Origin of the sequence: Cytobacillus kochii (genome assembly GCF_044790165.1) — a bacterium.
Classification (GTDB): domain Bacteria; phylum Bacillota; class Bacilli; order Bacillales; family Cytobacillaceae; genus Cytobacillus; species Cytobacillus kochii.
This window is the reverse complement of the sequence record NZ_CP085254.1, coordinates 2247925-2478610: the sequence shown is the minus strand read 5'-3', so window position 1 is coordinate 2478610 and position 230686 is coordinate 2247925. Positions and strand designations below refer to the sequence as shown.

The 230686-nt window shown below is 36.0% G+C and carries 217 protein-coding genes, 4 pseudogenes and 5 riboswitches (1 of these 226 cut by a window edge); of the genes and pseudogenes, 163 read left to right on the top strand and 58 right to left on the bottom strand.

Going from position 1 to position 230686, the window contains the following annotated elements; genetic code table 11:
• Positions 1 to 106: 106 nt before the first annotated feature.
• The gene (locus LG276_RS12805; RefSeq protein WP_224936612.1) at positions 107 to 649 is read right to left on the bottom strand and encodes a YhcN/YlaJ family sporulation lipoprotein; all 543 of its coding nucleotides are present in this window, start codon (positions 647 to 649) and stop codon (positions 107 to 109) included.
• A gap of 95 nt (positions 650 to 744) precedes the next feature.
• On the opposite strand from LG276_RS12805, the gene crcB reads away from it, so the two are divergent.
• From crcB to LG276_RS12790, 3 genes are all read left to right on the top strand, one after another.
• The gene (crcB, locus tag LG276_RS12800) at positions 745 to 1128 is read left to right on the top strand and encodes a fluoride efflux transporter CrcB (RefSeq protein ID WP_224936611.1); all 384 of its coding nucleotides are present in this window, start codon (positions 745 to 747) and stop codon (positions 1126 to 1128) included.
• Positions 1121 to 1471 (top strand): CrcB family protein, encoded by a 351-nt coding sequence (locus tag LG276_RS12795; RefSeq protein ID WP_224936610.1) that lies wholly within the window; start codon positions 1121 to 1123, stop codon positions 1469 to 1471. The genes crcB and LG276_RS12795 overlap by 8 nt, the downstream gene beginning before the upstream one ends.
• A 103-nt stretch (positions 1472 to 1574) precedes the next feature.
• The gene (locus LG276_RS12790) at positions 1575 to 2504 is read left to right on the top strand and encodes a lysylphosphatidylglycerol synthase domain-containing protein (protein ID WP_224936609.1); all 930 of its coding nucleotides are present in this window, start codon (positions 1575 to 1577) and stop codon (positions 2502 to 2504) included.
• 328 nt (positions 2505 to 2832) lie between these two features.
• Here the strand turns inward: LG276_RS12790 and LG276_RS12785 are convergent, their stop codons facing one another.
• The gene (locus LG276_RS12785; RefSeq protein WP_224936608.1) at positions 2833 to 3423 is read right to left on the bottom strand and encodes a biotin transporter BioY; all 591 of its coding nucleotides are present in this window, start codon (positions 3421 to 3423) and stop codon (positions 2833 to 2835) included.
• A 95-nt stretch (positions 3424 to 3518) separates the two neighbouring features.
• Positions 3519 to 3992 carry a DinB family protein gene (locus tag LG276_RS12780; RefSeq protein ID WP_251161692.1) on the bottom strand — a complete coding sequence of 158 codons (474 nt, stop codon included), beginning with the start codon at positions 3990 to 3992 and terminating at the stop codon, positions 3519 to 3521.
• A gap of 174 nt (positions 3993 to 4166) precedes the next feature.
• Between LG276_RS12780 and LG276_RS12775 the strand changes: the two genes are divergently transcribed.
• From LG276_RS12775 to nadE, 4 genes are read left to right on the top strand one after another with little or no spacing between them, the layout of a single operon-like run.
• Positions 4167 to 4922, top strand: a complete 756-nt coding sequence (locus LG276_RS12775) for an NUDIX hydrolase (protein WP_224936606.1) — start codon at positions 4167 to 4169, stop codon at positions 4920 to 4922.
• Between the two features lie 14 nt (positions 4923 to 4936).
• Complete coding sequence (locus tag LG276_RS12770; RefSeq protein WP_251161691.1) at positions 4937 to 5479, top strand: cysteine hydrolase family protein; 543 nt, start codon at positions 4937 to 4939, stop codon at positions 5477 to 5479.
• A gap of 22 nt (positions 5480 to 5501) precedes the next feature.
• On the top strand, positions 5502 to 6977 hold the full coding sequence (locus LG276_RS12765; RefSeq protein WP_224936604.1) for a nicotinate phosphoribosyltransferase: 1476 nt from the start codon (positions 5502 to 5504) through the stop codon (positions 6975 to 6977).
• Positions 6978 to 6994: 17 nt separating this feature from the next.
• Positions 6995 to 7816, top strand: a complete 822-nt coding sequence (gene nadE, locus LG276_RS12760) for an ammonia-dependent NAD(+) synthetase (RefSeq protein WP_224936603.1) — start codon at positions 6995 to 6997, stop codon at positions 7814 to 7816.
• 340 nt (positions 7817 to 8156) lie between these two features.
• Here nadE and LG276_RS12755 read toward each other — a convergent pair whose 3' ends face one another.
• Positions 8157 to 8756 (bottom strand): undecaprenyl-diphosphatase, encoded by a 600-nt coding sequence (locus LG276_RS12755; RefSeq protein WP_251161690.1) that lies wholly within the window; start codon positions 8754 to 8756, stop codon positions 8157 to 8159.
• Between the two features lie 418 nt (positions 8757 to 9174).
• Here LG276_RS12755 and LG276_RS12750 point away from each other — a divergent pair, with 418 nt between their 5' ends.
• Positions 9175 to 9687, top strand: coding sequence for a CAP domain-containing protein (locus tag LG276_RS12750; protein WP_251162013.1), 513 nt, complete (start codon positions 9175 to 9177; stop codon positions 9685 to 9687).
• Positions 9688 to 10175: 488 nt separating this feature from the next.
• Here the strand turns inward: LG276_RS12750 and LG276_RS12745 are convergent, their stop codons facing one another.
• Entirely contained in the window at positions 10176 to 10625 is a 450-nt protein-coding gene (locus LG276_RS12745) for a cupredoxin domain-containing protein (protein ID WP_251161689.1), read from the bottom strand.
• Positions 10626 to 10761: 136 nt separating this feature from the next.
• Here LG276_RS12745 and LG276_RS12740 point away from each other — a divergent pair, with 136 nt between their 5' ends.
• The 9 genes from LG276_RS12740 to LG276_RS12700 all read left to right on the top strand — a co-directional run bounded on the left by LG276_RS12740 (position 10762) and on the right by LG276_RS12700 (position 22425).
• Positions 10762 to 12216, top strand: coding sequence for a helix-turn-helix domain-containing protein (locus tag LG276_RS12740; RefSeq protein ID WP_251161688.1), 1455 nt, complete (start codon positions 10762 to 10764; stop codon positions 12214 to 12216).
• 30 nt (positions 12217 to 12246) lie between these two features.
• On the top strand, positions 12247 to 13200 hold the full coding sequence (locus LG276_RS12735; protein WP_251161687.1) for a phosphoglycerate dehydrogenase: 954 nt from the start codon (positions 12247 to 12249) through the stop codon (positions 13198 to 13200).
• 423 nt (positions 13201 to 13623) lie between these two features.
• A complete protein-coding gene (gene hutU, locus LG276_RS12730; protein WP_251161686.1) occupies positions 13624 to 15297 on the top strand; it encodes a urocanate hydratase in 1674 nt (557 codons plus the stop codon).
• Positions 15298 to 15319: 22 nt separating this feature from the next.
• A complete protein-coding gene (hutI, locus tag LG276_RS12725; RefSeq protein ID WP_404292124.1) occupies positions 15320 to 16618 on the top strand; it encodes an imidazolonepropionase in 1299 nt (432 codons plus the stop codon).
• Positions 16619 to 16694: 76 nt separating this feature from the next.
• Positions 16695 to 18026 (top strand): YjiH family protein, encoded by a 1332-nt coding sequence (locus LG276_RS12720; RefSeq protein ID WP_373370906.1) that lies wholly within the window; start codon positions 16695 to 16697, stop codon positions 18024 to 18026.
• A gap of 74 nt (positions 18027 to 18100) precedes the next feature.
• Positions 18101 to 19300, top strand: a complete 1200-nt coding sequence (locus tag LG276_RS12715) for a DHH family phosphoesterase (RefSeq protein ID WP_306469994.1) — start codon at positions 18101 to 18103, stop codon at positions 19298 to 19300.
• 151 nt (positions 19301 to 19451) lie between these two features.
• The gene (locus LG276_RS12710) at positions 19452 to 20396 is read left to right on the top strand and encodes a hypothetical protein (protein WP_251161684.1); all 945 of its coding nucleotides are present in this window, start codon (positions 19452 to 19454) and stop codon (positions 20394 to 20396) included.
• Between the two features lie 227 nt (positions 20397 to 20623).
• On the top strand, positions 20624 to 21811 hold the full coding sequence (locus LG276_RS12705; RefSeq protein WP_251161683.1) for a D-alanyl-D-alanine carboxypeptidase family protein: 1188 nt from the start codon (positions 20624 to 20626) through the stop codon (positions 21809 to 21811).
• Between the two features lie 143 nt (positions 21812 to 21954).
• Complete coding sequence (locus tag LG276_RS12700; RefSeq protein WP_251161682.1) at positions 21955 to 22425, top strand: DUF523 domain-containing protein; 471 nt, start codon at positions 21955 to 21957, stop codon at positions 22423 to 22425.
• A 129-nt stretch (positions 22426 to 22554) separates the two neighbouring features.
• Here LG276_RS12700 and LG276_RS12695 read toward each other — a convergent pair whose 3' ends face one another.
• On the bottom strand, positions 22555 to 24177 hold the full coding sequence (locus tag LG276_RS12695) for an ABC-F family ATP-binding cassette domain-containing protein (protein WP_251161681.1): 1623 nt from the start codon (positions 24175 to 24177) through the stop codon (positions 22555 to 22557).
• A 392-nt stretch (positions 24178 to 24569) separates the two neighbouring features.
• On the opposite strand from LG276_RS12695, the gene LG276_RS12690 reads away from it, so the two are divergent.
• From LG276_RS12690 to LG276_RS12660, 7 genes are all read left to right on the top strand, one after another.
• Positions 24570 to 24698, top strand: coding sequence for a hypothetical protein (locus tag LG276_RS12690; RefSeq protein WP_263624167.1), 129 nt, complete (start codon positions 24570 to 24572; stop codon positions 24696 to 24698).
• Between the two features lie 672 nt (positions 24699 to 25370).
• Complete coding sequence (locus LG276_RS12685) at positions 25371 to 26498, top strand: sensor histidine kinase (RefSeq protein WP_224936591.1); 1128 nt, start codon at positions 25371 to 25373, stop codon at positions 26496 to 26498.
• A gap of 11 nt (positions 26499 to 26509) precedes the next feature.
• Positions 26510 to 27142, top strand: coding sequence for a response regulator transcription factor (locus LG276_RS12680; protein ID WP_224936590.1), 633 nt, complete (start codon positions 26510 to 26512; stop codon positions 27140 to 27142).
• A gap of 205 nt (positions 27143 to 27347) precedes the next feature.
• A complete protein-coding gene (locus LG276_RS12675; protein ID WP_224936589.1) occupies positions 27348 to 28280 on the top strand; it encodes an ABC transporter ATP-binding protein in 933 nt (310 codons plus the stop codon).
• A 19-nt stretch (positions 28281 to 28299) separates the two neighbouring features.
• Entirely contained in the window at positions 28300 to 29562 is a 1263-nt protein-coding gene (locus LG276_RS12670) for an ABC transporter permease (RefSeq protein ID WP_251161680.1), read from the top strand.
• A complete protein-coding gene (locus LG276_RS12665; RefSeq protein ID WP_251161679.1) occupies positions 29562 to 30665 on the top strand; it encodes an ABC transporter permease in 1104 nt (367 codons plus the stop codon). The genes LG276_RS12670 and LG276_RS12665 overlap by 1 nt, the downstream gene beginning before the upstream one ends.
• A 745-nt stretch (positions 30666 to 31410) precedes the next feature.
• Positions 31411 to 32166, top strand: coding sequence for a MerR family transcriptional regulator (locus LG276_RS12660; protein WP_251161678.1), 756 nt, complete (start codon positions 31411 to 31413; stop codon positions 32164 to 32166).
• Between the two features lie 43 nt (positions 32167 to 32209).
• Here the strand turns inward: LG276_RS12660 and LG276_RS12655 are convergent, their stop codons facing one another.
• Positions 32210 to 33694 carry an aldehyde dehydrogenase family protein gene (locus LG276_RS12655; RefSeq protein WP_224936585.1) on the bottom strand — a complete coding sequence of 495 codons (1485 nt, stop codon included), beginning with the start codon at positions 33692 to 33694 and terminating at the stop codon, positions 32210 to 32212.
• Between the two features lie 553 nt (positions 33695 to 34247).
• Between LG276_RS12655 and LG276_RS12650 the strand changes: the two genes are divergently transcribed.
• Positions 34248 to 37499 carry a collagen-like protein gene (locus LG276_RS12650; RefSeq protein ID WP_251161677.1) on the top strand — a complete coding sequence of 1084 codons (3252 nt, stop codon included), beginning with the start codon at positions 34248 to 34250 and terminating at the stop codon, positions 37497 to 37499.
• 619 nt (positions 37500 to 38118) lie between these two features.
• A complete protein-coding gene (locus LG276_RS12645; protein WP_251161676.1) occupies positions 38119 to 38271 on the top strand; it encodes a hypothetical protein in 153 nt (50 codons plus the stop codon).
• A 29-nt stretch (positions 38272 to 38300) separates the two neighbouring features.
• Here the strand turns inward: LG276_RS12645 and LG276_RS12640 are convergent, their stop codons facing one another.
• Complete coding sequence (locus LG276_RS12640) at positions 38301 to 38447, bottom strand: hypothetical protein (protein ID WP_224936582.1); 147 nt, start codon at positions 38445 to 38447, stop codon at positions 38301 to 38303.
• Between the two features lie 120 nt (positions 38448 to 38567).
• Here LG276_RS12640 and LG276_RS12635 point away from each other — a divergent pair, with 120 nt between their 5' ends.
• Entirely contained in the window at positions 38568 to 38759 is a 192-nt protein-coding gene (locus LG276_RS12635; protein ID WP_224936581.1) for a cold-inducible protein YdjO-related protein, read from the top strand.
• 118 nt (positions 38760 to 38877) lie between these two features.
• Here LG276_RS12635 and yhfH read toward each other — a convergent pair whose 3' ends face one another.
• Positions 38878 to 39009, bottom strand: coding sequence for a protein YhfH (yhfH, locus tag LG276_RS12630; protein WP_224936580.1), 132 nt, complete (start codon positions 39007 to 39009; stop codon positions 38878 to 38880).
• 300 nt (positions 39010 to 39309) lie between these two features.
• Between yhfH and LG276_RS12625 the strand changes: the two genes are divergently transcribed.
• Positions 39310 to 40146, top strand: a complete 837-nt coding sequence (locus LG276_RS12625; protein WP_251161675.1) for a LysM peptidoglycan-binding and 3D domain-containing protein — start codon at positions 39310 to 39312, stop codon at positions 40144 to 40146.
• A 630-nt stretch (positions 40147 to 40776) separates the two neighbouring features.
• Here the strand turns inward: LG276_RS12625 and LG276_RS12620 are convergent.
• Complete coding sequence (locus LG276_RS12620) at positions 40777 to 41472, bottom strand: hypothetical protein (RefSeq protein WP_224936578.1); 696 nt, start codon at positions 41470 to 41472, stop codon at positions 40777 to 40779.
• Positions 41473 to 41838: 366 nt separating this feature from the next.
• Between LG276_RS12620 and LG276_RS12615 the strand changes: the two genes are divergently transcribed.
• The 7 genes from LG276_RS12615 (at position 41839) to LG276_RS12585 (ending at position 50169) form a co-directional block, all read left to right on the top strand.
• Positions 41839 to 42420, top strand: a complete 582-nt coding sequence (locus tag LG276_RS12615; protein WP_224936577.1) for a TerD family protein — start codon at positions 41839 to 41841, stop codon at positions 42418 to 42420.
• A 28-nt stretch (positions 42421 to 42448) separates the two neighbouring features.
• Complete coding sequence (locus LG276_RS12610; protein ID WP_251161674.1) at positions 42449 to 43027, top strand: TerD family protein; 579 nt, start codon at positions 42449 to 42451, stop codon at positions 43025 to 43027.
• Positions 43028 to 43505: 478 nt separating this feature from the next.
• Positions 43506 to 45743 (top strand): AAA domain-containing protein, encoded by a 2238-nt coding sequence (locus tag LG276_RS12605; RefSeq protein WP_251161673.1) that lies wholly within the window; start codon positions 43506 to 43508, stop codon positions 45741 to 45743.
• 106 nt (positions 45744 to 45849) lie between these two features.
• On the top strand, positions 45850 to 47925 hold the full coding sequence (locus LG276_RS12600) for a transglycosylase domain-containing protein (RefSeq protein ID WP_224936574.1): 2076 nt from the start codon (positions 45850 to 45852) through the stop codon (positions 47923 to 47925).
• A 470-nt stretch (positions 47926 to 48395) separates the two neighbouring features.
• The gene (locus LG276_RS12595) at positions 48396 to 48938 is read left to right on the top strand and encodes an HD domain-containing protein (protein ID WP_224936573.1); all 543 of its coding nucleotides are present in this window, start codon (positions 48396 to 48398) and stop codon (positions 48936 to 48938) included.
• Positions 48939 to 49278: 340 nt separating this feature from the next.
• Positions 49279 to 49713 carry a peptidylprolyl isomerase gene (locus tag LG276_RS12590; protein WP_224936572.1) on the top strand — a complete coding sequence of 145 codons (435 nt, stop codon included), beginning with the start codon at positions 49279 to 49281 and terminating at the stop codon, positions 49711 to 49713.
• A gap of 330 nt (positions 49714 to 50043) precedes the next feature.
• Positions 50044 to 50169, top strand: coding sequence for a hypothetical protein (locus LG276_RS12585; RefSeq protein ID WP_281202868.1), 126 nt, complete (start codon positions 50044 to 50046; stop codon positions 50167 to 50169).
• A 421-nt stretch (positions 50170 to 50590) separates the two neighbouring features.
• Here the strand turns inward: LG276_RS12585 and LG276_RS12580 are convergent, their stop codons facing one another.
• A complete protein-coding gene (locus LG276_RS12580; RefSeq protein ID WP_251161672.1) occupies positions 50591 to 50770 on the bottom strand; it encodes a DUF4083 family protein in 180 nt (59 codons plus the stop codon).
• 69 nt (positions 50771 to 50839) lie between these two features.
• Positions 50840 to 51868, bottom strand: coding sequence for a DctP family TRAP transporter solute-binding subunit (locus tag LG276_RS12575; protein ID WP_224936569.1), 1029 nt, complete (start codon positions 51866 to 51868; stop codon positions 50840 to 50842).
• A gap of 192 nt (positions 51869 to 52060) precedes the next feature.
• On the opposite strand from LG276_RS12575, the gene LG276_RS12570 reads away from it, so the two are divergent.
• From LG276_RS12570 to dacB, 14 genes are all read left to right on the top strand, one after another.
• Entirely contained in the window at positions 52061 to 52609 is a 549-nt protein-coding gene (locus tag LG276_RS12570; RefSeq protein WP_251161671.1) for a TRAP transporter small permease, read from the top strand.
• The gene (locus LG276_RS12565) at positions 52606 to 53874 is read left to right on the top strand and encodes a TRAP transporter large permease (protein WP_251161670.1); all 1269 of its coding nucleotides are present in this window, start codon (positions 52606 to 52608) and stop codon (positions 53872 to 53874) included. The genes LG276_RS12570 and LG276_RS12565 overlap by 4 nt, the downstream gene beginning before the upstream one ends.
• Positions 53875 to 54129: 255 nt before the next feature.
• Complete coding sequence (locus LG276_RS12560) at positions 54130 to 54900, top strand: DeoR/GlpR family DNA-binding transcription regulator (protein ID WP_251161669.1); 771 nt, start codon at positions 54130 to 54132, stop codon at positions 54898 to 54900.
• A gap of 64 nt (positions 54901 to 54964) precedes the next feature.
• Entirely contained in the window at positions 54965 to 55156 is a 192-nt protein-coding gene (locus LG276_RS12555) for a hypothetical protein (RefSeq protein ID WP_251161668.1), read from the top strand.
• Between the two features lie 61 nt (positions 55157 to 55217).
• The gene (locus LG276_RS12550) at positions 55218 to 55970 is read left to right on the top strand and encodes an ABC transporter ATP-binding protein (RefSeq protein WP_251161667.1); all 753 of its coding nucleotides are present in this window, start codon (positions 55218 to 55220) and stop codon (positions 55968 to 55970) included.
• Positions 55963 to 57585 (top strand): ABC transporter permease subunit, encoded by a 1623-nt coding sequence (locus LG276_RS12545; RefSeq protein ID WP_251161666.1) that lies wholly within the window; start codon positions 55963 to 55965, stop codon positions 57583 to 57585. The genes LG276_RS12550 and LG276_RS12545 overlap by 8 nt, the downstream gene beginning before the upstream one ends.
• A 16-nt stretch (positions 57586 to 57601) precedes the next feature.
• Positions 57602 to 58591 (top strand): extracellular solute-binding protein, encoded by a 990-nt coding sequence (locus LG276_RS12540; protein WP_251161665.1) that lies wholly within the window; start codon positions 57602 to 57604, stop codon positions 58589 to 58591.
• Positions 58592 to 58605: 14 nt separating this feature from the next.
• Positions 58606 to 59697: a 2-aminoethylphosphonate--pyruvate transaminase gene (phnW, locus tag LG276_RS12535; protein ID WP_251161664.1), complete on the top strand. Its 1092-nt coding sequence runs from the start codon at positions 58606 to 58608 to the stop codon at positions 59695 to 59697.
• Complete coding sequence (gene phnX / locus LG276_RS12530; RefSeq protein ID WP_251161663.1) at positions 59697 to 60515, top strand: phosphonoacetaldehyde hydrolase; 819 nt, start codon at positions 59697 to 59699, stop codon at positions 60513 to 60515. The genes phnW and phnX overlap by 1 nt, the downstream gene beginning before the upstream one ends.
• Positions 60505 to 61863: an aspartate aminotransferase family protein gene (locus LG276_RS12525; RefSeq protein WP_251161662.1), complete on the top strand. Its 1359-nt coding sequence runs from the start codon at positions 60505 to 60507 to the stop codon at positions 61861 to 61863. The genes phnX and LG276_RS12525 overlap by 11 nt, the downstream gene beginning before the upstream one ends.
• Positions 61864 to 62143: 280 nt before the next feature.
• Positions 62144 to 62650, top strand: a complete 507-nt coding sequence (gene mug, locus LG276_RS12520) for a G/U mismatch-specific DNA glycosylase (RefSeq protein ID WP_251161661.1) — start codon at positions 62144 to 62146, stop codon at positions 62648 to 62650.
• 161 nt (positions 62651 to 62811) lie between these two features.
• On the top strand, positions 62812 to 63774 hold the full coding sequence (locus tag LG276_RS12515) for a S8 family peptidase (RefSeq protein WP_404292112.1): 963 nt from the start codon (positions 62812 to 62814) through the stop codon (positions 63772 to 63774).
• A gap of 199 nt (positions 63775 to 63973) precedes the next feature.
• A complete protein-coding gene (locus LG276_RS12510; protein WP_251161660.1) occupies positions 63974 to 64285 on the top strand; it encodes an MGMT family protein in 312 nt (103 codons plus the stop codon).
• Positions 64286 to 64533: 248 nt separating this feature from the next.
• On the top strand, positions 64534 to 66018 hold the full coding sequence (dacB, locus tag LG276_RS12505; protein WP_251161659.1) for a D-alanyl-D-alanine carboxypeptidase/D-alanyl-D-alanine-endopeptidase: 1485 nt from the start codon (positions 64534 to 64536) through the stop codon (positions 66016 to 66018).
• 88 nt (positions 66019 to 66106) lie between these two features.
• Here the strand turns inward: dacB and LG276_RS12500 are convergent, their stop codons facing one another.
• Positions 66107 to 66640, bottom strand: a complete 534-nt coding sequence (locus LG276_RS12500) for a YceI family protein (protein ID WP_224936555.1) — start codon at positions 66638 to 66640, stop codon at positions 66107 to 66109.
• Between the two features lie 210 nt (positions 66641 to 66850).
• On the opposite strand from LG276_RS12500, the gene LG276_RS12495 reads away from it, so the two are divergent.
• The 3 genes from LG276_RS12495 (at position 66851) to LG276_RS12485 (ending at position 71362) form a co-directional block, all read left to right on the top strand.
• Complete coding sequence (locus LG276_RS12495; RefSeq protein WP_404292109.1) at positions 66851 to 69421, top strand: DEAD/DEAH box helicase; 2571 nt, start codon at positions 66851 to 66853, stop codon at positions 69419 to 69421.
• A gap of 14 nt (positions 69422 to 69435) precedes the next feature.
• Positions 69436 to 70446, top strand: coding sequence for an LLM class flavin-dependent oxidoreductase (locus LG276_RS12490; protein WP_251161657.1), 1011 nt, complete (start codon positions 69436 to 69438; stop codon positions 70444 to 70446).
• A gap of 460 nt (positions 70447 to 70906) precedes the next feature.
• Positions 70907 to 71362 (top strand): CoxG family protein, encoded by a 456-nt coding sequence (locus LG276_RS12485; RefSeq protein ID WP_224936552.1) that lies wholly within the window; start codon positions 70907 to 70909, stop codon positions 71360 to 71362.
• A 1-nt stretch (position 71363) separates the two neighbouring features.
• Here the strand turns inward: LG276_RS12485 and LG276_RS12480 are convergent, their stop codons facing one another.
• Positions 71364 to 71885 carry a ribonuclease H-like YkuK family protein gene (locus tag LG276_RS12480; RefSeq protein WP_373370905.1) on the bottom strand — a complete coding sequence of 174 codons (522 nt, stop codon included), beginning with the start codon at positions 71883 to 71885 and terminating at the stop codon, positions 71364 to 71366.
• A 256-nt stretch (positions 71886 to 72141) separates the two neighbouring features.
• Between LG276_RS12480 and LG276_RS12475 the strand changes: the two genes are divergently transcribed.
• From LG276_RS12475 to LG276_RS12445, 7 genes are all read left to right on the top strand, one after another.
• On the top strand, positions 72142 to 72750 hold the full coding sequence (locus LG276_RS12475; RefSeq protein WP_251166474.1) for a branched-chain amino acid aminotransferase: 609 nt from the start codon (positions 72142 to 72144) through the stop codon (positions 72748 to 72750).
• Positions 72751 to 72873: 123 nt separating this feature from the next.
• Positions 72874 to 73884, top strand: a complete 1011-nt coding sequence (locus LG276_RS12470; RefSeq protein WP_251161654.1) for a fatty acid desaturase — start codon at positions 72874 to 72876, stop codon at positions 73882 to 73884.
• 86 nt (positions 73885 to 73970) lie between these two features.
• Positions 73971 to 75107 (top strand): sensor histidine kinase, encoded by a 1137-nt coding sequence (locus LG276_RS12465; RefSeq protein WP_251161653.1) that lies wholly within the window; start codon positions 73971 to 73973, stop codon positions 75105 to 75107.
• A complete protein-coding gene (locus LG276_RS12460) occupies positions 75104 to 75703 on the top strand; it encodes a response regulator transcription factor (RefSeq protein ID WP_224936547.1) in 600 nt (199 codons plus the stop codon). The genes LG276_RS12465 and LG276_RS12460 overlap by 4 nt, the downstream gene beginning before the upstream one ends.
• Positions 75704 to 76120: 417 nt before the next feature.
• Positions 76121 to 77221 (top strand): branched-chain amino acid aminotransferase, encoded by a 1101-nt coding sequence (locus LG276_RS12455; protein WP_251161652.1) that lies wholly within the window; start codon positions 76121 to 76123, stop codon positions 77219 to 77221.
• Between the two features lie 280 nt (positions 77222 to 77501).
• On the top strand, positions 77502 to 78410 hold the full coding sequence (locus tag LG276_RS12450) for a nuclease-related domain-containing protein (RefSeq protein WP_251161651.1): 909 nt from the start codon (positions 77502 to 77504) through the stop codon (positions 78408 to 78410).
• 207 nt (positions 78411 to 78617) lie between these two features.
• The gene (locus LG276_RS12445; protein WP_404292105.1) at positions 78618 to 79565 is read left to right on the top strand and encodes a hypothetical protein; all 948 of its coding nucleotides are present in this window, start codon (positions 78618 to 78620) and stop codon (positions 79563 to 79565) included.
• Positions 79566 to 79703: 138 nt separating this feature from the next.
• Here LG276_RS12445 and LG276_RS12440 read toward each other — a convergent pair whose 3' ends face one another.
• On the bottom strand, positions 79704 to 80210 hold the full coding sequence (locus LG276_RS12440) for a shikimate kinase (RefSeq protein ID WP_224936544.1): 507 nt from the start codon (positions 80208 to 80210) through the stop codon (positions 79704 to 79706).
• Positions 80211 to 80335: 125 nt separating this feature from the next.
• A riboswitch (TPP riboswitch) is annotated at positions 80336 to 80443 on the top strand.
• Positions 80444 to 80485: 42 nt separating this feature from the next.
• A riboswitch (TPP riboswitch) is annotated at positions 80486 to 80578 on the top strand.
• 71 nt (positions 80579 to 80649) lie between these two features.
• Here LG276_RS12440 and thiW point away from each other — a divergent pair.
• The 5 genes from thiW (at position 80650) to LG276_RS12415 (ending at position 84135) form a co-directional block, all read left to right on the top strand.
• On the top strand, positions 80650 to 81171 hold the full coding sequence (thiW, locus tag LG276_RS12435) for an energy coupling factor transporter S component ThiW (protein ID WP_095373195.1): 522 nt from the start codon (positions 80650 to 80652) through the stop codon (positions 81169 to 81171).
• Positions 81140 to 81946, top strand: a complete 807-nt coding sequence (thiD, locus tag LG276_RS12430; RefSeq protein ID WP_251161649.1) for a bifunctional hydroxymethylpyrimidine kinase/phosphomethylpyrimidine kinase — start codon at positions 81140 to 81142, stop codon at positions 81944 to 81946. The genes thiW and thiD overlap by 32 nt, the downstream gene beginning before the upstream one ends.
• Positions 81946 to 82755 (top strand): hydroxyethylthiazole kinase, encoded by an 810-nt coding sequence (gene thiM / locus LG276_RS12425; protein WP_404292102.1) that lies wholly within the window; start codon positions 81946 to 81948, stop codon positions 82753 to 82755. Before thiD ends, thiM begins: the two co-directional genes overlap by 1 nt.
• Positions 82755 to 83363 carry a thiamine phosphate synthase gene (thiE, locus tag LG276_RS12420; RefSeq protein WP_251161647.1) on the top strand — a complete coding sequence of 203 codons (609 nt, stop codon included), beginning with the start codon at positions 82755 to 82757 and terminating at the stop codon, positions 83361 to 83363. The genes thiM and thiE overlap by 1 nt, the downstream gene beginning before the upstream one ends.
• A gap of 145 nt (positions 83364 to 83508) precedes the next feature.
• The gene (locus LG276_RS12415; RefSeq protein WP_095373199.1) at positions 83509 to 84135 is read left to right on the top strand and encodes an FMN-dependent NADH-azoreductase; all 627 of its coding nucleotides are present in this window, start codon (positions 83509 to 83511) and stop codon (positions 84133 to 84135) included.
• A 356-nt stretch (positions 84136 to 84491) separates the two neighbouring features.
• Here LG276_RS12415 and LG276_RS12410 read toward each other — a convergent pair whose 3' ends face one another.
• A complete protein-coding gene (locus tag LG276_RS12410) occupies positions 84492 to 85274 on the bottom strand; it encodes a hypothetical protein (RefSeq protein ID WP_251161646.1) in 783 nt (260 codons plus the stop codon).
• A 130-nt stretch (positions 85275 to 85404) separates the two neighbouring features.
• Between LG276_RS12410 and pepF the strand changes: the two genes are divergently transcribed.
• Together pepF and LG276_RS12400 are read left to right on the top strand one after the other, a co-directional pair.
• Positions 85405 to 87195 carry an oligoendopeptidase F gene (gene pepF / locus LG276_RS12405; RefSeq protein ID WP_251161645.1) on the top strand — a complete coding sequence of 597 codons (1791 nt, stop codon included), beginning with the start codon at positions 85405 to 85407 and terminating at the stop codon, positions 87193 to 87195.
• A gap of 61 nt (positions 87196 to 87256) precedes the next feature.
• Positions 87257 to 88372 carry an FAD-binding oxidoreductase gene (locus LG276_RS12400; RefSeq protein ID WP_224936537.1) on the top strand — a complete coding sequence of 372 codons (1116 nt, stop codon included), beginning with the start codon at positions 87257 to 87259 and terminating at the stop codon, positions 88370 to 88372.
• A gap of 55 nt (positions 88373 to 88427) precedes the next feature.
• Here the strand turns inward: LG276_RS12400 and LG276_RS12395 are convergent, their stop codons facing one another.
• The gene (locus LG276_RS12395) at positions 88428 to 89252 is read right to left on the bottom strand and encodes an aldo/keto reductase (protein ID WP_224936536.1); all 825 of its coding nucleotides are present in this window, start codon (positions 89250 to 89252) and stop codon (positions 88428 to 88430) included.
• 181 nt (positions 89253 to 89433) lie between these two features.
• On the opposite strand from LG276_RS12395, the gene LG276_RS12390 reads away from it, so the two are divergent.
• Together LG276_RS12390 and LG276_RS12385 are read left to right on the top strand one after the other, a co-directional pair.
• Positions 89434 to 90114, top strand: a complete 681-nt coding sequence (locus LG276_RS12390; protein ID WP_095373204.1) for an NAD-dependent epimerase/dehydratase family protein — start codon at positions 89434 to 89436, stop codon at positions 90112 to 90114.
• Between the two features lie 29 nt (positions 90115 to 90143).
• Positions 90144 to 90968 carry a 2OG-Fe(II) oxygenase gene (locus tag LG276_RS12385; RefSeq protein WP_224936651.1) on the top strand — a complete coding sequence of 275 codons (825 nt, stop codon included), beginning with the start codon at positions 90144 to 90146 and terminating at the stop codon, positions 90966 to 90968.
• A gap of 189 nt (positions 90969 to 91157) precedes the next feature.
• On the opposite strand, the gene LG276_RS12380 is transcribed toward LG276_RS12385, so the two are convergent.
• The 3 genes from LG276_RS12380 to LG276_RS12370 all read right to left on the bottom strand — a co-directional run bounded on the left by LG276_RS12380 (position 91158) and on the right by LG276_RS12370 (position 93345).
• Complete coding sequence (locus LG276_RS12380) at positions 91158 to 91559, bottom strand: VOC family protein (RefSeq protein WP_251161643.1); 402 nt, start codon at positions 91557 to 91559, stop codon at positions 91158 to 91160.
• Between the two features lie 546 nt (positions 91560 to 92105).
• Positions 92106 to 92288, bottom strand: a complete 183-nt coding sequence (locus tag LG276_RS12375; RefSeq protein ID WP_251161642.1) for an SE1832 family protein — start codon at positions 92286 to 92288, stop codon at positions 92106 to 92108.
• Positions 92289 to 92589: 301 nt separating this feature from the next.
• Positions 92590 to 93345 (bottom strand): TraR/DksA C4-type zinc finger protein, encoded by a 756-nt coding sequence (locus LG276_RS12370; RefSeq protein WP_251161641.1) that lies wholly within the window; start codon positions 93343 to 93345, stop codon positions 92590 to 92592.
• A gap of 284 nt (positions 93346 to 93629) precedes the next feature.
• Here LG276_RS12370 and LG276_RS12365 point away from each other — a divergent pair, with 284 nt between their 5' ends.
• Positions 93630 to 94403, top strand: a complete 774-nt coding sequence (locus LG276_RS12365; RefSeq protein ID WP_251161640.1) for an arylamine N-acetyltransferase — start codon at positions 93630 to 93632, stop codon at positions 94401 to 94403.
• A gap of 37 nt (positions 94404 to 94440) precedes the next feature.
• Here LG276_RS12365 and LG276_RS12360 read toward each other — a convergent pair whose 3' ends face one another.
• Positions 94441 to 94683 carry a DUF1450 domain-containing protein gene (locus LG276_RS12360; protein ID WP_095373211.1) on the bottom strand — a complete coding sequence of 81 codons (243 nt, stop codon included), beginning with the start codon at positions 94681 to 94683 and terminating at the stop codon, positions 94441 to 94443.
• Positions 94684 to 94812: 129 nt separating this feature from the next.
• Here LG276_RS12360 and murB point away from each other — a divergent pair, with 129 nt between their 5' ends.
• From murB to LG276_RS12330, 6 genes are all read left to right on the top strand, one after another.
• Complete coding sequence (gene murB / locus LG276_RS12355) at positions 94813 to 95745, top strand: UDP-N-acetylmuramate dehydrogenase (RefSeq protein ID WP_224936531.1); 933 nt, start codon at positions 94813 to 94815, stop codon at positions 95743 to 95745.
• Entirely contained in the window at positions 95738 to 96223 is a 486-nt protein-coding gene (locus tag LG276_RS12350; protein WP_224936530.1) for a flavin reductase family protein, read from the top strand. The genes murB and LG276_RS12350 overlap by 8 nt, the downstream gene beginning before the upstream one ends.
• 90 nt (positions 96224 to 96313) lie before the next feature.
• Positions 96314 to 97096 carry an ABC transporter ATP-binding protein gene (locus LG276_RS12345; protein WP_251161639.1) on the top strand — a complete coding sequence of 261 codons (783 nt, stop codon included), beginning with the start codon at positions 96314 to 96316 and terminating at the stop codon, positions 97094 to 97096.
• A gap of 423 nt (positions 97097 to 97519) precedes the next feature.
• Complete coding sequence (locus LG276_RS12340) at positions 97520 to 99262, top strand: ABC transporter ATP-binding protein (protein WP_251161638.1); 1743 nt, start codon at positions 97520 to 97522, stop codon at positions 99260 to 99262.
• Entirely contained in the window at positions 99259 to 100995 is a 1737-nt protein-coding gene (locus LG276_RS12335) for an ABC transporter ATP-binding protein (RefSeq protein ID WP_224936527.1), read from the top strand. Before LG276_RS12340 ends, LG276_RS12335 begins: the two co-directional genes overlap by 4 nt.
• A gap of 163 nt (positions 100996 to 101158) precedes the next feature.
• The gene (locus tag LG276_RS12330) at positions 101159 to 101590 is read left to right on the top strand and encodes a hypothetical protein (RefSeq protein ID WP_224936526.1); all 432 of its coding nucleotides are present in this window, start codon (positions 101159 to 101161) and stop codon (positions 101588 to 101590) included.
• A gap of 63 nt (positions 101591 to 101653) precedes the next feature.
• Here the strand turns inward: LG276_RS12330 and LG276_RS12325 are convergent, their stop codons facing one another.
• Positions 101654 to 102382 (bottom strand): 2-phosphosulfolactate phosphatase, encoded by a 729-nt coding sequence (locus LG276_RS12325; protein WP_281203055.1) that lies wholly within the window; start codon positions 102380 to 102382, stop codon positions 101654 to 101656.
• A gap of 714 nt (positions 102383 to 103096) precedes the next feature.
• Between LG276_RS12325 and LG276_RS12320 the strand changes: the two genes are divergently transcribed.
• The 7 genes from LG276_RS12320 to LG276_RS12290 all read left to right on the top strand — a co-directional run bounded on the left by LG276_RS12320 (position 103097) and on the right by LG276_RS12290 (position 109434).
• A complete protein-coding gene (locus tag LG276_RS12320) occupies positions 103097 to 103495 on the top strand; it encodes a sporulation protein (protein WP_224936523.1) in 399 nt (132 codons plus the stop codon).
• Positions 103496 to 103658: 163 nt separating this feature from the next.
• Complete coding sequence (rpmG, locus tag LG276_RS12315) at positions 103659 to 103808, top strand: 50S ribosomal protein L33 (RefSeq protein WP_224936522.1); 150 nt, start codon at positions 103659 to 103661, stop codon at positions 103806 to 103808.
• 32 nt (positions 103809 to 103840) lie between these two features.
• On the top strand, positions 103841 to 104110 hold the full coding sequence (gene rpsN / locus LG276_RS12310) for a 30S ribosomal protein S14 (protein WP_095373223.1): 270 nt from the start codon (positions 103841 to 103843) through the stop codon (positions 104108 to 104110).
• Positions 104111 to 104211: 101 nt separating this feature from the next.
• Entirely contained in the window at positions 104212 to 105405 is a 1194-nt protein-coding gene (locus LG276_RS12305) for a GTP-binding protein (RefSeq protein ID WP_224936521.1), read from the top strand.
• Positions 105406 to 105618: 213 nt separating this feature from the next.
• Positions 105619 to 106941, top strand: coding sequence for a hemolysin family protein (locus LG276_RS12300; protein WP_224936520.1), 1323 nt, complete (start codon positions 105619 to 105621; stop codon positions 106939 to 106941).
• Positions 106942 to 106943: 2 nt separating this feature from the next.
• On the top strand, positions 106944 to 107990 hold the full coding sequence (locus tag LG276_RS12295) for a hemolysin family protein (RefSeq protein ID WP_404292095.1): 1047 nt from the start codon (positions 106944 to 106946) through the stop codon (positions 107988 to 107990).
• 205 nt (positions 107991 to 108195) lie between these two features.
• Positions 108196 to 109434 (top strand): MFS transporter, encoded by a 1239-nt coding sequence (locus LG276_RS12290; protein ID WP_224936518.1) that lies wholly within the window; start codon positions 108196 to 108198, stop codon positions 109432 to 109434.
• On the opposite strand, the gene LG276_RS12285 is transcribed toward LG276_RS12290, so the two are convergent.
• The 3 genes from LG276_RS12285 to LG276_RS12275 all read right to left on the bottom strand — a co-directional run bounded on the left by LG276_RS12285 (position 109365) and on the right by LG276_RS12275 (position 111593).
• Positions 109365 to 110195: a helix-turn-helix transcriptional regulator gene (locus LG276_RS12285; protein WP_224936517.1), complete on the bottom strand. Its 831-nt coding sequence runs from the start codon at positions 110193 to 110195 to the stop codon at positions 109365 to 109367. The two genes, LG276_RS12290 and LG276_RS12285, sit on opposite strands and share 70 nt — an antisense overlap.
• 15 nt (positions 110196 to 110210) lie before the next feature.
• Positions 110211 to 111065 carry a DUF2268 domain-containing putative Zn-dependent protease gene (locus tag LG276_RS12280; protein WP_224936516.1) on the bottom strand — a complete coding sequence of 285 codons (855 nt, stop codon included), beginning with the start codon at positions 111063 to 111065 and terminating at the stop codon, positions 110211 to 110213.
• Between the two features lie 75 nt (positions 111066 to 111140).
• The gene (locus LG276_RS12275; RefSeq protein WP_095373688.1) at positions 111141 to 111593 is read right to left on the bottom strand and encodes a DinB family protein; all 453 of its coding nucleotides are present in this window, start codon (positions 111591 to 111593) and stop codon (positions 111141 to 111143) included.
• Positions 111594 to 112139: 546 nt separating this feature from the next.
• Here LG276_RS12275 and LG276_RS12270 point away from each other — a divergent pair.
• From LG276_RS12270 to LG276_RS12260, 3 genes and pseudogenes are all read left to right on the top strand, one after another.
• A pseudogene (locus tag LG276_RS12270) lies at positions 112140 to 112720 on the top strand (GNAT family N-acetyltransferase).
• Between the two features lie 447 nt (positions 112721 to 113167).
• Entirely contained in the window at positions 113168 to 113761 is a 594-nt protein-coding gene (locus tag LG276_RS12265) for a histidine phosphatase family protein (protein WP_224936515.1), read from the top strand.
• Complete coding sequence (locus LG276_RS12260; RefSeq protein ID WP_224936514.1) at positions 113745 to 114284, top strand: HAD-IIIA family hydrolase; 540 nt, start codon at positions 113745 to 113747, stop codon at positions 114282 to 114284. Before LG276_RS12265 ends, LG276_RS12260 begins: the two co-directional genes overlap by 17 nt.
• Before the next feature lie 266 nt (positions 114285 to 114550).
• Here the strand turns inward: LG276_RS12260 and LG276_RS12255 are convergent, their stop codons facing one another.
• The 4 genes from LG276_RS12255 to LG276_RS12240 all read right to left on the bottom strand — a co-directional run bounded on the left by LG276_RS12255 (position 114551) and on the right by LG276_RS12240 (position 118821).
• Positions 114551 to 115393: a metal ABC transporter permease gene (locus LG276_RS12255; protein ID WP_224936513.1), complete on the bottom strand. Its 843-nt coding sequence runs from the start codon at positions 115391 to 115393 to the stop codon at positions 114551 to 114553.
• Positions 115330 to 116046: a metal ABC transporter ATP-binding protein gene (locus tag LG276_RS12250; protein WP_224936512.1), complete on the bottom strand. Its 717-nt coding sequence runs from the start codon at positions 116044 to 116046 to the stop codon at positions 115330 to 115332. Before LG276_RS12250 ends, LG276_RS12255 begins: the two co-directional genes overlap by 64 nt.
• A 179-nt stretch (positions 116047 to 116225) precedes the next feature.
• Positions 116226 to 117764 carry a metal ABC transporter solute-binding protein, Zn/Mn family gene (locus LG276_RS12245; protein WP_224936511.1) on the bottom strand — a complete coding sequence of 513 codons (1539 nt, stop codon included), beginning with the start codon at positions 117762 to 117764 and terminating at the stop codon, positions 116226 to 116228.
• Positions 117765 to 117843: 79 nt separating this feature from the next.
• Entirely contained in the window at positions 117844 to 118821 is a 978-nt protein-coding gene (locus LG276_RS12240; RefSeq protein WP_224936510.1) for a metal-binding protein ZinT, read from the bottom strand.
• A gap of 425 nt (positions 118822 to 119246) precedes the next feature.
• On the opposite strand from LG276_RS12240, the gene LG276_RS12235 reads away from it, so the two are divergent.
• On the top strand, positions 119247 to 119999 hold the full coding sequence (locus LG276_RS12235) for a class I SAM-dependent methyltransferase (protein WP_224936509.1): 753 nt from the start codon (positions 119247 to 119249) through the stop codon (positions 119997 to 119999).
• 83 nt (positions 120000 to 120082) lie between these two features.
• On the opposite strand, the gene LG276_RS12230 is transcribed toward LG276_RS12235, so the two are convergent.
• Positions 120083 to 121036 carry a calcium/sodium antiporter gene (locus LG276_RS12230; protein WP_224936508.1) on the bottom strand — a complete coding sequence of 318 codons (954 nt, stop codon included), beginning with the start codon at positions 121034 to 121036 and terminating at the stop codon, positions 120083 to 120085.
• 254 nt (positions 121037 to 121290) lie between these two features.
• Here LG276_RS12230 and LG276_RS12225 point away from each other — a divergent pair, with 254 nt between their 5' ends.
• Positions 121291 to 121467: a hypothetical protein gene (locus LG276_RS12225; protein ID WP_224936507.1), complete on the top strand. Its 177-nt coding sequence runs from the start codon at positions 121291 to 121293 to the stop codon at positions 121465 to 121467.
• Positions 121468 to 121470: 3 nt separating this feature from the next.
• A complete protein-coding gene (locus tag LG276_RS12220) occupies positions 121471 to 121653 on the top strand; it encodes a hypothetical protein (protein ID WP_224936506.1) in 183 nt (60 codons plus the stop codon).
• A gap of 273 nt (positions 121654 to 121926) precedes the next feature.
• Here the strand turns inward: LG276_RS12220 and LG276_RS12215 are convergent, their stop codons facing one another.
• Together LG276_RS12215 and LG276_RS12210 are read right to left on the bottom strand one after the other, a co-directional pair.
• Entirely contained in the window at positions 121927 to 122688 is a 762-nt protein-coding gene (locus LG276_RS12215; protein ID WP_224936505.1) for a SurA N-terminal domain-containing protein, read from the bottom strand.
• Positions 122689 to 122952: 264 nt separating this feature from the next.
• Positions 122953 to 123132: a hypothetical protein gene (locus LG276_RS12210; RefSeq protein ID WP_224936504.1), complete on the bottom strand. Its 180-nt coding sequence runs from the start codon at positions 123130 to 123132 to the stop codon at positions 122953 to 122955.
• 341 nt (positions 123133 to 123473) lie between these two features.
• Between LG276_RS12210 and LG276_RS12205 the strand changes: the two genes are divergently transcribed.
• From LG276_RS12205 to LG276_RS12180, 6 genes are read left to right on the top strand one after another with little or no spacing between them, the layout of a single operon-like run.
• Positions 123474 to 124361, top strand: a complete 888-nt coding sequence (locus tag LG276_RS12205; RefSeq protein WP_224936503.1) for a hypothetical protein — start codon at positions 123474 to 123476, stop codon at positions 124359 to 124361.
• A 28-nt stretch (positions 124362 to 124389) separates the two neighbouring features.
• Complete coding sequence (locus LG276_RS12200; RefSeq protein WP_224936502.1) at positions 124390 to 125166, top strand: hypothetical protein; 777 nt, start codon at positions 124390 to 124392, stop codon at positions 125164 to 125166.
• A gap of 22 nt (positions 125167 to 125188) precedes the next feature.
• A complete protein-coding gene (locus tag LG276_RS12195) occupies positions 125189 to 125668 on the top strand; it encodes an NUDIX domain-containing protein (protein ID WP_224936501.1) in 480 nt (159 codons plus the stop codon).
• A 15-nt stretch (positions 125669 to 125683) separates the two neighbouring features.
• Positions 125684 to 126322, top strand: coding sequence for an NUDIX domain-containing protein (locus LG276_RS12190; protein WP_224936500.1), 639 nt, complete (start codon positions 125684 to 125686; stop codon positions 126320 to 126322).
• Positions 126322 to 126696 carry a VOC family protein gene (locus LG276_RS12185; RefSeq protein WP_224936499.1) on the top strand — a complete coding sequence of 125 codons (375 nt, stop codon included), beginning with the start codon at positions 126322 to 126324 and terminating at the stop codon, positions 126694 to 126696. The genes LG276_RS12190 and LG276_RS12185 overlap by 1 nt, the downstream gene beginning before the upstream one ends.
• 54 nt (positions 126697 to 126750) lie before the next feature.
• Positions 126751 to 127209 carry a DinB family protein gene (locus LG276_RS12180; RefSeq protein WP_224936498.1) on the top strand — a complete coding sequence of 153 codons (459 nt, stop codon included), beginning with the start codon at positions 126751 to 126753 and terminating at the stop codon, positions 127207 to 127209.
• A gap of 2440 nt (positions 127210 to 129649) precedes the next feature.
• Here LG276_RS12180 and LG276_RS12175 read toward each other — a convergent pair.
• A complete protein-coding gene (locus LG276_RS12175) occupies positions 129650 to 130105 on the bottom strand; it encodes a VOC family protein (protein ID WP_224936497.1) in 456 nt (151 codons plus the stop codon).
• 76 nt (positions 130106 to 130181) lie between these two features.
• On the opposite strand from LG276_RS12175, the gene LG276_RS12170 reads away from it, so the two are divergent.
• Positions 130182 to 131090, top strand: a complete 909-nt coding sequence (locus tag LG276_RS12170; protein ID WP_224936496.1) for a YafY family protein — start codon at positions 130182 to 130184, stop codon at positions 131088 to 131090.
• A gap of 244 nt (positions 131091 to 131334) precedes the next feature.
• On the opposite strand, the gene pdxT is transcribed toward LG276_RS12170, so the two are convergent.
• Both pdxT and pdxS read right to left on the bottom strand, forming a co-directional pair.
• Positions 131335 to 131928, bottom strand: coding sequence for a pyridoxal 5'-phosphate synthase glutaminase subunit PdxT (gene pdxT / locus LG276_RS12165; protein ID WP_224936495.1), 594 nt, complete (start codon positions 131926 to 131928; stop codon positions 131335 to 131337).
• Positions 131928 to 132815: a pyridoxal 5'-phosphate synthase lyase subunit PdxS gene (gene pdxS / locus LG276_RS12160; protein ID WP_224936494.1), complete on the bottom strand. Its 888-nt coding sequence runs from the start codon at positions 132813 to 132815 to the stop codon at positions 131928 to 131930. Before pdxS ends, pdxT begins: the two co-directional genes overlap by 1 nt.
• A 114-nt stretch (positions 132816 to 132929) precedes the next feature.
• Between pdxS and LG276_RS12155 the strand changes: the two genes are divergently transcribed.
• Positions 132930 to 134345 (top strand): PLP-dependent aminotransferase family protein, encoded by a 1416-nt coding sequence (locus tag LG276_RS12155; RefSeq protein WP_224936493.1) that lies wholly within the window; start codon positions 132930 to 132932, stop codon positions 134343 to 134345.
• 134 nt (positions 134346 to 134479) lie between these two features.
• Here LG276_RS12155 and LG276_RS12150 read toward each other — a convergent pair whose 3' ends face one another.
• The 5 genes from LG276_RS12150 to LG276_RS12130 form a co-directional block, all read right to left on the bottom strand.
• The gene (locus LG276_RS12150) at positions 134480 to 135265 is read right to left on the bottom strand and encodes an energy-coupling factor transporter transmembrane protein EcfT (protein WP_224936492.1); all 786 of its coding nucleotides are present in this window, start codon (positions 135263 to 135265) and stop codon (positions 134480 to 134482) included.
• Positions 135262 to 136827, bottom strand: coding sequence for an ABC transporter ATP-binding protein (locus tag LG276_RS12145; RefSeq protein WP_224936491.1), 1566 nt, complete (start codon positions 136825 to 136827; stop codon positions 135262 to 135264). Before LG276_RS12145 ends, LG276_RS12150 begins: the two co-directional genes overlap by 4 nt.
• A complete protein-coding gene (locus LG276_RS12140) occupies positions 136802 to 137413 on the bottom strand; it encodes an ECF transporter S component (RefSeq protein WP_224936490.1) in 612 nt (203 codons plus the stop codon). Before LG276_RS12140 ends, LG276_RS12145 begins: the two co-directional genes overlap by 26 nt.
• Entirely contained in the window at positions 137410 to 138018 is a 609-nt protein-coding gene (locus LG276_RS12135) for a Ykof family thiamine-binding protein (protein ID WP_224936489.1), read from the bottom strand. Before LG276_RS12135 ends, LG276_RS12140 begins: the two co-directional genes overlap by 4 nt.
• An 85-nt stretch (positions 138019 to 138103) precedes the next feature.
• A riboswitch (TPP riboswitch) is annotated at positions 138104 to 138207 on the bottom strand.
• Positions 138208 to 138413: 206 nt separating this feature from the next.
• Complete coding sequence (locus tag LG276_RS12130; RefSeq protein ID WP_095373690.1) at positions 138414 to 138983, bottom strand: TetR/AcrR family transcriptional regulator; 570 nt, start codon at positions 138981 to 138983, stop codon at positions 138414 to 138416.
• Positions 138984 to 139141: 158 nt separating this feature from the next.
• Here LG276_RS12130 and LG276_RS12125 point away from each other — a divergent pair, with 158 nt between their 5' ends.
• The 6 genes from LG276_RS12125 to LG276_RS12100 all read left to right on the top strand — a co-directional run bounded on the left by LG276_RS12125 (position 139142) and on the right by LG276_RS12100 (position 148794).
• Positions 139142 to 141208: an RND family transporter gene (locus LG276_RS12125; protein ID WP_224936488.1), complete on the top strand. Its 2067-nt coding sequence runs from the start codon at positions 139142 to 139144 to the stop codon at positions 141206 to 141208.
• Positions 141195 to 143006: a YhgE/Pip domain-containing protein gene (locus tag LG276_RS12120; RefSeq protein ID WP_224936487.1), complete on the top strand. Its 1812-nt coding sequence runs from the start codon at positions 141195 to 141197 to the stop codon at positions 143004 to 143006. Before LG276_RS12125 ends, LG276_RS12120 begins: the two co-directional genes overlap by 14 nt.
• A gap of 285 nt (positions 143007 to 143291) precedes the next feature.
• A riboswitch (cobalamin riboswitch) is annotated at positions 143292 to 143477 on the top strand.
• A 200-nt stretch (positions 143478 to 143677) separates the two neighbouring features.
• The gene (locus LG276_RS12115) at positions 143678 to 145345 is read left to right on the top strand and encodes an acyl-CoA dehydrogenase family protein (protein ID WP_224936486.1); all 1668 of its coding nucleotides are present in this window, start codon (positions 143678 to 143680) and stop codon (positions 145343 to 145345) included.
• Positions 145346 to 145359: 14 nt separating this feature from the next.
• Positions 145360 to 146271 (top strand): NAD(P)-dependent oxidoreductase, encoded by a 912-nt coding sequence (locus LG276_RS12110; protein ID WP_224936485.1) that lies wholly within the window; start codon positions 145360 to 145362, stop codon positions 146269 to 146271.
• Positions 146268 to 147725 carry a CoA-acylating methylmalonate-semialdehyde dehydrogenase gene (locus tag LG276_RS12105; RefSeq protein WP_224936484.1) on the top strand — a complete coding sequence of 486 codons (1458 nt, stop codon included), beginning with the start codon at positions 146268 to 146270 and terminating at the stop codon, positions 147723 to 147725. The genes LG276_RS12110 and LG276_RS12105 overlap by 4 nt, the downstream gene beginning before the upstream one ends.
• A gap of 22 nt (positions 147726 to 147747) precedes the next feature.
• Positions 147748 to 148794: an enoyl-CoA hydratase/isomerase family protein gene (locus LG276_RS12100; protein ID WP_224936483.1), complete on the top strand. Its 1047-nt coding sequence runs from the start codon at positions 147748 to 147750 to the stop codon at positions 148792 to 148794.
• Between the two features lie 376 nt (positions 148795 to 149170).
• Here the strand turns inward: LG276_RS12100 and LG276_RS12095 are convergent, their stop codons facing one another.
• The 3 genes from LG276_RS12095 to LG276_RS12085 are packed head-to-tail and all read right to left on the bottom strand — an operon-like array spanning position 149171 to position 150516.
• Positions 149171 to 150040, bottom strand: coding sequence for a PhzF family phenazine biosynthesis protein (locus tag LG276_RS12095; RefSeq protein WP_224936482.1), 870 nt, complete (start codon positions 150038 to 150040; stop codon positions 149171 to 149173).
• 30 nt (positions 150041 to 150070) lie between these two features.
• Entirely contained in the window at positions 150071 to 150289 is a 219-nt protein-coding gene (locus LG276_RS12090; RefSeq protein ID WP_251161636.1) for a hypothetical protein, read from the bottom strand.
• Positions 150290 to 150303: 14 nt separating this feature from the next.
• On the bottom strand, positions 150304 to 150516 hold the full coding sequence (locus LG276_RS12085) for a hypothetical protein (RefSeq protein WP_251161635.1): 213 nt from the start codon (positions 150514 to 150516) through the stop codon (positions 150304 to 150306).
• Between the two features lie 325 nt (positions 150517 to 150841).
• On the opposite strand from LG276_RS12085, the gene LG276_RS12080 reads away from it, so the two are divergent.
• From LG276_RS12080 to LG276_RS12060, 5 genes are all read left to right on the top strand, one after another.
• A complete protein-coding gene (locus LG276_RS12080; protein WP_224936481.1) occupies positions 150842 to 152293 on the top strand; it encodes a PLP-dependent aminotransferase family protein in 1452 nt (483 codons plus the stop codon).
• Between the two features lie 778 nt (positions 152294 to 153071).
• Positions 153072 to 153419 (top strand): DUF2294 domain-containing protein, encoded by a 348-nt coding sequence (locus LG276_RS12075; RefSeq protein WP_224936480.1) that lies wholly within the window; start codon positions 153072 to 153074, stop codon positions 153417 to 153419.
• A gap of 38 nt (positions 153420 to 153457) precedes the next feature.
• Positions 153458 to 153832, top strand: a complete 375-nt coding sequence (locus tag LG276_RS12070; RefSeq protein ID WP_224936479.1) for a hypothetical protein — start codon at positions 153458 to 153460, stop codon at positions 153830 to 153832.
• 139 nt (positions 153833 to 153971) lie between these two features.
• On the top strand, positions 153972 to 155096 hold the full coding sequence (locus LG276_RS12065) for an NADH:flavin oxidoreductase (RefSeq protein ID WP_224936478.1): 1125 nt from the start codon (positions 153972 to 153974) through the stop codon (positions 155094 to 155096).
• A 401-nt stretch (positions 155097 to 155497) separates the two neighbouring features.
• Positions 155498 to 156400 (top strand): sulfurtransferase, encoded by a 903-nt coding sequence (locus LG276_RS12060; protein WP_224936477.1) that lies wholly within the window; start codon positions 155498 to 155500, stop codon positions 156398 to 156400.
• 199 nt (positions 156401 to 156599) lie between these two features.
• Here the strand turns inward: LG276_RS12060 and LG276_RS12055 are convergent, their stop codons facing one another.
• A complete protein-coding gene (locus LG276_RS12055; protein WP_251161634.1) occupies positions 156600 to 157457 on the bottom strand; it encodes an alpha/beta fold hydrolase in 858 nt (285 codons plus the stop codon).
• Between the two features lie 508 nt (positions 157458 to 157965).
• The gene (locus tag LG276_RS12050) at positions 157966 to 158175 is read right to left on the bottom strand and encodes a hypothetical protein (RefSeq protein ID WP_251161633.1); all 210 of its coding nucleotides are present in this window, start codon (positions 158173 to 158175) and stop codon (positions 157966 to 157968) included.
• A 176-nt stretch (positions 158176 to 158351) separates the two neighbouring features.
• On the opposite strand from LG276_RS12050, the gene LG276_RS12045 reads away from it, so the two are divergent.
• The 16 genes and pseudogenes from LG276_RS12045 (at position 158352) to LG276_RS11970 (ending at position 170209) form a co-directional block, all read left to right on the top strand.
• On the top strand, positions 158352 to 158540 hold the full coding sequence (locus LG276_RS12045) for a hypothetical protein (RefSeq protein WP_251161632.1): 189 nt from the start codon (positions 158352 to 158354) through the stop codon (positions 158538 to 158540).
• Positions 158541 to 158919: 379 nt separating this feature from the next.
• Positions 158920 to 159384 carry a 2-dehydropantoate 2-reductase N-terminal domain-containing protein gene (locus tag LG276_RS12040; RefSeq protein WP_251161631.1) on the top strand — a complete coding sequence of 155 codons (465 nt, stop codon included), beginning with the start codon at positions 158920 to 158922 and terminating at the stop codon, positions 159382 to 159384.
• A gap of 103 nt (positions 159385 to 159487) precedes the next feature.
• Positions 159488 to 159886, top strand: a complete 399-nt coding sequence (locus LG276_RS12035) for an NAD(P)H-dependent glycerol-3-phosphate dehydrogenase (RefSeq protein ID WP_306469987.1) — start codon at positions 159488 to 159490, stop codon at positions 159884 to 159886.
• A gap of 160 nt (positions 159887 to 160046) precedes the next feature.
• Positions 160047 to 160753, top strand: a pseudogene (locus LG276_RS12030) (nucleotidyltransferase domain-containing protein).
• A 181-nt stretch (positions 160754 to 160934) separates the two neighbouring features.
• Positions 160935 to 161600: an HAD family hydrolase gene (locus LG276_RS12025; protein WP_251161630.1), complete on the top strand. Its 666-nt coding sequence runs from the start codon at positions 160935 to 160937 to the stop codon at positions 161598 to 161600.
• 147 nt (positions 161601 to 161747) lie between these two features.
• Complete coding sequence (locus tag LG276_RS12020; protein ID WP_251161629.1) at positions 161748 to 162554, top strand: protein phosphatase 2C domain-containing protein; 807 nt, start codon at positions 161748 to 161750, stop codon at positions 162552 to 162554.
• A gap of 150 nt (positions 162555 to 162704) precedes the next feature.
• Positions 162705 to 163100, top strand: coding sequence for an SRPBCC domain-containing protein (locus LG276_RS12015; RefSeq protein WP_251161628.1), 396 nt, complete (start codon positions 162705 to 162707; stop codon positions 163098 to 163100).
• A 197-nt stretch (positions 163101 to 163297) separates the two neighbouring features.
• Positions 163298 to 163665: pseudogene (locus tag LG276_RS12010) on the top strand (DUF4180 domain-containing protein).
• Positions 163666 to 164026: 361 nt separating this feature from the next.
• Positions 164027 to 164701 (top strand): FadR/GntR family transcriptional regulator, encoded by a 675-nt coding sequence (locus tag LG276_RS12005; protein WP_224936463.1) that lies wholly within the window; start codon positions 164027 to 164029, stop codon positions 164699 to 164701.
• Between the two features lie 134 nt (positions 164702 to 164835).
• Positions 164836 to 166509 carry a dihydroxy-acid dehydratase gene (gene ilvD, locus LG276_RS12000; protein WP_251161627.1) on the top strand — a complete coding sequence of 558 codons (1674 nt, stop codon included), beginning with the start codon at positions 164836 to 164838 and terminating at the stop codon, positions 166507 to 166509.
• Between the two features lie 602 nt (positions 166510 to 167111).
• Positions 167112 to 167267: a hypothetical protein gene (locus LG276_RS11995; protein ID WP_251161626.1), complete on the top strand. Its 156-nt coding sequence runs from the start codon at positions 167112 to 167114 to the stop codon at positions 167265 to 167267.
• 338 nt (positions 167268 to 167605) lie between these two features.
• Positions 167606 to 167731, top strand: a complete 126-nt coding sequence (locus LG276_RS11990; protein WP_281203241.1) for a hypothetical protein — start codon at positions 167606 to 167608, stop codon at positions 167729 to 167731.
• Between the two features lie 322 nt (positions 167732 to 168053).
• Positions 168054 to 168233 (top strand): DUF6440 family protein, encoded by a 180-nt coding sequence (locus tag LG276_RS11985; RefSeq protein WP_095373273.1) that lies wholly within the window; start codon positions 168054 to 168056, stop codon positions 168231 to 168233.
• Positions 168234 to 168452: 219 nt separating this feature from the next.
• The gene (locus LG276_RS11980; RefSeq protein WP_373370904.1) at positions 168453 to 168962 is read left to right on the top strand and encodes a GNAT family N-acetyltransferase; all 510 of its coding nucleotides are present in this window, start codon (positions 168453 to 168455) and stop codon (positions 168960 to 168962) included.
• A 214-nt stretch (positions 168963 to 169176) separates the two neighbouring features.
• On the top strand, positions 169177 to 169497 hold the full coding sequence (locus LG276_RS11975) for a PadR family transcriptional regulator (protein ID WP_251161624.1): 321 nt from the start codon (positions 169177 to 169179) through the stop codon (positions 169495 to 169497).
• Complete coding sequence (locus LG276_RS11970; RefSeq protein ID WP_251161623.1) at positions 169490 to 170209, top strand: DUF2812 domain-containing protein; 720 nt, start codon at positions 169490 to 169492, stop codon at positions 170207 to 170209. Before LG276_RS11975 ends, LG276_RS11970 begins: the two co-directional genes overlap by 8 nt.
• A gap of 96 nt (positions 170210 to 170305) precedes the next feature.
• Here LG276_RS11970 and LG276_RS11965 read toward each other — a convergent pair whose 3' ends face one another.
• Positions 170306 to 171490 (bottom strand): NupC/NupG family nucleoside CNT transporter, encoded by a 1185-nt coding sequence (locus LG276_RS11965; RefSeq protein WP_224936456.1) that lies wholly within the window; start codon positions 171488 to 171490, stop codon positions 170306 to 170308.
• A 239-nt stretch (positions 171491 to 171729) separates the two neighbouring features.
• Here LG276_RS11965 and LG276_RS11960 point away from each other — a divergent pair, with 239 nt between their 5' ends.
• Entirely contained in the window at positions 171730 to 173421 is a 1692-nt protein-coding gene (locus LG276_RS11960; protein ID WP_224936455.1) for a methyl-accepting chemotaxis protein, read from the top strand.
• Positions 173422 to 173564: 143 nt separating this feature from the next.
• Here LG276_RS11960 and LG276_RS11955 read toward each other — a convergent pair whose 3' ends face one another.
• The 4 genes from LG276_RS11955 to LG276_RS11940 form a co-directional block, all read right to left on the bottom strand.
• On the bottom strand, positions 173565 to 174665 hold the full coding sequence (locus tag LG276_RS11955; RefSeq protein ID WP_224936454.1) for a tyrosine-type recombinase/integrase: 1101 nt from the start codon (positions 174663 to 174665) through the stop codon (positions 173565 to 173567).
• A 655-nt stretch (positions 174666 to 175320) separates the two neighbouring features.
• Entirely contained in the window at positions 175321 to 175812 is a 492-nt protein-coding gene (locus tag LG276_RS11950) for a 3-isopropylmalate dehydratase small subunit (RefSeq protein WP_251161622.1), read from the bottom strand.
• Positions 175809 to 177053 carry a 3-isopropylmalate dehydratase large subunit gene (locus LG276_RS11945; protein WP_251161621.1) on the bottom strand — a complete coding sequence of 415 codons (1245 nt, stop codon included), beginning with the start codon at positions 177051 to 177053 and terminating at the stop codon, positions 175809 to 175811. The genes LG276_RS11950 and LG276_RS11945 overlap by 4 nt, the downstream gene beginning before the upstream one ends.
• A gap of 6 nt (positions 177054 to 177059) precedes the next feature.
• The gene (locus tag LG276_RS11940) at positions 177060 to 177821 is read right to left on the bottom strand and encodes an IclR family transcriptional regulator (protein ID WP_251161620.1); all 762 of its coding nucleotides are present in this window, start codon (positions 177819 to 177821) and stop codon (positions 177060 to 177062) included.
• A gap of 226 nt (positions 177822 to 178047) precedes the next feature.
• Between LG276_RS11940 and LG276_RS11935 the strand changes: the two genes are divergently transcribed.
• From LG276_RS11935 to LG276_RS11830, 22 genes are all read left to right on the top strand, one after another.
• Positions 178048 to 179370, top strand: a complete 1323-nt coding sequence (locus LG276_RS11935) for an MmgE/PrpD family protein (RefSeq protein ID WP_251161619.1) — start codon at positions 178048 to 178050, stop codon at positions 179368 to 179370.
• Between the two features lie 127 nt (positions 179371 to 179497).
• Positions 179498 to 180880: a flavocytochrome c gene (locus tag LG276_RS11930; RefSeq protein ID WP_251161618.1), complete on the top strand. Its 1383-nt coding sequence runs from the start codon at positions 179498 to 179500 to the stop codon at positions 180878 to 180880.
• Complete coding sequence (locus tag LG276_RS11925; RefSeq protein WP_251161617.1) at positions 180877 to 181587, top strand: isochorismatase family protein; 711 nt, start codon at positions 180877 to 180879, stop codon at positions 181585 to 181587. The genes LG276_RS11930 and LG276_RS11925 overlap by 4 nt, the downstream gene beginning before the upstream one ends.
• Complete coding sequence (locus LG276_RS11920; RefSeq protein WP_251161616.1) at positions 181577 to 182959, top strand: dihydroorotase family protein; 1383 nt, start codon at positions 181577 to 181579, stop codon at positions 182957 to 182959. The genes LG276_RS11925 and LG276_RS11920 overlap by 11 nt, the downstream gene beginning before the upstream one ends.
• A 21-nt stretch (positions 182960 to 182980) precedes the next feature.
• Positions 182981 to 184183, top strand: coding sequence for an ABC transporter substrate-binding protein (locus tag LG276_RS11915; RefSeq protein WP_251161615.1), 1203 nt, complete (start codon positions 182981 to 182983; stop codon positions 184181 to 184183).
• Between the two features lie 210 nt (positions 184184 to 184393).
• Entirely contained in the window at positions 184394 to 185263 is an 870-nt protein-coding gene (locus LG276_RS11910; protein ID WP_251161614.1) for a branched-chain amino acid ABC transporter permease, read from the top strand.
• Complete coding sequence (locus tag LG276_RS11905) at positions 185260 to 186273, top strand: branched-chain amino acid ABC transporter permease (RefSeq protein ID WP_191811576.1); 1014 nt, start codon at positions 185260 to 185262, stop codon at positions 186271 to 186273. Before LG276_RS11910 ends, LG276_RS11905 begins: the two co-directional genes overlap by 4 nt.
• A complete protein-coding gene (locus LG276_RS11900) occupies positions 186245 to 186973 on the top strand; it encodes an ABC transporter ATP-binding protein (protein ID WP_251161613.1) in 729 nt (242 codons plus the stop codon). Before LG276_RS11905 ends, LG276_RS11900 begins: the two co-directional genes overlap by 29 nt.
• Complete coding sequence (locus LG276_RS11895) at positions 186973 to 187683, top strand: ABC transporter ATP-binding protein (protein WP_225230481.1); 711 nt, start codon at positions 186973 to 186975, stop codon at positions 187681 to 187683. Before LG276_RS11900 ends, LG276_RS11895 begins: the two co-directional genes overlap by 1 nt.
• Before the next feature lie 46 nt (positions 187684 to 187729).
• Positions 187730 to 188467, top strand: coding sequence for an IclR family transcriptional regulator (locus LG276_RS11890; protein WP_251161612.1), 738 nt, complete (start codon positions 187730 to 187732; stop codon positions 188465 to 188467).
• Positions 188468 to 188487: 20 nt separating this feature from the next.
• Positions 188488 to 189816, top strand: coding sequence for an MmgE/PrpD family protein (locus LG276_RS11885; protein ID WP_251161611.1), 1329 nt, complete (start codon positions 188488 to 188490; stop codon positions 189814 to 189816).
• Positions 189817 to 189852: 36 nt separating this feature from the next.
• Entirely contained in the window at positions 189853 to 191064 is a 1212-nt protein-coding gene (locus LG276_RS11880; RefSeq protein ID WP_251161610.1) for a CaiB/BaiF CoA-transferase family protein, read from the top strand.
• A 12-nt stretch (positions 191065 to 191076) separates the two neighbouring features.
• Complete coding sequence (locus tag LG276_RS11875; RefSeq protein WP_251161609.1) at positions 191077 to 192015, top strand: hydroxymethylglutaryl-CoA lyase; 939 nt, start codon at positions 191077 to 191079, stop codon at positions 192013 to 192015.
• A gap of 438 nt (positions 192016 to 192453) precedes the next feature.
• Positions 192454 to 192558, top strand: a riboswitch (SAM riboswitch).
• A 164-nt stretch (positions 192559 to 192722) separates the two neighbouring features.
• Complete coding sequence (locus LG276_RS11870) at positions 192723 to 193442, top strand: phosphoadenylyl-sulfate reductase (RefSeq protein WP_251161608.1); 720 nt, start codon at positions 192723 to 192725, stop codon at positions 193440 to 193442.
• A gap of 15 nt (positions 193443 to 193457) precedes the next feature.
• On the top strand, positions 193458 to 194603 hold the full coding sequence (gene sat, locus LG276_RS11865; RefSeq protein WP_251161607.1) for a sulfate adenylyltransferase: 1146 nt from the start codon (positions 193458 to 193460) through the stop codon (positions 194601 to 194603).
• A gap of 14 nt (positions 194604 to 194617) precedes the next feature.
• A complete protein-coding gene (cysC, locus tag LG276_RS11860) occupies positions 194618 to 195223 on the top strand; it encodes an adenylyl-sulfate kinase (RefSeq protein WP_251161606.1) in 606 nt (201 codons plus the stop codon).
• Positions 195224 to 195226: 3 nt separating this feature from the next.
• Positions 195227 to 196858: a nitrite/sulfite reductase gene (locus LG276_RS11855; RefSeq protein WP_404294339.1), complete on the top strand. Its 1632-nt coding sequence runs from the start codon at positions 195227 to 195229 to the stop codon at positions 196856 to 196858.
• Complete coding sequence (locus LG276_RS11850) at positions 196842 to 197045, top strand: DUF3906 family protein (protein ID WP_095373296.1); 204 nt, start codon at positions 196842 to 196844, stop codon at positions 197043 to 197045. Before LG276_RS11855 ends, LG276_RS11850 begins: the two co-directional genes overlap by 17 nt.
• A gap of 13 nt (positions 197046 to 197058) precedes the next feature.
• Complete coding sequence (gene cobA, locus LG276_RS11845; protein ID WP_224936449.1) at positions 197059 to 197835, top strand: uroporphyrinogen-III C-methyltransferase; 777 nt, start codon at positions 197059 to 197061, stop codon at positions 197833 to 197835.
• Positions 197832 to 198590, top strand: coding sequence for a sirohydrochlorin chelatase (locus tag LG276_RS11840; protein ID WP_251161604.1), 759 nt, complete (start codon positions 197832 to 197834; stop codon positions 198588 to 198590). The genes cobA and LG276_RS11840 overlap by 4 nt, the downstream gene beginning before the upstream one ends.
• Complete coding sequence (locus LG276_RS11835) at positions 198566 to 199198, top strand: NAD(P)-dependent oxidoreductase (RefSeq protein ID WP_251161603.1); 633 nt, start codon at positions 198566 to 198568, stop codon at positions 199196 to 199198. The genes LG276_RS11840 and LG276_RS11835 overlap by 25 nt, the downstream gene beginning before the upstream one ends.
• A 44-nt stretch (positions 199199 to 199242) precedes the next feature.
• Positions 199243 to 200124, top strand: coding sequence for a sulfite exporter TauE/SafE family protein (locus LG276_RS11830; protein ID WP_224936446.1), 882 nt, complete (start codon positions 199243 to 199245; stop codon positions 200122 to 200124).
• Positions 200125 to 200167: 43 nt separating this feature from the next.
• On the opposite strand, the gene LG276_RS11825 is transcribed toward LG276_RS11830, so the two are convergent.
• Positions 200168 to 200455: a SoxR reducing system RseC family protein gene (locus tag LG276_RS11825; RefSeq protein ID WP_095373301.1), complete on the bottom strand. Its 288-nt coding sequence runs from the start codon at positions 200453 to 200455 to the stop codon at positions 200168 to 200170.
• A gap of 825 nt (positions 200456 to 201280) precedes the next feature.
• Positions 201281 to 202168, bottom strand: coding sequence for a LysR family transcriptional regulator (locus tag LG276_RS11820; protein ID WP_251161602.1), 888 nt, complete (start codon positions 202166 to 202168; stop codon positions 201281 to 201283).
• A 125-nt stretch (positions 202169 to 202293) separates the two neighbouring features.
• Between LG276_RS11820 and LG276_RS11815 the strand changes: the two genes are divergently transcribed.
• The gene (locus LG276_RS11815) at positions 202294 to 203337 is read left to right on the top strand and encodes an aspartate-semialdehyde dehydrogenase (protein WP_251161601.1); all 1044 of its coding nucleotides are present in this window, start codon (positions 202294 to 202296) and stop codon (positions 203335 to 203337) included.
• Between the two features lie 185 nt (positions 203338 to 203522).
• Here the strand turns inward: LG276_RS11815 and LG276_RS11810 are convergent, their stop codons facing one another.
• Positions 203523 to 204956 (bottom strand): PLP-dependent aminotransferase family protein, encoded by a 1434-nt coding sequence (locus LG276_RS11810; protein ID WP_224936442.1) that lies wholly within the window; start codon positions 204954 to 204956, stop codon positions 203523 to 203525.
• A gap of 160 nt (positions 204957 to 205116) precedes the next feature.
• Here LG276_RS11810 and LG276_RS11805 point away from each other — a divergent pair, with 160 nt between their 5' ends.
• From LG276_RS11805 to LG276_RS11795, 3 genes are all read left to right on the top strand, one after another.
• Positions 205117 to 206028, top strand: coding sequence for a DMT family transporter (locus tag LG276_RS11805; protein ID WP_224936441.1), 912 nt, complete (start codon positions 205117 to 205119; stop codon positions 206026 to 206028).
• A 357-nt stretch (positions 206029 to 206385) separates the two neighbouring features.
• Positions 206386 to 206544, top strand: coding sequence for a recombinase family protein (locus tag LG276_RS11800; RefSeq protein WP_224936440.1), 159 nt, complete (start codon positions 206386 to 206388; stop codon positions 206542 to 206544).
• Between the two features lie 583 nt (positions 206545 to 207127).
• The gene (locus tag LG276_RS11795; protein ID WP_224936439.1) at positions 207128 to 208465 is read left to right on the top strand and encodes a CoA-disulfide reductase; all 1338 of its coding nucleotides are present in this window, start codon (positions 207128 to 207130) and stop codon (positions 208463 to 208465) included.
• A gap of 47 nt (positions 208466 to 208512) precedes the next feature.
• On the opposite strand, the gene katG is transcribed toward LG276_RS11795, so the two are convergent.
• The gene (gene katG, locus LG276_RS11790) at positions 208513 to 210738 is read right to left on the bottom strand and encodes a catalase/peroxidase HPI (protein ID WP_224936438.1); all 2226 of its coding nucleotides are present in this window, start codon (positions 210736 to 210738) and stop codon (positions 208513 to 208515) included.
• A 424-nt stretch (positions 210739 to 211162) separates the two neighbouring features.
• Between katG and LG276_RS11785 the strand changes: the two genes are divergently transcribed.
• Together LG276_RS11785 and LG276_RS11780 are read left to right on the top strand one after the other, a co-directional pair.
• The gene (locus tag LG276_RS11785) at positions 211163 to 211768 is read left to right on the top strand and encodes a hypothetical protein (RefSeq protein WP_251161600.1); all 606 of its coding nucleotides are present in this window, start codon (positions 211163 to 211165) and stop codon (positions 211766 to 211768) included.
• A gap of 118 nt (positions 211769 to 211886) precedes the next feature.
• A complete protein-coding gene (locus tag LG276_RS11780; protein WP_251161599.1) occupies positions 211887 to 212411 on the top strand; it encodes a hypothetical protein in 525 nt (174 codons plus the stop codon).
• A gap of 54 nt (positions 212412 to 212465) precedes the next feature.
• Here LG276_RS11780 and LG276_RS11775 read toward each other — a convergent pair whose 3' ends face one another.
• A complete protein-coding gene (locus tag LG276_RS11775; RefSeq protein ID WP_251161598.1) occupies positions 212466 to 213206 on the bottom strand; it encodes a YqjF family protein in 741 nt (246 codons plus the stop codon).
• 261 nt (positions 213207 to 213467) lie between these two features.
• Between LG276_RS11775 and LG276_RS11770 the strand changes: the two genes are divergently transcribed.
• Both LG276_RS11770 and LG276_RS11765 read left to right on the top strand, forming a co-directional pair.
• The gene (locus LG276_RS11770; protein WP_224936435.1) at positions 213468 to 214880 is read left to right on the top strand and encodes an FMN-binding glutamate synthase family protein; all 1413 of its coding nucleotides are present in this window, start codon (positions 213468 to 213470) and stop codon (positions 214878 to 214880) included.
• A 520-nt stretch (positions 214881 to 215400) separates the two neighbouring features.
• Positions 215401 to 216486 carry a Ger(x)C family spore germination protein gene (locus tag LG276_RS11765; protein ID WP_224936434.1) on the top strand — a complete coding sequence of 362 codons (1086 nt, stop codon included), beginning with the start codon at positions 215401 to 215403 and terminating at the stop codon, positions 216484 to 216486.
• 61 nt (positions 216487 to 216547) lie between these two features.
• Here the strand turns inward: LG276_RS11765 and LG276_RS11760 are convergent, their stop codons facing one another.
• Both LG276_RS11760 and LG276_RS11755 read right to left on the bottom strand, forming a co-directional pair.
• Positions 216548 to 217636 carry a GerAB/ArcD/ProY family transporter gene (locus LG276_RS11760; RefSeq protein WP_251161597.1) on the bottom strand — a complete coding sequence of 363 codons (1089 nt, stop codon included), beginning with the start codon at positions 217634 to 217636 and terminating at the stop codon, positions 216548 to 216550.
• A 70-nt stretch (positions 217637 to 217706) separates the two neighbouring features.
• Positions 217707 to 219230, bottom strand: coding sequence for a spore germination protein (locus LG276_RS11755; RefSeq protein WP_263624163.1), 1524 nt, complete (start codon positions 219228 to 219230; stop codon positions 217707 to 217709).
• Between the two features lie 1315 nt (positions 219231 to 220545).
• Between LG276_RS11755 and LG276_RS11750 the strand changes: the two genes are divergently transcribed.
• Both LG276_RS11750 and LG276_RS11745 read left to right on the top strand, forming a co-directional pair.
• Positions 220546 to 220731 carry a glycosyltransferase gene (locus LG276_RS11750; protein WP_251161596.1) on the top strand — a complete coding sequence of 62 codons (186 nt, stop codon included), beginning with the start codon at positions 220546 to 220548 and terminating at the stop codon, positions 220729 to 220731.
• 232 nt (positions 220732 to 220963) lie between these two features.
• The gene (locus LG276_RS11745; RefSeq protein WP_251161595.1) at positions 220964 to 222526 is read left to right on the top strand and encodes an alkaline phosphatase family protein; all 1563 of its coding nucleotides are present in this window, start codon (positions 220964 to 220966) and stop codon (positions 222524 to 222526) included.
• Between the two features lie 443 nt (positions 222527 to 222969).
• Here LG276_RS11745 and LG276_RS11740 read toward each other — a convergent pair whose 3' ends face one another.
• Positions 222970 to 223284, bottom strand: coding sequence for a hypothetical protein (locus LG276_RS11740; RefSeq protein WP_373370903.1), 315 nt, complete (start codon positions 223282 to 223284; stop codon positions 222970 to 222972).
• Between the two features lie 32 nt (positions 223285 to 223316).
• Here LG276_RS11740 and LG276_RS11735 point away from each other — a divergent pair.
• From LG276_RS11735 to LG276_RS11705, 7 genes and pseudogenes are all read left to right on the top strand, one after another.
• Positions 223317 to 223661: pseudogene (locus tag LG276_RS11735) on the top strand (Tn3 family transposase); the annotation flags it as partial.
• Between the two features lie 301 nt (positions 223662 to 223962).
• Positions 223963 to 225672 carry a sigma-54 interaction domain-containing protein gene (locus LG276_RS11730; protein ID WP_404294330.1) on the top strand — a complete coding sequence of 570 codons (1710 nt, stop codon included), beginning with the start codon at positions 223963 to 223965 and terminating at the stop codon, positions 225670 to 225672.
• Between the two features lie 229 nt (positions 225673 to 225901).
• A complete protein-coding gene (locus tag LG276_RS11725; protein WP_404294327.1) occupies positions 225902 to 226816 on the top strand; it encodes a DUF917 domain-containing protein in 915 nt (304 codons plus the stop codon).
• A gap of 78 nt (positions 226817 to 226894) precedes the next feature.
• On the top strand, positions 226895 to 228448 hold the full coding sequence (locus tag LG276_RS11720; RefSeq protein WP_251161593.1) for a hydantoinase/oxoprolinase N-terminal domain-containing protein: 1554 nt from the start codon (positions 226895 to 226897) through the stop codon (positions 228446 to 228448).
• Positions 228449 to 228476: 28 nt separating this feature from the next.
• Positions 228477 to 229205, top strand: a complete 729-nt coding sequence (locus LG276_RS11715) for an aspartate/glutamate racemase family protein (RefSeq protein WP_095373692.1) — start codon at positions 228477 to 228479, stop codon at positions 229203 to 229205.
• Between the two features lie 16 nt (positions 229206 to 229221).
• Positions 229222 to 230532 (top strand): cytosine permease, encoded by a 1311-nt coding sequence (locus LG276_RS11710; RefSeq protein ID WP_224936427.1) that lies wholly within the window; start codon positions 229222 to 229224, stop codon positions 230530 to 230532.
• Between the two features lie 30 nt (positions 230533 to 230562).
• Positions 230563 to 230686, top strand: partial view of a DUF917 domain-containing protein gene (locus LG276_RS11705; protein WP_224936426.1) — the beginning only. It continues 971 nt past the right edge of the window; 124 of the gene's 1095 nt are visible here — the first part of the coding sequence; it begins with the start codon at positions 230563 to 230565; its stop codon lies off the right edge, out of view.

Genomic DNA, 230686 nt, shown 5'->3' with positions numbered 1-230686 from the left:
TTAACTTCTTTACTTTTATTTTTTATACAATAATCGCTTAGTCAAGTGAAGTCAGGATTAAATAGGACTGATAGGGATATTTCCCTACCAGACCACAGATTGACCATTATTCATGATTAGGAAACATTCGTTTCACTGTTTCACTAAATTCATCGAAGAAGCCTTCAATTGGTTTTCCATTGCGAACATCTTTTGCATATGTGTCCATACGGTTGTAGAAATCAGGGTTTACTGATACATAGACATCATCAATGTTCTGGTCAGATGATTTTACTTGATCAGCAATTTTCTTTTCTAGATCTTGTGTAAATTCATTACCATTTGCTAAGGTTGCTGCCACATAGGCATTGTCGTCAGTAAGTAAAACCCTTGCTCTTTTAACTTCGTCCATTTGTGTAATATTATCTGCTGTTTTATCGGCAAACCTCATTGAATGTTGTGTCCCATCATAATCGACATTACGAGTATGAATATTGTTGTCAATACTTGGTCTATCATTGTCACCATTTCTTTCATATCCAACTTTAGCGGGGTCATGCATATCTGGTGCTCTATAAGCAGTGTCGTTCGTATCTTGTCCATTATTCATGCCACAAGCTGTTAATAGTAGAGAACTTGAAAGAGCAACAGCAATGATTGTACCTTTCATCTTTTAACACCCTTTCTTTTTTTCTTACACTGTTAGCTTGGCTCATTTTATCGAGAGTATGCATAAACAATTTTTTTGGAGCAAGGAGGTCAAGGATGAAGTATCTATATATTGGAATTGGCGGGATGATAGGCGCAAGCATGCGGTTTGCTATCACAATTGTCATCGGACGGTTTTGGCAGAGTGCGTTTCCTTTAGATATTTTAATAATCAATGTGTTTGGTGCCTTTATTCTCGGTTATTTATCGTCCATCACATTGCCTATTGATCCTAATCTTAAACAAGCAATCACTGTAGGGGTAATTGGCTCATTTACCACATTATCGACTGTTAGTGCGGATACCGTTTTATTAGTTGAAAATGGATTTATCATTCAAGCTTTTATATATATCTTATTTAATATCGCACTAGGTTTAGTGATGGCCTATCTTGGTGTTGTTTATGGTAAACGTAAAGAGGTGAGGGGAACAAATGAGTGAAATACTTTATGTGATGATAGGTGGATTTTTTGGTGCAATAGCCCGTTTCTCCTTATCAACGTTGATCAATAGCAAAACCAACTCACTCTTTCCCTATGGAACGGTGATCGTTAATTTACTTGGTTGTTTCTTAATGGGTGTGGTTGTTCATTTTCTACATTGGGAAAATGTATCAGCTTTACTTGTAGTGGGTCTTTTGGGGGCGTTTACAACTTTTTCATCTGTTCAGTTGGAGATGGTGGAATTAATTGTGAAGAAACAAAAGATGGCATTTATATATTTTTTTGTCACTTATATAGGCGGTATAGCCCTTTTCATGTTAGGCTTAATAATGTTTCCATAAATCGGTTGTTCATTTATGGACAAGTATTGAATACATATTTAATAGGATCGAAACAAAAGGGGAATGAAAATGGTTGTAAAAGTAGTGAATAAGGTGAATCATCGTGTCAATTTTTTCTAATCAAAAATTAATTCAAGTAATAAAATATGTTATGCCATGTATTATTTTGCTCATTGTAATAATGGAAGCAAATAAATTCTTTAAAGATTTCAACTGGGCTTTACTTGAGCATTATTTGGATGAGCTTTCATTTTGGCGAATTTTTTTCATTATTATTCTAGGGTTAATTTGTTTGTCTCCAATGTTTTTTTATGATGTTATTTTAAATCGATTACTACAGGTCAAAATTCCGATGCAAAAACTGTTAGGGTATTCGTTATCTGCAAATGCTTACTCAAACTTAATTGGGTTTGGCGGAGTAGCCGGCGCAACATTAAGAACGGTTTATTACCGCCCCTACTTAGACAATAATATCCCATATATTAAGGTAATCGCTAAACTGTCATTATTTTATCTTTGTGGTTTATCCATCTTGTCTTGGATTGTGTTATTTAATGGATCTGAACTTTTCTCAGAATTGAGATTAGCTCATCTTGCTATTTGGATTGTGGCGCTTTATACCCCTCTACTGCTTTTTGTCTATTTTATTAAACGAAAACTGCAAAGTTTGCCTATCAAGAGGGAGTTTATAACGGAACTATTAATGATCTCTGTTTTTGAATGGATCTTTGTCGTTATTTGTATTTGGGGTATTTTAAATATAGTCGGTGTCAATTTTTCTTTATTTTCTGTTTTCCCAATTGTCATTGTAGCTGCTTGTGCTGGCATAATAAGTATGTTACCTGGGGGAATTGGTTCGTTTGATTTAGTTATTCTAATCGGTTTTGAATCTCACGGAATACCAGCAGAATTAACATTTATGGTATTAATGTTTTATCGCCTTAGCTATTACTTTATTCCTGCGGTAGTTGGTACACCGGTTGTTTTGACTACTCTATGTGGACATTTAAAAACAAAAAATTTTTTCAGCTAAGGAAGTAATAAAAAAAATCGACTATTTCAATTTAAACTGCATGCATACTGGTATGAGGGCAAATATAAGAAGTTGGCTAGACTAGAGATCAGAGGGCTTAAATCGGGCGGTCTTAATCAATCATATGGATAGATGTGATTATGGAGATAGAAAAATATCAAAGAGAAAGAAGTAAGCTTAGGAGTGTGAAATGGACGAAGACCAATTTCGGTACTCAAATCCAATGTATATATAATAGAAGGAATGTAAGAATATAATATTGAAAAGTGAAATGCGCACACCATTTAGATGTATGCGCATTCGTTCACTTTTAAAAAAGAATATATCATTAAGAGGCGCTTTTATCGACTGCCTTCGTTGATAATTGATTCGTAAAAAGTAATCGAGCACTAATGAGTCGTTTTCTAACTAGCAATCCAATCCATGCTGCCATCAACGCTTTAATAAAACCACCGATAATAAATGGAGCGAACCCTGACAGAAAGGCTGCGGTCCAACTTAAGTCAGCCATCCACTTTAACCACGCCGTTCCAATAATTAACGTAATAAACATACCTATAATATTTGCTGTAAGCGCATGTGCAAATGTGAATTTTGTTTTCTCAAGGTATTTAGCCATAATCCATACTACTGGTATATAGCTAATTAAATAGCCACCAGTCGGTCCGACAATAACTGAGAAACCTGCAGAAAACTCTGCAAAAACGGGCACGCCAGCACAACCTAGGGCTAAATATAAGAGGACGGAAAAAGTGCCATATTTCGATCCTAAAATGACGGCTGCTAATCCAATGGCTAATGTTTGTCCAGTAATTGGGACAAGTGGCAATGGGATAATTAATTGTGCCATAATCCCAATAATAGCTGCGAATAATGCTGTCGTAAGGAGCGACCTTAATCGTAATTGTTCTTTCGTCAAATCTTTCACCTCATTTATAATGTTAACCTTATGTATAATATAGTTTACATTATAATTTGGCGGGTTTTTTATGTCAACTATGTTTTGTTTGTGGTTTACTTATTTTTCGTGCTTTTATATATTCTTTTAATTGTTTCTAAATGCATCCCTTCATGAAAGGTAGAAAAAAGGATACATTCGCCAACCGTTTGAAAAGTAATCCCCATTTTATTGGTGAATGGAGTGGGCAATGTTTTAGTAAATTTGTTTTTGGCAACGGAAATGACTCTCTCCGTCTGTTCCTGTAATACATCTTTGATTTCTAAAATAGATGGCGGATTGCCTTGCCAAAGATGTGGTGCAGTACCTGCAGCAAAAAATGTTTCATACTCACTTCCAATCCCCATTCGCTCTCCTGTTAGTTCAAATACAAGTCTCTCCTGTATATAAGCGATATGACCGAAATTCCAGTGAATATTATTATTAAATCCTTTTGGTACAGTCGAAATGAATGCTGGATTTATTTTCTCAAGTGATTGGATTGTTAATAAACGTACTGTTTGTATGTGATTCGAGACATTTTCAATCATGTTTTCTTTCCTTTCAAAAAAAGTATTATTCCTCCTCTCATATATTCTTTAGGAAAAAAGAAAACTCCTGCATTCAAATGAATCATTAGAGTTGAAGTTTCTTTAAAGTAGGGTAAAATATAATTAACAATTATCAAGTTGTTAATTAATTCATGGTGGTGGGGCAATTACCTTATGACTAAAAAATATCGAACACCAGATGGCTATACAGCAGATATTGCTGTTTTTACCATCGTAACAGAAGAATCTAAACCATTTACTCCACCCGATATGAGCTTAAACCTTTTGTTAATTGAAAGAGCTAAGTGGAATGCAGAAGGGGAGTTAAATACAGAGGGAGGGAAATGGGCGCTGCCAGGTGGCTTTGTTGGCGTTCATGAAAATGCCTTACAAGCAGCTGTTAGGGAATTAAAAGAGGAAACTGGGATTGATTGTGTGCATATGAAGCATTTTGGTATATACGATGAACCCGGTCGAGATAATAGAGGGTGGATTATATCTAACGCACATTATGCAATTATCTCTGAGGATGACTTAAGGGAAATGAATGCAAACGATGACGCATCTGCAGTTAAATTAGTGAATATTCATGATGTCCTGCAATTAGAACTTGCATTTGATCACCGACAGATTATTTGTGATGCACTGAGCGTAATAAAAAAAGAGCTGTTACAAACAACAGCCGCAAAAAATTTATTACAAGATGAATTTACATATTCAGAATTACAAGCCGTATTATCAACAGTTACAAAAGATCCCGCTATACTAAATGAGCAAGCATTTGCTAGAAAAATTAAATCACTCCCTTTTATAGAAAAGGTTGAGGGTAAAACCACGCAAAGAACGTCAAAAAAAGCAACGCAATTATATAGGTTTAATGAAGTCGAAGTAGTGAAACCTATATATACAGGTCGATACCAAGAAAGATAACGGGGGAGATACTAGTGGCAAGGGCTTTGATTAATATCGATTATACCAATGATTTTGTTAACGGAGCATTACCTTGTGGAGAACCGGCAATTGCTATTGAAGATGAAATGGTAAGAATAACCGCTGATTTTATCAAAAATGGTGATTTAACGATCTTGGCTATCGATAGACATGAAGAAAATGATCATTTTCATCCTGAAACAAGGCTATACCCGCCTCATAATATAAACGGCACAGTGGGTAGAGAGCTATATGGTAATTTAAAACAAGTTTATGAGGAAAATAAGGGTTTAGAGCATGTAAAATGGTTAGATAAAACAAGGTACAGTGCGTTCTGCGGGACGAATTTAGAACTTTTATTAAGAGAACGAAACATTAACGAATTGCATTTAGTTGGCGTTTGTACAGATATATGTGTGTTACACACTGCTGTAGATGCCTATAACAAAGGGTTTTCAATGGTTGTCTATGAAAGAGCCACAGCAAGTTTTAACAAAATAGGTCATAAATGGGCACTCGAACATTTTAGTGGTTCTCTGAATGCAATAGTTAAATAACGAAAAAGGGGTATAAAATAGTATGAACAAGCCATATCCAGATGACAGCATGGCATTACACACAGACTTATATCAAATTAATATGGCACAAACCTATTGGCAAGATGGTATCCATGATAGAAAAGCGGTTTTTGATATTTATTTTAGGAAACTCCCTTTTGGGAATGGCTATGGCGTGTTCGCTGGTCTTGAGCGCATCATTGATTACCTGCAAGGGTTCGAATTTTCTAAGAGTGATATTGCCTATTTGCGAGATGAATTACACTATCCAGAAGCGTTTCTTGCTTATTTAGCGGATTTGCGTTTTACAGGTAATATTCGTTCAATGATTGAAGGAGAGCTGGTTTTTGCCAACGAACCAATTGTACGAATTGAAGCACCGCTTGCTCAAGCGCAATTAATAGAAACAGCATTATTAAATATCATCAACTTTCAAACATTAATTGCTACGAAAGCTGCACGGATTATGGAAGTGTTAGATGATGGTGTGGCAATGGAGTTCGGTTCCCGTAGAGCCCAAGAAATGGATGCCGGTGTTTGGGGAGCAAGAGCAGCTGTAATTGGCGGGTTTGGGGCTACGTCAAATACGCGTGCTGGTAAAATGTTTAATATCCCAGTAGCTGGGACACATGCTCACTCACTTGTACAAGCATATAAAAATGAATATATCGCTTTCCATAAATATGCACAAACACATAAAGATTGTACTTTCCTTGTTGATACATATGATACGCTTCGTTCTGGTGTACCAACGGCTATTAAGGTAGCAAAAGAGTTAGGAGATCGTATTAATTTTGTCGGTATTCGAATTGATAGTGGGGACTTAGCTTATTTATCTAAAGAAGCTAGAAAAATGTTAGATGAAGCTGGATTTACTCACACAAAAATTGTTGCTTCTAACGATTTAGATGAATATACAATTATGAATCTTAAAGCACAAGGTGCCAAAATTGATTCTTGGGGTATTGGGACAAAGTTGATTACAGGTTATGACCAACCTGCACTGGGTGCTGTGTATAAAATGGTATCTATAGAAAATGAAGCAGGGGAAATGGAAGATACAATTAAAATTAGTGGGAATCCAGAAAAAGTAACAACGCCAGGTTTGAAACGTGTTTATCGAATAATAAATAGGGAAAATCACAAATCAGAGGGTGATTATATCGCTCTTGAGAGTGAAAACCCTAAAGAAGAAGAACGTTTAAAAATGTTCCACCCTGTCCACACCTATATTAGTAAGTTTGTCACCAATTTCGAAGCGAAAGACTTACATCAGGACATTTTTACGGATGGACAATTAGTTTATGAAAAGCCTAGTCTTCAAGAGATACAAGGATACGTGAAAGAAAACCTATCTCTATTATGGCATGAGTATAGAAGGTCATTAAATCCGGAAGAATATCCTGTAGATTTAAGTCCAAATTGCTGGAATAACAAAATAGAACTGATTGATTCAATAAAGAAAAAAATTAAAGATAGCCTAAATGCTAAAGCTTGATGAAAGGATGAGTGATAATGTCCATACAAGATAAGATTCGCGCTGCTTTAAATGTCAAATCATTGATTGATCCAAAAGAAGAGATCATTGAACGAATCAATTTTTTAAAAAATTATGTCAAGCAGGCGCGTGCAAAAGGATTTGTATTGGGTATAAGTGGTGGTCAAGATTCTTCACTAGCCGGACGATTAGCACAGATAGCAGTAGAAGAATTACGGGCGGAAGGATATGAAGCCAAGTTCGTGGCGATTCGATTACCATACGGAGAACAGCATGATGAAGATGACGCACAAAAAGCATTGCAATTTATTCAACCGGATGAAACATATGTTTATAATGTGAAATCACCAGTCGATGAGATTCAAAAAGTATATAATGAAGTGGCCGATATTGCTGAGCTAAAAGATTTCCATAAAGGAAATGTGAAAGCAAGAACACGTATGATTGCGCAATATATTTTCGGTGGAGAAATGGGTCTTTTAGTAATTGGTACGGACCACGCTGCAGAAGCAGTTACAGGATTTTATACAAAGTACGGTGATGGAGGAGCAGACTTATTGCCACTAGCAGGATTATCTAAGCGACAAGGTAAAGCTCTATTAAAAGAACTAGGTGCAGAAGAGAGCATCTATATGAAGGTACCGACAGCAGATTTACTTGATCAAACACCAGGACAAGCTGATGAGACAGAACTAGGAATTACTTATGATGAGCTTGATGACTATTTAGAAGGAAAAGAAGTCAGTGCGGAAGCTGCCAAGAAAATTGAGCAAAGGTATATTATAACGGAACATAAAAGACAAATGCCAGCATCTATGCATGACGATTGGTGGAAATAATGTTGTAGGCAGACTGCTAGTTGGCAGTCTGTTTTTTTACAGGTAAGTATAATTAACCAACATGATTAGGGGGGTTAACCAATCTACTGAATTAAAAGCTAATAAACAACTAAATAAGTAGACAGTGTTAACATATCACGAAGATAAAACGAAGGTAAAAGTCGAGCCAAAACGGACTTCAAATAGAAAACCTGAATGAATACAGAGTACAAGTCGTTTTCACCGATTCATTGTGCATTTTCGCTAAATAATTGAGCAAATGCTACATAATCGCCCCTTATTTTTATTCATTAACAGAAAGGAAAAAAAAGAATGGATCTAAAAAAGATCCATCCCGCTTCTATCGATTTAAATGTCTACCTTTATTTTTTCTTGGCCATACTTTTTCTTCTATTTTTTCGTATACTTCTAAAAGTGTCGTGAACAATTGCATTCTACCTATAAGGTTATACATGATAATCGCACAAATGATGGCAATGAGTGCCCCTGTTATCACATCAAATGGATAATGAACACCAACCCATATTCGTGAAATCCCTACTAATACAGCAAGAATGGGCCACAATACATTTTTCTTATTAAATAACCAAAAGACGATACAAAATGAAAAGAATAATATCGTATGATCACTTGGAAAAGAATTATTTGCCGCTTTATCTATAAGCTGATTGACATTATCCAATTCAACAAAAGGTTGGTAGTTAAAGTGAAGTTTGCTAACAACGAACTTACCAATAATTTCAGCTAAAATAAATGTGAATCCTGCCGTCATCACCATATAACGATGTTTTGTTTTACGTGTAAACCAATACATCAAAGTAATGAAGGCTAATAATATCACGGTATATTCGGCAATAAAAACAATTATTGGGTTCAAATCTGGATATTCAAAGCCTAGGTCATTTATTCCTCTAAATAAACTAATATTGATTTCGTTCATCTCTCAATACCTTTCTATTCTATCAGTTTCTAATGTCATTACTCCATTATAATCATTTTTCCTATTGCTGTCATCTGATTCTATCAAGTAACTTACATTATCATAAGAATAGACGAGAACAAAGGCAAATTCCCTACACCATTGTTCAATAAAATTTTTAAGGGCGTAAAAAAGTAATTAATTTCAAATTTATAGGTAATGATTTTTCCAGCATTACCTTTCATATACTATCTAAGCTTCTTTTACCCAATGTAGGCAACAATTACCGCTATAATAGTTTAATAGGTTTTGGTTTAATATGAATATGAAAAAAACAACTAAATACTTATCCTTATTTTTGTTAACTGTTACTCTTGTCTTTGGAATAAAAAATATAGCAAGTGCTCAAACCGTACATACAGTGCAATCCGGAGATACAATGTGGAAAATAGCGGTGAAGTATCAAGTAGGGGTGCAGGAGATTATTCAAGCTAATAAACAAATTGGTAATCCTAACCTCATTTACCCTGGTCAAACAGTTCAAATTCCATCCACTGCTCAAGCGACATTATCAATGGAATCTCAAGTCGTTCAGCTTGTAAACGAAGAGCGCGCTAAAGTGGGCTTAAAACCATTAAAAGAAAATTGGGAGCTCGCGCGAGTGGCACGCTTTAAATCTCAAGACATGATCGATCATCGTTACTTTAGTCATCAATCTCCTACATATGGCACACCTTTTCAAATGATAAAAGATTTTGGTCTAACATACCATGCAGCAGGGGAAAACATTGCAGCTGGCCAAACAAGTGCACAAGCTGTTGTAACAGCATGGATGAATAGCGATGGACACCGTAAGAATATCTTATCGAGTCAGTTCACTGAGATTGGTGTTGGCTATGTTACAGGCGGTTCTTACGGTCACTATTGGACACAAATGTTTATTTCAAAATAATAATATAGAAGGGAATTCTACTGTCGTACAAGTTACGGCAGTTTTTTTATGAAGCCTATTGCGATTACCTAATTGTGTTTTTTTAGGCTATGTTTTAGCGCTCTTTAACGAGTCGTTTACAGTATTGAATTGATTATCGCATAAATTCTTGAAAAAAGAATACTGATAAATATAATAAAGGCTGTGTATCCCTTTTGTAGGCTTTATAGTCTCGCTGGAGACAGAAACCCAATCATAGATACGATCGCACCAAAAAGAAAAACCATATCTTTAGACACCTTTGTCCCTCCCGAAAATTTAATTATAAGAAAATAGAGTCGTTGTTTATCATTTTTTATTTTTCCAAACGATGTACTGTGGAATAAAATGGGGGGATGCCTAAAGGAGATTATAATAGAAACACGAACAAATCAAAAGTATGTTCAATTTGTTCGCGTCATTATTCAGTGGCTATTTTCTATATTCAACATTCTTAGAGACAACTATAATCATTGTACAACAATGTAAGCTATCATTTTTCCGTGATCTTCCTCTTGAGAATGGTTATGGCAGATGAGTTGATAGGTACCTTTTTCGTCAAATTGGAGAGGTACTTTAGTTTCTTCTCCTTTTTGAACCACGCCTTTAATATCAGTTCCCTCTACATAAAAGGAATGTTCCTTACCCATCACACCTAGTATGTTTAAATTAACCTTTTCTCCGACCTCTAAAAATACAGTTCCTGGATCCCAGCGATAGACTTCCATTTCTTCTCCATTTTCCATTGTTGTTTTATATTCTGTTGTTACCATTTCAATCTCTCTTGTTGTTTCTGTCGTATCCCCAAACACCGCTAAACTTCCATTTTTTGATATAAGCCATACCGAAGCAGATGCAATAAGGGCAATTAATAATAAAACAGTGATTATCGTTTGCTTTGTAATAATTAGAAACTTCATTCTATCTCTCCTCATTATTAGGTTGTACTTCATATGTATGCAGGTTGAACATCAGAACTTGTCTCATTTTTATCTTTTTTTTCAAAATTGTTTACTTTTGCATTTTAAGCTAACATAATAAAAAGGAGATGATGGAATGTATAAAATTTTGATTGCTGATCGAGATAACATCGATGCAGAGGGATTAAAATGGTTAATTAAAACCGTATATCCTACTTGGCAAATTGAAATAAGATCATCTACAAATGAAGTATTCACAACCATGGAAAAACAAAGTCCGGATCTCTTATTGTTGGAAATGGAAATGTTCGATTCAGTGGGATATAAGAAAATAAAACAGCTTGTGCCTATCTTAAACATAAAAATTTTAGCCATCACCATTGAAGCTACTTTTGATCAAGCAAAGAAAGCCATTGAAATAGGAGTGAGTGATTTATTAGTAAAACCTGTGTCTCCTGAGGATGTGCTTCGATCACTGCAGGTGCTTTATCGTATGCATAGCAAAAGCCTGAACCATGCGCAAATAGCAGAAGACAATACTGAAGAACGAACCTTACTGCAAAAAGATCAAGCTCATCATGTAAAGGTCATAGGAATGAGAACTATTCATCCAAATGGAATATTTAAGTTATATACATATGTAATGGGTCATTCATGGGCAAATGTCAAAAAAGTATTTCTTTTACCTGAGATGATTTTATGCCTTGTCGAGGAGAATGACCAAGATCTTTTAAGAAAATGCCATACCTTTATTCGTGGATGGGAAAAAGAATCAAATGAAGCGATTATTTTAGCCGAAGGAAATACAAATGATACAGGTTTACTGCAATCACAATACGGTAAGATTAAGCAACGAATGGAGCTTTCTTTTTACACTGGTCTAAATAAGCTTATTCCATGGTCAGCAAACGAATGGGTGAGTATTGACCCTTTTTTAACACCAAAAGAGCAGGAGTTTTGGATTGATTATTTACGGCGGGGGAATATAAAAGCAATCAAAACATGGCTGTATGAGCAATTTTTAAGTCTAACTTCGCCTTACCCTGATCCAGCTATTATTAGAATTAGGTTAACGAGTATTTTGGCACAAATTAGGAGATACATGATTTCAAGGCATTTAATTGATAAAGAAAAGGAAGAAAAATATCAAGCATTATTCCAAACGATTCTATACTCACCACTTATCTATCGAGTAATAGAAGAAATGATCAAGCTGATAGCTAGTTTAATAGATACAGACATGCAAATAGACTCGAAGTCCGAGAAGTTAGCCAAGCAAATATATCATTATCTAGAAGAACATTATCATGAGAAAGAGATAAGCTTAGATATGATTGCTGCCAAATTTAATCGTAATACAAGCTATATTAGCTCCTTATTAACGAAGTATTATAAGCAATCTTTTAGAGAAATCGTTACGATGCGTCGTATAAAAAAAGCCACCCAGCAATTGACGGAAACAAATCTTCCTATTAAAATAATTGCGAAAGAATGTGGTTATCGTAATCAACAATATTTTAATAAAGTCTTTAATCAAAACATGAAGTGCTCTCCAAGTACTTTTCGTGCAAACACCAGTCGTACGTACTAACAAAAATGAACATAAAGGTGAAGATGAAAAATGAAAGTTTTATATTTAATTAGAGATCCCTTTATCGAGGAATATCCGACAATCATAGAAGAAGCGAAGCAGTTAAATGCTGAAGTGAAGTTCGTTCATAGTGATAGTGGACTTACAAAATCACAATTATTAAAAGAAGTCGAAGAGGTTGATATCATCGTCGTTGCTATTGTGAAAATTGATCAAGAAGTCATTGACCATGCCCCCAATTTAAAGTACATTATTAAATTCGGAGCAGGGTACGATAACATCGATGTGAGCTATGCTGAGAAAAAAGGGATTGTTGTTACAAATGCACCGGGGGAAAATGCACATTCCGCAGCAGATCTTGGCTTTTCGTTATTATTGTCAATTTCAAGACAAATTGCGCAAAAAGATCAAGAGATGAAAACTGGTAAATGGCAGCTTTCTATGGGTAACGAAGTGTACGGGAAAAAGTTGGGCATTATTGGTTTCGGTGCAATCGGACAAGCAATTGCTAAAAGAGCAAGTGGTTTTGATATGTCAGTCATTGCTTTCGGCCATTACCGAAACGAGGAAAAAGCGAAAGAGCTGAACGTTACCTTTACTGAACTTGACGATTTACTATCAACTGCCGATTACATTATTCTCTCTACGTCGTTATCTGAGAAAAATCGCCATCTAATAAATGAAAAAACGTTAGCAAAAATGAAGCCGAGTGCGTTTCTTATTAATATCTCACGCGGCGGATTAGTCAATGAAGTGGACCTGCTTGCAGCATTAAAAAACCATGTGATTAAAGGTGCTGCATTAGATGTTTTTGAAAAAGAGCCTTCTATTACGGAGTTGTCAAAACAAGCAAATGTGATAGCAACTCCTCATATAGGTGGGGCTACTTTTGAAGCAGTCCAAAGAATTAACCAGCTGACGCTAAAAAATATACAGCGATTTATTAATGACGAACAGCTAGAACATCTCGTCTCGAAATCATAAACAAAAACTCAATCTGAACAATCATTCAATTTTTCCTTAAAACCTAGAATGATTGTTTGGATTTTTTTGTTTTGGCCGTTTATTCACTCCATGGAAAGTCTCATTATACATATTGTCGAGTCTGGCATGAAGAGAGCAGAATCAACTTTAATTAGGCAATTCTAACGTGAAAGAAAAGGAATGGGTTCAGACCTTGCAAGAATTATCTTGTTTATAAAGAGGAGAATAAAAATAGAGCAGTAGAATTTAAACGGTTTAGTTATATATTCTTTATATTTTTATATAAATCAAATAAATGAATAAATAACTATATAAATCAAAGTAACAAATCACAAAAAAATATAAATAATCCAATATTAATAGACCGTTTATTCTGAAAATTCTAAGTTAAAATAAACTTATGAATGAGTTGGAGGGATAATAATGGAAAAAGTGAAGAGAGAAATTATTAATTATACAGGTAGTGAACTTCATGCAAAAGGTTGGATTCAAGAGGCTGCTATTCGTATGTTAAGAAATAATTTAAATAAAGAAGTCGCAGAAAAGCCTGATGAATTAATTGTATATGGCGGGATTGGTAAAGCGGCAAGAAATTGGGAGAGCTACGATAGTTTGATGGAAACTCTTCACCAGCTTGAAAATGATGAAACCTTGCTTGTGCAATCAGGGAAACCTGTTGCGGTTTTTAAAACACATGAGGATGCACCCAAAGTATTAATTGCCAATTCTAACATTGTTCCTGCATGGGCCAATTGGGATCACTTTCATGAACTAGACAAAAAAGGTTTAATAATGTACGGCCAAATGACTGCAGGTAGTTGGATATATATTGGCAGCCAAGGAATTGTGCAAGGAACGTATGAAACATTTTCAGAATTGGCAAAGCAACATTTTAATGGTTCTTTAAAGCAAACGATTACACTTACATCGGGCCTTGGCGGTATGGGCGGGGCGCAGCCATTAGCAGTGACAATGGCTGGGGGTGTTTGTATTGCAATAGATAAAGATGAGACAAGAATAGACCGAAGATTAGAAACAAGATATTTGGATAAAAAAGTTTACGATATGAAAGAAGCGATTGTGCTTGCACAGGAAGCAAAAGCAGAGGGAAAGTCACTGTCAATTGGCTTGCTTGGAAATGCAGCTGAAATCCTCCCCAAAATGTTGGACGTCGGTTTCATTCCAGATATATTAACAGATCAAACATCCGCGCATGATCCGTTAAATGGCTATATTCCTCTTTCTTATTCAATGGAAGAAGCAGCGAAGTTAAGAATTGAAAATCCACAAGAGTATGTTCAACAAGCTAAGAAGTCAATTGCCATTCATGTGACTGCTATGCTTGAAATGCAGAATAAAGGTGCGATTACATTTGATTACGGTAACAATATTCGTCAAGTCGCGCATGATGATGGTGTGGAAAATGCTTTTGCCTTCCCAGGATTCGTACCTGCTTATATTCGTCCACAATTTTGTGAGGGGAAAGGCCCTTTTAGATGGGTAGCACTATCGGGAGATCCAGAGGATATTTATAAAACAGATGAAGTCATCTTAAGAGAGTTTGCAGATAATAAGCATTTATGTAACTGGATTAAAATGGCTAGAGAAAAAATTCAATTTCAAGGGTTACCTTCAAGAATATGTTGGTTAGGTTATGGTGAAAGAGCAAGGTTTGGCAAAATAATTAATGATATGGTTGCATCTGGTGAATTAAAAGCACCAATCGTAATTGGGCGAGATCATCTTGACTCAGGCTCTGTTGCCTCACCTAATAGGGAAACAGAGGCCATGAAGGACGGCAGTGATGCAGTAGCAGATTGGCCAATTTTAAATGCTTTAATTAATAGTGTTGGTGGTGCTAGTTGGGTGTCAGTACATCACGGCGGTGGAGTCGGCATGGGCTATTCCTTACACGCTGGCATGGTGATTGTTGCTGATGGAACGGAACAAGCGGAGAAGAGATTACAGCGAGTGCTTACAACAGATCCTGGTATGGGTGTAGTTCGGCATGCTGATGCTGGTTATGATCTGGCGAAACAAACCGCCATAGATAAAGGCATTCAAATACCAATGTTGAAGAGAAATACCGAAAAATAATCGATAGAGGAGAGGTAAGGTAATGAGCTCAACTTATTTGTTTATAAAGCATGCGAATGAACTACTTACATTAAAGGGTCATTCACAACAACCAGCAGTCAAAGCAGCGATGAATCAATTACACGTCATTAATGATGGTGCGATACTAATGAAAGATGAACTAATAGTCGCCATCGGTGAAACAGATGAATTGCTCAGCCAATTTCAGCAGGAGATAAATTTAGCAGAAATAATTGATGCGAGTGGTAAAGTGGTCATGCCTGGATTAGTGGACCCACATACACATTTAGTTTATGCAGGGAGCCGTGAAGAAGAGTTTAATATGAGGTTAAATGGTGCCACCTATATGGACATCATGAACAACGGAGGTGGCATTCATGCCACCACAACTAAAACGAGAGCAGCAACTATAGATGAATTAAAAGAGGAGAGTATAAAACGGTTAGATCGCTTTTTAATACACGGTGTAACAACGATTGAAGCAAAAAGTGGCTACGGCCTTGACTGGGAAACTGAATATAAGCAATTGTTTGTAGCTAAAGAACTCAATCACCTTCATGCAATCGATATTGTCAGCACCTTTATGGGCGCACATGCCATACCTGCTGAATACAAGGAGCGGCCAGATGTTTTTATTGATCTAATTATCGATGAGATGCTCCCTCTTGTGGTAGAGGAAGAGTTAGCTGTTTTTAACGATGTATTTTGTGAACGCGGAGTGTTTACTCCTGAGCAATCGAAGAGGTTATTGTTAGCGGGTAAAAATCTTGGATTAATACCAAAAATTCATGCAGATGAAATTGAACCGTATGGTGGAGCAGAATTAGCAGCAGCAGTAGGTGCCATATCAGCTGACCATTTATTGAAAGCATCAGATGAAGGGATTAAAAAAATGGCGGAAGCAGGTGTCATCGCTGTTCTTCTTCCTGGTACAGCCTTTTTCTTAATGGAAGCAGCAGCAAATGGTCGTAAAATGATTGATGAAGGAGTAGCAGTTGCCTTGTCTACAGATTGTAATCCTGGTTCCTCGCCAACAACTTCATTACCTTTTATGATGAATCTCGCTTGTATGCATATGGGCTTAACGCCTGCTGAAGCGATTTACGCGGCAACAATCAATGCTGCCCATGCAATTGGGAAGGGTCATGAGGTTGGCAGTCTGGAAGAAGGAAAAAAGGCAGATATTCTTATACTTGATGTACCTAATTATATGCAAACTCAATATTTATATGGAATGAACCATACGCATACGGTAATTAAAGCTGGAAGAATAGTCATTGACAATGGTGCCCTAGTAACAACTAAGCTAAAAAGTCACTAATAGTAAGGGAGAGATTGGTATGTGCCAGTCTCTTTTTATAAAATAACATTTAAAGGAAGATAGGGTGTGAGGAAATATGGAAACGGAACTGAGTAATCCAAAAACCAAATCTCAAATGAAAAACGCCAATAGTCATGTATGGAAGTTTTTCATTTACAGTATGATTGGTATATTTATGTTTTTTATTCCGATAACATTGAATGGGCAATCTTCCATCATGATCGATCATATTGTGAGTGGGTTGCGCCACCTTCTAGGTAATGTTGTTCCTTATTATTTGCTATTGATTATCCTGATAGGAGGCTTATATCCTTTTATAAAAGGTAATTGGAAAGAAACGATTGTGACAACAGTATTTTCCTTCTTAAAACTTTTGGGTGTAGTCATTGCTTTTATGGTTTATTTTAACTTGGGTCCCACATTCATATTTGATCCAAATATGGGTCCTTTTTTATTTAATAGTCTTGTTACGCCTGTCGGTTTATTAGTTCCTATTGGTTCGGTCTTCTTAGCTTTATTAGTAGGCTATGGTCTGCTTGAATTTATCGGAGTGATGATGAAACCAGTTATGAGACCGATTTTCCAAACACCTGGACGGTCTGCGATTGATGCAGTAGCCTCTTTTGTCGGTAGTTATTCTGTCGGTATTTTAATTACTAATCGTATTTTTAAAGAAGGTAAGTACTCAATGAAAGAAGCAGCAATTATAGTGACTGGGTTTTCCACTGTTTCTGTTACTTTTATGATTGTCGTGGCTAAAGCGTTAGACTTAATGTCTATATGGTCGGTTTATTTTTGGACTTCCTTCATAATTACATTTGCAGTAACAGCAATTACGGTAAGAATTTGGCCAATTAGAAACATGTCAAATGAGTATTATCAAGGTGTGAAGAGAGAGAAAGATGCATATGACAAACCTCTGCTAAAAACTGCGTGGAAAGAAGCAATGAAAGCTGCTGCTTCAGCACCATCAATAGTTGAAAATGTGAAACAAAATTTAAAAGATGGTGTATTAATGACGATGTCCATTCTGCCTTCAATTATGTCTATTGGGCTTATTGGCTTGGTATTAGTCGAATACACGCCAGTTTTTGATTGGCTTGCATATTTATTTTATCCATTTACAGCTATATTGGGATTACCAGAAGCAATGCTAACAGCAAAAGCGACATCGGTTGGGATTGTTGAAATGTTCTTACCTTCTATGGTAGTGACAGAAGCCGCTTTGATGACAAAATTTATTATTGGGGTTGTATCTGTTAGCGGGATTATTTTCTTTTCGGCTTTAGTTCCTTGCATTTTATCAACTGATATTCCTATTACCATAAGGCAAATGGTGATTATTTGGTTTGAACGAACAGTGCTTGCTCTTATTCTTGTCACACCAATTGCATACCTTCTGTTTTAATTTAATGCCCTGCGGTTTCATGCAGGGTTCTTTTCATATATAATAGTACTAACTCTTTTGGGAGAGCATACATATTGAAATATTCTAGAACAGCGGGTGAAGTAATGTATAAATTATATTCTCATAACGACTTAGATGGTGTTGGTTGTGGTATTATAATCAAGCTAGCATTAGGAGAAGAAGGGCAAGTTTATTATAATTCTGTCGGAGGCTTAGACTATAAAGTCGAGAAGTTTTTTTCTGAAAAGGACCATAAAGATACCAAGCTTTACTTAACAGACTTATCGATCAATGAGGATAATACGAAAAGGGTCGATGATTTTGTCAAACAGGGTGGTCAGGCACAACTAATTGATCATCATAAAACGGCCCTACACTTTAATGAATATGAATGGGCTACAGTAACAGTACAATATGATGATGGTAGACAAACTTGTGCTACATCATTATTATATGAGTATTTTGTTGAGCAAAAAAAACTATCTCCAAAAAGGTCTATTGAACAATTCATTGAATTGGTTCGACAATATGATACTTGGGAATGGGACGAAAATAATAATGTAAAAGCGAAGCAGTTGAATGATTTATTTTATATGTTTTCTATAGAAGAATTTGAAGAAATGATACTGCAAAGATTAAAAACCGCAGATGACTTTGAATTTGATGAGCTTGAAGCGAAATTATTATCAATGGAAGAAGCTAAAATTGAACGCTATATTAAGCGTAAAAAAAGAGAACTTATCCAAGCGTCGATTGATAAGCATATTGTTGGTGTTGTTCATGCGGAATCTTATCATTCCGAACTAGGCAATGAGCTGGGAAAAGAATACCCTCATTTAGATTATATTGCAATTCTTAATACGGGTGGTCGCAAAGTCAGCTTCAGAACGATTCACGATCACATTGATGTTTCGGCTGTTGCAGGCACGTACGGTGGGGGTGGTCATGCAAAAGCATCAGGCTGTACGATGAATGAAGAGGCGTTTAGAAAATTTGTTGTAGAATTATTCACAGAAGAATCATTAAAAATTGATGCACCTAAAAATAAATTCAACCAAAAAGAAAATAGTCATGGTACGATTTATGAAGGACGCTCTGGTGACATTTATCGTATCTACCAAAAACAAGAGCAGTGGAAAATAGAAAAGAATCATCAAGAAAATGCGACAGTATTTAAAGATTTCCAATCGGCAGTGAATGCAATTAAGATAGCTGATTTTGCTTGGTTAGCGAAAGATGATGTATACGATAATTATATGAAAAAGAATAAGTAAGTCATAACTCCTCGAAAGATAGCAACCCTTTCGAGGAGTTTTTTATAAATTTGGGGTAAATTATCGCTTTTGAATGCTTGGTTATCATCTTCCAAATTTATGGTGGGGTGCCAATATCTTGTGTATAATGAGCGAGAGGGGGGAAGAGAGAATGTTGTACTTATTTATCATTTTATTCATCATCATGATTCTCGTATTTGCCAAATTCTTAAAATCGACTGTAAAACCTTTAAAGGAATTGCCAATCCCGAATAATCTTGGTTTAGTTCGGCCGATAGCACAATCTTTAGTTCATCAAGTAGAGAATTCATTTACTGAAAGTGATAAAAGGCAGTTAAGAAATCGTGTGCTAAAAGAACATCCAAAATGGAAAGATCATGAATTTGACTGGCTTTTTTTGGAGTTGAAAAGGTATTTCTTCTTATGCAGCATGTTTAAAACAGTACCTATGTATAGTAGCAAAGTAGATACATTATGGCATGAAATGATTTTGTTTACACAAAAGTATGCTGATTTTTGCCAGCAATTATTTGGTCAATATTTACACCATACCCCTAACCTTGGTGGCAATCAATCTGCACATAACGAAAGGGCATTTTTTGACTTTTTGTATTTGAGTTATTTCCAACCATCTGAGAATAGTGTGAAAATATGGGGATCTTTTATGAGAAAACCTTTGCACCCGCAAATTATAGCTGATTTTACTGCTTTGAGTGAAAAAGAATTGTTAATGACTTATTTTCGGACTCATTCTAAATGGAAGGATATCCAATTGGAATTAATTCAATCAATAAAAGAAAATATTAAATTAGCAACTAATTTTCATGAAAATCAAGATAAGGGTTTAAAATCAAAATCAGTATTTTCCCACCAAGGTATTCTTTTTATTAGCATTTATTTTTCAATGTATGAATATGACAATTTTGAGGAAGCAGTAAGTAGTTATTTACCTGAAGAGCTAACAAAGAATAGCTTTACTTCTTCCTCATGCAGCGGTTTTGCCTGTGCTAGTAATGCATCGTCACCTTCCAATGATAGTTCTTGTTCTAGTGGTGATTCAGGTGCGAGTTGCGGTGGAGGCTGCGGCAGTAGTTAATATCATATAATTAGTAAATTAGGGCATCTAAATAAAGGATGCTCTTTTTTATGACCAAAAATTAGGCACGTACTAAGTTTAGTTTTTATCACCAGCATTCGTTAACTCATTACAAAATACGACAAAGTTCTTTCAATTATGTAACAATTTGTTATCATCTGTAATTACGTTAGATTTTTTTGGTACAATTCAATAGGGTAAAAAGCACTAGAAATGGAAGTGGATGAATGAAGAAAAAATGGATGATCATCTTCCTATTCCTCATGTTATTAGGTACACAAGCATATGCTAAGGATGATGAACCAGAAATTGTTAGTGAAACGGCAATCGTTATGGAAACAGAGACGGGCGCTATATTGTATGAAAAAAATGCAAACGCAAAAATGTATCCAGCAAGTTTAACTAAAATTGCAACCGCTATTTACGCAATTGAAAACGGAAACTTAAATGATGTGGTCACAATTTCTAAAGAAGCAGTAGATGTTGATGGGACAAAAGTATACTTAGAAGAGGGCGAGCAGGTAACTTTAAAAAAGCTCGTTCAAGGAATGCTCATTAACTCAGGTAATGATGCGGCAAAGGCAATTGCCATTCATTTGGAAGGTAATGAAGAGAATTTTTCGAAAAAATTGAATGCTTACATGCGAAATAAAATAAAAGTGACCGAGACTCATTTTACGAACCCCCACGGATTATTTTCCGAAAACCATTATACAACGGCAAAGGATATGGCAATCATCACAAATTATGCTATGAAAAACGAGACCTTCGCTGAAGTTTTCGGTACTGTAGAATTAAAATGGGATGGTGAATCTTGGGATACGACACTCATTAGCCATCATCAACTCCTAACTGGACAAAGACCGTACGAATGGATTACTGGTGGGAAGACTGGATTTGTCAGTGAATCTAAACAAACACTCGCATCTACTGCAGATAATGGGAAATTGGCATTAACAGCGATTGTTATGAAAGCAGATTTTAAACGTGATATTTATAAAGACACCAAAACCATCTTGGATTACAGTTTCTCTCATTATGAAAATAAAGAACTTGTCCCTGAACAAGAATATTTTGTTGGTGAAAAAGTGTTTCAACCGACAGAAAATAGCTACAAGGTATCTTTACCGATTGAAGGATTTACAGAACACTTAAATAAACAAGGTGTATTAGAAATCGTGGATAATAATGACAAAGTGATACAAGAAATAACTTTGGAAAGAGAGCAGCCTAAACAAGAGGTAGCGAACCATCATACGATGAATGATGCTAGTGATGATACTGAGAAGGAAAATCCGACTCTTATTATTTATATTGCTATAGGCTCGGTCGCCATCATTTTAATAGTGGTTTTCTTATTTATACGAAAAATGAGGAAACGTAACCGATATGATATCCATAATAGAAGATGGTAGGAAGGAAGCGCAGTAACTTTACTGTGCTTTTTTGCTTTATATAGATGTGAGTAAATGTGAGAATATAACTTTAAAAAGAAAGAATTATGTTACTATTGTCAATAGAAAAGATTGTTTGGGACTAACAAATGGCGGTGAAAAACATGATAGTAGTAAGTGCATGCTTGGCAGGAATGAATGTAAGATATAATGGATCTAATAGTTTAGACGAAAGAATCCAGAAACTTTTATTAGAGAATCAAGCGATGACTGTTTGTCCGGAATTACTCGGAGGTTTTACGACGCCAAGAGAGTCAGCTGAAATCGCGGGCGGAGATGGTGAAGATGTATTAGACGGAAAAGCAAAAGTTATCGAAAAGTCAGGTAAGGATGTTACAAAACAATATATCAACGGTGCATATGCTACATTAAAAAAAGCTCAAGAGTTGGGCGCAACTACAATTATCCTTAAGGAAAATAGTCCATCATGTGGTAGTTCAGTTATTTACAATGGAGAATTCAAAGGGGAACAAATAGTAGGTAATGGTGTCACAACAGCCTTATTAAGAAAAAATGGTTTTAAAGTCATTTCGGAAAATAACTTTAATGAATATTCAATACTTGAAATTAACTAAGGATATATTTATGTATTTTTACGTAGGTGTTTGTTATAGATACAACTTTGAGTGTCCTCAGGTATTCGCGACTTTACATATCCATTTAAAGAAGCTGGTAGCCGTATATGGCTACCAGCTTTCTTACTATTATGCCTGATACATTTTGGCGATTTGCTTTTGTAGCTCATCGTTTTCAAGGTATTCATCATAAGTTACTTGTTTGTCTACGATACCGTTTGGTGTGATTTCAATAATTCGGTTAGCAATCGTTTGGATAAATTGATGGTCATGTGATGCAAAAATCATCGAACCTTTAAAGGCAATTAAACCATTATTTAAAGCGGTAATGGATTCTAAGTCTAAATGGTTAGTAGGTTCGTCAAGTAAAAGTACGTTTGAACCACTTAGCATCATTTTTGATAGCATACAGCGAACTTTTTCTCCACCTGAAAGCACGCTTGCTTTCTTCAATACTTCTTCACCTGAGAAGAGCATACGACCTAAAAAGCCACGAAGGAAGCTTTCACTTTCATCTTCAGGAGAATATTGACGGAGCCATTCGACTAAATTCAGCTCACTATTTTCAAAGAAATTTGAGTTATCCTTTGGAAAGTATGCTTGAGAAGTTGTTACCCCCCATTTAAATGAACCTTCATCTGGATCCATTTCACCCATCAGAATTTTGAATAAAGTTGTTTTAGCAAGTTCATTTGTACCCACAAGGGCAATTTTATCGTCTTTATTCATAATTAAGCTTACATTATCGAGTACTTTCACACCGTCAATTGTTTTTGATAGTCCATCTACTCTTAATAGGTCGTTACCAATTTCACGATCAGGAGAAAACCCTACATACGGATAACGTCTTGAGGACGGTCTAATGTCATCTAAAGAAATTTTATCAAGTAATTTTTTTCTAGATGTTGCTTGTTTAGATTTTGACGCGTTTGCACTAAAGCGAGCAATAAAGTTTTGTAATTCCTTAATTTTTTCTTCTTTTTTCTTATTTGCATCTTGGGCCATTCTTTGTGCTAATTGACTAGACTCATACCAGAAGTCATAGTTACCGACATAAATTTGAATTTTACCGAAATCTAAGTCAGCAATATGAGTACAGACTTTATTTAGGAAATGACGATCATGAGATACAACGATGACTGTGTTTTCGAAGTTAATTAAAAACTCCTCTAGCCATGCAATTGCTTTAATATCCAAGTGGTTCGTCGGTTCATCTAGTAATAAAACATCAGGCTTTCCAAACAATGCTTGAGCAAGCAATACTTTTACTTTGTCTCCACCTGATAAATCAGCCATTTTCTTCATATGCAATTCTTCTGGAATGCCGAGACCTTTAAGTAAAATAGCCGCTTCGGATTCTGCTTCCCAACCATTTAACTCAGCAAACTCACCTTCTAATTCAGCAGCTCTCATACCATCTTCATCTGAGAAATCTGCTTTCATGTAAATAGCATCCTTCTCTTGCATCACTTCATATAGGCGTGCATGCCCCATAATAACCACTTTTAATACTTCATATTCTTCATATTCAAAATGGTCTTGTTTTAAGACGGCAAGCCGTTCTCCTGGTCCTAAGCTAACATTCCCGGACTGTGATTCAATTTCGCCAGATAAAATTTTTAAGAAGGTGGATTTTCCCGCACCGTTTGCGCCGATTAAACCATAGCAATTGCCAGGTGTAAACTTAATATTAACATCTTCGAATAATTTGCGATCGCCATAGCGGAGACCTACGTTTGTAACAGTTAGCATTAATTATATTCCTCCATGCATCATAATCGATAAAATTATAACATTAACTCAAGTCACAGTGTTAATCTAGATCATATTTATTTGAAAAAACATGAAAAAATAGAGGGAGTTTACCCCTTTAAAGCGAATATAAATATTTATGGTTTGAAATGAAATTGTTGAGGTTTTGTCATAATTCTAAAAGGGTAAGTAATGATAAAATAGACAATGCGAGGCGTTGGACAATACATACAAGCAAGTTTTCACTTTATCCAACAAAACCATGATCCTTTTTATACTTTTTTCACAAAAAAGTTATAAAAGAAGGAAAAAAATAAAGGATTGTTCATAGTTTTTTCATAATTATCCTTTAATATATAAAGTATAAAGGCAGGAAAAAAGGAGTTTTATAAATGGAGAAAACACAGATCGTAGATTTAGTGAACCGTTTAAAAAAAGCTGGTATTAAAGTGAGCCTTACAAAACCAAGATCATTATTAACCATTCAGCCATGTAAAGCAATGCCATCTGCTTCTAATTAAGGATAAGCAGGGCTACTACATATGATTAATCGATTTTAGAGGTGAGTGTATCACCTCTTTTTTTTGTTTAATGATATTTTTTTATGTATAGACCACATTGCGGACATTTTGTAAGGTAACTTTAGAGTTTAAATGGGAAAGTTACAATATTTTATTTATAGATAATTTAATCCTTTAATGTGAAGGGCATGTTAATAAGGCGCCTTATTATTCAAGTCAAGCGCCCGAATATTGAAACTAGTTGACTAAATGCTGTGCCACCAATCAGTTAAAGAAAATCAAATAAGACGAAGACTAAATGTGTAGTTACTTCATTATTTGTTCAAGTACTTGGACTTTGTACACTTTTGATGCAAAAAATTAACAATCCTTTCCCCTACCACCACATTACTTGAGTGGTTGTTCAACAGTCGTATATTACTCGAATCTATAGGTATAAAATATTCCACCTTATATGTCACGTAAAATACATTGGCGTTTCCAGTCAATTTATCACTCGCCGCTTGCTTAGTTGAGTTCAAAGACCCAAAAACCATATTTCTTCCTTAATTCCAATAACTGATCCTTTCGAGAAACAACGTTCTTCTTCTTTTAGATATATTACCTTAGATAATTGTTATCTAAAACCCTATTTGGTACGATATATTCATTGGAAGGAAAGGGACAATGTGTATGAACTTATACTGGATATGGTTGTTGTTTAATGCAGTTGCTTGGAGTTTTGCTATCCTAGGCTTTTCAGGTGATTTGTCAGAGATCACATGGCGGCTATTTGGTTTATCACTGTTTTTTATACTGTTTTTTTTCATGCCGCTTGTTAAGGAAAAGCCTGTCATTTCCACCGTTTTAATTGCTATTAATGCAGTGATTTCGGTCATTATATTATTCCCGCAACAAGGAGAACCATTTAATCTGTTTCTGCTGTTGATTTTATCCTTGTTAATTGGAGAAGCCTATTATCAGCTGTCAACTCGTCTTGCTAGTATTATTGCAATTGTTTCTACTATAGGAGTTATTTTTATCATATTAAATAAGGATCTGTCCGCAACTGAAATTAGTTTTATCTTGCTATATTTAGTTTTTCTCATTGCAGCGATCATTCTTTATAAACAAACAAAGAACGAGAAGGATGATTTTTTCCTTAGGTATGATGTGCTACTCAGTGAATATAGGAGTTTAAAAAGGCGTGTTGTCTCGGAGGAAGAATCAGCAAGGCAGGAGGAACGTACACTGATTGCACATGAAATTCATGATTCTGTAGGTCACAAACTTACTGCGCTTCTCATGCAAATGGAAGCATTCAGGTTAACGGCAGATGAAAAAGATCAGGAGCAGATCCAGTCTTTAAAGTCCCTAGCAAGTGAAAGTCTTGAAGAAACGCGAAATGCGGTGAAAGTGTTAAAGAGCAATGAAATTGGAGGACTTCAGGGCATTTTACGATTAATCCGTATGCTGGAAACGGAGAGTTTTATCCGTATTCAGTTTTCAGTCAAGCATGGGGCGTTTACCGTACCGCTTACAGGTGAACAGTCTTTTGTCATTTTTCGTTCTGTACAGGAAGCACTTACGAATATTATGAAACATAGTAATGCTAGAGAGGCTGAGATTTCGTTTGAAGCTCCAGGGGGCAGTGTTTTTCGTTTTGAAATTAGCAATCCGGTGATGAATAGTTATCGCTTTGAGGAAGGATTCGGATTAACCTCCATGCGAGAAAGGCTTGATAAAATCGGCGGTCAGTTAGAAGTACAGAAAACAGAAGAGCAATTTATCGTTAAGGGTTTTATAAAATTAGCAGACTAGGAGGGGTAATGTTGATACGGATTCTATTGGCTGAAGATCAGGTGATGGTGCGGCAAGGGCTAAAGATGATGATTGAAACAGATGAGGAAATGAAGGTTGTCGGAGAAGCAAGCAATGGTAAGGAAGCAATCGACCTTTGTGAAAAGCATGTATTTGACGTAGTTATTTTAGACATTCGCATGCCTGTTATGGACGGAATCGAAGCTGCTAAAATTATACAATCCCGTTGGAAACCATCAAAAATTTTAATGTTAACAACGTTTGATAATAACGAGTATGTGATGGAAGCATTAAAAATAGGCGTAAGCGGTTATCTATTAAAAAATGCAGATACCGATTCTCTCATTCGCTCTATCCGTAGTGCGCTAAAAGGTGGACTGAGTGTGGAAGATCAAGTTGCAGCCAAAGTGATGCCGCTTCTTCTCCATCGCCAGGAAGAAAAAAATCCAGATCCATCGTTGAATCCGCGTGAACGTGCACTATTAACTTGTATCGGTGAAGGGCTTAACAATCATGAAATTGCAGAGCGACTAGGTTTATCTGTCGGAACGGTGAAAAATAATACGAGTCAGATTTTACATAAATTAAATTTAAGAGACCGGACACAACTGGCTATTTACGCAATCCGCCATAATCTTGTCTGATTAACTGAAGAGAAGCAGCAAATAACTAGGCGAAAAATGAAAATGACTAAAGTCATGACCAATGATGATGAAAATGACTGAAGGCAGTGGTGACACTGTTTTTTTTTATGTATATTGACAATGTCAGGAGAGGATATAAGTATTAGAAAAACGAGCGTTACGTCAAGTTTTTCTGTGCTACCAACTTATACAGGGGTGTGTGGATATGATTGAAACGGTAAAATTAAGCAAAATATTTAAAGGAAAAAAAGCTGTGGATGAAATTGATCTTTATATAGATGAAGGAGAATCCATTGGTTTGCTTGGACCGAATGGAGCTGGCAAGTCTACAACGATTTCCATGATTTCTACTTTACTCAAGCCGACTTCCGGTGATGTGAAACTAAATGGCAAAAGTACCATTAAAAATCCGGGAGAAATCAGGAGAATCCTTGGTGTTGTTCCACAAGAGATCGCCTTATATGAAGAACTTACTGCTTATGAAAATCTAAAGTTCTTTGGTGAAATTTATCACGTCAAAAAGAATATCTTAGAGCAACGTACCCAGGAAGTTCTTGAGATGGTCGGATTGAAAAAACGTCAAAAAGAGCTGGTAAAAACATTCTCCGGCGGGATGAAAAGACGGGTTAATATTGCAGCTGCTTTGTTGCATCAACCAAAAGTTCTTATTCTAGATGAACCTACTGTAGGGATTGATCCACAATCAAGAAACCATATTCTTGAAACCGTGCGTAAACTAAATGAGGAATATGGAACGACAGTGCTTTATACGAGTCACTATATGGAAGAAGTCGAGCAATTATGCAAACGTGTCTACATTATGGATCATGGGAAAGTGGTGGCTGCAGGAAGTAAAGAAGAGTTATTAAGCATTTTGTCCAGTGAGGATATGATTCAAGTAACTTTGAGCGAGACGAGTGAGAGGGTAGTCGAGAAAGTGAAAGCTATTAACAACATACGTCGTGTTGATGTAACAGATAAAAGTTTACGGATTATCTCCAAAAAAGGAAGTAGTATCTTAAGTGATTTAGTACACGCGGTTGAAAGTGAAGCCATTCATTTAACGAATTTTCAAATGGAAAAGCCAAGTCTTGAGGATGTTTTCCTGCATATTACCGGTCGGACATTAAGAGATTAAGAGGAGGAAGGGGAGCCAAATGATTTCATTTTTAAAAAAAGATTTATTGGTTTTTTGGCGGGATCGTAAAGAAGTCTTGATTTCTATATTAGCGCCAATATTGATCTTGATTGTTCTGAATGTTGCCTTCTCCGGAATATCGATAGATGATACCGATGAATTGGATGTAAGGGCTGGTTTGGTTCTGGAAGATGATGAAGCTGCCGCATTTAAACAATTTGAAGAAACGTTACTGGAAATGAACTTGGCAGAAATGGAAATAAATGAAATGATGGACCAGGCTAAAACATTGTCACCAAGTGGGGTAATGGTATCGTTTTTTGAAGATCCTGAATTAAGTTCCTGGATTCATACCATAGAGATGAGTGAAGAGGAAGCGAAAAAACAGGTCGAAAACGGCGAATTAGAAGCCATTATTAAAATTCCAGCAGGATTTACGCATGATATGTTAAGTCAGGTAATGCTAGGGCAACCTGCAGATACAGCTATTCGTTTTCAAATAGCAGAGCATTCATTTGAAACGGATATCTTAGCTAGTGTAATCGATCATTATATCGAGACGCTCAATTTTCAATTGGCACTTGATGCGGTGACAGAAGATGAAGGAACAGAACTAGTATTACCGCAAGGAGGAAGAGACGTAATCAGCGAAAACATTGTTGAAATAGAACTTGCCCAATATTATACGATTGCGATGAGCTCACTCTTTGCGCTATTTATTGCTGCAACAGTTGCAGTAAAGACGGCAACGGAAAAAAGAGAACGTGTTTTCAATCGAATTTTATTAACGAACAGCAGTCCATTTTCGTATTTAATGGGAAAGGTAATTTCTACTTTCTTTCTGGCTTGGATTCAGTTAATGCTTGTGTTTATTGCAACTGATCTGATGTTGGGAATCTTCCCCGAGAAATTATCGGAATTTTGGCTAGGCATCATTGTTATTGTTACGTTTTTCTCATTAACTATTGCTGGGTTATCTGCGATTTTCACTTCGTTGACGTTAAGGATGAGTAATATAAATACAGCGAATGGACTGTTTACAATGGTCGTTATGGTGTTGGCTGCATTAGGCGGAAATTTTTTCTCGTTGGAACAATTCCCGAATTGGGTACAGGAATTGAGTCAATGGACACCGACTGGGGTAGCGATAGATTTATTTACGGAATTTCTGCAAAATGGAAATGCGATTTCTTTTGCCGTACCATTGGTGAAGCAATTTGGTTTTTTCTGTGGATTTTTTGCTCTCGGAATACTCCTGTTTCCTGAAAGGGGGAGGTCGTAATGTTTCCAGTGATGAAAGCACAATTCAAGAAGGACATAAGAAGTCCATGGTTAGTCATTCTATTGACCATAGGAAGCATACTTTTTACGTTTATTTTCACGGATTTGCATGAACAAACAGAAACAACCGTTCCGATTTTTAGCAGTGAGCCTAATAGTAGAGAAGTGGAAGAAAAATGGGAGCCTCTGTTGAATACAAATCAGGATTATGATTTTGTGATTACTGATGAATTAGAGGCGCAGACAGATGTGGAAGATGGAAAAAGTGATGCAGCGATTCGGCTATCAGAAAGTGATTATCAGATTATTGCAGCTTCCAATACTCAGGCGGTCCAATTAGTGGAAGACTATGTTCATTCTGTATTTACGAAAGAGGCGCAGCTCCAAGCCGCATCTGGAACAGGGAATGTTGACACCACACGAGAGAAAGTGAATGGTTATTTGGAAGAGGCTCCATTCCAAATGCAAACGGAATCCATTGAGGGTGGAGAAGTGCCTGAATATAATATGCAGCTCCAATTACTCTTTGGTTTCACCCTGTTTCTAGCCATGTTTACAATTGGATTTAAAGTGAATGCAGTAACTTCCGATAAAGTGAGTGGTGTATGGGATCGAATGATTCTCTCTCCTGTCAGCAAAACGGGGATGTATGCCGGCCATCTGTTTTACAGTTTTATGATTGGGTTTATGCAAATTGTAATTGTATTAGCGATTTTTAATTATGTGATGGACTATGATCTAGGACATAACTTTGGCATGATACTTACTGTCGCTGCTGTCTTTACACTCAGTATGGTGAGTTTAGCCATGTTATTTACAGGATTTATAAAAACACCGGAACAGTTTAATATGATTTTCCCGTCCGTTATGCCAATTGTGCCGGTCATCAGTGGTGTTTACATGCCACCTGGACTGATTAGTCATCCTGTCCTCTCGTTCGTTGCCGATTTATTTCCACTCGTTCATGCGATTGAAGCCCTAATGGATATAGCCATCTTTGATGCCGGATGGCTTGAGATTACAATGCCATTAGTTCTCATGTTATTAATTGGAGTGATTTGTATGGGCGTTGGCGTAAATTTGATCGAAAGAAGGACGAAATAACTGAAGAGGTTGGGACATAAGTATTCTAGCTAAGGATTGATCCGAGTGATTAGGCGTATTTATCATCTAATCATTCGGATTTTTTGTCAGAAAGGAGTGTCTATAGTGCAATGAAATGGACTTTTTTTACAAATGATGTTCATGTTCATAGGGCATCATTTGTTATTGTTCGTTTTAAGGTAGTTCATTTAGTTATAACCCAGCCCCTTTAGTTTATCTTCGGTTATTTTCAAGTTCTATATCTTCTTTTTTAAACAGAACATGGTGTAATGATACAATTGGGTTTTAAGCTAAGTAAATTAGGCTCATATTAAAGGATGATTGAACTACCAAAACGCGTCATGGAAGAAATTATACGCTAAATTAACAATACTTTTACTAAAAGACCGAACTGTTCATAAAACCAACTAGTTAGACTTTTGGGAGGGATATTACCTGACAGGCATCATCAATTCCTTTTCCCATAAAAAGATTTGAGTACATATAAAAGGATTCTTAAAAGCACTTACTTAAGATATTAAAGATTTATTGTGAATTTTTCTAGAGAACTTCCGCTAGTGGAGGAGGATGTTACTCGCCATTTGGGGTTGAACATCTGATGACTGTCGTTTAAAGGGTCAAAAAAGCATATAGAAACATTGTTGCTTTGTATCCTGCATTAAAAGTGGTATTGAAAAATTTTTTTCATTTACTCTTGACCTTTACGCAACGTAAACCTTTATTGTAGTGATTAGGAGGTGAATTGATGCTCTATTCAATTAAACAAATGGCAGAAATGTCAGGTGTAAGTACACGTACTCTAAGATATTATGATGAAATTCATTTACTTGAGCCTGCAACAGTCAATGAAGCGGGTTATCGCTACTATTCAACAAGAGAAGTCGATCGATTACAACAGATCTTATTTTATCGGGAATTAAACTTTAAATTGTCTGACATACAACAAATACTATCGTCTGAAAGTCAATCGATACAAAGTGTATTACATTCACATTATGAGGCGTTAATTGAAAAGAGGAATCATATAGACAGCCTCATTAGAGCAGTGGAACAGACGATTGCTTATCATAAAGGAGAGAAAGAAATGAGTAATGAAGAAAAATTTGCAGCATTCAAAAAGAAAAGATTAGAAGAAAACGAAAACAGTTTTGGAGAAGAGATTCGTCAAAAATATGGTGAAGAAACAGTGGATGAAGCAAATAAATCATGGCTGGGAATGTCTGAGGAAAAGTATAAAGAAATGCAAGAGGTAGAGGGGCAACTGATTGAAAGACTTAAACAATTCAATCAACAAAAAAATCAACAAAAAGAAGATGCGAAGCAAATCGTGATGTTACACAAAAAATGGTTACAATATACATGGTCAACTTATTCTTCTGAGGCACATAAAGGTTTAGCAGACATGTATATCGCTGATGAGAGATTTACACAGTATTACGATGAGAAAGCAGGTGTGGGGGCTGCTCAACTCTTAAGAGACAGTATTTTAGCATATGCGTAAAAAAAGAGTAGCCATTTTTTGGCTACTCTTTTTTTATTCTATATTATTTCATTGAAATCCAGACACTTTTCACTTCAGTATAATTATCAAGAGCATAGGATCCCATTTCACGACCGATACCAGACTGTTTATAGCCACCAAATGGTGAAGCTGCATCAAAAGCATTATAACAGTTAACCCAAACGGTACCTGCTCGAAGTTTATTTGCAATATAATGAGCATTTGCTACATCACGTGTCCATACTCCCGCAGCCAAACCATATTCTGAGCGATTAGCTCGATCAATAAGTTCATCCAAATCTTCATATGGCATTGCGGAAATAACTGGACCGAATATCTCTTCCTTAGCAATCGTCATGTCATCTTGCACATTAGCAAAGATTGTTGGTGAAACAAAATAGCCATCATCCTGTGGTTTCGTTCCTCCTACGACCAGTTCTGCACCTTCACTTACCCCTTTTTCAATATAACCAAGGACTCGTTTTTGTTGTTCAGTTGACACCAGTGGTCCAATTTCTGTGTCAGCATGTATACCTGCTCCTTGTTTGATATTTTTAGCATGGCTTGCCATATCAGCCACTACATTATCAAATTGTTTCTTCTGAATAAACACACGAGAACCGGCACAGCACACTTGACCTTGGTTAAACATGACACCATTTAGGGCCCCTGGAATCGCTTTTGAAAGGTCAGCATCAGGTAAGATAATATTAGGTGATTTACCGCCAAGCTCCAGCGTTACCCTTTTTAATGTTTTAGAAGCACTGGACATAATCGATTTACCGACTTCAGTAGAGCCAGTAAAAGCAATTTTGTCTACCAATGGATGATCCACTAATGGACTACCTGCCGTTTCACCAAATCCAGGAACAATATTAATGACACCTTTAGGGAATCCAGCTTCCTCGACTAGTTCTGCTAAATAGAGAGCAGATAGAGGAGTTTGCTCAGCTGGCTTTAATACAACCGTACAACCGCTAGCTAGTGCTGCACCGATTTTCCACATAGCCATTAACAATGGGAAGTTCCATGGGATGATTTGTCCTACTACTCCCACAGGTTCATGTCTTGTATAGTTAAAGAATGGACCGCTTACCGGTATCGTCTGTCCTACGATTTTTGTTGACCAGCCAGCATAATAACGCATATGCTCAACAGCTAGTGGGATATCTGCATTTGTTGTTTCTCTAATAGGTTTTCCGTTATCTAAGGTTTCTAATTGTGCTAATTCTTCACTATTCTCTTCCATTAAGTCGGCAAGTTTATAGAGAAGTCGACTGCGTTGTGCAGCAGAGATCTTTGACCATTTACCATTATCAAATGCCTCGCGAGCTGCTTTGACCGCTAAATCAATGTCTTCCTTGTCAGCTTCATATACATGGGCGAGTACTTCACCTGTCGCTGGGTTATAAGATTCGAATGTTTTACCTGATTTGCTTTCGACAAACTCCCCATTAATATACAGCTTTTTCTTCCCACTTAAAAATTTCTCCACCTTTTCTTTCACACTTACAGTTAACTGACTCATCGAATTCCTCCTTAAAAATAGTGTCTATGTACTCTCATGGCTGGAATTGTTAAGCATAGAAACCGTTTACATGAATATAGTACCATTTTTTAAAATTATAAATCAACTAAGAAGATTTATAATTTTCCGTCTATATTCGACATGGACATTTAATGAATATAAGAAAGAAGCTATTTATCGGACAGCACTAATGTAAAGGTTAAACATCGGAATTGATATCTATATGTATGCGCGGATTAACAGGTATTATATTCATCCTGGAGCCGTGTGAAAATACACTTGTATTCCAACAAGAAATGCCTTTTCAACATACTCATGAGTATATAGGAAAAGGTCTTATATTCTATTTTTAGATTTTATGTCGAATTTTTTTATTTATTACTTGTACTTTTTATTAAAATGCGACAAAATTTTATCATTTTATTTAATCTCAGTGTTTTCAAAGATCAATAAATGTGCCGTTCCACTTTTGTTCCAAATTTCATAAATTAATTAGAAAGTTAATTTAAATTAAATTCACTTGTATTCTCTATAAAAAGGAAGGTGACAACCTATGCCAGAATTCTTTGATGGAATAATATCTCAAAATGCTTCCTATGCCAATTCTATAAACATACCAACTTCGTCTGCTTACCAAATTTGGGGACAAGTTGGCCTTAATGTTAGTGAAGCTATCCCCACTTCAAACATTCGTGTTCAATTTGACGGTATTATTACTTTAAAATTAAGTCCAACAGCCAGTACTTATACAAATTTTGTAGAAATAAAAATTGTTCGAGGGACTAATCCTAATGCTAATACTATTTTTACAGGTATCAAGACTATTGTTCTTAATGGCTCCGAGGATGGTCCTCAAGAGTACGCATTTTCCGCTTCAGATTACAATGTCCCCAAAGGTTCTGGGTTTTTAATATATACTGCCTTTGTTCGTAATATTACTGGTGCAGTTGATTCAGATGTAACGCGTGTTGGCCCAGAGAGTTTTAATGCGACAGCTAGTGGAATTACAGGTTTGAGTGGAGTTACAGGAGCCACGGGGGCGACCGGAGTAACCGGTCCAACAGGAGCAACTGGAACGACTGGAATAACAGGGTTAACTGGAACAACAGGAATCACAGGAGCGACTGGAATAACTGGAGCAACCGGAGTCACAGGAGATACGGGAATAAGCGGAGCGACCGGAACGACCGGAGTAACCGGTCCAACAGGTGCAACTGGAACGACTGGAATAACAGGGTTAACTGGAACAACAGGAATCACAGGAGCGACTGGAGTAACGGGAGCCACCGGAATAACAGGAATAACTGGAGCAACCGGAGTAACAGGAGCAACAGGAATCACAGGAGATACGGGAACGACCGGAATTACAGGAGTCACAGGAGCCACGGGAACAACAGGAGTAACCGGGGTCACAGGAACAACAGGAGTAACCGGGGTCACAGGAATCGCAGGAGCCACAGGGTTAACCGGAGCGACAGGAGTCACAGGTAATACAGGTCCTTCAGGAATAACCGGAACAGCAGGAGTAACGGGAGCAACCGGAATCGCAGGATCGACCGGATTAACTGGAACAACGGGAGCAACAGGAACGGCTGGATTAACAGGAGCCACCGGAATCACAGGATCGACCGGATCAACAGGAACGACTGGATTGTCAGGAGTCACCGGAGCTACGGGAGCCACAGGCATCGCAGGAGCCACCGGAATAACAGGAGCCACAGGGACGACGGGAGTAACTGGTCCAACAGGAGCCACTGGTGTAACGGGAGCCACCGGAATAACAGGAATCACAGGTGTCACAGGAGCAACAGGAGCAACAGGAATAACAGGAGCAACAGGAATCACAGGATCAACAGGAATCACAGGATCAACAGGAATCACAGGATCAACAGGAATCACAGGATCAACAGGAATAACAGGAATAACAGGAATAACAGGAATAACAGGAGCAACCGGAATCACAGGATCGACCGGATCAACAGGAATCACAGGATCGACCGGAATAACAGGAATAACAGGAGCAACAGGAGTAACGGGAGCAACAGGAACGGCTGGATTAACAGGAGCCACCGGAATCACAGGATCGACCGGATCAACAGGTACCACAGGAGCAACCGGAGTAACCGGAATAACAGGAGCAACCGGAGTAACGGGAGCAACCGGAATCGCAGGATCGACCGGATCAACAGGAGTCACCGGAGTAACTGGTTCAACAGGATCGACCGGATCAACAGGTACCACAGGAGTAACCGGTCCAACAGGAGCCACTGGAGTAACGGGAGCAACAGGAATAACAGGAGCAACAGGGACGACGGGAGTAACCGGTCCAACAGGAGCCACTGGAGTAACGGGAGCCATCGGAATCACAGGAGTAACCGGAATCACAGGAGCAACAGGAACAACAGGAATCTCAGGAGCAACCGGTGTAACGGGAGCAACAGGAATAACAGGAGTAACAGGGACGACGGGAGTAACCGGTCCAACAGGAGCCACTGGAGTAACGGGAGCCATCGGAATCACAGGATCGACCGGAATCACAGGATCGACCGGAATCACAGGAGCCACCGGAATCACAGGATCGACCGGAATCACAGGAGCAACAGGAATAACAGGAGTAACAGGAATTACAGGAGCAACAGGAATAACAGGAGTAACAGGAATTACAGGAGCAACAGGAATCACAGGAGTAACCGGAATTACAGGAGCAACAGGAATAACAGGATCGACCGGAATAACAGGATCGACCGGAATCACAGGAGCAACAGGAATTACAGGAATAACAGGAGTAACAGGAGTAACAGGAGTAACAGGAGTAACAGGAGCAACTGGAGCAACAGGAGTAACCGGCGCTACGGGAGCAACAGGAATCACAGGAGCAACAGGGACGACGGGAGTAACCGGTCCAACAGGAGCCACTGGAGTAACGGGAGCCATCGGAATCACAGGATCGACCGGAATAACAGGATCGACCGGAATCACAGGAACAACAGGAATCACAGGAACAACAGGAATCACAGGAACAACAGGAATTACAGGAGCAACAGGAATTACAGGAGCAACAGGAATCACAGGAGTAACCGGAATCACAGGAGCCACAGGAGTAACAGGAGCAACCGGAGTAACAGGAGCAACAGGAATCACAGGAGCAACCGGAATCACAGGAGCAACCGGAATCACAGGAGCAACTGGAGTAACCGGCGCTACGGGAGTAACAGGAATCGCAGGAGCAACCGGAATCACAGGATCGACTGGAATCACAGGAGCCACAGGATCGACCGGAGTAACGGGAGCAACCGGAGTAACCGGTCCAACAGGAGCAAGTGGAACGACGGGAATAACCGGAGATACCGGAATCACAGGAGCCACAGGAATCACAGGAGCGACTGGAGTAACGGGAGCCACAGGAGCTGGATCTCAATTATTTTTTACACAAGTGGCTGGGCCAATTGCGCTAATAACTACTGGAACTGAAACGACAGTGGCTACATTAAATGTACCAACTACTGTTGCTCAAAACATTAAGATTGACTATGCGATATCAGTTGATGTAATTACAACTGCAAATGCTAATTTTACCTTCCAAATAAGGCTATATCTTAATGGGACTTTACTTGATACACGTTCCGCTCAAAGAAGTGTAAGTGCGTCAGGTACATCAAGATTTCCTGTTGCATCAACCAATGTAAATACTGCTACTACCACTGGAACTGCAACATATGATATTAGAATAGCTTATACAGTAGCAACAAATGTAACCTCTTCAAGTGCTTTAAATATCGACATTAACGCAATACGTTTTCCGTAACGAAAGTAAATCAATAAAAATAAAAGCTATCCTTCAAAAGAGTTTGTCAACATGGGAATTAAAGATAAATATTAAGATAGTAGTTGTTTGTTATATTGACGTTAGAACATCCTGAGAAGCAGCCTTAATGGCTGCTTTATTATTTTTAAATACTTCTGTTTTTAATTTTTTGAATGTTGTTATGCTACATTGTGAAATTTTCGCTACTTCAGGTTGGGAACCATTTACTTTCAACTTGCTAAAAAAGTATTCACTAAAGAATAACCTTCTATATTATATTTTTGGAATTTCCCTCCGAGTTTATCTCTTTATTTCTTCCATCCTTCAACCTACTTGTGTTCATGCTAATATTCATCAACCAGTCATATTCTGCAAAAGTGTATGGAAAATGAAATAGAAGTTTTTTGTCATGGGGTTATCTTTTTCTTTAGCTTAAAAGGTTCGCATATTAATCATGTGAACAGTTATTCTACTGCTAGTTAAATCGATGACCATTGATTCCAATTGTGAGGAATTCTCTCTATGCAATCATGTTGTCAATAGTACATAAATGCTTGAGAACTGTATGAAAAAGTGAAATTTGAACACAATAGTATTACATGAAGGGAGGATAACAGATTTGAAAGAGTATGAGGATATGCCTTTAAGTGAATCCAAAAATCTTTATGAGAATCTATCCTTGCTAAATGGTGATTTAGAAAATTCTGATGAAAATTGGGATGCTATTGAAGGTATTGACATCGCGATTCCAAGAAAAAAATCACAGAATTAAATTAAAGAAGCTGCTTACTGGCAGCTTCTTTAGTTACGCTCATTTTTTGAATTTAAATATTTTGCAGCTAATAATGCTTTTACTTCATTATAAGATAAACCAGACTGTTGATTTAGTCGTTTCACTTCATTAATATCAGTTCCTGCTACTGTAAATCGTTTTTCTTTTGATGACATGATGTTCACCTCTTTCTATAGTTTACGTTACTTACGAAAAAATACACAGAATTAAATTCATTAATCTAAGCTAAGTTGTCCATACTAATAGTAGAAGATAAAATTTAGAGGGGGATTACGATGTTTTTTAATAAAAAAGCACAAGATGAAAAACCTGAAGTAGTGATTTTAAGTACGGATGTATATGCTTGTCTAGATAATACATGTAATGGCTGGATGAGAAAAGATTTTGTATCTGTAGATTTGAAATGCCCTTTATGTGGTAGTGACACAACTTTAGAAGTAAGGGATCTCCCAGAAATCTTAATGTAACTTGTCGCCAGTTAAAGATAAAGCAATTAGCATAGTTCTTTGTGTTAATCGCTTTATTTTTAGCAAGATGGATACAAAAAACCGTGTAGTCTACATCGACTGCACGGTTTTTGTCGTTCTATTCACCTTTTTTTGAAAGACAACGATCACATTCCATTAAGTAGGATTCCGCTTGTTCTTCCATTATTTGACCGCATTCTGGGCATACCTTCTTAGGTAAAGTTTGAAAAAATTCTACTGGACTCATCATTTTTTTTCATCTCCTTTTATATAACAATTATTTTATTATTCCTTCTGTTATGATACAGTATACACAAATAAAATAAAAATGTGTACCTATTTTTTGAATTTTTTAATAAAAAGGAAGAAAAATTTTCATTTTAAGGAAGAAGAATTACTATTAATACATTTATTAAGCAACAACCCTCATTTTGTTAAACTTCTGTTATATAAGTCATTAGATTATTATTGTCCTGTTCTTTTCCTGTAACGAACTTTTGTTATGATTATCACCGTTAGCTAATACAAGCTATACAGGAGGTTATGCGAAATGAAAAAATCAGTATTATCATTTTTAGCTGTAGCAACTATTGCAGGAGGAGCTGCAGCAAGCGTGCAAGCCGAGGAAGTAACTGTCAAAAAAGGAGATACAATATGGAGCATCTCACAAAAATATAATACGACAGTTGAACAGGTTAAAGAGTGGAATAACTTATCTTCAAATACAATTTATATTGAAGATGTGTTAAACGTATATGAGGAAGAAAAATATAAAGTAAATAAAGGCGACACGCTTTGGGGCATTGCAAAAGAACTTGATGTGAAGGTTGATTCGTTAAAAAACTGGAACAATTTAAGTTCAGAAGTGATACACCCTGACCAAGAGCTTGTTGTATATCCCGGTGCACCGAGTAGTATCGTAAAAGAAAGCCCGGTACATACTCCGGTAGAAAATACCGAATCTACACCAACTAAAGAAGAAAAACCAGCGGTGAATGAAGAGACGAACAAAGAAAAGGCAAAAGAAGAACCTGCAGAGGCTGTAGATGCACCTAAGGAAGAGAAAAATACAAACAATACCCCTTCAGAAGAAGGAGCAAAAGAAATTACAATGGAAGCAACTGCATATACAGCATCTTGTGAGGGTTGTTCTGGTGTAACTGCAACTGGTATTAACTTAAAAGAGAATCCAGATGCGAAGGTCATTTCAGTTGATCCAAATGTTATTCCACTTGGCACAAAAGTATATGTAGAAGGTTATGGTGAAGCAATCGCAGGAGATACTGGCGGTGCAATTAAAGGAAATAAAATTGATATCTTTATTCCAAATAAAGAGGATGCCATTAATTATGGTAGACAAACAGTAAAAGTGACAATCTTAGATTAATTGTTAAATAGAAAATGGTTAAACTAGTATGATAGTTAGCTGACAAGTCCGAACACATTTCAAACCTATAAAGGTTTATGTGTTCGGATTTTTTTGCTCTATGGGTCTCTTAGACTGAAAGAAAGAGTTGTGAACTCTGCTATTTCGTATTCAAGGTTTCATTATAATTTTTTCTTTGCACGTGACACAACCCATTTTTACCCATCCATCTTGGGCAATATACTTATGCCTTGTTATTTTTGCTATGATTTTAGGAGTATATATCCTCTATTCACTACAATTCTATTACTTTAACTACCCCTAAAAATTTATTATAGACCCAGGTTCTGCTTATTGATCTTTGACATACCTGCCTTAAAGTCTGACATAAACAATATCGAGTTGAATGAACTTTTCATTATTAAAAGGGAAAATGAGAAAAAGAAAGGTGATGATTATTATAGCGATTTAACTTAACAGTGGAGATGAAAACAACATTCATCTCACTAGATTCGTTAATTAACTAAGAACACGAAGAGATCTATATCGTGAAATTTCTTGAAAATAAGGATGAGTGCAACGGGCAAATAAATGCGCGACCAGGCAATTAAAATAAACCAAAACCGCGCAAGAAAAAATATAAAACCGGTCTTATTTATTTTTGTTTTTCTCCTCATGATGAACAAAAAAACTTTTTACTGGAGAAATGAGTGACTTAAAGTTTTCTGTAAGGTAAGCTGTTCTTTCAAAAATAATCGATTTTAAATGATCGATTTGTCTTGATAATTTCTCATTAAGTGCATCTTGGGATTCGAGTTTTTCCATAACAGATTGATGATAGATATCTTGTGTTTCCATTTTGTCTTTAATAGCAGCTTGATCATCGGTAATGACTGTTAATTCCTCTAGGATTTTTTCAGTCGGCTTCTCAAGGTTATCTAATTTTCGTGAAAGTTCTAATATAGCTGTTTCCTGAATAGATGATTGTGCTAATAGAGTTTCATATGAAGACTGACTAGTTCTTAGTTGAATTAGTAATTCTTCGTTTTTATTTTCAATTTGTTGAAGATAACCATTCATTTCGAGTTGATTTTGCTCTTGAGCTTGGTAGGCTGATTGAAGTGCAGTCCAGTCCTCATTGTATTGCTGCATATTTTTTTCGTGGCGTATACTCTCATCTTTAGCATAGCTCATTAAATCTTCATACGTCTCCTCTAACTGATGTTGTAAATCGCGATGCTGTTTTGATACTTTATGATTAAGCTGTGATTGTTCTTCTAAAAGGTCAGATAGATAATTTTTTCTAAAAACATCTTGATTACTAGTGATTTTTTCTTTAAGAAACAATGATGGTGTTACTTGCTCTTGTTTAGACAGAATATAAACCTCCCTTCATATCTGTTTTTATAGCATATGAGTGTCGTTGTTAAACTGTGGCAATAATAGGCACTTACCTATTAAACGAAAAATTTTTGAAACTATTTATCAGGCGTTTACGTATGTACTATAGACAGGATGCAAAAGAAAATGAGAGTCAGAAATGAAAGAACTCCATTTTCCATAAGCATAAGAAACCATGCTAATTGAATAGTTTTTTTTCACTTGCTTTTTTAAGTAGAAAAGCGAGGGTATATCAGTTTACGTTTTTCTAATAAACGTTTAAACTAAATGTATACATATTTACAATTTTCAATGAAAAGGGAGAGATGAAAAGTGGCAATTTCATTATCAAAAGGACAAAAAATTGATTTAACCAAAACAAATCCAGGGCTATCTAAAGTCGTTATCGGTCTTGGTTGGGATACAAATAAGTATGATGGCGGCCAAGATTTTGACTTAGATACTAGTGTGTTTTTATTAGATGAATCTGGAAAATGTTCTTCGGATAAAGACTTTATTTTCTACAATCAATTAGAAGGTGGAAATGGGTCAGTTGTACATGCAGGGGATAATCGCACGGGTGTGGGTGATGGTGATGACGAAAGTGTAGAAGTTGACTTATCTAATGTACCTGCTACTATTGCAAAAATTTCGTTTGTAATTACGATTCATGATGCAGAGGGAAGAGGGCAAAATTTCGGACAAGTATCTAATTCTTATGTTCGTATCTTAAATGAAGAAAACAATGAAGAATTGATTCGTTATGATTTGGGAGAAGACTTCTCTATTGAAACAGCTGTAATTGTTGGGGAGTTATACCGTCATAATGGCGAATGGAAATTCTCTGCGATTGGTTCAGGCTATCAAGGTGGTTTGGCAAGAATTGCAACTGATTACGGCTTACAAGTAGGATAATCTTAACGCGATAAAAGGGGGAGTCTCTTTGGCTATTCAATTATCAAAAGGGCAAAGAATCGATTTAACGAAAACAAACCCGGGGTTAACGAGGGCAGTGATCGGTCTCGGTTGGGATACAAACAAGTATAATGGCGGGGAATCCTTTGACCTAGATGCTTCTGCATTTTTAGCAGATCATCAAAACCGTTGCCAGCAAGATCAAGATTTTATTTTCTACAATCAGTTGGAACATCCATCAGGTTCGGTCATTCATACAGGAGACAATCGTACTGGTGAAGGAGATGGGGATGATGAACAATTAATTGTCGAATTTTCAAAAATCCCTTCAACTGTTGATCGTATCGGAATTGCTGTTACCATTCATGATGCAGAGTTAAGAAAGCAAAATTTCGGACAAGTTTCCAATGCGTTTGTCCGTTTAGTAAATGAAGCAACAAATGAAGAACTTCTACGTTATGATTTAGGAGAAGATTTTTCCATTGAAACAGCTGTTGTTGTATGTGAGCTTTATCGCCACAATAACGAATGGAAATTCAATGCCATTGGTAGTGGCTTCTCAGGTGGACTAGCAGCATTATGTAAAAACTATGGCTTAGAAGTATAAGGAAGAGAGGCTCAATCATTTTTAAAAATGATTGAGCCTCTTTCATATATCTCTGGTTCATTCTTAATTGCAGAGAGTCATTCTTTACGACAAGGAAGTTCTAAAAGAAGTAACTAAATATGAAAAATCCTAATATTGAAAGCCGATTAGAAAAGTATACATGTATCAGTCTTATTTTAAAGGAAGATAGGTGAAATTAGTGGCTTTGAAGTATACAGAATACGGTGATAAGGGTGCTTCTTTAATTGTATTTTTACATGCCATGGATTTCCTATGGAAAAACCTGACTTATTTACTTATATCGTTGAAACGTGGTTACTAAAAGGTGATTTACCAAAGGGATGTAGCGAGATTAGATCATTTTGTACTGAGGATGGTGCTGAAGGCTAATTACCTTTTTTATTTCAAGCAGAGTCTACTTGTTTGTAAATATGGTATAGTAAATATTTATGAATGAAAACAAAGGAAGTATGAGCAAATGGTATCAACAAAAGTTTATATAAAAGAGTGGCAAAAAGCGATTGCAGCAGAAATCAGTCATTTAAAACAATATGGTAGTAAGAGTTTTCATATTTTTGCTGGAAGAAAATTAGATGCAAAAGAGGGCTATAGCTATTACTTTGAAGTCCATTTTCCTTTATCAATTCCAATTGGTTCAACCATTACCGTTCTTTGGGGAGAAAGAAGGTCAAAGGGCCGTATGGTATCTGTAGAAGGAAAAAATATTATTGTAACGATAGAAGATTATTTCGGTGAAGAGATTCATGAAGCCCATTTGCAGCATGACCCGTGGGAGTTATTAGATCAACTCTATCAGAGGCTAGCGGAAATAAAGGATCAAAAGAAAAAAAGAGTAAGAATAAAGCATCTAATGAATCCCTCAACTGAGGTAAAACATCCGCAAGATAAAATTAAATCATCATTACATGAGTTAGTCCTACGATCGAAGTATAATCCAATGACTTATATTTGGGGACCTCCTGGAACCGGTAAAACCTATACGTTAGCAAGAGTAGCTGCAAATCAATATTTAAAAAAGAAGCGGATATTAATTGTCGCACATAGTAATCAAGCAGTGGATGTACTTATGGCAGAAGTTTATCAGTTTCTTTTGAAAAAGGATAAATATAATCTTGGTGATCTATTAAGGTATGGCAGACAGTCAGATGAATTCATGAAGCAGTTTGCTTCAATTACAGCGACTGGCTTATTGAACATGAGCGATGGTGATTTAATAGAAGAGAAAAATCAATTAATGGAGGAAAGAGCAGGATTAAAATTAGATCTATCCTCTTCCTTTAGCCAACGTGATAGTAGGCAATTAGTTGAAATAGAAAAAAAGCTTCATACATTACAGGAAAAACTAAAGAAAAAAGAAAATACGCTAGTAAAGCAATCAAGAATCATTGGCACAACTTTGGCGAAAATGGCTACTGATACCCTAATCTATGAAGATGAATTCGACTATATCATTTTAGATGAAGCAAGTATGGCATATATCCCTCAAATTGCCCTGGCGACTTCTCTAGGAAAACGGACAATTATTTGTGGAGATTTTAAACAGCTACCGCCAATAGCTTCAGCAAAGCATCCTTTAGTAAAAAAATGGTTGCAAGAAGATATTTTCCATCATGCCGGTGTCGTAAGTCAAGAGAAGAAAGGGAAACTTCATCCGCAGTTGTTCTTATTAAATGAACAAAGAAGAATGCACCCAGATATATCGAAATTCACGAATGAATATATTTATCAATCCCTCGTTATCGATCATCCATCTGTCTATCAAACGAGAGAGAACATTGTAGAAAGTCATCCATTTCCTCAACGTGCTTCTATATTGTTAGATACATCAAGTACAGGTGCCTATTGCATAAAGGAAAAATCAACGCATTCACGCGTGAATCTCTGGCAATTATTGCTCTCTTTTCAACTCATTCATGAAGCTTATAAGGCGGGTAATCGCTCAATAGGCTATGTCACCCCTTATAGGGCACAAGCAATATTAATGACACAGTTCTTAGATGAAGTCTATGAGAAAGAGAAAATGGCTGCGCAAATTGTGTCAGCGACTGTCCATCGCTTTCAAGGGAGTGAGCAGGATATGATGATATTTGATACAGTCGATGGGGATCCGGAAACAAGACCAGGTATGTTATTAACCGGTCAAAATAGTGAACGATTATTGAATGTTGCTCTCACACGTACAAAAGGAAAGTTTATCCATATAGCAAATGGTACGTTTATAAGGCAGCATGTATCAAGTAAGAAAATATGGAAAAAATTATGGCAACATCAAACGAGCGAAGGACATGTGATTGGTCCCGCTGAAATAGGGCAATGGATGAATCATTCTCATCCGAAATTGTCTTGGCATTATGCTAAAAAGCGTGAACGCCTCCTATATGATCTACATCATGCTAAGAAGCAAGTAATCGTTGGATTGCCGAAAATATTTAGTGTTGGATCCCCTTATATAGAGGTATTTCAATCACTTATGAAAAGGAATTTACTTACGATTTGTAGTGAGTCTCATTTATCTGAGCTTCCTTCGGCTAATCAAATGAAAGGTCATCCGTGCTTTGCTTTTATTTTGATTGATGATGATATTTTATGGCTTGGAGCTCCTTTTGAAGCAATGACTAATCTATTACCCCCTTATGTCAGTGCGAGAATCATATCAAATACATTAGTCAACTGGGTTAAATCTAATGGTTGGTAGAAGAATAATATAAAAGTGAAACTTATTTTCATTTATTACGTTCTATTTAATAGAGGAGAGGAAATAAAAACTTTTCACTATTGCATTTATATGAAGGAGTAAAACAATGAAAGCTCAACTAAAAGCCAGATTAAAAACTTTATGGCAATGGATAAAGAAGTTTTGGAAAAAATATCATTTAACGCAAATCGGATTATTATTAGGATTGACTTTTATTTTACTTGCGATTCTATTTTTTGCTTTTCTTGCCGTAAATGCCAATGTTTCTACATTACAAGAAGGATTAAAGCAATCTACTATCATATATGATAAGGATGGGGATGAAGCGTCAAGCTTTGCCACAAATCGTAGCGAAGGAGTAACATTTGAAGATCTACCGGAACATTTACCAAATGCGGTTGTTGCCATAGAGGATGAACGCTTTTATCAACATAATGGCTTTGATTTAAAAGGAATGACAAGGGCGTTTGTAAGCAATCTATTTGCTGGTAGAATCACAGGTGGAGGTAGCACAGTCACACAGCAATTAGCTAAGAATGCACTACTAACATCCGAACAGACATACCGCCGAAAAATAGAAGAACTATTCCTTGCAGTTGAAATTGAAAAAGAATATGAAAAAGAAGATATACTGCAGATGTACTTAAATCAAGTTTACTTTGGTAGTGGTGCCTGGGGAATTGACAGTGCCGCCAACCAATATTTTAGTAAAAATGTTGGCGAGTTAACAATAAGTGAATCAGCCATGCTTGCAGGTTTATTGCAATCACCTTCTTATCTGGACCCTTATAAAAACTATGAAGGCGCAATGAAAAGAAGAAATATTGTATTAGCTAAAATGCAGGAACTGAACATGATTACTACTGCTGAGTACGAAAAAGCAGTTGCCGAAGAGATTGTCTTAAAAGAAGGGGAAAAAAATACATTCGAGAGACAATACCCTTACTATGTAGATGCGGTATTAGATGAAGCAATCAACCGTTATGGTTTAACTCAAGAGGAAATTTTTACAAGAGGATATAAAATATACACACAAATGGACCAAAACATCCAATCAAATTTAGAAGTGACTTATCATAATGACTCTCTATTCCCGAATGGTAATGGAAGTACTCTTGTTCAAAGTGGAGCTGTTCTACTCGATCCGCAAACTGGTGGCGTCCGTGCAGTGGTTGGTGGACGAGGCGAACATGTTTTTAGAGGATTTAACCGTGCCACACATATAAAGGCACAACCAGGGTCAACCTTAAAGCCACTTGCTGCCTACACCCCTGCGCTTGAAGAAGGTTATGAGCCAGATTCAATGTTACAAGATGAAAAAGTCACTTATGGGGACTACACACCAACAAATGTGAACGATCAATACCTTGGTGAAGTAGAAATGACAAAAGCTGTTGCTGAATCTATCAATGCACCCGCTGTCTGGTTACTAGATCAAATTGGATTAACAAAAGGGTTAGATTCCTTGCAGCGATTTGGCATTCCTTATGAAAAGGAAGATGAGTATTTAGGTATTGCTTTAGGTGGTATGCATAAAGGGATTTCTCCTTTAACACTAGCAGAAGCTTATTCTACTTTCCCAAATGAAGGGAAGCGGTATGATGCTCATTTTATTACGAAAATTGTTGGTCCAACAGGTAATGAGATTGTTGCCCATGATGATAAAGCTACAAAGGTCACATCAAAATCAGTCGCAAAAAAAATGGATACAATGCTTGAAGACGTCATTGAAAATGGAACCGGTGCAGGTGCCAAAATAGAAGGTGTGTCACTTGCTGGGAAAACAGGTTCGACTCAATTGCCATATGCTGATTTAAATGGAACAAAAGATCAATGGTTTGTTGGTTATACAGATGAAATCGTTGGCGCAGTGTGGTTGGGGTATGATAAAACGGACCGAGAACATTACTTATCAGGAAGCACCTCGACAAATGTTGTACCGATTTTTAAAGCGGTAATGGAAGGCGCTATTGAACCTAAAGAAGTGAACAACAGCACGGGCGAAACTTTTAACAAAGCAAAAGAGAAAATGGAAACAACCATTAAAGAACAATCTGACAAACTAGGGGAAAAACTAAAAGAAGAACTACCCGTTTGGAAAGAATTTATGAAAGAAAGCATTGAAGACGGAAAAGATTTCGCGAGATACTTGCGCGATAAATGGAATGAATATGTAAATTAAGAAGGAAGTAGCTGGGACATATGTATTCAAGCTAAGGATTGATCCGAGTGATTAGGAATATACACAACTAATCATTCGGTTTTTTTGTGTGTTTTTATCCTTATATAAAAAGAATAGTGCAATGGAACTGGCTTTTTTTTGCAACTGATTTTTATAGATCATCATTGGTAATTGTTCGTTTTTAAGGTTAGGTCATTTAGTTTTGTCTCAGTCTCTTTCTTACGATTAGTCAAGGATGTTTTATTTATGAGGTGGTAGAGACATTGCTCACAAACATTTTTGTTAGATAATCAAACAAAACACTAGCAATTTTAAGAGAAAATAAGTAAAATGTATAGTTAAAATATCAATTTCCACATAATATGCCCTAACACTTTCGACAATAATAATGTATATGATAACTTTATAAGCCAACGTTTGTTTAGAGGGGCATAAATATGGTAAAGGATAAAAAGAGGAGGTTATTTTTTATGAGAGATGTTACATTAACAAATATTTTTGATCATCATATTGCCAAAAAATATGTCACAAGATCAGGTCTTGCCCATGCTGTAGCGGTTGCTTATCACGCAGTGAAATTAGCAAAGATCGAAAATGTGGATGTCGACTTAGCTGCAAAAGCAGGGTTTTTACACGATATCGGTCATTACACTTGGTATAATCAAAATGGTAAATGGGACTATGAATTATATCGTAAAAACGATATTCATGCGATCAAAGGAGCGGAAAGAGCCCATAAATTACTGATTCGCTTAGGTGAAAATCCGATTAGAGCCAAACAAGTCTCACTTGCAATATTATTTCATACTGATTCTTTTTTACCAGGTGGAGAAGTGGATCGTACGGCCTTACAATCCATTGTTAAAAGAGCAGATGAAAAGGATGAAGAACCAGGGGGAGCCCATCATTATCGGACCATTACTGCTGACAGAGCAAGGCAAAGTCTACAAAAGTTAGACAGTATCATTGATCGTCATTTAACTCAACAACTTCAGCAAAGACAAGCTGAATAAATGGCACTTCATACAAACGAAGGGCTATTTATTTTGCTTAAAGTTGGAGGATTTTGTCACATGAATGACGAATATTATTAACATCTACATAAGGATGGTGATGATATGCAAAAACGGACGAAAAGACAAACTTTTAACACTGAAGAAATAAAATTCAACCTCACTACTTTTTTTCTCCATGTCTCATTTTATGCATCGATCATATTTCTTTTATTACTATTCTTAAGCTTATTTGGTACATAATAAATGCTTCATTTAAATTAATTAACCTTCAGATTTTATTCTTACATAAAAAAATGTTATGATAGAAAAGATTTTGAAATATAAAGGAGTGTTATACATGTCTGAAAAAGGATACATACAGCTACAAAATGGAGAAAAACTTGAATTTGAATTATACCCAAATGAAGCACCAGGTACAGTAGAAAACTTCAAAAAGTTGATTAACGAGGGCTTTTATAACGGGTTAACTTTCCACCGTGTGATTCCTGGATTCGTTTCTCAAGGTGGGTGCCCTTCAGGAACAGGTACAGGCGGCCCCGGTTATACAATTAAGTGTGAAACAGAAGGCAATCCTCACAAACACGAAGAAGGATCACTTTCTATGGCGCATGCTGGTAAAGACACTGGTGGAAGTCAGTTCTTCATCGTCCATGAACCTCAGCCGCATCTTAACGGTGTTCATACTGTGTTTGGTAAAGTAACTTCTGGTATGCCAGCTGTTAAAGCAATGAAAAATGGTGACGTAATGGAAAAGGTTGTAGTTGAAGACTAATTCCACTTTCATCAACTAGAGCAAGGTGGTTTGTTTTAGCTGAAATGTAACCCGGACATGAGTCCGGGTTTTTTGTCGTGTGTGATTCGTTCTATTCATATATGTGATTACGCCTGTGTTGTTAATAATCAAGAGTTTGTAGAAGGTTATTTACATACAATCAGAACGATATGAGTGAGATTACAGAATGTTGTGGATTGGTAAGGTTTTTGAGTTGAAGGAAATGGAATAATTGCTTCGCAAAGTGGCTTAGCAAGTCACTCAGGAGGAAAAATAGAAAAGAGCGCTTCGCAAAGTGGCTTAGCAAGTCATTCAGGAGGAAAAATAGAAATGAGCGCTTGGCAAAGTGGCTTAGCAAGTGACTCAGGAGGAAAAGAAGAAAAGAGCGCTTCGCAAAGTGGCTTAGCAAGTCACTCAGAAAGAATAGAAGAAATAAATGCTTCGCAAAATGGATAGCCAATCACTCACAAGGAAAAATCGAAAGGGTGCTTCGTAAAAGTATTTCACTTCCATCAAAAGGGAAACCGCTCATAAAGACTAGCAAAAGTCGTTTTTTCACAAACCCATTACGTATGAATAGCTAGAACAAAAATACATCACTCACTCATAATCTTTGCATAAAGAATAAGAAAACCCTCGTATTTTGACGTAAAAGTTATCTTCCAAAAAAAGAGACATAACCCTCAAATCATTACAATATTGGTTAAAAACATATAAACGTGGTGAAAATTGATAAAAATAGGGGTAGTAAAGGCGATGTGTGGGCATCTGCTAACCGATAATTGTCTATCGAAATTTTTGAGTGGCATTTAGAATCGTCCAAATCTACATTAAATGTGAGAAAGTAGAAAGGCGCTTTATATGAAAACGCCTTTAATTATTTACTATTTGTTTCTCTTTCCAATAATTCGATAATACGATCTAATTTTTGTTCTACATCAGGATTTGTTTTAACAACCCTCTTTTTTAACAAGCTTTTTACAGCGGTAGCAATTATTAATAAGACGGCTAAAAGGAAGAGGAACATAATAATTTGAAACACCATATCCCCAGTCATTTCTTATATCACCTCATTTGAGACGGTTTTACCTTAGTATACATGATATAGAAATATTAGGATGCCGTTTTACTGTTTTTCAGCATCCTCAATAATATCTTCGCCAATAATTTCCTTCCATTTATCATACACTGGCTGTAAATGCTCTTTAAAAGCTTCTATTTCTTCATCAGTCAGTTCATTTATTTCTATATCGCTCTCATTTTGTATTTTTACATAAGCTTCATCATTGAGCTTTTCAGCAGAATCTCTAGCAATCTCTGTACCTGCGTCGATCCCGGCTTGCACAATACGCTTGCTCTCATCATTTAATCCATCCCAAAAAGTTGTGTTTGTTAGTAATGCATAGTCAACACGGTTCATACCGATAATGGTTAAGTACTCTTGTACTTCAGCAAACTTTTTCGATTCGATGTTGCTATACGGGTTATCTTGACCATCGACCGTTCCTTGTTGCAAGGCAGTATATAGCTCTCCGAAAGGGATCGAACTTGAGCCGGCCCCTAATGATTTATATAGTTCTTCTAATAGTTGCCCTCCAGTTGTCCGCACTTTCAATCCAGCAAAATCACTTGGAGAGGATATAGTACGGTTATTATTTGTCACATGCTTGGCTCCGTTTGGCCACATGGTTAACCCTAATACTTTATCTTTCTGTAAACGCGCTAATACTTCTTTCCCCTTTGGACCATCCCAAAAATTTTCAGCAGCTTCATCATTTTCAAATAGAAAAGGCATACCTGGAATATTAAAACCGACTTCTGAACCAACTAATTTGGTCATTTCTGGCATGATGAATTGAACATTATTGGCAATTAAGTTTTGATATTCATCTTTATCACCGAACAAGGAGCTATTAGGAAAAATCTCAACTTGGATCTTCCCATTTGATTGTTCTTCAATCACTTCTTTCATTTTTAATGCCCCTTTATGCTTGGGGGTATTTTCTGCAACTACGTGGGATATCTTAATAGTCATTGCTTGAACGCCGTTTACTTGGGTAACATCTGCATGTGTAGGGTGACTTTGACAACCAGACAGAAGTGTTCCAACGATAATCAAAAGGCAAAGGACAAAAATCGATTTTACTCTTAACATGGAAAAACCCCCTTAGTTACAAAAGAAATCGCTTACAAAATAGTAGATTGGATACAATATCTAAAATTATAACAAAATAAATGAAAATTGTGAATAAATAAAAATAAATAAATATTCTGTTTATTATTCATTTGTTTTATAGTAAAGTATAAATATTGGATACAATCTACAAAAGGGGAGTTGATAATCGTCATGCTTAAGAAACTATCAAACTTAGAAGAGGGAATAGCTGGTTTGTTATTTATTGCTGGTGTGTTTGTAAGTCTGTATGGGGTATTTACACGGTATATCCTCAATATGCCGCAAGCTTGGGTGACAGAGATTTTTGAATTTTTGATTGTTTGGTCCATCTTTTTGGGTTTTGGTATCGCTTTAAAGGAAAATCGTCATATCAGTGTAGAAATCCTATTTGATCGTTTATCTTACAAAGCAAAAATGATTATTAACTGTATTAGCAATTGTATCGGTGCGGGTTTTGCCTTTTTTTTAATGTTTACAAGCATTAAATTGGTAACGCTTACAAGAGTGCAAGGTACTGAAACTGTTGATGTAGGTATTCCGATTTGGATTACCTTACTTGTATTACCTATCAGTATGGGGCTACTAGGGCTTTACTTCATTAGAAAAGCTTATATATCTGCTAAAGGAGATAAGAAAGAGTTAACAGGTGAAGTAGAAGAATTATATGAAGAAATTGAACAACAAAATAGAGAAAATCATAACAAGGGGGTTAGTTTATGAGTGCGATTATTGTCCTCTTTGTTGTATTTACGATTCTTTGTTTATTAAGAGTTCCAATCGCAGTCAGCCTTGGCCTGTCTAGCATCGTTGCTTTATTTATGGTAGATTTTACGCTTTATACGGTTGGTTTGAAGATGTTTAATGCTTTAAACTCAGCAACTTTAATGGCTATTCCCGGATTTGTTTTTGCAGGGGTGATTATGTCCAAAGGTGGCATATCCTTTCACTTAATTGAAGCACTAAAATCATGGGTCGGTCATTTTCGCGGTGGGTTAGCTGTTGTTACTATCCTTGCCTGCATGATTTTTGCTGCCATCTCAGGTTCAAGCCCGGCCACAGCTGCAGCAATTGGTGGGATTATGATTCCTGCGATGGTAAAGGCAGGTTACAGTAAAAGATATTCGATGGGTTTAGTGGCAGCTGCTGGTACGCTAGGTATATTAATCCCACCGTCCATTCCGTTAATTATTTATGCAACTGTTGCAGAAGCCTCAGTAGGTAAATTATTTGCTGCAGGAATAATCCCTGGTTTGCTACTAACAAGTTTACTTTTGTGTTCAGCCATATTTCATGCAAGGAGACATAATTATGGTAGATTAGAAAAAGTTCCCTTTCAATTAAGATGGAAGAAGACATATAAGGCAATCTGGGGCTTTTTACTACCCGTTTTTATTTTAGGTGGCATTTATAGTGGGGCTGTCACGCCAACTGAAGCGGCTTTTGTTTCTTGCTTATACGGTTTAATTGTGTCGATATTTATTTACAAAGAGATGACTTTTAATAAATTTCGAGAAGTATTAAAAGAGTCTATTAATATAACTGCGATGATTTTCTTAGTGATTGCTTCAGCCATGGTTTTTGGGATGTTCTTAACGACGGAACAAGTACCGCAGATTTTTGCTCAATGGATTGAAGCTAGTGCAGCCAATAAGTGGATATTTATAATTGGTGTCAATTTGATGTTTTTCTTATTGGGGATGTTTCTAGAGGCAACAGCGATTATTTTAATCACTTTGCCAATCTTACTACCTGTATTAGTATTGTTCGATATCAATATCATACATTTTGCCATTATTATGACGATTAATATGGAGTTAGCGATGATTACTCCTCCGGTAGGGCTAAATCTGTTCGTAGTTAGTGGAATTACAAAAGAAAAAATTGGTGAAGTGATTAGAGGTGTGGTTCCCTTTTATTTGCTTATGGTGGCTGCACTTATTCTTGTAATCATATTCCCTGAAATCTCTCTGTTGTTTGCAGAGTAAATCATTGAGTAATAGAGCCGTCCAAAGCAATGTCTTTGGCGGTCTTTTTGTGTTGTTATAAGCAAACTAATATAAGAAATATGTAAAAGCCTTTAAGCGGTTGTAAATGATATTTAAGGTTTTGTAAATGTTTGTGAGATTCTCTGACAGGATGATATACATGTGATATTCTTGCTTATATAATAAAAAACAACATAAAACAAAATAAAACAAAGTAAAACAACAAAAGAATTTTGATTAAGGGAGCAAACATGGATGTCTCTACTAGCCGAAGAAAGAAAGAAAAAGATTATGAGTTTAATCCAAGAGTTTGGGCAAGTGAAGGTTAATCAATTGGCGAAGGAATTTCATGTATCAACGGAAACCATTCGTAGATACTTAGAAGAATTATCAAATGAATATAAAATAAAAAAAGTTCATGGTGGCGCAGTCAAAGTTGAGCCTGTAAATAATGAATTGTCGATGTTTGAAAGAGAAATTCTTCATATCGAAGAAAAGAAATTGATTGGTAAGAAAGCAGCTACTCTTGTTGAAGATGGTGATGTACTTTTCATTGATGAAGGAAGTACAACGATGCAGATGGCTGATGGTTTATTAATGAAAGAAGGCATTACAGTGATAACGAATTCCTTTCCCATCGCGATTAAATTAATGGAAAGAGAGGAGTTAAGAAGTTTCACAGGTGAACTTATCTTCTTAGGTGGACATGTTCGTAATGACCACTTCCGCACAACCGGATCTCTGGCAGAAAAAATGGCAAAAGAATTTTATGTCGATAAAGCATTTATTGCCATCGACGGTGTGGCTAATCAAGCTGGATTTACAAGTTATGACTTAGATAAATGTCTTCTATCACAAGTTTTTATCTCGCAATCAAAAAAATCTTATGTTCTAAGTGATGATTCTAAGGTGGATAAGGTAGCCAATTATAAAATCGCATCATTAGAAGAAGTGAATTACTTTATTACGAATATCGACTATTCGCACACAGTTGCCCTTACTAAAGAACAATGGATACAGAGCTAAAAGGAGAGGGATGCACTTTAGTTAGCTGATTGCAGCCCTCCTTAGTTCAGAGGAGAATGGAACAATGAGCGCTCCGATGCCAGTTGCCGCACTGTTGTATCGGTTAGGATTTCTAGATGCTGATTTAATGAAAAAAATGGGCGTCAAAGTAAAGGGACTTACTTCAGCAGCGATAATATTTTTTGTAGGCGGTAAAGGGTCTATAACATGGTTAATTTTTTATTATTGTGACACTTTTTATCATTCGTCTTGGTAGCTTAAAGAGGAAAATGCTCAGTTTAAAATACTGAATTTTCTAACTATGGGAGGATTTAAATATGCTCAAACTTGAGAATGTATCTAAAAAATATCATAACAAATCAGTATTAGAAAATATTGATTTAGAAATACGACCAGGAGAAATCGTGTCACTTCTTGGTCAAAGTGGAAGTGGGAAAACAACGTTATTAAACATCATTTTAGGATTGACAAAAATGGATAGTGGTAAAATTTATTATGAGAATGAAGATTTAACGAATGTAAAGATGAAGGATAGGGGCTTTAACATTGTTTTTCAAGATTATGCATTATTTCCCCATCTAAACGCCTATGAAAATATTGTTTATGGCTTGAAGAATAAGAAATCTATGGACTCAAAGAATGAATTACACGAATATATTGATTTCCTTGAGCTCGGTCCACATTTGGACAAGAAAATCAGTCAACTATCTGGCGGGCAAAAACAAAGAGTCGCGCTTGCGAGAACGTTAGTGATGAAACCAAGAATTCTTCTATTAGATGAACCGTTAAGTGCATTAGATGGGGTGATAAAAGAGTCAATTAAAGAAAGAATCAAGTCGATTGCTAAGCAATTTCAATTGACAACCATTATTGTTACGCATGATCCGGAAGAGGCGTTAACTTTGTCAGATAAGATTTTAATTATTAATCAAGGTCATGTGTCACAATTCGGCACCCCACATGAAATCATTCATGAACCGAATAATGAATTTGTGAAAGATTTTATTCTTAAACAACTCCACATTAAAAGGCAAAATATTTTTCATTTGTTTGGTGAGCAATATGCCTAATATCAAGTTGGAAATGAAGGTCATCTATATGGCTATCATCCTACTATTCTCGGTATTTCTAGTCTTGCCAATGCTGGCATTGTTCTACCGCTCCTTCCAAACAACCAATGGCTTTGAATTAACTAATTATATAAATGTACTAGCGAATGGCGAATTACTAACAGCGTTCATGAACAGTATAAAAGTTTCAGGATTAACAGCTGTCATTTCAACTGTGTTAGCGTTTATGATTGCTTACGCATTACATTGTACGAATATTGAACATCGTTATAAAAGTATCATTAAAGTCGGGATACTTATTCCTATGTTATTACCTACGATTACATACGGTTTTGCAATTATGTATTCTTTTGGTAATCAAGGATTAATCACGCAGCTCATGGGAGAACCTTTATTTAATATCTATGGATTTAATGGCTTGTTGTTAGGTTATACAATTTACACTTTACCGGCAGCCTTTCTTATTATCAATAACTCATTTATGTATATAGATAAGAGATTCATGGTTGTTTCAAAGTTGATGTTAGACGGTACTTGGAGAAGTTTTTTTCATACGATCTTACGTCCATTAACTGGAGCCATAGGTGGAGCCTTTGTACTCTCATTTATTCTAAGTTTTACTGATTATGGGATACCAGCTTCGATTGGCGGAACCTACTCGGTTGTTTCTACTCAGCTTTATCAGGTTATGCTTGGTTCAATCCCGAATTTCAGCCATGGGGCAGTCATCGCTATATTAATGCTCCTACCAGCCTTATTCGGTGTTTTTTTACTGCAATATTTAGAACGATTCAATTTCCATTATGACAAATTCACTGAGATTGAAATGGTTGAAAATAAAGGAAGAGATATTAGTTTTGCGTTATTATCTTCCATTGTCATCATTGGTATGTTATCTGTCTTTCTGGTGATGTTCATTGCACCGTTTTTAACAAGTTTTCCCTACGATTCAACTTTTACATGGAATCATCTCATCAATGTATTTCAATCAAATGACCTCATTGGTGTTTATAAGAATTCTTTAATCGTTGCTCTTTTTACGACATTCTTTGGGATATTGATAGCCTACAGTTCAGCGATTATTAATGCGAGAACAAAGATAAAAGGAAAAGGCGCGTTTGATATTGTTTCAATGATTACAAATACCTTGCCTGGTATGGTACTTGGTCTATCGTATCTATTACTTTTTAATAATAGCAGTCTAAAAGGCACATTTATTATTATTATTGTATGCAATATTGTCCACTACTACACAACGCCTTACTTAATGGCGAAAAATTCTCTATCTAAGATGAACCCGACATGGGAGACAACGGGAGGATTACTGGGAGATAGTTGGTTTAAAACGATTTACAGAGTGATTCTGCCAAACTCTTGGGGCACAGTGATAGAAATGTTTAGTTATTATTTTATCAATGCGATGGTCACGATTAGCGGCATTATTTTTCTCGTATCTGCTCAAACATCGCTTGTTTCAAGTAAGATCAAAGAACTACAGCACTTCGCTAAATTTAATGACATTTTTGTACTATCTTTACTGATCTTCTTCACTAATCTCATTATCAAACTACTCTGTGATTATTTACAAAAAAGAAGATCATTAAAAAACATATAAAAGTGAGGGATGTAACATGAGAAAAAATAAAAAATGGTTCACACTCTTGTCAGTTGCTATCGTTATGATTCTAGCTGGATGTGGAGGGGAGGCAGCAAGTGGTGACAGTAATCAAGTCGTGATCTTATCAAATGGTGATGAAGAAGCAGTAAACGTGATGGAAGAAACATTAAACGATGCTGGCTTTGAAGGAGACTATTTAATTCAATCATTAGGAACATCAGAATTAGGAGGAAAATTATTAGCAGAAGGGAAAAGTATCGAAGCAGATATCGTCACAATGAGCTCTTACTTTTTAGAAAGTGCTGAAAAGCAACATGACATGTTTAAGGAATTAAGTTTTGATACAAGTAGTTTAGAAGAATATCCTGACTTTTATACTCCTTTATTAGCTAATACTGGTTCATTATTTTATAACACTTCTCTTTTAGAGCAAAAAGGGCTAGAAGTACCGACCTCAATAAAAGAGTTGGCAGAACCGCAATACGAAGGCTTAGTGTCAATCCCTAATATTATGGATTCTTCCACAGGATGGATGCTTATTCAGGCAATAATTAGTGAATATGGAGAAGAAACTGGTAAGAATGTAATGGCTGGTATTATAAAAAATGCAGGGCCCCATTTAGAAAGTTCAGGTTCTGGTTCTATTAAAAAGGTGCAAGCAGGGGAAGTGGCGGTTGGATTTGGTTTGCGTCATCAAGCGGTTGCTGCAAAAACGGAAGGCGCACCCATTGATTTTATCGATCCAACAGAAGGGAACTTCTCAACTACAGAATCGATTGCTGTCATTGATAAAGGTGAAGGGCAAAAAGAATTAGCGGAAGAAATGGCTGAAGTTCTGGTAAAAGAAGCGAGAGAAGGTTTAATCGACTATTATCCAGTTGCTTTATACGATGGCGAGACGGTTGCAGATGAAAATATTGCTAGCAATCAAAAAATATTCCCAGAACCAATGACAGTAGAGTTATTAGAGAAACATCAAGCATTCTTTAATTCAGCTAAATAAAGGAGAGTTTACGAATGAAACAATATAAATTATTAACACCAGGTCCATTAACAACGACAGAGACGGTTAAAAGAGAAATGTTGTTTGATCGTTGTACTTGGGATGATGATTATAAGCAAATTACGCAAAAAATTCGCACAGATTTATTAAAACTTGCTCATGCAGAAAATGATGACTATACCGTTGTCTTGATGCAAGGAAGCGGCACTTTTACAGTGGAATCAGTTATGACTTCTGCTTTTAGTAAAGAAGATAAAGCATTGATTATTACGAACGGTGCCTATGGTGAGAGGATTGTCAAAATCGCCAACTATATTGGTATCAAGCATACGCATTACGCTGTAGCCTATAATGAATATCCGAAAGAAGCAGAGATTAGAAATTTATTATCTTTAGATAACGAAATTACACATATCGTCATGGTCCATTGTGAAACAACGACAGGTATTCTTAATCCACTTGAGATGATCGCCAACGTTGCTAAAGAAACAAATAAAACATTAATTATTGATGCAATGTCAAGCTTTGGCGGAATGGAAATTGATATACCTGCACTTGGAATTGACTTCTTAATAAGCAGTGCGAACAAATGTATACAAGGAGTGCCAGGGTTTGGATTTGTGATTGCTAAAAGAGAGAAAATCACCTCTTGTAAAGGTAATGCACGAAGCCTTTCACTCGATTTATATGATCAATGGGTAGCGATGGACAAAGATGGTAAATGGCGCTATACTTCACCAACTCATGTCGTTGCTGCTTTCGGGAAGAGCTTGGATGAACTGGACACAGAAGGAGGGATTCCTGCTCGTGAACAACGATACCGAAATAATAATCAGTTATTAAGGAAGAGAATGAAAGCCATTGGATTTGATACATATATTAGTGAGGACAAACAATCACCAATTATTACTTCCTTTATTTATCCGAACGATCAATTTAGTTTTCAAGCTTTCTATGATTATATGAAAGAACATGGGTTTGTTATTTATCCAGGAAAACTAACTGATGAAGATACTTTTAGAATGGGCAATATTGGCGAAATTTACGAAGAAGATATTAACCGTTTATGCGATATTATCGAAAACTATTTGGGAGTGAAAGCATAATGAAAAAAATAGAAGCAGTGATATTTGATTGGGCGGGTACGACAGTAGATTTTGGTTGTTTTGCACCTGTAAATGTCTTTATTGATATTTTTAAAGATGCGGGTATTGAGGTAACGATGGCAGAGGCGAGAGAACCAATGGGCATGCTAAAGATCGATCATATTCGCGCCATGCTGTCAATGCCCCGGATTGCATGTCTTTGGGAAGAACAAAATGGCAAGCCATTCACTGAAACAGATGTAGAAAGGTTGTATAGCAAATTCGAACCGGCTTTATTGCAGTCATTAGCTCATTTTACTGATCCGATAGCTGGTGTGGTCGAAACGGTTAAAGAGCTAAGAGCATATGGTTTGAAAATAGGGTCAACGACAGGATATACGAGCACAATGATGGATATTGTTGTACCCTTAGCAAAGGAAAAAGGCTATACACCTGATTGTTACTTTACAGCTGATGATACCGATTCGTACGGTCGACCGTATCCGTTTATGATCTTTAAAAACTTGCAGGCATTAAAAGTATCAAGTGTCAAAAACGTCGTGAAGGTTGGAGACACGATTTCAGATATGAAAGAAGGTGCACAAGCCGGCGTATGGACGGTTGGGGTGATAGTTGGTAGTTCTGAAATGGGCTTATCAGCCAATGAGTTTAACAAATTATCTGAAGAGGAACAACGGAAAGAAATGGCACGAACAAAAGAAGCCTTTATAAGCGCAGGGGCTGATTTTACAATTGAGACAATGACAGAATTACCTTCACTGATAGAAACAATTAATCTTCAAGTATCCGGGAAGGAAAGGGAAGCGATTGAAAAATAAAGAAGCACTTCACCGTGAAGGAGACGTGAATAATAGCCCTTCACGGCTGAGATGGAATCATTCACTTGATCAGGTAAGTCGAGAAACACTTTGTCGCGACGAAGCGGTCTTTATAAGGCAATCGATGTCGACTCCTTGTCTACAAACCGTTGTTGACTCAGACGGTTGCTACTTAATCGATCGAGAGGGAAAACGTTATTTAGACTTCCATGGCAATAGCTTGCATCAAGTCGGCTATAAAAATCCGTACGTGATTGAAGCTATCACGAAACAAATGAGTACTTTGCCTTTTATTCCGCGGAGATTTACTGCTGACATTGCGATAGAGGCTGGAGAAAGGTTAATAGAGAAGACGATCTCAAAAGATTTCAAGGTATTATTCGTTCCCTCAGGCAGTGCAGCAGTAGGGCTTGCTATGAAAATTGCTAGAAAAGTGACTGGCAATCATAAAGTGATTTCCATGTGGGAGTCATTTCATGGGGCAGGCTTAGATGCAATCTCTGCGGGAGGAGAGTCTGTATTTAAAAACGGTATTGGTCCGATGTTGCCTGGGATGATTAAAGTAATGCCCTACCAGTCCTACCGGAATGTCTTTGGTGCAAGCTCACCAGAAGATATCGCTGAAAAGTCGTTAAATTATCTGGAGTATGTGATTATAAATGAAGGGAATATTAGTTGCATCTTACTAGAGCCAATTAGAGCAACAGACACGCATATTCCTCCACGATCTTATTTTAAAAGGTTAAGAAAAATATGTGACGAACATGGAATCCTACTCATTTTTGATGAGATTCCAACCGCCTTTTACCGAAGCGGTGAATGTTATGTGCATCAATTATATGATATCGAGCCAGATATCCTTGTATTGGGAAAAGGTTTAGGCGGAGGCATCGTGCCACAAGCTGCCGTTTTAGTGAAAAAAGTGCTTGATACGGCGGCAGATGTTTCACTCGGTCATTATACACATGAAAAGCCAGCAATAGGCAGTGCGGCTATCGTTGCCATGCTTAACTATATTGACGATTACAGGTTAAAAGAAAATAGTTTGAGCCAATCTCAATTCATGGCGGCTAAGTTAAAGAAGCTAGCGGAGGAGTATACTTGCATTGGGGATTTGCGAATCTGTGGATTGTTAATAACGATCGAGCTTGTTAAAAGCCGAGTCACAAAAGAAAAAGATGAGCAGTTGACCGAGTTTCTTCTCTACTATTGTTTACAACATGGACTATCGTTTAAAGTAGCAGCTGGCAATTGCATCACATGGCATCCACCCCTCATCATCAAAGAAAAAGAAGCAAGCTTAGCTATTGAGTTACTGGAGAATGGCTTGAGAGCATATCATGCATAAAAACCTCTCATTTTTAGAGAGGTTTTTTTGTCTTCTGCATGCATAGTGCAACATCATAAAAATTAGGAATCGTCTAAACAGCACTTAAAATGATGAAAATGATTGTCGGGATAATCACTGTCCATTTTTAAGATTGTGAACGTCTTTTTTTCTAGAACATTCATACAAGCAATTGATCATTTTTTCCTTCTACTATAAATAAATTGTAGATTGTATCAATGCAAAAATAATCATTTACATGCTATGGTTATTGTATGAAAAAATAAAGGAGTAAAGATAAATGAAACCGATAGATGATCATCTTAAAAAGGATTTAAAAGTCATATTTATTGGGTTTAACCCGAGCGTAAAGTCTGCAGAAACTGGATATCATTATGCCAATCGTCATAATCGGTTTTGGAAAATCCTCTATCAATCTGGACTGACTGAGCGGATTTACTTACCAGAAGAAAATCATCAATTACTTCAATTAGGATATGGTTTAACAAATATCGTCTCAAGACCAACTAAAGCGGCCGGCGATATTACGAAGGAAGAATATCAAGCAGGTAGATTAGAACTATTAGAAAAACTAGAAACATATCAACCTGAAGTGGCCTGTTATGTAGGGAAAGGTGTATATCAAGAATTTAGTAAGAAAAAGAAGGTATCTTGGGGGTTTCAGAGCGAATCGGTTGTACCTGGTGTAATTGATTTTGTTGCACCTTCGTCAAGCGGGCTTGTAAGAATGAAAATAGATGAAATTGTAGATATCTATAAACAATTGAGGGAAATGTTACGGAAGTAAAAAACAGGAAAAAAGACCGAGAGAAAAAAAGGTCTAATTTCTTTCAGAATATTTAATCTTTTGTTATAATAATGATACAACTTGTATCGCTTCAAAATTCTCTTGTCTATGCGTTGAAGGGACCAAATGGTTTTCACGATTATGTTAGGGAGGGATAAAGGATGAAGCAATTAGTTAGAGTAATGCCTTACACAGTCAATGATCAAGTGACAGATGTCAATGAAACACCGCAAGGAATACAATTGATTCAGGCACCTGAGATTTGGAAAGAGACGAAAGGAAAAGGCATGAAGGTGGCAATATTAGATACAGGTTGTGACATGGACCACCCCGATTTAAAAGCGAGAATTATAGGTGGTAGAAACTTTACAGACGATGATGGGAGTTCACCAGATATCTTAGATGACCATAATGGTCACGGCACACATGTTGCTGGTACAATTGCTGCTACTGCTAATGAATCAGGAGTAATTGGAGTAGCCCCGGAAGCAGATTTGTTAATTGTAAAAGTATTGAACAAAGATGGATCTGGTCAATATGATTGGATTATAAATGGAATATTGTATGCGGTTGAACAGAAAGTAGATATTATATCGATGTCACTAGGTGGCCCTGAAGATGTTCCAGAACTACATGAAGCGATACAAAAAGCCGTCGGAGAAAATATTCTTGTTGTTTGTGCAGCTGGGAATGAAGGTGACGGGGATGATAATACCGATGAGCTTGCTTATCCAGGTTCATATAATGAAGTCATTAGTGTTGGAGCCGTTAATTTAAACCGCGAATCATCTCCTTTCAGCAATTCTCATAGCGAAATTGATTTGGTCGCTCCTGGTGAAGAAATATTATCTACTTTTTTAAATGGTAAATATGCAAAACTAAGCGGTACATCAATGGCCGCACCACACGTCGCAGGGGCTTTGGCGTTAATAAAAGATTTATCTCAAGTTACATTTGAAAGAGATTTCTCAGAGCCTGAGTCATATGCGCAACTGATTAGAAGAACTGTTCCGCTGGGCTATTCGCCAAAATTAGAAGGTAACGGTCTCCTTTATTTAACTGTACCAGAACATTTAAACCGTGTATTAACAGAAGTAGTAAAAAATAGATTAGTAAGAAGTTAATATATTGATTGGATTAAAAACAAGAACAAATTCTGTTTCATTGAATTTGTTCTTGTTATTTTTTGTCTAATAAGTTTCTCTAGGCATGGTTTTTTTATTTTATTGATTACATGTATTTTATGATGAATGAATTGAGCCTATGTTATGATCCTTTAGTTTATTATACTAGTAACAAAACGAGCCGTTTGGAGGAAAGGATATGCAACCATTTACAGCAACAGTGATTAAAATAATTAAAGAAATCCCTAAAGGCAGGGTCATGAGCTACGGACAAATCGCAACATATGCTGGTAGCCCCCGTGGTGCAAGGCAAGTTGTTCGCATTCTCCATTCAATGAGTCATAAATATGGTTTGCCCTGGCATAGAGTGGTCAATAAAGTAGGTGAAATTAGACAAAATGATAGCCACCAAGCCGATATGCAAAAAGAGTTACTTGAACAAGAAGGTGTTTTCTTTATACAGGCTCATCAAGTGGATATGAGTCGCTCACAGTATGACCGCGCCAAGTGAAGCATTCACACACAGGCAAGGTTTGTTCTCTAACTTTCCTCTTTTTTTCCCCTAAGTATGCCTAGTTTTGCTGAAAGAAATGATTGACTAGTTATTGCTACCTATTTAGGACAGAAGGAAAAACACATCCATTCACTTACAGGAGAAAAATGAAGAAAAAGCGAAGTTCAATACATATAGATGTAGTTTTTTGTCAATCTATGTAGGAGAAATGTAGACAGGAAGAAAATAGGAGGGGATGAGGAAAAATGAAAAAAGCTTTAGTGAGTTTGTTGACGGTTGTACTATTATTTTCAATTGCCTATACACCGTTTCAATCAGCAGTGGAACCTAAAGTTTCGGCTAATGAAGAAGGAGATGAGTTAGTTCAGAAGCTTAATCAACTTATTAATAATGATCCACTGTTAGCGGGAGCTCTTGCTGGTGTAAGCGTGAGGAGCGCAGAAGAAGGGGAGATTGTTTATGAACATATAGCTGATACTAGATTACGACCAGCTTCTAATATGAAACTATTAACAGCAGCAGCAGCACTGTCAGTATTAGGTGAAGATTATCGTTTTAAAACAGAATTATTATCGAAGGGCCAGCAACGGGGCTCTGTCCACCATGGGGATATTTATTTAAAGGGGTATGGCGACCCTACTTTATTGAAAGAAGATTTTACTAACATGGCTAAAGCATTAAAAAAACAAGGTATTAAAATGATTAAGGGTCAACTTATTGCAGATGATAGTTGGTATGATGATGAACGTTTGTCAGAAGATATCATCTGGAAAGATGAGAGTTATTATTATGGTGCGCAAATATCAGCATTGACTGTAAGTCCGAATGAAGATTATGATGCTGGAAGTGTGATTGTCGAGGTAAAACCAGGTAAACAAGAGGGGAAAAAGCCAGAAATAACTCTGCAGCCGAACAATAAATATGTCAAAATCAACAATAACGCTAAAACCGTTGGTACATCAGATAAAAAAGAAATTGATATTGTAAGAGAACATGGTACAAATGAGATAACCATCACTGGGACGATTCCTATAGAAGCTACATCTAGTAGAGAGTGGATTGCCGTATGGGAGCCAACACAGTATGCTTTAGAGTTATTAAAGGATTCTTTAGCAGATGAAGGTATTAAAATACATGGTGGCGTTAGGGTAGGAGTCGCACCTAATCAAACAGAAGTGTTGTATGAACAACAATCCATGCCGATAAAGGAATTGCTCATTCCCTTTATGAAGTTAAGTAATAATACACATGCCGAAATCTTAATCAAAGAAATGGGAAAAGTGGTTAAAAATGAAGGCAGTTGGGATGCGGGATTAGAAGTTTTAACAGATGAATTGAAGGCTTGGGGAATCAATCAAGATACCATGCTTTTAAGAGACGGATCAGGCATCTCTCATGTCACTTTATTACCAGCTAACGAGCTTTCCAAACTCTTATACGAAGTACAGAAGGAATCTTGGTTTGATGTGTATTTTCATTCATTACCAGTAGCTGGTCATGCGGACAGAATGGTAGGGGGAACATTAAGAAATCGACTGAAAAACTCTCCAGCTGAGGGTCATGTTTATGCAAAAACAGGATCGATTTCAACTGTTAGCTCGCTTTCAGGCTATGTGGATAACAAGTCAGGAGAAAGATATGTATTTTCTATTATATTGAATAATATGGTAGATGGATCAAAAGGGAAAATCATTGAAGATAAAATTGCTACCATTTTAGCTGAACAATAAACTACGCTCTATCATTACAAAAACGCTTGGGTGCTGGACACCAAGCGTTTTGTAATCGTCTTTATTTTAAATAAGATTCGGATAAAAATTACTCACCCTTGCTAGCCTGAACATCTAAACTAATTTTGATTTTGTCTCCGACAAGAACGCCACCCGTTTCTAATGTAGAGTTCCATGTTAAGCCATAATCATTTCTGCTGATTGATCCAGTTACGTTAAATCCAGCTTTTGTATTTCCCCATGGATCAATTCCCGTTCCTTCAAATTCGACTGTAAGCGTTTCTTGTTTTGTTGTATCTTTAATCGTCAGATCGCCTGTCACGCTATATTCATCTTCCCCATTTTTCACAATATTCGTTGCTTTAAAATTAATTTTTGGATAGGTTTCAACATCGAAGAAATCTTGTGATTTTAAATGATTATCACGATCTTCGTTTTTGGTATCAATACTAGCTGAGTCGATTGTTAATGAAATATCCGCTGTTGTTAAATCTTTAGGATCAGCTTCAATAACAGCATCAAACGCTGTAAATGATCCCTTTACATTAGCAATCATCATATGTTTAACAGAAAAATCAACACTACTATGAGCTGGGTCTAACGTCCACTTTGTTTTAGCCATTTTATTTTCCTCCTATATATCTTTGATTAATAAATCTCAAATTAAAAATAATTGATTTCGAAATAATTATAATCTCGCCATCCGTGTTTGTCAATTTATTTTTAAATTTTCTAATTATTTTTTCGTAGAAGTGCGATATGTTATGGTAGTGAAGTGACAAGAGTTCGTATACAATAGGAATAATATGTATTTGTTAGAGGAGTTAAAGGAATGAAGCAATTAGAGGATATCCATCGTCAAGCGATTGAATATACAAAAATGAAAATTTATGAAGATATAGATTATTATTTAGGTGCAAATGAACAAATGTTAAGTTTTTCACAATATATAAAGGATCGAGCCCCGTTTTTAGCACAAGTTTGGCAAAATGTGTGGAGTAATAAAGCGACAAACAAACTCTCTCGTTTTCATAAGAAGGAATATTTAAAGAAAAAAAGCTATGTTATTGAAGATATGAATAAGAAAACGTTAAATCAAGCATTTAGGAAAGAAGTCATTGAGTTTCGTCCATTAAATGTAAATAGTTTGCTGCATTCGATTTTTGCAGATCAACCTGAAAAGTGGGCGAAGCGTTATGCTTATGCAAGAGAAAGATATCTTCAAGAAGAAAAAGAACGCCAGATCAAACAAGAAAGGTACGCCTATCAAGAATTTCTATGTGAAGAAGCAGAACAATGGTTGTCAAAAAACAGTGAAAATCTCTTTTTAACTTTAAGACATAAATTGGCTTTAAAGCTTAAAACGGATTTAGCAAATAGAGTGAAGTATCATGAGACGGAATCACGTTACTTAGAAGAGCCTTTAGTGGAAGTGGGGCCTTTTATCGTTGATGATTACCCCCGTGTAGAAGATTTCTTTGAGGAGTTTACAGGTAATCTCCACAAAGTAATGATAAAAAATAAATGGTATTTTGAGTATGAAACATACTATTTTGAATATGAACAAATGGTAGGAGAAACTTTACATACGCTTATACAACAAGCGCTTCTATTACAACTTGGTCAAGATAATATCGATAAGTATCAATCTTTGTTCCATCATAGTTTGACTGGAGAGAAGTGGTTGGATCTAATCGATTGGGAGGATTTAATTCCCAATGCACTAGGCCGAATCATGGAAGATTATGTGAACGATTTATTGACGATAGCAAATGAGGATTTTGATTTAGAAGAGCAGCGAAGCTTATATGAAATACAAGTGAAAGAAAGAAAAATGAAGCGCAAACAAGAAGAACGGGAACGGAGACAAAAAGAAGAACAACAACAAAGAATGTTGAATGATATTTTTGCCTCTGCTTATGAGAGCCGAAAGAATATTTATCAGAAATTTGTTCTTCATATTGGTGAAACAAATACAGGGAAAACGTTCCAAGCGCTAGAGAAAATGAAAGCAGCCCCATCCGGGTTATATTTAGCCCCATTACGTTTGTTGGCACTTGAAGTCTATGAAAAGCTAAACAATGAAGGAACACCTTGTTCTTTAAAAACTGGAGAAGAAGAACGAGAAACCTCAGGTGCGACACATTTAGCTTGTACGGTTGAAATGTTTTATGAGAAAGATGATTATGATGTCATTGTTATAGATGAATCACAAATGATTAGTGATAAGGACCGTGGCTATGCTTGGTTTAAGGCAATCACAAAGGCAAATGCGAGAGAAGTGCATATTATTGCGAGTAAAAATGCCGAAGCTATGCTGTTGCAATTAATTGGAGATAGCAATGTTGAAATACATAGATATAAACGAGAAGCCCCTTTGGAAGTAGACAGTGAAGAGTTCACTCTAAAAAACGTAAAAAAGGGTGACGCGCTGATTTGTTTCTCACGTAAAAGGGTACTCGAAACAGCGTCTATGTTACAAAGAAAAGGTCATCAAATGAGTATGATATATGGCAGTATGCCACCTGAAACGAGGAAGAAACAGGTTAATCGCTTTACAGCTGGTCAATCTGATGTCATTGTCTCAACAGACGCAATCGGAATGGGATTAAATTTACCGATACGAAGGATTGTTTTTTTGGAAACGGAGAAATTTGATGGTACGAAACGTCGCACACTGACTTCTCAAGAAGTGAAACAGATTGCTGGGAGAGCGGGGAGAAAAGGTATTTACCCTGTAGGTAGAGTGGCCTTTTTTGACCGGATTAAGTTAATGAGTAGTTTATTATCACAAGTAGATGCTCCGATTGAAAGTTTTGCTATTGCCCCTACTTCAGCCATTTTTGATCGCTTTCTTTCGTATTATCGTGATTTAGGGAAGTTTTTTGAACTCTGGGATTTATTTGAGAGTCCAAAGGGAACTAAGAAAGCAACATTAAGTGAAGAAAGGGAGCTTTATGAACTGGTTAGAGGGACAGAGATTGAGGCGAGAATGCCTTTAAAAGATTTGTACAGTTTCTTACATCTACCTTTTTCAAAAAAAGAAGCGGACTTGATTCGGCAATGGGAGCAGGCGATGTACAGTATCATTGATCATGAAGAGCTGCCTGAACCAAGGTTAAGAAACCGTAATCTTGAAGACCTTGAGTATTCATATAAAGCAATAGGTCTTCATTTACTATTTCTCTATAAATTAGGTCAACATACTGAAGCCATCTATTGGGAAAGAGTGAGGGACGATATATCTAATCATGTGTTTGAACGATTAGATGATGATATTGCAAATATGAAAAAAACATGTAAGCGTTGTGGAAAATCTTTAGCTTGGGATCATGCCTTTAACATTTGCGATGATTGCCATAAGAATCAACCGAGTAGAAGAAGACGTTACTATAAGAGGTAAACAGGAGGGATAATGTGAAGCTGAGTATTTTAGATCAATCACCAATTGCCAAAGGCAAGACGGCAAAAGAAGCACTTGAGGCCTCACTGCAGTTAGCAAAAACAGCGGATGAATTAGGCTATTACCGCTATTGGATTGCAGAGCATCATGACTTGCCTGGGCTCGCTAGTTCCTCTCCTGAAATTATGATGAGTTATATTGCATCACAAACGTCAACTATAAGGATTGGCTCGGGTGCATTGTTACTACCGAATTATAAACCTTTTAAAGTGGCAGAGAACTTTCATTTGTTAAGCACACTTTTTCCAGGACGTATAGACCTCGGCATAGGAAGAGCACCAGGTGCATCTGCTGAAGCAAGTATTGCACTAGCAGGGAATTATTTGCAAGCTGTCAAAGAGTGGCCACAGTCTATTGATACACTACTTGCTTTTTTAAATGACCATCATCCAGAAGACCATCTTTTTCGTAAAGTAAAGGCAAGTCCCATCCCACCAATAAAGCCTGAAGTGTGGATGTTAGGAACAAGCCATAAAAGTGCTAGTTTAGCAGCTGAAAAAGGGTTACATTACTGTTTTGGACAATTTATGAGTGAAGCTAATGGTAAAGAGGTGATTGATCTTTTTAAAGAGAAGCGCAAGAACGTACAACAAAATATGATGTTAACCGTCTCCGTTATTTGTGCTGAAACAGATGAAAAGGCTGAGGAAATAGCTACCTCAGTATTATTATGGCATCTCCAATCAGATGATGGAGAGAAGCAAGAAGTACCTTCAGTAGAGGAAGCAATTAAGCATTCCTATTTCATTGCAAAACAAGAAAAAGTAGCTAAGATGAAAGAAAGAATGATTATTGGTAATCCGGAAAAGGTCAAGAGAGACTTGTTAAGTCTTACAGACCAATACGGCATAGATGAAGTCATGATCGTGACAATAACACATGATTATGACGATCGTCTAAAGTCATATAAATTATTGGCTGATATGTTTAACAAACCAGTTTTTAGAGATATAAAGGGAATGTGAAGCAACCTACACAATGTGAATTAGTGGGTTGACCACCCCCAATCTAAAGCTAATCATCGCGCTACAGACGTCTGTAGTATAGCCATTAGACGATAGCCTAAATTATGACTGCGTTATGGCTCAAATAGACAAAGTAAATCGTAGTATGATCTTTTTTTAGAAATTGTATAAAGATTGCACGCTATTCTTTAAAGGTGAGAGATTTTAATATCGAAACTATCTACTTCGTCCATTGATTTTAATAGAATATAAGGTAGGAATGTATTCTCTTTTTTTCTGCCATTTAAAAGAGCGAACATGATGAGGTATATCGGTTTTATTAAACTGAAGCAATGTCAATTGTAAGCAAGCAGCTTTTACCTCTAGAGTTTCTAATTTGTTTTCGTTAGCATGTTTCCCTTACTGCTTGAATAGAAATAAGGCAGTAGCATCTAAGACGAGAATGAAGGAGAGAGGCATAATGGCAAGCTTTCATCATGAGAAAAAAGTAAATGTATCAATTGAACACCTATGGCAGTTTGTTAGTGATATGAACCATTGGGCACCACTTGTTCCTGGATATATAAGGCATGAAATATTAAATGAAAAAAGCTCCATCTGGGTGTTTAAAGTAGATGTCGGCTTAATGAAAAAGAAGATAGAGCTACAGGTTGATATCACTAGATGGCAGGCACCTAATAAAGTGACATTTAACTTAACAGGTATCAATGAGAAATTTAAGGGCAATGGTTTTTTCTCAAGTGTAAATTCTTCTAAAAAAGAAGTAGTGATGACGGGCTTTTTAGAGATTGTAGCTGAAGGAATGATGGCAAAAATGGCGAATGCTATTTTAGAAACCTCTCTTCCTGAAATTACAACCGAGTTAACGAATGCAGTCGCAGAGAAAGCAGAACAGCAGTATTCACTGCATCAGTAATTTATTTTGTGAATTTATTTGCATAACTAGAGGCGACATATGCCTCTGGTTTTATTTTGGCTTCCACACCAATGGATTCCATCCTTGCGACCATTTCAGCTACATATTCCTTCGTTTTATTACGAGAACCGGCACCAATATCTAAATGGCCTTCCATCGTAAAACTTGCACCTTGGTAAATAAATGGTAAGACGATATCAATCATCTTGTTTTTCTTCTCTTCATCAAATAATGCAACAATTTCTTCAGTTAAAGAAGTTTCAAAAGAAATTCGTTCATGTAGATGAAGCATCTTTCGTGGGACGGAACATTTTCTAATACAAGCCCACGCTCCTTTTCCTGCATTTTGAATCACTATACCAGTGATAAATAAAGTATGGGCAGGATGTACTTGAGAGTCTGTTCCAACAATCAGTTTATAATTTCCTCTCGGTTGGATGTACATGAAGTGAAGAATGCGCTCAAAGACATCTCCAAATGTTAAGTTTTTCTCTTTTAAATTTTGAAAAGGAAGTATTTGCAAAGTCATCACCACATTTTTAATTTATAGTTTATGCATTCACGAACTTTCATGAATCAATTGCAGCCTATTTTATACATATGAAAGAAGTAAAGATTTTAAGATAAATTTTATGATGCTAGGTTGCAACCTAAACTGATTGAAAGGATGAGATGGCGGTTATTGGAATCATTGATAGTGGATGTTCGTCAATATGTGATTTTCCATTGTTGAAAGCATGATAGAGAGTTGTGTAGAATGTAAAGGAGTAAAACTTGCAATGAAAGACAAAGAGGTGCGAATAATGTTTAAAGAACAGTTAGTTGAAAGAATTAGACAAGCAAAAGAAAATGGAGAATTATTATTTAATGAAGAATTAAACTACGCAAAAAAGCAGAAGTTAATAGATGAAAAAGAGGAAAACGTCCTCGACCCTAAAAAGCGCTTTTTTGATAGTTATATTGAAAGAGGCGATAAAGAAACAGAAAATTTCCTTGGGACAGAATTGGCCAGTGAATTTTTTGAGCAGCCGATCACTTATTTTAAGCAACATATCAATGAATTCGTCTATGTTGAATCCGTATGGTTCGATCAACTAAATGTTGAATCACTTTCTTTTGAAGTAGATGATTTATTCCGTACTTATGATTGCTTGATTGGTTTAAAACAGCCTAAGAAAAAGGAAAAAGAAATTAAAGCCTATTTTATGTCAATCTTCACAAGTGATGAAGCGCGACTCAGCCCCATGTTTAATCAAAAAGATGGCTTATGGGAAATTAACTTTACGTTAGATTATATTGAAGGATTTTCTGAAGATATGAAGATAGGCGAAGCTTTTTCACTTATTTATAAAGTTTTATTTGACCTTATAATTGAGCTTGAAGGCTGATATTAGTAGTTGGTCTTAATGGATACATGACATTTATCATGGTTGCGTGATGACACCTATGTCTTCACAGTATTTTCAGACGTCTTTATTATTAAATTATATTGAAGGAAAGGAACTTACAATATGACAAAAGAACGTTTGAAAACATTGAGAAAACAAATGCTGCCATTTGAAAAGGCGAATCGTAACAAAAGTATATATCAATTAATCAATACGCTGGTACCATTTTTTGGTTTATGGACACTTGCTTATTTTTCACTTTCCATTCATTATTTATTGACATTAGCTTTATCTGTTTTAGCGGCGGGCTTTTTAATACGTATATTTATCATCTTTCATGATTGCTGTCACAATTCATTCTTTAAAAGCCGCAAAGCGAATAAAATTGTGGGAACGATTGCTGGGATTATTACGATTTTTCCATATAGCGCTTGGGCACATGATCATTCCGTTCATCATGCAACAAGCAGTAACTTGGACAAGCGTGGGACAGGAGATATATGGTTATTGACTGTTAAAGAATATATGGATGCCTCTTTTTTAACGAAGGTTGGTTATCGACTTTACCGTAATCCAATCATTATGTTTGGATTAGGTCCGATTTACACATTTTTATTTAAAAATCGTTTTAATCGAAAGGGTGCTCGTTTACCAGAAAGATTAAATACGTATTTAACCAATGTAGGAATTGTTGCTTTATATGCTTTCATGTGTTATCTCATCGGCTGGGAAGCATTCCTACTTGTTCAAACCCCGATTTTCCTGATTTCTGGTGCAGCTGGTATTTGGTTATTCTATGTCCAGCATACATTTGAAGATTCTTATTTTGAGCCAGATAAAGAGTGGGAATATGTGAGTGCAGCAATTGAAGGCAGTTCATTTTACAAATTGCCAAAACCACTGCAATGGATGACAGGAAATATTGGTTACCATCATGTACACCATCTAGCTCCAAGAGTCCCAAATTACGAATTAGAGAAAGCACATACTAACAGTGAGCAATTACAAAATGTACCGACCATTTCACTAGCAACAAGCCTAGAATCTCTTCGCTTTAAGCTTTGGGATGAAGAGAAGAAAATATTTGTCGGCTACCGTGCAGTAAAACAATACCGAAAAGTACCGGTATCTTAATAATCTGCTATAATACTGTTAAGAAACTCCTTTGTATGAAAGAAACAAAGGAGTTTTCTATTTCTACATTGAAGCGGAGGTTTACAATGTCATATCCACTTTTATATAAATTGAAAAGCTCTGGGATGACACCATACATATGGATTATCCTGACGATTCTCCCATTTTATTTTATCTTTCAATCTTCAACGACTTGGGAGATTATTGTTGGTATTATATTAACGGTCGTCTTTTTTATCACTTTTCGTTTTGCCTTTATATCTAATAAATGGCCAGTTTATATCTGGTCTCTTTTATTGATTGCAGTTTCAATGACAATGTTAATTATTTATCAGTATGTGTATTTTGCTTTTTTTATCGCTTATTATAATGGATATATAAGAAATAGAGTGGCGTTTTTTATTGTTTATATCATTCACATTGTTTCAACGACTGTAGCCATTAATTATAATATTGTTGTTAAAAGTGACATGTTTTTAAGTCAAATTCCATTTGTGATTATTATTTTAGTGAGTATGATATTGTTGCCATTTAATATCTATAATAAAAGAAAACAAGAGAGGCTAGAGAAACAATTAGAATACGCGAACCAAAGAATTGCCGACCTTGTTAAACAAGAAGAGCGTCAAAGAATTGCGCGTGACTTACATGATACACTTGGACAAAAACTCTCACTAATAGGATTAAAGAGTGATCTGGCGAGAAAGTTAATTCAAAAAGACCCAGAACAAGCAAAAGTTGAATTAAAAGATGTCCAGCAAACAGCCCGTACAGCTTTGAATGAAGTACGGAAAATGGTATCACAAATGAGAGGAATACGATTGCAGGAAGAAGTCGTTCGTATTAAAGAAATATTACAAGCAGCGCAAATGGATATGGAAATCAATGAACCTTTAAAAGAAGCTTACACATCCATTTTTATAGAGAATATTATTAGTATGTGCTTAAAAGAAGCGGTTACAAATGTAGTCAAACATAGTCGAGCGACAAAATGTTCGGTAGTAATAGAAGAACGAAATAAAGAATTAGTCGTTACTGTAAAGGATAACGGAATAGGCATTACAAATAGTGAGAAAAAAAGCTATGGTAATGGGATTAATGGCATGAAAGAACGATTAGAATTTGTCAATGGTCATTTGGACATCAGTTGTGATGAGGGCACGACAATTTCAATTATTGTCCCACTTGTCGTTAAACAAGTTGAAGGAGGAGATTTGGCATGATTCGAATTGTCATTGCAGAAGACCAAAGGATGATGTTAGGCGCACTCGGTTCTTTACTGAACCTTGAGGACGATATGCAAGTCGTTGGTCAAGCCTCCAATGGAGAAGAGGCAGTTACATTAGTGAAGGAACAAAGTCCCGATATTTGTATTATGGACATTGAAATGCCTTTAAAAACAGGGTTAGAAGCAGCTGAAGCAATTAAAAACAGTGGCATAAAGGTCATTATTTTAACCACTTTTGCAAGATCTGGATATTTTCAACGAGCGATAAAAGCAGGGGTACGGGGCTATTTATTAAAGGATAGTCCGAGTGAAGAGTTAGCTGATTCGATTCGTAGTGTCATGGCAGGCAAAAGAATTTTTGCCCCGGAACTGATGGATGATGTCTATCGAGAAGAAAATCCCTTAACAGAACGTGAGAAAGCGGTACTTGAATTAATGGCAGAAGGAAAAAGCACTAAAGAAATTGCCTCCATATTAACGATTAAAGCTGGTACAGTTCGTAATTATATCTCAGCTATATTAGAGAAGTTAGAAGTAACCAACAGAATCGAAGCCATCACAGAATCAAAAAACAAAGGCTGGTTTCATTAATGAATACTCGTGACGAGCAGGTGGTCACGAGTATTTTTGTATTTCTTGACTAATTATCTAAAAAATCAAACCTTTTTCTGCATAATATTTCATGCAAATCATTTCAATAAAAAGCTAGTAAAATCCTGCGTTTATAGGGAGATTATAAATTTGTAAGAATAATAGAAAAGTTTCAGAAACTGTGTTGACAATACTAAAAATAGGGTTCATAATATTTTAAACAATCAATGTACTTTATTAAGGAAATGTTATATTGATTTTAAGTATTAAAGTAATAAATTCTTAATATCGTATAAATTGCGAAGTAGTAGTTTAATCATCAAAGTATTTCGTTTACAATGGTGCAATACCACATGAAAAAGAGTAAAGATGTTTAACAGCACTTTAAATTGATCTTAGACAGGGAGTAGAGTAGAAATGAATGATTATCAGTTTGAAATCCAAAGACGTGCAACCAAAAAAGAAAAACCGGCATTTGATCAGTTGATTTTCGGTAGGAATTTTACAGATCATATGTTTGTAATGGACTATCATGCAGACAAGGGGTGGCATGATGGACGTATTGTCCCTTATGAGCTATTACAAATTGACCCGTCTGCAATGGTATTTCATTATGGCCAAAGTGTTTTCGAAGGATTAAAGGCATATTTATCTGAAGATCAGGAAGTGCTCATGTTCAGACCATATAAAAATATGGAGAGACTGAACAAATCGAACAACAGACTCTGTATTCCGCCAATTGACGAAGAACTTGCTGTTCAAGCATTAAGACAATTAATTGCAGTTGATCGTGATTGGGTTCCAAATGTAGAAGGAACATCTCTATATATTCGTCCATTTATTATTTCTACAGAACCTTATTTAGGCGTTGCTCCATCACATCAATACAAATTTATTATTATCATGTCACCAGTCGGTGCCTATTATAAAGAAGGAATTAACCCAGTGAAAATTGCTGTCCAAAGCGAATATGTTCGTGCAGTCAAAGGTGGAACGGGTAATGCCAAAACAGGAGGAAACTATGCTGCTAGCCTAAAAGCTCAAGAAGTAGCAGAACAGGAAGGATATTCACAAGTACTTTGGTTAGATGGCAAGGAAAATAAATATGTGGAAGAAGTAGGAAGCATGAATATTTTCTTTAAAATTAACGGTGAAGTCGTTACACCTGAATTGAACGGAAGCATTTTAGAAGGCGTTACAAGAAACTCTGTTATTGAACTCATTAAAGACTGGGGTATTCCTTTATCTGAGCGTCGTATCTCAATCGATGAGATCTATGAAGCACAAAAAAATGGCACGCTAGAAGAAGCATTCGGAACGGGTACTGCAGCGGTCATTTCACCTGTCGGAGAACTATTCTGGAATAACGAAAAACTGACCATTGGTGGCGGACAAACAGGTGAAATTGCCGGCAAACTTTACGAAACGCTAACAGGAATCCAAAAAGGAAAAGTAGAAGATAAATTTGGTTGGATTGTGAAGGTAGACGAAGAAAAAGCTGTTACGACAGCAATTTAATAGAAGAAAAAGAACCACTTGCCATTGATGGTAAGTGGTTTTTTTAAAGGGTTAGGCTAGAAATGTGGGTAGCAGTAAAAGTGGACAAAAACTGAAAGAATAAAGACGAAGTGATGAACTTAGTGAGAAAATGGAATGACTGCATATATTAAAATCACAAAAGGGTTTTACACTTTTTAACAAGCAAATTTGTACTTTCTATTAGAGAAGTTATATATATTGGTATTTTTTTCATGTTAAAAATTCGTTATAATAGAGTAAAAAGAAAGGATGAAGGAATTTGCCAGACCTAAAACCACTCAAACCCTCTTATCAACTCCGATTATTACGCGTGCTCCATCTTAGATCAAAATTGTCCCCTGAGAATGAACAATATCTCAAAATGTTAGAAAAAGGATATGAAGGAGAAAGTAAATGGCGAGATGATTTGCAGCAACTTTCACCAAAATTCCCCATTCTTTATGATGTATTGCTAGAAATTAATCATACATCCTTCCAAATTGATGCACTCTGTTTAACTCCCCACAAACTCATTGCTTTCGAAGTGAAAAATTATAGTGGTGATTTTTTGGTTCAGGACACTAAATGGTATTCACCAACAAACAAGGAAATTAAAAATCCCCTTCTACAAATCCAAAGAAATGAAACCCTCCTACACCAATTCCTTACTAAGCACGAATTAAACATTGCATTTGATTATCTACTTGTTTTTGTTCATCCCGAGTTTATGTTATATGACCGTACAAAGAAACAAAATGTTATTCTTCCACCGCAAATTCCACGATTATTAAGAGAACTAAATCAAATAGACATTCAACACTCTCCATTTCATACAAAAATTGTTCACACTTTTTTGAGTCATCATAAAGAAGAAATGAATTATGCTAGAAAAATCGATTATTGTACGGAGGATTTGGTAAAAGGAGTGGTTTGTCGAGAGTGCAGTGGGCAGATGAGGCGAGCGAGTTTGCGCAAATTTCATTGCTCAAAATGTAGGAGGAACATTTCATCTTATGATGCATTAAGTGAAGCAATCAATGACTTTATTATTCTTTTTCCATCAGAAAAAGTAACAAAGACGGCGATTTATGATTGGTGTGGAGGAGCAATCAGTAGTTCCGCAATACAACGATTCTTACAAGAGAAATATACACTTAATGGTGGTGGAAATTATTTTTATTATCATTAATGGGTTTTAAAAAAGAAGAAATAGTTGAATTATTTAGTAATGAAGTGAAGTAACAGTACCGTATAGATTGATCGGTATTCTGATGGGTTCAATCTACTAGTAAGCAGTTATAAGTTGAAAAAAAAGACTTTGTGCACAAAATAAAAGAAAAAATCTAGATGACATCGCAAAAAGGGGATAGCAAGTCCCTCGGAAAGAAAGCCAGAGATGAGCGCCTCGCAAAAGGGGATAGCAAGTCACTCAGAAGGTAAACCAGAGATAAGCGCCCCGCAAAAGGGGATAGCAAGTCCCTCGGAAAGAAAGCCAGAGATGAGCGCCCCGCAAAAGGGGATAGCAAGTCCCTCAGAAGGAAAACCAGAGATAAGCGCCTCGCAAAAGGGTTTAGCAAGTCCCTCAGAAGGTAAATCAGAGATGAGCGTCTCGCAAAAGGGGATAGCAAGTCCCTCAGAAGGAAAATCAGAGATGAGCGCCTCGCAAAAGGGTTTAGCAAGTCCCTTAGAAGGAAAACCAGAGATGAGCGCCCCGCAAAAGGGATTAGCAAGTCCCTCAGAAAGGAAACCAGAGATGAGCGCCTCGCAAAAGGGTTTAATAAGTCACTCAGAAGGAAAACCAGAGCTGAGCGCCCCGCAAAAGGGTTTAGCAAGTCCCTCAGAAGGTAAACCAGAGGTGAGCGCCTCGCAAAAGGGTTTAGCAAGTCCCTCGGAAAGGAAACTAAAGATGAGCGCCCCGCAAAAGGGTTTAGCAAGTCCCTCAGAAGGAAAACCAGAGGTGAGCGCCCCGCAAAAGGGATTAGCAAGTCCCTCAGAAAGGAAACTAAAGATGAGCGCCCCGCAAAAGGGTTTAGCAAGTCCCTCAGAAGGAAAACCAGAGCTGAGCGCCCCGCAAAAGGGTTTAGCAAGTCCCTCAGAAGGAAAACCAGAGCTGAGCGCCCCGCAAAAGGGTTTAGCAAGTCCCTCAGAAAGGAAACAAAAGATGAGCGCTCCGCAAAAGGGGATAGCGAGTCCCTCAGAAAGAAAACCAGAGATGAGCGCCTCGCAAAAGGGTTTAGCAAGTCCCTCAGAAAGAAAACCAGAGATAAGCGCCCCGCAAAAGGGTTTAGTAAGTCCCTCGGAAAGAAAGCCAGAGGTGAGCGCCCCGCAAAAAGGAGTTATTTAGCAATTTATTATGAACCAAACACAAATGAAAGCCGAGCAAGGGAGTGCCCGGCTTTCATAAATTCGTTTAGGATAATGCGAAATACTTAGATAGTAGAAGAAACGTCCTAATGAACCATAACCATAATCATCACTAGCTTTATCTTATCCCACTAATAATCAATTCAGCAGCTTCTTCAGCTGTTTTCCCGTCAACATTGATTTTTAGATGATATGGTTGATAATGAGCTTGTCTTTCTTTGTATAGATGATACATTTCATCAGTAGAAAGACCATTTAATTTCGGTCTTGTATCTTTAATCAATGGGTATCGGTCAAGCCACTTTTCCCATGAGAGCTCGATAAGGACAACGGTACTGTTTTGTAAACATATTTCGCGGTTCTTACTGTTTAAAAAGGCACCGCCGCCTAATGAAAGAATCTGTTTTTCTTCGGCAGATAGTTGTTCAATCAACTCGCTTTCAGCTTTTCGAAAAACTTCTTCACCATGATCAAGGAAAATTTTTGAAGTTGACATCTTGAACTGTTGTTCAATGCGTTCATCCGTGTCGATTAAACCCCACTGTAATTTCTTAGCTAATTCCGTTCCTATGGATGTCTTTCCGACCCCCATAAACCCAATAAGTACAATACTCTTATCTTCCATAGACTGTCCTCCCGAATGTTATATAAATATCATATCATAACGTTTTATGTCGCAACATCGTTTCTATCCCATGTTTTTTATTTTCATTTCTATCATTTCATGTTATATTGACATCATATATTATAAGTTTTCACTGGGGGTGCCTTCACATAGAGGCTGAGATTGAATGCCGTTCAAAACCCTTTGAACCTGATCTGGTTTGTACCAGTGGAGGGAAGTGTGTCGATGTAGTCGTCCTCGCTTCCTTTTGGAAGTAGAGGATTTTTTTATATATGAATAAATGCTAGGGGTGCCAAATACTTGGCTGAGATGAACCCTTTGAACCTGATCTAGTTAATACTAGCGTAGGGAAGCGAGTGACGTCATACATATCATGATGACCAAAGCCGCTTATACAAACTAGCGGCTTTTTTATTTTTATCGAAAGGAGGAAAGGTCTATGAATAAAATCCAAAAAATGACGATGACGGCAACGATTGCAGCCATCACTACTGTGTCGAGTAGTCTCATTTTTATTCCGATTGGAATAGCGAAAATTTTTCCGATTCAGCACTTGGCGAATGTATTATCTGCTGTACTTCTTGGACCATGGTATGCCGTTAGTCAAGCGTTTCTTTCATCTACATTGAGAAATATGATGGGGACAGGAAGTGTTTTTGCCTACCCCGGGAGTATGATTGGCGCATTACTTGCAGGGTTCCTTTATCAAAAAACGAAAAAAATTGGCTTCTCAGCACTAGGTGAAGTCGTTGGAACGGGAATGATAGGGGCAGTAGCGACTTATCCGATTAGTACATTACTTTTAGGACAAGAAGCCACCCTTTTCGGATTTCTACCAGCATTTATGGTGAGCTCGTTTACTGGAGCAATTTTAGGATATGGTTTATTAAGAGTATTAATAAAGAATAAAGCTATTGGAGGTTACATCAATGAAAACAGCATTAACGATCGCAGGTTCTGATTCAGGAGGAGGAGCTGGGATTCAAGCAGATCTTAAAACTTTTTCCGCCAATGGTGTGTTCGGCATGTCCGTCATTACGGCGATTACCGCTCAAAATACAGTAGAGGTACGATCGGTACAGGATATTGAAATCAATATTATAAAAGACCAAATAGAAGCTGTGTTTGATGATATCCAGGTTGATGCTGTCAAAATCGGGATGTTGTCATCTAGTGAGACTGTAAAAATCGTCGCAGACCGTTTAAATCATTATAGTCCAAAAGTGATTGTGTTAGATCCTGTTATGGTTTCGAAAGGTGGACATCATCTTTTAAAGGAACAAGCTATTGAGGCATTAAAAGCGAAGATGTTACCACTTGCGACTGTAATTACGCCAAACATTCCTGAAGCTGAAGTACTTTCGGGTATGACGATTCGCACGGTTGAAGACATGGAGCAAGCTTGTAAAAAGTTATATGAATTAGGGCCAAAAGCCGTCTTATTAAAAGGTGGACATTTAGAAGGAGAACCGAATGACTTATTATGGGATGGTCAAAGTTTCAACTGGTTTAATGGTCGAAGAGTAGAGACAAAAAACACCCATGGTACAGGTTGCACTCTCTCATCTGCCATTGCTGCCGGGTTAGCAAAAGGGGAAGAACTTGTTGAGGCCATACAGTCTGCGAAGAATTATATTTCTATAGCGATTGAGCATAGTCTAGCACTCGGTCATGGGCATGGTCCGACAAATCATTTTTATGAGTTATACAACAAAGCAAAGGTGGAGGAAAGATAATGACGATTTCAAGTGAAGCAGTTGAGAGAATCTTTCAGCAGTTAAAAGAACATACCCCACTCATTCATCATTTAACAAATACAGTAACTATTAATGATTGTGCCAATGTGACCCTAGCAATGGGCGGTTCACCTGTTATGGCCACACAACTCTTAGAAGTAGAAGAAATGGCTATGATGGCAGATGGGCTCGTAATTAATTTTGGTACTATTAATGATGCAATGTTTGCGGCGATGATTAAAGCTGGACAAACTGCCAATCAAAAAGGAATTCCAGTAATATTTGATCCAGTGGGTGTTGGTGCAACCAATTATCGCACAAATAAGGCAAAGGAGTTAATTAGCACAATAAAAGTGTCCATTATTCGTGGCAATGCTTCTGAAATTTCAGCTCTTATTGGTAATAATACTAAAACGCGTGGTGTTGATGCAGGGGCAATTGAAATGGCACCTGAAGCACTTGCACAGGAGGCAGCCGAAGTTCTAAACTGTCTCATTGTTATTAGTGGGAAAGAAGACGTCATTACAGATGGTAGGCAATTCGTTGTGATTGATAATGGAGATTCCCTTTTGACGAAGGTAACTGGAACTGGCTGCATGACAGCTTCATTAGTAGCAACTGCTGCTGCTGTTTCAGAAAATTGGTTTGACGGGGCTGTTATTGGTATGGCTACTATGAGTCTAGCGGGGGAAATCGCAGCAAAGAGCTTACATGCCGGTGAAGGGTTAGGTTCATTTCGAGTGAAGCTAATGGATACGATTAGTACAATGAATGCAGCCACTTGGCTAGATGGAGTGAGGCAAAACTAATGGATTACCGTTTATATTTAGTCACAGATGATAAAATAGCAAACAATGAATTATATGATATTGTTCGAAGTGGTGTAAAAGGTGGTGTGACCATCGTTCAATTAAGAGAGAAGACAGCGGATGGTCAACTCTTTTATGAAAAGGCGAAAACATTACAATCTATATTAAAGCCATTGGATATTCCACTGATTATTAATGATAGAGTAGACATCGCTTTAGCGGTAGGTGCAGCAGGTGTGCATGTGGGACAAGATGATCTGCCATGTGCCGTCGTTAGAAAGATTGTTCCTGATGATATGGTAGTTGGTATCTCTGTATCTAATGTGGAAGAAGCGAAACTTGCTCAAGAACAAGGAGCAAATTATGTTGGAATAGGTTCGGTGTTTCCGACAGCTTCTAAATCTGATGCTGATTTATTAGCACCAGGTATGCTCGAGGAAATCATTGCAGCGATTGATATTCCTGCAGTCGCTATTGGTGGTATTCAACTAGAAAACATAAAAATGCTTAAAAATCGAGGGTTAGCAGGTGTTTCTGTTGTCTCAGCAATTAGTAAATCTAAAAATCCAGAAAAGTCAGCTCGAGATTTACTTCAGTTATTCCTTTAGACCTAAAATATATCATAAGTGTAGTTAAAGAGAACTTATTCCATTGACAAGATACTATTAATATACTAAAATTACTTTTGGTTCGAGATATTTCATTTTAGTGTATTTCGGATAAATTATTACGACATTCGGAGGTCTTCACATAATGGCAAAAGTTCTATTTGTAAACGCAAGTGATCGTCCAGTTGAAGCTGGAATTTCTGTAAAAATGTATCATGCATTTTTACAATCATATAAAGAATCAAATCCATCAGATGATATTACGGAATTGAATCTTTTTGAAGAAAACATGCCTTACTATGGTAATGATGCAATCAATGGTACTTTTAAAAAGAACCAAGGGTTGGAATTAACTGCTGCAGAAGAAAAGGGTGCGGCGTTAGTTGAGAAGTATTTAAATCAGTTCTTTGATGCTGATAAAATCGTTTTCGCATTCCCACTTTGGAATTCAACTGTACCAGCTCCATTGATCAGCTATGTTTCTTACTTAGCTCAAGCAGGTAAAATGTTTAAATATACTGCTGAAGGTCCAGTAGGATTTGCTGGCGACAAGAAAGTGATGCTTTTAAACGCTAGAGGTTCTGATTATTCACTAGAAGGTATGGCTGCTGGCGAAATGGCAGTTAACTTAGTAAAAACAATTATCAGCCTTTGGGGCATTACTTCTCCTTCAGAAGTTGTGATTGAAGGACATAACCAATACCCAGATCGTACACAAGATATTATTGAAGAAGGATTACAAAACGTAGCTAAAGCTGCTGCTCAATTCTAATTCGATACGAAAGCATCTCTATATTTTTGTAGAGGTGCTTTTTTTGTCTAAAGGAAGTTCTAAAAGTTGTATTGAGGAAGTCACGGTCGCTCATTCTTTGCGTAAACCTTGAATAAACTTGATTATTATCACAAAACTCGATGATGTGTAAAGAGGTTAGGATTCAAAACAGGAAGACATTTTAAACAAGCTAAATAGATAAAAACGTATTCGCAGTTAAATAGATATATTTTAACTACAAGCATGAATGATGGCTGAGGAACTATTTGTCGAATCAGTACCCATTTGTTACGAAAGATTACTTGCGTATCTTAAAGTAGAACAAAACAGAGTGAGGAATGGCCTCACTCTGTTTGTTATTGTTTTTCAATTTTTGAAGGATTGTTTATTTTATAAGGAACTGCTTCTTCTACTTTATGCTCTTCATCGACATCGTCTTGGGCTTTTGGTAATTTCTTTTTGACGATTTTGCCATTAAAGGAAAGTTTGTTTCCGATAGCTAATTCTTGTTTTTTTAATGTTTTAGAGTGACTGCACCAAGCTAGTCCAATAGGTAGAGGATCGTCTTGATGAATTACAACCTCATCGAGCACAATGACTTCATCATGGTCCTCAGTGAAATGATTATAGCTTAGCGCAAATTGCTTCACAATTGCTGAGAAAGCCACCTTATCTTCAGGAAGTTGGATTTTTTTAGCTGCTTCTTTTTTCTTTGTTTTTGTTTTTGTAGCTCTGGTTTTCGGCGGTGTTGGCGCTTGCTCTTTTGTTTTTTCGTCGGCCTGTTTTTCTTCTATTTGTGCGGTGTTCGGTTGTCCAGCAGCATCAAAAGCTTCTTTACCAAAGTTGCCCGCTTGCATTTCTTTTAAATAAGCGGGATGTATGCAACTTAGTTTTCCATCTTGGAACTTGATTACAATGGTGTAATGATCATCTTCTTCACCGTATACTTGATAGCCGACAATTTCTACTTTGCGTTGATGGGTTTTTTGTTTAAACCAAAACGCTTTCTTGGCAGGCAGCTTCCATTCTTTTAATTTAGTTTCGTATTCTTCTTCAGATTCAAACGGTTGAATCTCACCTTGAGGTGGGAGATAATTAGTTTGATTCGCATCCTCGATATGAGGTAATGTAATAGCCATGATTGGATCTCCTTTCCTTTTTCCATTATTAATTACTATAAAAAGGTTTAAGAATGGCGAAATAGAATATATTTAGTTAATATAACGCATATGAGCAAAAAAATGAACTATTTAAGGAGTGTTAAAAATTATGACGGCCTATTCTAGTCGAAAAGAGATTCCCGTAGAAGAAACTTGGAATGTCACTGATATTTATAGTGAGGAGTCTGAGTGGCAAAAGGATTATGATTCCATTCAGTCGTTAGCGCAGGAGTTAGCAGGGTTCGAGGGGGAAATAAGCGATGGGCAAAGTTTATTTCAATTTCTGAAGAAGCAGGAAGATTTATCTTATTTGTTTGGTAAAGTCTATGCTTATGCGATGTTACAATCAGATGTTGATACAAGGGATAGTCGTGCTCAAAGTTTATTAGATCAATCGAAACAACTAAGTGTAAAAGTGAGTAGTGCAACTTCTTTCTTTATGCCGTTTTTACTTAGCTTAGATGAAGCGACATTAAAAGCTTATATTAAAGAAGAAGAAGGGCTGCAATATTTTGAAGAAGACTTACTCGAATCGTTTCGTTATAAAGCGCATGTGCTCTCAACTGAGCAAGAAAGTTTATTATCACAACTCGGTGAATCGCTTTCTGCACCATCAAATACATATAATATGATTAATAATGCTGATATTGAGTTTGGACTCGTAACAAATGATAATGGTGAAAAAGTAGAACTTACACGAGGAATGTATGCGAAATTAATTGAAAGTGATGATCGAGAAAAGCGGAAAGAAGCGTATAAGGCGTATTATAAGCCTTATGTACAACTTAAAAATACAATCGGCTCGACTTTATCAGCAGCAATCAAGAATAATGTTACAACCACAAGAATAAGGCAGTATCCTTCTGCATTAGAAAAAGCATTATTTGGTGATAATGTTCCGAAAGAGGTTTACCATAATCTAATTCAGTCCACAAGAGACCATTTGCAAACGATGCACAAATATACAGCATTAAGAAAAGAGTTATTGCAGTTAGATGAATTAAGACAATATGATTTAAGTGCCCAGCTTGTGAAAGATGTCGATATGCAGATTCCATATGAAGAGGCATTTGCGACGATGTGTAAAGCGTTAGCGCCACTAGGGGAAGAGTATATTTCTACATTGCAATCGTTTAAAGAACATCGTTATATTGATGTAAGAGAAACGAAAGGAAAGCGCTCGGGTGCTTATAATATGGGCGTATATGGTGTACACCCTTATATTCTTTTAAATCATCGTGATGATCTTGATAGTATGTTTACACTTGCGCATGAATGTGGCCACGGTGTTCATAGTAAATGGAGTGCCCAGCATCAGCCGCAAATTACGGCAGGCTACAGTATTTTCGTCGCTGAAGTGGCATCAACTGTAAATGAGGTACTTTTAATAAAATATTTACTTGATCACGAAACCAATGAAGACGTCAAACGACATTTACTTAATCATTTTATTGATCAGTTTAAAGGCACTTTCTTTACACAAGTTATGTTCAGTGAATTCGAATGGAAAACGCATCAATTAGCAGAAGAAGGTAAAACGTTAAATACAGAAGTATTTAATGGCATTTATGAGCAGCTATTTAAAGATTATCATGGGGAAAGCCTTGTGTTAGATGAAGAGGTGAAATATGGTTGGTCAAGAATTCCGCATTTTTATCGACCATTTTACGTATATAAATATGCGACAGGTTATGCTTCAGCCATTCAATTAGCAACGAAGATTTATAATGGCGATGAGGAAACATTAAAGACTTATCTTGAATTCCTAAAAAGCGGAAGTTCAGAATTTCCATTAGACTTATTAAAAAATACAGGTGTGGATTTAACGACGTCAAAACCGATTGACGAAGCGTTACAAACGTTTGAAGAGCTTGTGGAAGAGTTCGCAAGTTTAAGCTAGAACGAAAAAAGACGGAAAGCATATTGCCTTTCGTCTTTTATCCATGATGGAGGAAAAAAATATGCAACAAATGATAGTGATTGGAGCAGGCATATTAGGTGCATCTACGGCTTACCATTTAGCGAAAGCTGGTTTTAAGGTGACAGTAATCGATCGGCAAGATGCAGGGCAAGCGACAGAAGCAGCTGCGGGTATCGTCTGCCCATGGTTGTCACAACGTCGAAACAAAGCGTGGTATCAGCTTGCTAAAGGGGGAGCGAAGTATTATCAACAATTAATTCCAGCACTTGAAGCGGAAACTGATCAAGACACCGGTTATAAAAAAGTAGGTGCGATTAGTTTACATCACGACGAAACAAAACTTGAAAAGATGATAGATAGGGCGATAAAAAGGCGAGAAGATGCACCAGAAATCGGTGAAATCAAAAATTATAATCAAGAAAAAACGAGAGACGCCTTTCCGCCACTGTCGCACGATTTTCAATCAGTATATGTGAGTGGAGCGGCTAGAGTAGATGGGCGTAAACTTAGGAAGGCGCTGCTAAAAGCCGCCGAACTATATGGCGCAGATATCATTCATGGTGAAGCTTTATTAGTAGGTGAAAATGGTCAACTAGAAGGGGTAAAGGTGAATGGAGAGCTATTACATGCAGATAAAATCATCGTAACCGCCGGCGTTTGGGCAAGGGAATTATTAGAGCCAATAGGGCTCAACTTTCAAGTTAGTGCTCAAAAAGCACAAATTGCCCATCTTCACGTACCTGATGCAGACACATCTGAATGGTCTGTGGTTCAGCCGCCAACAAATCATTATTTACTCTCTTTTGAAGATGGTAAAGTCGTTGTTGGTGCGACACATGAGGATGAACATCCGTTTAATACGAATGTGACAGCGGGGGGCGTGCTTGAAGTATTATCTAAAGCGTTGACTGTGGCCCCTGGTTTACAAGCAGCAACTCTTGTTGAGACAAAAGTGGGATTTAGACCGTTTACACCTGGTTTTTTACCCGTTATAGGTCAAGTTCCTGGGTACGAGAAACTATATGCTGCCAATGGTTTAGGAGCATCTGGATTAACATCTGGTCCGTATTTAGGTGCGCAATTAGCAAAGCTTGTAATTGGCGAGGAATTAGATATTGATATAGCCCTATATAATATTAATGACGCCTTTAGGTAATAAAAAAAGAGGGAGGTGCAAATATAAGAATATTATAGCACCAACCTCTTTAATATTAGCGAACATTCATATCCGATGGATCTGGGCCTTTTCTTTCATTGCGATTAAGTTTATTAATGGTTTCCATTTGTGCTTGCGAAAGCTCAAAATCAAAGACATCGAAGTTTTCTTTAATTCTAGAAGGAGTAACTGACTTAGGAATAACAATTGTATCGTTCTGCAAATGCCAACGCAGAACTACTTGGGCAGGTGTTTTTCCTACTGAGTTGGCTATTTCTTTAATTGAATCAAGTTGTAATACTTCCCCGCCTTGTTGTAAAGGGCTCCATGCCTCAACATAAATATCATGTTTGTTACAAAATTCCTTTAATTCGTTTTGTGATAAATAGGGGTGACATTCTACTTGATTTAAGACAGGTTTGACTGAACACTCATTTAATATACGTTCTAAATGTTCAATATGAAAATTGCAGACGCCGATCGCTTTTACACGACCATCTTTATATAATTTCTCTAGTGCTTTATATGTATCTACATAAGTATCGAATTGTGGTGTTGGCCAATGAACCAAGTACAAATCAACATAATCTAATCCTAACTTTTCTAGACTTTCGTCAAACGCTTTTAATGTCTGTTCATATCCTTGATCCGTATTCCAAACTTTTGTCGTAATGAATAGATCTTCTCTAGCAATACCAGCGTTTTTAATGGCTTTGCCGACACCTTCTTCATTTTGATAAATCATCGCTGTATCAATGGAACGATACCCAACTTCAATGGCTGTTTGCACAGCAGCGGTTGCTTCCTCATTTTGCACTTGCCAAACACCAAAGCCAAGTTGGGGCATTTCTACTCCATTGTTTAAAGTAATTGTATTCATGTAGTACCTCCTTTAATGTTATGGTCATATTATGGCATATGATGTAATTTTTGCAAAAAGAAAAGCTTCGTGACTAGAAAAAAACAATAAATGCACAATAATTCAAACTTTTTGTTTTTATCTGTACCCGTTTCCATGTATCATAGAATGAAAGGAAAAAATATAGAAGGATGGTTTAAAGATGGGAAAGACTGCGCTGATAGCAGGTGCAACAGGCCTAGTTGGGCAAGAATTATTAAAATTATTACTACAAGATTCGTATGAGAAAGTGATTGCTATTGTTAGAACACCGCTTCATATGAAACATGAAAAATTGATTGAATTAGTCATTGACTTTGATTATTTAGAAGAATATGCCGAACATTTTTGTGTTGATCACGTTTATTGCTGTTTAGGAACGACCATTAAAAAAGCAAAAACAAAAGAGAAAATGATTAAAGTAGATGTAGATTATCCTTATACGATGGCAAAGTTAGCGAAGAGTCATGAGGTTGAACATTTTGTCATTATAAGTTCTATCAACGCAAATGCCCGTTCTAAATTGTTCTATCCAAGGATTAAGGGCTTACTAGAAGATAAACTAAAAACATTGTCATTACCTGCGTTATCGATTGTAAGGCCTTCATTGTTAATGGGTGAACGATTAGAAAAGCGTAGAGGGGAACTGGCGGGTAAAAAGCTGTATCAACTTTTGTCGCCATTATTGAATGACGAGAAAAAAATGAAATATGCGATTGAAGCCAAGCATGTTGCTCAAGCAATGAAATGTATCACTGATATGGAGAAGCAAGGTGTTTGTATTTATTCTTCAGAGCAACTAATGAAGATTGTTCAGTCTCAACAAAACATATTGTCAAAATAGGGGAGGAGTTGACGTCTGTTTTGGAAAAAATGAAAACTATTTCAAATGAACTACAAGATTGGATTATTGATACATTAAAACAAGGAGTAAGTCCATTAGCTATTACGAATGGTCTGATTAAAAAAGGATTTGATGCTAGGTTTGCCTATGAGACAATGTTTGAAATTGCGTTTGCCAGTTCAGATATTAAAGGTGCCTCAACTTATCAATATGAACCTGTCTATTTAAATGAACAACCTCATACCATTGTGGTAGATAATCAAATGGTGTTTGTTCGCTCTAACTTTATAAAACCAACGATTATCCAACTAGACCATGTATTATCAGATGAGGAATGTGATTTTCTCATTGAACGGGCGAAAAGCCGCCTTCAGCCATCTAAAGTCATAGATGCGAATTCTGGAGCAGAAAAAGCCGCTGCTGGTAGAACGAGCAAAGGGATGTATTTTAAGCTTCAAGAAGATGATTTTATTGCTCGAATTGAAAAACGAATCAGTTTGCTGACCTCTTATCCAATTGAAAATGGGGAAGGTTTGCAAGTATTGCATTATGAAGTCGGTGATGAATATAAGTCTCACTTTGATTTTTTTCCGGAAAACCGTGTAGACAATCGTAAAGGCGGCCAAAGAATAGCGACGATGCTAATCTATTTGAATGATGTCGAATCAGGCGGTGAAACGATATTTCCAAAGATTAATGCTTCATTTACCCCTAAGAAAGGATCTGCTGTCTTTTTTCACTATAGTAATTCTCTAGGTGAAGTCGATCGCAAATCATTACATTCAAGTTTACCGGTACAAAGAGGGGAAAAGTGGGTGGCAACCAAATGGATTAGACAAAAAAGGATTGATTAAAAGCGTGGTGATGATATAAATGTGGGTGCTCTTTTTTATCATTGTTTTTTTATGTAGTATAGCTTTTTGGATTGATAGAAAAAGGAGGCATCATCCATATTTGCCTCCTACTAATGTAAATATGAGAGAAGATAAAAATGTGATGATGGGTGATAACAAGTATTTAAATGGTGGAGAATGACGATGAAACTATGTTGCGGGTGCAACAATTTCAACCTTCATCCGGTCTGGATCTTCAAAATAAACAGCATAATGCCCTGTACCACCAGCGAAGGGGTGCTTATCTTCATAGAGAATTGTAACATGATTTTCTCTTAATTTTTCTGTAATCACATCAACCTGCTCTCGTGACTGTGCATGAAAAGCTAAATGATTAAGGCCAACACGACAACGATGATAGGGAATGTCTAAATATTTCTCTTCTGCTTGTACAATGACTAAATAACTGTTCTCTATTTTCCAACTTTGTCCGTACTTCCATGTTTGAAAACGACTGTAACCCAGCTCTGTTAGTAATGCATCCCAAAAAGCTACACTACGTGAAAGTTCTGACACATACAATTCTATATGATGAATCATTCCTTTAGACATTGGTAATGCCTCCTTAGCTTGCCTCATTAATCACTTGATTCCACAGAGAATCTCTTCTTCACCACCTTTTTAGTTAACTTATACGGTATCAATAGCAACATCATCTTGTAGAAAAGTTACGGTGTTACTGCATAATAATCGATTAGACCGTTATGTATTTGAACTTCTTCTAATTGCGCGCTTTCTATATCCGTTATAAGGGGTAACTAAATTTAATGAGCAGGTCTCGATTAACACCCCTATTTTTTGTCTTTGTTAGAAATCCAATCGGAAGGGCAACAAGTGGTTTTTTTCTACTATCCTTTTACAACCACAAAGTTTCTCATTATAAGATTGCTGTCACAAGATATCAAATCAGCGTTCTGTTGACACTCTGTTAAATAGAATGTGAAGGCAAAAATATGAAAATAAAATTATTTTTTAGTGCAAGTCATGTGTTCATCAACTCAGGAAACATCCCCCCAAATAAATTGGGGGAAGCCTTCATTATCACTATATAGACCCGGCGGCAAATCAACAGGCCGTTTCACACCTGCAGTCAGCGTATTATTTCTCAAGCTCAGCTTTTAAATGATTAAGCCTTTGTAGTTCTTCTTCAATTTCTTTCATTCGTAATTCTTGTTTCTCAACTGAACGTCCAAATGACTCTAACTTTTCGATATCATCTTGTAAGCGCATATAGTCCATTTTTAACTCTGCTAATTGGTTTTCAATTTCCTTTAATGACATTTATTCTCCCCACCTATGTATATAATCCTTTTTAGTTTAACGTATATCTTCACTGGTTACTAGTATATGGAGACATAATGAAGACGCTTCTGCATATAGATGGAGTAAGGGAAACGTAAGTCTTTACTTCTTAGATAAACCGGAGGAATGAACTTCACCATTTATGGAGGAGGATGATTCCGATCGAAGCCGATGTCTTGATTCAATTACTCGTGTTAATTGTCATGATGATCGATCTCGCCAAAGAAGAGAAGTAAAGCAGTGAATAATAAAAAGCGAGACGCTATAGTCTCGCTTTTTATTATTGCTCATCTTCTTTGTTTTCTACATAAGGTTCTTCTTCATAAGCTTTTAAATCACCGAAAGTGGTCATAATGCCTTCTTCATCAAGTACTTCTTCATAAGCACGTAACTGTTTAGTGTCAAAAATTTGAATGTTTTTGCCATCGATATCCGTTCCCACACTATTCTCGAACTCTTCTGTATAGCCAACATTTTCACCGGAATTAAGATACATTTTTTCATAATCTGTTGGGGCATCGTATAAATCTGACGGTCCATCTGAATTCCCCCATTTTGCAACAGATTGCCAGCTATCTTCTTCATCAAAACCGTTATTATCATCATGTGGTACCTCGACATCGGCATTAATGACTTCTTCTTCTATTGGTCTGTACTCATTTAAGTTCTGCTGTTGACTATGTTCAATGCAAGTTGTTGCTGTTGGCAATGCCTCAAGTCGGCTTACGGGAATCTCTTTTTGACAAACTTGACACACTCCATAAGTTCCTTTTTCTATAGCAGTAAGAGCTGTGCGAATTTCATCAACTTCATCTCTATAATGATCGTCTATGGCTAGGTCCTTTTCTCTTTCGTATAATTCAGTCGCAGAATCAGCTGGATGATTATCGTAATTAGATAATTCGCCTGAAAAACCAACATTATTTTGTTCCTCATGGAGTCCGAAATGATGATTTTGCTCTATTTGTTGTTCATTTTCGTTTAAAGATTGTGTTAACAATTTTTTAAAATGATGTAGTTGTTCAGCAGATAACATAATGAAGTCCTCCTATCTTTGTTGCTTATATTGTCAGCGGTTTGTCTCTTTATTATGTAAGGTTTATTCAAAGTGATTTGTGTTTCATGTGTTTGGTTTTTTAAGGAATAAAATAGTAGGTAATCTGTGATAGGTGGGATGATTAATTTTTGCTTATTAAATACTCCTCAGTAATTGAAAGAATCAGAAAGATACCTTGTGCTCGCCAATTTTATGCAGATTCATTTATGAGATAGGCGAAGCGTGTTATAGTAGAGTGAAGTTATACCAAAGGATGATGAACAATGACAGACTTGACAATGAAGTTCAAAGAGAAAATTCATTTTCAAGAAAAGATTACATTTAATAATTTGGACGAAGTTCTAAGAAAAACAACAAATATCTTCCCGTTTGAAAACACGAGTATTATGGCGAGAAGCACAACACCTATTACAAAAGAATTAATTGAAGAAACTTGTTTAAACAATGGATTTGGTGGTGTTTGTTATCATTTGAACCCTTTGCTTTTTTATGTATTAAAAGATGAAGGATTAGATGTAAAATTAGTAAAAGGGAATGTCTATGATCACAGTAATCAAACATGGTCAAGTACTGGGGACACGCATGTATGTATCATTCTCACTAAAGAAAATAAACCTTTCTTAGTAGATACAGGTTTTGGCAATAATTTACCTTTAAAAGCTGTACCGTTAGACGGTGAAGAAGTCAAATCAGCGAACGGTTTTTTTAGAATCACATACAATAACGATGAATATATTTTAAATATGAAAAAAAACGGTGTACATGATTGGAAAACAGGGTATAAATTCTCTTTGGCAAACACTATACAATCAGAAGATGAATTAACGACCATACAAGACACCATTATTCATAGTGAATCCTCACCTTTTAATAAGGGTTATCTATTCACATCTATTAGAGAATATGAAACGGTTACGTTGACAGAAAATTCCTATACCCTAAATGTAGGGGGGAATATAACGAAAAGAAAAGTAACAACAGCTGAATTTTTACAATTAGCTAAAGATCTATTTGGGATTACAATAAAAAATAAATAAAAAACTGGAGCCTTTATTAGGCTCCAGTGCGAATGAATTATGCGAACAATGCCAGTTCCTCTTCTATTTTAATGCGTATATTTTCAATGCATTCCGGCAAGTCTTTTCCAAATATCCTTTGTCCGTTTACGAGCGCATATGGTCTCATTTTGCAAAGACCACATAAGTTTTGACAATCATAGCTCATAACAGCTACTTCGGGATATTTTTCTAATAGTGCTTGCAACGCTTCTTCTGACAAGAGGTTCATGTCGCAAATTTCTAGTAATATTAAACCCATGGTTATCACACTTTCTTTCGTCTCACAAAGTACTAGATAAATACATGATTTCATGTTATTTTATTTTTATACCTTTCAGTATAAAAATGCATTGACTTTTTGTAAAGCATAACAGATTGGAGTAAAAAAATGAACATCAAAGAAACATTACGTCAGCTATTAACGAATAGTGATATCTATCATCAAGAGCCGATGTCAAAACATACATATATACAGGTTGGTGGCGAGGCGGAAATTTTCGTGCAGCCAAGAAATACTGAAGACGCACAAAAGGTTGTAAAATTTGCCTTCGATAAAAAGATTCCTCTAACCTTACTTGGAAAAGGAGCAAATGTCATTATTAGTGATCATGGTTTACCTGGAATTGTGTTAAACCTGAATCATTTTAATGATATTGCTGTTAATGAAAAACAAATAACAGCAGGTAGTGGCGCTGAAATTATTCATGTTTCTCGTACTGCTTATGAACACGGACTAGATGGGTTAGCGTTCGCATGCGGGATCCCAGGAAGTGTAGGCGGTGCGGTATTTATGAATGCAGGGGCATACGGTGGTGAAATCTCGAATGTATTAACAAAGGTCATTGCTTTAAATACGGAAGGTGAGTTATTAACGCTAACACCAGAAGACTTTGATTTTGCTTACCGTACAAGTGCATTTGCTAAGAAAAAGCTAATTGTATTAGAAGCGACATTCACGCTACAAAAAGGAAATCAAGCAGACATAAAAGCAAAGATGGATGAATTTACCTTTGCGAGAGAATCGAAACAACCACTAGAGTATCCTTCTTGTGGTAGTGTCTTTAAACGACCTCCGGGATACTTCGCTGGGAAGTTGATTCAAGATAGTGGCTTACAGGGCTTAACGGTTGGGGGCGCGCAAGTATCGACGAAACATGCAGGTTTTATGGTGAATATGAATGAAGCGACTGCTAGTGATTATATTCAGCTCATTCATCTTGTACAAGAAAAGGTCTTTGCCAATTTTGGTGTGAAGCTAGAAAGAGAAGTACAAATTTTAGGGGATTATGAGGAGAATGAAAGGGGAAAGAATCATGAGTAAAACAGATTTATTTAAAGAAGTCATGGGTAATTACCCTACTGGTGTCACTGTTGTCACAATGATGGACGAAGAAGGCACCCCTATCGGTTTAACGGTGAATTCATTCGCTTCTGTTTCATTAGATCCAATGTTATTATTGTGGTCAATTGATAAAAGAGTATCTTCTTATGAGAAGTTCACGCAAACGAAAAAATTTGCTGTCCATGTATTAGCTCATGATCAAGCAGAAGTTTGTTCATTATTTGCTTCAAAAGGTCTTGATCGTTTTAAAAATACTGATTGGTCTGAATCAGCCAATGGATTGCCAATTATTGCTGATTGCGCTGGTGTATTTCAATGCGAGATGCATGACACAATTGAAGCTGGCGACCACAGTATTTTAGTGGGAAAAGTAATTGATATAGAAAGCAATAAAAAAGAACCGTTATTATATCATAAGCGTAAATTCGCAGGTATCCCTGACAGTTTTTATGAGTGAAATGAATAATTTACATAAACAGGACGGACAAAAGCCAAAAGCACCGTTCTGTTTTTTTATTATATAGTTTAGTTTTTAGGGAGGGTAAAGATGGATACAGTGCTTCAAATAGAAAATGTCTACTGGTCAAGAAATCAAGAGCTCATCCTAAAAAATATGAATTGGCAAGTAAATAATGGGGATCATTGGGCAGTGCTTGGTTTAAATGGTTCAGGAAAGACCACATTATTAAATATGATTATGGGCTATATTTGGCCAACTAGTGGACAAATATCAGTATTGGGTCATACATACGGAAAAGTAGACCTACAGCAAGTAAGGCAATCCATTGGATGGGTATCCTCTTCTTTTCAAGAGAAGATTCGTCCATACGAGCGAGTACAAGATATTATTGTAAGTGGGAAATACGCATCTATCGGACTTTATGACGAACCTTCAATGGATGACATTGAAGAAGCAAATGAATGGTTAGAGCAATTCCATTTAATCCAATTACAGAATGAAACTTATCAAACTTGCTCTCAAGGTGAGAAACAAAAAATATTAATCGCTCGTGCCCTAATGGCCCATCCAAAATTGCTCATTCTTGATGAACCAACAACGGGACTAGATTTTGTTTCTCGTGAACAGCTGCTGGATTCAATTGCTCGTATCTCAAAACAAAAAGAAGCACCGACCATTATTTTCGTTACCCATCATATTGAAGAAATCATTCCTATTTTCAATAAATCTCTATTAATCAAAGACGGTACGGTATTTAAAAGTGGAAATACATCTGAGTTACTTACGAGTGAAACATTAACTGATTTTTTTGGCATAACAGTTGAAGTAGACAGGCATTCAAAAAGAATGTCTTTGAAAAAAACATATTGACACAAATATGAAAATAGTGGTAATATTCAAAAGACGCTATTTACAAATGAGAGGAGGTAAGGACGATGAAAGCAAGAGTGAAGGCATTCATGAAAACAAATTCATATTCGTCCCTACCTTTTTTTCGATAATGCTTTATTCTTTTAATGAATGGAGGTATGGCAACACGTTCATACCTTAGAAGAGAAATGCGGCCTCTTTATGGGGACCGCATTTTCTTTTTTTGGAGAAGAAAATAGGGGAGATAAACAGAGACTTGCCATGTAAATTTCCGTGCCAGTCGAGTTTTTCTAATAGATAGTTGAATAAAGATAAGGGGATGTTAAAGATGAACAGAAAACAAAGAATATTACTATTAAAAAATCAGCGTATAGGTTGTGGGTAGAGGAATCAGACAGCAAGAGAGGAAAGGTTGTGTAATAAATGTTTGATGTGTTAAAGAAACTCGGTTGGTTTTTCAAAAAATACAAAAAGCAATACGGTATCGCCGTTCTATTATTGATGTTAGCTACTGTATTAGAAATTATTCCACCGTACTTAATTGGGGTCATTATTGATTACATTACAGAAGGTGAAATGACACGTGATTTACTTATTCAGTATGTAGCGGTCTTCTTAGGTATTATTATTTTTAGCTATATGTTAAATTTCTTTTGGCAATACGGTCTATTCGAAGGATCCGTCAACTTGCAACGATTAATGCGGCGGAAATTAATGAGCCAATTTCTGCGTATGACACCGACTTTTTATGAAAAAAATCGCACCGGAGATCTTATGGCCAGGGCGACCAATGATTTGAATGCCGTCTCGTTAACCGCAGGATTTGGGATTATGACGTTGATTGACTCTACTTTCTTTCTCGGTGGTATTATCTTAGCGATGGGCTTCATGATCTCGTGGGAACTTACTTTTTTCGCCATGTTACCTGTCCCAGTTATGGCTATATTAATTCAATATTATGGCAAACTTGTCCATGAAAGGTATATGAGAGCACAAGATGCTTTTGGTGAGATGAATGATAGTGTTTTAGAATCCGTCTCTGGTGTGAGAGTTATTCGCGCCTATGTGCAAGAGAAGGCAGATGAACAACGGTTTGCTGATATGAGTGAAGATGTTTTTGAGAAAAATATGCATACCGCCAAGATAAATGCTTTATTCAATCCAATCACAACAATTGGAACCGGTATTAGTTATATTGTCGCACTCGGTTATGGATCAGTGTTAGTGGCTAATGGAGACTTATCTGTTGGGCAACTAGTTACCTTTAATGTTTATTTAGGATTAGCGGTTTGGCCAATCTTTGCTATTGGTGAGTTAATCAATGTGATGCAACAAGGGAACGCTTCTTTAGACAGAGTGCAAGAGACATTAAATTATGAAGCGGATATCATGCCGCCAACAAAACCTTTAGCAGTCGATAAGCCCCATATTTTACAATTCCAAGAGTTAACCTTTCAATATCCTACGAGTAAAGTCGTTAACCTCTCAAATATTAATTTAAGCTTAAGAAGTGGTGAAACGTTAGGAATTGTGGGTAAAACAGGCGCAGGGAAAACGACCTTTATTCGCCAATTGTTGAGGGAGTATCCTTTAGGAGAAGGAGGAATATCTATTGATGATATCGACCTTTCCCAACAGACGAAAGAACAAGTATTAGATTGGATTGGCTATGTACCGCAAAGTCACGTGCTTTTTTCTCGAACAATTAAAGAAAATATATTATTCGGTAAAGAAGATGCCACAGACGAAGAAATAGAAAAAGCGATTGATTTGGCTGCTTTTACAAAAGATTTAGCGTATCTTCCGCTCGGGTTAAATACGCTAGTAGGTGAAAAAGGTGTTTCCTTATCAGGGGGACAAAAGCAGCGGGTATCGATTGCTCGCGCATTAATTAAAGATCCTGATATTTTAATATTAGATGATTCCTTATCTGCTGTAGATGCAAAAACAGAGTCTGCAATTATTAGCAATATTCAAAGCGAAAGAGCGGGAAAAACGACAATTATTACAACACATCGTTTATCAGGTATTCAACACGCAAATCAAATTATTGTTTTAGATAATGGTGTGATTACACAAGTAGGTACACATGATGATTTAATTAATGAAGACGGTTGGTATAAAGAACAGTATGTACGCCAACAGCTAGAGGGGGCAAATTCATGAGCACAGGCAAACAATTATTATCGTATGCGCTAAGGTTTAAAGGCACCATTTTACTCGGGTTGTTATTTCTATCCATTGCAGTGTTCACTGACCTAGCGGGCCCCTTTATTGCTAAACATATCATTGATAATCATATGACACTCGGCCAATTTGACTTTACACCAATTCTATACTTACTCATTCTATATTTCTCATTATCAATTTGTACGGCTATTTTCCGTTATTTTATGTATTTACAATTACAAAAGGGTTCAAATAGAATTATTCAAGCATTAAGAAAAGATGTATTCAAGCATATTCAAACATTACCAATTGGTTTCTTTGATCAATTACCATCTGGTAAAATTGTAGCAAGAGTGACAAATGATACAGAGGCAATTAGAAACTTATTTGTGCAAGTACTTTCGAGTTTTGCTACGAGTGCCATTTCTATAACTGGTGTCTATATTGCCTTATTCATTTTGAACTGGAAAATGGCTTTAATCGCACTCGTTATGATACCAATCGTTTATATTTGGATGATTCTATATAGAAAGTATGCTTCACAGTATAATGACGTGATCCGAACAAAAATTGCTGATATTAATGCAATGATCAATGAATCCATTCAAGGGATGACTATTATTCAAGCTTTCCGTCGAGAAAAACAAATGACGAAAGAGTTTGATGAAATGAATGAAGAACATTATCAATATGAGAGAAAGCTAATTATTCTTGATTCTGCGACTTCTCATAACCTTGTAAATACGTTAAGGCTACTGTTATTTACATGTTTTATCATTTATTTTGGGACACAATCATTTAGTGGTACACAAATAGTGACAGCTGGAACCCTATATGCGTTTGTTGACTATTTAACAAGACTTTTTAATCCGATTACAAATATTGTGAATCAATTTTCGCAAATGGAGCGTTCACTTGTAGCCGGGAATCGTGTATTTGAAGTTTTAGCATTAAAAGGTGAGAAGGTATCTAATGAAAAGATACCAAAATATAAAGGGCATGTGGTGTTTGATCAAGTATCCTTCGCATATAAAGAACCTGATTTTGTTTTAAAGGATATTTCATTCCAAGCCAAAAAGGGAGAAACGATTGCGCTCGTGGGTCATACAGGTTCAGGAAAAAGCTCGATTATGAACTTATTATTTCGCTTTTATGATCCAACAATCGGTAAAATTTATATTGATGGAGTTGATATTACGACGATACCACGACAAACGATTCGTGAACATATGGGGATAGTTTTACAAGACCCGTATCTTTTTACAGGGACTATTGCTTCGAATGTAAGTTTAAATCAACCTAATATTACAAGAGAAAGAGTGGAGCATGCGATTCAGTCAGTTGGTGCTGATCGAGTGCTATCACATTTAGAAAAAGGGATAGATGAACCGGTAATTGAAAAAGGAAGTACTTTGTCTTCCGGTCAAAGACAATTAATCTCGTTTGCACGGGCGCTCGCTTTCGATCCAGCGATCCTAATCCTCGATGAAGCAACATCAAATATAGATACAGAAACGGAAGAGATTATTCAAAACGCAATGAATGTTCTAAAACAAGGAAGAACCACTTTTATCATCGCTCATAGACTGTCTACAATTAAAAATGCTGACCGCATTTTGGTGCTTGATAAAGGTGAAATCAAAGAACAAGGCAGTCACGAAGAGCTCATTGCAGCAGGTGGCATATACGAACAAATGTACGAGATGCAAGCGAAATCTTTACAAGCATAAGAAGAAAAAACCAATCTGAGTATAAATCTTAGATTGGTTTTTTCATTTAACTAATAAATTAAACGAACTATGTTCCAAATATTCAATAGGAAAGAAAATAATAAATGCACAATTAAGAGTAAAAAAAATCTTGAGGGAAAAGTTAATAACAGAGGTGATTAAGATGAAAAAAATGTTGATCTTACTTTCTTTCGCACTATTATTATCATTTGTTTCAACAGCTTCTGCACAAGGACTTCCTCAAGTGGAATTGTTTGATGTGGAAGTCAACGACGTTGTAAAAAAACGGCCCCCTAATGAACAAATACAACAAGAAGCAACATCTATTCTTCAATCAATCAATGGGATATATGTGAAAATTAATCCTATGCCTAAAGACGGCTATATGGTTCGTATTCCGTTGGCACCCTCATTGACCGTAAAAAACAAATGGTTTAATGATTTTATCAACGAAATGGTATTAATTATTCCTGAAGAAGAAGAGCCTTATATTATGTTATTAGATGACGAAAATCATCCCCACTTCCTCATTGCCCAACGAGATTTCTACCAAATAGTGACACTTATAATTGGCGAATCAAACAGCTTAAGATGAAGATGACAAGATTAAAAGCTACCAAAGAAGAAGCAATTGTGAACATTATCGTGGATTGCTTCTTCATGTCGTTGTTGTATACTCAGAAAAATGTTGGTTTTTTAATATAGGAACGGTTTGATAAATATTTAAACGGCTACAATGCTTCACATCTTTTTCAAACCCTCTTTCTCTTAATTCTATTCCACTTGTACAATCCCATATTAATCTACTAAGTGTTGACTTTGAATGCTGAAAAGCGCCAATACACACTTGCACCTCAGCTGATTGCTTTCCTTCTATCCTAGAAAGGATGGCACCAGCCCCTAAGTAGTCTTCCATTGCAGGACGAAGGGAGTCTTCAAATTCTTTCACGCCATTCCATAATTCTCCACAAGGAACAACAGTAATATTAGCGTTTAATGAAGCGGATAATTGATTTGCAGCTGATGCCACTGCAGAAGCGTTTAATAAAGACCCAATGAATAAAGCTGGTATATGGGAGGCAATCCAAGTACAAAAGGCACCATTTAAAGAACTCAAAACATATTTTTGCCTATCATGTGAGTGATTAAATGTAACAGGTGATAAAGTGGGTGCACCTAATCTCGCTGCCTCAGCTCTCCCAAGAATATATTGCGCTCCCAATGATTGTGCGTATGCTTTGCCATTTAAATGAGGGGGATAGGGATATATGATTGCTCCGTAGTTTAAACCCGTTACAACTGTAGAAGAAAAACTGAGGACATCAACAATAATCACAATATCTCCTCGATTTGCTGCTTCTCTTGCACCACGTTTTCCCCATTCTATCTGACATTCAGGTAAGTATGAAATGATTATTCTCCTCTTTTCTAAAAGCCTTTATTTTGCTGCATTTGCGGTTAAATAGTTTAAGATAATATTTTTCATTGTTACTAGTTGATGATGCGCAGGTAATTCCGGTTCAATTATATTCGTTTTGCTTTGTACAGCAAGTTTAAGTGTTATATCAATACAGTTTAAGATAAGAAACAATTCCTGCTGCTTTGTTATTCCATGGTTCGGTGCTAAATCTCATGCATCTTTTAATGCAACTAAAATACTTACTATAGTTATTTTTGAACGATAAAAATGAATCCGTCATAATGTACCTACTGACGAATGTAAAAACACAGTAAATTTTATAAAAGCACACGTTTTTATCTTGTCAAAGGTAGATGCGCATTATATAATTTAAAGAACTATAACGTTGCACTTTATCTTTTGGTTAATTACCTGAAGAAATGTTAGACAATTGTAACGTTTCACTTTCAAAAAGGGAGTAATGGAATTGATTAATTGTTTAGTAAAATGCGTTACTGATTGAAAGCTTATAATTCTAAGGTGAAAAGAAGGATAAATAATTTTAAAAAATAATTATGTAAAAAAATAATTATGTAAAAAAATTCTTTACCATTATTTCTATCATATACTATTATAGGTTAGTACGATTACAAACAACAGTTATTAAACAATATATAAGAAGGTATAGGTGACATAGCTAGAATGCTTAAAAAATATGCTCTAAAAATGGGTATAGGAATGAAGAAAATTCATTTATCTACTAATGAAAAAGAATATAAAGAAGGCCATATTATTGAAGGTGGCATAAAATTTTTTGGTGGTCTCATCCCACAGAAGATTAGAAGATATGATATTGATCTGATTGCTTGCAACCAAGAAAATGATAAAGAAGAAATTGTGAGATCTCACTCTGTATTTTGTTCGATTCCTGTCCAACCGAATGAGCAGAAAGAAACAGTATTTACATTGGAAATTCCCTCAGCAAATGAGATGAATGCTAAAGATAATGATTATTATATTCAAGCGAACTTTATGCTCGATCATAAATTAGAGCAATCAGTAAGAGTTGCAGTGAAAATTAGCCCATTAGCAACTATGTAAATTAAATAATCAAAGGGTAGAGCGATCATACAATATGATGGCTCTTTTTTTATAAAGGAATAAAAAACACTTGCAAATCGTAATGATTACGTTTTATACTATGAGATGTAGTATCTGATTGTTTTTAGTTTTTATGAATAGGAAACGGGAAGGAGATAAAAAATTGAGAGTTAAAATCACACTAGCCTGCACAGAGACGGGTGATAGAAATTACATTACTTCAAAGAATAAAAGAAATCATCCAGAAAGAATTGAACTGATGAAATATTGTCCACGATTAAAGAGAAAAACTTTGCATAGGGAAACAAAGTAGAGAATGTAGAAATAGAAAAGGAATGGTGAAAGTTGGCTAAGAAATCTAAAATAGCAAAAGAAAAGAAACGGCAAGAATTAGTGAAAAAATATGCAGAAATTCGGAAAGAGCTGAAAGAAAAAGGTGACATTCAAGGTATTAGAAAACTACCGAGAGATTCGTCCCCGACAAGGTTAAAAAACAGATGCGAAATAACCGGAAGACCTAGAGGTTATCTTAGAAAATTTAAGATGTCTCGTATAGCTTTTCGCGAATATGCACATAAAGGTCAAATACCAGGCGTTAAAAAATCGAGTTGGTAATCCACTATCCTTATTAGATGGGAGTATATAAACGAAAGATAAGAAGAGTATTTTTTTAATTAATAAATCGTAATCATTTTGATTTATAGGAGTGTTTAACAATGAAAAAAATTCCAGTGACCGTTCTTAGTGGTTATCTAGGTTCTGGTAAGACAACATTATTAAATCATATATTAAATAATAGAAACGGTTTAAAAGTAGCAGTCATTGTAAATGACATGAGTGAAGTAAACATCGATAGTGAACTTGTTCGAAAACAAGGAAACTTTTCTCGAACAGAGGAAAAATTGGTGGAGATGTCAAATGGATGTATATGCTGCACTCTTCGAGAAGACTTACTTATAGAAGTTGAACGATTAGCTAAACAGGGTGAAATAGATTACATACTGATTGAATCTTCAGGTATTAGCGAACCTGTCCCTGTAGCACAAACCTTTTCTTATATCGATGAAGAAATGAATATAGATTTAACTCGGTTTTGTAAATTAGATACGATGGTAACGGTTGTTGATGCGAATAGATTTTGGCATGATTTTGAATCAGGAGACACATTATTAGAACGTAGGGAGGCAGTTGGGGAAGAAGATGATAGAAATATCGCTGATTTACTCATTGACCAGATTGAATTTTGCGATGTGCTTATATTAAATAAGTGTGATCTAGTAAATGATAAAGCCCTTGATAAATTAGAAAAAGTGATTAGAACACTGCAGCCACAAGCGAAGATTATTCGTACGGTAAATAGTGAAGTAAATCCGAAAGAAATTTTAAATACTGGGCTTTTCGATTTTGACGAAGCCAGTCAATCTGCAGGTTGGTTACAAGAGCTCTCGATCGGTCCTTCTGATCATACGCCTGAAACAGAAGAGTATGGCATTTCATCTTTTGTCTATTACCGAAAATACCCTTTCCATACTGAACGTTTTAATACTTGGTGTCAAAAAATGCCATCACAAATAGTTAGATCAAAAGGGATTGTTTGGTGCGCGAGCAGAAACAACTTAGCTATATTAATGTCACAAGCTGGTCCTTCTGTAATGATGCAGCCCATATCCTATTGGGTAGCATCACTACCAGAGAAGGAAAAAGATGAGACCTTAAAGGAAAACCCTAATTTGTTAGATGATTGGGATGTGGAATTTGGTGATCGTCATACTAAACTTGTGTTTATTGGAATGGATATTGATGTAGATTTAATAACAAAAGAATTAGATGACTGCTTGTTATCACCAAGTGAGTATGATGCCAAGTGGGATGAACTGCCAGATCCATTTAGCTGGACAATCAATAGTTAGATAAATCGGTCCAGTTATAAAACATGTTAATGTTGTCGAGGAAAGAAAAATTATTTTCTTTCCTCGTTTTTATTTTTAATAGGAGTTTTCATAGATACTGTTATGCATTTTAGCCTTTGGTATTAGAGGTTAACTAATCATTACAAATGCATGAGTACATGATATAAGAATGGACACATTAATAAAATACAATTTCAATACTGGTGGTGTCTTATGGATCTGATTACAATATTAAATTTACTACTACTGGCCTTCTTGATCTTTGCGACCGGTTTTTTTGTGGCAGCTGAATTTGCTGTTGTCAAACTAAGAATGTCACGGATTGATCAGCTTATTGATGAGGGGAATAAAAAAGCAATGACTGTCAAGAGGGTAGCAGATAACTTAGATTATAATTTATCAGCTTGCCAACTGGGGATTACCGTAACAGCTTTAGGACTTGGTTCCCTTGGTAAGCCAACCGTTGAGAAGATATTATATCCTGTTTTTGATTGGTTAAATCTTTCACAATCATTATCATCAGTTCTTTCATATGCCATTGCCTTTATTTTAGTAACAATTCTACATGTAGTTGTCGGTGAAATGGCACCTAAGACCTTAGCGATTCAATTTGCCGAAAAAATGAGCTTATTATTAGCGCCCCCTCTTTACTGGTTCGGAAAAATCATGTTTCCTTTCATTTGGTTACTCAATGGAACATCACGTGTGATATTACGTATGTTTGGCGTGCCGGCAAAAGCAAAAGAAGACTCATATACGGAAGAAGAATTGAAAATTGTCATGACCCAAAGTTATAAAGGCGGTGAAATCAACCAAACCGAACTCGAATATATGGAAAATATTTTCTCCTTTGATGAAAGGGTGGCCAAAGATATCATGGTTCCCAGAATTAATATGGCTGTGTTCGAGCAGAACATGACAAGGGAAGAAATTGCGCAAATGATGATTGAGCATAATTTTACAAGATATCCTGTGATAGAAGACACAAAGGATCAAGTGATCGGCATCGTTAATGTTAAAAAAATGTTGACCAAGATGGCAGGCAAAAGGGAATATCACTTGGCTGATTTTATTCAACCTATTCCGTTTATTTTAGAAACAACAAAAATATACGACGCATTCATCAAAATGCAAAAAATCGGTGTTCACATGGCGATAGTTGTGGATGAATACGGTGGTACCTCTGGTTTACTTACGATAGAAGATATTTTAGAAGAAATTGTTGGTGAAATTCGCGATGAATTTGACGAAGAGGAAGTCGAAGAAATTGAGTATCGTGCACCTAACAAATACTGTATCTCTGGACGCGTTTTATTGGCTGATTTAGAAGAAAAATTCGGGATGACATTCGCAAATAGTGATCAAATTGATACATTAGGCGGTTGGATTCATCAAAAATTAGCGGGCATGGCAAAAAAGGGAGATGTCGTGGAAGAAAACGGTCTCACTTGGACAGTAATGAAAGTAAAACAACTACAAATCCAAAGAGTACAATTAGAAGGACTTCATATTGGAGGTGAACCCAAAGGGGATTGAGAATGGACGGTATGATTATTTTAAATCTATTTCTTGTTGTTGTGTTTATTATTTTAACCGCGTTTTTTGTTGGTGCAGAGTTCGCTATTCTTAAGGTGCGAATGTCACGAATTGACCAACTGATTGAAGAAGGAAATAAAAAGGCTAAAATATCGAAAAAAGTGGTTGTGGGGCTCGATTATCATTTATCTGCATGCCAATTAGGAATTACTGTTACCGCCCTCGTACTCGGTGCATTGGGTGAGCCAACAGTAGAAAAAATTTTACATCCTGTTTTTGAACGATTCGAACTTTCTCAAGCAACAGCCACTTTATTGTCGTATATCATTGCTTTAGCGATTGTCACGTTTTTCCACGTTGTCTTTGGAGAATTAGCTCCAAAAACATTGGCGATCCAATATTCAGAGAAGATGACATTGTTACTTGCTCCACCATTATATTGGTTTGGGAAAATAACAAAACCGTTTATAAAATTCTTAAATGGAGCTTCGCAACGTCTTCTAAGATTGTTTGGTGTCGAACCGTCGAAACATGAAACAGCGCATACAGAAGAAGAAATAAAGTTGATTGCCACACAAAGCTTCGAAAGTGGTGAGATTAACCAAGCAGAACTTACTTATCTAGAAAATATTTTTAGTTTTGATGAACGAAAACTAAAAGATATCGTGATTCCTAAAGCAAGTATCATTACACTTGAAAAAAACATGAGCCTTGCCGTCTTATTAGATATTTTAGAAAAACACGCTTTTACTCGTTATCCTGTTAAAGACAAGATAGATGGAAGGATTGAAGGTTATATAAATGCAAAGGAATTATTAACGAAAAGTCTAGTGGATCAAGATGTATCTATCAGTGATCTTATTCATGAAATTCCAAACTTTCTAGAGACTTCTCCAATTAAGGAAGCTTTACTAACGATGCAAAAAACAAGAAAGCATATGGCACTTATTCATAATGAAGAAAATCAAGCTGTTGGTATTGTCACAATGGAGGATGTTCTAGAGGAAATTGTTGGTGAAATTGGTGAGGAAGGCTATAGCGTAACCTAACAAATATATGATTTACCTAATGCGTGAGAGTTTAAGACCAACCGTAGACCTTGTATGGTATCGTAATTAGGATTATCATCTTTTATATTTTTGATAAGAATGATACTAAACAATAGTAAGTGGTATGATCTTGTGCAAAATATATACAATATCATAGCGGAAAAATCCCTCGCTCAACTATAAGCTAGTAGGTGAGGTGAGCGAGATGTATCAATCAATTCTGCGAAACAACCGGGCATTCAGGTTTTATTTACTTAGTAAGAGTTTCACCAGTTTAGGTAACATGATGATAAATATGGCTTTTTTGTTTTTTGCTTTCTCATTAACGGGTTCATCTAGCTATGTAACTGCTATGGTGGCCGCTCAAGTGTTGCCATATTTGCTATTTGGATTAATAGGAGGCGTACTAGCGGATTGGATTCCTATTAAGAAATGGCTTATTCGGATGGAAATCATTAAAATACCGATAATCATGATAGTGGTTGTTTTATTTTATACTCAGCAATTACAATATTGGCAACTTATTTTTCTCTGTTTATCTATACATACAATAGGTTGCTTATATGATCCTGCGAGTAGAGCGTTATTGATGAAAGTGACGATTGAAGAAGAGAGAACAACGGCCAACAGTTTAGTTGACTCTATTACAAGAGGTGTTGTTATAGTAGGCCCAGTTGGAAACCTCATCATTTTAGCTACGATCGGTAAAATACATTTATTTACATTTTCGATAGTTAGCTATCTTGTTAGTGCAATATTCCTTTCATTTGTGAAGGTATACATTCATAGTGACATCAAAACGAATAAATTAAAAATTTACAGGTCCTTAAAGGAATTTTTTCACTGGTTAATACAGCACCATATTCTTAGGAATGTCATTTTCATCACTGTTGTGATTGTATTTTTCCATACTTGGGTCTGGCAAGTAGGATTATTTTTGTTAGTAGAACAAATGGTTACAAAGGGAGAAGAATGGTACAGTATTTTAACCAGTTGGTACGGCCTATTTGTCATTGTTGTTAATGTAATCATTCCTTTATTTATCAAAAGATTCACTATGATGCAATATGTAATTGGTTCATTTATATGGGGAGCTGGCATTAGTATCGTCGGTTTAGTTAATGGGCTCCCATCTTTGTTTATTGGTGTGTCCCTCGCAGCGATTGGTCTACCGATTTCAGGGTTAGCTAGAGTTTATTTGTTACAAAAACACCTACCAGATGAGATGTTAGGTCGAGGCTTTAGTTTTAGCGCATTTACTTTATATTGTGCGAATGCCTTTTCCTTATTATTATTTGGTTTATTCTCACATATTGTACCAGTAAGATTCCTCTTTGCAATATGTGGCCTTTTTATATGTCTCTTCACATTTTATTACTTCGTGAAGTTGTTTCGAAATGTTCGAGGTGAAATGCCATATACTCTTTTAAAAAGGCGATTATAGACAGCAATGGATGAAAAACCTGCGTTCAGAGCCGTATCGAGGATAGTCGTATCATTCTGTTTCAATGAAAACAAACTTCGTTGCAGACGATAGATTTGTAACCACGAATAGGGTGAAACACCGACGATTTCTTTAAAATAATGAGAGAAATGATAGATATCCCAATCAATAATTGCCGCCATGTCATTGAGTGACCATGGTGATTGATAGGCTTCTCTTAATGAGGAAGTGACTTTGTAAATAGCAGGTGCTACGGTTTGAAAATGTTCAGTTGGTAGCTGATGGTTATTCGTATGTATCGTGTGTTTTAAAAGAAGAATCGCTAACTGGGTATAGCTGTTCTCAAGGAATAACTGAAACATCGGCTGTTGATGATCTTCTTCTAGTGTCATCATTTCAATGACCAGTTCAATCCATTTCGTAATCATTGGATTGAGCTGAATGACCGCAGCAAATGCAATATCAGCAGGTTGATTACCAAAAGATTCATTGACATCTTTTAAAAAAGAAGGATTGATTTCAATGAGAAATTTTTGCTTTTCAACAAATAATTGCTGATGAGGTGTAAATGGATCAACCATAATAAATTGATTAACCTTTAGTTTTTCCACTCTTTGTGATAGATCGTAATGAATGGGTCCGTTTAGAGCATATATCAATTTATACGAAGCATCTGAGCGTAATAGGCTTTCTTGTTGAAAGGTGTTTTTATAGAGAAACAGTCCCTTTTTTGAAGGAATTAATACATTTCCATGTTGCATAAGAGCTCTCCTATCTTAATCATAGTTTTCCTCATGATTACCTTCTTTGAAAATAGTGGCAGCGTCTTGTTTTGTCCATTCCGGAATACTCATTTTCGGATTTTTCTCAATATAATTTTTCACCATTCGGTAGCCTTCAGAATAGCCATACAATGGTGGCAGTGGATCAAATCCGCCATAAAGAATCTCATTAGAGTGCTCGAGTGTTCCTTTTTCGAAATGAGGTGAAGCATAATCCCATGCCTCTTGGTCATAAATCTCATTTGTATTGATCATTTGTTGATTAGGGTAAATGATCTCTTGAAACATCACTGCCTTTCCTTCAAAAACCATATTATCTAGGACAGTCCATTTCTCAGATGACTCTCTATATGCAGCTTGCCAGGCACTATGATGATATTCATGAGCGAGTGTAACCTTAAAACGATCGATGGAAAGGTACTCGTCAAACAAAATGAGAATCTTATCTGATCCTACTGCCATTCCAAAACCAGGGTAGGAAACAGGAAGTAAGCAGACATTGATTTCCTTTTCTATCGGTAAGGCAGCAGCAGAAAGCTCTAATGCTTCGGATAAGCTATCTTTTACTTCCTGACTATTCATCCGTTCGATGACTCTTTGTAGTTTGTCGAAATTCTTCGGGTTATGTGACAATACATCTTCAGCGATATGAAGAAATTCGCCGTCAAGAAAGCATTCATTATAAATAGGATCAATGACCGCTTCTTTATAATCTGCGAATATAGCATCTTCTTCATCATGATCTTTTATGTACCTTTCCATTAAATGTTGGATTTCTACAATATTAAATGATTGTCCGTTTTCAGTTTGGAAAGACCAGTTCGTTTCTAATTTTTCATTCCTACTCATTTCAGAACACCCGCATAATAAAAACAACACTGTTAAGCTAAGACAAAAATAAGTAAAACGCATAGATACCTCCGATTAAAATTTCCGCCCAATGTAGCTAGCAGAGACAGGGTGTAAATTCAATTCTCTCGCCCATATAGACAACTGGCCGATATGATGAATTTCATGGGCAATTATATGATGAAGAATCGCAGTCACATTTTGGTGACTAGAGTCCCAAGGAATAAATACTTGTTTATCTATAGGTACATCATGAGGAAAGGTAGCGCTTATTTCAGTTCTTAGTTGATTTGATAGATATTGAATACGATCAAGTGTCTGATAGTCACTATAATCAAATAGTACATCTTCTTTTCCATTGATACACCGTAGCCAGCTATACTCCACATCAATGATATGGAAGAAGGTATAAAGAATACTCCTGACACCACCGACCCTCTCCTTTAATAGTTCATCAGGAGGGATGTCTTTCAACAGTGTCAACCATTCATCTCTCACTTGCCAATTGTATTGAAAGAACTGGAACAAAATCATTTCACCCCTCTTACAAAATTACATTTTTTCCAAAATATGATACTATTAATTATAGCAAAAAAAGTAAAAGGAAGTTGAACAATTGCAAAAAAATAGGAAATACAGAAAATAAAATAGGCTACAATTTACCAGATAATCACCTGTATCAAATTTCCACCTGTTTTTTATTGCAATCGAAATGTAAGGTAAAGCATGGAGAAAAAGGGCGTGCTCTTTTTATTTTCAAATGGATAACTGAAATTTCGAGAGAAAGACATTCATGCCAAGCAATTTCAAAATAATAGTAATCACTATTTCGTTTTACAAAAAAGGCATTGTTTCTCGCCAATCTTGTTCTATAGAATGGGATGTGAGGCCGTTTAGCAAAGTGTGTTGGTTCTATATCCATAGAAACTGGACTTCTCGTTTGTTTATTTAATGCCTTTTATCTTTAATCATAAAGACTTTCATATTGAAAGGAGTGATTGCCATGTTCACAATGAATCTAACAATAATTGCATGTAGGTGTTTAGGGGATTCTTTTACTTAAGGAGAGAGTAAATGGAAATAAGAGCTTATAGACCAGAGGATGAAATAGGTTGGGTGAGATGTAGAGTACTTGCCTTTTTGGATTCAGCTTATTATGACAATGTTTTAACTGCAAAAGAGCATTACGAAAATCAAGCGATTGAACTTATAGCTATCACGGACCAAACAGTTGTCGGTTTGATCGATGTAGAATATGAAAATGAAGAAAGAAGTATTTGTTTCCAGGGGAGTGGACTCGGTGGCATGATATGGCATATCGCTGTCCATCCAGATTACCGAAGACAAGGGATTGCGCGCGCATTACTGACAGAAGCTGAGCGAATAGCTCGTAAAAAAACATCTATCGGTTAGAAGCGTGGACGAGAGACGATAATGGAGTCAACAGTTGGTACCAGCAAAACGGATTTACTAGTGATTACTCCTATCTTCATCTTTATATCAATGAAGAAGAGGGTAGTGATGTCATTTTTAGCAAAGATAAAAATATCCTACCAACGACAACCTTCGCGCATTATGTCGGTGATAACAAAGAAGAAGTGAAGTCACAGTATAAGCGAGCATATGAATGTTTTTGTTATGAGAAGTTTCTGTAAAACCGAATCTAATATAAGTATGATAAAGATTAAATAAAAAAAGAAAAGGCATGTTGGATGTTTCACACCATGCCTTTCGCAAATTTATAGTTCCCCATTTTTAACCTTCTCAATAACTGTAAATAAAGAAGTATAGATTTCTCGTACTTCATTTTTTTGGTCCTTATTATCCTCAATTGGATAAGTAAAATAGCAAACAGAGTTAATCGCACTTACTTATGAGTAGTTGCTTCTATATGGTGGGAGATTAATTGGAGTCTTTTCCCAAGGTAAAGATTAAACATGAGGGTAGAGCAGAATAAAGAATGTCATTGTGCTCGATTCTTAGCGTAAAAAGAAAAGTGGAGATTGTATAAAGAATTTTATATATTTGGATTTACGTTAACTATAAGACTCGAAATTATCGGAATTTTTTCGAGTCTTATAGAGAATGATAGGGGGAAATCTATGGTAACGACAATATATATGGTTAGACATGCAGAATCACCGTTTATATTTGGTGAGGAGAAAACGAGAGGTTTATCGCCAAGGGGAAGAGAAGCAGCAATTAAGGTCACTGAGGTTTTAAAGGATAAAAAGATTGATAGAGTCATCTCTAGTCCATATACACGCGCAATCGAGACTGTTCGAGAGGTTGCAGAAAATAGGCAACTACAAATCAAAACATATGAAAATCTAAGAGAAAGACCAATTAAGGGGCTCGATTACCATGCAGAAGAAAAGGAATTATTATCCGCCATTGAGCAGTCATTTAAAGACGAAAATTACTGTTTAGTTGGAGGAGAATCCACAGGTGCCGCGCAAGAACGTTCTATTCCAGTTATAAAAGAGATTTTGAACAATTATAAGGGAGAATCTATTGTTATTGGAACACATGGAAATATCATGACGATTATAATGAGTTACTTTCAAAAACAGTTTGATTTTCAATTTTTTCAACAAACAACAAAACCTGATATTTATGAGATGGTTTTTGCTGAAGAAAAATTGTTAACGGTTAATCGCCTATGGGGGAACGGTCATCATGAAGAAAAACAATAAAATACAAGCCGTTTTCTTAGATAGAGATGGCACAATTGGTGGCGATGACACCATCCATTTTCCTGGGGAATTTAGACTCTTCCCCGGAGTAAAAGAAAATATAAGCAAGTTACAGGAAAAGGGAATAAAGGTTTTTGCTTTCACGAACCAACCTGGAATTGCGAAAGGATTAACGACAAAAACGGCATTTATTCACGAATTACTTTCTTTCGGATTCGATCAAGTGTATATTTGCCCTCATGCCCCTGAAGCGGAATGTAAATGTCGCAAACCAAATACTGAAATGCTCCAGCAAGCAGCAGAAGATTATAAGCTTTCCCTAGCTCGAACCGTCGTAATTGGCGACCGCTGGAGTGATATGGTTGCCGCTTCAAAAGTAGGGGCAATGAAAATCTTAGTCAAAACTGGGGCAGGAAAGCAAACATTAAAAGAGCACCAGGAGAGACTCAAAGACATTGAGTTGGATAAGGTGGTTGAAGGGATAGAAGAGGCCATGAACGTTATTCATAGAGAGTATACATAAATGTTCGATATGTACGGAACGCTATTTCAAACAGATAAGATATTATGATACTTGAAAAATATTTTATATGAATGTGAAACTTATTTAGATGTAAAGGGAAATAGAACAAGATTTAAGTGGAGAGTTAAAAAACTACTTAACCTCTGAATTTAAATACGCTAAATAAAAGTATCTATAAGATAAATTAAGGGTGGAAATAGTATCCCCACCCTAACAAGACATAGAACCAGAACCTTATGAAGTTTGATTTAATGATGTTGTACCATTTACTGCTGTTCTTTCAAAGTAATTTTTTCCTTTTGGTTTTGTTTCATCACTTTTTTTACTATGATTGCTATCACAAATAGGGCCAATAAGATTAAAGTGATAGTGGCACCCGGAGGCGTACCATACTCATAAGATGTAAATAAACCACTTAACATACCAGTCAACGCAATAGGTATCCCTAATAGAATTGTGCTTGCGAAGCTACGGCTCAATCGCATAGAAATGGCTGCAGGAAGAATTAAAATGGCGGATACGAGCAGGGAGCCAACTATAGGCATAATAATAGCAATCGTAACTCCGGTTAATACATTAAAGGCAATCGACATCGTTTTGATTGGTAATCCAGCAGTAAACGCTGTTTCTTCATCAAATATTAAAACGTACATCGCCTTACGGAAAATGATATACAGTATGACGATGATTCCCGCTAAGAGGTAGAGCATCCATACTTGTTGTGTGCTAATTGTTACGATAGAACCGAATAAAAACTGATTGATATTAAGTGTCGTTCCACCTTGGTTCAAACTCATTAAAATCAATGCTAAGGCCATCCCGCCAGACATTAAAATAGCAATTGAAACTTCTGAATAGGTGCGATATAACATACGTAAGTATTCCAGTAAGATCGCAATGATCACCACCATGATAATGTTCGTCCAAGTCGGATTGATACTAACTAATAATCCAAGTGCTACACCAGCTAAAGAAACATGAGCTAGAGTATCTGCCATCAGAGACTGTCTCCGTAGTATGAGAAACAAGCCTAGCATAGGGGCAATTAAAGAGATGAGAATCGAGGCTTGGAAAGCTCTCTGCATGAATTCATAGAGAAACATCTCCAAGGCAATTCCTCCTTTCGAACAAGTTCAATATGTTTATTACAATAATTTCGTAATTCGTCGTGGTCGTGCGACACCATCAGAATTGCTTTTTCGTGTATTTCACTTTGATGTCGCAATAATTGGTAGAATTCCTCCCTTGATTTTTTATCCATTCCCGTAGTAGGTTCATCTAGAACAAATAAGTCCGGATCTGTAGCAAATACACGTGCGATCGATATTCGTTGTTTTTGGCCTCCTGATAATTCACCAATTTTTTTATGACGCATTTCCCATAATCCTACAGATTCAAGGGATCGTTTCACTTGATCTTTATCCGCTTCAGTCAACTTTTTAAACCACTTGCCCCTTTGATAGAGTCCTGATTGAACTAATTCTAAGACTGTACTAGGAAAACCAATATTAAATGAAGATACTTGTTGGGGAACATATCCAACCACTAACTTCTCACCATATCGATTAGTAGGAGACTGCGTAACTTCCCCCATAGTAGGCTTAAGCAATCCTAAGATATTACGTAACAAAGTTGTTTTTGCGGCGCCATTTTCACCGGTTAACATGACAAAATCACCCGGGTTTAGCTCAAATGAAATATTTGTTAAGACGGGTTCTTTTTCGTAGTGGAAAGAGAGATCAGCTACTTTTATATAGAACACTTTTTCATCTACCTTTCTTCATTTTCCAAAAATAAGGTGGAAGGATTGCAGGATCGTCTATCTGATTCTTTATCTAATAGATAGAAGTTAAATTAACCAGATGGGCTAACTAGAATGATGCAAATCCAAACCTTTGGTTAGTTAGCCTTTTTTTAAATAACCGCCTTCACCAATTGATCCTAATGTACACTAAGTTGCAATGCTTTAAGGTTATGACGCATAGCTTCAATATAACCTAAGTTATTTTCTAATAATTCATCAGAAAGTACCTCTAAATCATACAATACAGCTGTGTCTGTTCCTGTCTCTGATGCAACGGTTTGAGCAATGGAGGAGCTCGCTCCTTGTTGATAATAAATCACAGGTACGTTATTCTCTTCGACTAAATGACCGATTTCAGCAATACGTGAAGGACTGGGCTCAACTTCTGTAGATAATCCCCCAATCGCAACTTGTTCTAGGTTGTAACGTTTCGCCAGATGGCCAAATGCCTGGTGTTGCACGACAAAAACACGATTTTTCGCATCTTTTAAAGTAGTTTGATATTCCTCATCTAGATCCTTAAGTTCATTCATAAAGGATTCAGCATTCTTCTCATATATTTCTTCTCCACCCGGATCTGCCTCAATTAAGGCATCACGAATCGCTTTGATTTGATTTTGTGCTAAAACTGGATCAAGCCATATGTGAGGATCTTGATCTTCATGATCATCAATTAACACAGATACAGGGTTAGATTCTGCCTGAATATGATGTTTATCATCATAAAGAACAGCCTTCAATTCGAAGCTTTTTCCTGTTGTTTTGTATTCAAAATGATCGGTTACTTGTTTTGGTACTGCTTTCCATTCTTGGTTAGCATCTTCTCTCATCATCCAATGCCAATGATTATAATTGAATGAATCATTCGGCTCAGCTTCTAGTGTAACAACATCACCTGTATGATAATGATCTGCTAACCCTTTAATGTTTATTTCCGCTTCCTTCTTGAAATGGTTATGTTCAGCGTGTTCAGTGTCTACCTGGTTATCATGGTTGTCAATATTAATTTCTACTGGCTCTGATTCTGCATATTTATTATGATTATCATCATAAATAACAGCACGAATGTTTAAACTTTTATCTGGAGCAACCATTGTCAACGTATCAGTACTTTGCTCAGAAATAGCTTCCCATTCTTCACTCTCATCTAACTGCTGATACCAATGCCAGTGATCATAATTGGCATTTCCTGTTAATTCAGCTGAAAGTTGAATATCATCACCCGTATGGTAATGATCTGCTACCCCATTGATCTTCACTTGTTCTGTTCCAGTTGAGTCGTGTTCATCATGCACATTTTCATGTTTTGCTTCATCGAGACCGTCTGCAGCACGTGCTATAACGAGATTGTTGTTCTCTACCGTATTAAGTAGGCTCTTTACCCAATACTCCATTTCTTCACTACTGTAGACAAACACATCTGCTTGACTGACAGCTGCTACATCTTGGGCACTAGGCTCATAGTGATGGGTATCTTGACCTTCTGAAACCATAAGTTGAACATTTGCTCGATCACCAGCTACTTGTTTGGTGAATTCATACATCGGTAAGAAGGAAGCGACAACAGTTATTTCAGATTCATTCTTATTTCCAGCTACTTTTGAATTTTGAGACTGACAGCCAAAAAGAAATGCTATCACGGTAAAACATATGAATATAGTTTGGTATTTTTTCATTTTATCTATGAATCTCCTTGTTAGAATGTGTTGCAAAAGTAGAGAGAAGAGAGGACCAATCCATCTCTTCTCCAAAATATTAATGTGCTAATTGATCGCGCACAATATCATCGCCATCTAAGTTAGATGGATAATAAGTCGGCCAGTGAGTAACTTCGTCTAATAATTTCTCGCGATCATCTCCCCAATAAAGATGAAAATGACTAGATACTTGAGGTGATATAATATGATCACTAAATTGAATGTATTGAGGCATCTCTTTAGATTCTTCTGCGAGTTTATAGATAAAACGAACACCACGATTTCCTTTTTCATAAGTCAGAATTTCATAGCCATCATATTCGTAGTCTCCAGAAAACTCTTCTCCGTCCTTGTAAAACGTTACATTACCATTATCAATAACAATACGTTCGACGTCTGTTACATAACCTTCTGTATAATAGTCTTTGTATTCTTCCGCAGTCATGTCACCTTCTTCAGCTTTATGTGCAAAGACTTTATCTAAATCACCATTTAAAAGGTAAGGGTAGACAGACTGCCAATCGCCTTCCCAGTCTGTTAATTCACGATCTGCTACTTGATCATCGTCAAAATACCCTTGATAAATCTGTTTGCTTTCTTCATCATGCCCATGATGATCATCAATAACAATCGTTACTGGTTCTGATTCAGCAAATACCTCATGATTATCGTTGTAAAGAGCTGCTTTAATTTCTAAACCATCGACGCTTGCTTCGCCTGAGAAGGTGTCACCTTCTTGACCAGATGCAACCTCCCATTCTGATTGACCACTTTCTCTTGTATACCAATGCCAGTGATCATAATCAGCCTCTTCACTTAATACAGCAGCCAACTCAATGGTATCCCCAGTGTGATAATGATCACCTAAGCCATCGATTGCAATAGTTGCTGATTCTACTGAAGTTGTATTATCATTTGTAGATTTCCCTTCTTCTGATGAAGTACTGTTAGTAGTTGCTGTTTCTTCTGAATTTTGACAAGCTACTAATGCTAAACTTAAAGCCACTACACTTAAATATAAGTACGGTTTTTTCAAAATAAACACCCTTTCGCGTTAATTTAATCGTAACGATTACGTTTTAAAGAATATACTTTTAGAAGGTTGATCAATATGTATAGAGTATGATTTCTTCAGGGCAGATCTTTGTTAGTTAATCGTAACGATTACGTTTTAAAGAGTATAATGTTTTTTTAGTTTTGTCAATATGAATCTTTTATTTTTAATAAATAACTAATTAATAGCTAAATGGCTGAAAAGAGGGGAATATAGCTTATTTTATTAGTCATATTAATAAAATCCGCTGCAACTAATATATTTAAAATTATAAAAGTATCACAAACAGGAGTGCTTAACGGTACTGTATTATGACACAAAATTGAAGTATGATCACCCTAGTTTTTTCTCAAAAAGGAGGACATCATCACCCAAGAGAAGAATATATGTTCTTAAGAGGTGAGAGTATGAATAATGTAACGTTAATACAAAACAAAAAAAGTTGGGATAAAGCCGCAGAGCGTTTTTTTGCTAGAAACCCGCTACCTGAATATGGTCCGTTCGCACCTACTGAAGATGATTTTCAGTTATTCGGTGAGGTGAAAGGAAAGAGGATATTGGAATTAGGATGTGGGAGTGGTCATTCAATCAAATATTTAGATGGAAAATCTCCTAGTGAGTTATGGGGGCTTGATTTATCTCATGTGCAAATTCAAACAGCTAAGCACTTATTAGCAGAAAGTAATACATCGATTCAATTATTTGAGTCTCCAATGGAAGAGAATCCTGGTATTCCAAGTGCGTATTTTGATATTGTCTTTTCAATATACGCGATCGGATGGTCGACGAATTTAAGCAAGACATTGGCCAATGTCTTTCAATATTTAAATGATGGTGGTTTATTTATCTTTAGTTGGGAGCACCCACTATATAATAGAATGAGCCGCCAAAATGGACAACTCGTTATGACTAAAAGCTATCATGAGGAAGGTGCTTATAATCATCATGCATGGCAGGAACCAGCAACAATGCAACAATATAAATTAAGTACATATATCAATTTACTTACTGCTTCTGGCTTTCATATTGAGCAAATGATCGAAGAGGTCTGTTTAACAGAAGAAGATAAAGATAGACATAGTAATGGCTGGTATTCACCTGATAAAGCCAGTCTATTACCGACTAGCTTTATTATCAAATGTCGTAAGCCAAACATATAGGGCAAACAAACAAAAAAAAGACTTTCAAACTAGAAATGGAAGTCTTTTTTTATCATGCACATTCAATTATTTTATAGCATTTTTTAATTACGAATAATAATATAAACCAAATAAATAATGTATGCGACAGCGAGAATGAACCCTTCTCTTTTGCCGATTTTAAAACTGGTCCGCGAGAATATAAATAGAACAATCGTTAGGATTATCATAAGAATGACATCAATAAAGACTTTATCATTTACGGCTAATGGTGAGATGGTTGCCGAGGCACCAAGTACAAATAAAATATTAAAAATATTACTACCTACAATATTACCCAAAGCGATTTCGCTCTCTTTTTTTAACGCTGCAGTAATTGAAGTTACTAGTTCTGGTAGAGAGGTACCTATTGCAACAATTGTTAACCCTACTAATGTTTCACTCATACCGAGGGAGTATGCAATTTCTGTCCCGTTGTTAACGACCAAATTCCCACCAAAAATAATGGCCGCTAGACCTATAATCGAAATGAATATATTTTTCCCCCACGTAATGTCTTTAGGAGTAGATATATTTTCTTTATTTTGCCGACTTTTAAGGCCAATTTCAATGACATAGTACATAAATATAGATAAAAATAATAAAAAGACAAGCCCATCACTACGAGTAAGTAAATTACTGTCAAAACCCTGCAATGCTATATCACTCATAAGAATGAGCAAAGTAACACTTGCAAGTAATGTGAAAGGGATTTCTTTTTTTATGGTTTCACTTTGTACTTTCAATGGATATAAAAAGGCTGTAACCCCTACCACAAGTGTGATGTTAAAGATATTGCTTCCCAGCACATTCCCTAGTGAAACATCTGCACTTCCTTCTAGTGCCGCAATAATACTGACAGTAGCCTCAGGTGAACTTGTACCAAATGCCACAATCGTTAACCCAATTAAGATGGGCGGGACTCTTAACAACCTAGCAATATTGGAAGAACCGTCAACAAAAAGATCAGCCCCTTTAATCAATAATGCGAATCCAACAAGTAATAAAATATAAGTCATCATAAGTACTCCTTCATTTTCTTTTATGTATAGTTTTATTCATTATTCTTATCTCTTCACTCCTATTCATACCCTCTTTCGGAGTGGATTAAAATATAGCTTTGATTTATTAATAAAAAAAATATCCAATTATGCTCGTATAAATTTGTATAATATCTTTAAAAACATTATCGTAAATGATAGAAATGAGTTTTCCTTATTAAACTTTTAAATACTTCCTTAACAACTCCTTATTAAAATTGCATAAGTGAGGTGTGCTTAAATTTGTTGCATTGCTTCTTGAAACAAACGAGAACAATGGTTATCCCATTTCAAGTAATCACTATCCTGTGCTTTACATGCATGATGGTCAAAATCTTTTACGTGATCAAGATGCAATTGGTGGTGACTCTTTGTCATTGGAAAAAGGGTTAGATTACCATAATGCTTAACTAATGATAGTGGGTATTGATAGTATACCGGTGCAAAGAACAGAAGGTTATTGCCCTTGGCAGGCAGGTTTATATAGTGAAAAATTTCATGTTGATAAGCATTTTCGTGTGAATGAACAAAAGTACATTGAGTTTATTACGAAAGAACTGAAGCCTTATAGGGTAGCAATTGCTATCCAATTATAAAAGCAAACAAAGTTATTAATTGTAGAAGGAGGAAAAAACATCATTATGTTCACTTTAAAACCCGAGCGCCAAGAGTCCTATGCAATTATTTTCTTAACCAAGAAGAATGGGGAAAATATTACTCGATAGAATAATCCAATAGGCACCCAAGTTAAGGTCATTCCTACTGGTACCACTGGGAAATTTGTTTATTTTGATAGGTTGAGGTCTTTATAAAGACTACAAGAACCATCAAAAACCCCCACCCAAATGAAGTTTGGATGGGGGGGTTTATTAAATCTTAATATCAACTTTCCCTTTTTCTTTCAAGTCATCAACATGTTGAGCAAGTACTTCTTGTTGTTTTTGCTGTTGGATAGATGCTTTAATTTGTTCTTTTACATCTTCAAGTTTTGGCACTTCTTGATCGGCACCTTCACTTTGTGTTTTTACTTCTTCATACGCTTTTTTGATTTCATCTTCTGATACTTCGCCAGTAGGTACTTCTTTTTCAACGTATTGGTTGAATTGAATGCTATCAGCGATTTGTGCTTTTAATTCTTTTTCATCTAATTTAGATTGCTCTAGAGCAGCTGCAAAGGCTTTTTCATCTTCAAACTGACCTTTTGTCTGCTCAAATTGTTCATTGATATCTTCTTCAGAAGCTTTAATCCCTTTTTTATCTGCTTCTTGAAGGATAAGTGCTTGTCCAACAAGGCTATCAATTACTTGAGTCTTCATTTGTTCAGATGTTTCTTTAGTAGTTGGGTCTTGACCCATTTGTTGCATTTGCCCTTGTAGTGTAGTAAGTGTCAAATTATAATCAACACCTAAGATTTTTTCATCATTCACTACAGCAACAGTTGAATCATCCTCAACCATTTGTTCGTCTAATTTCTTCTGCATTTCTTCTTGTTTTTTCTTATCTTCAGCAGATAATTCAGTGTTTTGCCCTTCGTCCTTCTTCTCAGCATCTTTTGCTTCTTCGTCTCCTCCACAAGCGGCTAAGAAAAGCACCATCAAACTTGTCATTAATAAAACTGTCCATTTCTTCATAATCAATCTCCTTCCTGCAAGCAGAATGATTTTTTGATTAAAATCATCTAGTGCGCATTATATAGTATGTTTGGGCAAAAAGAAACCAATTGACCCTCCAATTATGAGATGTAATCAAATTGAAAAATCAATAAAAATTTTAACTATTTACATATGATACCAGCAAAACAAGAGATTAGCCATTCTTTTCATATTAAAGAGGAAAAAATGCCTGTTCTTTTATTACAAAAGTAACAAAAATTATAAGAATTTTCAGAGGGAATATCACATACTTAAACCTAGATAAGATATGATAGAAAGTAGAAGGATAGAGGATATGCAAATTGCTTTCTTTGCGCGACTTGCACCTTTCAACCAACCCCATCTTTTTCTATCCCTATCAAAGTAAAAATAATCAACAGCAATAATTAATAAGAGAAAAGTAATCATACCTAACAAATTCATTGAAAATTGACCTCCTAAGTTAGAATGTATTCTTCTATAATTATATGGAAGGTTTCTACTATCTATGAAGCTTAAGCAAAAGAATGAGTGATAAGGCGCAAAATGATATCGAATATTAGTGGTGCTTTCATTATTCACGATATATTGCTGACGCGTTTAGTGAATATAATGATTCTTCATCTAGTTCCTTAGATGAAACAATGGCAGAAGGAAAAGAGGCAATAGAAAACGGTGAACAAAGTTTAAACAGCTCTCATCAAGATATGCCAGTAGCCGTGGTCAGTTTTCTAATCTTGACTAACGAGCTCTATTCAAGACGCTATGATTAAGGAGGAGACAGGATGAATAAAAAAACGAAGATTTGGATGCAGCGTAATGCTCGACCACTTGAATTGGCACGATGGGAATACCTATTTGATGGAGGGTCACGAGAAAGGGTCATTCAGTATTTAGCGTCCTACCAAAACGAAGATGGAGGTTTCGGTAATGGATTGGAACCCGATTTCTGGCTGCCAGATTCTTCGGCTATTGCTACATGGTCAGCGTGCCAACAATTAATAGAAGTGAATGCGACTAAGGATGAAAAGATAGTAAGGAATCTCGTCAACTATTTATTACTTTCTTATAATAGAGAAGCGGAACTTTGGCTCACAGTAACACCAGAACATAACCTTTATCCCCATGCCCCTCATTGGCACTATACAAAAGATGTTCAATCTACGTGGATGTATAATCCATCAGTTGAATTAGCTGCCTATTTGATACATTGGTCGAACGAGGAGAGTGAAGCAAATAAGTTGGGATGGCAAGTAATTGAAAAAGCCTTCACCTATCTGCAGCAAGCGGAAGACATGGGATTTCATGAGATTAATAATTATCAGAAGGCAGCTAACTTATTACAGGACAAAATGGGTGATTCCAAAAAAGTGCTTGCTAAAATCCATCAACTAGCAGAGCGAGCGATGAACAAATTACCAGATACATGGGGGAAAAGTTATGGCGCACTACCACTAGATTTAATTCATAATCAAGAGGAACTTCTATATCATCAATATCGCAATCTTGTAGAAGAAAATATTGTTTACTTACATAAAACAATTACAACGGAGGGGGTATGGAACCCTTCTTGGGATTGGGGAGACGATCAGTTGAATTTTGCTGTAGCTAAACAACAATGGATAGGCATTATTGCCATTAATAATCAGCAGAAATTACAGATCTTTCAATAAAATCTTTTGCTTCATAGGAGTTGTTCATATGAACACGGATAAAAACCAATCCATTCTATCATATATAATGAATCTATTAACTACACTCACTTGCATACTTATTCTACTAAATGTTTTCCTTCTAAGTAGTGTTGGTTTTGATTTATATGCATGGAAGCAGTCATATCAGTCATGGGTTTATCTTTACTGCATCATTTATGCTCTACTTGCTGCTGTGGTCATTGACGGGTTTTCGATTAAATTATCTTTATCCATATCAGCTCAGGCCATAATTTATACAGTCGCTGGCTTTATAGCTTTCTTTCCTCTTACGGGAATCAGCTTTTTTACCTTTTTTGCAGGTATATTCGCTGCATTTATAGCTGTTATCTTTTTCTTTTGCTATAAAATCGTGAAACACTATCATAAAAAGCTATGGGGAATTGTTCTACTTCTTCCCATGTTAGTTGTATTATCCAACATAGACTATACAGAGAAGAAAGACTGGCATGATCAAAGGTCAGAAAACTCATTTTCTGCTCAATTTACTCATTTTAATGGTATCCAACCTATTCCTATTTCACTTGCCCGTGGTGAGATAGTCTACATAACCATTCAATTTTTACCTGAAAATGAGGGTGGCTATGGTTATTATATTTTAGACGAAAAAAATCAAGATGTGTCTTATCAGATGATAGAGGCAATCGATCAAGACGTGAACAATTTTCGAATCTATTTTACAGCAGATACAACAGGTGAATATCGTGTTTTCGTAACCGGTTCAGATTTAAAAGGGAGAATAAAAGTCAATTGGGAAGTGAAGTGATTACTGAGTGAGGTTAAGGCAAATGGCCGTTGCGTTTTTAACCAATCGATATGGTGAAGTTTTACTATTACAAAAACCTTCCACGCACGCATTTCTTCCAGGGAAACTCGTTCCAATCGGTGGTCATATGGAGCCAGATGAGCTAAATGACCCAGAACGAGCGATTATAAGAGAAGTGCAGGAAGAGACTGGACTTATTTTAGAAAAACTACAGTTAAGGTATATTGTCCATAGATTAAAAGCAGATGAAAATGAGATAAGGGTTCAATATGTCTTCTTTGCAAGCTTAAAGGAGAATGGACCAATTATTTCTGGTGAGGAGGGAGAATTGTGCTGGATCAGGATGAAAAATTTGGAAAAGGAAAACGTTTCTGAAACGTCGAGGGCCATTGCCAGTCATTATAATGAACACCTGGAAAATGAATTAATCTATACCGGCACAATGAAATCAGACAACGGCAAACCCACTATTACTTGGAGTGTACTAGAAGATTGGTTGTAGGAAAGGACGGCATACATGACTAAAGAATTCTTGAAAATCTTTGATGAACAATATAACGAAATTGGTATAGCAACAAGAGACGACGCGCACGACAATGGCTATTGGCATGAAGTCTTTCATTGTTGGCTACTAAGTCAGGAAGGAGAAACAGACTACCTCATTTTACAGATCAGAAGTGCGCAAAAGAAAGATTATCCTAATTTGCTAGATATTACTGCTGCAGGGCATTTATTAGCGGATGAAACCATTGAAGATGGAGTTAGGGAAGTAGAGGAAGAGCTAGGCATCAATGTCTCTATAAAACAACTTTCCTCAATTGGTATGCTTCGCTATGCCATAGAAACCGAAAAGATGAAAGATAGAGAGCATGCACATGTTTTTTTATATCGTGGATTATTCAACTGGGATCAATTTTCTCTTCAAGAAGAAGAAGTAGCCGGCTTGGTTAAAGTGAAATGGACTGATTTTTGCCGATTATGGGTGGGGGAACAAGATACGATTCCTATTATAGACCGATCTATCTTAGATCCTAGGCAAAGTGATGAGCTGAACACTAATATCACTCAAGCACACTTTGTTCCGCATCCGCCTTCGTTTTATCAAGATGTCATAAGACTGATTCAACCATTGCTAGTAAATAAAGGAGGTAGTTGATGGCTTTCAAAATTGAATTATTTGTAATAGACATGCACCAGTCGATTCATTTTTATCAAGAAATATTAGGATGTAGCCTTATGAAACAAGGGGAGAATAGTGCCTTGTTTAAGAATGAGGATACTTTTCTCTTACTCACAGGAGAATCCATTCTAGACGGGGACCATTACTTCAGAAAAAGGAATTTAGCAAATAAGGGAGTGGGCGTTGAGTTGATTCTAAGTGTGGATGACGTCAATGATCATTACGAGCAAATCACAAAAGTCGCACCAAAAGTCATAGAATCTCCTATTAAACACCAAAGTTGGGGGGCAACTGATTTTAGAGTCATTGACCCAGATGGATATTATATACGGGTAACTTCAAAAGGATAGACCTCCAGTACAGTTGAATATTTGTCTTATAAAAATTTTAGGGGGAAGAGAAATATGCAAAAGGTAGTTGAGGGGATCAATCATTGGATAAAAACATTGCCAGATGAGTACAATTCTATGTCAGAATTAGAAATTTCTAATCGACCATTACCAAATAAATGGTCTAAAAAAGAAATTTTAGGACATTTATGTGACTCTGCGATAAATAATATTGAAAGGTTTATAAAAATTCAGTATGAAGAACAAATGTATGTTATTCAATCATATAATCAAGATCATTGGGTAAAGGTTCAGAATTATCAAGATAGACCGCTGGGTGAAATAGTAAACCTTTTTCAGACATTAAATAAGCAAATTCTCACTATTGTTAAAAATGTTCCTAGCGAAAGCCTATCTAAACTTTGTGACATAGGCAATAATCAACATAAGACACTCGAGTGGCTTATTCAAGATTATCTTTCGCATATGGAACACCATATTCGCAATCAAATTTTAATTAAAAATAACAATTGATAAATTTAGTTCTTATTAGAGAATAAGGCGCTTTTTCGGAGGAAGGAGTGTGCTCTTTTTACATCTATGTATTTATAACAAAAACCAGCTAATGTACTGTCTAGGGATTAGCTGGTTTTTGCTACTAATTGAAATAATGATTTCAGAGACTTTTAATAGGTAGTCGCTAACCCATATCAAGTTCAAAAGTTCCGTATGTATTTTTTTATGGTTATTCCTTTATGAATGGATCTCATTTCTATATGATATTCGTATAGAAAATTCAAAAGCAACGAGTTCTTTCATTTAATAGGCACCTTCATTATTTTATTTTCTGCTTATATTTTATGATTGGATAATAGATTAGACGGTATCTCATTTTCGAACATCGGTATTGTATTTTGTATAATTATCTTCACTATTATCATTTTATTGATTCAAAAAATTATTGATTCAAAAAAGGGGAAAGCGTTAGAAGAAGAAGATAAAAGAGAAGTAAAGCGAACAGAACAGCAACTCTAAAGCAAAAAACTATCTTAGTACATGCTCTTTTTTTATATGAGCTTAAAAAATCCATTTAATTACAATAATATAACTTAGATAATTCAGAAGTACGCTTAAATGAATTGAATCAAGAAGCTGAACAAGGAATTATAACTATTTTATCGGATAAACAATAATTCAAAATGTAGAAGTACAAGGAGTAACAAAAACTGTTAAACACTGGTGGGGGATATACACGATATTTAAATAATAGGGATACTGTAAATGCAATAGATCAATTAAGGGAGTTTGATAAAGATGTAAAATCTAGTTCAACTATTTTGAGAATCTTAAAAATACCTGTACTTGATTTTGTTGCAAGTGTAGTAAGTAACTACGGAAAATTGGTGGCAAGTAGACTTGAAAAGAATAATAAAGGAAACGGTACCATCCTGAGCATAACCTGGGCAATGGTGTTTAATGTGAAAGCTCAATAAAATTGATTAAGTTTCTACTTTTTTTTGTTATTTTTCAAAAAATCCCTTATTGATAAAAGACCATCCAATATTGTTGCTACGACTTCTAAAATCCAAATCATATGATTTTTTCTCCTCTAGTAATCTTAATTGGATGGTTACTTTTTATAATAAACTCGTATTAATCCAATTAGAGTGGAATAAAATGAATAAAATTATTATTCTATAGGAGGAACTATTTTTGGATTCTACATTTAAACAAAGTCGTTTACCCATGATATTAGGAGTAACGTCTATATTATTACCATATATCGGGATTATAGTTGGAGTATTCGGGATTTTGACTTCTTCAAAGGTAATGAAAGACAGGGAATACATTGAAGAAACTAAATGGGCATCAAGGGGTAGAATCCTTAGTATAATTGGAGGTTGCATTCAAATTATCCTTATTATTTTATTATGTTTATCGATTATATTTTATTACATTTTACATAGCATCTGATTCTAATAAAACAAGAGTATTTCTTGACAAATAAATATACAGCACCTATACAATCTAGTAGACATAACGTCACAATATTGGCAGTTACAAAAACCAGAACCCATGTGGAATCTGGCTTTTTCTTTGCACTTTTGTTGGCCTAGTATATTATACATATTAAGAAACAGTGAAAAAGCACGATTCGTTCTTTTTAAACAACGAATGAAAACATAAATAAAACCTTGGTCAACCTCCCCCATTTACTGCCTTTTTTCTTAAAAAAAAGCCACCTTAAGGTGGTTAATCAACTAACAGTCGTTTGGGGTGATTTTCACTAAATACAAATGAAAAACTTCTATTAATTGCCAAGCCCCCATTTGTTTATCATTATTATTCAATCTTTTCTCTTTTTGTCTTCTTTCCAACCTATCCAAATAGCTACGGCTAAAGCAAATGCTACTCCAATATAAGCCATTCAGTACCCCTCCTTTTTGGAAACCGCCCTGATTGTTTACTCATTTTCCGCAAAGCCATTGAGAAATCTACGTTTTAACAGTAACAAGCCTTTTATAATTATTACGAAACAATTGTAGGAAAGGTTTCATTAAAGGGAAAAACTACCTTAAAGTGGCGGTCATTCCGCTTCTTTTTTGGTCAATTTCATTCAGCTTTTCCTCCCCAAATCTCTTTTACTAAAAGTTTGGCCATCAATGAATCTGTTTAAACATACTCTTCTCTATCTCTATAAGACACTATGACACTGTCTTAAAGCAAACTAACGAAATGAGGGGATTGTTTTGATTAAAGAAGAGGAGAAAAAGAAAAATATTTATCGGAATTTTTTAAAAGAGATTACCAATTTTCTTTTATATCAATATTTCTTATTAAATATCTAATCATAGAAATAAAACAAGCCCCGAAATTTCCAAATAATATAGGAAATCTCAGAGGCTAGTTTGTCTATTCTGTTTAGTCTGGGTGTTACGCCAAAAAGGTTGGAGAAATCCCCAATAATAGAAGATTAATCTACATAACCATCTATAAATTTACTTGCCTCACTATTAAACTTCCACATTACCCCAAATCTATCGACTAACATTCCAAAACTTGCTGACCATGGCGTAGAAGAAATCGGCATAATCACAGTACCACCTTCTGAAAGGCTTTCGAAATATTGTTCATTTATTTCGGGATCAGCGTCAATAATACTAATTAAGAGGGTATTACCATTTGTGATATCACCTGTGACAGATTGCATAAAAGGCGGAACATCAGAGATCATTAAAATATTCTCCGAAAACTCCATACGAGATTCCATAATCATATTTTGTTCTTTTTTTGTTAATGGGGCATTGGGATTTTGACCGAAGTCGCCAAATTTTACTATTTTTTTGCTAGTTGCTGATAATGCCTTTGCATAAAAGGCCAATGCTTCTTCTGCTTTTCCATCAAATTGTAGATAATTTATTGCTTTCATATTTTATTCCTCCTTTTCATATTTGAAGTATAATAGTACATAAGCGACATATGTATGTCGTATATCGGAGGAGAATATGAAGAAAATTGAGCGACTTATCTCGATAGTAATGATTTTGTTACAAAAGGAAGTTGTATCGGCTTCAGAATTTAGTCAGCTTTTTCATGTGACGAGAAGAACGATTCAACGTGATATGGAAACATTAAGTTATGCAAAAATCCCTATTTATGCGAAATATGGTGTTGAAGGGGGATATGCGCTAATGGAAGAGTATAAATTTGATAAACGTTTACTAAATCACAAGGATATAGAAAATATACTTATAGCTTTAGCAGGCTTTGAGGGACTGATTACAAATCAAGAAATTCAAACGACTATTCAAAAAATTAGAGGAATGACCAGCACAGATATTTCTCCAAATCTTAATCTATCTTTCTATGATTGGGTTGGGAGAAGGCAATCTAAAGCAGATATTTTATTTATTGAGCAAGCAATTAATAATAATCGGTTATTAAAGTTTGAGTATGTTGACCAAATAGGAAACATAACTTATAGGGTGGTAGAACCTTATAGACTACATTTAAGTGAAATGCATTGGTATCTTTTTGGCTATAACTTAGAACGGAAAGACTATCGAACATTTAAGTTGACGAGGATATTAAACATCCAAAAAGGCGGTTATTTTGATGCAAGAATTAATCAGGAATACAAACATGAAAGACAACACAATAAAGAAAAAACAATGGTTAATGTACATCTATCAATAGATGTTGCTGTAAGGGATCAATTTATCGATAGATATGGGAAAGATGCCGTTAAGAAAGAAGCTGGAACAAGTTACGTTGCAACAATTGAATTGCCTGAGAATCAATATGCTTATCAATTTTTGGCCGGATTTGGTAATAAAGTTAAGATTTTAAAACCAAAAGCATTTATTGTGAAATATGTAAAGTTTTTGGAGGGGGCAGTGAAACTTTATAAATAAAATGGTTACTGCTGTTCTTCTAAACAGCTAAACGGACTCGAAGAAGGAGCGTATTTTTACCGAAGTAAGCAAGTGTGTTTCGTCATCTTGCCATATATAACTTCTCGCGATAAGAAATAGATTTGCAGGTTAGGAAAAGGAGAGTAAATAAATACATAGAGAACCCGGAAAAATTCCTATTAGGAAACAGCTCTTTTCCGGGCATTTCTTTTTAACTTATCTGTAGCAAGGCTCTTTTTGTGATTTAATGAATGGTAGACATTTGATGTGCCTGTTTTACCATCTTGATAAATAATTTCATCCAACGATTTTCCTCTGTTAATTCAGGGTGGAAGGAGGTAACAAGTAGATGACCTTGTTTGGCAGCTACAATTTGGTTATCATATGTAGCTAACACTTCCACATGCTCTGTTACTTCTGTAATAATTGGGGCTCTAATAAATACTGCTGGAACATTGCCTGTGAATCCCTTTACTTGTAACATTGTTTCAAAACTATCCTTTTGTCGACCGAAGGCATTTCGCTTTACACTTATATCCATTAACCGTAAATGCGCTTCACTACCATCAACTAACTCATTAGCTAGTAATACTAAACCCGCACAAGTACCAAAAATCGGTTTCTTTTCTGCTGAAAACTGTTGAATTGGTGCTTTGAATTCATAATAATCAATTAGTTTTCTTATTGCCGTACTTTCTCCACCAGGAATAATTAAAGCATCAAGTGACGGTAGTTCACTTGCTTTTTTTACGGCTACAGCGACTTGCCCGGCTGACTCGATTTGTTTTATGTGCTCAGAAACGGCTCCTTGCAAGGCGAGTACGCCAATTTTTAACATTACCAACCACGCTCCTGCATTCTTTCTTCTAAGGATAATTTAGAAATATCTAATCCTTTCATTGCAGCACCGAGTTCTTGCGAAAGCTTTCCGATTAAATCGTAGTCCTTATAGTGCGTTGTTGCTTGCACAATGCTATGAGCAAACTTTTCTGGATTTTCAGATTTGAAAATACCCGAACCTACAAAGACACCATCAGAACCAAGTTCCATCATGAGAGCAGCGTCTGCTGGCGTGGCAATCCCACCTGCAGCAAAGTTTACTATTGGTAATTTACCACTTTTCTTAATTTCACGAAGGATTTCATATGGTGCACCTAAGAGTTTAGCTTCTGTCATGAGTTCATCATCATTCATCAAAGTGATTTTCCGAATTTGTGCTTGAACTTTTCTCATATGCCTTACTGCTTCAACAATATTACCTGTACCCGGTTCACCTTTCGTTCTTAACATGGATGCACCTTCACCAATTCTTCTTGCTGCTTCACCTAAATCACGACATCCACACACAAATGGAACCGTAAACTCACTTTTTAAAATATGGTACTCTTCATCCGCAGGGGTTAATACTTCACTCTCATCTATGTAATCAACACCCATTGCTTCTAACACTCGTGCTTCAACAATATGTCCAATTCTAGCCTTGGCCATGACAGGAATAGACACTGCCTGCATCACTTCTTCAACAATTCTTGGATCCGCCATGCGAGCGACTCCTCCAGCTGCACGAATATCTGAAGGCACGCGCTCTAATGCCATAACAGCAACTGCGCCTGCTGCTTCAGCGACCTTTGCTTGCTCAGCATTGACGACATCCATAATGACACCGCCTTTTTGCATTTGTGCCATCCCGCGTTTTACTGTTTCTGTACCTACTAATTGACTCATTTTCATTCCTCCATTGCATTTTTCAGATTTGTTTATTAGTATAAAAAGGAACTGATATGATTGTAAGTATCAGTTTTTGATAATTTTATAGTATCAGTTAGAGGGGGCAGTTAGATGGATTACTTAGCTTGTGAGTTGTTAAGAGACAGTGATGTGCCTTTATATGAGCAATTATATGACTATATTAAGGGCGAAATAACAGTGGGAAGATTACGAGAAGGAGATAAGCTTCCATCTAAACGAAAATTAGCCACCTTGTTAAAAATAAGTCAAAATACCATTCAAACAGCGTATGAACAGCTTGAAGCGGAAGGTTATATTGAAGTACAAGCGCGCAGAGGCTACTTTATATTACCATTAACAGACTTAGAATATATCGAAAGTAAAATGAAGAATGAAAGTTCAACAGTGGGTGTTTATCCTAAGGAACAAACAGCCATTTATGATTTTCACCCGAGCCAAATTGATACAGTTCACTTTCCATTTGATAAATGGCGAAAGTATGTGAAACAACATATTGAACCTGTTCATCAGTCCTCATTACTGCTTGGTGAAAACCAAGGGGAACTTGATTTAAGGAAAGAAATTGCGCAGTACTTATATCATTCCCGTGGTGTAACTTGCAAGCCAGAACAAATAGTAATTGGCGCAGGTGTAGAAGTTCTTTTACAACAGCTGATTTTTCTGTTTGATAAAAATACGGTCTATGGGGTGGAAGACCCAGGCTACCATTTAATGATGAAGATACTACATAATTACGGATATGAAGTGTATCCACTGTTAGTGGATAGACAAGGAGTCGACATCCACGCCATAAAAAAATCGCCTATAGATATCCTGTATACGACGCCTTCACACCATTTCCCTTATGGAACCGTTTTACCGATTCAACGAAGACAACAATTGTTGAATTGGGCAGCAGAGAAGAATGATCGCTACATTATTGAAGATGATTATGACAGCGAGTTTCGCTATAACGGAAAAACGATACCGTCTCTGCAAAGTATGGACAGAGGGGAAAAGGTTATTTATTTAGGCTCTTTTTCTAAATCTTTTATTCCATCATTGCGCATTAGTTATATGGTTTTGCCGAAACCCCTTGTTAAATCTTATAAAGAAAAATTATCTTTTTATCATTGCACGGTTTCGAGAATAGACCAAAATGCCTTAAGTGGATTTATGAAAGACGGAGAGTTTGAAAAGCATTTAAACCGGATGAAAAAAGTTTATAGAAGAAAGGTAGAAATAGTTCTAAACGTACTCAAGTCCTTTCCGCAATTAGAAGTTATGGGAGAAAGCTCTGGATTACATGTCGTATTGATTGTCAAGAACGGAATGAATGAAAGCGAACTCGTAGCACGCGCAAAAAGAGAGCGCTTGAAAATTTATCCATTATCTAATTACTCCATAATTAGAAGAGAGGATAAAGAACCGCAAATCATATTAGGCTTTGCAGGTATTCGTGAAGAACAATTGGAACACAGCTTGAAGGCATTGTTCAAAGCATGGGGAATGGATGATATTGATTAGATATATCTTGCTTGACTTAAGAAGAAATAATTACAAACAAGTACAATAAGTTAATCAACAACGAACAAATTCTTAATCATATAACTGAACTTGTTCGTTGTTAATATTACTTAGAAAGATTGAAGGAAGTAAAGTTAGGGCATTATCCGATGGCCAAATATGTTAAGGGTGCCCAATCGATAAGAGACGTAATAGGCGATTATTAAAATGATAAGCATGATGATAATAAATAGGTAATCAGTGGCCTTGATTTTCATTACAGTATAATAGGTTCGATCTTTTGACCCTGTAAAACCTTTTGATTCCATTGCAATTGCGACTCTTTCAGCCTTCCGAATGGCACCAGCTAATAGGGGAATAAAATATTGTCTCATATGTTCCACGCGATTTCTCCATCCTTTCGCACGACCAAGGCCCCGAATACGATGAGCTTTCTTTAACAAGTCTAATTCGTGTTTGAAGGTTGGAACAAAGCGATACCCAGCCAAAATACCATAAGTTAACTTAGGTGAAAGGCGAACTTGCTGCATTAAACTTAACATAAATTTTGTGGGATCAGTTGTAAAAGCAAAGAGTAAAGATAACCCTATAAAACACAATGACCTTAGTGCTAAACTCATACTAACTATAATGCTACCCATCCTGATATCAAAAGAAAAGAACGAAAAAACAATAGGACCAGTTGCGTACTTATCATCCGTATATAGCATTGTCATCCAAGCTAATCCGAGCGCAAAAAAGGACATAGGTATAAAGTAAAACAACCATTTCTTTATGTTCAGTTTACTGAAGAAAAAGGTAAGTATCAGGATATAAATAAACATAATCGCTGGTGTAATAATATCAAAGGAAAAGCTCAACAGAATGGCAGGTAAGATAACCGTAATAGCTTTCATGGTTGGATTTAATGAGTGTATCATATTGTCATCTCTTCATTGATCAACCGTAAGCGGTAAGGTATCCTTAATCTGGCTTTTTCTAGAAGCTCAGTTTTTCGCCAAAGTGCTTTAGGTGTACCATCATAAACGATCTTTCCTTGTTGCATAACCAAGACATTATTACAGTATGAATCAACTAAATCCATGTCATGTGTAACGAAAACGATGGTTACCCCTTTATCATTTAGGTGCGTGACTATACGCATAAATTGAGAGGTCGTATAGGCATCTTGTCCAAATGTTGGTTCATCGAATAGAAGTAAATCAGGTTTGGAATGTAACATCGTTGCTACACTCAGCTTTCTTTTTTGGCCACCACTTAATGAAAATGGGTTTTTCCACTTATCAGATAAGAGATCAAAGTCGGTTAATAAATGATGAGCCATTCTTTCTGTTTCTACTCTAGAATAGCCACGTAGCTTGATACCAAAACACACTTCATCGTATACAGTTTGGTTAATAAATTGATGCTCAGGATTTTGAAATACATAGCCCATATTCTTATACAATTCGTTTTCATGCCAATTACTTAATGGAGTGTTTAAAAAATCGATCGAGCCTGAGACGGGCTTAATTAATTTGGCTATTAACTGTAATAACGTAGATTTACCAGCACCATTTTCGCCAACTATTGCGCAAAAGTCCCCTTTTTTGATTGAAAAGGAAAGCTCATTTAGGATTTGCTTATTTTTATAGTTAAATTGTATATCTTTAAGATTAACGATTACTTCTGTACTTTCTTTCTCACTTGATGGTCGAATAGGCATTTTTCTATTTTCATACCTTTTAGGTACTCTTATACGATTCTTCGTCAACTTATGTAAATGATTTTGAAAACCTTCCTTCGGCGTACTATCTAAAAGTAATTCTCCTTTGTTATTAAGCGCAACCAACCGATGAGCGTATGGTTCCCAGTCATCGATTTCGTGTTCAATTACAAGCAAACCAAATCTTTGTTGTTTTTGAATCTTAATAATTGTCTCGATAAACTCGAGGCTAGATATCGGATCTAAATTTGCTGTAGGTTCATCTAAAATTAAATATTGAGGGTCCATTAAAAGGATAGAAGCTAGCGCAACCTTTTGTTTTTGTCCTCCTGAAAGATGGTGAATGTTATGTTTCATATATTGTGATAATCCTACAATATCTAGCACATGTTCTATTCTTTGTTTCATTTGGCATCTGGGAATAGACAAGTTTTCTAACACAAATGCTAATTCATCTTCTACACGAACCATGCAAAACTGACTTTCTGGATCTTGAAAGACAATGCCTATTTCTTGGTTTATTACTCCTTTAGGGTAGGAGGAGATATTTCTCCCTTTATATAAAAGGTCCCCTGAAGTAAAACCATCAATCGCCTCAGGATATAGACCATTTAAACATAGTGTAAGTGTACTTTTGCCAGAACCACTTGCTCCAAGTAATAAAGTCACTTCCTCTGCATATAACTTACAGCTTACATTATTTACAGAAGGTTCATCGTGTTTATCAAAGGAAAATGAGAAAGAGTCTAGTTCAAAAATTGGTTGATGATTTTTCATGCCTTGCTATTACCTCCTTCCCAATCGGGTACCCATTTAACACACCAGTTTTCGCTAGTTGATCCGCTAACATTTTTCCTAAATAACCAGCAATGATGGCTCCACTTAAGAGACGTATAACAAACATTGTCATAATAAGCCAGGATTCATAGGCATGAAAACCTGATACAAAGAAATGGTAAGGAAAACTAATAAATGCTGCGCTAACACCTGAGAAAACGAGAATTCGAGGTTGGTAATTTTTCCATTTTGTCAGTGCAAAAGCGATTTCCGCCCCTAACCCTTGCACCATCCCTGAAAGAATTAAAGTGGGTCCAGATGTTGAGCCGACAAGTACTTCGGTAATAGCAGCAATGGTTTCTGCTGTAAAAGCAACGCCTGGCTTTCTGATAATGTAAGCAGCTATTATTGATACAATAAACCATATGCCATAAATCAATTCATAACCAATGGGTCCAAATCCAAACGGGGTAAGGATGGCAACAAGAACTTTACCGACCCCAAAAAAACCTAAATAAATAAAGCCAAATACTACACCCAGGACTGACATGAGAACAATATCTTTTAGACGCCATGATTTTATCATGAGACTTTCACTTCTTTAGCTTTTCCAGTAGGGCTGTTAGCTGATAATGTGAATGTCATTGTCACATGAGATACATCTTGCTTGGTCTGATCGAAAACGTTCTGTAACAAGTTAAAAATATCATTCACCTTGCCATCAAGCCTTGTGGCATAATGGCTATGGCTTACGTTTACTTCAGTCTCCTTGGACCAATCAATTTGCTCATAAATTTTTTCCATATAATCTTCCCTCCCTAAGGGATAGAGGGCAAATTTACAACCTGCAAGCTGGTCTATTTCTTTTGTATCATCCTTGTTCAAGGCAATGTCAGTTTCGTCCATGTATACATCTGCTGCTGAATCTCCTGGACAACCAATCGAAAAGGTACCACTCATAGCGATGTGTTCTCCCGTTTTAGCTGCGTGTAAAAAGATTGCCCTCACTACATCAAAAACATGAATTTGCTTACCACGGATACAAGTAGATACATCATCAGTTTCAGCCCACACCTTTGACATGTTCACTTCTTTAAGGGCAAATAAGATGATGTCCACATACCTCTCACTCATTGCAGAAAGCGTAAACTGACAACCCACGATACTACTTGTTCCACATAATTGATTCATATAAAAATCTCCTTTTAACATTTTTTGAACAAAAAAACTGCACCCCGATGGAATGCAGTTTGGTTATGCAGAAAAAAAGAGAATACACTGACCAACTGCACTTCCCCACGCTAGTATTATCTAGATCGGGTTATAAGGGTCAGGCACTTGCCTTCTCAGCCATTAAATATAGCTCCCCTAGCGCATTCGATATATTTATTTGTTCGTCTATCCTATCATAAGCAAAAAATCATTATCTGTAAACCAATACTTGTCAATTGATAATGTAGTAGCGATAAATACAATATATTAATTGATACGTAAAATGATGCAAATGAGTAGGGAAGACAACTTAAATTCCAATACAGTAGAGATGAATAAAATATTGATGTGAAGAATGTTGATATATTCGCATCCTATTTAGAATGAAGAATAACCCGATTACTTATTTCAGTAATAATGGTTGTCATTTCTTCCGGAGATTCTTTCATCCCGTTCATTAACCATTTTTCAATTACATAAATACATCCACTAATTACAAAGTAAATCATATATTTTGATTTATCTAGATTTATGACCTGCTGTTCTTCCTTTAAACTATTAATAATGATTGATTGTGCAGTATCAATTACTCTCGTTTGAAAAGCTTTGTTACCATGGTCACTAAATAAAACAAGAAAATCAGCACTACGTTTATAAACATAATCTAATAAATACTTTGTCATTGCAAAAGTTTCATTTGTCTCATTATGGTTGTACTGTTTTAAAGTGACTTGTAATTCTAACAAAATCTCATCTTCAATATGCTGGAGTAAATCAAATTGATCACGATAATGACTATAAAAAGTAGAACGATTGATATCTGCTTTTTGACATAATTCTTTAATGGTAATGGAGGAGATTACTTTTTCTCTTAATAATTCCATTAAACTTTCCTTTAACACCATACGAGTATATTGTTTCCGACGATCCAATTTTTTGTTCATCATACAAACCCTCACTTTTTTAAAGAAATCCAACAAAGTACGCTTAAATGTTGGATGTTAAACATTTTTTACACAACTGTTTGTTGTTTATCTAACACAGTGGTATGTATAATGTTACTGTAAAAGAATTTCAACATCAAGAAGTGGGGAAACCAATAATGATTGAGTTTATTATTCGTTATAAAAAATCTGTAACAATCATTTTCTTTTTGTTATCAGTGCTTTCTGCTATTGGCTTTCTGTTTGTGAATGTTAATTATAATATGAAAGATTATATCCCAGCAGAAGCTGAATCTACCGTTGCTTTAGAAGTGATGGAAGAGGAATTTACTAGTGGTATTCCAAATACAAGCGTAATGGTTGAGAATGTTACAATCCAAGAAGCGCTCGTTATCAAAGAGAAATTAAATAAGGTTCAAGGTGTAACTGATGTGATGTGGTTAGATGATGCGATGGACATAAGAACACCAATAGAAACCGGAGACCAAGGCACAATAGAAAATTACTACAAAAATAATCACGCTCTTTATTCTGTCACCATTGAGAGTGGCAAAGAGGTCGAAGCAACAGAAGATATATATCAAATAATTGGTGAGAAGGGATCACTTATTGGCGAAGCTGCAAATACAGCTACGCAGCAGAAAATGACAGGGCAAGAAACGTTACTCGCTGCAGGGATACTTATTCCCATTATTATCATTATACTAGTTCTCTCGACAAACTCTTGGGTTGAACCGCTCTTTTTCTTAACGGCTATCGGTGTATCGGTAATTATTAATTTAGGGAGTAATGTTTTTATAGGAGAAGTGTCCTTTGTGACACAATCAGTCGCACCAATTTTGCAGTTAGCTGTTTCCTTGGATTACGCTATCTTTTTATTACATAGTTTTCAAGATTATCGTAAACAAGGGCATGAGCCAAATGAAGCTATGAAACTAGCTATGAAAGAATCGTTTAGTGTCATTGCCTCGAGCGCATCTACAACTCTATTTGGATTTATTGCATTATTGTTTATGGATTTTGAGATTGGATCAGACCTAGGTTTAAACCTTGTTAAAGGAATAATTTTAAGTTTTATAAGTGTGATGGTATTCCTTCCAGCACTTACATTATTATTCCATCATTGGATTGAAAAAACACAGCACAAATCATTAATACCAAATTTTAAAGGTATTGGAAAAAAAACATTAAAGTTAAGGTTTCCGGTCTTGATTTTCGTCTTACTTCTCGTTATACCAAGCTTTTTAGCACAAAAAGAAACCTCATTTACTTATGGAATGGGGGATCAACCTGACAGTACTAGGTTAGGGCAAGACATCCAAAAAGTAGAAGAAATATTTGGCGAATCAACCGCTGTAGTATTATTGGTACCTAATAATGAAATAGGTAAAGAAAAAGAAATGATTGCATCTATTGAAGAGGTTGACCATGTCTCAAATGTAATTGGCTACACGAATATGGTTGGTTCGACTATTCCGCAAGAATATTTAGAGGAGGAAGCAAAGGAACAATTCTTATCCAATAATTACAGTCGAATCATCATTAATACTGATGCAGGAACAGAAGGAGATATTCCTTTTCAATTAGTAGAAGAGATAAGGGAAATAGGTACTAAGTATTTTGGTAATCAAGCGTTAACTTTAGGCGAAAGTGTTGCACTTTATGATATGAAATCAACGGTTACAGAAGATAATTCTTTAGTAAATACTTTAACCGTTATCGCGGTTGGATTCGTGTTACTTGTCACATTCAAATCATTATCATTACCGATTATCTTATTATTAACAATACAATCTTCTGTTTGGATTAATCTCGCCATACCCTATTTTACCGATACGTCATTAGTATTTATTGGTTATCTCATCGTTAGCACTGTACAGCTTGCAGCAACGGTCGATTATGCCATTTTATTAACAGAGACTTATAAGCATAAGCGTGGAAAACTTTCTCCAAAACAAGCGATGAGAAAAACAATTGATGAGAAATTATTTTCCATTATCGTGTCTGCCTCCATTTTATCTAGTGTCGGATTTATATTATGGCTAACTTCTTCAAATCCAATCGTCGGTTCTATTGGATTATTATTAGGTAGAGGAGCATTGCTCGCGTTTTTACTCGTTATCCTTTTTCTACCTGCATTATTATTACTATGTGATAAATTGATTCAAAAAACATCTCTACAAATGGACTTTAGTAACAAGGAGGAAAAACATGAAGATCATTAAATGGATGCTTATCACTGCTTCCCTATTTTTCTTTCCTGTGATGAATATACATGCTGAATCACAAACAGTTAAAGGCGGAATGAGTAAAGGGAAAGTAGCAAACAAAAATGAAGTGATTTATGCTAACTTGCTAGCAGACGGTAACCTAACCGAATTATATGTTGTCAATTCGTTTGAACTGATAGAACCTGGTGTGATAGAAGATTTTGGGAATTACCAAAAGGTTAAAAATCTAACTGACACATCAAAAATTAGCAAAGAAAATGATCAGATCACATTACAAGCAAAAGAAGAAAATTACTATTATCAAGGAAACTTACCAAATAACTTTGAGTTACCTTGGCGTTTTACAATTAATTATTACCTTAATAATAAAAAGGTTGAACCAGAAAATTTAGCTGGTAAATCGGGCGATATAAAAATGGAAATTGCTGTAGAAGCGAATGAAGGTAAGCGTTCTTCATTCTCTGAAAATTATATGCTGCAAATTAGCGTACCGCTGAACACTGAAAAATTCAAGGAGATAAAAGCCGAGAATGCCACTGTTGCACAATCCGGCAAAGATAAGCAGCTCACTTTTACCGTTATGCCGGAGCAGGAAGAAGTATTTACGATTGAGGCAGAAACAAATCATTTTGAAACAGAAGGTGTGCAAATATCTGCTTTACCTGCTTCACTTGCCATTGATAGCCCAGATACTGAAGAATTGACGAGTGAGTTTCACTCATTAACTGAGGCAATTGGTGACCTTCATCATGGTGTCGGAGACTTAGCAATAGGAATGAATGAACTATCATCAGGCTTACGGTCTTTAGAGGGTGGGTCTGCACAATATAAAAAAGGACTAAATGAATTAAGTCAGTCTGGTAACCAATTAACAGAAGGATCAGCACAAATAAATAATACTTTATCTTTGATTAAAGATGAGATGAAACAAGCCAGTGGCGTAAGTGGTATTGGGGAACTCGAGAATGTAACAATCGATCTGCCTGAGGTAGCGGATAATCTAGAACAAGCAGCAAATGATGTAGACCAAGTAGTTGTTAATTATAATGAGGTAAAAACACAAATCAATCGTGCTCTGGAGCAGATACCAGATAACCAAATTTCAGATAAAGAGATAAATAAATTATATGAAAGTAATGCGGATAAAGAGGTAATTGATCAATTGGTAGAAACCTATAGAGGGACAAAAGCTGCTCAAGAAGTTCTACTACTAGCCAAAGATAACCTTACAGACATGGTTGAACCGCTATCAACCTTTAGTCAATCAATGAGAGAAGCAGCAGGTAACCTTCGTGCAATATCATCTAATATAGACGAATCTATTCTTCAAATTGACATTGATGAAGGGTTAAAACAATTGACATCTGGTGTTGAAGAAATGGTATCTAACTATAATCAATTCCACCAAGGGTTACTTGCTTATACAGGCGGTGTTTCTGAATTAAGTACATCATATAGTGACATCCATGAAGGAATTAGCGGTTCTCTATCTGGAGCTGAGCAACTAACCAAAGGAGCTGGCTCGCTTCATAATGGAACTGGACAATTACATGATGCAACTAAAGACATTCCTGATGAGGTGACAAAAGAAGTGGATGAAATGATATCGCAATATGATAAATCTGATTATGAGCCAATTTCTTTTGTATCAGATAAAAATAATGAAAAGTTGGAACTAGTCCAATTTGTCATCCAAACAGATAAGATTAAAATAAAAGATAACAAAGAAGATGTAAAAGAAACAAAAGATAAAGTAGGATTCTTCGAGAAACTTCTTAACTTATTTAAGTAAACTTGAAAAACACGCCACTGCAATCTAGGAGGCGTGTTTCTCTTTTTGGTGGTAAATTTATATAAACCTTTCATGTTACATCAAACGATCGGTCAAAATGAAGAATTAGGCTTTCTTCTACTCGGGTTGTAGGAGTGGATTTAATCAATGACTCTAGCTTATATTGTGGTTGGAAGAAAAATGATAAAGAGCCTAACTTTTTCATCATTTTAAGCTGAGAATACATATTCTAAAAAATAAATTGTAAATTTTCCGAAAAATTGATATATTGTTAGTGTGAAAACTAAATAAGCTAAATAAACAGGTGCTTGTTCATCAAGCTTAAAAGGGAAACCGGTTAGACTCCGGTGCTGTCCCGCAACTGTATTTGCGAGCGGATTGTACATAACCACTTATTCATTATTGAATAGGGAAGGAACAAATCCGCCACGACCATAAGCCAGGAGACCTGCCTGTTTTAGCCAACATCATTACCTACGCGGATAGGGGGTGTTAAGTGCGGATAGAAGAACATGTATATTACTCAACACATGTTTATTTGTTTGTCCACTCGTTACTTAACAACTTCTTTTAACAGGAGTTGTTTTTTGTTTGAAGGTGGTTTGCTTCTTGCTACTGATTTGAGCAAGCGCTCAATCAAAGGAGATAGAAAGATGTAAAGGGAGTGCACGATGGCGAAGCTAAAAAAAACACTAGAAGAAAAGGGAGATATTTTTTCTCCTGAAGATTTTCTTGAAGAGGAACAACTCATTGCACAAACGGCAGAATTATTTATTAAGAATGAAGTGTTGCCCCAAATAGATTCATTAGAAAAAAAGAACTATGAAGTGGCTAAGAATCTGTTTCAAAAATCAGGGGAACTAGGTCTACTAGCTATTGATGTACCTGAGGATTATGGCGGGTTTGCACTTGGTAAAAAATTATCCGGGCTTATAGCTGAAAAGATAGGATACGGTGGGGCTTTTAGTGTTTCGTATAATATTCATGTAGGTGTTGGCACATTACCGTATGTTTATTTTGGTTCAGAAGCACAAAAACAAAAGTATTTACCACAACTCATCTCCGGGGATTGGATTGGTGCTTATGCCTTAACGGAAGCAGGAGCTGGATCGGACGCACTTTCACCGAAAACAAGAGCTATTTACAACAGCAAGAGTGATAGTTGGATAATAATTGGGGAAAAACAATGGATTACCAATGCTCACATAGCAAATGTGTTTGTTGTGTTTTGCCAAACAAATGACGGGATGACTGCTTTTATTGTTGAAAGAGACATAGCAGGCGTATCTATTGGTGCAGAAGAAGAAAAGATGGGTATTCATGGATCATCAACAGCTACTCTTATATTGGAAGATGTCGTTGTGCCATCCGCTAATATACTAGGAGAAAAAGGAAAAGGTCATCAAGTTGCCATGAATATATTAAATCTTGCTAGATTGAAGCTAGCTTTCTCGAATATTGGCACAGCTAAACAAGCCTTCAACTTTTCTCTTAGCTATGCGAAAGAGAGACAACAATTTGATAGAGCGCTGGTTGAATTTACGTTGATACAAGAAAAATTAGCTGAAATGGTGACATCTATTTATGCAAGTGAAAGTGCCGCTTATCGCACAGCAGATATGATTGATCAAGCTCCAACAGATGAAGGAATCACCTCTTTAAAAGCATTCGCAATGGAATGTGCCATAAACAAAGTACGATGCTCTGAAATGCTTGGGCATGTAACAGATGAGGCCGTTCAAATTCACGGTGGATACGGTTATATGAGAGATTACGATGTTGAGCGACTATATAGGGATGCTCGAATCAGTCGTATCTTTGAAGGAACAAACGAAATCAATCGCTTAACCATAGCAAAAAACTTACTTCACAAACACTCATCTAAAGATATCACAATCAATACCCCTACACCATTACACCAAGATAGAAACAGCCAATTTATTGAGTTAGGAAAAGAACTGTTATCGCTGTCTTTGGAAGCGGTTTCAAATGCAAAAATTGATATAAATAGGGAACAGCAGTATGCACGTCTTTTAGCTAATATCATCACAGAACTATACACAATGGAATCGACTTATATGCGGACATCAAAACTGCAACATCGAAAACAAAATCAAAAGTGGAAAGATTTAGCGACTGATATTATATGCGAACAATGCTTTCAATATTTGAAACAACAAACGATTAGCCTGATTTCAGCAGCGATACTTGATGAAAAAGAACGATTCGTTGCATTCGCAAACATTGAAAATTACCAAATCCCACTCTACAGCAATCTGTTATTGAAAAAAAGGCAATTAGCACAAATACTTATTGATCAACCAAAATTACTGAAATGAAGGGAGCTTAAATGATGGGTGAGAAAATCGGTTTTATTGGATTAGGGAATATGGGTTTACCGATGGCGCAAAGCTTATTATCAGAAGGCAATGAAGTGTACGGCGTCGACCTCAACAAAGATGCTGAAGCGGCATTGCTAAGGTCGGGAGGTGTGATTGGATTATCTATCAATAATATCATAAAGCAAGTAAATTTTATTTTCACAAGCTTACCTTCAATGAAAGCGGTGGAAGAAATCTATTTAGGTGAGGAAGGATTGATTACAAAAGGACGTGAAGGCATTGTCCTGATTGATACAAGTACGGTTGCTCCTAGCTTGAATCAAAAATTAGCAGAAGAAGCAAAAAAGAAGAGCATTCATTTTCTTGCTGCTCCTGTCAGTGGGGGTGTAATCGGTGCTGAAAATCGTACTTTAACCATTATGGTCGGTGGTCCTAAACAAGCTTTCGAGCAATCCCAACCATTGTTAAATATTCTTGGAGAGAATATTTTTCATGTGAATGAACGAATTGAAAGCGGAACTGCAGTCAAATTAATCAATAACTTACTTATCGGTTTTTATACTGCTGGTGTAAGCGAAGCCTTAAATCTGGCAGAAAAAAGCAACATTAATTTAGCACAATTATTTGAGATGTTGAATGTGAGCTACGGCCAAAGTCGGATATATGAAAGAAACTATAAAAGTTTTATCGCGAACGAAGATTATCGTCCCGGTTTTACCTTGCAGCTATTAAATAAAGATCTTGGTTTCGCGCTTGATTTAGCCAAGGAACACGAATTGCAATTGCCAGTTAGTGAATTACTATTAAATATATACAAAAATGCTGAAAACGAGGGTTATGGTAGCCAAGATATGGCTGTTCTTTATGAAAAAGTGAAAAATGATCAAACAAAAAATGCGAAAGAAACGGGGATGAAGGAATGATTAAAACAGAAATTCCAACAATGAAAAACCATATTAATGGTGAATGGGTTGATTCAAGCAGTAAGGAAGTGGAAGCCGTACCGAACCCGGCGAATGGGACAATTATTGCTTACGTCCCCCTTTCTGGTAAAGAAGATGTTGATTTAGCTGTCAAAGCTGCTGCTGCGGTCTATCCTAAGTGGGCTGAAGTACCCGTCCCAAATAGAGCGCGTCTGCTTTACCAATATCTTCATTTGTTAAAAGAGGAAAAAGAAAACCTCGCTCAAATTATTACAGAGGAAAATGGAAAAACATTAAAGGATGCGCGTGGTGAGGTACAAAGAGGAATTGAAGTCGTTGAACTCGCAACCTCCACTCCTAATTTAATGATGGGAGATGCACTTCCTAGTATTGCCGAAGGGATAGATGGCTCAATTTGGCGCTATCCGCTTGGTGTTGTTGCTGGGATTTCCCCTTTTAACTTTCCAATGATGGTTCCTTTATGGATGTTTCCTCTGGCAATCGCCTGTGGGAATACATTTATACTGAAAGCTTCTGAAAGAACGCCGATCTTGGCTGGTAGACTCGTAGAGTTATTCTATGAGGCAGGTTTTCCTAAAGGGGTACTAAACCTTGTACATGGAGGAAAAGACGTGGTTAATCGCTTATTAGATCATCCAGAAATTCGTGCAATTTCATTTGTTGGGTCAGAGCCGGTCGCCAAACATGTTTATCAAACTGGCACCGCTCACGGAAAGAGAGTACAAGCATTAGCTGGTGCGAAAAATCACGCAGTTGTATCATCTAGTTGTCATCTAGAAAAAACGGTTCAAGGTGTTATTGGCGCAGCGTTTGGAAGTAGTGGGGAACGATGTATGGCTTGTTCTGTGGTAGCCGTTGTAGAAGATATAGCAGATGACTTTATGAACCTACTTGTAGCAGAAACGAAAAAACTTACTGTCGGGGATGGTCGGTTTGAAGAGCATTTTGTTGGACCACTCATTCGTGACACTCATAAATCCCGTGTGTTACAATATATCGCCTCAGGGGTATCAGAGGGAGCCAATTTAATCGTAGATGGTAGGGATACAGAGACGACAGAAGATGGTTATTATGTAGGTGCAACAATATTTGACAATGTAACATCCGATATGAAAATTTGGCAAGATGAGATTTTTGCACCGGTCTTAAGTGTCGTTAGAGTAAAAACATTTGAAGATGGTATCGCCTTAACGAACCAATCAAAATTTGCCAACGGAGCTGTTATTTATACATCTAGTGGTAAAGAAGCACAAATTTTCAGGGAGAAGATTGATGCAGGTATGATTGGTGTAAATGTGAATGTACCTGCTCCTATGGCGTTTTTCTCTTTTGCTGGTAACAAATCATCATTTTATGGAGATTTAGGAACTAACGGAAAAGATGGTGTTCAATTTTATACAAGAAAGAAAGTCGTAACTGAACGTTGGTTTTAAAAAAAATGGAAGGAGAGATTGTATGACAGATGAAGTACTCTTCACAGTAAATGATAAAGGGTTAGGTGTGATTACACTCAACCGTCCGAAAGCGCTAAACTCACTTTCTTTAGCAATGGTTCAACCACTTAAAGAAAAGTTACTGCGATGGAAAAACAATAATCACATACAGATAATTCTGATCAAAGGAGCAGGAGAAAAAGGCTTGTGTGCAGGTGGAGATATAAAAGCTTTATACGATGCCCGCTTGAATGAAAAAAATAAAAGTCTGGCAATGCAATTTTTTAAAGAGGAGTATGAATTAGATCAATTAATTTATGACTATCCAAAGCCCATTATTGCTTATCTTGATGGTATTGTAATGGGCGGGGGAGTTGGACTGACTTATGGGGCAAACTATCGTATCGTAACTGAACGGACGAAGTGGGCCATGCCTGAAATGAATATTGGCTTCTTCCCTGATGTCGGTGCAGCCTATTTCCTTAACAAAGCTCCAGGCTATATTGGCCGTTATTTAGCGTTGACGGCAGAGACGATACATGCATCTGATGTTCTCTACATAGGAGGAGCTGATTATTTCATCAAGAGTGAACAATTTAACTCCCTCTTAGAAAATCTAGAGAATATGAATTGGTTAGATGTAAATCTCGATTATAACTTGAATGATTTACTCAACCAGTACGCCAACGACGAAAGCGGAGAAAGTAAGTTATCACAATTACAAGAAGAAATTGATTTGCACTTTTCTTTTCAAACATTAGAAGAGATTCTACACTCTCTTCGTGAACATCCTAGTGATTTCGCTACAACGACAAGTGATATCTTATTATCTAAATCACCTTCATCACTTAAAGTCACACTTAAGCAACTGATTGACGGTGAAGAACAATCTCTCACAACTTGCTTAGAAACAGACTTCATACTTGCTAGAAATTTTTTAAGCCATAGTGACTTCTATGAAGGTGTACGGTCTGTGGTCATTGACAAAGACCGCAATCCCCAATATGACTTTGCACAATTATCCGATTTTACATCTCAACATGTTGAGGGATTCTTTCAAAAAAAGTAAGCTAACTCTAACGAAAGAAAAACAATTACAATTATAAAAAGTATATTTCATTGAATTAAAAAACCTTGCATGACGTTCGTAGCGATAAGCTCCGCGAAAGCAAGGTTTTTTCGAGTAGTTTTTTATTTTCTTCTGAAACCACGTTGTTATTGTCTATTTCTCATCAGAACCATGCCATATCAAAAAAAGCAAACATAGGATAAGCACTGTAATCGACAGGTCCATTGATATTACCATCTAAGCCCTCATTCATCACAATAACGCTCTAATAACCGACAATTAAAGAATATTTAATAAAGAAAAACAGCCATACTAGATGTAACACAACACCTAATCCGGCTGTCTTAATATTTCTTTGATTTAAAATTTACATTCATTATATTTCAACCTCTGTTTCAGAGAAATTCAACGCTTTCCCGCCCACCTTGACCTCAATAATTTCTTTCCCTTGAGTGGTTAACTCAATAACTATTTCAGAAGGTTTTTTCATAGAGTAACCTTGCTCAACAGACAGATTAATCTCTTTTTCAGAGTTGATTTTACCATATTTATATAAATAACATGAAAGGGCACCATTGGATGTACCAGTTGCAGATTCTTCTGGAATTCCATATAGAGGTGCCAAATTTCTACAGTGAGCATTTGAATCCTTAAGTGATTCAAGGGTGAAGATATGATATCCAATGGTATTATATTTACTGCTGATCTCAGATACTTTTTCAAAATTTGGCTTTATAGAATTTAATATATCTAAGTTTCTAATCGGTACAAGTATATCCCTAAGACCAGTAGATACAATTTGCACTGGTAGATCCCCTAACATTTCATCTATAGTAATATTTAAGGAATCTGCAATTTCCTCCTTGTCTATTATTTCATAATAGCTTGGTGCATTTTGATCCATCATTATGGATAAGTCTTCCATTACTTCTACATTTAAAACTCCAGATTTTGTTTCTTGAGAATATTTCCCTGGTTTAATATAGCCTTGGTTGCAAAGTGTATAGAACGTTGCTATTGTTGCATGGCCACAAAAGTCAACCTCTTCATTAGGTGTGAAAAATCTAACCTTGAAGTCAGCAAGGTCTGACTTCATGACAAAAGCAGTCTCACTAAAGCCGATGATACCTGCTATTTTTTTCATGTCCTCTTCTGATAGATAATCAGCGCTAAGTACCACCCCGGCAGGGTTCCCTCCCTCAATGGATTTTGCAAATGAATTTAATGTATAAACTTTTATCTTCATAATATGATCCCTCCAAATTAGATATTGATTTTATATTTGTACGATTGTCCCGACATTCATTTCTTCTGCTTTTGATACAATATATTTTGAAACTGCAAGATCCTGCAATGCTATGCCAGTACTATCAAAAATCGTCATTTCTACATCACTTGTACGTCCTTTCGCATTTCCAAGTAAGAATGGTCCAATTTCAGTCAAACTGTTTTTGCCTAATATATCAGCCCTTATAGCACTTTTTGTTTCTCCCACTGTCGATACGTGTTTTATATCATCTTCGTATACAGAAACAACCTCAAAATCTTTTCATCCACTTCCTGTTTTCCAGTCATGTCTGCCCCCACACAGCTGATATGTTTGCCTGGCTTAATCCAATCCTTAAAAATCAATGGTTTTCGCGAAGGCGTAATCGTAATTACTGCATCGGTTACTTCCAAAGCTTTCATTGGATTTCTTACAGCTACAAACTGAACTGACACAATTCTTTGTTTCCAGCTCTTATTATAATTATCGTTGATATCATTTATGATTTTACCGAGTTCCGTTTTTATTGAAGACTGGTATATTAATGCATTTTCATATTTTACAGGGTTATATATATACCTTGTTAATTGTCTGAACTTGAGATAGAGTGGCGGCTATTTAAAAAAAACGCCTGAACTCCTGTGCCTATTACCATTAGGGTTTTTGAAAAGATTTAATGTAATTGTATTTGAATAACAACAAAAAGTCTCCAACCATTCTTGGTTGTTAATTAACCAACCAAATGATATGGTGAAAATACTATGTTTTTGGAGGGAATTTATGTTTGATATCAACTGGAAACCTGATAGAAACAATCCATATCGATTGGATATACAGATTGTTAATTTCATAAAAGATAAAATAGTAACTGGAGAATGGCCAGTTGGTTTCAAATTGCCAAGTCAGCGGATGCTTTCTGAAATTTTCTGTGTAAACAGAAGTACCGTAGTATCTGCCCTTGAAGAGCTGGCAGCTGAAGGCCTTATTAGCGGTAATGCTGGTGGAGGTACAAAAGTAATAAACAATACATGGACATTAATGTCCATTAATCATTCACATAATTGGCATCCCTATATATCTTCGGGATTACATCAAACAAATCAAAATATAATGCAGCAGATCAATCAAGCTGAATTCCAACCTGGTATCATCCGAATGGGATCCTGTGAACCTTCCCCTGAATTAATACCTAACAAAATGATTCAGGGCGTACTAAAAAAACTGTCACAGTCTATGACATCGCTGGGTTATGAAGAACCGAACGGGAATATCAATCTAAGAAGAGAGGTAAGCACGTACCTTAAAACAATAGGAATAGAAGCTGATCCATCCTCAATCTTGATTACCTCTGGTGTTTTGCAGGCACTTCAGCTTATTTGCCTTGGCCTTTTGCACACAAACTCAGTAGTCTATGTTGAAAAGCCATCCTACCTTTACTCTCTTAGAACCTTTCAATCGTTCGGAATGCAACTTTCGGGAATCAAGCAGGATGGAGAAGGTATAGAAATAAAAGAATTGGTTGATCGACATAGGCGGAGAAAAGGAGAAATTCTTTTTACAATACCTACTTTTCAAAATCCTACCGGTAGTGTCATGTCACTTGAAAGAAGAAAAACGCTTGTTGAAGCGTGTGATAGGGACCGTTTGCCTATTATAGAGGATGATGTATATAGGGAGATTTGGTTTGATGAAAAACCTCCACAGCCAATCAAGGCATTTGATAACAACGGACTTGTTTTATATATTGGTGGATTATCGAAGAATTTAAGTCCTGGTCTCAGGATTGGTTGGATTGTTGGATCAGAAAAAGTCATTAAAAGATTGGCAGATATAAAAATGCAAACTGATTATGGAACCAGCTCACTCTCCCAAAATGTAACCACAGAACTATTTTCTAGTGGCCTTTATTATCAGCATAACGATATTATGCGGAAAAATGTTAAGATTCGAAGAGATGTTGCTCTTGAAGCATTAAAGAAATACTTTACTAGCATCGGTACATGGAATATCCCTAGAGGCGGATATTTCATCTGGCTTAAGTTAAATAAAGGTATATCCATGTACCAGCTTTTTACAAAAGCCTTGCGTCGGAAAATACTTGTTCACCCTGGAGATTTGTATGAGTATCACTCTGATCAATATTTGAGAATTTCTTATTCTTATGCATCCTTAGATGAAATTGACTATGGAATTAAAACTCTTTCAGAATTGGTAGCAGAACAAATTCTTTAAGTTCATATCGGGGTAGTCTCAAAAGTGCGGATTTACAACTTTAATCTGCTTATCACTCTAAATTTAAAGATTTAAAAACGTTCATACCTTTGAGACGAGTCATTTGAGACGCTTGAAATCCCTCTTTTATGTAAAAATAACTGAGTCTCAATAGGATTACACTAATGGGATTGTGAAAAAAATGTACTTAAATTAACAGGGCAAGGTAGTTGAATAAATGTTCAATAATTAGTATGAAATCCCTACTTCAATACAGGAAGGAAGGGATTTTTTGTTGAATAGATATAATAGAATATTTTAGATAAGAAAATAGGCGAGGTTAATATATCGATAATGATAATTAAAAAAGAATTTAAAATTGCTGGATTAAAAGGAGATGGGGAGTTTGATTACTTTAGTAATGTAGTACCTTTGCTTGCAAAGCAACTATAAGATTATTACGATATCGAATAGAAGAGAAAGCAATTTTTTTCTATAATATTGATATTTTTCGAGAAAGAAATTATACTTATATAAGTAATATATGGCTAATAGGTAAAGATATTGCCTATTACTATATAATAATAGGTGAATGGTGAGATGGATAACGAGTAGCGTCTGCTGCTTTGCTATTAGCCCGCCATAAAATAGTTTGCGTAAACAAACTATTTTATGGCGGGCTTATTGTATGCATAAAGGAATAGGTTTATCTAATGATCACATGGAGGACCATAAGATTACATTTGCGCTATACACTTACCTGGAAAAACTGTGACTTTATTATTGGAGGACGCTTTTAATGAATATCGAACATCAATTCAATATGATTATAAGAGAAATTCGAAAAAAACATGTAGGCAATGGGCCAAGAGAAATGACTACAAAATTTACAGGCTGTTGGGCGATTACGGAAATGAAAGGGAACTTAACAAATGTCGAGAAGTTCATGATTGAATCAACGAAAGGCTACCAAGTAGTCCATGAAGCTCGAACAACCCTTATCAAACAATTATATAGCGATAAAGAAAAGGTTGAAAAACTTGAAGGACTCGTTGGTGCTCAATTAATCAATATTTTTACTGATATTGATTTAGAAAAAGATATTGCGATGACGATTTATGTTTTTGATAAACCTTTGCAAGTATAACTCTCAACTCGTTAAGATGATTAAAATTGGAAAAATAGGTGATTAAAATCGATATAAAAGAAATGTTAAATCAAGTTCCTGTTGTGAATGAAGAAGAAGGACGGTTATTATTAACTAACTTAAATACGCAAATGATTAAACTATTTCAGGAAAAGGAAATCGCAATCTATTATTCACTATTAGAGGATGTTTTGAAGATTGCAAAACATTTAAATTTAGATACGGTAATTAAATATTTCGGAATCACCCCCGTGGTGAAGGCAAATGAAAGCATGCAGTTCCAAGAGATCTTTCGTTGTCTTCACACAAAGGAAAGGAATAATAATTGGTTCTTGGATTTCTTTTCTTTATATTTAGGTGTTTCTGTCATTTATGGCTTTAAACCTGAAGAAATTAAAAGAGCTGATTCCTAATAAAGAGAAAACATTTCAATCCCTTTTGTTGAAATGTTTTTTTATGCAGTGATAAACGAATAAAATATTCTGTTAATTGAAAGCATTTTACTTGTATTTGTTAGCATTCTTTGTAAAATGAAAGCAAGGAGTGATAAAGATGGTAGAAAAAATTGCAGGGCATAGTTTATTGGAAAAGGTGTCATTTGGAAATGGGCAATTAAAAAGCAGGGTAGTAATGGCACCAATGACAAGAGGATTCTCACCAAATGGTGTACCAGATGAAAAGGTAGCACAATATTATCGCAGGAGAGCAGAAAATGGTGTAGGCCTTATTATTACTGAAGGCACAGCGATTGATCATCCATCAGCAGTTGCTGGTGAAACAATTCCCCTTTTTTATGGCGAGGATGCACTAAAAGGTTGGGCAAATGTAGTAGCTCAAGTACATGAAGCCGGCGGGAAGATTATTCCACAATTATGGCATGTTGGTGCAGCAAGAAAAGCCGGGAGTCTACCTAACATCGATTCACCGCCTGTCAGTCCTTCAGGAATCACGTTAAAAGGAAAGAAAATTGATCAAATCAAGGTACTTACAGAAGAAGATATACATGACCTAGTTGATGCGTATGCAAAGGCTGCTAAATCTGCCAAAGAGATTGGATTTGATGGCATCGAATTACACGGAGCTCACGGTTATCTAATTGATCAATTTTTCTGGGAACTGACTAATAAACGGACAGATCAGTATGGTGGAGACCTACAGGAACGCTCTACATTTGCAGCAGAGGTCGTTAAGGCATGCAGACAAAGTGTTGGTCCCGATTTTCCAATTGTTTTCCGCTATTCTCAATGGAAGGGTACAGATTACAAAGCCAAGTTAGCGAATAATAGTAAGGAACTTGCGACCATATTATTACCTTTAGTTGAAGCGGGTGTAGATATTTTTCATTGTTCAACAAGACGCATATGGGAACCAGAATTTGTAGATGAACACCCTACATATAACTTAGCTGCGTGGACAAAGAAAATCACACAAAAACCAACAATTGCAGTTGGATCCATTGGCATTAATCGCGCATATTTAAGTAGTGAAGATAATGCACAAATCACCATTGAAAAAAATCTTAAAATTGTCGATGAAAAAATGAATGCTGGTGAATATGATTACGTGGCAATCGGTCGTGCCCTACTTGCAGATCCAGAATGGGTAACTAAGTTAAAAGATGGGGCACTTGATCAGGTGAAAATTTATACAAAAGAAGCAGAAGGCACCCTCTATTAATAGGAAATTATTTTAAAAACCGATTAAAATAAGAATCGGTTTTTTTCCCGTTGTTTCTTTCCTCCATAAAGGAGGGCCTTATGTAGCAAGATTGAGTTGTAATGTAGAGACGAATCGAAAAGATATTTTCTTATAATTATTGGTATGAATGTCGAATGTCTTTACTTAATTTCATTCTCTCTATTCAATGAACAGGTTTAGGGAGAGTGTTTTTTTTGCTCGAAAGCTTTCATAAAATAATGATTATGATTAAGCTTTTATCAATGTTTCTAACCTTTATAAATAGGGAATATGAAAATATAATGGTTTGTTTCATAAAAATGAACATTGCAAACCTAATTCCTTGTATACAGATGGGTATAATGTTATATTAATCAAAAATCGAAAGAGGAGAGAAGAGTATGACCAAAACGATTCCACCAATTGTTTCAACCCAATGGTTAGAGGAACATTTAAATGATGAAAATATCCGCATACTAGACGCGACGACTTTCTTAAAGTTACCAGATGGTGATGGACTTTACTCTGTAACGAACGGACGAGACGCATATAAAGAAGAGCATATTCCGGGTGCTGTGCATGCGGACGTAGTAAACGAATTAGCAAACCCAGATGATCCAAAAGCATTTACATTGCCATCTCGAGAAAGGTTCGTAGAAGGGATTGAAAAATTGGGTGTCGGTGATGGTACGCATGTGATTATTTATGACAAAATCGCTGAAGTCGGCTCCCCGAATGCCGCATCTGATTGGGCATCACGTGTTTGGTGGCAACTTCGCTTCGAAGGATTTGATAATGTCTCAATCTTAAACGGCGGGTTTAGAAAATGGAAAGAAGAAGGTAGAGAAATTAAGTCTGGGATTGAATATTATCCAAAAGCAACCTTTAATGGTAGAAGAAGACGGGAATTATTAGCTACAAAAGAAGATGTCAAAAAAGCGATAGATGATCCAAACATGATTATTATGAATTGTTTATCACCAGATGTCTTTAGTGGTAAGAAAAACACTTACGGTCGTCCCGGTCATATTCCTAATAGTAAAAATGTCTTCTTTGCCGACTTATCAGATGATGAATCACTTCTCATTAAAGATGAAGAAAATTTACGTGAAATTTTTGAGCCGACCGGTGTATTTGATCAATCTAAAAAAGTCATCACATATTGTGGCGGTGGGATTGCTGCTACATGGAATGCTTTCATTCTATATACACTAGGCCGTAAAGATGTCGCTGTATACGATGGTTCCATGACAGAATGGGTGCAAGACGAAAACGCGCCACTAGTAACAACCAATAATGAATAAATTCTTTCCACGAATGTTCTCGCATTTGTTGATTTAAATTAAAATTTATAGGTTGTAAAAAAGTTCGATAATTTATAAAAAAGATTGATAACTTATAATAAAGTTTGATCAAAAGTCCTGTATTGATGCAGGACTTTTTGTTCAGCAATCGGGCCAGATTGTAGAGCAACATCTATAAAAATAAAATTGGATATATATGTTATATTTCAAGGAATCTTAGGTTGATGACAGTGGGCCTGAGCCTGCTTGCGGTAGGACAGTTACGATATTCAAATAGTAGTAGGTGGCTGATTGTGATATCATCGCCTGTAAAATTTATGAATATCGACTTATTTGCAGCTTTAGTAGGAATCCGATGGTTTACCTTTTCAATAAACTTTAATTCATTCAATGGTAATTTCTCATGCAATTGTTTGGCATAACGATGAAATGGTTTATCCTTCTCACCATAGACTAGCATAATTGGATGATCAATATTACCTAGTTGATCCGTACAATTATAGTGCAGACTATATCGGAAATACTGTTCTATATTTCTGGCGTCTCCTTTTCGTGCTTCCGTAAACAACTTTTTAAACAGCTTTTGTGTATTTGAATTGGTCTTTGACATAGACCATGCCAGTAAAGAGATAGCATCAACCTTCGCAAGTTTTATTCCTAAAGAAATTTTTTGCCTTAAATACATATCGTTTACATCAGAATATCCGCCAATTACTATCCCTCCTAATGCGTGCTCGGGAGAAGTCCGCAAAAATTCCAATACGATAGAGCCTCCAGTAGAATATCCACAGATGAATGCTTTTTCAACTTCAAGGTGATCCAACAGACGTTTGATATCTTCAACAATTAGTGTAAAGGTTATTGGTTTGTTTGAATACTGACTCTTTCCGTGACCTCTAATATCAAAAGTAATTACTTGAAAATGGGAGGATAATTCTTCTACTTGGTACTCGAAATTAGTGGAAGTGAGTACAGGAGGATGAATAAAAACAAGAGGAATTCCCTCTCCTTTAACCGAATAATACAGACTAATCCCGTCCACATTGAGAGTTGACATCTGTTTAAACACCTCATTTTATCTATAATTGTTTTTGATCCAACTATATAGGCTATACATTAAAAAAGGTTACTTTTTTTATGAGACCCAATTTTATTAAGAGTATTTTTTATATTGTTCTATTGTCAGATTTCAAATATACAAAGGAGCTCTAAATTTTGCACTAAAAATTAGTCCTAGACACCCGTTGTTTGGGAATATTGAGACCTTAAGAATTGTGCCAGTATCACTACTTAAGTTTCCTTGCCCCATACTCATTTGTCCTTCAACAAATGGCGCATATCCAGAACAAGGATAGCTTGAAAAAAACGATACTTATTGGGAATTGTTCAACCATACACATTTGAATAACCTGTTCGGGGAATTTTAACTGATGACCTCTTAAACATCTATAAAGATTTATTGTTATTGAGGATATACCTAAAAGTCATGCTTCGAACTTAATTGATTATTACTAAAAATATGAAAGCTTTGCCAATATTTATTTGGGCAAAGCTTTCTCATATCATTATTGGTCTTTTTGTTCTTCTTGCATTTCATTTTCTTCACCATTTTCATTTCCGTTTCCATTTTCACCTGGAACCGCATCATCGTTCTCTTCTGAAGGTTCTTCTGTTGGATCTGGTTCTTGTTCAACTTGTTGGGTTCCGCATCCAAACAGTAAGCCAAGTGAAAGAAAAGCAGAAAGAGAACCAAGGGCGATCTTTTTTAGATTCATAAAGTTTCTCCTTTTTTTATTGAATAATAATTATACTGTTTGTAAAGTATTGCTTTATTATTCATCTACTAAATAAAGTATAAATGGAAATAATAACTTGATATGTTTTTAATTATTTTTAGCCAAACTAATATCGTTCTAAATATTGAACAAATCAATTAATAAAGGTGATATGAATGAAGACAAACATGAATAATATCTTACCTGTTATCGCTTCAGTTGGTGTTGGTATTGCTGCTTATCAAATGATGAGTGGTAATGGCGGAAAAATGAAAAACATGGTGCCCCTGGCTTCAAATATGATGGGAATGGGAACCGGAATGCAGGAACAGGATCAACAACAGCAAGGTAATCAAAACTCCTAAGGTGTTACTCAATTAGTCCCTTTTCGTGTCTAAGACGAATAGGGTCTAATTCCTGATATGATGTAATAATTAACACAAATTTATTTATTTAAATAATACTTCTAATAAATAAAAGACAAGAAAAAAATGTTTGTTCAGCAATCGGCGCTATCATGGAGAAAGGATCAGCGCTTATTTCCGTTTTAGGGCCAGATTCTGGAATAACGCTTTGTGAAAAAGATGAAATTTTTAAATAATTGGTATTAAGTTAAAAGGCAGGATTGCTGAATAAGGCAGGAAGGATATTTTGTTGCTCGTACCGAATTTATCCTGATGCCAGTAAATCCAATTTTTAATGGGAAACAAAGCAATGAAAATGAATTCAGAAAAGGTGAGATTTATGAATATTTCAGTTCTAGGATGTGGGCGTTGGGGCACATTTATAGCCTGGTATGTTAATAAGGTTGGGCATAATGTAACGTTATGGGGAAGAGAACACTCAAGGAATTACATTCGACTTAAGGAAACTAGAAAGAATGATTATCTTTCGTTACCAGAGGATATAGAACTTAGTAATTCATTATATAGAGCAGTTTCATCTGCTGAGTTTATTATCATTTCTATTAGTGCACAAGAATTACGTTCATTTGCACGTCAATTAAGCTCATTAAATGAAATACAAGGGAAAACCTTCATACTATGTATGAAGGGATTAGAAGCTACTAGTGGAAAAAGGCTTTCACAAGTATTTGGTGAAGCCGTTGGGAAAAATATCGATGTAGCAGTTTGGGTAGGACCAGGACATGTACAAGATTTTGTTAATAATATCCCAAATTGCATGGTTATAGGATCAGAAAAATATTGAAACCACAAAGAAAATTGTTCAGGAACTCAACAGTGATTTAATTAGGTTTTACTATGGACAAGATCTTATTGGAAATGAAATAGGAGCAGCTACAAAAAATGTTATGGGTATAGCTGCAGGAATGTTAGATGGACTAAATTATAGCAGTTTAAAAGGTTCACTTATGGCAAGAGGTACAAGGGAACTATCTCGCCTATTAAGAGCGATGGGAGGAAATGACCTAACAATATATGGATTAAGTCATTTAGGTGATTATGAGGCAACATTGTTCTCAATGTATAGTCATAACAGAAAATTTGGTCAAGCACTTGTCCAAGGTGAAAGGTTTGAAAAATTAGCAGAAGGTGTTTCAACTGTAAGGGCATTGAGAGAATTATCCAAGCAATTTGACGTTGAACTTCCAATTACTAACGCTTTATATGAGATTTTATTCGAGAATAAAAATGCAAAAGATACATTAGAAGATCTATTTTTAAGACCTGTAACATTTGAATTCCAATGAGAAATTGATTTTTTAAGGTGAATACTTCTTCAACATACGAGGGCTTTTCTTTAGCATCTGTGGATCTCCACATACCTTACATGACGATATTCAGCAATCGGGCGCGTTTCTTCAATAAGAAAAAACGCCTTTCGTTGCTACAACTGGATCAAACCTTTTCATTCACTTCACCTCTAACAATCTTATTGATAAGCACTTTTCAAATTGCCAAGGGCTTTAATAGCAGGAAGTGTAGTTAGGGGAGAGGCAACAGAAACTTCTGATCTTGATATTGTCATTTTTGATAAAAGACTTACTTCATCATATAGAGAGTCTATGTTTGACTTTGGATGGGCAATAGAGGTTTTTGCCCATAATTTTACTTCATACAAATACTTTATCGAAATGGACTGCAAAGCTTCAAAGCCTTCTATGCCAAGAATGATTTCTGAAGGGATTATTTTAAGAGATGAAGGAATCTTAGAATCTATAAAAAAAGAAGCGAAAGATATATTAGAGAAGGGACCTGAAATATGGTCTGAAGAAATTGTTAGTACAAAGCGATACTTTATAACTGATGCACTTGATGATTTTTTAGGAAGTAATAACCGAGCTGAAGAAATATTTATAACTAACACATTAGCTGATCTTGTTCACGAATTTGTATTAAGAACTAATCGTTAGTGGGTTGGCTCTTCGAACTGGATTATTCGTGCTTTGAATCAACATGATGAGAAATTTACCGAAGAGTTCGTAGAAGCCTTTAATGTTTTTTATAAAACAGGTGAGAAAAATAAGGTTGTTCAATTAGTAGATAAGGTTTTGGATCCGTACGGTGGGCGTTTATTTGAAGGATTTCCTCTAGGAGAAGAAAAAGATAATCCATAAAACCTAATTAAGCAATCGGGAGCAATTCTGCAGCAAGAATTAGGCTCCTTCTTTATGTTAAGGGCCATTTAATGGAGCAAGAATTATCGAGTAAACGGGACAGTTTGATAATAAATTTAAATAATTCTGAGTTTTTTATGGTAAAATGAGGAAGGTAATTGATACAGAAAGGAAGCTTTATATGAACAAATATAAGATAATTTTATTTGATTTAGATGGAACACTTTCAGACCCAAAAACAGGTATAACTAAATCTGTTCAATATGCGTTAAAGAAAATGGACATTGATGAACCTAATATCGATAAACTTGAATGTTTTATCGGTCCACCACTTCAAGTATCATTTGCTGAATATTACGACTTTGATGAAGGGAGTACACAAAAGGCAATTCATTTTTACAGGGAAAGGTTCAAGGATAAGGGTATGTTTGAGAATGACCTATATTCGGAAATTCCTTTTCTACTAAAATCATTAAAAGAACAACAATATATTTTAGTTGTTGCAACTTCAAAGCCTACTGTATTTTCTGAACAAATACTAAAGTATTTTAACATTGACCATTATTTTGATCTTGTTGTTGGAAGTAATCTAGACGGAACACGAACATCAAAAACTGAAATTATTCAATACATACTTGATAAGTACAATGAGCATAGGTTAGATGATTTTATTATGATTGGTGACAGAAAACACGATATGATTGGTGCAAATAATATTGGTATTGACTCTATCGGAGTAACTTATGGATATGGTTCATTTAAAGAATTAAGTGATACTAACCCTACACATATTGTTAATTGTGTTGACGAGATAACAGATATTTTAATAGCAAGTAAAGTTGGATAAATAACGAAATTATATTTCCGAAATAAGGAATTGGCAGCTATTCAGCATGAAAAGGGTGCTTTTCTTAGGTTATAAATCTTATAAATCGTTTTATTTCTTTTGTATACTAAAAAATAGTTGACCAATATGAATACAAGGTGATTAATCATGAGTGATTATCAATGGGTAGGAAGCCAAAAACATTATGTAGATGAAGTTCACACTGAATTGTTGAACAACGATATTGTAATAGGTCATTTTGGTGGTAACTCTTCAACTGGGCAATTTAAGAATGAAGATGGATGTTTAATTTGGGTTAATCAAGAAGAAGATTGGGAGTTTGTTATTATTCTTGATGCTCATAATACAGCACAAAGTGCAGAATTAGTCCTTAAAACCTTTGAAAAAGAAAGAGACTCAGTGCAACAAATCTTAAAAATGCAGACAGTAGAAGCTTTCGACACCATATCCACCTTCATTCTAAATATTTTTAAGGGTCAAAGCTTTCGAGAAGCTAATCAAAATGTCCAAGGAGAAACTGCTTGCCTATTTGTTGTTAGGAAAGGAAAATTTCTTTGGTGGCTGTCGATAGGAGATTGCATTCTTTATTTGTTTCATCCTGAACTTAAAGCACTAGGAGAATTTCAACAGAATCATAGAAGTTTTTATGAGTGGGTAGGTCAAAAGAATACTTTTAATTTAGCTGTACCTTGTTACAGTTCTGGAAGGAAAGAATTACGGAAAGGAGAAAATCATATTTTCTTAACAACCGATGGACTTATTGAGTGCCCAAATACTAATTTTGACAACCCAATTGAAATATTTAATACCTTCGAAGGGATATCCAATCAATATGGTGTTAAAAGATTATTAGAAGAGATTAAGGAAAATAATGTACGTGATAGTACAACAATAATTTCATGGAAAGTAACTATCAACAATTCAGCTACTTTACCTAGTGATATTCCGCAATAGGGCGCTTTTCAAGAACAAGGAAAGCTCTCTTTTTGTAGTAAATGATTTGAGTTAGTTTGTATATTTTGAAATAATTGGTATTAAGCAATAGGACATTACTTTTGTATAAGGCTTAAAATAATTAATTCAAATTAAGGGAGGGTAAGAATTATGGGTAATGAAGAAGATAAGAGTTCTGTTTGGATTGTTAGCAAGAAAGAGAAAGTTTGGAACGCAATAATAAATGAAGATAAACTTTCACAGTGGTATGCACCTGGTTCACCTTGGGTAATTCCTAGTCTGAATGTTGGTGAGAAAATTACTTTTACGTTAATACCTAGTGTACATAATAACATTACAGAGAAACTTCCAATGACCTTAACAATTGAGAATGTTGTTACCTATCAGGAATTTGCCTTTCGTTTAGATTCACAACAAATTCTAATATCAATTACATTAAAAGATGAATCAAATGGAACAAGAGTAACAATGAATTCGGAAGGTTTTGCTGCCTCTTTAGAAAATTTGAAAGCCTTAGTAGAAGGAAATAAAATACGTAATATTTAAAAAAGGTTATTCAATTATAGGGCGCATTTCCGGAATAAGGATCTGCGCCTATTCTGCATGAAAAGGGCCAGATTATTGAGCAACGCAGTTGTGGTATTCAAGATAAATGGTGTTTAGAGTTAAAACAAGTTAAGGCTACTGAAGCAGGCTTTTTTATGAAGATAATTATATAATTGTATTTGAATGGAGGATTAAAGATGAAAATAAAAAAGGCAGAAGCTAACGGACATATCATAGCAATAGTTGATGCAGATTCAATTTTACTAAAAGATGAACAAAGTGCATTGGATCTTATTATGACGATTAGCAGTGAAACAGGCAGTAATCGAATTACACTAAACAAGGAAGCAATATCAGAAGATTTTTTCAAGCTTAGTACAAGACTTGCAGGGGGAATCCTTCAAAAGTTCATTAACTCAACATTAAGTTTGCTATTTTAGGGGATTTTTCGTCATATACTAGTAAACCACTGAAAGATTTCATTTATGAGTGTAATAAAGGAAACAGTATATTTTTTGTTTCATCAGAACAAGAAGCGATTGATAAATTGTCTAATGCAATATAAACATTAGAAGAAAAAGTTTCAAAAAAGGAAAATGCGGTTTTTGCACGTTTTTTCTAATTGAGCTAACTCATCTGTTCCATTATAGGGCGCGATTGTTGAGCAACAAAGGTAGAAAATAATCAAACTTTTTTTATAAAAATCGTCTTCGTAAAATGTTTAAAGAGCCTGTTTTTATCAAACTTTTTTTCAAAACAGGCTCTTTTATATTTGGGAAATTAACATAATAAGACGTGCATTTGATCAAACTTTTATATAACCCAACAGCATTCATGGTTTTTCATTTCGCAAAAAATAAGCATTTACATAAATGATCGTTTACACTATATTCTATATTAATACTAAATAAGGTGTGGACAAATATATGACTCAAAAAAGATTATCCGATTCCATCGCTGATGACATTATCTCTATGATTGTCATTGAGAAACGTTTTCAACCTGGAGATAAGCTACCTAACGAAAATGTATTATCGGAAGAATTGAATATTAGTCGAACTACTTTAAGAGAAGCGATTAGAATCCTTGTTACAAATGGCATTGTCGAAATCAAAAGAGGTAGAGGGACTTTTATAAAAGAAGCTTTGGATATTGACCATATGCAACATTTCGGATTGCTTACAGATGCAAAAATTAATGCGAAAGATTTGTATGAAATGCGCTTAATATTTGAACCAGAAGCTGCATACTATGCGACCATTCGTGCAAGTGACCAAGAAATGAAAAGAATTATCGATTATGGATTACAAATTGAAGAGAAGATTAAAAAGAAGCAAGATCGAACGGCTGAAGAGCAGAAATTTCATCAATCAATTGTTAAAGCGACCCATAATGAATTTATGGAAAAGCTCATGCCTGTCATTTATCAAGCCATCGATAAAGGTGTGATTTTATCAGTCGAAAAAGAAGTTGCAATTAAAGATACATTGAATGATCATCAAATGATTATGGATTTTATGAAGAATCGTAACCCTGAGGGAGCAAGAAGTGCGATGAAAATTCATATATTACATGCAATGAGTGAATTAGGAATTGAATAAAAAAGCAAAAAAGAGCATCTTTTTATAAAAGATGCTCTTTTTTGTCTAACAACGTTATTGACAGCAGACAACATACGTTTTACAATACATTATACAAATAATCAAAATAATGAAAATTGAAGGTGTGGTTGTAAATGAGAAGAAGCGATACGATTAAACTTGGAGTAGATAGAGCTCCTCACCGTAGTCTTTTATATGCGACAGGAAAAGTAAAAGCAAAAGATTTAGAGAAACCATTTATTGGTGTATGTAATTCATATATTGATATTATTCCTGGACATGTTCATTTACGAGAATTTGCAGATGTGGTTAAAGAAGCAATCATTGAAGCAGGTGGCATTCCCTTTGAATTTAATACAATCGGTGTTGATGATGGAATAGCCATGGGGCATATTGGTATGCGTTATTCCTTACCTAGCAGAGAGCTAATTGCTGATAGTGCGGAAACCGTTATTAATGCCCACTGGTTTGATGGCGTCTTTTATATTCCAAACTGTGACAAGATCACTCCTGGTATGTTAATGGCAGCCGCGCGTACAAATGTCCCTTCCGTCTTTGTTTCAGGTGGGCCGATGGAAGCAGGAACGAGTGCAAGCGGAAAACAACTTTCATTAACATCTGTTTTCGAAGGAGTAGGGGCTTTTAAGTCAGGAAAAATGACAGAAGAAGAGTTCAATGATATTGAAAATAATGCGTGTCCAACATGTGGGTCTTGTTCAGGGATGTTTACAGCTAATTCAATGAACTGCTTAATGGAAATGCTAGGTGTCGCTCTTCCCGGTAACGGATCGATTGTCGCAACAAGTGCGAAACGAAAAGAGTTAATCTATGAAGCTGCTAAACATTTAGTTCGCATGATTGAAGAAGATGTGAAACCACGTGACATCATTACGAAAGAAGCCATTGATGATGCCTTTGCTTTAGATATGGCGATGGGTGGTTCGACTAATACAGTGCTTCACACTTTGGCAATCGCAAATGAAGCTGGTATTGATTATAATCTTGAAGATATTAATAAAATCGCTACCCGTGTTCCATATTTAGCAAAAATTATGCCAGCGTCAGATTATTCAATGGATGATATTAATAAAGCTGGGGGCATTAGTGCAATCATTAATGAATTAACGAAAATTCCAAATGCCATTCATCCAGAGAGAATAACGATTACAGGTAAAACAATGGGTGAGTTGGTAAGTGGACATGACATTACTAATGAACAGGTTATACGTCCTAAAGATAATCCCTATAGCCCAGTTGGTGGCCTTTCCATCTTATATGGAAATATCGCCCCTGAAGGTGCTGTCATCAAAGTCGGCGCAGTGGACCCAACGATTCAAGAGTTCGAAGGAGAAGCAATTGTTTTTGAGTCACAAGAAGAAGCACAACAAGCAATCGATAATGGAGCTGTAAGAGAAGGTCATGTTGTTGTCATCAGGTATGAGGGACCTAAAGGTGGTCCAGGAATGCCGGAAATGCTAGCACCAACTTCAGCCATTATGGGTCGAGGATTAGGTAGTTCAGTTGCTTTGCTAACAGACGGTCGTTTTTCCGGAGCATCACGCGGAATTTCCATTGGTCATATTTCTCCAGAAGCCGCTGAGCATGGTCCAATCGCACTTATTGAAAATGGAGATATCATTGTAATCGACTTACCTAACAGAACGATGAACGTAAAATTATCTGATGAAGAATTAGCTAACCGAAAAAAATCATTACAACCATTTGAACCAAAGATTAAAAATGGCTGGTTAGGAAGGTACTCCAAACTGGTAACAAATGCATCAAAAGGTGGCGTAATGAGCATTTAATTATAGTAAAGTAAAGAAACTTCATTTTAGGTAATGAGGTTTCTTACTTATTATTTTCAAGACTATTACTATAATTGATTTAGTAATGGACGAACAATGTAATTGGCGAGCCCAACATTTTAAAAATATTAAAAGCATAGGTTATAAAAAATGATACAACTTTCTCACATCTCTGAGATTGGAGATGAGACGTTGCAAAGTTATTTTTAATTGTTACGAAACAGTCGATAAGCCCTCCTTATTAACAAAATAGAACTAAGCATTACACGTAGCTTTTTAAAAATTACTTAACATGTTTATTCCGGGCTTATTTTCGTGTTCTTTGTAGGTAATATACGTTTTTTCTATACTTAAATAAATTTCCCCTTACTTTTCCAGATGTTTACTCATTTCTTCTTATTGAAAATTCAAAAACCTTAAGTTTGCCTAAAAAATCTCATCAGTACCCTCAAACTTGAGGGAATATGTTTGCCCGTTGTCTAAATATATATAACAATAAGTTTTAATTGAAATCATTTGATTGAACTGTATCTATAAAAGACAATATAAAGTTTTTTAAAGTCTGTTCTAAAAAGGTCGAACTCTTATATTAAGGAGGTATTATGGAAAAAGAGTATCTTGGTAAATGTAGTAGTTGTGGTGAGGGGATTTATTGTCATGGTGGATTTTTAGGTGGTGTTCTTGAAGATGATGGTAAAATGATTTGTTTTTCTTGCTTTGAGGAAGAAAACACTGGCTATCATTCAAAAAAACAATAGACCAATAATAAAATTCGATAACACGCTAGAAGTTATTTCATTTAAGCTAGAAAATAGGAACAAGATTTGAAAACGAAAGACCGACCGATCTCTACACCAATTAGATACTATTGAATAAAAGAACAAAGCCGATTCCTAAAAGCCACAAAGGAAGTCTACTGTTTTCATTCAGCTAGGAAGCGAACTTTAACAATTGATGACTATATATCATTATACATATGGAATTACTTGCCCCGTGATTTGATAAGAGGAGGTCTTGGGAGTGACTGGACTCTTTTTTTGAATAGAATTTTCTCGAAAGGTCCACAATACTCCTTAATAGAAGGGAGTGAAGCAGTTTGACGAAAGTACCTAATAACGGCAGTAAGAACCAAAGCTCACCGCAAGGAACTCAAAGCGCAATAAGTGGTGATAATAGTAAGGGGAATAAACGAAATAAAGATCAAAAAAGAAAACCAGAATAGGATCATTTTTGGCTTGTTAGCTTTCGAAGTTAACAAGCTTTTTTTTTTAGGTAATTTCTAGTTTCACTCAATACAGACGTTGATTGGTCTTTAACTGAATAGAATAACAATAATTTAGACTGCTATATCACTTTAAAGGAGTAACTCATTATTATTCAGAATTATTTATAAAAATTTTTGATTTAATCTCTAAAGTAAAAATGCTTTGAAATGTGCATTGTTCAGTAGGTGGTTTTATGGTAAAAATAAGTTAATGAAACTTATTTAGAGCTACATTACCTCAGAGGAACTTCATTAAAAAAGATGTAGGGAGCGTTGAGTGATGGATAATAAACGTTTTGAAACAATTTATTCTCAAGGGAAAATAGAAAATTTTAAGATTATTCGGGATAATGAAACCGGAGTGATGTATATGTTCCATTATGCAGGTCCGGTCAGTGGATTAACTGTTATGGTTGATCCAGATGGTAAACCTTTGATAGATAAGGACTTTAAGAAATAGTGTGTAATTTATTAACTGAAAATTCCGTCCTATTAAGTGGGTATGTGTACAAATAAACATGTGAATAAATAACCGGAATTTCAGTTGTTTCTCTTTGGAACAGTTAAGATACGATTATTTTTCCAAGGGGAGACTTTTCTTATTCGGTAGGTTGGTGGTTCAAACATATCTGCTTTTATGCGTGCGAGAGGTCACTCTATATCTTGAACAGGAGAGTTCATGTTGAAGGAAAATGATTTATATATAAGAAAAATGTCTAAAAATGACTATCTGTATATGAGGAAATGGTTAAGTACGAAAGAAGTATTGACATTCTACGGAGATGTTAATGAACCTTTTTCTCTAGAAATGGTGAAAAAGAAATACGGTCCTCGTATAGACGGCGAAATTAATGTCCCACCATTTATCGTAGAACTCAAAGATCAACCGATTGGATTTATGCAGTATTATCAGGTAGATAATGAATATTTTGGATTTGGGGACAATGAACTGATCTATGGAATCGATCAGTTCATCGGTGAACCAATGCTTTTCGGAAAAGGTATTGGAACAAGAATGGTGAAACTATTTGTTAAATACATTGCGCAAAGAACAGAAGCAAAGATGGTTATTTTAGATACTGCGACAAACAATCATCGTGCTATTGCTTGTTATGAAAAAGTTGGGTTTACGAAAGTGAGGAAAATGAATAAGGATAGTAATTGGTTGATGGTATATTCTTTGAAGTAGTGTGCAATGTATGGGTAAAAGAAATTAAAATTGCAAAGATATGTTCGTTGTTAATATTGACTAGAAAGCTTCTTTATGTTAAAGGAAGCTTTTTTTTTATAAAAAGTTATATCATTTTATGATATAACTATAGACACTTATATCATAAAATGATATATTATGAATATATCCATTTGTGATATATCAAAAAAGAATACATTAAGGATGATGTAAATTGAAATCAGAAGGGCAGATAACCGATTCTATGTTTTATATTATGACGGCACTAACCCGTCCAAGGCATGGATATGCAATTATGTCTTTGATCGAAGAGACTACACAGGGGAGAATAGCCATTGGACCAGCCTCGATGTATACGATTATAAAGAAGCTCTTAAAACAAGGATGGATTTATTTGCAGGACGGTTCGGATTCAAGAAGAAAAGTATATGAATTGACTAATCAAGGTAAAGTGGTATTAAAAGATGAAATGAATGTGAGAAAGCTAATGGTTCAATTAGCTGAAGAAGGATTGGGAGGAATGGACAATGAGTAAAACAAAGTATATGATGTCTGGTGGATTAGCATTTGCAGAAAGTAAAGATATGGAGAAATTGAGGCAGCAGTCTCTTAAAGGGTGGCATGTTAAAAAGCTAAGTTTCATGGGATATACATTGGTGAAAGGTGAGAAAAAAGAGTATGTATACAGCATTGATTACCGTACAGTAGAAGAAAATGAGGAAGAGGAATACTTAAGCTATTTTGAAGACGCAGGTTGGAACCACGTTTACTCAGAAGCAGGTATTCATTTATTTCGCGCCGATCCTGGTACTGAACCAATTTATTCAGATAAGGAAACACTTGCCCAAAAACATGAAGAATCTTTAAGTAACACGGCAAGGTGGGGAATAGGAGCATTAGTGTTGTTTGCAGTAAGTTCTTGGACGGGTACAATATTTACAACTGGAATGAAAGCAAATATACTCACAGTTGTATCAATAATATTAACGATCATAGCAGTACCAGCTGTTTGGACAGCAATGAAAATTCAATCAAATAAATGGAAAGTACAAGGGAAACAAAGAAGTGTATTTTTCATAAATACAATAATCCTATTATTTTTAGCTGCATTGACAATTTTTCTGTTATATGGAAGTGGCCCAAATGATGCAATTAAAACGCTCGCTTATATGCTTATAGGTGCTTTTGCACTACCTATACTCATCTGGTCCATTTTATCTTTTTATCATAAGCACTTAGGGCGGTAATCTTACATTTAATCAAAGTAAGTATAGGTTCAGTCGAACAAACTCATGATTTTAACACGAAAAAAAGGCATATATCGCTATGCCTTTTTTTCGTGTTTAACTAAATAAACCGACCATAATGGATGTTAAGGTAGATGCCATGGTTGCTGCTAATAGAATCTTCAAACCAAATTTAGCAACGACTGCCGCTTTTTCACCATTAATAGCTTGAATCGAACCACTAATAATACCAATTGAACTAAAGTTAGCGAAAGAAATCAAGAATGTTGAAATAATCGCAACTGTTTTCTCTGAAAGCTCTCCAATAAGTGGCTGGAATTGTAACATTGCAACAAATTCGTTTGTAGCAAGTTTTGTTCCCATAATGGATCCTGCTGTAATAATTTCATTTGATGGTATACCCATCAACCAGGCAATAGGAGCAAATATATAACCTAGTATTGTTGTTAGATCCATACCAAATATTCCATCAAACATGGCATTAAGTAAAGCCATTAACGCAATATAGGCAACAAGCATAGCTGCAACGATTAAAGCTACTTTACCGCCATCAAGTGCACCGTTAGAAATCGCTTCGAATAATGATTTTGACCCCGTTACGTCTTTTACATCAATTTCTTCTTTTTCGTTGTTTTTGATCGGAGCTATCATTGTCGCGATAATCAAGCCTGAAAGCGAATTCAAAATCATCGCTATTAATACATACTGAGGAGGAACCATTGTCATGTAAGAGCCCATAATACTAGCTGATACACTCCCCATTGCTGATGTACTAATAATAAATAGTTTGTTATCACTCATTTTTGCCAAATGTGATTTAATCGCCAACAATGCTTCACTTTGGCCAAAGAAAATGGAGTTAATACTATTGAATGTAACTACTGTTGATAAACCGGTAATTTTTGCTAAAAACCCACCAATGTACTTTATAGCTAGAGGTAAAACTCTAATATAAGTAAGAATGGATAATAATGCTGAAGTAAAAATAATGAGCATAAGTACATTCATAAAGAAGACTGTTTGTCCTTCTTGCACCAAGCCACCTAATACAAAATCAATACCTTCATAACCAAAATTTAAAACAGTTGTAACGCCATTAGAAATCCATTCAACTAACTTTAAACCAATGGTTGTTTGGAACATGAATAAAGTAATGATAATCTGTAAGACAACCATAATAGCAATCGCTTTATAGTTGATATTTTTTTTATCATTGGAAATAAGGTATGCTAAGCCGAGAACGAGAAAAAAACCTAAAATTCCTATTAAAATATTTACCATGATGTCTCCCCTTAAAAAATTTTCTCCAATAGTATTGATAATAAGGTAGTATGACATCTGATGTCAAATGAATATTAAAAAATGACAGAAATTGCATTATTCAATGTATTAAGAATGAGTGCACAACTTTTCATTCTCACTACTTTAGTAATGGGTATAAAGAATTAAAACAATTATAACTCATTATTTACATTCTCTTTATATTTCACCCTCATAATAAGAACAAGGGGGAGAGATATATGGAAAATGTTTTAGACGCCATCAAAGGGATTGTTGGAAAACTTTCTTTACAAGCAAGACTCTTGATTATTGTTATTACTATTCTGCTTTTTTCAGCAACGGTAGTGACAATGATTTCTATTAGTAAATCAAAAGAAACTATTATTGGCTTTATGGAACAAAGACTTGATAAGGAAACAAGTTATATTTATGAAATTGCCCAAAATTTATTACTCATATACATAGATGACGAGAATGAGTACACAACAAAACTGAATCAAGTGATCAGAAGACAAGAATCACAATTAGCCCAAGATGGATTCAGTGCATATTTCTTTTTGATTAATCAAAACGGAGCAGACCCTTTTTCTGTCAGTGAAAATCGACCAATTAACTTTCCTGATAACGTTGTTGAAACTATTACTCAACAACAAAATGGAATCATTGAGCGTGACATGAATGGGGAAACCTACACGATAGCATTTCGTAACATTCAAGAATTAAAGGGAATCTACACTATTGCTATACCTCAATCACAGTATCTACAAACATTAACAGAAATGAGCCAGTTTATTGGTGTAACAGTCCTTTTATGTTTGTTAGTAACTGGAGTGATTGTCATTCTTTTAGTAAGAAATTTGACCAACCCTATTTCAAAGTTAACAATAATGATGAGACAGGCTAGTAAAGGACAATTAATAAATGATATAAAAATGGAAAGTACAACACCTGAAATTGTCTCACTTATTAATAGTTATCAAACAATGATTGCTCATATGAGGAAGTTATTAACAAATATAATGGATGCTACAGACAATTTATCCCAATCAGGCAATAGTCTTGATCATATTTCTCATAAAGTAAAATTAGAAAATGAAGAATTATTAGTCGGTATTCAAGTGGTAAAACAGGGAGCAGAGCAAACTGCCATTAGTTCTGAAGAGAGTATTAAGAAGTTTCAATCTATGAAAGAAAAAACCAATAAATTATTTGATAGTATGGATAGTATGATGAAAAAAGCATATACAATGGAAGGTACAGCGGTAGATGGTGAAGAGAGTATAAGTAAAGTCATCGCCACATTTGAATCTTTTTCAACTTCATTTTCAAAAATGACTCACACTGTTGCCCAAATGAATAACTATTTTTCTTCTATTGAAAAGGTGACCTCAGTTATACAAGATATTTCAACTCAAACAAAGCTGCTAGCTTTAAATGCTTCCATAGAAGCAGCGCGGGCAGGGGAATCAGGGCGCGGTTTTGCGGTAGTGGCAACTGAAGTCGGTGCTTTGGCAGAAAAATCAGCACAAGCTGTTGAATTAGTCAAAGAAAATATTATTTCAATGAAAGACATCTCATCTAGAACACTCTTTGAATCTGAAGAAACAAATAACCATTTTTTACAATATAAAGAGATCATGAATAAGAATCGAACAGCATTCGATTTGTTAATGAAAGAAGTCCTTTCTGTTTGTAACATTATAGATGAATCAAAACGACAATTGGTTGGTTTACAGACTATTCTACCGCAAATGGAGGACAAAACAGAATACGCTTTAGCGATTTCGCAAGAGACTTTAGCAAAATCAGAGCAAATGGTGATGGATTCAAACCATTTAATGAAGGAAGTGGCACAAAGTCACGAAGAGGGTTTAAAGATTAGCTTACTTGCACGAAAATTAAAGGAATTAAATAAAGAGTATCAAATTTAAGTTTAGCCCAAATTTTTAAAAATAGACCATTGTCCTTGTCCACATTCCCTGCTTGTACATATAGTATAGTAATCCTTCTGAAAAACTGATTCACCTCAAACGGAGAAAAAGACAGCTCGCCCAGGCTGTCTTTTTCATTTGTATTATTGGAAAATATTTACTTTTTCAAGATGTTTGTATGCTTCCTCTTGATTAATTCGTTCTAAATAAACATTGGTCGTAGATATATCTGCGTGTCCTGCCCAATCTTTTACAACTGCTAATGGTACATCATTTTCTAACAACATCGTGACAAAAGTATGGCGGAACCAATGGGGAGAAATATCAGTTTGTTTTCCGGCCATCCGCACCGCTTCTTTCACAATTTTATAAAGTGCAGGATAAGTGAGTCTTTTCTGCTTTCCAGTTAAATCCCGTTTATTATACATAGAAAAAAAGAGAGGAGAGTTGTCTCCGCTTGAAAAACTTGTTGAAGCACCTATTGTTTCGCGATATTGCAACAGCACCTTTTTTGTTTCCTCACGAATAGGAATAGAACGGAATTTATTTCCCTTTCCAATCACATCTGCATATAAGGCACCACGACGATTTAAACGGAAACTACCCCAATTCAAACTGATAAGCTCACTCGCCCTTAATCCAGTTGTATACAATAAGTAACCGATTAACAAATTGCGTTGCTTTAATCCTTCACGATTTGTCTCCGCCTTCACGACTTTTGGGAAACAGGAAATAAGTTGTTCGGCGTCAAAAGCAGTCAGTTCTCTCATACCAACACCTGCAGATGTTTGATCACTAAAATGACCTTTTTTACTTGATGGTTTAGATACCCATGTTGAAAGATGCGCTTTATAAAATTGCGTTTCATAACCGAAGTCTAAGATTCTACGAAAAAATTCTAATTTTCTTATCGCTGACTTGGCTGCATAAGCCTCATTAATGTAACGATTATAAGCTTTCACTTCCGGGAAACCAATTTCCTTGAATGAAAGTTGATGTGTATTCATATAAGTAAGTAAGGTTTTCGCATCACTGCGATAAGCCTTCAGGGTATGAGGAGAAAATGTTTTATTGGTTGTAAAAATCTTTACAACGAAGAACATTTCCAAAAATTCTTGATCACTGGCTTTTTCCAAAATGAGATTGCGATGTTCATCAAGAAGATGACTCGAATGTAACTTAGTTTGTAAAGCTTGTAAGTATTGACTATCAGTCATTTTATGTAAAGGTATCATATCATTCATAGAAGAGAACTCCTTATTATTAACCATAATTTTATTATGTATAGTAAAGATAATGCGTAATTATCTTTACTTATATATTATCATAGAAATCTATGAAAATAAAATAATATTTTTCCAGTAATTAGGATGCTTGAGAATCGCCCTCAGACGAAATTATCTTTTTTTTAATAGGTATTTACTCATTCGTTTCTTATAAAATATATCTTGGTATAAAGGGATATTATTCAGATAAATGAAGGAATTAGATGTCAAAAATATTATTAGTAAAAATAATAAAATATTATAATTAATGAGATTTAGCAAAAAACAACTAGGGAGGGATGAATCAAAAAGAAGTGGCAATGTGATAGGTGCTAGGTATGGAAACGGAAGGCGTCGATTTTGCTTCTCAAAGGAGAGTTTTTTGTTCATTAATTGTACATATGTAAGCCAGGAAATAGTTGGCTATTTTCCCTAAGTTCAGTTTTAACATGTATTTTGATTATAAAAAAAACAATGTTTTGCAAAAATGCCCTACGATTCGAGCAAGTGTACCACTGGAAATCAAGAATCCCAGTGGTAAATGCAAGCTGCCTTATAGGCGAACAGAAGAAGGCATGATATATCGATGTCTTTCGTCTCTTTAATAATTGTCATAAAAAGCGCCAAAATGGGATCAAGAATAAGTTTTATGTTCCTTCAAATAAGGAACTAAACCACCTTCATTTAGTATCTTTACCATTACCTCAGGGATTTGTGTCCCCTCATATACTTCATTTTTTGATAAGTTTGTCACTTTTCCATTCTTTAAATCTACTTCTACTTCATCATTCATATTGATAGAGTGATCCTTCACTTCAATAACAGGCAAGCCAATGTTGATTGCGTTGCGGAAGAAAATGCGCGCAAAGGATTGCGCAACAACGGCAGAGATCCCTGCTTTTTTTAACGCAAGAGGGGCCTGTTCTCTTGATGAGCCACAGCCGAAGTTGCTTCCTCCCACGATGATGTCCCCTTGTTTTACTCTTGTGCGAAACTCAGGATCTAAATCTTCAAGGACATGATCGGCTAAGTCTTGTAGATTTAGTGTTTTAGTGTATTTTCCGGGTATAATCCGGTCAGTATCGATATTATCTCCATATACATGCGTTTGACCTTTAATAATCATGAAAATGCCTCCTTTAGTGTTGTAGGGTCAGTGATTTTTCCATTCAAGGCGGAGGCTGCAACAGTTGCTGGAGATGCTAAGTATACATTGGAGTGACGATTTCCCATTCTTCCTTGGAAGTTACGATTTGTCGCCGAAATAACGTTTTCTCCGTTCCCTGGTACCCCTTGGTGCGTCCCAACACATGGCCCGCAGCCTGAAGATATGAAGGAAGCACCTGCTGCAGTTAAGATCTCAACAGTCCCATCCTTTAGTGCATCTAGTAATACCTTTTGTGATGCGGGAGCAATGATTAGACGAACATCTGGATGAATTCGCCTCCCTTTTAAAATCTCTGCTGCCGCATGTAAATCTTGCAATCTGCCATTTGTGCAACTTCCGATAAAAGCCATTTGGATAGGTGTGTTAATAGCTTCAGCAATATCTCTTACATTGTCTGGAGAATGAGGGATGGCAATTTCAGGATTAATTTGGCTGACATTAAATAAAAACTCTTTTTCATACGCTGCATCTTCATCACCATATATATGATCAAAATCGTATGGAAGCTCCAATCCTGTAGTATCAACAAAACAAGCTTTAGCTCCCATTTCAATGGCCATATTGGAAAGAGTCATCCGGTCATCAAGTGAAAGTAATTCGACTGCAGGGCCTGTGAATTCGATTGCTTTATAGGTTGCACCTTCAATTCCTAGCTGACCGACGATGTATAAAATTAAGTCTTTAGCAGACACACCTCGTTGCAGCTTTCCATTCAAAGTGATTTTGAATGAAGCAGGTACTTTTAGCCAAGTTTGCCCTGTCAACATGACTCCTGCCAAATCGGTTGAACCTACACCTGTAGCAAAGGCACCCAATGCACCATAGGTACAAGTATGGGAGTCCGCTCCTAAAAACAATTGACCTGGCTTCACATGATGATTTTCTACCATCAGCTGATGGCATATGCCTTCACCGATATCGTAAAGCTTTATATTCTGAGCTTTCGCAAATTCTCTCATGAATGTATGAAGATTAGCGATTTTTTCGTTAGGCGCTGGTGCAGCATGGTCAATTATAAGGAAAACCTTTTTTGCATCCCATACCTTCCATCCACCCATATCCTGAAAGGCCTTAATTGTAAGAGGTGCAGTGGTGTCGGTAGCCATCACACCATCGACATTGACAATTGCAATTTCATTTTGCTTAACTTGTTTATTTGCATGTGTTGATACAATTTTTTCAATAATGGTTTGTCCCATAATGAATCATCCTCCTAATTTTTGATAACCCATCATAGCTGATAATTTTTCTGCTGACTGTATGGCTGCTTTTATAAATAACTGTTTATTATTATCTAGCCTTGCTGATAGCCCTGAGATAGAGAGTCCGCCAATTAGCTGCTGCTGGCTATTTAAAATGGGGGTGGAAATCGCAAATGCTCCGATAATTCGTTCATGCATGCTGAAGGCAAATCCCTGCTCCTGGAACAGTAAGAGGTCTTTTTTTAATTCTGCTGTTTCATTCTTCGTCAATCCGGATCCTTCAATAACTTCTTCAATTAGTTCGTCTTTAGAAAAGGCAAGCAGCAGTTTACCTGAAGCCCCTTTATAAAGAGGGTAAGGAATGCCTAAGTTGATAAACTGTCGAATATCTTCCTTTCCCTCTAATTTCTCAATACATATTCTCGAAGATCCTTGTATGATATTCAAACTTATTGTTTCTTTCGTAATCTCATTAAGCTCATTCATGATAGGCAGGGCCATTTTTCTTAAATCTAGATTTTCAGTAACAATCTGGGCGAAATGTATAAAAGGTAGACCAAGCCGGTAAGTATTCATAGCTTCATTTTTATTAATCAGTTCTTTTTTCATCATAGAAGAGAGTAATCGAAAGACCGTTGTCCGATTTAACCCTGTTCGTTTGACGATATCATTGAGTGATAGCTCCGGTGTTCGTGTTGTGAAGCAATATAATAGTTCAATCGCTCTTTCAACAGATTGAACCGTTTCAGTTTCATTTGTTTTCAAATTTTAATCCCCTTATTACATATTATGAACAACATGTTCACGATACGAACATACAAACATCGTAAGGGAAGTATTAGGAGAAGTCAATATAATTATCAGATTTATTTAAATTTAAAATTAATTCAAAACTTTTTGATGAAATTCATTGACTTAAAAATTTAAATAATGATAGAATTTATAAAAAATAGAACACGTTTCATAATATGGAACAACAGAAGGTGGCTGAATGGAATATCAACAAGTATTAAGTGAGTACGCAACCAATTTTCAACTTCATGATGCATCAGAAGAAGTAAAACGGAGAGCGAAATTAATCATTCTTGATTCAATAACTGCCATGATCCATGGAAATCAGTCTTTACATATGCTCAAGCTGCAAGAGGATATCAGTCAGAATGAAGCCAATAAAGGCTACGCAACTATTGTAGGCAGACAACCTTCTATTAGCCCTCAGATGGCAGCCTTTATTAATGGGATTGCAATGGTGAGTGAGGAGATGGATGAAGGTAATCCGATTGCAAAAGGTCATCCAAGTTGTCACTTCTTTCCTTCTTTATTGGCCTATGCTGAAACGAGTCACTGCAATGGAAGAAGTTTTTTAGAAAGCTTTATACTCGGCTATGAGATTGCAGCTAGAGCAGGGGCAGCTATTACCTTACGAGACGACATACATCCTCATGGAAATTGGGGGGTAATTGGGGCTATATTTGCTTTAGGTAAACTGAAAAACTATCATGCAAGTGATTACGAGCGAGGATTTTATTTAAGTAGCTCATTGCCTAATGTATCTTTATGGCAGCCGGTGTTAGAAGGTCATCGGTTAAGGGATGTATACGTCGGTTTGAACAATATGCATTCATTTTTAATCGGCCATCTTATTACAGCTGGTTTTTCGAGCAGTCCTAACGCTATGAAGCAAATTTATGGTGATGGAATATTAGGAAAGCGTTTTCAAAGCGAAAAATTAATAGAAAATCTTGGCGTTGAATACTACTTGCTGAAAACGTATTTCAAATTTTATGACTTTTGTCGTTTCTGCCATTCTCCTATGGATGGAGTAAATAAACTATTAAAAATGGAAACAATCCTCCCTAAAGATGTGGAGAGAGTAGATATCTTTACCTATTCAATGGCAGCTAGGCTGAATAATCAAAATGTGAAAAATCCATATGCAGGCAAATTTTCTATACCTTATGCTGTGGCAAGCTTATTTTATCCAAAGGGAAGTCAGAACGAAGAGAGGCTCAATTTTACCAAGAAAGTATTTGTTCATGAGGATGTTAATATGACACAATTGCTTCCTGACCAACGCGATTCACGTGTTGTAATTAAAATGGTAAATCAGCAGCAATTTACGATGACTGTTAGTGGAGCTAGCGGAGATGCTCATGAGGTAGGAATTGAAGAAAAAGTAATAGAAAAAAGCGAAAGAACTTTAGCAAAGGTGCTTAGCTGTCAGCGTGCGAAGGATCTTATAGAAAAAATTCTTTCTTTAGAAGAATTGGAAGATATCTCAACAATCACAGAATTGATGCGACCAGCTCATTAATTATTGAAAAATAAAAAATATTGTAAATAAATATGACATCTTAGTTGTCAATTTATTTTATAGTGTTACCATGATAATTAAATGAAACAAGTTTCACAATATGGAACAAATTGGAGGATTCAACATTATGTGGGATGCTGAGTTAGATGTAGTTGTAGCAGGTGCTGGTGGTTGCGGCTTGGTGGCTGCATTAGCAGCAGCTGAAAAAGGCTTAGAGGTAGGAGTTTTTGAAAAAACAGATTTTGTTTTGGGCAATACAGCTGCCAGTGCCGGAATGATTCCTGCAGCGAATACAAGATTTCAGAAAGAGGAAGGAATTTTTGAGACAGCAGAAGAGATGACAGAGGATATCTTAAGGAAAAATCATAATGAAAGTGACTATGATTTAACCTTAGCTTTATGTAAAGAATCGGGCCCATTAATTGAGTGGATGGCAGATACGCTGCAAATTCAGCTTTCACTAGTAAAAGAGTTTAAATATCCTGGTCAAAGGAATTTTCGAATGCATGCACCACCCTCGAGATCAGGATTAGAACTAATAAAAAAGCTTAAACAAGCTGTTGCAAAGCGGGACAACATTTACTTACTATTAAAATCAGAGGTAAATGAATTAATAACAAATGAGAACAAAGAAGTCATTGGAATAGAAGTAAAAACAGATGATGGTATTCAGCGAATTAAAGCAAATAAAGTCATACTAGCAACAAATGGCTTTGGGGCAAATAAAGAAATGGTAAGTAAATATATTCCTGAAATAGCAGATGCGCTCTATTTTGGTTATGAAGCAAATACAGGTGATGCAATTAGAATGGGCGAGAAAGTGGAGGCATCATTTGCCTCCTTAACAAGTTATCAAGGGCACTCTGCTGTCGCAAAATCACAAGGTATTTTAGTAACATGGGGAACGGTTATGATGGGTGGATTTATGGTCAATCAAAATGGCGAGCGATTTGGCGATGAATCTCATGGATACTCAGAATTCGCTGTTCAAGTATTAAATCAGCCAGGCCAATGCGGATATATTATTTTCGATCAGCATATATTCGATCAATTGATTAGTATTGAAGATTTTAGCCAGCTTGTTGGGATGAAAGCTTTTAAAACAAGTGATTCGATTGATAAGTTAGCGAAGTTGTTAGATTTGCCTGCGGAAAATCTACAAAAAACTTTCGAATCAGTTGTTGTAGCTGTTGATGAAGGCATAGATGCATATGGAAGAGCAGAATGGCCAAAGAAGCTTATCCCACCTTATTATGCGATCAAGGTATCGCCTGCTCTTTTCCATACACAAGGTGGTTTGCAAATAAATTCCAATGCACAGGTGATAAATAAGAATGGTAAATCTATTAAGAATTTATATGCAGGCGGAGGGGCAGCGGTTGGAATTTCAGGTAACCATTCTTATGGTTATATGTCAGGAAACGGCCTCTTAGCTGCATTAGGTTATGGAAAAATTGCCGGAGACCATGCGGCACTATCAATTTTAAATGAAGGGATAGAAATATTATGACTAGACCATGGGAAGATATGTTGACTGAGGTAGATAGAATGGTAATTCAAAAAGGAGGATATGGAAAAAAGAGAGGATTAGGGAAAAAGCCTGCTCTTGTTATTATAGATATTCAACATAACTATGTAGGAGCAAACCTCCCGATAGCAGATCAGCTTGAAACATGGCCAAGTGGGGGAGGTGCAAAGGCATGGGAAGCAATTGAGAAAATAAAAAAAATGAAAAAGCTGTCAGATCAATTAAATATACCAACAATCTATACAAGGAATGTGCAGAAGAAAACCATCAATTTTGATTCATTTGCGGTTAAAGCTGAACGAGATAATTCTAAGTACATTGACGGAAGACCTGAGGCGCAAATTGTTTCTGAACTTGAGCCAGAAAGCAAGGATCTTGTTGTTGATAAAAGCTATGCAAGTGCCTTTTTTGGAACGCCACTTATTAGTTATCTAGTAAAAATGGGCGTCGATACATTGATTATTGTAGGTGGTTCGACGAGTGGATGTGTCCGTGCAACAGCCGTAGATGCAGTCACGCATAATTTCAATGTAGCTGTTGTGGAGGACTGTGTTTATGATCGGATCGAACTGTCTCATAAAGCCGGTCTACTTGATCTATGGATGAAATATTGCGACGTATCACCGTCAGAAGAAATTTACGATTATCTAAAACAATTTCAAGAAGGAGGAGTTAAAGTTGAAGGTTAATCAACTGATTAAAAATGGGTTAGTCGTCTTCCCTAAAGAAGGAGTTAAGGCGGTTGATATCGGTGTCATTAATGGTAAAATTGCTGGTATTTATAATGAGAACTCGGAGATAGAAGCTGATGAAGTAATTGATGCAAACCGTTTACATGTGTTCCCTGGAGTGATCGATGCCCACCAGCATCTAGGAATCTATAATTCAATTGAAAAAGATTTTCTTGATACGAAACAGCATGCCGTTGGAGGTATTACAACGATTGTCAATTATGATCGGCAACCAGTTAGCTATTTGGATTTTTTTCCTAAAGTACAAGATATCGGTGAAAAACATAGTTATATTGACTTTACATATAGCTTAGGTATTTTGACAGAACAGCATATTGATGAGCTTGAAGAGACGGTTAAACGTTTCGGGCTGACATCATTTAAGTTTTTTAGGAATTATGAACGACAATTAAATGATAAATTCAAAATATCCAATGGCATTAACTTATCTTCCTATGATTTAATGCGTCTTCTGGAGAAATTTAAGTCTATCTCTCCTAAACTGCTATTAGCGATTCATTGCGAGAATATGGATATTAATCGCAGTTTGATTAAGAAGTATAAAGAAGAAGGTGCTGAAGAAGGATTAAAAACATGGTCTCTTACAAGCCCTGGTTTTGCGGAAGCAGAATCATTACTAAGCACATTGTATATAAATTCGATTGTTGGTGGAAATGTTTTTATTGTGCATTTGACGTCAGGGGCTAGTATCGATGTGCTTGAAAAGATGCCATGGCTACTTGAGAAAGGGGTAAAGGTAGAAACTTGTCCCCATTATTTGAACTTAACAGAAGAATCTTCAACTGGATTGAAAGCAAAAGTAGGTCCACCTATTCATGGTCAATACGATTCAGATCGTTTATGGGAGGGGATTAAGGAAGGCATTGTGAATGCAATTGGAACAGACCATGTGCCTGGATCACTTGCAACCAAATTTTCTAAAGGAAATGGAGTATTTGAAGCAGAGTACGGATTCCCAAGTGCTGGTGCACTATTGCCAATGATGATTACTGAAGGTCATATGAAAAGGGGAATTCCGCTTGAAAGAATTGCTGATATCACTTCCTATCAAGTAGCTGAATCGTTTAATTTGGAAAATAAGGGACGTATTGAAATAGGAGCAGATGCTGATTTCGCCATTGTGGATTTAGCTAATGCCAAAACAATTTCGCCAGAAGTACTTCATTCGAATTCAGATTATTCTATATTTGATGGATTTGAGACCGTAGGATGGCCAGTGTATACCATCAGTAGGGGAGAAGTAATCGTAAACAATGGAATACCAACAAAGGAAAGTGGTAGAGGTAAATTTGTTAGAAGGTCCATTTAATGATAAAAGTGGGGGATGGAATTGAAAAAAATCGTTTTTCTTATGCTGGCGACGCTGTTCATATTGACAGGTTGTACTGGAGAAGCACAATCAGGCGATGAGAATATTGTGAAAATCGGCGCACTTCATCCATTAAGCGGTGCATTGGCTAATGAAGGTCAGGAAATGCGTGATGCAGCAAGACTTGCAGTTGAAGAAATTAATGAAGCAGGCGGAATCGAGTCTTTAGGCGGTGCAAAGGTCGAATTAATAGAAGCTGATCATGAAGGTGCACCAGAAAAAGGGATGTCTGAAATTCAAAGGTTAGATCGTGAAAAAGTAGTTGGTGTTATTGGTGCTTATTCAAGTGGTGTTACATTACCAGCAACCCAAGAAGCTGAAAGAGCAGGGATCCCATTCGTTGTCGATATTGCTACAGTCGAAGAAGTTACAAAGAGAGGCTTTAAATACACCTTCAGAGTTCAGCCACCAGCATCGACTATGGCAGCGAACTTTTTAGACTATTTTAATGTGCTTAATGAAATGAGTGATTCCCCTTTAGAGACAGTTGTTCTTGTTCATGAGGACTCAGTGTTTGGGACAAGTATTGCTAGTTTGATAGAGAAAGGGGCAGCAGATCACGGAATTGAAGTGCTGGATAACATCCCTCACGCTGCAACAACAGCAGATTTATCATCGACAATCAATAAAATTAATCGGCTCAAGCCTGACGCAGTGATTGCAACAACCTATTTGCGTGATGGCACGCTACTGGTAAATGGATTAAATCAATCTAACTTTCAGCCTAAAGCAATAATCGGTGTTGCTAATGGAGCATTTAGCAATACGTCATTTATTAATGATGAAACAGAAATCAATCAATATATTATGGATGTCAACTATTCTATCAATCCTCAAAGTAACCTGGCAATTGAAGTTTCGAAAAGATATGAAGACCAATTTAATAAACATATGGGGCCGAATGCAGCTTATTCTTATACTGCCACGAAAGTCCTAATTGATGCAGTAGAGAGAGCTGGTTCAACCGATCGGGCCAAAATTCAGAAGGCTTTATCCGAAACAAATGTAACAGAGCATATCCTTCCCCAGGATTCAATTATTTTTGATGAAAGTGGACAAAATGCAAATGCCCAGGCTGTTTTAAATCAAATTATCAACGGTGAAACTAAAGTTATTTACCCTGATGAATACAAGAATGCCGACGCTGTATTACCAACAAAGTAATAAAAAGAGGGAACGAAGAGAGGGTACTATGTATAGACAATGTTAACATTTGAGGCCTTCAGTTGTGTTTGTAGCCGCTTGTAAGCTCACCTCATTTGGAAGCGTGCGTCATACATAGGAAAACTCCACCCCAACTTTCAAAATTAGAATGATTGAGGGAACGAAATGGGTTCTCGTTTATAAAAAACACTAGGTATAGGAGGGAAGTTGATGCTCACTTTGATATTACAGTCCTTGGTGGACGGTATTTTAATGGGAGGTATTTATGGACTGGTAGCTATAGGCCTCACCTTAATCTTTGGGGTAATGAAAATTATTAATTTTGCTCAAGGGGCATTATTAATGTTAGGTATGTATATTTCATACTGGTCGTTTAGCCTTCTTGGGCTTAATCCATACTTATCGATACCATTAAGCGCCATTTCCTTATTTTTCATTGGTGCGATCATTCAGAAGACAATCTTATCTAAAATGTTAAATGCGCCAGAGCATAATCAATTGCTTGTAACACTTGGAATTATGCTTGTTATTGAAAACCTTGCGTTAATATTATGGAGTCCTGATTTTCGCAGCGTAAAATTAGAAGGTTTTATTCAAACGTTTAATATAGGTGAAGTAGGAGTAAATGTCCCGAAATTAATTGCTTTTATTGCAGCGATTGTATTATCAATAGGCCTGTTTTTATTTCTTAAAAAAACGATGCTTGGGAAGGCGATACGCGCAACTTCAATCAATCGCAACGGCGCAATGCTATCAGGAATCAACACGAAACGCATAAACTATATTGCCTTTGGATTAGGCGCTTCTCTTGCAGCAATCGCTGGTTCGCTCATTACGCCATTTTTCTATACTTCGCCGACAGTAGGTGCCACTTTTATATTAAAGGGATTTGTTGTGGTAGTTCTTGGCGGATTGGGCAACTTTATTGGTGCAATAATAGGTGGGCTCATTATTGGCATTTCTGAAGCGTTAGGAGGAGCTTTTTTACCTGGTAGTTTAAAAGAACTCATGACCTATATTATTTTTGTCATTGTCCTAATGGCAAAACCTAATGGTTTATTTGGGGGGAAAGCACGATGAGAAAATTTCCTATTCTAATCAGCTTAGCATTACTTATCTTTACGTTCTTTCCTCTTATTGTCAAAGACCAGTACTACATGCACATTGCCATTCTCATTTTATATTATGCATTGGTGAGCCAAGCATGGAATATATTGAGCGGTTACTCAGGCCAGTTTTCATTTGGGCATGCAGCTTTTTTTGGAACAGGTGCTTATACATCAAGTATATTATTCACGAAGCTTGGTGTATCGCCTTGGATTGGACTTTTTGCAGGGGCCCTAATCGCAGCCTTAATTGGTCTATTCATTGGATATCTGTCGTTCAGATTCAAATTGAGAGGTGTGTTCTTTTCGCTTGGAACACTTGCATTTGCGGAAATTCTGCGAATCATCATTCAGAATTTTGACATTTTCAATAAAACACTTGGTGTACTTATTCCATATAAACCAGATCCCCTTATGTTTCAATTTAGCTCGCGTACCACTTATTATTACATCATTCTATTATTTGCGTTCGCAGTCACTGTTTTAGTTTATTATATTAGTCGTTCTAAGTTGGGCTATAACTTGGTCGCCATCCGCGAAAATGAAGATGCTGCCCAATCACTAGGTGTAAATACGTATAAAAATAAAATGATTGCTATTGCAATCAGTGCAAGCTTAACAGCAATAGGGGGGACATTTTATGCACAATATATGCTTTTTATTGAACCTGCGACGACTTTTTCTAATGATGTATCGATTAATATTTTGTTACCGGCTATCATTGGCGGGGCAGGAACGGTTTTAGGTCCGATTGTAGGTTCACTCATTATTATTCCAATTGGGGAGCTTACAACCACTTTATTCGGAAACTTTGTCGGAGCGAATTTAATGGCTTACGGGGTCATTTTAATTCTTGTCATGCTGTACTTGCCTGAAGGAATTGTTGGGTGGTTCCAAAATAAATTTGGGAAGGAAAAAAATGCAAAGAAAAAGAAAGATAACAGCATAAATGGGGGTGAAGACGTTGGAACTTTTAAAAATTGAAGGATTGACAAAACGCTTTGCTGGCCTAGTAGCAGTAAACAATGTCAACTTAACGCTCAATAAAGGAGAAATTGTTGGGCTAGTTGGTCCGAATGGAGCAGGAAAGACAACTTTATTCCATTCTGTATGTGGATTTCACACACCGGAGGAAGGATCTGTTAAGTATAATGGTAAAGAGATAATTGGAAATAAACCAGAGCATATATGTAAAGAAGGGATTGCGAGAACATTTCAGATTGTGCAGCCTTTTGGCAATCTGACAGTGTTAGAAAATGTCATTGTTGGCGCATTTAATCGAGAAAAAAGTTATAAAGAAGCAGAAAGATTGGCTTTGGAAAACCTAGATTTAATTGGTATTTCATCTCTTGCCTATTCCAGAATGAAAGACCTAACCTTTCCAAATCAAAAGAAAGTAGAAGTAGCCAGAGCTCTTGCTACAAGCCCTGAAGTTCTTTTTTTAGATGAAGTAATGTCAGGGCTTAATCCATCTGAGGTGAATGAATTCATTGAGCTTATTAAGAATATTAGAGACAGCGGAATTTCCATCTTCTTCATTGAACATCTTATGTCTGCGGTGATGGCACTATCTGATCGCCTAGCTGTTATGCATCTGGGAGAAAAAATAGCTGATGGAGACCCGCAGGAAGTAATGAAAATTCCAACTGTAGTAGAGGCGTATTTAGGAGAGGAAGTATCATGATGTTAAGAGTATCGAACCTGGATGCAGGTTATGGAAATTTACAGGTGTTAAGAAATATCACTTTTGAAGTGAACTCCGGTGAATTAGTCAGTATACTAGGAACGAACGGTGCAGGGAAAACTACTTTGTTGAGGACCTTATCTGGATTAATTTCTACTACCAATGGACAAATAGAGTTCAATGGAAAGCATATACAAAAAATGCAACCAGAGAATATTGTCAAGGAAGGATTAATACAGGTGCCAGAAGGCAGAATGTTATTTACTGAAATGACAATACGTGAAAACTTAGAGTTAGGTGCTTATTCTTCAGCGGCACGTAAAAATATGAAGAAAAATATCGAGTACTGCTTTAAGCTATTTCCGATTTTAAAGGAAAGGGAAAACCAGATGGCAGGAAGCTTCAGTGGAGGCCAGCAACAAATGCTTGCAATAGGTAGAGCACTGATGGCTCAACCTAAGATTCTATTATTAGATGAGCCTTCTACAGGGTTATCGCCTTTATTAACAAAACAAGTATTTGACATTATTAAGGAGATTAAGCAACAGGGTGTCACTGTCCTATTAGTTGAACAGAATGCACATCAAGCATTATCCATGTCTGATAGGGGATATGTGATTGAAAATGGAGAGATAGTGATGTCAGGTACAGCAGAATCTTTGCTGCAGGATAATAAACTTAGAGAATCTTATTTAGGTCTAGCCAATTAAGACCCTTGCACCGAATAGTTTTTTGATAGACTGGAGAGTTCACAAAATGAAAATAATTGAAAAAATGGCTAAAATACTATCTTTGTACTCTATGAATAGAACAAGCTTATCTATTAGTGAGGTACAAGAGGAATTGGGATACCCTAAAAGCACCGTCTTTCGTATCCTCAACGCACTAGAAGAATTTGATTATATTGAAAGGAACAAAGATACGCATAGATACTCTTTAGGTGTTAATTTTTTTAGGCTGGGTAGCATTGTTCAAAGCCAATTGGATTTTAGGCATGTCGCCATACCGATAATGAAAAAAATGGTAGAAGAAACGAGCGAAACAGTGGAACTTAATATTAAGGACGACCTTAATCGAGTATGCGTAGAAAAGGTTGATAGTCCTCAGGATGTCCGAAACTTTGTAAGAATTGGAGAACGAAAGCCACTTCATTTAGGTGCTTCAGGAAAGGTATTGATTGCATTCGAGAAGGAAACCGACAGAGAAAAAACACTCGATAATCTAGCTATGCAAAACAGTCATATCCCTATTCAAGCATTACGAGAAGAACTCAATCAAATCAACCAACGTGGTTTCTGTGTTACGAAAGGTGAAAGGGTTCCTGGGAGCTTTGCTATTGCTGCACCTATATTTGATCAAAACAAAGAGATGATCGCAAGCTTAACGATTGCAGGTCCTATCCAGAGACTTACGCCAGAACATGAGGAGGAATTAATTGCAAAAATAAATGAGGGAGCTAGACAAATCAGCAATAGCCTAGGCTATTTTGAATAAGAGAAGGAGGAGAAGGCCGATTGATCAAGAAAGCTTCAGCAATATATGATGCAGTTTGGTCAGACTTTAATGAAGAAACAATTGATACAGCTAAATGGATCTTGCTAGATACATTAGGAGCTTTGATTGCTGGCATGCAGCAACAAGATACGCTCGAATTAGCTAAGCAATTTTCTGGAACGGGTAGCTATCAGCTGCTTGGTACTACCCTCCATGCAGATAAGTATAGTACTGGACTTGTACATGGTACGGCATGTGTGGCTACAGAGATGGATGAAGGAAACCAATATAGTAAAGGCCACCCTGCGGCCCATGTGATTCCTGTTATTCTCACGATGCTGCAAAGAAGTAAAAATGTTTCTGGACAAGAACTGATTAGTATAATTATTAAAGGCTATGAATACTGCTCAAGATTTGGTAGAGCGACTACTCTATCACCAGAAGCACATGCTCATGGAACATGGGGAGTAATGGGGGCTGCAGCAACTGCGCTCATGATTGATGGAGCAGATAAAGCAACATTTCAAGAAGGTGTGAACCTAAGCGCTAGCTTCTCATTGCCAACCTTATGGACATCGGCATTAGAAGGTAAATTAATTAGAAATATTTACGCTGGCCATGCGATTGAAATGGGAATGAAAAGTGTGATATTTGCCCGTACCAATCATTTGGCGCCGAAAAATAATGTTTCAACTGTGTTTTCCACTATTCTCGGCAGTGGATTTAATTGGATTGATTTAGAGAGAGGTAAGAATGCGCCCTGGGATATTGAACTCAATTATTTTAAACCCTATGCTTTTTGTCGTTATGTACATTCTCCTATTGATGCCGTTAAGTCTATTTTTGACAAACAGCAACTTGGTCCAGATCAGATAGAAAGAATAAACGTATATACCTATGCAAGAGCATCCTCTTTATCACATCAGGATTATGAAAATATACTGTCATCAAAGTTTAGCATTCCTTTTGCTATTGCTGTACAGCTCTATCATCAGAAAGCAAATCAATCTGTTTTCATAGAACAGCTGCACAAGGATAAAGAGATAAAAGAGTTCGCTAAAAAGGTGTTTGTTCAATATTCTGATGAGCTCGAAAAGGATTATCCTCTTCAAATGCCCGCTCGAGTGGAAATTATAGATTCATATGGAAATATATATAGCGAACGTGTAGACATTGCAAAGGGCGGGCCGGGTAAGAAACTATCTGAAAGCGAATTAATAGAAAAATTTAAGACCTTGACATCTACCGTCTACAGCAGCAATCAACAGGATAAAATAATTGATTTTATTACCCATTTAGAAACGGAAACGAATATTGAGAAAATATTTGTTTTATTGGAGTTGAACTAAAAGTATATTTTTTAGACAGAAGAGAGGTTAAAAGTAATGGAAAATAAACAGAAATATGGCCCTCTAACTGGTAAGAGAGTGCTAGATTTGTCTACAATGATTGCGGCACCTTTTGGCGCTACATTACTAGGGGATTTTGGAGCTGAGGTTATTAAAGTAGAGATTCCCGGTAAAGGGGATACATTAAGAGGCATGGGTCCTTTTCGTGAGGATGAACCATTAAGGTGGCCAGCTTTAGCAAGAAATAAAAAATCACTTACTTTAGATTTGCATAAAGAAGAAGGGAAAGAAATTTTAAGAAAGCTTGTTAGAGTGTCAGATGTAGTAATAGAAAATTTCAGACCAGGAACGTTGGAAAAATGGGGGGTTGGATACGAAGATTTAAAGAAAGAGAATCCGAACTTAATCATGACAAGGGTTACAGGGTATGGTCAGACAGGTCCCAATGCCAGTAAAGCAGGATTTGGTACGCCAGCGACTGCTTATAGCGGATTTACTTATTTACATGGATACACGGATCGACCTCCTATCAGTCCGTCTTTTTCATTAACAGATTATGTGACGGGAATTTACGTTGCTTTTGCAACGGTTACAGGCCTATATCATCGTGATACAGCAGAACAAGGGGAAGGACAATATATTGATATCGGATTATATGAATCTATGTTTAGAATGATGGAATTTCTTATTGCGGAATATGATCAAAAGCAAATCGTGAAAGAGCGTACGCCAGGTTTGAGCGGACACTCCAGTCCGGCAGGAACATTTCAAACAAAAGATGGTCACTGGATGTCTCTTGTCACTAGCTCTGATCGTACATTTGAACGTTTAGCAGCTGCAATGGGCAGGGAAGATATGCTTGAAGATGAGCGATATCATAATAATGCCGCCCGCCTTAGCCGATTTGAGGAAACAAACGGTATTGTTGCCGATTGGGTGAAACAATTTAATAGAGAAGAATTGCAGAATCTGCTAGATGATTATGGGGTCCCAATTAGTCCAATATATAGTATTAAAGATATATTCGAGGACACTCACTATAAAGAACGACAAAATATCATAGAGGTCGACCACCCTCGTCTAGGAAAAATAAAAATGCCTGGTATCATCCCTAAATTCTCTGAGACACCTGGGGCTGTTCGTAATGTAGGTCCAGAATTGGGAGAGAACAATGAGGAAATCCTTTCTGGCATTCTTAATTATAATGATGAAGAAATTGAGATCCTAAGAGAAAATAACGTAATCTAAGGAGGGAAAAACATGAATTTGAAAGAAGAGGTCATTATTTCTGAAGTTTGCCCCCGTGATGGCTTTCAAAGTCTGGCAGAAATCATTCCTACAGAAGAAAAGGTCGAATGGATTAATTCAATGATTAACTGCGGTTTCAAGCAAATTGAGGTCACATCTTTTGTTCACCCAAAAGCGATTCCTCAGCTGTCGGACGCTGCTGAAGTACTGCAAAAAATTAAGCGCAAGCAAGGGGTAAAACTACGTGCGCTTGTCCCGAATTTACAAGGATTAGAAAGAGCGATTGAAGCAGAAGTAGATAAAGTAAAACTAATGCTTTCAGCAACAGATTCCCACAGTATCAGTAACGCTAATAGCAAAACGTTCGATGCAATGAAAGGTTTTGAACCGCTAGTAAAACGCGCAGCAGAAGCTTCTATGGGTGTATCAGGCAGCATTTCTGTCATATTTGGATGTCCTTACGAAGGAGATGTACCTTTGGTGAGAATTGAAGAGATTTGCAAAAGATATATAGATATGGGAATATATCAGTTATCGTTAGCTGATACAACAGGGATGGCAAATCCAGTAAAAGTTAAGCGCATTATTGGTCATCTCACTAATAAATTCCCAGAATTATCCTTCTCCTTACATTTGCATAATACGAGAGGGATGGCTTTTGCCAATGCCGTAGCAGGCTATGAAATGGGTGTTCGGGATTTTGATAGCTCGATTGCTGGACTAGGTGGCTGCCCTTATGCACCAAACGCCACTGGAAATATCTCCTCTGAAGACCTTATTCATGGTTTTGAAGAGATGGGTATTTCAACGGGTGTAGATTTGGATAAAGTCATTAAGCTAGGAAAAAAATTAGAAATTAAATATACTGAATATTCGGATAGTTTTATTTTGAAGGCTGGTAAATGTTCTGACTTACATCTGGCTCCAAAAACACAAGAAAAGTTGGGATAAAGCTTTTATTCTTATTAATCCTACTTTAAGAGAATGAAGGTAGGTTGAAAGTTTACTTTTAGCTAAGTGAGAAGTATTATGTATTTAATATTTCTAGGGCAGCTTGTGGAGGAAATCTTTTAGTTGTAAATGCAGTATATAATTCTCCTAATATGATTGTTTTTCGATTTAGTATCAAAGAACAATTGAGACCATCAAAATAGAAGCTCGTACCATCTTTTTTACTATATGTTAACTAATCTTTAGGCAGTTACACCCTTTATAAAACGTTATTTCTTTTATGAGGATATTTGGGACACGCTCTCAGAAAAAATAAACTTTTTCTCAACTTTATGTATATTCATCAGTTTCAGTTAAATAATTCTGATAAATCATAAAAATTAGATTTTTGTCTTGACTTTTATTGATAGTATGTTAGGATTTATCTTATCCAATATTTTCTTATCCAGAGAGGTGGAGGGACTGGCCCGATGAAACCCGGCAACCTGCTTAGTGCAAGGTGCTAATTCCAGCAAAATGTTGATTCATTTTGAAAGATAAGGTGTCAAAATTTTTCCATCCTACACCTTTTCTTTTTGAAAAGGTGTTTTTTATTTAAGAAGGTGATGAATAAAAAAATAATAAGATTCGCTGATTAGACAACTAAAGGCGGACATTTCCTTTTACGGAGGAAATGCCGTCTTTTTTTATTGGAAAAGGGGGATTAAATGAATCAACCGCTCTCTTATAAAAACTGGAAAGACATTTCTGCTACCTTCGCTATTGATCAATCAACGAAAGGAGCCAAACAGGTTCTAGAGTGGGCTTATGGCACATATGACGAAGAGGAAATTGTGTACGCTTCTAGTTTCGGTGCTGAAGCTATTGTTCTAATTGACCTCATCGCACAAATAAAAAGTGATGCCAGAATTGTTTTTCTTGATACCGATTTACACTTTCCTGAAACATACCAAGTAATCGAGGAAATAAAATCACGTTTTCCTACGCTTCAAATTGAGATGAAAAAACCTAAGCTTACATTGGATGAACAAGCCACACAATATGGGTCAGCATTATGGAAAAGCGACCCGAATCAATGTTGCCAATTACGTAAAGTGTTGCCTTTACAAGAAGCAATGCAAGAAAAAAAAGCTTGGATATCTGGACTTAGGCGCGAGCAATCACCTGAAAGAAAACAGACGAATTTCTTAAATCGTGATGAGAAATTCACTAATATCAAAATTTGCCCACTTATTCATTGGCGTATAGATGATGTGTGGGATTATATCAAAGAAAAGCAGTTGCCTTATAACAGCTTACATGATGCAACTTATCCGAGCATTGGTTGTTTTCCCTGTACACAACCAGCTAGTGGCGGTGATGATTCCCGTGCTGGCCGCTGGCAAGGCTTAACGAAAACAGAATGCGGCTTGCATACTAATTCATAAAAAAGGAGTAAACAGATGAGCATACCTAGCCCACATGGAGGAACATTAATTCAAAGATTTGAGCCAGAATTTGATATTTCTAAAGTGTCAAAGTCGATAGAGATTGACAAAGTTGCACTAAGTGATTTAGAGCTAATAGCCGTTGGATTATTTAGTCCATTAATAGGCTTTCTAGGAAAAGAAGATTATGAATCTGTCGTTCATGAAATGAGATTAAGCGATGGGACAATATGGTCCATCCCCATCACATTACCTGTTGATGTTACGATTGCTGCCCAACTTCAAAAAGGGGAGCAATACCGTTTGGTTTTAGAAAATACTACCTATGGTGTAATTACTGTTTCTGAGTGGTTCGAACCTGATTTAGAAACAGAAGCACAATCGGTCTATCGTACAAAAGATAAAGCCCATCCAGGGGTCAAACGACTTTTTGAAAGAGGCAATATTTATGTAGCTGGAGAAATCATCCTCATTAGAAAAACGGAAAAGAAAGAATTTGCAGATGTCTGGTTAGAGCCAAAAGATACAAGAGCTTTGTTTGCAGAAAAGGGGTGGGAAACAATTGTTGGTTTCCAAACGCGTAATCCGATTCACCGAGCGCATGAGTATATTCAAAAAGCTGCGCTTGAGACGGTCGATGGCTTATTTGTAAATCCATTAGTAGGTGAAACAAAAGCAGATGATATCCCAGCTGATATCCGTTTAGAAAGTTATCGCATCTTACTAAAAGAATATTTTCCTCGCGAACGTGTCCATTTGGGTGTTTACCCGGCAGCGATGAGATACGCAGGCCCTAGAGAAGCAGTGTTTCACGCCATAGCCAGAAAAAATTTCGGCTGTACACATTTTATCGTCGGCAGAGATCATGCCGGTGTTGGGAATTATTACGGTACATACGATGCCCAATATATTTTCCAACAATTTACTAAAGAAGAACTTGGAATTACCCCATTATTTTTTGAACATAGCTTTTACTGCCACCGCTGTGAAGGGATGGTTTCAAATAAAACATGTCCACATGAACAAGAAGATCGAGTGATATTATCTGGCACAAAAGTACGAGAACTATTAAGCAAGGGTGAACAGCCACCTTCCACATTCAGCCGTAAAGAAGTGATTGATGTATTGATTAATGGCTTAAAGAGTGATGCAAGCGTCTAGAAAGGATGATTTATATGGGGAGCCGTAATCTTACTTGGCACGATACGCTCATTTCCAAAGAGGAACGTCGCTTAAAGCAGCAACATGGTAGTTGTACATTATGGTTTACTGGGTTATCTGGTTCTGGAAAATCAACTTTGGCAAATGCTTTATCAGCCAAATTGTTTGAAGAAGGTATGAAGGAATATGTCCTTGATGGTGATAACGTCAGACATGGTCTAAATGCAGACTTAGGCTTTACTGAAAAAGACCGGACAGAAAATATCCGCCGTATTGGGGAAGTAGCTAAACTGTTTGTTGATAGTGGAACAATTGTTGTTACGGCATTCATCTCACCATTCGCAGCTGACCGTGATTGTGTGCGTGAGCAGTTTGCCTCCAATGAATTTTTTGAAATATTTATTGACTGCCCGTTGGCAGAATGTGAGAAAAGAGACCCGAAGAAATTATACGAGAAAGCGCGTAGAGGTGAAATAAAAAACTTCACCGGAATCGATTCACCTTATGAACCTCCTAAACATCCGGATTTAACTATTAGGTCCGACCGGTTATCAGTAGAGGAAGCAATAACGGAAATACTAACGTTTTTGCAACAACAACAAATCATTAAGGAGTTGTAGACAATGGCTTATACAAAGCATTGGTCAAATAATGAAAAACTAAACAAAACCGAATTAGCTAAACTCGAAAAAGATGGGCTGAAAATTTATGAAGACATTCCACATTATGCAAAGAATGGCTTCACGTCTATTCCTAAAGACCAATGGGATCTTTTTAAATGGGCAGGCTTGTATTTGCAAAAGCCTAAAGAAGCAGGTTATTTTATGATGCGTGTGAATGTACCTTCAGGAATACTAACGAAGGAACAAGCGAAAATTCTAGCTGGTATTGCCAAAGATTATGGTCGCGGGATTTTCGACATTACGACGCGACAAGCGATTCAATTTCACTGGTTAACAATTGAGGATATCCCTGATATTTTTACTAGATTAGAAAGTGTTGGCCTTTCCAGTGCTGGTGCATGTGGGGATATAACGAGGAATATAGTCGGAAATCCAATCGCAGGCATCGACCCTAACGAATTATTTGATACGAGAGATATTGTCAAAGAAGTGTATGAGTACTTTCAATTTAATGAGGAATTTTCGAATTTACCAAGAAAATATAAGATGTCTATCAGTACAAACTTACACAACGCCGCTAATGCAGAAATTAACTGTGTCTCATTTACACCGGCTGAAAAAAACATCGATGGTGAAGTAAAACAAGGCTTTCATTTAAAAGTAGGGGGAGGCCTATCTGCTAAGCCTTTTCTGGCAGAAACGGTTGATATATTTGTAGAAAAAGAGCAAGTGCTACAGATTGCTATTGCCGTAACCACTATCTTCAGAGATTACGGTTATCGAGATAAACGTCATCGTGCTAGATTAAAGTTTTTAATTGCTGACTGGGGTGTAGAGAAATTTAAAGAAAAACTTGAAGAATATACAGGGAAACTGCCTTCTAAAGGAGTTGAACCCGTGAAGAAATGGAATGCAGGATATTTCTATGGCGTCCATGATCAGAAACAATCAGGGCTTAAGTTCATCGGTTTTAATGTACCTGTCGGCCGTTTAACAGCTGATGAAGTATTTGAACTTGTTCGAATCTCTGATCAATATGGTCAAGGTGAAATTAGAACATGTAATTCACAGAACTTGATTATTCCACATATCCCAGAAGAACATGTAGAATCGCTACTTGCCGAACGCATTTTTAATAGAATTACAGTGAATCCGAATTCCTTTATCGGACATTCCGTTTCTTGCACAGGTATCCAATTTTGTAACTTAGCCTTAGTTGAGACAAAGGAAAGAATGCGCCAAATTGCAGAAGAACTCGATCGTCGCTTAACTGTTGATGTTCCGGTACGCATGCATATGATCGGTTGTCCGAATTCCTGCGGTCAACGGCAAATAGCCGATATCGGTTTACAAGGTGTGATGGTACGAAACAAGAATAAGGAAATGGAAGAAGCTTATGAAGTGTATGTTGGAGGAACGTTAGAATCTGGCGGAGAGTTTAACAAAAAGTTAAAAGGAAAAGTACCAGCCAACTTCCTCACAGATACACTTGAACATCTACTACATTTTTTTAACAAAGAAAAAATGTCAGGTGAGAACTTTTATACTTTTGTGCAAAGAAATGGCACACAATCTTTGCAAGATCAACTAAATATTGTATTGGAGAATCATAAAGATGGCCTTTCTATATAGGTTTGAATTGTCATTGGTAAATAAGGAAATTCCAGCAGTCATTGTAGCTGATTCTGATGATGAAGCATTTACCCAGTTAGATATTGAACTAGAAAAATATTACTTAAAGTTGCCAGAGATAGACGAAGTAACGTTAAGAGAAAAGAAACGGATAACGAAAAAAATCGGTTTTATATTAGATGAATGATGGAGGCGGATAAATGAAGGGTTATGTTTACCTTGTTGGTGCAGGCTGTGGTGATCCTGAATTACTAACATTAAAAGCAATTAAAAAAATTCAGCAAGCGGATGTAATTTTATATGATCGACTAGTCAATCAGGAAATCTTATCATTTGCGAGAGAAGAGGCACAATTGATTTATTGTGGGAAGCTTCCTCATTATCATACGATGAAACAAGAAACGATCAACAATTTCCTCGTAAAATATGCAAAAAAAGGATTAGCAGTTGTTCGCCTTAAAGGTGGGGACCCCTTCGTGTTTGGTCGTGGAGGAGAAGAGGCCCTTGAATGTGTGAAACATCGTGTTCCATTTGAAGTGATTCCCGGGATTACTGCTGGCATTGGTGCTGCGAGCTATGCCGGCATTCCTGTCACCCATCGGCAAATCAGTCAAAGCTTTGCATTTATTACCGGTCATCAAGCGGGTGACTCAGTTGCTGACCAAAAATGGCATCACTTAGCACATGGAGTTGATACACTTTGTATATATATGGGTGTTTCACAATTGCCTGTCATTGTCGATCATCTTATTAAAAGCGGAAAAAATAGTGATACCCCAATTGCTATTGTGGAGTGGGGAACAACATTGAAACAACGGACGATAACTGGAAAATTAAAATCGATTGTAAAGGTAGCGGAAGAAGAAGCAATTATCAATCCAAGTATGATTATTATTGGGGAAGTCGTTAAACTACGAGACGAACTGAACTGGTATATTGAAAATGGCTCGGCCCTTCAGAAGGTTCATAGCGAATGAAAGCCATCCTTTATATTGCTCACGGCACAAGGTCAAAAAAAGGAATACGGGAAGTAGAATGTTTTTTGCAGACCATCATGAAACAAGTAAATGTCCCTATACAAGAATGCTCCTATTTAGAAATATGTGCCCCAACGATTGAGCAAGGAATAGAAGCTTGTGTTCATCAAGGAGCACGGGAAATTGAAATCATTCCGTTACTTTTATTAAAAGGAGGGCATTACAAGAAGGATATTCCTGGCCTTCTACTATCATTGCAGAGGCGCTTTTCAGCTATTAAAATCAATTTGCATCCACCTTTTGGCGTCCAAAGCTATATTTTAGATGGAATATGTGATTTGATAAACGAAAAATATTCTCCCATTACCGAAAAAGATCATTTCCTTGTAGTAGGACGTGGAAGTAGCGACATGAACATTTATAAGGATTTCAACTTAATTACAACTGGGTTAAAGGCAAGGTTAGCTGTGAACAACGTAACCTCCTGCTTTCTTGCTGCAGCCACTCCTCGTCTTGAAGAGGGCTACCATATATCACAGAGTCGTACAAAAAATAGAGTAATTATTATCCCTTACTTATTATTTTCAGGGTTATTACTAGACGAATTGCAGCAATTTACGGAACAAAAAAGAGCTTTAGGCGATCAGACTTTCATCATTGAACCGTTAAGTCGCATCTCCAGCATACAACTTCGATTGATACAATATTTAAATAAAGGGGGCCCAGAAGATTGCAACCACTCGTTATTGATTTAAGTAATAAGGGAATTGTCATTGCGGGAGGTGGGAGGATTGCCGCACGCAAAGCGAAAGTATTATTAGAACAAAGAGCCAATATTACTTTCATCGCACCTGCATTTTCAAATGAAGTCTTGGAATTAGTGCAACAAAATCATTTTCAATGCATAGAAAGAGAGATTGAATTGGCTGATTTCGAGGATGCGTTTCTTTGTATTCTCGCCACCAATAATCGGGCGATTAATAAGCAGTTTGGCGAAATATTAACCCCGCAAAAGTTAGTTTGTGTAGTAGATGAATTAACGGATGGCAATACACTCTTCCCCGCTACTGTAACGAGAGGGCATCTGCAAGTAGCAGTTACTTCAAATGGCAGTAGTCCAAAGTTAACAAGAGCATTAAAACAACAATTAAGTAAACAATTTGATGAAAGTTGGACGGAGTATACAACGTTTCTTGCCGAATATAGGCAGTTGGTTAAAAAATTGCCTATAAGTGAAATTGAAAAAAATGACTATTTACAAGAGGTACTAGCAGATGAATTCCGTGTAAATAATAGACAACAAAGAGAGAGCTTAAAAGCATTACATATAGCTGCTGTTCGGTCAACCGAAGGCAAAATCTAGACAATAGATTTTGCCTTTTTTTATTTAACGAAAGAGGTGTTACCATGAAAAATTTATTGATTTTTATTTTTATTGGTTTATTCGCACAGTTAATTGATGGTGCTCTCGGAATGGCATACGGAGTGACTTCTACATCGCTTTTACTTGCTTTTGGCATTGTACCTGCTGTTGCTTCCGCATCGGTACATCTTGCTGAAGTTGTCACTACAGCTGCTTCAGGTATCTCACATATTAAATTTGGCAATGTAGATAAACAAACAGTATATAAGTTAATCATCCCTGGTTCCATTGGTGCGTTCTTAGGTGCCACATTTTTAAGTAATATCCCAGGTGATTTAGCTAAGCCATATATAGCCCTTTTTCTTTTACTATTAGGTGTTTTTATCTTCATACGATTTTTATTTAAATATAAGGAAAGTAGCCACCAGTCATCAATCAATCTCAGTAAAAAGCAATCGATTCCATTAGGTTTTATAGCCGGATTTGCTGATGCCACAGGTGGTGGCGGTTGGGGTCCTGTTACAACACCAGTATTGCTTTCAAAAAAAGGGGTAAGCCCAAGGAAAGTTGTTGGAACTGTTGACACAAGTGAATTTGCGATTGCCCTCTCTGCATCCATTGGTTTTCTTATTTCTTTAGGATGGAACGAGGTAAATTGGCTTTGGGTGGGAGCACTCATGGTAGGCGGTGTAATTGCAGCACCGATCGCTGCTTGGCTTGTACAGAAATTAAATCCACAATTAATGGGGGTGCTTGTTGGAGGATTCATCATTCTCATTAACATTCAAACAATTGTACAAACATGGATTAGTAATGAAGAGGTTTATCCCATTGTGTATAGTGCTGTCGCACTCATATGGGTAACAGCGATTATCTTTACAGTCATTCGAATCTACCATAAAAAAATGTTACATTTAAACTCGTAAAACACCAGTAAGGCTGGGATGAAATGATCCCAGCCTAGCTTCTTTACTCTTTCTCTTCAATTACCATCGTTAAGCCACCAAACTTTCCAGCTAACCAATTATAAATAACGGTCATGAGTGCAAGTATGCCAAAATAAATGGCCGCATACAATACAGATAATAAAAGCATAAATAAAATGCCAGTAAAGGCGATGACACCATCTTCGGTAAACAATAATAATGAAGAAAATAATCCGAAAATAATCATTCCAATAATGGGGATAAATAATAAGTACAAAGTGCTTTTTACAACACTACCAACAGAAAATCTTTTTATCTCTATCGTCTTCATGTAAATTCTCCTTTCTTATGACATATCCACTTTATGTAAGCGGCAAACCTTTTAGACTATAATACTATAAAAATGGCTTAAATAGTTTACGGGTTATATTTTATTCAGTTTGATTCCTCCTTTACAATAAGTGTAAATAGTAAACTAATATTAAAGATATTACTACAACACATGTTGGAAAAAGCAAGTATAATCCTTTGTTTATGGAAAATCACCATGCATAATTATAATTTTAAAAGTATATTATTACAAAAATATCGGGGCTATCATATAATAAAATAAATTTTTATACAAAATTTACAACTAATCCGGTAATTTACCCTTATTTGCTTCACTGTAATAATTTTTTGTATACATGCAACCTGAAGGGGGATTAGTTTACATAATAATTTTATAGTAACTAATGTTATCGAGATACAATAATTTTCAAAGTAGATGAATGATGTTGTTATTATTCATAGTGGAGTTGCTCGGATCGAAGTGTTTAAATGATTAGATATAGAAAAATTATTACGATTATAGATGAGAGTACTTTTTGCATACTCTGAAGTAGATTGGGCTAATTATTATCATATTATTGATTTTTTTGAGTTCGAGTTCATTATATTTCAGAGGACATTGGTCTCTTCCAAATCAAGGGGGCCTGGTAGCAATACGCGGGAAAACATACGCTAAGTTAAATTTGATATTAAGAACGTCGATTTTGGTTATTTAATTTAACTATATAAGCAAGAGCCTTACTACATTTTAAACATAGTAAGGCTTTTTAAAATCGTTACTAACTGTTTGAAAAAATAATAGTATTTAATCATACATTAAATTACTCTACTTTTCTAATATACTAAGAAAAGATTGTAGTACTGGAGAAATCCATCTGGATTTATGATAAATCACATTACTTTTAATAAGTTGTGATGCTTCAATTGGCTTAAAGATTAGTTCGTTATTGGTACAATTTTCTTTCACAACAATATAAGGAAGAATAGCAAGGCCCAACCCACACAAAACTGATTGTTTAATCACTTCAATACTTGAACTTTCAAATGTTCTGTCAGGCATCTGTCCACTCATACGTATGTAATTATCCACCATGGTTCTGTACCCACAATTTCTCTCTGTATAGATAAACTGATAATCCTTTAATATCTTTAATGGATTATCACATGAAGCTAAGTCAGCCGGTAAAACCCAACCTAAGGTCTCATCAAACAAAGGAGTCGTAATGAGCTCATCGTACTCCATTGATTGTCCAATCAAAAAAATGATATCTGTTTCTCCGTCTCTCAGCTTCTTAATTGCTTGTTCATTTGTTCCCGTCTCAAGAACAATATTTACTTTAGGATTTATCAGTTTATATTTTTGTAGGATATTTGGTAATCGATAGACAGCTAAAGATTCATTCGCAGTAATCGTAAGCGTACCTTCAGGATGATTGCTATCTTTTGGAATTTCTTGTGCTTTTTCGTAAATCGCAAGTAATTCTAACGCATAAGGATGAAAATGATGCCCAGATTTTGTTAAAAGCACTTTTTTCCCTAACCGATCGAAAAGTGGAGATTGTAAGTCGTTCTCCAAAGCTTTAATATGCGTTGTTACAGTGGATTGTGCATAATCTAATTCACGCGCTGCTTTTGAGAATCCACCATATTTAACAACAGCACAGAAAGTCTTAACATGTCTCATTTCCATAGCTAAACCTCTTTTTAGTATCATAATTTATGAATGATTATATCATATATTTCAATTTATCAAATAATAAGTCTTCCATTATAGTAAAAGTAGGAATAAAAAAATGGACCTATTCCACTTCTTAAAATTAATTAACGGAGGAGAATAATATGAGGAAAAAGAGCTATCATATCGCTGTTGTAGGTGCTACTGGTGCAGTTGGCCAGAAAATTATTAACTTGCTGGAGCAGATAACTCAATTTGATATAAACGAAGTCACTCTTCTTTCATCGAAGCGATCTGCTGGTAAGAAAATTTCTTTCAAAGGTCGAGAAATCATCATTAAGGAAGCGGAGGAAACAAGCTTTAAGGGTGTTGATATCGCATTTTTTAGTGCTGGCGGAGAAGTTTCCAGACAATTAGTAAGCTTCGCGGTCGAAAGTGGCGCAGTGGTGATTGATAATACTAGCGAATATCGTATGTCAACTGAAGTCCCACTTGTTGTTCCAGAAGTAAATGCCCATACTCTTATTAAACACAAGGGGATTATTGCTGTACCCAATTGTTCTGCTTTACAAATGGTGACAGCACTTCAGCCGATTAGAAGATTATTTGGTTTAGAAAGAATTATTGTCTCTACATATCAAGCTGTATCAGGAACTGGAATACATGCCATCAATGAGTTAAAAGATCAATCAATGAAACTACTCGTGGGTGAAGAGGCTACCGCTTCTATAATGCCTGCAAAAAAAGATAAAAAACATTATCCAATTGCTTTTAATGTAATGCCGCAAGTAGATGTATTTACTGAAAATGATTACACCTTTGAAGAGGTAAAGATAATTCAAGAAACGAAGAAGATATTCGAAGATTCTAACCTAAAAATGGCTGCCACTTGTGTCAGAGTGCCAGTTGTAACAGGGCACTCTGAATCTGTTTATATTGAATTGGAACGAGTAGCAACTGTTGATGAAATAAGAGAAGTATTATCTTCGGCACCGGGCGTTGTTTTGCAGGATTCTCCAAGTAATCAACTATACCCAATGCCTATTTACGCAGTCGGAAAAACAGAAACGTTTGTTGGAAGAGTTCGAAAAGACCCTGACAATCCATATGGTTTCCACCTCTGGATTGTATCAGATAATTTATTAAAAGGGGCTGCTTGGAATTCAGTCCAGATTGTATTGACAATGGTCGAAAAAGATATCATTTGATCTCAACCTACTTGAAATGGAACAATAACAATAATAGCAATACCAGAATCTGTTTAATTGTAAATGTTATAAAAAGATTGAGGAAAATACCCTCATAAAGACTTCATAATTTTTTCAATAATCAACAGAACAGGAAGCGCAAACAAAAATCCTCAACCAATTTTCTATTGGAAGAGGATTTTTTATTAACACTTTACTAATTCACGAATGATTTGACTCATTTTAAGGATTCCCTTTTTAAGATCTGTTAATGAGGCATACGCATAGGAAATGCGAATATAACGGTCCGATTCTTGAGCATATATATTCCCTGGGTTAAGAAGAATACCTTCAGCTAATGCTTTTACATAAAGATCCCTCATTGATAGTTTAGGCAAAATGTTTAACCAAATAAAAAACCCTCCCTTTGGTGCATTCCAAAGGGCTATATCTTTCAAATAAGTATCTAAAGCCTTTAACACTACTGTTCGCCTTATTTTTAGCTGCTCTCTTACAGACTCAAGGTGCTGCTGATATAGCCCACTTGTTAACCATTCAGTAGCAACTCTTTGGGATAATGAACTAGAACCATAGTCGGTTTGCATTTTAATATCGGACAATCGTTCAATCACAGGTTCGGGGCCGACAACCCAACCGACTCTTAAACCCGGGCTTAATGTTTTAGATAAACTACCAAGATACAAAATATGTCCATTTCTATCTTTTGCTTTTAAAGGGAAAGGAGGTGGTTCATCGATCCATAACTCCCGATAAATATCATCTTCAATCATTGGAAGTTGTTCTTTTTCACATACTTCAAGGAGCTCTTGGCGTCGTTTTTCAGACATTAAAATCCCTGTCGGATTATGAAAACAAGGATTAGAGTATAAAATTGCTCTGCCTTCCTGGCCCTTTGATATAGAAATGTCATTAGTCAAGAGACCGTGTTCATCTAAGGGTAGACCTGTAAGCTTCATTCCAGCAGATTGAAACACATGTAGAGAATAAAGATAGGAAGGCTTTTCAAGTAAAACGGATGACCCCCTGTGTAGTAAGCCAACTGAAATCAATTGTAAAGCCTGCAATGCTCCAGAAACAATTAATATGGATGAAGGTGAGGCATGAACACCCACTGTTCTTAAATAGTTGCTTAACGCTTCTCGTAATGGCATAAATCCTTTTGGTTCTTCATATCCGAATGCCTCCATTTTGTTAGAAACTCTTCCCATTACGAGCTTCATTGTTTCCAAGGGAAATAGATCTTTGGAAAGTTCGCCTTTACTAAGCTGAATAAGGTTGGTGTTAGATTCGGCTTGATTAATCTCTTGAACTGTTGCTTGACTCGGTTTGTGTAAACCTGATTTGACATGTTCGTTCCAATCAGGTGGAGGATTTGTAGCTAGTAATGTCCATGTATTATTCACTACGATTGTTCCCATTCCCATTTTACCCTCAATTAACCCGTCAGCCATTAATTCTTCTAAAGCAGTGATAACAGTGCTCCGATTTACTTCGAATTTCTTGGCTAATTTACGTTGGCTTGGAATTTTGCTTCCGATAGGCCATTCTCCATGTGCAATTTTCTCTTTTATATCATCCACAATTTGTTGATATTTCGGATATTTTTTATTTGATTTCATCCATAAGTTACCCCTTCACATTCTATTTTTATTCCAAAGTGGTTGGGTTGAAAATTGTCCAACTGGTTGAAGACATTCTATCAAATACTGATTAAGATTAGAAATAATAGGAACCAGAAATAATATTGGTTGGTTTCGTATTCTCAAAGGATGTGTTCAAATGGCAAAAAAATGGGGTTTTAATGTTATAGTCGCTCATAGTCTTGCGATTTTTCTATGGGCTTCAGCTTTTCCTGGTATTCGGGTTGGATTAGAGTCCTATACACCTGAACATCTTGCCCTTTTTCGATTACTAGTTGGTTCTTTAGCCCTCGTAATAATTGCTTTACTCACTCGTATGCATTTACCGGAAATAAAGGATGTTCCAGCTATTTTATTGTTAGGATTTTTAGGTTTCACGGTTTATCATACAGCTTTAAATATTGGAGAGAAAACGGTTAGTGCTGGTGTTGCAAGCCTAATTGTATCTATGACTCCTATTTTTTCTGCTCTATTAGCCGTTTGGTTTCTGCGTGAACGGTTTGGATTTATAAGGTGGATTGGGTCTATTATAAGTTTTTTGGGCGCTATATTGATATCGTTTGGGACAGGAGATCATTTTGAATTTAATACTGCAATTTTATTTATTCTCTTAGCTTCCTTTTCAGAAAGTTTATACTTCGTTTTCCAAAAGCGGTATTTAATAAAGTATGGATTTCTTGCTTTTACTACCTATACGATTTGGGCAGGTACATTTTTTATGCTTTTCTATCTCCCGGGACTGGGTCAGGAAATAATAAGATCCTCTATAGAATCAACACTTAGCATTTTGTACTTAGGTCTCTTTCCTACGGTTATTCCTTATCTTGCATTAGCTTATGTAACATCTCGGGTAGGAGCTTCAGAGGCGACAAGCTCGCTTTACTTAACACCAGCACTTACATTTTTGATTGCTTGGGTTTGGCTTGGAGAGGTACCGACTACCCTTTCTGTTATAGGAGGAATCATAACGCTATTTGGGGTTTTGTTCATTCATATAAAGAGAGATAAATTACCGAAAAGAGTAAAACGAAATATACAAATAGAAGATTAATTTATTATTGAGTTCAGTCCGGAAAGTCATCATTTCTGTACACAATATTTTGTAATCTAGTTTTCTATATTTAATTATAAATAATTTACATTAACTCTGTTAATAAATCTATTTTTCCTTAATAGCTATTGCATTAAGTTATGGTACAATTACTTTTGGGAATAATTAGAAATGACGGTTCTCTATGATAGTAATTTGCTTGCAATAGAAGCTTTAAAAAACTCATGGTTGTGAAGAAATTTTAACTGACAAAATGAGTGGACCAAAAGAGTAAAGAAAAGGATTTGAGGTATCTCTCCGGTTTGTTCGTCCAGGTGACACTGTTATTGGTTAGTGACTTGATCGTTAGAGAGAAACATGCAGCACTTCTTAAAAATTGTCAATGATCTTAATAGTCGAGGTATTAGCTTTCACAGGTTACAGGAAAACATTACGCTGAATAAATCAACTGCAACCTGCCAGTTGATGTTTCATTTATTCACGGCATTTGCAGAATTTGAACGAAATCTTATTTAAGTACGTACAGCAAGCTGAAGAATAGCAGCGAAGGCAAGATGTAGATGAGGATGAAGGCCAGTAAAATTAGATAGGAAGCAAATAGTAATGCAGAAAACAATTGTGGCAAACGGACCACCTATAAAGGATGTTGCTAAATGGGGGGATTTCTCGTACAACTACCTATTGTTATTTAGAGAAGGAAGCAGGCTAAAAAAATAATTTAAAAGGGAAACATAAAGACACCCCTGTATCAACATCAATGCCAAGCAATTTTATAAGATGTCGTTAAGAGGAAGAGCATAACTTACATCAGAACAAAGGTTAGAGTTTTTTAGCATTTCAGATGACATAAGTGAACAATTTCGCGTTTTGCTACTGCGCCCCATCAATGCGTGTAAATTATTCAATCAATTATTATGTTTTCTAAAAATGAACTAAAGGGTATTCAATTAAGAAATTTACGAGTGGTGGAAGGCGATAAGAAACGATAACTTTAACGCTCAGTTAACTTTGTTCAATCGTTTCATTGTAGGTAAAAAACGAATCATTGTGTGAAAAACACATTGTTGAGCAAAACTAGTGAAGGGAGGAATGAAAGAAGATGAAAATAATTATTATAGGTGGCGATGCTGCCGGGATGAGTGCAGCGATGCAAATCATTCGCAACAGCAAGGAAAATCACGAAATTACTGTATTAGAAAAAGGAACGATTTATTCTTATGGACAATGTGGTCTTCCCTATTATATTAGTGGCGTAATTCCACAAAAGGAAGACTTAATTGCCCGTTCTGTTACTACTTTCCGCGAGAAATATGGAATAGATGCCAAAGTAAAACATGAAGTCTCTAATATTAATACAGATACGAAAACCGTTGAGGGATATAACTATATTGATCAACAACCATTTCAACTTACATACGATAAATTATTGATTGCGACTGGAGTTAGTCCTGTTATGCCTGATTGGGAGGGGGCTGATCTTCAAGGAATATTCACTTTAAAAACCATACCTGACGCAAATGAAATAATCCAGGAAATGAATAATCGAACGATTAAACATGTGACGATTATTGGTGGTGGATACATTGGTTTGGAAATGGCTGAAAGCTTTGTGAGGTTAGGGAAAAGGGTCACGATTATCGAGCGCAATAAACAACTTGCTACCATTTTTGATGAAGATATGGCACAGCTGATTCATCAAAAAGCTAAAGAGCATCAAGTGACTTTAAAATTAGGTGAAGAAGTTCAATCCTTTTCAGGAAACACTTTTGTCGAAAGCATTAAGACTGATAAAGGGGCATACAAGACAAATCTTGTCTTAGTGGCAATTGGTGTCAAGCCAAACGTGGCATTTCTCAAACAAACAGATATTTCACTCAGTCAACACGGTGCAATACGGGTGAACAATTATATGCAAACCAGTATTAAAGATGTATATGCAGCAGGAGATTGTGCTACGCAATATCATCGAATTAAAGCCTTAGATGATCATATTCCTTTGGGCACACACGCAAATAAGCAGGGACAAATTGCAGGTCTGAGCCTATTAGGAATTCCTAAGCCGTTTAAAGGAATCGTGGGATCATCTGTCATTAAATTTTTTAACTTAACATTAGGAAGAACAGGTATTTCTGAAAAGGAAGCTAAACAACTAAATATTCCTTACGAGTTTGTCGTAACAGATGCTCACGATATTGCTGGGTATTACCCAGATGCAAAAAGAATGAAGGTAAAACTTTTATACCATAAGAAATATCGCACATTACTTGGGGGACAAATTATTGGAGAGTACGGGGTAGATAAGCGAATAGACGTTCTTGCGACTGCGTTATACAATCAAATGTCTATCGATGACTTAATGGATTTAGATTTATCGTATGCGCCACCTTTCAACGGGGTATGGGACCCCGTGCAACAAGCCGCACGCAGAAGTAAATAAGAAGAACGCCGTCTACATAAGTAGCGGCGTTTCTTTTTAGAATAATATTACTTGCTTAATACAGCATCTTTGATTTTTAAATCAAAACGATCGGCATTCATTACTTTAACCCATGCAGAAATAAAATCAGCGACAAACTTTTCTTTATTATCCTCTTGTGCATACACTTCAGCAATAGAACGTAACACTGAGTTTGAACCGAACACTAAATCCACTCTTGAAGCCGTTCGAACAACTTCTCCTGTTTGACGATTACGACCTTCAAAAATACCGCCTTGAACTGGTTTCCATTCTACACTCATATCAAGTAAGTTCGTAAAGAAATCATTGGATAGTGTGCCTACATTTTCAGTAAATACGCCATGGCTTGTGCCACCATGATTTGTACCTAATACACGCATACCGCCAATTAACACAGTCATTTCTGGAGCAGTTAAGTTAAGTAGTTGTGCTTTATCTACCAATAACTCCTCAGAAGCTACACTGTATTCTTGTTTTTGATAATTACGGAAACCATCAGCAATTGGTTCTAATACTTCAAAGTTTTCTACATCCGTCTGTTCTTCTGTGGCATCTCCACGACCTGCAGAGAATGGAACAGTGACGTCAAAACCAGCATTCTTTGCCGCTTGTTCAATCGCCGCACTACCACCAAGTACAATTAAATCAGCTAAGCTGACTTTTTTATTTAATCCAGCTTGTAAACCTTCTAATGTATGAAGCACTTTAGAAAGTTGTTCAGGTTGATTCACTTCCCAGTCCTTCTGTGGAGCAAAACGGATCCGCGCACCATTCGCACCTCCACGATTGTCAGAACCACGGAATGTACTAGCTGATGCCCATGCAGTTGTAACAAGCTCACTAATTGATAAACCTGAATCTAAAATTTTGGCTTTTATCTCAGACACTTCAGCATCTGTTAGTTCATAGTCTACTTTAGGGATAGGGTCTTGCCATACTAATTCTTCTTCTGGAACTTCTGGACCTAAATAACGATCACGTGGACCCATATCACGGTGTAGAAGTTTAAACCAAGCACGTGCAAAAGCATCGGCGAATTCTTCTGGATTCTCATAGAACCTACGAGAGATCTTCTCATAAGCAGGGTCCATACGTAGCGCCATATCAGCAGTTGTCATCATTGTTTTCACACGGACAGAGCTATCAGCGGCATCAGGCGCCATATGTGCTTCATCTTGACCTACTGCTTGCCATTGGTATGCACCGGCAGGGCTTTTTGTTAACTCCCACTCATATCCAAATAATTGTTCGAAGAAACCGTTATCCCACTGAGTAGGGTTTGCAGTCCAAGCACCTTCAATTCCACTTGTAATTGTGTCACGACCTTTACCACTACCATGTGAGCTGATCCAACCAAGTCCTTGCGCTTCAATTGGCGCTGCTTCTGGTTCTGGGCCAACTTGGGCAGCATCTCCAGCACCGTGTGCTTTACCGAAAGTATGGCCACCTGCAACAAGGGCAACTGTTTCTTCATCATTCATACCCATACGTGCAAATGTTTCCCGAATATCTTTCCCACTTGCTACAGGATCAGGTTTCCCATTTGGGCCTTCAGGGTTCACATAAATCAGACCCATTTGTACAGCCGCTAAAGGATTTTCCAATTCACGATCTCCTGAGTAGCGGTTATCACCAAGCATTTCTTTTTCATTACCCCAGTATACATCTTCTTCAGGGTGCCAAACATCTGCTCGGCCACCACCGAAACCAAATGTTTTACCACCCATCGATTCAATGGCAACGTTTCCTGCTAATAGAATTAGATCTGCCCAAGAAATTTTGTTACCGTACTTTTGTTTAATAGGCCATAAAAGACGACGAGATTTATCAATGTTGGCATTGTCTGCCCAACTATTAAGAGGGGCAAACCGTTGTGAACCTGTACCGCCACCCCCGCGTCCATCACCTGTACGGTAAGTACCTGCAGAATGCCAAGCCATACGAATAAACTGTGGTCCGTAATGACCGAAGTCTGCTGGCCACCAATCTTGGCTATCCGTCATTAATTTATGAAGATCTTGCTTTAAAGCATAGTAATCTAGTTTAGTAAATTCTTCAGTATAATCGAAATCTTCACCCATTGGATTAGACTTTTGATCATGTTGGTGAAGAATATTTAAGTTTAATTGATTGGGCCACCAATCTTTGTTAGTCGTTGCTTCAGATTGCTGCTTAGTTACACTTCCATGATGAAAAGGGCAGCCACCTCCGCCTGAATGGTTTGCTTCAGAAATAATATTATTTTCGCTCATACTGATTCTCCTTTATTGTGAAGTGAGGTAATTATCATCATCTACTAATCAATCTCAGATAATAATAATTATTATATAATGATTATAATAAAATATAATAAAAAAAGTAAAGAGAAAAGATGAAATTTACGAGAAAATTATATTCTAATAGGATAAACAATGGAATATTAGGGTGCTTTTATTCTTGTGAAATAGTAAAAAGAGAAGGAGGATATGAGAAAATGTAAATGAAATTGATAAAATTAATATGTAAATGAAAATAAATCAGTAAAGGGTATTATCAGTTAATCGAGGTCATAAAATAAAGATAGAAAAATCTGACTATTTATCTTTTATTGTAAATGAAAGTAACTAAAATGGAAAGTATTAGCCTTTGATAAATATAATCTTTCTTAATAATCCTTTTAAATAGGTGGGGTAAGCAATGATTCATCAAAAGGAAAACAGCTTCTTAATCATCATCATCATCACTCTATTACTATTATGTATTACATTGGTTCTAGGGGCTTGTTTACATATCATGTTTGAATGGGACTTGACCATTATAGCTGGTTTGGTCGGATTTGTTGGAGCGATTATTGGCGGAATGATTACCTACTACGGTGTTAGAGTAACCATTTGGCATCGTGATAAGGAAATCTTTCTCTCTACCGCCACCTCAAAACTACTTTTAATAACGACGAAGATTGAACCTAAATATAAAGAGATTGCTAATGAAGCATTACTATACTCTAATGTTTTTAATTTAGATATTGATTACCATCTAAAAGCAAAAAGATTACACGAACTAATGAAACGGTTCATCTATACATCATATGAAGATATGGAAACACTCTATGACATTATGGAATATGAAGACATTAAAGGCTTTCATCAATCACTTAAAGAGATGAGAGAAGAAGTAATGAATGAATCGGATGTGCAACTAAATGATTTAATTCAGCTTATTCAGCAAAGCTACCAATATATCTTTGCAACTTCTGCAAAACTAGAAAAGAAATATTTCCGATACAAGAAGCAAGTTCTTTAAACTGTCAAAATTCTTCAAGGAAATTTTTTAAAAAAGAGGGTTTAATCGCTGATAAATGGAAGTTTTATGTATGCGCTCGCAGTAACATCGCAGTTAATTAGAAGGAGGGAGAAGCAGTATGAAAAACTTTGGACATACGCTCATTTTTGGAGGAACAGGTATGTTAAAGGAAACAACACAATGGTTAATTGATCGCACGACTCAAACAAGAATCTATGGAAGAAAGAGCAAATCCCTAGAGCAATCAAATACAACTTATCGTCTTTTAGATTACACTGATACTGACAAACTTATTGAAGAGATTACCCTTGCTCACAAAGAAGGCGGTCCCATTCACACTGTTTTAGCATGGATTCATAATACAGCCCCCAACGCTATTCCTATAATGAACAAACAAATCGAGCAATTACAAAATGAACCTTGGACACTCTATCTTGTAAAAGGCAGCAGTTCAGACATCGAAAGTATCAAATCCTCCCAACAAAACTACAAAGACCAATGTAAGCTCAAAATCATCCAACTAGGCTTCAAATATAACGGAACATCTTCCAGGTGGCTCACACACGAAGAAATATCAGCTGGTACAATTGACAGTATGCAATCAGCGAGGGATTTCACAATCATTGGCTCACTTAAGCCTTGAGATGGGCGACCTTAACGTAATTCTTTTTAAAAGAGAAATCTACGACTTCTTAATTTAATGGAGCTTCTTAATATTCCAAATAAGAGAATCAACTCCTTTTGAAAAATGAGATATCGGTTCTTTATTAGAAAGATCAATATTAAAAGGTGAAAAAAGTGTATTCACCTCTATATCTATATCTACTTTCTGTAACGGCCATGGCCCATGATGGATTTCTCCACAATAGATGGTGCCATTAGAATCGGTACTATATAGGCAATACCGCTCTGTAAGCCAGTGATCAAGAGTGCCTGTATTTGCAAAAATTACTTCTTGTGAGTGTCTTAACGTCCCACGAAATGCTATTTGGGCATTGTTATTTTTTCTGACACTCTTACAATGAAAAATTTGATCGTCATTTCGAAAAGAAATCTGTGCAGGATAATAGGGCAAACGATACCATTTTTTTGCGATTTTATAGGAAGCCCAGTTCTCGACATCTAAAGAAAGAAAATAGACTCCTGGTTTACCATTATATTTAACATAGGTTCTTAAATTGACTTCTGGAAATTTAGGGGTTATTGAGACAGCAGGTATTCCGCGAGGATAGATTCCTTCCATAACAAATGCAACAATTCCTAACCAAGCATAGTTATTAAAGGTATCAATTTGTAATGAATTAGGAATATGTTCACGTAGCGCTTCAATTGGGACAGGCCAATGAAGAAAATATAGGTTTCTCCATGTTTGTCTCATTATCCATTTTTTTGAATATATTGAAAATGGTCGATGACTGGTATCTTTTAAAATATTCAAGAATATTATCTCCTTTCCATGTTAGATGGCAACACTATAATCCATGAGAAAATGATGTTAATAAAAATCACCCGAAGCACGTCTTATTACATTAGTAATTGTTCAATCTTAAAATCATTTCTAGCCTTCCCCTTAAGATGAATTTTATTAGAACTCCATATGTACTACTTGCTAGTGTTCTATATCAATATGATAATAAATTTTAATTTGGGCAATAATGGAGATGATGGTTGTTTATTAATACAAAGTGGAGAAGTGATTATGCCAAACATCTTATACTATTTTTCTTTTGTGATGATTTCAATATTATTTATCTTTTTGATTTTCATCCTTATTGGTTGGCGTTGGATGATAAAAAAAATAGCGAAAAAAATGGGGAAAATCATACTAACCGACGGATATCAAGAAAATCTTATGGAAATATTGCCCGGTTTACGCCATATGGGAATTCAAAATATGCTAGAAAACAGCTTGCGTGCCGAAACAGGCGATGTCCTACATCGTCCATTAGGCTCGTCAAAAAAGTGGCCACATTTTGATCCGATTACCTTTATCCCTACACAAACAACACCATTTCCTATAGATGGCGAAGCAGAGGTAGATGTTAAAGTAACAATTGGACCAAAAGCAAAGAAGCCAATGAAAATAAAAATACCATTACTGATCAGTGGGATGGCTTATGGCATTGCACTGAGCGAAGAAGTAAGGCTTGCATTGGCAGAAGCAGCTAACAATACAGGAACAGCAATTAATTCAGGAGAAGGAGGCGTTTTACCTGAAGAATTAAACGCCGCAGGGAAATATATATTGCAATTTTCAAAAGCGGAATGGTCAAAGGACGAGGATTTAATTAAACGTGCTGATATGATTGAAATTAAATTTGGACAAGGTGCACTATTCGGTGTGGGTACGAAAATTTCTCCAAAAAATCTAACCGGACGTGCGCGTGATGTAATGGGACTGAAAGAAAATGAAGATGCTGTGATTTATGATAATTTCTATGAAGATCAAACGATCGATGATATAAAGGAGCTTGTTAAGGAACTTCGAACTGTATCTGGGGGTGTTCCTATAGGTGTTAAAATGGGGGCAGGCGGAAAGATAGAAGAGGACATCGATCAATTAATTTATCTAGGTGTGGATTTTATTTCGATAGACGGTGGTCAAGCAGCTACAATGGGTGCACCGCCGATTTTATCTGATGATATGGGGATTCCAACCTTACATGCAATTGTTCGTGCTGTTAATCATTTAAAGAAGAGAAATATGAAAGGAGAAATTAGTTTAATTGTTTCTGGTGGACTTTTTGTTCCAGGACATTTTTTAAAGGTACTGGCATTAGGTGCTGATGCTGTTTATTTGGGTTCTGCTATTTTATTTACGGTCGCACATAATCAAATATTTCAGGCAATTCCTTTCGAACCACCTACACAAGTTGTATGGAATGAAGGGAAATTCAAGGATCAGTTTAAGATTGAAGATGGGGTGAAAACTGCAGAAAAATTTTTAACAGCGAGCATTGAAGAAATGAAAATGGCCTTAAGAGCAATGGGGAAACGCTCATTAAAAGAACTTTCAAAAAAAGATTTAGTATCCTATGATGAGTTAACAGCTAAAATGGTGGGAATTCCATTTTCATTTGAACCTTGGAAAGTCAACCATAAAGAGAAATAATCATCAATTATTTTATTAACATAAATAAGTTTGAGTATAATCTGATAAAAAGATGGTTCCAGATAGTATTCTAAAATTATTGCTTCACAATATTGGATTTTAATAATACAAGTTAGTTAAAAACAGGTATTTGATTATATAGAAAAAGAGCCTGATTTACTAATGAAGAGGCATAAATGTATTGGTATATTCTCAATTTATCTTGTCATAATTTACGGCAATTAACAAAGAATAATTTATAACAATTGAGATTATTTTTTGTATATACTATTTAATCTATTTTTAAAAGTGAATGTCCTTTTAAATTCATCCATAGTTTTAGGGCTTTTTCCAATAAATTAAGTATTAGTACAGGAAACTATGCAATCTCTGCACTCGCAACAAAGTCCTATAATATATGAATAGTTGTCACATTATATAAAGGTTTGGGCGGAATAATGATATTGAATCAATGTCACTGTCGAATATCTATGATTACCTGACCTTAATTTGGTAAATTTTAATGTCAAGGAGTATATTAATGATAATTAAAAAGTCGCTCATCCCTATCTGCTGTATTTATTTACTTGTAGGCTGTGTTCAGACAGAAACAATTGAAAATCTTCAGATTGCGGAAGGCATCGGTTATGATTCTGCTGACAATAAAAAATACGAATTAACTTTGGATGTTGCTATTTTCAGTACAGGTAAGGATAAAAAAGTGACTAACACAACCCTCAGCGATGTGAATTTTACTGGATATGGTGCTGCAAGAAGTGCTCAAAATGAGTCGCCTAAACCTGTTACAGTGGGTAAAGTGTTGGTTGCTGTCTACGGGGAAGAATTAGCAAAAAAAGGTGTTATTAAGATTCTTGATGGTCTTAAAAGACATCCATCTATTGGAAGAATGGTTGACTTTTGTGTAATTGAAGGAAACGCCAAGGAATTATTAGAAGGGACATACGCATTTGAAGAAACACCTTCCCGTTATTTAAAGAATCTTCTTGAACATCATAAAACAGGAAATTTACCTTCAACAAATTATCATGAGTTTATGTACAATTATTCATCTAAAGGTCAAGATCCCTTTATGGTGCTTGTCAAAAAACAAAACGATAAAATTAAGCTCAGTGGTCTAGCCTTATTTAAAGAAGATAAATACATAGATGCTATACGGGGGGATAAGCTTTTCTTATTTAAAATGTTATATGAACATATAGATTATGGGACGTACGAGGCCTCTTTTCCTGAAGAAGATACTTATATAGCATTGGAAACTATAAAATCGAAAGTGGATTATCAAATAAAGAAGGGGATGACCAGTCCAGAAATTGAGATCACTGTTAAAGCTAAAGCTTTTATTAATGAAGTTATCTCTGACATTAAGTTGCAGAATGCGGCTGATGAAAGGAAGCTTGAAAAAATGATAGAGGCACATTTAAAGGAAAGCAGTTTACAAATGATTAAAGATTTTCAAGAAAAGGGCATTGATCCACTTGGTTTTGGAGATAGAGTTAGAAGCCAAACAAGGGGATGGAAAGCAGATAAATGGCGGGAACTGTATCCAGATGCCTCCGTAGATGTCAAAATTAAATTCGATATTATAGAAAAGGGCATTACTGAGTAAAAAAACAGAAACGAATAGATTTTAAGTTATTTCTAAATTTTTGTGAGGGGATATTCATACTTTATTTACCCCCTCTCAGCTTCAATATAAGCCTTTGTAAAATAAACAAAATGGGGATGTAACCATATACAAAAAAGAAAGTAACTTCTCCTGAAAATCTTCTAAGTGCTTCGATACTTGTCCGATCTTCAATTAATCCTGAAGCAGCTACTAAAATGATTATGATCACACTCAAAATAAGTTTTTTGTTAAATGAAAATATCTCTATAATTCCACGGTGTGCTCCCCAGAATGTCAAACAAATATTTGGCAATACAATAAATATCCATGCAGCTATTCCTAAATGTTCAAAACGCTCAAAAAATGGAAATTCGATAATTTTCCAAATTGTGATTGTTCCCCATAATATTTCTTGCAGCTGACCTTGATTATAAAAAACGAAAGTAACTAGAGCTATAAAGACATAAACAAGTGTTGTGACTATAACTGCTAAATGAGCCCATTTTTCAGACCTTTTCGGATGCTTAATAAATGGGTAATACATAAATAATAATTCAAATCCGCTCAAACCTAATGTGGCATTTCTTGCTGAATCAATCAATTCTCTAAAACTATGGTCCATTACAGGAAGCAAGTTACTAAAATGAGCAAATTTCAGCGGGAAAAGAAATGTTAGTAAAATTGGTATCGAGTATAGGGTACTTAAAAAACATATCCCAGTTACAACTCGTAGTCCGTTAATCACAAAATAACCGGCTGCTATTAAAAGTACTAAGCTAAAAAACCATGGAGTTAATTGCGGAAATACCCATAATTGTATGATTTCGATATATGAACGTAATACAGTGAAACAAAGCATTAATAAATATAAAATAAACAGCAGACTAAGAAAACCACCAACCCATTTGCCAAACAATTCCTTGTGAATAGCAATTAAATCTCCTTGTCCTTTGTTTAAAATACGATATAAGATGAAGATTAGAAGGTGTAAACTTAACCCAGATATTATTATTGAGATCCAAGAATCGTGTCCAGCAGACTTACTTATTCCTCTTAAGTCGAGGACAGAGATACCTGTCTGCATTGAATGAATCAGATAAAAGACAAGGAAGGGTGAAATAAGTAAGTTTTCTTTTAAAAGATTTCGCATAAACCTCACCAAATTTCCATAGTAGTTGTTCAAGATCCATTTGCTGTTACGATAAAAAGCTCTATGCTCCTTATTTATTTTTATTCTTATCATGTTTTTGATTTAGGCGATCTGAATTTGCACGATTTGAGTCTTCAGGTCTTTGGTAGATTGGACGCTTAGCCTGACGATTGAACGGCATACGAAAAAAGGCATCTTTTAAATCCGTTAAACGTGGCGGAAATATAGGTTCAATAAATGGCCTACCTAAAGAGGTCAACCCTAATAGGTGGCAAATTGTAATTGCAAATAAAATAGCGATTCCGACAAATCCCCACAAATGTGCAAATAATATAAAAGGAAAGCGAATGAAGCGAATGGTGTTGCTCATTTGGTAGACTGGTGTTGTAAAAGATGCTAGTGCTGCAAGTGCTACAATAATTAGTAATACGCTGCTAGTTAAACCAGCATCTACAGAAGCTGTTCCAATTACAATACCGCCAACGATACCAATTGTCTGTCCGACTTTACTAGGCAATCTTGCACCAGCTTCACGCAATAGTTCGATAACAAATTCCATTATCAGCACCTCTAGTACTGGTGGAAATGGGACATTTCCTCTTGATGAATATATGGTGGCTAAAAGATTTATCGGTAACATTTCAAAATGATATGTCAATATTGCGATATAAAAAGGAGTAGAAAAAACTGAAAAAGCTACAGCGAATAGACGAATCAATCGAAAGAATGATGCCATATGCCAAATAAGAAAATAATCTTCAAATGCCGAGAAAAATTCAACTATTGTTATAGGAGCATATAGGGCATGCGGTGAACCATCAACTAGAATCACAATTTTCCCTTCTGTTAATACTGCACAAACACGATCAGGACGTTCCGTATCGAGCAGCTGTGGAAAAGGTGAATTTTTATTATCAGAAATCATTTGAGTTATATACGAACTATCAATTATATTGTCATATTCAATATCAGATAATCGCTGTATTACTGTATTAACATTTTCCTGATTAGCGATGCCATCAATAAAAAGAACAGCGATTCGTGTATTTGATATTTTCCCAACCTCAATCTCTCTTAAATGTAACTGCGGAAGTGGAAGTCTCTTTCTGATTAAGTTAATATTTATATCAAGTGTTTCCACAAATGCTTCCTTCGGTCCAACTACACTAAACTCTACTTCCGGTATTGTTACTTGTCGTGATTCAACAGTAACAGCAGGTATCAGTAAACAGTTCGAATCATGTTCACTAAATTGAATCATAATTGAACCAGTCATTATTTTCTTTTGGATTTCTTTTACATCATCAGTTATTAATTTCTGTTCTATTGGAAGTAATTTTTCTATGTCTTTTAGGCTAGTAAAGGTGTTTTCTGTTAAATGTGACAGTACATCACGATGGATAAACTCCGGGTTTACTAAAGTATTCATATAGCTAATAATGCAACTAGTACTTCCAGTTTTGAATTCAAACCGTTGAAAGTCTTTCGATGGTTTTAACGCTTTAATTAAATCATCTATCTTAAATTCTGTTTCAGTATCGTCATTGTTTTTATTAAATAATGTCTTTTTCGATTGGTTAAGCCATTTTAGCAAGGGTAAAGCCCTCCTTATATATTTGCATTGAAAATAGAAGGTTTTTTTTCCGATACTGATTCTTTGGTTATTTGTATTTATAGGTTATCCAATAAATTGATTAATATTAGGGGAAGAGCAGAGGAAAAGTTAAATTAAAGAGGTAGGTTCTCCAGGAGCGCATCAAGCAGCAATCAAACGTTTATGTATGGAAAATAAGGGATGTAAAAAAGTTTAGTATCACCCTTTATATGCTGAAGAAACTACTTAATTACAAAAACACATATATCAAATCTATTATGTAGGATTTAAAAGTAAAAGTATGTTTAATTTGCTATTCTCCATTTTTAATGGTTCAGAAACTTTGAATGGGTTCACTTAGAATACATGGTTTCCAAGTAGTAATTGGCGTTTCCATGCTACACCAACTCTTCAATAGTCACTTTCTCAACTGTTTTATCAGACCGTATGACAAAGCCACCTTGTCATACATTTTTCCTTTAAGAGAAAGAATAAATCCTCAATCTATCCTCATTCTTGGGTGCAAACAAATAACGGAAAGAAAATCAACCTAATCAGCAAAAATCGGATGTTATGGGACTGACATTGAACCATTAATGGATAGCTTTTCTGAGTAAATAGATAGCAGATTTTTCGATTTGTCTCCTACCATTTAAGTACCTATATTTACTAACTTTTTTAAGACTAATTTCTCTCGGTCACTTCTTTCGGCTGTTTGTTCAAGCCAATGTTGTTTTTCGTTTTTTCATTATTCCTTCTAAAAAAGAACGATTAGATACTGAGGAATTTTCAATTACTATCACTTTTATTACAGTTAATTAAAGACATTGATAATTCTTATACTACCCTCGGCTAAAGTGATGGATAAGTATATCATTCTTTGTTTCCAACAAGAAGACAAATGTCATGAAACATATTTATACATGTTTATACCAATAATATCAGCATCATTTTTTTATAAATTATCCAACCCTATATAAATCAGCTTCCCATTAAAAATGGGAGTTTCCAAAAAAATATTACCGTTACAGGAATGCCAATAACCTCGAATTTTTGGATTAGAAAAAATAACAAACAAGAAATAAGAAAGGAATTAAACCTTAAAAATATTTCCTACTGTTATGGTAATGGGAGGAGGATTAGGACTAGGTGGAATCCAGACACTAGCATATAAACTTATAAAATGGAAAGAAAAGATAAACATATTAATATTCACTGGAAGGAATGAAAGGCTAAGAAGGAATTTTTTGAAAAATGAAGTGTATCATCATCCTAATATTCAAATTATAGGTTTTGTAAACATATTGACAAATGGATGGAAGCAACAGATATCCTCATCACAAAATCTGGTGGCTTAACCTGTTTTGAAGCATTAACAAAAGGGTTACCTTTGTTTATTTATCAACCAATTCCGGGACATGAAGAAAGTAATTGTGATTATTTAGTTAATGAGGGTTTAGCTATTAAGATCGATGATTCAACTAATATCGATCATTTATAGAAAAGTTACTTTTTTCCCCTACAGAGATGAATTTTTTGCATGATAGTATAAGTACGTTTCAAAAAAAATTAGATCCACTAGCGGGTGCTGAATTCATTATTAAACTCCTTCGTTAAGTCATAGTAATATCTGAATGCCCGTAGTTGTATATACCTTGCTCTTCAATATAATCATTCATAGAAAATGAATAATTTGGAAAGAATAATTCGAAAAACACGAAGGTGGTAAAATGATGCGATTTCGATTAGTTTTTATTGTATTTCTTTCTATTCTATTATTTTATTCCACTGCCCATACAAATAATCAAGAGCAAGATACCCCAAATGCCATTCAAACGAATAATGAAAACTCCCCTAAAATTGTCCTTATTATCATTGATTCATTGATGGATAAGCCTTTAAAAAAGGCAATTCAAGAGAATAAAGCGCCTGCCCTTGATTTTTTTTTAAATCATGGTCGTTATCATAATAACTTAGTCAGTTCCTACCCAACAATGTCAGTCTCAATAGATAGCTCTTTGATAACAGGAACTTATCCTGATAAACATAAAATTCCTGGGCTTGTATGGTATGACGAAAATGAACAGCGTATTATTAACTACGGAAATGGTTTTTTCGAAATGATGAAGATTGGGATTTCTCAGTTTACTGAAGATAGCTTATACCAATTTAATAATGTAGATCTCAGCTCTAATGTTGAAACCATTCACGAAGTTTTAGACAAAAGTGGGAAAGAAACAGCTTCTATAAATTCTATTATATACCGAGGGAACTATGAACACATTCTTAAAATTCCAAAAGTCTTAGCGAAAACAACTACTTTACCTGAACAATACAAAACCTTTGGACCAAAGATCTTATCATTGGGTGCTTTTATTCGTCAAGACGAAAAAAATTCACATTTATTCAATCGGCTAGGGCTTAATGATGCATTTGCAACTCAAGAATTAAAATATCTTTTAGAGCAAAACATACTTCCTGAATTTACAATTATGTATCTTCCCGCAAATGATCACTTCGTTCATAGAAAAGGGCCTGAAACGATTGAAGGTATTGAGAAGCTTGATAAACAACTACAGGAAATATTAAATGTATTTCCAAATTGGAATAATGCCCTTGATAATATGGTTTGGATTATCATTGGAGACAGCCCACAATCACTTGTTAAGAAAAACAAAAAAGAAGCTTTAATTGATTTAAGAGAAATTCTATCGAACTACAATATTTTAAAGCTTGATGAGCTTGTTCGTAATAATGATGAACTTGTTATAACAGCAAATGAACGTATGGCGTATATATACAAGATCAGTAAGGATTGCTCCATGCACGATATTGCAAGTAGATTGCAAACAGATGAGCGTATAGCATGGGTTGCGTGGAAGGAAAACGATATGATTCAAGTGGAATCAGGCGATCAAAAAGGGGCGTTACAATTTAAACCCAAAGGGGATTTTAAAGATATTTATAATCAAAATTGGTATATAAAAGGAAATAGCTCAATTCTTGATCTGACAATAAAAACTAAAAATCAATTAAAGTATGGAGATTACCCTGATGGATTAGCAAGATTGTATGGAGCACTACATTCACAAAAAGGAGATTTTCTAATAGTTGATGCCAAACCTGGTTACGAATTTATTGGAGAAAGTTCTCCTGAACATACAGGAGGTGGGGCTCATGGCTCGATGCATAAAAATGATTCTCTTGCACCTATAATTGTAACAGGTACCAATAAAAGTATAGATGATTTGCGTATTGTTGATTTAAAAAAATGGATATTAGATTTCTTAGAATAGTATTTAAAAATGAAGTCTTAATCATCCAGAAGTAAAAGGATTGATTCGTCAATAAGGAAAGAAAGAGTAGAATTTTTTGTTGTGAAGATTGTAGTCATAAAATACATATGGATGCCATTAAAAATTTCTTTTGATATTTAAAATAAAGTTGCATAGTTCAATAACTTTTTTCCAAATCGCCATTTAACTAACGGAGCAACAAAAAAACCTAATTTCTTAATAATGAATTATTAGATTTTGTGTCTAATAATTGAGGTGCAGTTCAATGCTGAGAAATTAGAAATTAGGCTTTTTTGATTGTTCTATTAAAGCACCTAGATTACAGAAAATCATCGGTATGTTTCCAGTACAACATTATTTTAAATCAACGGTGACAATCTATATTTCATTCACCATAACGGCCATTATCGGAGGCAACGCTTAGATTTGTTGTGAACAATAATTTAAGAGACAGGAACATACATACACCAATGAAGATCTTCGTTTCCATCTACATGGGAAGCAGAATGAATGCGGAAATTATTTGTTTGATTTTGTACGTCATTTATCGAAATGAAACTAACTTTCTTCTGTTGTATATTGTGCTGGTCCCATAAGTTTTGAAACAGCTTGCTTTGCTGTTTTAGATTTATAAGGATTTGATTAAGAGTTGGGTCATCTGGGTAGCGCTCATAAACTGCTACTGAGTAAGTTGATAGTTTGCTCCAGTTTTGAATCCGATCCCGAACACTGGGTTCTAAGAAAAGAAGTTGCAGCAATTACCTTTCTTCTAGGGCACAAGAAGAAAACAAAAACAATCTTTATTCTGAATTACATTTCGGATGAATCTTTAAGAAGAAAAATACAAAATGGATTGAATAAAGGAAAAGCCATGAATGGAATGGCAAGAACCATTTTCTTCGGAGAACAAGGAGAGCCTAGAGAACCAACCATACAGGATCAACTGCAAAGGACAAGTGTTTTAAACATAATTATCAATGCCATCAGTATCTGGAATACTCTACATCTAACAAGAGCAGTAGAATATCAAAAACGGACAGGTAATTTTAATGAAGACTTATTGCACCATATATTGCCTTTAGGTTGGGAACATATCAATATACTAGGAGAATACCATTTTAATCAATGTAAGCTTAAAATCATTCAACTAGGCTTCAAATATAACGGAACATCTTCCAGGTGGGGCTCACACACGAAGAAATATCAGCTGGTACAATTGACAGTATGCAATCAGCGAGAGATTTCACAATCATTGGCTCACTTAAGCCTTGGGATGCGCGACCTTAATTCACCTTATAAAAGGATTTATTTAAACTCAGGTTTATTTTTCATAAGGTTCATTTAAAGTGAAATTAATCTAAATGCGTCAATATACCAATGGGACATCTTGATTATTTGTTATAATAACTTTAATCTCAGTAAAAGTGGTGATCCTGTTGTTATCTGAATTATATAAAAGTGAAATAACGACAATTGCTATAAGGTTCTTTCGCCACTATTCTTGTAAGATACATATCTATTTTGAGAATTGTGATAGGAAGAATTCAACCTTTGGTGTCCTTATTGAAGAAAAACTCCGGAAAAATAGGAACTCAATTGGACAATTATTTAAAGAATCGTGTAGCATTTGTACTGACTTATGTACATTAACTAAATACCCTGATGAAGAAATAAGTATGACCCCCATTAGGATAGCGGATCAAATAGTGGCATATCTTGTTATGCAAAGTGGCATGAAAAATGAACAGCGATATGAAACATTAGAACTCATTGACTCTCAATTGGACTTATGTAAATCGACAATCGAAATAAAATTACAAAGTCTAGAACTAGAACGTCTTTATCATGAAACATTAGATGAACTGCAAATCTTTTTACAAACTACAAGCGATGTATTTGTCCTTATTAACAAAGAAGACGTCATTGAAACGACCAGTCAAACATTCTCCTCTATTAATGAGGAAAGATTAAATGTAGTAGGCTTAAATATTTCGACTTTAATGTACAGTAGAGATTGGGAAAGACTCAAAAAAGATAAAGTCATTGAAGAGGTTGAATTATTGGTGAATAAAGGAAAAGCTACGGTTTCTTTAAGAACAATCAAATCAAATGATGTAACAATATCTTATTTAATACAAATATTAATGGATAAAGGAACTGTGAAAAAACCGATTGCTAAACAAACGCTCTATACTTTTCAACAAATTAAGGGGACTAGCCATAGTATTCAAAAAACGATTGAAAAAGCACAGAGAGTAGCTAATAGTGATTCATCTATTCTATTAAGAGGTGAAAGTGGTACGGGAAAGGAAATATTTGCCCAAGCTATTCACCATGGAAGCAATCGAAGTAAGAGGCCATTTATTGCGCTAAATTGTGCAGCCATACCAGAATCACTATTAGAAAGTGAATTATTTGGTCATGTAAAAGGTGCATTTACTGGTTCACATACTACAAGGGTTGGGCGCTTTGAGCTCGCAAATGGCGGTACGCTTTTTTTAGATGAGATTGGTGATTTGTCTCCTTCTCTTCAAGCGAAGTTATTAAGGGTTGTTCAAGAAAGAAGAATAGAAAAAGTAGGTGATAATCAATCAACCCCAGTAGATGTAAGGATCATTACTGCTACTCATCAAAACTTGGAGCAATTGGTTCAAGTAGGGAAGTTCAGAAAAGATTTATATTACCGTTTAAATGTTATACCGATTGTCATCCCACCTTTAAGAGATAGAAGGGAGGATATCCCTATATTGATTGAATATTTTATGAAAAACTTATCAAAACAAGCTGGAAAAAAACCGAAAAGAATTTCTAAAGAAGTATTGGAGATTTTATTGAATAACAATTGGAGTGGAAATATTAGAGAGTTACAAAATGTCGTGCACCACTTTGTTCAATTAGAAATCGGTGAATTAGTGACTCAAAAAAGTTTGCCAACGTATCTTAAAGATGAAATACAATCTCAAATACAATTACAACCAAATCATAAGCGTATATATAGAACACAATCCAATGAAAACAAAGAGGAAATCCTCCGACTATTAGATGAATTTGGAAGGGATACCTTAGGTAAAAAAAGAGTAGCAAAATCCTTGAATATAAGTTTACCAACCTTATACCGCAAACTGAATAAATTAAGAATTAAGTAATTTGAGAATCAAAGAGAAAAGTTGAGAAAAAATGAGAAATCAATGTATTTAACCTGTTTTTCTCAATTATCATTCTCATGTTTATATTTAAAAATCCTCTCACTTGAGAGGATTTTCACGTTTAACCTAGATACATAAAATTGCGAGATTCGTGGTTTTTTAAGTTATTATTTTATTTTTTTGAATATTGGTATAGAACTTGCAACTAGTAAAGAAAGGAGAGAAAGAAATGCCTTGGAAAATAACTAAAGAAGACATTCGATTCATTTCCCTTGGGGCAAGGATATTATCTTGTGGAGGTGGTGGTAATACAAGATCAATGGAAGCTTTAATATTGTCGGTGATGAAAGACGATGATGTGATAGAGGTGATACCCATTCATGAAGTGAGGGATGATTGGTGGGTAACTGCTATTGGAATTATGGGTTCCACAGTCCTCTTTAATGAAGATTTACCGACAGGCGAAGAAATGGAAACAGCACTTAGTTTATATGAAAAGGAATATAACAAAAATGTAGATGCCCTCATTTCTATCGAAATAGGTGGTGTGAATGCTTTGGCTCCCCTATTACTTGCTCTAAAGCGGCGCCTTCCTGTGATTGATGGAGATGGAATGGGAAGAGCATTTCCAGAGCTTTATATGACTACTCTGCATTTAAATGGTATTCCACTTGCCCCTCTTTCACTAGTAACGCAAGATAATATGAAGTTCGTTCCTTCTTCATACACTTCCGATCAGGCAGTACATGAAGCTAAATCATTTGCTAATAATAATGGAGGGCATAGTCACGTAGTCGGCTATGGTGCAAGTGGAGATGAGATCAAAACTTCGATGTTGTCAGGGACACTTTATTTAGCCTATCGTTTAGGGAAAATTATTACGTCTTATGGCGACGGAATCATCCGATTAAAGCAAATAAAGAACGTATTTGAAAATTCGATCTACGGAGAATTATCTCTCGTTATTAAAGGGTATGTAACAGAGGTCTCTCGTTGGTTTGAAAATGAAGTGATTGTTGGAAAACTATTTATTGAAAGCTATACAAAACAACATAACCAGAAAATTGAAATCCAATTTATGAATGAATTTTTTACCATTCATAATGGCGAAAGCATTTATCGTTTTAGTTATACCTGCTCCTAACATATTGCATACTACAGATATGTTAACACTCATACACATGAAAGAATCTTATCAACTGTTAAAGAAAGAGGAAGACCAATGAGGTTAGGAATTGATGTAGGTGGAACAAATACTGATGCAGTTATCATTGATGACTCAGGCAATATAAAGGCCTGGTCAAAGCAATTGACGACAAGTAACTTGGGAGAAACCATCTATGAAACCGCAAAAATAGCATTAAATGAGGCCAATGTAAAGCCAGAATCGATGAAAGGGGTCTTCTTAGGCACTACACATGTACTAAATGAATTGTATTATCCAAAAAATTTAGCCAAGACAGCTTTGATTCGTTTAACCAAGAAACCATCAAAAATCAAACCTGGTTTATTTTGGCCAAGTCATTTAAGTAAATACATTATAAAAGAGTTTCATTTAGAAACAAAATATGATTTTACAATGCAAATACCTCATTATGATGAAATCGATCATGAAAGTGTATTTAGGATAATGAAGGAATTAGAAAAAGCAAAAGTAGAGTCAGTTTGTATTGTAGGTGCCTTTTCTTCCTTTTATGAGGATGAAGAAAACAACTTAAAAAAAGTGATCGCCTCTCATATGCCTTCTCTTTCTGTCACTGTATCTAATGAAATAGGAAGTATAGGCTTTTTGGATCGTGAGAATGCCTCTTTGCTTAACTCAATGTTGTCATTTGTGATGAAGGATGCGTTAAGCTCCATTAATGATATCTTTAAAAACTTAGGTCTGCATTGCCCTTATTGGATAACGCAAAATGATGGATCATTGATGAAAGTAGAAGAAGCGATTAAGTTACCTATTTTCACAATCGGTTCTGGCATAACTAATAGTTTACGTGGCGCTTCCAAACTTACTGGTTTAAAGAACTTCATAGGGATTGATGTTGGAGGCAGCACAATTGATATTGGTATGGTAAGTCATGGTCATCCACAAACAGAAGAAGGACCAGTAAAAGTATTGGATATTCCAGTGAATGTTAGGCTGCCAAAAGTACACTCACTTTCAACAGGTGGAGGCAATTTAGTCAATACTCATAATGGTGATTTATTAATTGAAGATACAATTGCAAGTGATATAACAAAAGATGGGCTTGCATGGGGAGGAGAACAATGGACAATATCCGACTCGTTTTTAAAAATTTTTCCTCATTCATTCAAGGATAAACACATTAAATATGAAAATCTAGAAGGTATTTCAACAGAAGAATGTTTAAAAGTAGTAAATACGGTATCAAGCAGGATAAGAGAAAAAATTAGACAATTACAACCTAAAGATCAATACGTCCCACTCGTTCTAGTTGGAGGTGGAAGTCCTTTACTTCTAAATAATATTTTCACTAAATTTGATAAAGCTATCCAGCCTGTAGGTTATCAAATATGTAATGCCGTAGGAGCTTGTTATGCTCCCCTAAGCACAAGTCTAGACAAAGTTTTTTGGCTAAATGATCGTACAAAAGAGGAAATTGTAGAAAGAGAGAAAGAGAGGGTAATTACAGAGTTAATTCATAAAGGAGCAAAACCTGAAACGATCAAAATTAATAGAGTGGAGGAATTTCCATTCGATTATTTAAAAGGTGAAATGTTTCGTTTAAAAATAATGGCATTTGGTGATTTATAATCTTATTTTAAAAAAGAGAGGGCGAAATATGAAAATTAAAGTGATTGCACCTATTATCTCAGACACATTTATGGATGAAATGAAAAAAGAATTTACTGGATTTTCCTATCCTCAAACAACCATTGATGTAACAAACCTAGATTACGGGCCTGCTTCTATAGAAAGTGAGTACGATGAAGCCTTATGTGTACCTGATTTTATCGAAAAAGTAAAACAAGCGGAAGCAGACGGATACGACGGTGTGATTAGTAATTGTTTTGGAGATCCAGGAGTGAAGCCAGCTAGAGAGGTCGTTGATATTCCAGTAATAGGCCCTTGCGAGGCTTCTATGCTGTTTACAAGCACACTGGCAAAACGTTTCTCTGTTGTAACTGTTCTCCCCAATGTCGTTTCAATGATTAGTAACATTAGTAAAGTAACAGGTGTTTATCATAACCTTGCCTCTATTCGTTATGTAAACATCCCCGTTTTAGAAGTACATGAGAAAGAGAAGTTAAAGAGTGCTCTTTTAGATGAAATGTTAAAAGCGATTAAAGAAGACCAAGCAGAAGCACTAATTTTGGGCTGTACTGGATTTATGGGGGTAGCTAGCGAACTCCAAATGAAGCTAACTGAAAAAGGCTATGACATTCCAGTTGTAGATCCTGGCTTTGCAGCGACAAAATTATTAGAAGCTACAATAAGTATGGGAGTGAAGCAAAGTCGCATTACTTATATGAAGCCGCCAAGTAAACAAAGAGTGATGAATACGAATTGAATGGAGGGATAGGACGTTGGCAAATCATTCTACTATTGGGGACGATTATTCATTAACAAGGGTGCCTCAGGAGGCTAGGCGATCACTGTGGAGTATTACGATCATTCGTGTCGGGGCATTAGCAACCATTTCACAATTTATTTTGGGAGCATCTTTAGGATACGGGATGACTTTCTGGCAGGCATTTTGGGCTACGTTTCTAGGTAGTGTGATTCTTCAAGTGGTTGGTTTCCTTTTAGGGTATGCAGGCGCGAAAGAAGGGTTATCTACAAGTCTTTTAGCTAGGTGGACAGGGTTTGGGCGCCATGGTTCGAGCATAATTGGGGCAGTTATAGCTATTTCTTGTATTGGTTGGTTTGGTGTACAAAATTCCGTGTTTGCTGAAGGAATTGTACAATCTACCAATGGAGCGGTTTCTTTACCCTTAGCAGCAACATTAACAGGAATTGGTGTAACCATTTTGGTTATTTTCGGTTTTAAACTTTTAAGTATTACAGCTTCAATCACTGTACCCTTATTTCTAATAGCTGTCAGTATAGGAATTTATCAAACACTAAAAGGACAGAGTTTTTCTGATTTACTAGCAACACAGCCAGCAGGTGAGCCTTTATCAATTGGCGTTGCTGCGACCATGGTTGCGGGTGGATTTATCATAGGTGCGGTGATTACACCGGATTTTAGTAGGTTTGCTAAGAGTGGAAAAGATGTTTTCTGGATGACTACCATCGGATTATTAGTAGGAGAATTAGGGATTAACATGATTGCTGTCTTAATGGCTTTAGCGGCAAGAACAAATGATGTAGCTAATATTATGATGACAACAGTTGGCTGGTTAGGGGTGATGGTTGTGGTCCTTTCCACTGTTAAAATCAATAATTTAAACTTGTACTCATCATCCCTCGGTTTTACTAATATTTTTGACTCATTATTTCGAATTCAATTAAATCGTGGAATGGTTACGTTACTTATTGGTATTATTGGTACGCTATTATCTGTATTAGGGATATTAGAACGTTTCACTGATTTTCTCGTTTTACTTGGGATACTTGTTCCACCTGTTGCGGGAATTATGGTTATTGACTATTTCATTTTAAAGACACATAGGAAAATACTAGACGAAAGTCGCCAGAAGGGCCAATTGCCTGCAAATACCGAGAAACTTGGCTGGCCTACAATTTTAGCCTGGGGATGCGGAGGATTAGCTGGTTATTTTATTACAATAGGTATACCATCTATTAACTCGTTAGTGATTAGTGCGGTCATTTATTATGTGGCAAAAAAAATGGAGCGATTATATAAAACTGATATTCATGCAGATGTAGCATAAATATTTAGAAACTTCAAAGGAGTGCGTCAAATGAGAAAAATAGGAAAACAAGAAATTGAGGATATGGCAATTGGTGCAGCTTTACTTGGAACGGGCGGAGGTGGAGATCCGTACATCGGTAAGTTAATGGCGCTTCAAGCCATTGAAGAATATG

What these genes read in the sequence shown, in the direction of transcription:
- LG276_RS12805 (WP_224936612.1), bottom strand. Translation starts at nt 649, where the DNA reads ATGAAAGGTACAATCATTGCTGTTGCTCTTTCAAGTTCTCTACTATTA.
- crcB (WP_224936611.1), top strand. Translation starts at nt 745, where the DNA reads ATGAAGTATCTATATATTGGAATTGGCGGGATGATAGGCGCAAGCATG.
- LG276_RS12795 (WP_224936610.1), top strand. Translation starts at nt 1,121, where the DNA reads ATGAGTGAAATACTTTATGTGATGATAGGTGGATTTTTTGGTGCAATA.
- LG276_RS12780 (WP_251161692.1), bottom strand. Translation starts at nt 3,992, where the DNA reads ATGATTGAAAATGTCTCGAATCACATACAAACAGTACGTTTATTAACA.
- LG276_RS12775 (WP_224936606.1), top strand. Translation starts at nt 4,167, where the DNA reads ATGACTAAAAAATATCGAACACCAGATGGCTATACAGCAGATATTGCT.
- LG276_RS12765 (WP_224936604.1), top strand. Translation starts at nt 5,502, where the DNA reads ATGAACAAGCCATATCCAGATGACAGCATGGCATTACACACAGACTTA.
- nadE (WP_224936603.1), top strand. Translation starts at nt 6,995, where the DNA reads ATGTCCATACAAGATAAGATTCGCGCTGCTTTAAATGTCAAATCATTG.
- LG276_RS12755 (WP_251161690.1), bottom strand. Translation starts at nt 8,756, where the DNA reads ATGAACGAAATCAATATTAGTTTATTTAGAGGAATAAATGACCTAGGC.
- LG276_RS12750 (WP_251162013.1), top strand. Translation starts at nt 9,175, where the DNA reads ATGTGGAAAATAGCGGTGAAGTATCAAGTAGGGGTGCAGGAGATTATT.
- LG276_RS12745 (WP_251161689.1), bottom strand. Translation starts at nt 10,625, where the DNA reads ATGAAGTTTCTAATTATTACAAAGCAAACGATAATCACTGTTTTATTA.
- LG276_RS12740 (WP_251161688.1), top strand. Translation starts at nt 10,762, where the DNA reads ATGTATAAAATTTTGATTGCTGATCGAGATAACATCGATGCAGAGGGA.
- LG276_RS12735 (WP_251161687.1), top strand. Translation starts at nt 12,247, where the DNA reads ATGAAAGTTTTATATTTAATTAGAGATCCCTTTATCGAGGAATATCCG.
- hutU (WP_251161686.1), top strand. Translation starts at nt 13,624, where the DNA reads ATGGAAAAAGTGAAGAGAGAAATTATTAATTATACAGGTAGTGAACTT.
- hutI (WP_404292124.1), top strand. Translation starts at nt 15,320, where the DNA reads ATGAGCTCAACTTATTTGTTTATAAAGCATGCGAATGAACTACTTACA.
- LG276_RS12720 (WP_373370906.1), top strand. Translation starts at nt 16,695, where the DNA reads ATGGAAACGGAACTGAGTAATCCAAAAACCAAATCTCAAATGAAAAAC.
- LG276_RS12710 (WP_251161684.1), top strand. Translation starts at nt 19,452, where the DNA reads ATGTTGTACTTATTTATCATTTTATTCATCATCATGATTCTCGTATTT.
- LG276_RS12705 (WP_251161683.1), top strand. Translation starts at nt 20,624, where the DNA reads ATGAAGAAAAAATGGATGATCATCTTCCTATTCCTCATGTTATTAGGT.
- LG276_RS12700 (WP_251161682.1), top strand. Translation starts at nt 21,955, where the DNA reads ATGATAGTAGTAAGTGCATGCTTGGCAGGAATGAATGTAAGATATAAT.
- LG276_RS12695 (WP_251161681.1), bottom strand. Translation starts at nt 24,177, where the DNA reads ATGCTAACTGTTACAAACGTAGGTCTCCGCTATGGCGATCGCAAATTA.
- LG276_RS12690 (WP_263624167.1), top strand. Translation starts at nt 24,570, where the DNA reads ATGGAGAAAACACAGATCGTAGATTTAGTGAACCGTTTAAAAAAAGCT.
- LG276_RS12685 (WP_224936591.1), top strand. Translation starts at nt 25,371, where the DNA reads ATGAACTTATACTGGATATGGTTGTTGTTTAATGCAGTTGCTTGGAGT.
- LG276_RS12675 (WP_224936589.1), top strand. Translation starts at nt 27,348, where the DNA reads ATGATTGAAACGGTAAAATTAAGCAAAATATTTAAAGGAAAAAAAGCT.
- LG276_RS12670 (WP_251161680.1), top strand. Translation starts at nt 28,300, where the DNA reads ATGATTTCATTTTTAAAAAAAGATTTATTGGTTTTTTGGCGGGATCGT.
- LG276_RS12665 (WP_251161679.1), top strand. Translation starts at nt 29,562, where the DNA reads ATGTTTCCAGTGATGAAAGCACAATTCAAGAAGGACATAAGAAGTCCA.
- LG276_RS12660 (WP_251161678.1), top strand. Translation starts at nt 31,411, where the DNA reads ATGCTCTATTCAATTAAACAAATGGCAGAAATGTCAGGTGTAAGTACA.
- LG276_RS12655 (WP_224936585.1), bottom strand. Translation starts at nt 33,694, where the DNA reads ATGAGTCAGTTAACTGTAAGTGTGAAAGAAAAGGTGGAGAAATTTTTA.
- LG276_RS12650 (WP_251161677.1), top strand. Translation starts at nt 34,248, where the DNA reads ATGCCAGAATTCTTTGATGGAATAATATCTCAAAATGCTTCCTATGCC.
- LG276_RS12640 (WP_224936582.1), bottom strand. Translation starts at nt 38,447, where the DNA reads ATGTCATCAAAAGAAAAACGATTTACAGTAGCAGGAACTGATATTAAT.
- LG276_RS12635 (WP_224936581.1), top strand. Translation starts at nt 38,568, where the DNA reads ATGTTTTTTAATAAAAAAGCACAAGATGAAAAACCTGAAGTAGTGATT.
- yhfH (WP_224936580.1), bottom strand. Translation starts at nt 39,009, where the DNA reads ATGATGAGTCCAGTAGAATTTTTTCAAACTTTACCTAAGAAGGTATGC.
- LG276_RS12625 (WP_251161675.1), top strand. Translation starts at nt 39,310, where the DNA reads ATGAAAAAATCAGTATTATCATTTTTAGCTGTAGCAACTATTGCAGGA.
- LG276_RS12605 (WP_251161673.1), top strand. Translation starts at nt 43,506, where the DNA reads ATGGTATCAACAAAAGTTTATATAAAAGAGTGGCAAAAAGCGATTGCA.
- LG276_RS12600 (WP_224936574.1), top strand. Translation starts at nt 45,850, where the DNA reads ATGAAAGCTCAACTAAAAGCCAGATTAAAAACTTTATGGCAATGGATA.
- LG276_RS12595 (WP_224936573.1), top strand. Translation starts at nt 48,396, where the DNA reads ATGAGAGATGTTACATTAACAAATATTTTTGATCATCATATTGCCAAA.
- LG276_RS12590 (WP_224936572.1), top strand. Translation starts at nt 49,279, where the DNA reads ATGTCTGAAAAAGGATACATACAGCTACAAAATGGAGAAAAACTTGAA.
- LG276_RS12585 (WP_281202868.1), top strand. Translation starts at nt 50,044, where the DNA reads ATGAGCGCTTGGCAAAGTGGCTTAGCAAGTGACTCAGGAGGAAAAGAA.
- LG276_RS12580 (WP_251161672.1), bottom strand. Translation starts at nt 50,770, where the DNA reads ATGACTGGGGATATGGTGTTTCAAATTATTATGTTCCTCTTCCTTTTA.
- LG276_RS12575 (WP_224936569.1), bottom strand. Translation starts at nt 51,868, where the DNA reads ATGTTAAGAGTAAAATCGATTTTTGTCCTTTGCCTTTTGATTATCGTT.
- LG276_RS12570 (WP_251161671.1), top strand. Translation starts at nt 52,061, where the DNA reads ATGCTTAAGAAACTATCAAACTTAGAAGAGGGAATAGCTGGTTTGTTA.
- LG276_RS12565 (WP_251161670.1), top strand. Translation starts at nt 52,606, where the DNA reads ATGAGTGCGATTATTGTCCTCTTTGTTGTATTTACGATTCTTTGTTTA.
- LG276_RS12560 (WP_251161669.1), top strand. Translation starts at nt 54,130, where the DNA reads ATGTCTCTACTAGCCGAAGAAAGAAAGAAAAAGATTATGAGTTTAATC.
- LG276_RS12555 (WP_251161668.1), top strand. Translation starts at nt 54,965, where the DNA reads ATGAGCGCTCCGATGCCAGTTGCCGCACTGTTGTATCGGTTAGGATTT.
- LG276_RS12550 (WP_251161667.1), top strand. Translation starts at nt 55,218, where the DNA reads ATGCTCAAACTTGAGAATGTATCTAAAAAATATCATAACAAATCAGTA.
- LG276_RS12545 (WP_251161666.1), top strand. Translation starts at nt 55,963, where the DNA reads ATGCCTAATATCAAGTTGGAAATGAAGGTCATCTATATGGCTATCATC.
- LG276_RS12540 (WP_251161665.1), top strand. Translation starts at nt 57,602, where the DNA reads ATGAGAAAAAATAAAAAATGGTTCACACTCTTGTCAGTTGCTATCGTT.
- phnW (WP_251161664.1), top strand. Translation starts at nt 58,606, where the DNA reads ATGAAACAATATAAATTATTAACACCAGGTCCATTAACAACGACAGAG.
- phnX (WP_251161663.1), top strand. Translation starts at nt 59,697, where the DNA reads ATGAAAAAAATAGAAGCAGTGATATTTGATTGGGCGGGTACGACAGTA.
- mug (WP_251161661.1), top strand. Translation starts at nt 62,144, where the DNA reads ATGAAACCGATAGATGATCATCTTAAAAAGGATTTAAAAGTCATATTT.
- LG276_RS12515 (WP_404292112.1), top strand. Translation starts at nt 62,812, where the DNA reads ATGAAGCAATTAGTTAGAGTAATGCCTTACACAGTCAATGATCAAGTG.
- LG276_RS12510 (WP_251161660.1), top strand. Translation starts at nt 63,974, where the DNA reads ATGCAACCATTTACAGCAACAGTGATTAAAATAATTAAAGAAATCCCT.
- dacB (WP_251161659.1), top strand. Translation starts at nt 64,534, where the DNA reads ATGAAAAAAGCTTTAGTGAGTTTGTTGACGGTTGTACTATTATTTTCA.
- LG276_RS12500 (WP_224936555.1), bottom strand. Translation starts at nt 66,640, where the DNA reads ATGGCTAAAACAAAGTGGACGTTAGACCCAGCTCATAGTAGTGTTGAT.
- LG276_RS12495 (WP_404292109.1), top strand. Translation starts at nt 66,851, where the DNA reads ATGAAGCAATTAGAGGATATCCATCGTCAAGCGATTGAATATACAAAA.
- LG276_RS12485 (WP_224936552.1), top strand. Translation starts at nt 70,907, where the DNA reads ATGGCAAGCTTTCATCATGAGAAAAAAGTAAATGTATCAATTGAACAC.
- LG276_RS12475 (WP_251166474.1), top strand. Translation starts at nt 72,142, where the DNA reads ATGAAAGACAAAGAGGTGCGAATAATGTTTAAAGAACAGTTAGTTGAA.
- LG276_RS12470 (WP_251161654.1), top strand. Translation starts at nt 72,874, where the DNA reads ATGACAAAAGAACGTTTGAAAACATTGAGAAAACAAATGCTGCCATTT.
- LG276_RS12465 (WP_251161653.1), top strand. Translation starts at nt 73,971, where the DNA reads ATGTCATATCCACTTTTATATAAATTGAAAAGCTCTGGGATGACACCA.
- LG276_RS12460 (WP_224936547.1), top strand. Translation starts at nt 75,104, where the DNA reads ATGATTCGAATTGTCATTGCAGAAGACCAAAGGATGATGTTAGGCGCA.
- LG276_RS12455 (WP_251161652.1), top strand. Translation starts at nt 76,121, where the DNA reads ATGAATGATTATCAGTTTGAAATCCAAAGACGTGCAACCAAAAAAGAA.
- LG276_RS12445 (WP_404292105.1), top strand. Translation starts at nt 78,618, where the DNA reads ATGAGCGCCTCGCAAAAGGGGATAGCAAGTCACTCAGAAGGTAAACCA.
- LG276_RS12440 (WP_224936544.1), bottom strand. Translation starts at nt 80,210, where the DNA reads ATGGAAGATAAGAGTATTGTACTTATTGGGTTTATGGGGGTCGGAAAG.
- thiW (WP_095373195.1), top strand. Translation starts at nt 80,650, where the DNA reads ATGAATAAAATCCAAAAAATGACGATGACGGCAACGATTGCAGCCATC.
- thiD (WP_251161649.1), top strand. Translation starts at nt 81,140, where the DNA reads ATGAAAACAGCATTAACGATCGCAGGTTCTGATTCAGGAGGAGGAGCT.
- thiM (WP_404292102.1), top strand. Translation starts at nt 81,946, where the DNA reads ATGACGATTTCAAGTGAAGCAGTTGAGAGAATCTTTCAGCAGTTAAAA.
- thiE (WP_251161647.1), top strand. Translation starts at nt 82,755, where the DNA reads ATGGATTACCGTTTATATTTAGTCACAGATGATAAAATAGCAAACAAT.
- LG276_RS12415 (WP_095373199.1), top strand. Translation starts at nt 83,509, where the DNA reads ATGGCAAAAGTTCTATTTGTAAACGCAAGTGATCGTCCAGTTGAAGCT.
- LG276_RS12410 (WP_251161646.1), bottom strand. Translation starts at nt 85,274, where the DNA reads ATGGCTATTACATTACCTCATATCGAGGATGCGAATCAAACTAATTAT.
- pepF (WP_251161645.1), top strand. Translation starts at nt 85,405, where the DNA reads ATGACGGCCTATTCTAGTCGAAAAGAGATTCCCGTAGAAGAAACTTGG.
- LG276_RS12400 (WP_224936537.1), top strand. Translation starts at nt 87,257, where the DNA reads ATGCAACAAATGATAGTGATTGGAGCAGGCATATTAGGTGCATCTACG.
- LG276_RS12395 (WP_224936536.1), bottom strand. Translation starts at nt 89,252, where the DNA reads ATGAATACAATTACTTTAAACAATGGAGTAGAAATGCCCCAACTTGGC.
- LG276_RS12390 (WP_095373204.1), top strand. Translation starts at nt 89,434, where the DNA reads ATGGGAAAGACTGCGCTGATAGCAGGTGCAACAGGCCTAGTTGGGCAA.
- LG276_RS12385 (WP_224936651.1), top strand. Translation starts at nt 90,144, where the DNA reads ATGAAAACTATTTCAAATGAACTACAAGATTGGATTATTGATACATTA.
- LG276_RS12380 (WP_251161643.1), bottom strand. Translation starts at nt 91,559, where the DNA reads ATGTCTAAAGGAATGATTCATCATATAGAATTGTATGTGTCAGAACTT.
- LG276_RS12375 (WP_251161642.1), bottom strand. Translation starts at nt 92,288, where the DNA reads ATGTCATTAAAGGAAATTGAAAACCAATTAGCAGAGTTAAAAATGGAC.
- LG276_RS12370 (WP_251161641.1), bottom strand. Translation starts at nt 93,345, where the DNA reads ATGTTATCTGCTGAACAACTACATCATTTTAAAAAATTGTTAACACAA.
- LG276_RS12365 (WP_251161640.1), top strand. Translation starts at nt 93,630, where the DNA reads ATGACAGACTTGACAATGAAGTTCAAAGAGAAAATTCATTTTCAAGAA.
- LG276_RS12360 (WP_095373211.1), bottom strand. Translation starts at nt 94,683, where the DNA reads ATGGGTTTAATATTACTAGAAATTTGCGACATGAACCTCTTGTCAGAA.
- murB (WP_224936531.1), top strand. Translation starts at nt 94,813, where the DNA reads ATGAACATCAAAGAAACATTACGTCAGCTATTAACGAATAGTGATATC.
- LG276_RS12350 (WP_224936530.1), top strand. Translation starts at nt 95,738, where the DNA reads ATGAGTAAAACAGATTTATTTAAAGAAGTCATGGGTAATTACCCTACT.
- LG276_RS12345 (WP_251161639.1), top strand. Translation starts at nt 96,314, where the DNA reads ATGGATACAGTGCTTCAAATAGAAAATGTCTACTGGTCAAGAAATCAA.
- LG276_RS12340 (WP_251161638.1), top strand. Translation starts at nt 97,520, where the DNA reads ATGTTTGATGTGTTAAAGAAACTCGGTTGGTTTTTCAAAAAATACAAA.
- LG276_RS12335 (WP_224936527.1), top strand. Translation starts at nt 99,259, where the DNA reads ATGAGCACAGGCAAACAATTATTATCGTATGCGCTAAGGTTTAAAGGC.
- LG276_RS12330 (WP_224936526.1), top strand. Translation starts at nt 101,159, where the DNA reads ATGAAAAAAATGTTGATCTTACTTTCTTTCGCACTATTATTATCATTT.
- LG276_RS12320 (WP_224936523.1), top strand. Translation starts at nt 103,097, where the DNA reads ATGCTTAAAAAATATGCTCTAAAAATGGGTATAGGAATGAAGAAAATT.
- LG276_RS12305 (WP_224936521.1), top strand. Translation starts at nt 104,212, where the DNA reads ATGAAAAAAATTCCAGTGACCGTTCTTAGTGGTTATCTAGGTTCTGGT.
- LG276_RS12300 (WP_224936520.1), top strand. Translation starts at nt 105,619, where the DNA reads ATGGATCTGATTACAATATTAAATTTACTACTACTGGCCTTCTTGATC.
- LG276_RS12295 (WP_404292095.1), top strand. Translation starts at nt 106,944, where the DNA reads ATGGACGGTATGATTATTTTAAATCTATTTCTTGTTGTTGTGTTTATT.
- LG276_RS12290 (WP_224936518.1), top strand. Translation starts at nt 108,196, where the DNA reads ATGTATCAATCAATTCTGCGAAACAACCGGGCATTCAGGTTTTATTTA.
- LG276_RS12285 (WP_224936517.1), bottom strand. Translation starts at nt 110,195, where the DNA reads ATGCAACATGGAAATGTATTAATTCCTTCAAAAAAGGGACTGTTTCTC.
- LG276_RS12280 (WP_224936516.1), bottom strand. Translation starts at nt 111,065, where the DNA reads ATGAGTAGGAATGAAAAATTAGAAACGAACTGGTCTTTCCAAACTGAA.
- LG276_RS12265 (WP_224936515.1), top strand. Translation starts at nt 113,168, where the DNA reads ATGGTAACGACAATATATATGGTTAGACATGCAGAATCACCGTTTATA.
- LG276_RS12260 (WP_224936514.1), top strand. Translation starts at nt 113,745, where the DNA reads ATGAAGAAAAACAATAAAATACAAGCCGTTTTCTTAGATAGAGATGGC.
- LG276_RS12245 (WP_224936511.1), bottom strand. Translation starts at nt 117,764, where the DNA reads ATGAAAAAATACCAAACTATATTCATATGTTTTACCGTGATAGCATTT.
- LG276_RS12235 (WP_224936509.1), top strand. Translation starts at nt 119,247, where the DNA reads ATGAATAATGTAACGTTAATACAAAACAAAAAAAGTTGGGATAAAGCC.
- LG276_RS12230 (WP_224936508.1), bottom strand. Translation starts at nt 121,036, where the DNA reads ATGACTTATATTTTATTACTTGTTGGATTCGCATTATTGATTAAAGGG.
- LG276_RS12220 (WP_224936506.1), top strand. Translation starts at nt 121,471, where the DNA reads ATGATAGTGGGTATTGATAGTATACCGGTGCAAAGAACAGAAGGTTAT.
- LG276_RS12215 (WP_224936505.1), bottom strand. Translation starts at nt 122,688, where the DNA reads ATGAAGAAATGGACAGTTTTATTAATGACAAGTTTGATGGTGCTTTTC.
- LG276_RS12210 (WP_224936504.1), bottom strand. Translation starts at nt 123,132, where the DNA reads ATGAATTTGTTAGGTATGATTACTTTTCTCTTATTAATTATTGCTGTT.
- LG276_RS12205 (WP_224936503.1), top strand. Translation starts at nt 123,474, where the DNA reads ATGAATAAAAAAACGAAGATTTGGATGCAGCGTAATGCTCGACCACTT.
- LG276_RS12200 (WP_224936502.1), top strand. Translation starts at nt 124,390, where the DNA reads ATGAACACGGATAAAAACCAATCCATTCTATCATATATAATGAATCTA.
- LG276_RS12195 (WP_224936501.1), top strand. Translation starts at nt 125,189, where the DNA reads ATGGCCGTTGCGTTTTTAACCAATCGATATGGTGAAGTTTTACTATTA.
- LG276_RS12190 (WP_224936500.1), top strand. Translation starts at nt 125,684, where the DNA reads ATGACTAAAGAATTCTTGAAAATCTTTGATGAACAATATAACGAAATT.
- LG276_RS12185 (WP_224936499.1), top strand. Translation starts at nt 126,322, where the DNA reads ATGGCTTTCAAAATTGAATTATTTGTAATAGACATGCACCAGTCGATT.
- LG276_RS12180 (WP_224936498.1), top strand. Translation starts at nt 126,751, where the DNA reads ATGCAAAAGGTAGTTGAGGGGATCAATCATTGGATAAAAACATTGCCA.
- LG276_RS12175 (WP_224936497.1), bottom strand. Translation starts at nt 130,105, where the DNA reads ATGAAAGCAATAAATTATCTACAATTTGATGGAAAAGCAGAAGAAGCA.
- LG276_RS12170 (WP_224936496.1), top strand. Translation starts at nt 130,182, where the DNA reads ATGAAGAAAATTGAGCGACTTATCTCGATAGTAATGATTTTGTTACAA.
- pdxT (WP_224936495.1), bottom strand. Translation starts at nt 131,928, where the DNA reads ATGTTAAAAATTGGCGTACTCGCCTTGCAAGGAGCCGTTTCTGAGCAC.
- pdxS (WP_224936494.1), bottom strand. Translation starts at nt 132,815, where the DNA reads ATGAGTCAATTAGTAGGTACAGAAACAGTAAAACGCGGGATGGCACAA.
- LG276_RS12155 (WP_224936493.1), top strand. Translation starts at nt 132,930, where the DNA reads ATGGATTACTTAGCTTGTGAGTTGTTAAGAGACAGTGATGTGCCTTTA.
- LG276_RS12150 (WP_224936492.1), bottom strand. Translation starts at nt 135,265, where the DNA reads ATGATACACTCATTAAATCCAACCATGAAAGCTATTACGGTTATCTTA.
- LG276_RS12145 (WP_224936491.1), bottom strand. Translation starts at nt 136,827, where the DNA reads ATGAAAAATCATCAACCAATTTTTGAACTAGACTCTTTCTCATTTTCC.
- LG276_RS12140 (WP_224936490.1), bottom strand. Translation starts at nt 137,413, where the DNA reads ATGATAAAATCATGGCGTCTAAAAGATATTGTTCTCATGTCAGTCCTG.
- LG276_RS12135 (WP_224936489.1), bottom strand. Translation starts at nt 138,018, where the DNA reads ATGAATCAATTATGTGGAACAAGTAGTATCGTGGGTTGTCAGTTTACG.
- LG276_RS12130 (WP_095373690.1), bottom strand. Translation starts at nt 138,983, where the DNA reads ATGAACAAAAAATTGGATCGTCGGAAACAATATACTCGTATGGTGTTA.
- LG276_RS12125 (WP_224936488.1), top strand. Translation starts at nt 139,142, where the DNA reads ATGATTGAGTTTATTATTCGTTATAAAAAATCTGTAACAATCATTTTC.
- LG276_RS12120 (WP_224936487.1), top strand. Translation starts at nt 141,195, where the DNA reads ATGAAGATCATTAAATGGATGCTTATCACTGCTTCCCTATTTTTCTTT.
- LG276_RS12115 (WP_224936486.1), top strand. Translation starts at nt 143,678, where the DNA reads ATGGCGAAGCTAAAAAAAACACTAGAAGAAAAGGGAGATATTTTTTCT.
- LG276_RS12110 (WP_224936485.1), top strand. Translation starts at nt 145,360, where the DNA reads ATGGGTGAGAAAATCGGTTTTATTGGATTAGGGAATATGGGTTTACCG.
- LG276_RS12105 (WP_224936484.1), top strand. Translation starts at nt 146,268, where the DNA reads ATGATTAAAACAGAAATTCCAACAATGAAAAACCATATTAATGGTGAA.
- LG276_RS12100 (WP_224936483.1), top strand. Translation starts at nt 147,748, where the DNA reads ATGACAGATGAAGTACTCTTCACAGTAAATGATAAAGGGTTAGGTGTG.
- LG276_RS12095 (WP_224936482.1), bottom strand. Translation starts at nt 150,040, where the DNA reads ATGAAGATAAAAGTTTATACATTAAATTCATTTGCAAAATCCATTGAG.
- LG276_RS12080 (WP_224936481.1), top strand. Translation starts at nt 150,842, where the DNA reads ATGTTTGATATCAACTGGAAACCTGATAGAAACAATCCATATCGATTG.
- LG276_RS12075 (WP_224936480.1), top strand. Translation starts at nt 153,072, where the DNA reads ATGAATATCGAACATCAATTCAATATGATTATAAGAGAAATTCGAAAA.
- LG276_RS12065 (WP_224936478.1), top strand. Translation starts at nt 153,972, where the DNA reads ATGGTAGAAAAAATTGCAGGGCATAGTTTATTGGAAAAGGTGTCATTT.
- LG276_RS12060 (WP_224936477.1), top strand. Translation starts at nt 155,498, where the DNA reads ATGACCAAAACGATTCCACCAATTGTTTCAACCCAATGGTTAGAGGAA.
- LG276_RS12055 (WP_251161634.1), bottom strand. Translation starts at nt 157,457, where the DNA reads ATGTCAACTCTCAATGTGGACGGGATTAGTCTGTATTATTCGGTTAAA.
- LG276_RS12050 (WP_251161633.1), bottom strand. Translation starts at nt 158,175, where the DNA reads ATGAATCTAAAAAAGATCGCCCTTGGTTCTCTTTCTGCTTTTCTTTCA.
- LG276_RS12045 (WP_251161632.1), top strand. Translation starts at nt 158,352, where the DNA reads ATGAAGACAAACATGAATAATATCTTACCTGTTATCGCTTCAGTTGGT.
- LG276_RS12040 (WP_251161631.1), top strand. Translation starts at nt 158,920, where the DNA reads ATGAATATTTCAGTTCTAGGATGTGGGCGTTGGGGCACATTTATAGCC.
- LG276_RS12035 (WP_306469987.1), top strand. Translation starts at nt 159,488, where the DNA reads ATGGGTATAGCTGCAGGAATGTTAGATGGACTAAATTATAGCAGTTTA.
- LG276_RS12025 (WP_251161630.1), top strand. Translation starts at nt 160,935, where the DNA reads ATGAACAAATATAAGATAATTTTATTTGATTTAGATGGAACACTTTCA.
- LG276_RS12020 (WP_251161629.1), top strand. Translation starts at nt 161,748, where the DNA reads ATGAGTGATTATCAATGGGTAGGAAGCCAAAAACATTATGTAGATGAA.
- LG276_RS12015 (WP_251161628.1), top strand. Translation starts at nt 162,705, where the DNA reads ATGGGTAATGAAGAAGATAAGAGTTCTGTTTGGATTGTTAGCAAGAAA.
- LG276_RS12005 (WP_224936463.1), top strand. Translation starts at nt 164,027, where the DNA reads ATGACTCAAAAAAGATTATCCGATTCCATCGCTGATGACATTATCTCT.
- ilvD (WP_251161627.1), top strand. Translation starts at nt 164,836, where the DNA reads ATGAGAAGAAGCGATACGATTAAACTTGGAGTAGATAGAGCTCCTCAC.
- LG276_RS11995 (WP_251161626.1), top strand. Translation starts at nt 167,112, where the DNA reads ATGGAAAAAGAGTATCTTGGTAAATGTAGTAGTTGTGGTGAGGGGATT.
- LG276_RS11985 (WP_095373273.1), top strand. Translation starts at nt 168,054, where the DNA reads ATGGATAATAAACGTTTTGAAACAATTTATTCTCAAGGGAAAATAGAA.
- LG276_RS11980 (WP_373370904.1), top strand. Translation starts at nt 168,453, where the DNA reads ATGTTGAAGGAAAATGATTTATATATAAGAAAAATGTCTAAAAATGAC.
- LG276_RS11970 (WP_251161623.1), top strand. Translation starts at nt 169,490, where the DNA reads ATGAGTAAAACAAAGTATATGATGTCTGGTGGATTAGCATTTGCAGAA.
- LG276_RS11965 (WP_224936456.1), bottom strand. Translation starts at nt 171,490, where the DNA reads ATGGTAAATATTTTAATAGGAATTTTAGGTTTTTTTCTCGTTCTCGGC.
- LG276_RS11960 (WP_224936455.1), top strand. Translation starts at nt 171,730, where the DNA reads ATGGAAAATGTTTTAGACGCCATCAAAGGGATTGTTGGAAAACTTTCT.
- LG276_RS11955 (WP_224936454.1), bottom strand. Translation starts at nt 174,665, where the DNA reads ATGAATGATATGATACCTTTACATAAAATGACTGATAGTCAATACTTA.
- LG276_RS11950 (WP_251161622.1), bottom strand. Translation starts at nt 175,812, where the DNA reads ATGATTATTAAAGGTCAAACGCATGTATATGGAGATAATATCGATACT.
- LG276_RS11945 (WP_251161621.1), bottom strand. Translation starts at nt 177,053, where the DNA reads ATGGGACAAACCATTATTGAAAAAATTGTATCAACACATGCAAATAAA.
- LG276_RS11935 (WP_251161619.1), top strand. Translation starts at nt 178,048, where the DNA reads ATGGAATATCAACAAGTATTAAGTGAGTACGCAACCAATTTTCAACTT.
- LG276_RS11930 (WP_251161618.1), top strand. Translation starts at nt 179,498, where the DNA reads ATGTGGGATGCTGAGTTAGATGTAGTTGTAGCAGGTGCTGGTGGTTGC.
- LG276_RS11925 (WP_251161617.1), top strand. Translation starts at nt 180,877, where the DNA reads ATGACTAGACCATGGGAAGATATGTTGACTGAGGTAGATAGAATGGTA.
- LG276_RS11910 (WP_251161614.1), top strand. Translation starts at nt 184,394, where the DNA reads ATGCTCACTTTGATATTACAGTCCTTGGTGGACGGTATTTTAATGGGA.
- LG276_RS11905 (WP_191811576.1), top strand. Translation starts at nt 185,260, where the DNA reads ATGAGAAAATTTCCTATTCTAATCAGCTTAGCATTACTTATCTTTACG.
- LG276_RS11895 (WP_225230481.1), top strand. Translation starts at nt 186,973, where the DNA reads ATGTTAAGAGTATCGAACCTGGATGCAGGTTATGGAAATTTACAGGTG.
- LG276_RS11890 (WP_251161612.1), top strand. Translation starts at nt 187,730, where the DNA reads ATGAAAATAATTGAAAAAATGGCTAAAATACTATCTTTGTACTCTATG.
- LG276_RS11880 (WP_251161610.1), top strand. Translation starts at nt 189,853, where the DNA reads ATGGAAAATAAACAGAAATATGGCCCTCTAACTGGTAAGAGAGTGCTA.
- LG276_RS11875 (WP_251161609.1), top strand. Translation starts at nt 191,077, where the DNA reads ATGAATTTGAAAGAAGAGGTCATTATTTCTGAAGTTTGCCCCCGTGAT.
- LG276_RS11870 (WP_251161608.1), top strand. Translation starts at nt 192,723, where the DNA reads ATGAATCAACCGCTCTCTTATAAAAACTGGAAAGACATTTCTGCTACC.
- sat (WP_251161607.1), top strand. Translation starts at nt 193,458, where the DNA reads ATGAGCATACCTAGCCCACATGGAGGAACATTAATTCAAAGATTTGAG.
- cysC (WP_251161606.1), top strand. Translation starts at nt 194,618, where the DNA reads ATGGGGAGCCGTAATCTTACTTGGCACGATACGCTCATTTCCAAAGAG.
- LG276_RS11855 (WP_404294339.1), top strand. Translation starts at nt 195,227, where the DNA reads ATGGCTTATACAAAGCATTGGTCAAATAATGAAAAACTAAACAAAACC.
- LG276_RS11850 (WP_095373296.1), top strand. Translation starts at nt 196,842, where the DNA reads ATGGCCTTTCTATATAGGTTTGAATTGTCATTGGTAAATAAGGAAATT.
- cobA (WP_224936449.1), top strand. Translation starts at nt 197,059, where the DNA reads ATGAAGGGTTATGTTTACCTTGTTGGTGCAGGCTGTGGTGATCCTGAA.
- LG276_RS11840 (WP_251161604.1), top strand. Translation starts at nt 197,832, where the DNA reads ATGAAAGCCATCCTTTATATTGCTCACGGCACAAGGTCAAAAAAAGGA.
- LG276_RS11830 (WP_224936446.1), top strand. Translation starts at nt 199,243, where the DNA reads ATGAAAAATTTATTGATTTTTATTTTTATTGGTTTATTCGCACAGTTA.
- LG276_RS11825 (WP_095373301.1), bottom strand. Translation starts at nt 200,455, where the DNA reads ATGAAGACGATAGAGATAAAAAGATTTTCTGTTGGTAGTGTTGTAAAA.
- LG276_RS11820 (WP_251161602.1), bottom strand. Translation starts at nt 202,168, where the DNA reads ATGATACTAAAAAGAGGTTTAGCTATGGAAATGAGACATGTTAAGACT.
- LG276_RS11815 (WP_251161601.1), top strand. Translation starts at nt 202,294, where the DNA reads ATGAGGAAAAAGAGCTATCATATCGCTGTTGTAGGTGCTACTGGTGCA.
- LG276_RS11810 (WP_224936442.1), bottom strand. Translation starts at nt 204,956, where the DNA reads ATGAAATCAAATAAAAAATATCCGAAATATCAACAAATTGTGGATGAT.
- LG276_RS11805 (WP_224936441.1), top strand. Translation starts at nt 205,117, where the DNA reads ATGGCAAAAAAATGGGGTTTTAATGTTATAGTCGCTCATAGTCTTGCG.
- LG276_RS11800 (WP_224936440.1), top strand. Translation starts at nt 206,386, where the DNA reads ATGCAGCACTTCTTAAAAATTGTCAATGATCTTAATAGTCGAGGTATT.
- LG276_RS11795 (WP_224936439.1), top strand. Translation starts at nt 207,128, where the DNA reads ATGAAAATAATTATTATAGGTGGCGATGCTGCCGGGATGAGTGCAGCG.
- katG (WP_224936438.1), bottom strand. Translation starts at nt 210,738, where the DNA reads ATGAGCGAAAATAATATTATTTCTGAAGCAAACCATTCAGGCGGAGGT.
- LG276_RS11785 (WP_251161600.1), top strand. Translation starts at nt 211,163, where the DNA reads ATGATTCATCAAAAGGAAAACAGCTTCTTAATCATCATCATCATCACT.
- LG276_RS11780 (WP_251161599.1), top strand. Translation starts at nt 211,887, where the DNA reads ATGAAAAACTTTGGACATACGCTCATTTTTGGAGGAACAGGTATGTTA.
- LG276_RS11770 (WP_224936435.1), top strand. Translation starts at nt 213,468, where the DNA reads ATGCCAAACATCTTATACTATTTTTCTTTTGTGATGATTTCAATATTA.
- LG276_RS11765 (WP_224936434.1), top strand. Translation starts at nt 215,401, where the DNA reads ATGATAATTAAAAAGTCGCTCATCCCTATCTGCTGTATTTATTTACTT.
- LG276_RS11760 (WP_251161597.1), bottom strand. Translation starts at nt 217,636, where the DNA reads ATGCGAAATCTTTTAAAAGAAAACTTACTTATTTCACCCTTCCTTGTC.
- LG276_RS11750 (WP_251161596.1), top strand. Translation starts at nt 220,546, where the DNA reads ATGGAAGCAACAGATATCCTCATCACAAAATCTGGTGGCTTAACCTGT.
- LG276_RS11745 (WP_251161595.1), top strand. Translation starts at nt 220,964, where the DNA reads ATGCGATTTCGATTAGTTTTTATTGTATTTCTTTCTATTCTATTATTT.
- LG276_RS11725 (WP_404294327.1), top strand. Translation starts at nt 225,902, where the DNA reads ATGCCTTGGAAAATAACTAAAGAAGACATTCGATTCATTTCCCTTGGG.
- LG276_RS11720 (WP_251161593.1), top strand. Translation starts at nt 226,895, where the DNA reads ATGAGGTTAGGAATTGATGTAGGTGGAACAAATACTGATGCAGTTATC.
- LG276_RS11715 (WP_095373692.1), top strand. Translation starts at nt 228,477, where the DNA reads ATGAAAATTAAAGTGATTGCACCTATTATCTCAGACACATTTATGGAT.